The organism is Pseudomonas sp. SB113 (genome assembly GCF_040754745.1).
Classification (GTDB): Bacteria; Pseudomonadota; Gammaproteobacteria; order Pseudomonadales; family Pseudomonadaceae; genus Aquipseudomonas; species Aquipseudomonas grimontii.
Map to the genome: position 1 here is coordinate 229,896 of NZ_JBFMHW010000003.1, position 186,034 is coordinate 415,929.

Annotated in this window: 179 protein-coding genes, 4 tRNA genes and 1 riboswitch (1 of these 184 running past the window's edge); of the genes, 111 read left to right on the plus strand and 72 right to left on the minus strand. The window is 60.3% G+C overall.

The window, feature by feature from the left end; genetic code table 11:
* Positions 1-15, plus strand: partial view of an SMC-Scp complex subunit ScpB gene (gene scpB, locus AB1462_RS05705; protein WP_259191386.1) — the 3' portion only. Its footprint begins 912 nt before the window's first position; 15 of the gene's 927 nt are visible here — the last part of the coding sequence; its start codon lies beyond the left edge, outside the window; the stop codon is at positions 13-15.
* 246 nt (positions 16-261) lie between these two features.
* Complete coding sequence (gene rluB / locus AB1462_RS05710; protein ID WP_090400535.1) at positions 262-1,506, plus strand: 23S rRNA pseudouridine(2605) synthase RluB; 1,245 nt, start codon at positions 262-264, stop codon at positions 1,504-1,506.
* Positions 1,507-1,612: 106 nt separating this feature from the next.
* On the opposite strand, the gene AB1462_RS05715 is transcribed toward rluB, so the two are convergent.
* From AB1462_RS05715 to AB1462_RS05725, 3 genes are all read right to left on the minus strand, one after another.
* On the minus strand, positions 1,613-2,572 hold the full coding sequence (locus AB1462_RS05715; RefSeq protein WP_090400534.1) for a leucyl aminopeptidase: 960 nt from the start codon (positions 2,570-2,572) through the stop codon (positions 1,613-1,615).
* A 73-nt stretch (positions 2,573-2,645) separates the two neighbouring features.
* Positions 2,646-2,783 (minus strand): hypothetical protein, encoded by a 138-nt coding sequence (locus tag AB1462_RS05720; protein ID WP_003175756.1) that lies wholly within the window; start codon positions 2,781-2,783, stop codon positions 2,646-2,648.
* Positions 2,784-2,897: 114 nt separating this feature from the next.
* On the minus strand, positions 2,898-3,068 hold the full coding sequence (locus AB1462_RS05725) for a hypothetical protein (RefSeq protein WP_159440112.1): 171 nt from the start codon (positions 3,066-3,068) through the stop codon (positions 2,898-2,900).
* Positions 3,069-3,421: 353 nt separating this feature from the next.
* Here AB1462_RS05725 and AB1462_RS05730 point away from each other — a divergent pair, with 353 nt between their 5' ends.
* Positions 3,422-4,843, plus strand: a complete 1,422-nt coding sequence (locus AB1462_RS05730) for an amino acid permease (protein ID WP_090400533.1) — start codon at positions 3,422-3,424, stop codon at positions 4,841-4,843.
* A gap of 101 nt (positions 4,844-4,944) precedes the next feature.
* Here the strand turns inward: AB1462_RS05730 and AB1462_RS05735 are convergent, their stop codons facing one another.
* Complete coding sequence (locus AB1462_RS05735) at positions 4,945-5,367, minus strand: c-type cytochrome (RefSeq protein ID WP_090400532.1); 423 nt, start codon at positions 5,365-5,367, stop codon at positions 4,945-4,947.
* Between the two features lie 317 nt (positions 5,368-5,684).
* On the opposite strand from AB1462_RS05735, the gene AB1462_RS05740 reads away from it, so the two are divergent.
* Together AB1462_RS05740 and arfB are read left to right on the plus strand one after the other, a co-directional pair.
* Positions 5,685-7,163, plus strand: coding sequence for a hypothetical protein (locus tag AB1462_RS05740; protein WP_367246335.1), 1,479 nt, complete (start codon positions 5,685-5,687; stop codon positions 7,161-7,163).
* Between the two features lie 117 nt (positions 7,164-7,280).
* On the plus strand, positions 7,281-7,694 hold the full coding sequence (arfB, locus tag AB1462_RS05745) for an alternative ribosome rescue aminoacyl-tRNA hydrolase ArfB (protein ID WP_017139168.1): 414 nt from the start codon (positions 7,281-7,283) through the stop codon (positions 7,692-7,694).
* Here the strand turns inward: arfB and AB1462_RS05750 are convergent.
* From AB1462_RS05750 to AB1462_RS05760, 3 genes are all read right to left on the minus strand, one after another.
* Positions 7,691-8,887: an MFS transporter gene (locus AB1462_RS05750; RefSeq protein ID WP_315336418.1), complete on the minus strand. Its 1,197-nt coding sequence runs from the start codon at positions 8,885-8,887 to the stop codon at positions 7,691-7,693. The two genes, arfB and AB1462_RS05750, sit on opposite strands and share 4 nt — an antisense overlap.
* 103 nt (positions 8,888-8,990) lie before the next feature.
* A complete protein-coding gene (locus tag AB1462_RS05755; RefSeq protein WP_167361087.1) occupies positions 8,991-9,164 on the minus strand; it encodes a hypothetical protein in 174 nt (57 codons plus the stop codon).
* A 365-nt stretch (positions 9,165-9,529) separates the two neighbouring features.
* Positions 9,530-9,841, minus strand: a complete 312-nt coding sequence (locus AB1462_RS05760; RefSeq protein WP_027605580.1) for a DUF962 domain-containing protein — start codon at positions 9,839-9,841, stop codon at positions 9,530-9,532.
* Positions 9,842-10,003: 162 nt separating this feature from the next.
* On the opposite strand from AB1462_RS05760, the gene AB1462_RS05765 reads away from it, so the two are divergent.
* On the plus strand, positions 10,004-11,062 hold the full coding sequence (locus tag AB1462_RS05765; protein ID WP_090400529.1) for an AraC family transcriptional regulator: 1,059 nt from the start codon (positions 10,004-10,006) through the stop codon (positions 11,060-11,062).
* On the opposite strand, the gene AB1462_RS05770 is transcribed toward AB1462_RS05765, so the two are convergent.
* The 6 genes from AB1462_RS05770 to AB1462_RS05795 all read right to left on the minus strand — a co-directional run bounded on the left by AB1462_RS05770 (position 11,019) and on the right by AB1462_RS05795 (position 18,175).
* On the minus strand, positions 11,019-12,473 hold the full coding sequence (locus AB1462_RS05770) for a TrkH family potassium uptake protein (RefSeq protein ID WP_027605582.1): 1,455 nt from the start codon (positions 12,471-12,473) through the stop codon (positions 11,019-11,021). The genes AB1462_RS05765 and AB1462_RS05770 overlap by 44 nt on opposite strands.
* Positions 12,474-12,707: 234 nt before the next feature.
* Positions 12,708-14,054 (minus strand): imelysin family protein, encoded by a 1,347-nt coding sequence (locus tag AB1462_RS05775; protein ID WP_090400527.1) that lies wholly within the window; start codon positions 14,052-14,054, stop codon positions 12,708-12,710.
* 125 nt (positions 14,055-14,179) lie between these two features.
* The gene (locus AB1462_RS05780; RefSeq protein WP_090400526.1) at positions 14,180-16,231 is read right to left on the minus strand and encodes a bifunctional diguanylate cyclase/phosphodiesterase; all 2,052 of its coding nucleotides are present in this window, start codon (positions 16,229-16,231) and stop codon (positions 14,180-14,182) included.
* Between the two features lie 236 nt (positions 16,232-16,467).
* On the minus strand, positions 16,468-16,644 hold the full coding sequence (locus AB1462_RS05785; protein ID WP_367246336.1) for a hypothetical protein: 177 nt from the start codon (positions 16,642-16,644) through the stop codon (positions 16,468-16,470).
* Between the two features lie 156 nt (positions 16,645-16,800).
* Positions 16,801-17,397 (minus strand): Fe-Mn family superoxide dismutase, encoded by a 597-nt coding sequence (locus AB1462_RS05790; RefSeq protein WP_090400525.1) that lies wholly within the window; start codon positions 17,395-17,397, stop codon positions 16,801-16,803.
* Between the two features lie 178 nt (positions 17,398-17,575).
* Positions 17,576-18,175: a LysE/ArgO family amino acid transporter gene (locus AB1462_RS05795; protein ID WP_090400524.1), complete on the minus strand. Its 600-nt coding sequence runs from the start codon at positions 18,173-18,175 to the stop codon at positions 17,576-17,578.
* Positions 18,176-18,266: 91 nt separating this feature from the next.
* On the opposite strand from AB1462_RS05795, the gene AB1462_RS05800 reads away from it, so the two are divergent.
* From AB1462_RS05800 to AB1462_RS05845, 10 genes are all read left to right on the plus strand, one after another.
* Complete coding sequence (locus AB1462_RS05800; protein WP_090400523.1) at positions 18,267-19,163, plus strand: LysR family transcriptional regulator ArgP; 897 nt, start codon at positions 18,267-18,269, stop codon at positions 19,161-19,163.
* Between the two features lie 97 nt (positions 19,164-19,260).
* On the plus strand, positions 19,261-20,259 hold the full coding sequence (locus AB1462_RS05805; protein WP_090400522.1) for an NAD(P)-dependent oxidoreductase: 999 nt from the start codon (positions 19,261-19,263) through the stop codon (positions 20,257-20,259).
* Positions 20,260-20,386: 127 nt separating this feature from the next.
* Positions 20,387-21,232, plus strand: a complete 846-nt coding sequence (locus AB1462_RS05810; protein ID WP_259191376.1) for an ATPase — start codon at positions 20,387-20,389, stop codon at positions 21,230-21,232.
* Positions 21,233-21,385: 153 nt separating this feature from the next.
* Positions 21,386-22,645: an AGE family epimerase/isomerase gene (locus AB1462_RS05815; protein WP_367246339.1), complete on the plus strand. Its 1,260-nt coding sequence runs from the start codon at positions 21,386-21,388 to the stop codon at positions 22,643-22,645.
* Between the two features lie 104 nt (positions 22,646-22,749).
* Complete coding sequence (locus AB1462_RS05820) at positions 22,750-24,036, plus strand: ABC transporter substrate-binding protein (RefSeq protein WP_090400519.1); 1,287 nt, start codon at positions 22,750-22,752, stop codon at positions 24,034-24,036.
* 107 nt (positions 24,037-24,143) lie between these two features.
* Positions 24,144-25,052, plus strand: a complete 909-nt coding sequence (locus AB1462_RS05825) for a carbohydrate ABC transporter permease (protein WP_003175732.1) — start codon at positions 24,144-24,146, stop codon at positions 25,050-25,052.
* Positions 25,045-25,890 (plus strand): carbohydrate ABC transporter permease, encoded by an 846-nt coding sequence (locus AB1462_RS05830; RefSeq protein WP_065949393.1) that lies wholly within the window; start codon positions 25,045-25,047, stop codon positions 25,888-25,890. The genes AB1462_RS05825 and AB1462_RS05830 overlap by 8 nt, the downstream gene beginning before the upstream one ends.
* Positions 25,891-25,892: 2 nt before the next feature.
* Positions 25,893-27,053: an ABC transporter ATP-binding protein gene (locus AB1462_RS05835; RefSeq protein WP_259191370.1), complete on the plus strand. Its 1,161-nt coding sequence runs from the start codon at positions 25,893-25,895 to the stop codon at positions 27,051-27,053.
* Positions 27,054-27,138: 85 nt separating this feature from the next.
* On the plus strand, positions 27,139-28,488 hold the full coding sequence (locus AB1462_RS05840; protein WP_367246342.1) for a carbohydrate porin: 1,350 nt from the start codon (positions 27,139-27,141) through the stop codon (positions 28,486-28,488).
* A 103-nt stretch (positions 28,489-28,591) separates the two neighbouring features.
* Positions 28,592-29,437 (plus strand): D-hexose-6-phosphate mutarotase, encoded by an 846-nt coding sequence (locus AB1462_RS05845; RefSeq protein WP_090400516.1) that lies wholly within the window; start codon positions 28,592-28,594, stop codon positions 29,435-29,437.
* A 51-nt stretch (positions 29,438-29,488) separates the two neighbouring features.
* Here the strand turns inward: AB1462_RS05845 and AB1462_RS05850 are convergent, their stop codons facing one another.
* Entirely contained in the window at positions 29,489-30,349 is an 861-nt protein-coding gene (locus AB1462_RS05850) for a MurR/RpiR family transcriptional regulator (protein WP_186731546.1), read from the minus strand.
* 218 nt (positions 30,350-30,567) lie between these two features.
* Between AB1462_RS05850 and zwf the strand changes: the two genes are divergently transcribed.
* The 3 genes from zwf to AB1462_RS05865 are packed head-to-tail and all read left to right on the plus strand — an operon-like array spanning position 30,568 to position 33,417.
* Positions 30,568-32,034, plus strand: coding sequence for a glucose-6-phosphate dehydrogenase (gene zwf / locus AB1462_RS05855; RefSeq protein WP_259191363.1), 1,467 nt, complete (start codon positions 30,568-30,570; stop codon positions 32,032-32,034).
* Positions 32,021-32,734: a 6-phosphogluconolactonase gene (pgl, locus tag AB1462_RS05860; protein ID WP_090400513.1), complete on the plus strand. Its 714-nt coding sequence runs from the start codon at positions 32,021-32,023 to the stop codon at positions 32,732-32,734. Before zwf ends, pgl begins: the two co-directional genes overlap by 14 nt.
* Positions 32,735-32,751: 17 nt before the next feature.
* On the plus strand, positions 32,752-33,417 hold the full coding sequence (locus AB1462_RS05865; RefSeq protein ID WP_026067364.1) for a bifunctional 4-hydroxy-2-oxoglutarate aldolase/2-dehydro-3-deoxy-phosphogluconate aldolase: 666 nt from the start codon (positions 32,752-32,754) through the stop codon (positions 33,415-33,417).
* Positions 33,418-33,495: 78 nt separating this feature from the next.
* Here AB1462_RS05865 and AB1462_RS05870 read toward each other — a convergent pair whose 3' ends face one another.
* Positions 33,496-34,695 carry an aminotransferase class V-fold PLP-dependent enzyme gene (locus AB1462_RS05870; RefSeq protein ID WP_367246343.1) on the minus strand — a complete coding sequence of 400 codons (1,200 nt, stop codon included), beginning with the start codon at positions 34,693-34,695 and terminating at the stop codon, positions 33,496-33,498.
* A 10-nt stretch (positions 34,696-34,705) separates the two neighbouring features.
* Positions 34,706-34,942: a DUF3820 family protein gene (locus AB1462_RS05875; protein ID WP_259191360.1), complete on the minus strand. Its 237-nt coding sequence runs from the start codon at positions 34,940-34,942 to the stop codon at positions 34,706-34,708.
* 206 nt (positions 34,943-35,148) lie between these two features.
* Here AB1462_RS05875 and AB1462_RS05880 point away from each other — a divergent pair, with 206 nt between their 5' ends.
* Entirely contained in the window at positions 35,149-35,616 is a 468-nt protein-coding gene (locus tag AB1462_RS05880) for a PA2169 family four-helix-bundle protein (RefSeq protein ID WP_032891010.1), read from the plus strand.
* Between the two features lie 136 nt (positions 35,617-35,752).
* Here the strand turns inward: AB1462_RS05880 and AB1462_RS05885 are convergent, their stop codons facing one another.
* Both AB1462_RS05885 and AB1462_RS05890 read right to left on the minus strand, forming a co-directional pair.
* Positions 35,753-36,223, minus strand: a complete 471-nt coding sequence (locus tag AB1462_RS05885; RefSeq protein WP_003175719.1) for a MaoC family dehydratase — start codon at positions 36,221-36,223, stop codon at positions 35,753-35,755.
* A gap of 57 nt (positions 36,224-36,280) precedes the next feature.
* The gene (locus AB1462_RS05890; RefSeq protein ID WP_259191357.1) at positions 36,281-37,225 is read right to left on the minus strand and encodes an alpha/beta hydrolase; all 945 of its coding nucleotides are present in this window, start codon (positions 37,223-37,225) and stop codon (positions 36,281-36,283) included.
* 224 nt (positions 37,226-37,449) lie between these two features.
* On the opposite strand from AB1462_RS05890, the gene fadD2 reads away from it, so the two are divergent.
* Together fadD2 and fadD1 are read left to right on the plus strand one after the other, a co-directional pair.
* Entirely contained in the window at positions 37,450-39,138 is a 1,689-nt protein-coding gene (gene fadD2, locus AB1462_RS05895; RefSeq protein ID WP_367246345.1) for a long-chain-fatty-acid--CoA ligase FadD2, read from the plus strand.
* Positions 39,139-39,520: 382 nt separating this feature from the next.
* On the plus strand, positions 39,521-41,212 hold the full coding sequence (gene fadD1 / locus AB1462_RS05900; RefSeq protein WP_090400509.1) for a long-chain-fatty-acid--CoA ligase FadD1: 1,692 nt from the start codon (positions 39,521-39,523) through the stop codon (positions 41,210-41,212).
* A 52-nt stretch (positions 41,213-41,264) separates the two neighbouring features.
* On the opposite strand, the gene AB1462_RS05905 is transcribed toward fadD1, so the two are convergent.
* Positions 41,265-41,642 (minus strand): hypothetical protein, encoded by a 378-nt coding sequence (locus tag AB1462_RS05905; protein WP_053139955.1) that lies wholly within the window; start codon positions 41,640-41,642, stop codon positions 41,265-41,267.
* Positions 41,643-41,841: 199 nt separating this feature from the next.
* Here AB1462_RS05905 and AB1462_RS05910 point away from each other — a divergent pair, with 199 nt between their 5' ends.
* The 3 genes from AB1462_RS05910 (at position 41,842) to def (ending at position 43,703) form a co-directional block, all read left to right on the plus strand.
* Positions 41,842-42,027: a CsbD family protein gene (locus AB1462_RS05910; protein WP_034115689.1), complete on the plus strand. Its 186-nt coding sequence runs from the start codon at positions 41,842-41,844 to the stop codon at positions 42,025-42,027.
* A 182-nt stretch (positions 42,028-42,209) separates the two neighbouring features.
* The gene (locus AB1462_RS05915; RefSeq protein WP_090400508.1) at positions 42,210-43,160 is read left to right on the plus strand and encodes a YihY/virulence factor BrkB family protein; all 951 of its coding nucleotides are present in this window, start codon (positions 42,210-42,212) and stop codon (positions 43,158-43,160) included.
* Between the two features lie 3 nt (positions 43,161-43,163).
* Positions 43,164-43,703, plus strand: a complete 540-nt coding sequence (gene def / locus AB1462_RS05920; RefSeq protein WP_090400507.1) for a peptide deformylase — start codon at positions 43,164-43,166, stop codon at positions 43,701-43,703.
* A 78-nt stretch (positions 43,704-43,781) separates the two neighbouring features.
* Here def and AB1462_RS05925 read toward each other — a convergent pair whose 3' ends face one another.
* The 7 genes from AB1462_RS05925 to AB1462_RS05955 all read right to left on the minus strand — a co-directional run bounded on the left by AB1462_RS05925 (position 43,782) and on the right by AB1462_RS05955 (position 50,009).
* Positions 43,782-44,600 carry a class I SAM-dependent methyltransferase gene (locus tag AB1462_RS05925; RefSeq protein ID WP_367246347.1) on the minus strand — a complete coding sequence of 273 codons (819 nt, stop codon included), beginning with the start codon at positions 44,598-44,600 and terminating at the stop codon, positions 43,782-43,784.
* Positions 44,601-44,660: 60 nt separating this feature from the next.
* Entirely contained in the window at positions 44,661-45,098 is a 438-nt protein-coding gene (locus AB1462_RS05930) for a GNAT family N-acetyltransferase (RefSeq protein ID WP_090400506.1), read from the minus strand.
* Between the two features lie 288 nt (positions 45,099-45,386).
* Positions 45,387-45,884, minus strand: coding sequence for a hypothetical protein (locus AB1462_RS05935; RefSeq protein ID WP_090400503.1), 498 nt, complete (start codon positions 45,882-45,884; stop codon positions 45,387-45,389).
* Positions 45,885-46,017: 133 nt separating this feature from the next.
* Positions 46,018-47,427: an MFS transporter gene (locus tag AB1462_RS05940; protein ID WP_259191352.1), complete on the minus strand. Its 1,410-nt coding sequence runs from the start codon at positions 47,425-47,427 to the stop codon at positions 46,018-46,020.
* A gap of 12 nt (positions 47,428-47,439) precedes the next feature.
* A complete protein-coding gene (locus AB1462_RS05945) occupies positions 47,440-48,177 on the minus strand; it encodes an NAD-dependent epimerase/dehydratase family protein (protein WP_367246350.1) in 738 nt (245 codons plus the stop codon).
* 94 nt (positions 48,178-48,271) lie between these two features.
* Positions 48,272-48,904: a glutathione S-transferase family protein gene (locus AB1462_RS05950; RefSeq protein WP_090400500.1), complete on the minus strand. Its 633-nt coding sequence runs from the start codon at positions 48,902-48,904 to the stop codon at positions 48,272-48,274.
* A gap of 73 nt (positions 48,905-48,977) precedes the next feature.
* Positions 48,978-50,009 (minus strand): LacI family DNA-binding transcriptional regulator, encoded by a 1,032-nt coding sequence (locus tag AB1462_RS05955; RefSeq protein ID WP_167361141.1) that lies wholly within the window; start codon positions 50,007-50,009, stop codon positions 48,978-48,980.
* 212 nt (positions 50,010-50,221) lie between these two features.
* On the opposite strand from AB1462_RS05955, the gene AB1462_RS05960 reads away from it, so the two are divergent.
* Both AB1462_RS05960 and AB1462_RS05965 read left to right on the plus strand, forming a co-directional pair.
* The gene (locus AB1462_RS05960) at positions 50,222-50,755 is read left to right on the plus strand and encodes a gluconokinase (RefSeq protein WP_090400498.1); all 534 of its coding nucleotides are present in this window, start codon (positions 50,222-50,224) and stop codon (positions 50,753-50,755) included.
* An 84-nt stretch (positions 50,756-50,839) separates the two neighbouring features.
* Positions 50,840-52,192: a GntP family permease gene (locus AB1462_RS05965; RefSeq protein WP_090400497.1), complete on the plus strand. Its 1,353-nt coding sequence runs from the start codon at positions 50,840-50,842 to the stop codon at positions 52,190-52,192.
* Positions 52,193-52,287: 95 nt separating this feature from the next.
* Here AB1462_RS05965 and alaC read toward each other — a convergent pair whose 3' ends face one another.
* Entirely contained in the window at positions 52,288-53,499 is a 1,212-nt protein-coding gene (gene alaC / locus AB1462_RS05970; RefSeq protein ID WP_032891031.1) for an alanine transaminase, read from the minus strand.
* Positions 53,500-53,695: 196 nt separating this feature from the next.
* Between alaC and AB1462_RS05975 the strand changes: the two genes are divergently transcribed.
* Complete coding sequence (locus AB1462_RS05975; protein ID WP_090400495.1) at positions 53,696-54,175, plus strand: GyrI-like domain-containing protein; 480 nt, start codon at positions 53,696-53,698, stop codon at positions 54,173-54,175.
* Positions 54,176-54,321: 146 nt separating this feature from the next.
* On the opposite strand, the gene AB1462_RS05980 is transcribed toward AB1462_RS05975, so the two are convergent.
* A complete protein-coding gene (locus AB1462_RS05980) occupies positions 54,322-54,849 on the minus strand; it encodes a GNAT family N-acetyltransferase (protein ID WP_367246351.1) in 528 nt (175 codons plus the stop codon).
* 145 nt (positions 54,850-54,994) lie between these two features.
* Between AB1462_RS05980 and AB1462_RS05985 the strand changes: the two genes are divergently transcribed.
* The 4 genes from AB1462_RS05985 to AB1462_RS06000 are packed head-to-tail and all read left to right on the plus strand — an operon-like array spanning position 54,995 to position 57,531.
* Positions 54,995-55,414 carry a nuclear transport factor 2 family protein gene (locus AB1462_RS05985; protein WP_090400493.1) on the plus strand — a complete coding sequence of 140 codons (420 nt, stop codon included), beginning with the start codon at positions 54,995-54,997 and terminating at the stop codon, positions 55,412-55,414.
* A 42-nt stretch (positions 55,415-55,456) separates the two neighbouring features.
* Complete coding sequence (locus AB1462_RS05990) at positions 55,457-55,801, plus strand: YciI family protein (RefSeq protein WP_065939122.1); 345 nt, start codon at positions 55,457-55,459, stop codon at positions 55,799-55,801.
* Between the two features lie 33 nt (positions 55,802-55,834).
* A complete protein-coding gene (locus AB1462_RS05995; protein ID WP_090400492.1) occupies positions 55,835-56,311 on the plus strand; it encodes an SRPBCC family protein in 477 nt (158 codons plus the stop codon).
* On the plus strand, positions 56,308-57,531 hold the full coding sequence (locus AB1462_RS06000) for an RNA polymerase sigma factor (protein WP_367246352.1): 1,224 nt from the start codon (positions 56,308-56,310) through the stop codon (positions 57,529-57,531). The genes AB1462_RS05995 and AB1462_RS06000 overlap by 4 nt, the downstream gene beginning before the upstream one ends.
* 125 nt (positions 57,532-57,656) lie before the next feature.
* Here the strand turns inward: AB1462_RS06000 and AB1462_RS06005 are convergent, their stop codons facing one another.
* Positions 57,657-58,511 carry a LysR family transcriptional regulator gene (locus AB1462_RS06005; protein WP_090400490.1) on the minus strand — a complete coding sequence of 285 codons (855 nt, stop codon included), beginning with the start codon at positions 58,509-58,511 and terminating at the stop codon, positions 57,657-57,659.
* 88 nt (positions 58,512-58,599) lie between these two features.
* Here AB1462_RS06005 and AB1462_RS06010 point away from each other — a divergent pair, with 88 nt between their 5' ends.
* On the plus strand, positions 58,600-59,112 hold the full coding sequence (locus AB1462_RS06010; RefSeq protein ID WP_090400489.1) for a multidrug/biocide efflux PACE transporter: 513 nt from the start codon (positions 58,600-58,602) through the stop codon (positions 59,110-59,112).
* Here the strand turns inward: AB1462_RS06010 and AB1462_RS06015 are convergent.
* Positions 59,011-59,769, minus strand: a complete 759-nt coding sequence (locus AB1462_RS06015) for an SDR family oxidoreductase (protein WP_090400488.1) — start codon at positions 59,767-59,769, stop codon at positions 59,011-59,013. The two genes, AB1462_RS06010 and AB1462_RS06015, sit on opposite strands and share 102 nt — an antisense overlap.
* A gap of 106 nt (positions 59,770-59,875) precedes the next feature.
* Here AB1462_RS06015 and AB1462_RS06020 point away from each other — a divergent pair, with 106 nt between their 5' ends.
* Positions 59,876-60,772, plus strand: a complete 897-nt coding sequence (locus AB1462_RS06020) for a LysR family transcriptional regulator (protein WP_090400487.1) — start codon at positions 59,876-59,878, stop codon at positions 60,770-60,772.
* Here AB1462_RS06020 and AB1462_RS06025 read toward each other — a convergent pair.
* Positions 60,769-61,686 (minus strand): LysR family transcriptional regulator, encoded by a 918-nt coding sequence (locus AB1462_RS06025; RefSeq protein ID WP_090400486.1) that lies wholly within the window; start codon positions 61,684-61,686, stop codon positions 60,769-60,771. The two genes, AB1462_RS06020 and AB1462_RS06025, sit on opposite strands and share 4 nt — an antisense overlap.
* Before the next feature lie 104 nt (positions 61,687-61,790).
* Between AB1462_RS06025 and AB1462_RS06030 the strand changes: the two genes are divergently transcribed.
* From AB1462_RS06030 to AB1462_RS06040, 3 genes are read left to right on the plus strand one after another with little or no spacing between them, the layout of a single operon-like run.
* Positions 61,791-62,546 carry a 5-oxoprolinase subunit PxpA gene (locus AB1462_RS06030; RefSeq protein WP_367246354.1) on the plus strand — a complete coding sequence of 252 codons (756 nt, stop codon included), beginning with the start codon at positions 61,791-61,793 and terminating at the stop codon, positions 62,544-62,546.
* Positions 62,547-62,604: 58 nt separating this feature from the next.
* A complete protein-coding gene (locus AB1462_RS06035; protein ID WP_090400485.1) occupies positions 62,605-63,483 on the plus strand; it encodes an allophanate hydrolase subunit 1 in 879 nt (292 codons plus the stop codon).
* Complete coding sequence (locus tag AB1462_RS06040) at positions 63,480-64,454, plus strand: biotin-dependent carboxyltransferase family protein (RefSeq protein WP_367246355.1); 975 nt, start codon at positions 63,480-63,482, stop codon at positions 64,452-64,454. The genes AB1462_RS06035 and AB1462_RS06040 overlap by 4 nt, the downstream gene beginning before the upstream one ends.
* A gap of 124 nt (positions 64,455-64,578) precedes the next feature.
* Here AB1462_RS06040 and AB1462_RS06045 read toward each other — a convergent pair whose 3' ends face one another.
* The 5 genes from AB1462_RS06045 to AB1462_RS06065 all read right to left on the minus strand — a co-directional run bounded on the left by AB1462_RS06045 (position 64,579) and on the right by AB1462_RS06065 (position 70,616).
* Positions 64,579-66,195 (minus strand): inorganic phosphate transporter, encoded by a 1,617-nt coding sequence (locus AB1462_RS06045; RefSeq protein ID WP_090400483.1) that lies wholly within the window; start codon positions 66,193-66,195, stop codon positions 64,579-64,581.
* A 410-nt stretch (positions 66,196-66,605) separates the two neighbouring features.
* Positions 66,606-67,625 (minus strand): transporter, encoded by a 1,020-nt coding sequence (locus tag AB1462_RS06050; protein ID WP_090400482.1) that lies wholly within the window; start codon positions 67,623-67,625, stop codon positions 66,606-66,608.
* A gap of 100 nt (positions 67,626-67,725) precedes the next feature.
* Positions 67,726-68,898: an ATP-binding protein gene (locus tag AB1462_RS06055; protein ID WP_367246357.1), complete on the minus strand. Its 1,173-nt coding sequence runs from the start codon at positions 68,896-68,898 to the stop codon at positions 67,726-67,728.
* Between the two features lie 181 nt (positions 68,899-69,079).
* Positions 69,080-69,388 (minus strand): PepSY domain-containing protein, encoded by a 309-nt coding sequence (locus tag AB1462_RS06060; protein WP_053140009.1) that lies wholly within the window; start codon positions 69,386-69,388, stop codon positions 69,080-69,082.
* Between the two features lie 100 nt (positions 69,389-69,488).
* Complete coding sequence (locus AB1462_RS06065) at positions 69,489-70,616, minus strand: glycerophosphodiester phosphodiesterase family protein (RefSeq protein WP_090400480.1); 1,128 nt, start codon at positions 70,614-70,616, stop codon at positions 69,489-69,491.
* A 231-nt stretch (positions 70,617-70,847) separates the two neighbouring features.
* Here AB1462_RS06065 and AB1462_RS06070 point away from each other — a divergent pair, with 231 nt between their 5' ends.
* A complete protein-coding gene (locus AB1462_RS06070) occupies positions 70,848-71,171 on the plus strand; it encodes a DUF2025 family protein (protein ID WP_027605634.1) in 324 nt (107 codons plus the stop codon).
* Between the two features lie 217 nt (positions 71,172-71,388).
* Here AB1462_RS06070 and AB1462_RS06075 read toward each other — a convergent pair whose 3' ends face one another.
* Together AB1462_RS06075 and AB1462_RS06080 are read right to left on the minus strand one after the other, a co-directional pair.
* Positions 71,389-71,712: an antibiotic biosynthesis monooxygenase gene (locus tag AB1462_RS06075; RefSeq protein ID WP_090400479.1), complete on the minus strand. Its 324-nt coding sequence runs from the start codon at positions 71,710-71,712 to the stop codon at positions 71,389-71,391.
* Positions 71,709-72,416 (minus strand): CTP synthase, encoded by a 708-nt coding sequence (locus AB1462_RS06080; protein WP_090400478.1) that lies wholly within the window; start codon positions 72,414-72,416, stop codon positions 71,709-71,711. Before AB1462_RS06080 ends, AB1462_RS06075 begins: the two co-directional genes overlap by 4 nt.
* Positions 72,417-72,496: 80 nt before the next feature.
* Here AB1462_RS06080 and AB1462_RS06085 point away from each other — a divergent pair, with 80 nt between their 5' ends.
* Positions 72,497-73,378, plus strand: coding sequence for a LysR family transcriptional regulator (locus tag AB1462_RS06085; protein WP_090400477.1), 882 nt, complete (start codon positions 72,497-72,499; stop codon positions 73,376-73,378).
* Between the two features lie 30 nt (positions 73,379-73,408).
* Here AB1462_RS06085 and AB1462_RS06090 read toward each other — a convergent pair whose 3' ends face one another.
* From AB1462_RS06090 to AB1462_RS06105, 4 genes are all read right to left on the minus strand, one after another.
* Positions 73,409-73,930 (minus strand): DUF1003 domain-containing protein, encoded by a 522-nt coding sequence (locus AB1462_RS06090; protein ID WP_090400476.1) that lies wholly within the window; start codon positions 73,928-73,930, stop codon positions 73,409-73,411.
* Between the two features lie 84 nt (positions 73,931-74,014).
* Positions 74,015-75,334: a methyl-accepting chemotaxis protein gene (locus AB1462_RS06095; RefSeq protein ID WP_367246360.1), complete on the minus strand. Its 1,320-nt coding sequence runs from the start codon at positions 75,332-75,334 to the stop codon at positions 74,015-74,017.
* 264 nt (positions 75,335-75,598) lie between these two features.
* On the minus strand, positions 75,599-76,657 hold the full coding sequence (locus AB1462_RS06100) for a diguanylate cyclase (RefSeq protein ID WP_259191335.1): 1,059 nt from the start codon (positions 76,655-76,657) through the stop codon (positions 75,599-75,601).
* Between the two features lie 190 nt (positions 76,658-76,847).
* The gene (locus tag AB1462_RS06105; protein ID WP_090400473.1) at positions 76,848-77,474 is read right to left on the minus strand and encodes a TetR/AcrR family transcriptional regulator; all 627 of its coding nucleotides are present in this window, start codon (positions 77,472-77,474) and stop codon (positions 76,848-76,850) included.
* Between the two features lie 122 nt (positions 77,475-77,596).
* Here AB1462_RS06105 and AB1462_RS06110 point away from each other — a divergent pair, with 122 nt between their 5' ends.
* The 4 genes from AB1462_RS06110 (at position 77,597) to AB1462_RS06125 (ending at position 81,792) form a co-directional block, all read left to right on the plus strand.
* A complete protein-coding gene (locus AB1462_RS06110; RefSeq protein WP_259191334.1) occupies positions 77,597-78,655 on the plus strand; it encodes an MBL fold metallo-hydrolase in 1,059 nt (352 codons plus the stop codon).
* A 338-nt stretch (positions 78,656-78,993) separates the two neighbouring features.
* Positions 78,994-79,548 (plus strand): hypothetical protein, encoded by a 555-nt coding sequence (locus tag AB1462_RS06115; RefSeq protein ID WP_090400471.1) that lies wholly within the window; start codon positions 78,994-78,996, stop codon positions 79,546-79,548.
* 154 nt (positions 79,549-79,702) lie between these two features.
* On the plus strand, positions 79,703-81,148 hold the full coding sequence (locus AB1462_RS06120; protein ID WP_367246363.1) for an amidase family protein: 1,446 nt from the start codon (positions 79,703-79,705) through the stop codon (positions 81,146-81,148).
* A gap of 86 nt (positions 81,149-81,234) precedes the next feature.
* A complete protein-coding gene (locus AB1462_RS06125; RefSeq protein ID WP_367246365.1) occupies positions 81,235-81,792 on the plus strand; it encodes an AAA family ATPase in 558 nt (185 codons plus the stop codon).
* Here AB1462_RS06125 and AB1462_RS06130 read toward each other — a convergent pair.
* From AB1462_RS06130 to argH, 7 genes are all read right to left on the minus strand, one after another.
* A complete protein-coding gene (locus tag AB1462_RS06130; RefSeq protein ID WP_090400468.1) occupies positions 81,722-82,102 on the minus strand; it encodes a helix-turn-helix transcriptional regulator in 381 nt (126 codons plus the stop codon). The genes AB1462_RS06125 and AB1462_RS06130 overlap by 71 nt on opposite strands.
* Positions 82,103-82,196: 94 nt before the next feature.
* Positions 82,197-83,144: a hypothetical protein gene (locus AB1462_RS06135; protein WP_315336485.1), complete on the minus strand. Its 948-nt coding sequence runs from the start codon at positions 83,142-83,144 to the stop codon at positions 82,197-82,199.
* A 54-nt stretch (positions 83,145-83,198) separates the two neighbouring features.
* Entirely contained in the window at positions 83,199-84,368 is a 1,170-nt protein-coding gene (locus tag AB1462_RS06140) for an MFS transporter (protein ID WP_259191331.1), read from the minus strand.
* A 392-nt stretch (positions 84,369-84,760) separates the two neighbouring features.
* Positions 84,761-85,582 (minus strand): ABC transporter substrate-binding protein, encoded by an 822-nt coding sequence (locus AB1462_RS06145; protein ID WP_367246366.1) that lies wholly within the window; start codon positions 85,580-85,582, stop codon positions 84,761-84,763.
* Between the two features lie 25 nt (positions 85,583-85,607).
* Positions 85,608-86,372, minus strand: coding sequence for an amino acid ABC transporter ATP-binding protein (locus AB1462_RS06150; protein WP_034108897.1), 765 nt, complete (start codon positions 86,370-86,372; stop codon positions 85,608-85,610).
* A gap of 24 nt (positions 86,373-86,396) precedes the next feature.
* Positions 86,397-87,275: an amino acid ABC transporter permease gene (locus AB1462_RS06155; protein WP_025859372.1), complete on the minus strand. Its 879-nt coding sequence runs from the start codon at positions 87,273-87,275 to the stop codon at positions 86,397-86,399.
* A gap of 106 nt (positions 87,276-87,381) precedes the next feature.
* Positions 87,382-88,809, minus strand: a complete 1,428-nt coding sequence (argH, locus tag AB1462_RS06160; protein ID WP_367246368.1) for an argininosuccinate lyase — start codon at positions 88,807-88,809, stop codon at positions 87,382-87,384.
* A 193-nt stretch (positions 88,810-89,002) separates the two neighbouring features.
* Between argH and AB1462_RS06165 the strand changes: the two genes are divergently transcribed.
* Positions 89,003-89,962 carry a LysR family transcriptional regulator gene (locus tag AB1462_RS06165; RefSeq protein ID WP_259191328.1) on the plus strand — a complete coding sequence of 320 codons (960 nt, stop codon included), beginning with the start codon at positions 89,003-89,005 and terminating at the stop codon, positions 89,960-89,962.
* A 114-nt stretch (positions 89,963-90,076) separates the two neighbouring features.
* Here the strand turns inward: AB1462_RS06165 and AB1462_RS06170 are convergent, their stop codons facing one another.
* From AB1462_RS06170 to AB1462_RS06190, 5 genes are all read right to left on the minus strand, one after another.
* Complete coding sequence (locus AB1462_RS06170) at positions 90,077-90,724, minus strand: HAD-IB family hydrolase (protein WP_367246370.1); 648 nt, start codon at positions 90,722-90,724, stop codon at positions 90,077-90,079.
* Between the two features lie 73 nt (positions 90,725-90,797).
* Complete coding sequence (locus AB1462_RS06175; RefSeq protein WP_367246371.1) at positions 90,798-91,511, minus strand: HNH endonuclease; 714 nt, start codon at positions 91,509-91,511, stop codon at positions 90,798-90,800.
* A 99-nt stretch (positions 91,512-91,610) separates the two neighbouring features.
* On the minus strand, positions 91,611-92,189 hold the full coding sequence (locus AB1462_RS06180; RefSeq protein WP_367246372.1) for a Bro-N domain-containing protein: 579 nt from the start codon (positions 92,187-92,189) through the stop codon (positions 91,611-91,613).
* 318 nt (positions 92,190-92,507) lie between these two features.
* Positions 92,508-93,758 carry a ribonucleotide-diphosphate reductase subunit beta gene (locus AB1462_RS06185; RefSeq protein ID WP_024077017.1) on the minus strand — a complete coding sequence of 417 codons (1,251 nt, stop codon included), beginning with the start codon at positions 93,756-93,758 and terminating at the stop codon, positions 92,508-92,510.
* A gap of 580 nt (positions 93,759-94,338) precedes the next feature.
* The gene (locus AB1462_RS06190; RefSeq protein WP_027607759.1) at positions 94,339-94,608 is read right to left on the minus strand and encodes a DUF2790 domain-containing protein; all 270 of its coding nucleotides are present in this window, start codon (positions 94,606-94,608) and stop codon (positions 94,339-94,341) included.
* Between the two features lie 411 nt (positions 94,609-95,019).
* Here AB1462_RS06190 and acs point away from each other — a divergent pair, with 411 nt between their 5' ends.
* The 7 genes from acs to argR all read left to right on the plus strand — a co-directional run bounded on the left by acs (position 95,020) and on the right by argR (position 102,964).
* The gene (gene acs, locus AB1462_RS06195) at positions 95,020-96,975 is read left to right on the plus strand and encodes an acetate--CoA ligase (protein WP_090400461.1); all 1,956 of its coding nucleotides are present in this window, start codon (positions 95,020-95,022) and stop codon (positions 96,973-96,975) included.
* A 652-nt stretch (positions 96,976-97,627) separates the two neighbouring features.
* Complete coding sequence (locus tag AB1462_RS06200; RefSeq protein WP_090400460.1) at positions 97,628-98,413, plus strand: ABC transporter substrate-binding protein; 786 nt, start codon at positions 97,628-97,630, stop codon at positions 98,411-98,413.
* 91 nt (positions 98,414-98,504) lie between these two features.
* Positions 98,505-99,194 (plus strand): ABC transporter permease, encoded by a 690-nt coding sequence (locus AB1462_RS06205; protein ID WP_010208305.1) that lies wholly within the window; start codon positions 98,505-98,507, stop codon positions 99,192-99,194.
* Positions 99,191-99,889, plus strand: a complete 699-nt coding sequence (locus AB1462_RS06210) for an ABC transporter permease (RefSeq protein WP_090400459.1) — start codon at positions 99,191-99,193, stop codon at positions 99,887-99,889. The genes AB1462_RS06205 and AB1462_RS06210 overlap by 4 nt, the downstream gene beginning before the upstream one ends.
* A 1-nt stretch (position 99,890) precedes the next feature.
* Positions 99,891-101,003 (plus strand): succinylglutamate desuccinylase/aspartoacylase family protein, encoded by a 1,113-nt coding sequence (locus tag AB1462_RS06215; RefSeq protein WP_090400458.1) that lies wholly within the window; start codon positions 99,891-99,893, stop codon positions 101,001-101,003.
* 27 nt (positions 101,004-101,030) lie between these two features.
* Positions 101,031-101,795 (plus strand): ABC transporter ATP-binding protein, encoded by a 765-nt coding sequence (locus tag AB1462_RS06220; protein ID WP_003214336.1) that lies wholly within the window; start codon positions 101,031-101,033, stop codon positions 101,793-101,795.
* Between the two features lie 188 nt (positions 101,796-101,983).
* A complete protein-coding gene (gene argR, locus AB1462_RS06225) occupies positions 101,984-102,964 on the plus strand; it encodes a transcriptional regulator ArgR (RefSeq protein ID WP_090400456.1) in 981 nt (326 codons plus the stop codon).
* Between the two features lie 18 nt (positions 102,965-102,982).
* Here argR and AB1462_RS06230 read toward each other — a convergent pair whose 3' ends face one another.
* Positions 102,983-108,907: a DUF6543 domain-containing protein gene (locus tag AB1462_RS06230; RefSeq protein ID WP_367246374.1), complete on the minus strand. Its 5,925-nt coding sequence runs from the start codon at positions 108,905-108,907 to the stop codon at positions 102,983-102,985.
* A gap of 300 nt (positions 108,908-109,207) precedes the next feature.
* Between AB1462_RS06230 and AB1462_RS06235 the strand changes: the two genes are divergently transcribed.
* The 7 genes from AB1462_RS06235 to astE all read left to right on the plus strand — a co-directional run bounded on the left by AB1462_RS06235 (position 109,208) and on the right by astE (position 117,035).
* Positions 109,208-110,428, plus strand: coding sequence for an aspartate aminotransferase family protein (locus tag AB1462_RS06235; RefSeq protein WP_090400454.1), 1,221 nt, complete (start codon positions 109,208-109,210; stop codon positions 110,426-110,428).
* Positions 110,429-110,623: 195 nt separating this feature from the next.
* Entirely contained in the window at positions 110,624-111,643 is a 1,020-nt protein-coding gene (gene aruF, locus AB1462_RS06240; RefSeq protein WP_090400453.1) for an arginine/ornithine succinyltransferase subunit alpha, read from the plus strand.
* A 52-nt stretch (positions 111,644-111,695) separates the two neighbouring features.
* The gene (gene astA / locus AB1462_RS06245) at positions 111,696-112,721 is read left to right on the plus strand and encodes an arginine N-succinyltransferase (protein ID WP_367246376.1); all 1,026 of its coding nucleotides are present in this window, start codon (positions 111,696-111,698) and stop codon (positions 112,719-112,721) included.
* The gene (gene astD, locus AB1462_RS06250; RefSeq protein ID WP_315336520.1) at positions 112,718-114,187 is read left to right on the plus strand and encodes a succinylglutamate-semialdehyde dehydrogenase; all 1,470 of its coding nucleotides are present in this window, start codon (positions 112,718-112,720) and stop codon (positions 114,185-114,187) included. Before astA ends, astD begins: the two co-directional genes overlap by 4 nt.
* A 156-nt stretch (positions 114,188-114,343) precedes the next feature.
* Positions 114,344-115,690, plus strand: coding sequence for an N-succinylarginine dihydrolase (gene astB, locus AB1462_RS06255; RefSeq protein ID WP_090400451.1), 1,347 nt, complete (start codon positions 114,344-114,346; stop codon positions 115,688-115,690).
* A gap of 38 nt (positions 115,691-115,728) precedes the next feature.
* Positions 115,729-116,019 (plus strand): topoisomerase II, encoded by a 291-nt coding sequence (locus AB1462_RS06260; protein WP_090400450.1) that lies wholly within the window; start codon positions 115,729-115,731, stop codon positions 116,017-116,019.
* Between the two features lie 11 nt (positions 116,020-116,030).
* On the plus strand, positions 116,031-117,035 hold the full coding sequence (gene astE, locus AB1462_RS06265; protein WP_367246378.1) for a succinylglutamate desuccinylase: 1,005 nt from the start codon (positions 116,031-116,033) through the stop codon (positions 117,033-117,035).
* Here astE and AB1462_RS06270 read toward each other — a convergent pair.
* Both AB1462_RS06270 and AB1462_RS06275 read right to left on the minus strand, forming a co-directional pair.
* Entirely contained in the window at positions 117,032-118,525 is a 1,494-nt protein-coding gene (locus AB1462_RS06270) for a M91 family zinc metallopeptidase (RefSeq protein ID WP_315336509.1), read from the minus strand. The genes astE and AB1462_RS06270 overlap by 4 nt on opposite strands.
* Positions 118,526-118,667: 142 nt before the next feature.
* Complete coding sequence (locus AB1462_RS06275) at positions 118,668-119,174, minus strand: 6,7-dimethyl-8-ribityllumazine synthase (protein ID WP_090400447.1); 507 nt, start codon at positions 119,172-119,174, stop codon at positions 118,668-118,670.
* 113 nt (positions 119,175-119,287) lie between these two features.
* Positions 119,288-119,457: riboswitch (FMN riboswitch) on the minus strand.
* Positions 119,458-119,648: 191 nt separating this feature from the next.
* On the opposite strand from AB1462_RS06275, the gene ltaE reads away from it, so the two are divergent.
* The 8 genes from ltaE to mgtE all read left to right on the plus strand — a co-directional run bounded on the left by ltaE (position 119,649) and on the right by mgtE (position 127,387).
* Positions 119,649-120,653: a low-specificity L-threonine aldolase gene (gene ltaE, locus AB1462_RS06280; RefSeq protein ID WP_367246379.1), complete on the plus strand. Its 1,005-nt coding sequence runs from the start codon at positions 119,649-119,651 to the stop codon at positions 120,651-120,653.
* Positions 120,654-120,798: 145 nt separating this feature from the next.
* On the plus strand, positions 120,799-123,417 hold the full coding sequence (gene alaS / locus AB1462_RS06285) for an alanine--tRNA ligase (protein WP_259191318.1): 2,619 nt from the start codon (positions 120,799-120,801) through the stop codon (positions 123,415-123,417).
* A gap of 95 nt (positions 123,418-123,512) precedes the next feature.
* Positions 123,513-124,754, plus strand: a complete 1,242-nt coding sequence (locus AB1462_RS06290; protein WP_090400445.1) for an aspartate kinase — start codon at positions 123,513-123,515, stop codon at positions 124,752-124,754.
* A gap of 175 nt (positions 124,755-124,929) precedes the next feature.
* Positions 124,930-125,118: a carbon storage regulator CsrA gene (gene csrA, locus AB1462_RS06295; RefSeq protein WP_003175645.1), complete on the plus strand. Its 189-nt coding sequence runs from the start codon at positions 124,930-124,932 to the stop codon at positions 125,116-125,118.
* A 62-nt stretch (positions 125,119-125,180) separates the two neighbouring features.
* A tRNA-Ser gene (locus AB1462_RS06300) sits at positions 125,181-125,271 on the plus strand.
* A gap of 108 nt (positions 125,272-125,379) precedes the next feature.
* Positions 125,380-125,456, plus strand: a tRNA-Arg gene (locus tag AB1462_RS06305).
* 72 nt (positions 125,457-125,528) lie between these two features.
* A tRNA-Arg gene (locus tag AB1462_RS06310) sits at positions 125,529-125,605 on the plus strand.
* A gap of 339 nt (positions 125,606-125,944) precedes the next feature.
* Entirely contained in the window at positions 125,945-127,387 is a 1,443-nt protein-coding gene (gene mgtE, locus AB1462_RS06315) for a magnesium transporter (protein WP_053140068.1), read from the plus strand.
* Positions 127,388-127,578: 191 nt separating this feature from the next.
* On the opposite strand, the gene AB1462_RS06320 is transcribed toward mgtE, so the two are convergent.
* From AB1462_RS06320 to AB1462_RS06330, 3 genes are all read right to left on the minus strand, one after another.
* Positions 127,579-127,905: an Arc family DNA-binding protein gene (locus AB1462_RS06320; RefSeq protein ID WP_003193592.1), complete on the minus strand. Its 327-nt coding sequence runs from the start codon at positions 127,903-127,905 to the stop codon at positions 127,579-127,581.
* 400 nt (positions 127,906-128,305) lie between these two features.
* Complete coding sequence (locus tag AB1462_RS06325; protein WP_090400444.1) at positions 128,306-128,485, minus strand: PA3371 family protein; 180 nt, start codon at positions 128,483-128,485, stop codon at positions 128,306-128,308.
* Positions 128,486-128,496: 11 nt separating this feature from the next.
* The gene (locus AB1462_RS06330) at positions 128,497-128,727 is read right to left on the minus strand and encodes a hypothetical protein (RefSeq protein ID WP_090400443.1); all 231 of its coding nucleotides are present in this window, start codon (positions 128,725-128,727) and stop codon (positions 128,497-128,499) included.
* Between the two features lie 326 nt (positions 128,728-129,053).
* Between AB1462_RS06330 and AB1462_RS06335 the strand changes: the two genes are divergently transcribed.
* Positions 129,054-129,130, plus strand: a tRNA-Arg gene (locus AB1462_RS06335).
* Positions 129,131-129,417: 287 nt separating this feature from the next.
* Positions 129,418-130,800, plus strand: coding sequence for an MFS transporter (locus AB1462_RS06340; RefSeq protein ID WP_090400442.1), 1,383 nt, complete (start codon positions 129,418-129,420; stop codon positions 130,798-130,800).
* Between the two features lie 59 nt (positions 130,801-130,859).
* Here the strand turns inward: AB1462_RS06340 and AB1462_RS06345 are convergent, their stop codons facing one another.
* From AB1462_RS06345 to flgA, 4 genes are all read right to left on the minus strand, one after another.
* Entirely contained in the window at positions 130,860-131,609 is a 750-nt protein-coding gene (locus tag AB1462_RS06345; RefSeq protein ID WP_090400441.1) for a flagellar brake protein, read from the minus strand.
* A gap of 96 nt (positions 131,610-131,705) precedes the next feature.
* Positions 131,706-132,176, minus strand: a complete 471-nt coding sequence (locus tag AB1462_RS06350) for a flagella synthesis protein FlgN (protein ID WP_027607781.1) — start codon at positions 132,174-132,176, stop codon at positions 131,706-131,708.
* Between the two features lie 48 nt (positions 132,177-132,224).
* Positions 132,225-132,548: a flagellar biosynthesis anti-sigma factor FlgM gene (gene flgM, locus AB1462_RS06355; RefSeq protein ID WP_090400440.1), complete on the minus strand. Its 324-nt coding sequence runs from the start codon at positions 132,546-132,548 to the stop codon at positions 132,225-132,227.
* 141 nt (positions 132,549-132,689) lie between these two features.
* A complete protein-coding gene (flgA, locus tag AB1462_RS06360) occupies positions 132,690-133,454 on the minus strand; it encodes a flagellar basal body P-ring formation chaperone FlgA (protein ID WP_090400439.1) in 765 nt (254 codons plus the stop codon).
* Between the two features lie 92 nt (positions 133,455-133,546).
* Between flgA and AB1462_RS06365 the strand changes: the two genes are divergently transcribed.
* The 6 genes from AB1462_RS06365 to flgE all read left to right on the plus strand — a co-directional run bounded on the left by AB1462_RS06365 (position 133,547) and on the right by flgE (position 138,603).
* Positions 133,547-134,479, plus strand: coding sequence for a chemotaxis protein CheV (locus tag AB1462_RS06365; protein ID WP_259191311.1), 933 nt, complete (start codon positions 133,547-133,549; stop codon positions 134,477-134,479).
* Between the two features lie 42 nt (positions 134,480-134,521).
* Entirely contained in the window at positions 134,522-135,349 is an 828-nt protein-coding gene (gene cheR / locus AB1462_RS06370) for a protein-glutamate O-methyltransferase CheR (protein ID WP_090400438.1), read from the plus strand.
* A gap of 312 nt (positions 135,350-135,661) precedes the next feature.
* Entirely contained in the window at positions 135,662-136,069 is a 408-nt protein-coding gene (gene flgB, locus AB1462_RS06375) for a flagellar basal body rod protein FlgB (RefSeq protein WP_003175633.1), read from the plus strand.
* A 3-nt stretch (positions 136,070-136,072) separates the two neighbouring features.
* Complete coding sequence (gene flgC, locus AB1462_RS06380; RefSeq protein ID WP_024076985.1) at positions 136,073-136,516, plus strand: flagellar basal body rod protein FlgC; 444 nt, start codon at positions 136,073-136,075, stop codon at positions 136,514-136,516.
* Between the two features lie 16 nt (positions 136,517-136,532).
* Positions 136,533-137,258, plus strand: a complete 726-nt coding sequence (flgD, locus tag AB1462_RS06385) for a flagellar hook assembly protein FlgD (RefSeq protein WP_090400437.1) — start codon at positions 136,533-136,535, stop codon at positions 137,256-137,258.
* A gap of 31 nt (positions 137,259-137,289) precedes the next feature.
* The gene (flgE, locus tag AB1462_RS06390) at positions 137,290-138,603 is read left to right on the plus strand and encodes a flagellar hook protein FlgE (protein WP_090400436.1); all 1,314 of its coding nucleotides are present in this window, start codon (positions 137,290-137,292) and stop codon (positions 138,601-138,603) included.
* 321 nt (positions 138,604-138,924) lie between these two features.
* Here the strand turns inward: flgE and AB1462_RS06395 are convergent, their stop codons facing one another.
* Complete coding sequence (locus tag AB1462_RS06395; RefSeq protein WP_065947763.1) at positions 138,925-141,819, minus strand: ribonucleoside-diphosphate reductase subunit alpha; 2,895 nt, start codon at positions 141,817-141,819, stop codon at positions 138,925-138,927.
* A gap of 736 nt (positions 141,820-142,555) precedes the next feature.
* Here AB1462_RS06395 and AB1462_RS06400 point away from each other — a divergent pair.
* Positions 142,556-143,281, plus strand: a complete 726-nt coding sequence (locus tag AB1462_RS06400) for a response regulator (RefSeq protein WP_090400435.1) — start codon at positions 142,556-142,558, stop codon at positions 143,279-143,281.
* Entirely contained in the window at positions 143,278-144,888 is a 1,611-nt protein-coding gene (locus AB1462_RS06405; protein ID WP_259191308.1) for an ATP-binding protein, read from the plus strand. The genes AB1462_RS06400 and AB1462_RS06405 overlap by 4 nt, the downstream gene beginning before the upstream one ends.
* A gap of 75 nt (positions 144,889-144,963) precedes the next feature.
* Here the strand turns inward: AB1462_RS06405 and AB1462_RS06410 are convergent, their stop codons facing one another.
* Entirely contained in the window at positions 144,964-145,728 is a 765-nt protein-coding gene (locus AB1462_RS06410) for a 4'-phosphopantetheinyl transferase (protein WP_259191306.1), read from the minus strand.
* 136 nt (positions 145,729-145,864) lie between these two features.
* On the opposite strand from AB1462_RS06410, the gene AB1462_RS06415 reads away from it, so the two are divergent.
* The 3 genes from AB1462_RS06415 to AB1462_RS06425 are packed head-to-tail and all read left to right on the plus strand — an operon-like array spanning position 145,865 to position 148,212.
* Positions 145,865-146,173, plus strand: a complete 309-nt coding sequence (locus AB1462_RS06415; RefSeq protein WP_090400432.1) for a hypothetical protein — start codon at positions 145,865-145,867, stop codon at positions 146,171-146,173.
* 18 nt (positions 146,174-146,191) lie between these two features.
* Complete coding sequence (locus tag AB1462_RS06420) at positions 146,192-146,869, plus strand: response regulator (RefSeq protein ID WP_017138377.1); 678 nt, start codon at positions 146,192-146,194, stop codon at positions 146,867-146,869.
* Positions 146,866-148,212, plus strand: coding sequence for an ATP-binding protein (locus tag AB1462_RS06425; RefSeq protein WP_090400431.1), 1,347 nt, complete (start codon positions 146,866-146,868; stop codon positions 148,210-148,212). The genes AB1462_RS06420 and AB1462_RS06425 overlap by 4 nt, the downstream gene beginning before the upstream one ends.
* Before the next feature lie 138 nt (positions 148,213-148,350).
* On the opposite strand, the gene AB1462_RS06430 is transcribed toward AB1462_RS06425, so the two are convergent.
* Positions 148,351-149,349, minus strand: a complete 999-nt coding sequence (locus AB1462_RS06430) for an AraC family transcriptional regulator (RefSeq protein WP_259191303.1) — start codon at positions 149,347-149,349, stop codon at positions 148,351-148,353.
* A 339-nt stretch (positions 149,350-149,688) separates the two neighbouring features.
* Here AB1462_RS06430 and AB1462_RS06435 point away from each other — a divergent pair, with 339 nt between their 5' ends.
* The 3 genes from AB1462_RS06435 (at position 149,689) to AB1462_RS06445 (ending at position 152,771) form a co-directional block, all read left to right on the plus strand.
* Complete coding sequence (locus AB1462_RS06435) at positions 149,689-151,020, plus strand: dicarboxylate/amino acid:cation symporter (RefSeq protein ID WP_090400429.1); 1,332 nt, start codon at positions 149,689-149,691, stop codon at positions 151,018-151,020.
* 171 nt (positions 151,021-151,191) lie between these two features.
* Positions 151,192-152,178, plus strand: coding sequence for an XdhC family protein (locus AB1462_RS06440; RefSeq protein WP_367246384.1), 987 nt, complete (start codon positions 151,192-151,194; stop codon positions 152,176-152,178).
* Positions 152,178-152,771, plus strand: coding sequence for a nucleotidyltransferase family protein (locus AB1462_RS06445; RefSeq protein ID WP_367246385.1), 594 nt, complete (start codon positions 152,178-152,180; stop codon positions 152,769-152,771). Before AB1462_RS06440 ends, AB1462_RS06445 begins: the two co-directional genes overlap by 1 nt.
* Before the next feature lie 76 nt (positions 152,772-152,847).
* Here AB1462_RS06445 and rne read toward each other — a convergent pair whose 3' ends face one another.
* Positions 152,848-156,042 carry a ribonuclease E gene (gene rne, locus AB1462_RS06450; protein ID WP_367246387.1) on the minus strand — a complete coding sequence of 1,065 codons (3,195 nt, stop codon included), beginning with the start codon at positions 156,040-156,042 and terminating at the stop codon, positions 152,848-152,850.
* Between the two features lie 767 nt (positions 156,043-156,809).
* On the opposite strand from rne, the gene rluC reads away from it, so the two are divergent.
* Genes rluC through AB1462_RS06465 form a run of 3 tightly spaced genes read left to right on the plus strand, consistent with a single transcriptional unit; the run spans position 156,810 to position 159,423 of the window.
* A complete protein-coding gene (gene rluC / locus AB1462_RS06455; RefSeq protein WP_367246388.1) occupies positions 156,810-157,769 on the plus strand; it encodes a 23S rRNA pseudouridine(955/2504/2580) synthase RluC in 960 nt (319 codons plus the stop codon).
* Positions 157,756-158,418: an HAD-IA family hydrolase gene (locus tag AB1462_RS06460; protein ID WP_090400424.1), complete on the plus strand. Its 663-nt coding sequence runs from the start codon at positions 157,756-157,758 to the stop codon at positions 158,416-158,418. Before rluC ends, AB1462_RS06460 begins: the two co-directional genes overlap by 14 nt.
* A 21-nt stretch (positions 158,419-158,439) precedes the next feature.
* On the plus strand, positions 158,440-159,423 hold the full coding sequence (locus AB1462_RS06465; RefSeq protein WP_090400423.1) for a S49 family peptidase: 984 nt from the start codon (positions 158,440-158,442) through the stop codon (positions 159,421-159,423).
* Positions 159,424-159,495: 72 nt separating this feature from the next.
* Here AB1462_RS06465 and AB1462_RS06470 read toward each other — a convergent pair whose 3' ends face one another.
* A complete protein-coding gene (locus AB1462_RS06470) occupies positions 159,496-160,074 on the minus strand; it encodes a nucleoside triphosphate pyrophosphatase (protein WP_259191299.1) in 579 nt (192 codons plus the stop codon).
* Between the two features lie 105 nt (positions 160,075-160,179).
* Between AB1462_RS06470 and AB1462_RS06475 the strand changes: the two genes are divergently transcribed.
* The 20 genes from AB1462_RS06475 (at position 160,180) to AB1462_RS06570 (ending at position 177,810) form a co-directional block, all read left to right on the plus strand.
* Positions 160,180-160,710, plus strand: a complete 531-nt coding sequence (locus tag AB1462_RS06475; protein WP_027607804.1) for a YceD family protein — start codon at positions 160,180-160,182, stop codon at positions 160,708-160,710.
* A 13-nt stretch (positions 160,711-160,723) separates the two neighbouring features.
* On the plus strand, positions 160,724-160,906 hold the full coding sequence (gene rpmF / locus AB1462_RS06480) for a 50S ribosomal protein L32 (protein ID WP_008152339.1): 183 nt from the start codon (positions 160,724-160,726) through the stop codon (positions 160,904-160,906).
* A 4-nt stretch (positions 160,907-160,910) separates the two neighbouring features.
* Complete coding sequence (gene plsX, locus AB1462_RS06485; RefSeq protein WP_090400420.1) at positions 160,911-161,921, plus strand: phosphate acyltransferase PlsX; 1,011 nt, start codon at positions 160,911-160,913, stop codon at positions 161,919-161,921.
* A gap of 125 nt (positions 161,922-162,046) precedes the next feature.
* The gene (gene fabD, locus AB1462_RS06490) at positions 162,047-162,985 is read left to right on the plus strand and encodes an ACP S-malonyltransferase (protein WP_090400419.1); all 939 of its coding nucleotides are present in this window, start codon (positions 162,047-162,049) and stop codon (positions 162,983-162,985) included.
* A gap of 24 nt (positions 162,986-163,009) precedes the next feature.
* On the plus strand, positions 163,010-163,753 hold the full coding sequence (gene fabG / locus AB1462_RS06495; protein ID WP_015885432.1) for a 3-oxoacyl-ACP reductase FabG: 744 nt from the start codon (positions 163,010-163,012) through the stop codon (positions 163,751-163,753).
* Between the two features lie 191 nt (positions 163,754-163,944).
* Positions 163,945-164,181 carry an acyl carrier protein gene (gene acpP, locus AB1462_RS06500; protein WP_003442511.1) on the plus strand — a complete coding sequence of 79 codons (237 nt, stop codon included), beginning with the start codon at positions 163,945-163,947 and terminating at the stop codon, positions 164,179-164,181.
* 128 nt (positions 164,182-164,309) lie between these two features.
* On the plus strand, positions 164,310-165,554 hold the full coding sequence (gene fabF / locus AB1462_RS06505; protein ID WP_367246391.1) for a beta-ketoacyl-ACP synthase II: 1,245 nt from the start codon (positions 164,310-164,312) through the stop codon (positions 165,552-165,554).
* Positions 165,554-166,369, plus strand: coding sequence for an aminodeoxychorismate lyase (gene pabC, locus AB1462_RS06510; RefSeq protein WP_090400417.1), 816 nt, complete (start codon positions 165,554-165,556; stop codon positions 166,367-166,369). The genes fabF and pabC overlap by 1 nt, the downstream gene beginning before the upstream one ends.
* 1 nt (position 166,370) lies before the next feature.
* Entirely contained in the window at positions 166,371-167,492 is a 1,122-nt protein-coding gene (mltG, locus tag AB1462_RS06515) for an endolytic transglycosylase MltG (protein WP_367246393.1), read from the plus strand.
* Positions 167,493-167,511: 19 nt separating this feature from the next.
* Positions 167,512-168,144, plus strand: coding sequence for a dTMP kinase (gene tmk / locus AB1462_RS06520; protein WP_090400415.1), 633 nt, complete (start codon positions 167,512-167,514; stop codon positions 168,142-168,144).
* Positions 168,137-169,126 (plus strand): DNA polymerase III subunit delta', encoded by a 990-nt coding sequence (locus AB1462_RS06525; protein WP_090400414.1) that lies wholly within the window; start codon positions 168,137-168,139, stop codon positions 169,124-169,126. Before tmk ends, AB1462_RS06525 begins: the two co-directional genes overlap by 8 nt.
* A 63-nt stretch (positions 169,127-169,189) precedes the next feature.
* A complete protein-coding gene (locus AB1462_RS06530) occupies positions 169,190-169,975 on the plus strand; it encodes a TatD family hydrolase (protein WP_090400413.1) in 786 nt (261 codons plus the stop codon).
* A 446-nt stretch (positions 169,976-170,421) separates the two neighbouring features.
* Entirely contained in the window at positions 170,422-171,090 is a 669-nt protein-coding gene (locus tag AB1462_RS06535) for a TetR/AcrR family transcriptional regulator (protein WP_027607814.1), read from the plus strand.
* A gap of 114 nt (positions 171,091-171,204) precedes the next feature.
* The gene (locus AB1462_RS06540; protein ID WP_090400412.1) at positions 171,205-172,173 is read left to right on the plus strand and encodes a GTP 3',8-cyclase MoaA; all 969 of its coding nucleotides are present in this window, start codon (positions 171,205-171,207) and stop codon (positions 172,171-172,173) included.
* A gap of 205 nt (positions 172,174-172,378) precedes the next feature.
* Positions 172,379-172,984, plus strand: coding sequence for a DUF4823 domain-containing protein (locus AB1462_RS06545; protein WP_367246395.1), 606 nt, complete (start codon positions 172,379-172,381; stop codon positions 172,982-172,984).
* Positions 172,985-173,011: 27 nt separating this feature from the next.
* Entirely contained in the window at positions 173,012-173,572 is a 561-nt protein-coding gene (locus AB1462_RS06550) for a DUF1285 domain-containing protein (protein WP_090400410.1), read from the plus strand.
* A gap of 71 nt (positions 173,573-173,643) precedes the next feature.
* Entirely contained in the window at positions 173,644-174,357 is a 714-nt protein-coding gene (locus tag AB1462_RS06555; protein WP_090400409.1) for a GntR family transcriptional regulator, read from the plus strand.
* A complete protein-coding gene (locus AB1462_RS06560) occupies positions 174,354-175,355 on the plus strand; it encodes an ADP-ribosylglycohydrolase family protein (RefSeq protein WP_090400408.1) in 1,002 nt (333 codons plus the stop codon). Before AB1462_RS06555 ends, AB1462_RS06560 begins: the two co-directional genes overlap by 4 nt.
* Positions 175,356-175,433: 78 nt before the next feature.
* Positions 175,434-176,900 carry a cytosine permease gene (locus tag AB1462_RS06565; RefSeq protein ID WP_259191287.1) on the plus strand — a complete coding sequence of 489 codons (1,467 nt, stop codon included), beginning with the start codon at positions 175,434-175,436 and terminating at the stop codon, positions 176,898-176,900.
* Complete coding sequence (locus tag AB1462_RS06570) at positions 176,893-177,810, plus strand: PfkB family carbohydrate kinase (protein ID WP_315337950.1); 918 nt, start codon at positions 176,893-176,895, stop codon at positions 177,808-177,810. The genes AB1462_RS06565 and AB1462_RS06570 overlap by 8 nt, the downstream gene beginning before the upstream one ends.
* Positions 177,811-177,874: 64 nt before the next feature.
* On the opposite strand, the gene AB1462_RS06575 is transcribed toward AB1462_RS06570, so the two are convergent.
* The 3 genes from AB1462_RS06575 to AB1462_RS06585 form a co-directional block, all read right to left on the minus strand.
* The gene (locus tag AB1462_RS06575) at positions 177,875-178,141 is read right to left on the minus strand and encodes a hypothetical protein (protein ID WP_053140178.1); all 267 of its coding nucleotides are present in this window, start codon (positions 178,139-178,141) and stop codon (positions 177,875-177,877) included.
* Positions 178,142-178,192: 51 nt separating this feature from the next.
* Positions 178,193-178,525 (minus strand): hypothetical protein, encoded by a 333-nt coding sequence (locus AB1462_RS06580; RefSeq protein ID WP_090400405.1) that lies wholly within the window; start codon positions 178,523-178,525, stop codon positions 178,193-178,195.
* Between the two features lie 85 nt (positions 178,526-178,610).
* Complete coding sequence (locus tag AB1462_RS06585; protein WP_315337949.1) at positions 178,611-179,807, minus strand: MFS transporter; 1,197 nt, start codon at positions 179,805-179,807, stop codon at positions 178,611-178,613.
* 187 nt (positions 179,808-179,994) lie between these two features.
* Between AB1462_RS06585 and AB1462_RS06590 the strand changes: the two genes are divergently transcribed.
* From AB1462_RS06590 to AB1462_RS06615, 6 genes are all read left to right on the plus strand, one after another.
* Entirely contained in the window at positions 179,995-180,474 is a 480-nt protein-coding gene (locus AB1462_RS06590; RefSeq protein ID WP_090400403.1) for a GNAT family N-acetyltransferase, read from the plus strand.
* A 238-nt stretch (positions 180,475-180,712) separates the two neighbouring features.
* Positions 180,713-181,534, plus strand: a complete 822-nt coding sequence (locus AB1462_RS06595) for an SDR family oxidoreductase (protein WP_367246397.1) — start codon at positions 180,713-180,715, stop codon at positions 181,532-181,534.
* 37 nt (positions 181,535-181,571) lie between these two features.
* Positions 181,572-182,558, plus strand: a complete 987-nt coding sequence (locus AB1462_RS06600) for a substrate-binding domain-containing protein (protein WP_259191278.1) — start codon at positions 181,572-181,574, stop codon at positions 182,556-182,558.
* Complete coding sequence (araG, locus tag AB1462_RS06605; RefSeq protein WP_367246401.1) at positions 182,555-184,054, plus strand: L-arabinose ABC transporter ATP-binding protein AraG; 1,500 nt, start codon at positions 182,555-182,557, stop codon at positions 184,052-184,054. The genes AB1462_RS06600 and araG overlap by 4 nt, the downstream gene beginning before the upstream one ends.
* A gap of 19 nt (positions 184,055-184,073) precedes the next feature.
* Positions 184,074-185,039, plus strand: coding sequence for an L-arabinose ABC transporter permease AraH (gene araH / locus AB1462_RS06610; RefSeq protein WP_090400399.1), 966 nt, complete (start codon positions 184,074-184,076; stop codon positions 185,037-185,039).
* An 86-nt stretch (positions 185,040-185,125) separates the two neighbouring features.
* A complete protein-coding gene (locus tag AB1462_RS06615) occupies positions 185,126-185,944 on the plus strand; it encodes an IclR family transcriptional regulator (protein WP_090400398.1) in 819 nt (272 codons plus the stop codon).
* Positions 185,945-186,034 lie beyond the last annotated feature (90 nt).

Consider the following 186,034-nt stretch of genomic DNA (forward strand, 5'->3'; position numbering starts at 1 on the left):
CAGTTAGAAGACTGACGCAACCCAATGTGGGAGGGGGCAAGTCGAATCGTCGCACCGCCCCTCCCACAAGGGTTCAGTGGCGCCCTGGGCACCACCGGTCGGCGGAAAAACCACTGACCTGGCGCTTATCGACTAGTCTCTGATGCGCAACCGGCGCCATGCGCGTATGATTCGCGACCCTTTGCCGACCTATTCGGCCAAAGCCCAGCTTTCAACACTCTTCAGGCCACGCCTGAATCGACCCACCGGGAGGTGCTTAAGATGAACGACAAAGACCAGAACGACAGCCAGGAAATCGGCCCTGCAGGCGAAAAGCTGCAAAAGGTGCTGGCGCGTATCGGCGTGGGCTCGCGCCGCGACGTCGAAGCCTGGATCACCCAGAAGCGCATCAAGGTCAACGGCGTCGAGGCCACCCTGGGCCAGCGCGTCGACCTGCACGACGCAATCACCATTGATGGCAAGGTCATCAAGCGTGAAGAGGCCGCCGAATCGGTGCGCCGCGTGATCATGTACAACAAACCCGATGGCGAGATCTGCACCCGTGACGACCCGGAAGGCCGTCCGACCGTGTTCGACAAGATGCCCAAGCCTAAAGAAGGTCGTTGGATCAACATCGGTCGTCTCGACATCAACACCACCGGCTTGCTGATGTTCACCACCGACGGTGAACTGGCCAACCGCCTGATGCACCCGTCCTACGAGATGGACCGCGAATACGCCGTGCGTGTGCGTGGTGAAGTCGATGACGAGATGATCGAACGCCTCAAGGCCGGCGTGGTGCTGGAAGACGGCCCGGCCAAGTTCACCGACATCAAGCAGGCGCCGGGCGGTGAAGGTTTCAACCACTGGTACCACTGCGTGGTGATGGAAGGTCGTAACCGTGAAGTGCGTCGCCTGTGGGAGTCCCAGGGCCTGGTGGTCAGCCGCCTGAAGCGCGTGCGTTTTGGCCCGGTGTTCCTCAACTCCGACCTGCCGATGGGCCGCTGGCGCGAAATGAGCCAGTACGAAGTCGACATCCTCAGCGCCGAAGTCGGCCTGACGCCGGTCGCCATGCCGCAGATGAACGCCAAGAGCAAAGACAAGCTCGATCGTATGCAGCGTAAGTCGTCGCGCCCTGTGGCCCGTACCGAACGCGTTGCCCGCACCCTGCGCCCGGCGCTGGATGCACCGGCTACCGGCGGGCGTATCTCGCGTCAACCGCACATCGAAGGCGAGCGTCGCCCAACCGCGCCATCGCGTCAGGAAGGCGAGCGTGCTCCACGCACCCCACGCCCAGCCGGTCGTGGCGAAGCGCCAAGCGGTGGTCGCAGCAACCGTGGTGACGCCGGTCGCGGTGCTCCGGCATCCGATCGCCCGGCCGACAGCGCCAACACCAAGCGCCCAGCCAAGCCCGCGCCGAAAAAGCGCCCAGGCTTGAAGTTGGTTGCGGATGAGCCATCGGGCAAGCGCCGTGGCGCACCGGCCGGTTCGGGTCAGCGTCCAGGCTTTGGTCGCAAGAAGCCTTAAGAGCAGCGGTAAGTTTTTAGCTGCAAGCTGTAAGAAAAAGCGCGAGCCCTCACAGGCTGGCGCTTTTTTTTGCTTGAGGCTTGTAGTTTGCGGCTTATAGCTGGCCCTAGAACGCAAATCTCCCATCAAACACCGGTTTGTCATCCAACGCCAACACCCCGCTGGCAAAGATCAGGTCCAGGTGATGACTGCCTTTCTGCCCGCCACCCAAGCCCAGGTGCAAGCCGCAATGGCGCTCCTCGAACCCGGCGTTGCGCGCATACAGGTCCTTCACCCCTTCATTGGTGCCAATCCCCAGCTCCTCCACCCGGCGGTTGGACGGGTTGGCATTCAGGTATTTGTTGAAGTCATCAGCCAGCCCCGGCACGTCACTGGCCACGCTGCAGATGGTCGAGTTTTCGATCCACAGTTCCAGCGGTGATTGCAGCACGCCGTATTTGCGTGCGAAGGGGATAGTGCTGAGAAAGGTGCCGACAAACCGCACCTGGCCATTGATGGCCTCGCTGTGGGTGGCGATTTCGCCGGGGGCCAGGTCGTGGTTGCCGATGCCGTTGATATTGGTCCACTTCTTGATGCTGCTCATGGGCGCCTGCAGGCGTGAGCCGTGCTTGTCGGTAAAGCTCAGCACTGTGGCTTGGGACATGCGCCGGATCAGCGTGGCATTGAGGTCGGCGATGCGCTGCGGCTCGACGCTGAAGGTGTCGTAAAAATAGTCGCCGTAATCCTTGAATAGCAGCGATTTCTTCCAGTGTTCGGCCATCACACCTTGCAGGGCACGGATAAAGTCCGGGCCTTCGGCGCGCGGGTTGGGCAAGGTGGAGGAATCGTAGAGAAACAGGTACAGGTCGCAGGCTTCGATGGCCTGGGCCAGGCTGTCGCTGTCGGCCAGGTCCAGGCGCTGTACCTGGAAGTTGAAACGGGCGGCGCTGCTCTGGGTGATCGCCTGGGCGATGGCGTCGTAGCGCTCGGTGTGGCCCAGCAGCACGGTGGGGCAGCTCAGGCCGTGGAGGGCCGGGTGGTGCGCGAGGTAGTAGAGAAAGTGTTCAACGGCGCGGGCCTTGTCCATGACGTATGTCCTTGTGTGCCTTGGGTAAGGAGGCAGGTGCCGTGCACAGCACCTGCCGAATACGTGCCGGGTGTCAGAAAGGCCACATCGCCGTGCCGAAAGGCACAACGGCATCGGCTTGCATCATTTCAACGGCGGCCTCGTGGGTCGGCGCTTCAAACCAATCGTCGAGTTGCAGTTCGGTTTCCAGGTCGTTTTCCAGTGCTTGCATGGTGTATCTCCTAGAGGACGTTGTTTGAGAACGGCTTGCCAGCGGGCTTCGCTGGGCAAGTGAAAGAACCTAGGTGAGAGTGTTTCGGAATGCAAAAATTTTATTGACACGGTCTCATTTGGATTTTTTCTTCTGTTTTTTCGCCGGCCTTTTTTCTTCAGGAAATACAGCCCATTGGCATCGCTGATATTGATAATTTTTCCTACCGACAATTTTCCAGAAACTTACAGCTGTAACGCCGATTTTCCATGCTGTAACGATTAATTTACGTGTAGCTCGCGGCATGATTGGCCTCTTTACCGCTGTAAGGAATACCTGACAGATCGTCGCACGCGCTCTGCGGGTACGGCTGCAAGCTGTCGAGCGGTGTACAATGCGCCGCGTTTTACTGTGACCCCCTTGCGTAACCACGCAAAAGGCCAAGACCTCAGGGTTTACCCACCCTGATCACTCCGCCTGGCCACGAGCCCGGCGGGTTCGATTTCGTCACAGATAAAAACAAACAGGTGACGCATGACCGTTAGAAAGACGCTGTACTCCTGGTGCCTGCGCTGGGGTTTGAGCGGCGCTGCTTGAGTCGGTAATTCAAGGCAGCAACCTGCATTCAACATCATCAAACCTTGCGTGAGACCCTTTTCATGAGTGAACCCCATTCCTCTTCAGGCGAGCTGAAACGCGGCCTGAAAAATCGGCATATCCAGTTGATCGCTCTCGGTGGCGCTATCGGCACCGGCCTGTTCCTGGGCTCGGCCGGCGTGCTCAAATCCGCCGGCCCGTCGATGATCCTGGGTTATGCCATCTGCGGCTTCATTGCCTTCATGATCATGCGCCAGCTCGGCGAAATGATCGTCGAAGAGCCGGTCGCCGGTTCCTTCAGCCACTTTGCCCACAAGTACTGGGGCGGTTTCGCCGGCTTCCTGTCGGGCTGGAACTGCTGGATCCTGTACATCCTGGTGGGCATGTCCGAGCTGACAGCCGTCGGCAAATACGTGCACTACTGGTGGCCGGAGATCCCGACCTGGGTCTCGGCGGCGGCGTTCTTCGTGCTGATCAACCTGATCAACCTGGCCAACGTCAAAGTCTTTGGTGAAGCGGAGTTCTGGTTCGCCATCATCAAGGTGGTGGCCATCGTCGGCATGATCGCCCTCGGCAGCTACCTGCTGGTCAGTGGCAGCGGCGGCCCGCAAGCCTCGGTGAGCAACCTGTGGGAACACGGCGGCTTCTTCCCCCATGGCGTGGGCGGCTTGGTGATGGCCATGGCGATCATCATGTTCTCCTTTGGTGGCCTGGAAATGCTCGGCTTCACCGCCGCCGAAGCCGACCAGCCACGCACCGTGATCCCCAAGGCGATCAACCAGGTGATTTACCGCATCCTGATCTTCTACATCGGCGCCCTGGTCGTGCTGTTGTCGCTGACGCCATGGGACAGCCTGCTGGCCACCCTCAACGCCTCCGGCGATGCCTACAGCGGCAGCCCGTTCGTGCAGGTGTTCTCGATGCTGGGCAGCAACACCGCTGCACATATCCTCAACTTCGTGGTGTTGACGGCGGCGTTGTCGGTGTACAACAGCGGCACCTACTGCAACAGCCGCATGCTGCTGGGCATGGCCGAGCAGGGTGATGCGCCCAAGGCGCTGGCCAAGATCGACAAGCGCGGCGTGCCAGTGCGTTCGATCCTCGCCTCGGCGGCGGTCACGCTGGTGGCGGTGCTGATGAACTACTTCATTCCGCAACACGCCCTGGAACTGCTGATGTCCCTGGTCGTGGCCACGTTGGTGATCAACTGGGCGATGATCAGCTTCTCCCACTTCAAGTTCCGCCAGCACATGAACCGCACCGGCCAGGTGCCGCTGTTCAAGGCGCTGTGGTACCCGTACGGCAACTATGTGTGCCTGGCGTTCGTGGTGTTTATCCTGGTGATCATGCTGATGATTCCGGGGATCCGGGTGTCGGTTTATGCGATCCCGGTGTGGGTGGCGTTTATGGCGGTGTGTTACTGGGCCAAGAACAAGCGCAGTGCTGAAGCCGCGTTGAGTGCGGCGAATACCGCGTTGAAGTAAACAGCCTCGCATCAACACAAAGCCCTGCGCCTTGTTGATCCCCGGTCGGGACACAGGGTGAGGGCTTTCAGTCTGTGTTCAGTTCAATACCGCACACCGGATCACCGACTTTTTGAAATAACACCATTCATATAGTGATTTAAATCGCGCAGGTCATTGATGCTCCAAGCGTGCGGCGATAGCTTTACACCGTTCTCTTTCAGCGTCTTTGGAATCAGGTTTCCATTGGGGCGAAGTATTACCGAAGACACAATAACGCCTGGATAATCAGTGAGCCGTCTTTTAAAGGCGGAAGTTGTAAGGTCCGGCGTGGGAGGATTGCTTTTATTCGCCAAAGGCCCTGTTGCCTTGAGATCTGCGCCGTGACACATGGCACATCGTTGTGAATAGAGATTTTTCCCATTGGCATTATCCGCAAAAGCGGGTGCAGCTTGAATGAGCGCTGAAAGCCCTAACAAAGCGAAGAACAGTATTTTAGAGGAAACAGTCAGCGAAGGCGTATTTATAACAGCGGTATGAAGCATGCTAATCCCTTGAGCATTTATAATTTTACGGGTGCACTGCGTACGGTATTTACTTGTGGCCGGTACTTTCGTGGTTGCTTTAGATGATGTCAATGCCGCATCGACTTGAGCGGGGCTGACTTGTCGGGGGGCGGGTTGCGCCTCAATGATGCCAAATTGTTCAAAGGCGCGGTGATTTCCAAAGCCCAGGCGTTGGTGTTGTTGTCTGAGCTGGGCTTGTCTGTTGCTTGAGGTTTTATGATGTTCTTAGGGCAGCGTGCCCGCTTATCACTGCTTTGCATTTATCACCGCAATTCAGAAAACGACTACAGAAAAAAATGCTTTATCTGCATTCACTCAACATTGAGATTTCATCTGTTCTTAATGAGGAGTTCGTCATGATCGGAGTGCCACACCCAGCGCAACAGACTTTTAATACGCCGATGTTTCCCTCAAGCGTCCCTCAGCGCAATAAAGTCACCGAAAACAGGCAGATAGAGGCCAACGTGGGACGGCTCGCCAGTGAAAGCCCAGCAGCCCATAAAACAATTGATGGTTTGCTTGCCAGCTTGATCAAACTGTCTGCGTTGGTCGAGGGTAATGAGCTCAGGGCCACGGTCAACTTGTTGAGCAGTTACTCTTCGGATCAGCCCCGCTTTGGCGTGATCGGTCAGTTGGGCTCCGGCGGTTTCAACCGTATCCTTGATGAAGCGCGGCAGGGAGGCTCACGTGCTCACCGCTCGGGTGAGGAACCGCTGACATTGCGAGAAAAGGCCACTGCTTTTTTCAACCTAAGCAACTCGGCTTACTTTCGAGAAACCCTGGAGCGCGTTCACGGCTCAAGTGAACTGAAAAAGCGTGTCGCGGAGATTGTTGATGTGCCTTATTTGGAATCCAAGCAATTCGGACCTGCCCGCGGCAGTACTAAAGAGAGTCAATTGCCGGAGCAACTGGCGCTTTATACGTTCAATAATGAAAACACTCAGGATGCCTCGCAGAATCCGCATCTTTATGAATCCACCAAGGATGTAAACGGGCGGGCAGTGCTGAGCAATCCAGCAAAGGCCGGCGCCAGTCTGACCAGAGTACAGAACGACTTCCGTGAAGCTGCTCCGCAGGGCAGCAACGTCTGGGTGTCGGCCGCCGACCTGAAAGCCGACAACCGGTTGAGTTCACGGGAACTTGATTTTGCGCGCCTTAACCCACGCAACCGTGTGGATCGAGATGACGGACAATTTGGCGACCAAGGACCGATCAAAAGCCAGGCGTCCCTGCCGTTGGAGCATACCGTAATCCCCCGGGGTAACGGCTTCGCCGTCTGGCGAGTCAAGCAAGGCACTGGCTTTGCCAAGGACGCGGCGGTGCAGCAAAAACCTGTCGTAGCGGGCCCGTCAGGAACCACCGACCGCTTTATGACGGCTGCCCGGTTGTTGGGCATTGGGCTAGTCAATACGTTGGGGCTTAACCAGCCAAAGGCTGGCGAGTCGAGTGAGCAGGCCGATGTGAGGGCCCAGCGGGAAATGAAAGAGTTGGTACGTTGGATGGCCACTGGTTACCTGGTGGATGACAATCATCACTCCATGGTTGAGGTCAACCTGGGGGCCGCTAACCACGGCCTCCCTGCACAGTGGGGGGATTCGCTCTATCGAGAGCTGTTCTGCGCCCCGATCGCAGCCCACGATTTCACGATTTCCAATTCAGAGGTTATGAATGCTCTGAACAAGCAGCCGTCAGTGAGCACTCATTATGAAAAGTTCCGCCATGACTTGCAGGGTGGCGGTCGAGCCAAGGTCATGCCGGACGGGAGGATCATTTGATATCAGGCGCTATGGGCACCGTAGTTTGCTGAATGTGCTCATCGTAGATTCCGGTTTACGGCGAGGGCCTTGTTTTGTTCGAGTATGCTGACCGCTCTGAACAACGGACCTGTCCCAATGCTGGTAATTTCCAACAACGTGCACCTGCCCGACGCCGAAATCGAGCTGACCGCCATCCGCGCCCAGGGCGCCGGTGGGCAGAACGTCAACAAGGTGTCGAGTGCGGTGCACCTGCGGTTTGATATTCCGGCGTCGTCGCTGCCGGCGTTCTACAAGGAGCGACTGCTGGCGCTGCGTGACAGTCGTATCACCAGCGAAGGCGTGCTGGTGCTCAAGGCCCAGCAGTACCGGACCCAGGAACAGAACCGCGCGGATGCGCTGGAACGTCTGGTGGAGCTGATCCTCAGCGCCACCAAGGTCGAGAAGAAGCGCCGCCCGACCAAGCCGACCCTGGGCTCGAAAAAGCGCCGCCTGGAATCCAAGACCAAGCGTGGCAGCATCAAGGCCGGGCGCGGCAAGGTCGACTTCTAAGCGTCGCGCGCTTCGCGGGCCTTGGGCGCTTGCCGGTACAGGTAGACACTCAGCAGCAAACCACCGAGGGCGGCGAGGGCGGCAAACAGGAAGATTGACGCAAAGCCGAAACCTGCCGCGACTGCCCCGGCCAACGGCCCGGTAATCCCCAGCGACAGGTCGATAAACAGCGAGTAAGCCCCCACCGCCGAACCACGACTGGACGCGGGCACCAGGTTGACCGCCTCCACCCCCAGCGCCGGAAATACCAGGGAAAAGCCGAAACCGCTCAACGCCGCGCCGGCCAGGGCCAGGTTGGCATCCGGTGCCAACCACAACAGCAGCAGGCCGAGGATCTCCACCGACAGGCAGGCGATTGCCACGCGAAAGCCGCCGATGCGGTTGATCAAATTGCCGAACAACAGGCGCGCACCGATAAAGCTGGCGCCGAACAGGCTCAATGCCCATACCGCGTTATCCCAATGCTGGGTGGTGTAATAGAGGGTGATAAAGGTGGCGATGGTGCCAAAGCCGATGGAACCCAGGGCCAGCGCGCAGCCGTGGGGCAGGACCCGGCCCAGTACATTCATGAAGGGCAGGCGCACGCCGGCTACGATGGGGGCGGCCACTTTGTTCCAGGCCAGCAACACACCGACTACCGCCAGCAGGATAATGCTGACGCCCATGCTCCACAGTCCGAAATGCCTCACCAGCAGCACGCCCAATGGCGCGCCGACGGCCAGTGCGCCGTAACTGGCAATGCCGTTCCACGAGATGACCTTGGCGGTATTGGCCGCGCCCACCCGGCCGATGCCCCAGCCGATGGCGCCTGAACCCACCAGGCTTTCCGCGCTGCCCAGCACCAATCGGCCGATGAGCAGGCTGGCCAGGCTGACGGCCGGCACGCTTGACAACCACGCCGCAAGCAACATGAACACGCCACTCAAGCCGCAGCCCACCAGGCCGATCAGTACCGCGCGCTTGCTGCCCAAGTTATCGATGATTTTGCCTGCATACGGACGGCTCAACAGCGTGGCCAGGTATTGCACGCTGATCACCAGCCCGGCGATCACCGCGCCATAGCCCAGTTCGCTGTGGACATAGCCTGGCAATACGGCCAGGGGAATGCCGATATTCAGGTAGCCGATAAAAGTGAACAACACGATGGAAACAACTTGCAGCGTGACCGCCATGGGGCGCTGGGTATCTGGCATGGGGAAGGGTCCACTGTCGCAGCAGGTAAAGATAGGCTGCTAATGATACCGGGGCTTGAGCCTGCGCAGGGCGGTAAAACGCAAAAACGTCAGATCAAAGACGTCAGGCTTGAGTGGGGGCGAGTAACTGGGTGGTGACCAGGGCGGCCAAGGCGTTTTCCTGGGTGCCGAAGCGCTTGAGCAACAGGGCTTGTTTATCCGCGCTGAGGCGGTTCCACACTTCGACCATCTGCAGTGCGGTGTCGAGTACGGCGGTGTCCGGGAGGGTGTCTGTCATGGCGGGTACCTCGGGTGATTCAGGCAGTGTGGAAAGCGTTCAAAGGTACGCTTTCCACACGGTCTGGTACGGCGTCAGTCCTGGCGTTTGCTGTCGACTGGTTTTGCTTGTTTGGCCTCAGGCTGCTTATCGCGGGCCTGCTGCGGTGTTGGCTGCTCTGTAGGGTGCAGGCTTGGGAAGGGGAGATTAGGTATTTCGTGCATCGTCGTCGCTCCTCGCAAAGTCTGTTTTTTCAATCGCAGGTGATTCCGCGCTCTCAAAAAGCCTTGGCAGGATACAGCACTGTAAATGACAAAAAGACTTTTATATCGCCGGGTGTACGAACCTTTTATCGTTTTCACGCAAGTGACAAGAGGTCACACCGTTCAGAACGGAACCTTGCCCAGGATCATGTCGCGGTACATCACAAAATCCCCCAGCAGGCTGTAGAACGGGTGCTGGAAGGTCGCCGGGCGGTTCTTTTCGAAGAAGAAGTGCCCGATCCAGGCAAAGCTGTAACCGGCAATCGGCACGGCCAACAACAGGCCCAGCGAACCTCTGCCGATGGCATAGGCCAGGATGCCGATCACCAGGGTGGTGCCGATAAAGTGCAGGCGCCGGCAGGTGCTGTTGCCGTGCTCGGTCAGGTAATAAGGGTAAAACTCAGCAAAGCTGTTGAATCGCTTGAGGTTTTCCACTGCGGCCGGCCCTTTGATTGTTGTGCCGCCCAACAGATGTTCGGCGGGGAGCTTATTTGAGTCTAGAGTGATCAGTGGTAACAGCCAGTGACAATAGATGCCACTTTAGTATCCTTGGCTTTCCTGGCTGCCGTTTTGAGCCTGCTTTATTAAGAAGACGCCATGAGCGAACGAACAACTTCTGCAAGCTGGGCCATGGGGATAGTCAAGGCACTGGAAATGGACGGTCTGGATTGCCGCGCCTTGTTCAAGCAGCTGGGCCTGGACTACGCAGCTCTAAGTGACCCCGATGCGCGGTTCCCGCAAGACTCCATGACCCGTCTTTGGCAGCGCGCGGTCGAGTTGTCGGGCAACCCGGCGATTGGCCTGAACATGGGCAAAGTGGTGCGCCCGGCGTCGTTTCATGTGGCCGGTTACGCCTTGATGTCCAGCAATACCCTGGCCGAAGGCTTTATGCGCCTGGTGCGTTACCAACGGATCATCGCCGAAAGCGCCGACTTGAGCTTCCGACTATTACCTGAAGGCTATGCGCTGATTCTGACGGTGCATGGCGATCATCTTCCGCCGACCCGACAAAGCGCCGAAGCTTCCCTGGCCTGTGCATTGGCGCTGTGCGGCTGGCTCACCGGCCGTACCCTGCAACCACGCAAGGTGCTGTTGCAGGGCGATCAGCCGGAAGATCAGGCCCCTTATAAACACGCGTTCCATGCCCCGCTGGAGTTCAATGCGCCGTATGACGCACTGATCTTCGAGCGCGCCGACATGGACGCGCCATTGCCCACGGCCAACGAGGCCATGGCGCTGTTGCACGATCGATTTGCCGGTGAGTACCTGGCGCGGTTCTCCGAAAGCCGTGTGACCCACAAGGCGCGGCAGGTGCTGTGCCGACTGCTGCCCCAGGGCGAACCCAAGCGCGAAGTGGTGGCCCAGACCCTGCACCTGTCCCAGCGCACCTTGCAGCGGCGTTTGCAGGAAGAAGGCACCAGTTTCCAGACCCTGCTCGACGACACCCGCCGCGAACTGGCCGAGCAATACCTGGCGCAGCCGAGCATGACCCTGTTGGAGATTGCCTACCTGTTGGGCTTTGCCGACCCGAGCAACTTCTTTCGCGCGTTTCGCCGCTGGTTCGATGCCACGCCCGGCGAATACCGGGCGCGGTTGCAGGATGCGTCGACGGTCAGTGACGCCAGAACGCAGGAATGCACAGAACAAAGACTGTGATGATTTCCAGTCGGCCCAACAGCATGCCCAGCGACAGGATCCACTTGGCCGCATCCGGCAGGCTGGCGAAGTTGCCGGCCGGGCCAATGGTTTCCCCCAGGCCCGGGCCGACGCCGGACACGGTGCTGGCGGCGCCGGTAAGTGCGGTCATCCAGTCCAGGCCCAGCAGCGACAAGGCCAGGGCGATGGCGCAGATGGTAATGGCGAAGAAAAACGAAAAGGTCAGGATCGAACGCACGATTTCTTCGTCGAGGCGATGGCCGTTGTACTTCTGCTTGATCACCGCGCGCGGGTGAATCAGCTGGTTCAAGTTGGCCTTGAGCAGGATATAGGCGACCTGGAAACGGAAGATCTTGATCCCGCCCGCCGTGGAGCCCGAACAGCCACCGATGAAGCCCAGGTAGAAGAACAGCATCAGTGAGAAATTGCCCCACAGGCTGTAGTCCCCCAGTGCAAAACCGGTGGTGGTTACTACTGATGTGACGTTCAACGCTACGTGGCGCAGGGCATCCAGCCAATGCAGGTTGGTGGTCCACCAGTACCAGGTGCCGAGCACCAGCCAGGTCACCAGCAACAAACCGAGTAAGCCCTGTACTTGCTGATCCTTGATCAATGCCTTGCGATTGCCGCGCAAGGTGGCGACGTACAGGGTGAACGGCAGGCTGCCGAGGATCATCACCACCACCGCCACCCAGTGCACCGCCGGTTGTTTCCAGTGCGCCAGGGATTCGTCGGAGGTGGAGAACCCTCCGGTGGAAATCGCCGACATTGCGTGGTTGATCGCATCGAACAGGCCCATGCCGGCCCACCAGAATGCCAGGCTGCCGAGGATGGTGATGCCGACATAGGCCGCCACGATCAGCCGCGCCACCATGTGCGAGCGGGGCATGACTTTTTCCGAGCGGTCCGAGGATTCGGTCTGGAACAGGCGCATGCCACCGATGCGCAGCAGCGGCAGGATCGCCACTGCCATGCCGATAAAGCCGATGCCACCGAGCCAGTGCAGCAGCGAGCGCCACATCAAAATGCCGGGTGACAGGGTGTCCAGGCCGCTCAGCACCGTGGAACCGGTCGCGGTGATGCCGGACATGCTTTCGAAAAACGAGTCGGTGTAGCTGATGTGCTGGGTCAGCAGGAACGGCAGCGCGGCGAACACGCACACCACCACCCAACTGCTGACCGTGAGCAGGTACATGTCTCGCGGACGCAGGTGCACGTGTTCGGGGCGGCCGGGAATCACCAGGGCGAGCCCGGCGACAAAGGTGATCAGGCTGGCCCAGAGGAACGACGGCAGGTCGCTGGTGCGTTCGAAAATCACCAGGGTGGCCATGGGCACGACCATGGCGATCGCGAGTGTGATCAGGAAGATGCCGATGATGAAACCGATGATGCGTAGGGTCGGCAACGCCATGAAGTGAGCTCGAAATGGGCAGAGGCGCCATTCTACCTGGGGTGCAGGGTATGTAAACCGGGCTTTGAAAGCGACGCAAATCAAATGTGGGAGGGGGCTTGCTCCCGATGGCGGTGGGTCAGCAGATACTTTCTTCACTGACAGACCGCCATCGGGAGCAAGCCCCCTCTCACATGGGTTCCGGGGGGTAAAAAAAAGGCGACCCGAAGGTCGCCTCATTCAACTCGGCACTGATCAGAACTCGTGATCAGCGTTATCCGGGTTCAGGTCGCTGATGCCCAGCTTGCCTGCCGCGGCTTCGATCGAACCGGTCTGCTTGACCAGCGAAGCAATGGCGTCGCGCACGATCTGGTTGCCCGCGTCGTTACCGGCCGCGATCAGCTGGTCGTAGTGCTCACCCTTGTTGGCGTGATCAACCATGACCTGGATCTTCGCTTCGGTCGCCGCCAGGTCCGCTTTCAGCGCGGTATCGGCAGCAGGGTCGGCCTTGGCCACCAGGGACGACAGGCTGGCGCCGGTCATTTTGGTGCCGTCGACGCGGGTGTACTCGCCCAGGTAGACGTTACGGATGCCCTTGGCGTCGTAGAAGTGCGAGTAGTGGGTGTTGTCGCTGAAGCAGTCCTGTTCGTCTTCCGGCGAGTTGGCTTCCAGGGAAACCTTCATGCGCTCACCGGCCAGCTCGCCCAAGGACAGGCTGCCCATGCCGAACAGCATTTTGCGCAGGCCGTCGGTGGCAGGTTCTGCCTCGAGGGTGGCGCGGTAGTTGTCTTCGACGTTGGGTTTCCAGTTGCCGACCATTTCCTGCAGGTCGCTGACCAGCAGTTGGGTCACGGCCGTCAGGTAGGCGCGGCGGCGCTCGTTGTGGCCGCCGGTTGCGCCGTCGCCGGTCAGGTAGTCCGACGCCGGGCGGTTGCCGGCGCCAGGGCCGGTGCCGTTCAGATCCTGGCCCCAGAGCAGGAACTCGATAGCGTGGTAGCCGGTGGCGACGTTGGCCTCGGAACCGCCCAGCTCATTGAGGCTGGCGAGTTTTTCCGGGGTGATGTCCTTCACGTCGACCTTGTCTTCGCCGACCTGAACTTCGGTGTTGGCGATGATGTTGGCGTTAGCGCCTGGGTTACCCAGGGCGTGCTCGTAGGATTTGTCGACGTAGTCGATCAGGCCTTCGTCCAGCGGCCAGGCGTTAACCTGACCTTCCCAGTCATCGATGATGGTGTTGCCGAAGCGGAACACTTCGCTCTGCAGGTACGGAACGCGAGCGGCAACCCAGGCGGCGCGGGCGGCTTTCAGGGTTTCGTCGTTCGGCTTGGCGAGGAAGGCGTCGATTGCGGTTTGCAGGGTTTTTGCGGTGGATTCGGCATCGCTGTACACCGCGAAGACCATATCGGCGTAATGCGCGACCACGGCCTTGGCGGCCGCTTCGTCGACCTGGCCGGCGGGGGTAGCGGCAGCCGCTGGAGCGGTGGTGCTGGCAGCCGGGGTCGGCGCCTGGTTTGCTGCGGCCTTGTCTTTACCTTCGCCGCAACCGGCGAGAGAAATGGCAATGGCCAGCAGACTGGCGGTGGCCAGGGGCATACGAATCATGGCGAACATCCTGCTTCGGTTGTTGATGGGCGCGCGGGGTCGCGCAAAACTGCGACATAATGCGAAAGATTTGCATTTTGTGTAAAGGGTTATACGCGGGAAATATTCAGTATCGTTTCGCCAGGTCAGAGAATAGCCGCGCTATTGCGCTCGGCCTGTTTCAAAAAAGCCGCCAACTCCCGGGCCTGCAAGGGTTTGCTGTAGTAGTAGCCCTGACCTTCATGGCAGCCCTCGGAGATGATGTAAGCCTCCTGCTCTGCGGTTTCCACGCCTTCAGCGATGACCTGCATGCCCAGGCTTTTGCCCAGTTGGATAATGGCGCGAACGATGGTGGCATCGTCATCGTCGTCCAGCAGGTCCTGGACGAAGCTCTTGTCGATCTTGATCTTGTCCAGCGGCAGGCTTTTCAAATAGCTCAAGGAGGAGTAGCCGGTGCCGAAGTCATCGATGGCGATCAACGCCCCGGAGCGGCGCAGGCTCAACAGGTGTTGGGCGGCGGTGCTGATGTCTTCCATCAGGCCAGTCTCGGTGACTTCCAGTTCCAGGCTGCGCGGCGGCAGGCGGTAGATCTGCATCAGGTTGTTGACCACCCGTGGCAACTCGGTGTGGTGCAGCTGCACGGTGGACAGGTTGACCGCCATGCGCAGTTCGGTGAAGCCCAGGTCATGCCATTCGCGCAATTGTCGGCACGCCTGATCCAGCACCCATTCGCCAATCGGAATAATGGTGCCGTTCTGTTCTGCCAGCGGGATGAACAGGTCGGGCGGTACCAGGCCGTGTTCCGGGTGTTGCCAGCGGATCAGTGCTTCCACGCCCACCACACGCTGGTCGAGATAGCTGATCTGCGGCTGGTAGACCAGGTAGAACTGGTCGCGGCTGAGGGCGTCGCGCAGGTCTTTTTCCAGCTCGCGGCGGCGGCGCATTTCGCTGTCGACGCTGGCGATATAGAACTGATAGCGGTTGCGTGAGCGGCTTTTGGCCAGGGTCATGGTCTGTTCGGCTTTTTGCAGCAGCTTCTCGGTGCTGTCGCCGTCTTCCGGGAACAAGGTGATGCCGATGGTGGCGCGCAGGCGAATTTCCTCGTGGTCGAGGGCGAACTCCGCCTCCAGGTCGTCGAGGATACTTTGCGCCAGTTCGGCCGCTTCATAGGGTTGGTCGATATCGGCCTGTACCAGCGCGAACTGATCGCCCCCGAGGCGGGCGAGGGCGCCGAGGCGGCCGCTGTGGGCGCGCAAACGGTCGGCCAGGGCCAGCAACAATTTGTCGCCGGCCTGGTAGGTGAACTGCTCGTTGACGCTTTTGAAGTCGTCCAACCCCACGCATAACACCGCTACGCGGCGCTGGCGGCGGCCGGCGTCGATGAGGATCTTGTCCAGTTGCTCCTGCAGTTTCTGGCGGTTGGGCAGGCCGGTCAGGAAGTCGTATTGGGCCATGCGCAACAGGCTGCTTTCCGCCTCATGGCGCAGGTGCGTATTGCGCTCGATGGATTCGAGCAACTGGTTGGCGGTGTTGATCCATAACCCCAACTCATTGCGCTCGTGGCCCTTGAGTTGCGGGATTTTGTGCTGGCTGGGACGGTCCGGGTTGATCGAGGTGAGATGCTCGATAATCCGCGACAGCGGCTTGGTCAGCAGCCAGTGGTAAACCAGGTACAACACCAGGCCCATGGCCAAGGCGCGTAACACGCCGGAAATGAAGATGATCACCGAACTGACAATAAAGCCCTGGCCATAAGTGGCGGTGTCGAGGGTAATGCTCAGGTCGCCGTAATACTCGCTGTAGGGGCCTTTGCCGACCAATGCAGTGGTGAAGGTGCGTTCCTGGCCAAGAATCAAGTCGGTGAGCCAGCGGCTGGGTGAGTGCTGCAAGGCGCGGCTTTTTTCCGCCAGCATGGTTTCGTTGGGATGGCCGATGGAGGCCATGCGCACCGCCTCGTCCTGGAACAGCCCTTCGATCACCTGCATGCCCATTTCGCGGTCCAGGCTGTAGACGGCCTGGGTCGAGGGGTCGCGAAACATGTCGAGAATGCGCTGGGCATCACCGGCCACGGCCTGACGTGTCTTGTAGGCATCGAAAACGATCTGCGCCACGCTCAGCGCTACGCCCACGATCAACGCCGACAGGAGCACAACCCGTAGCAACTTCACCGACAAGCTGTTCTTGAGTTCCAGCTTCAAAGGGGCATTCCTTGTCTCATGCGGGTGGCCTTCAATATGCCATGAGTATTGGCAATCTGGTGATGGCAGTCAAAGGGACATTGGGGCAAAAGCTCAATTGGCGCTTTGGCTTGACCGGCATGGAGGGGCGCCAACCCAGGTCGGTGCCTGGCAGGCGTGAATAAAGAGTGAGCGTACTGCGCAAATATTGACTGGAACGAAGGCGGAGCAGGCCCGCCTTCTGTCAGGAGGCGATATTAAAAACTAAACGGGCCCAGCGGTTTTAGCGCTTCTCCTGCGACCTTTTTGAGGGCACCTGTAGTACCCATGACGTTGCTTGCCAGATCCGCTGCACCCTTTGCTGCATCCATACCGGTACCAAGAAGCTTCGCTACCATCGGAATTGCACCCGCTACCATCGAAATAGGATTCATCGTAATTCTCCACCGTTAGCTGAGAGGGTTATTCCTCCGGCCACTTGGGTGGTGAATTATTACCGTTGAGTTCCAGTCTTCAGATACTGACCTTTGGGGGAGAGCACCCACAAAAAAGCCCGGCAATCGCCGGGCTCTTTCTACTGCAAGGGTTGCTTAGGCAGTGAAGGTCTTGCCTTCGAACTGCTCAGCAACGAACTTCCAGTTGACCAGGTTCCAGAACGCTTCCACATACTTTGGACGCACGTTGCGGTAGTCGATGTAGTAGGCGTGTTCCCATACGTCGCAGGTCAGCAGCGGGGTGTCGCCGCCGGTCAGCGGGTTGCCGGCGCCGATGGTGCTGGCCAGGGCCAGGGAACCGTCAGCCTTTTTCACCAGCCAGCCCCAACCGGAACCGAAGGTGCCGACGGACGTCTTGGTGAACTCTTCCTTGAACTTGTCGAACGAACCGAACGCAGCGTTGATGGCTTCAGCCAGCGCGCCGGTTGGTTGGCCACCGGCGTTTGGCGCCAGGCAGTTCCAGTAGAAGGTGTGGTTCCAGACCTGAGCGGCGTTGTTGAAGATGCCGCCCGAAGAAGACTTGACGATCTCTTCCAGGGTCTTGCCTTCGAACTCGGTGCCAGGCACCAGGTTGTTCAGGTTCACGACATAGGTGTTGTGGTGCTTGTCGTGGTGGTACTCCAAGGTTTCCTTGGAGATATGCGGCTGCAGGGCATCGTGTGCGTAGGGCAGCGGCGGCAATTCGAAAGCCATGATGATTCTCCTAATCAGGTCAGTTGCGGTGAGCGCAAGGCCGATCACGGGCGGCCAAACAAGCGCCGGGGAGTTTGTACTCTTTGCGGCGCAGGGTCCGGATCATAGCACCGGGGGTGCGGCAAAACCACGCAACAACTGTGTGGGATAGAGGTTCCAGAGCGTTTTGGAATATTCATCAGGCACTGATCAACTGATAGGCCACGCTGAACATCATCACCGCTACCAACAGGTCCAGCAGGCGCCATGTCGCCGGTCGTGCCAGCCACGGCGCCAACCAGGCCGCGCCGAGCGCCAGGGTGGTGAACCACAGGAACGATGCACTTGCGGCCCCAGCCACGTAGGCACCGGGTTCGGTTTGCTGGGCGCCCAGTGAGCCGATCAGCAGCACTGTATCCAAGTAGACATGGGGGTTGAGCAGTGTCACCGCCAAGGCACTGAGCATTACTGCACGCAATGAGCGGGTTTTGAGGCTATCGCCCTGGTCCAGGCTCTGTTTCGAACAGGCCCTGCGCAGCGCGCACGCCCCGTACCACAGCAGGAAGACGGCACCGCCCCAACGCGCCACCGCCAGCAGTATGGGGCTCTGCGCCAGCACCGTTGCCAGACCGAATACACCAGCCGCGACCAGCAGCGCATCACAGATCACACACAGGGCTGCGACGGGCAGGTGATGCTCACGGCGCAGGCTCTGGGCCAGGACGAACGCATTTTGCGTACCGATTGCCATGATCAGCCCAAGCGCCACCAGCAATCCGTTTATATAGCTTTGCCACATAGATAAAGATCCTCTCAACGATGCTGGTCATTCTCGTGCTCAAGGCTGTATAAGAAAAACCAATATTGCTGATCGCTCATTAGAGAAACTGATGTTCGACTATAAATTGCTTTCCGCCCTCGCGGCGGTGGTGGAACAGGCCGGCTTCGAGCGCGGTGCCCAGGTATTGGGGCTGTCGCAATCGGCGATTTCCCAGCGCATCAAGTTATTGGAAGCACGCATCGGCCAGCCGGTGCTGGTGCGGGTCACGCCGCCTGCGCCCACCGATATTGGTCGGCGCTTGCTTAACCATGTGCAGCAGGTGCGGCTGTTGGAGCGCGACCTGCAAAGCCAGGTGCCGGCGCTGGACGAAGAAGGCATGCCCGAACGCCTGCGTATCGCCCTGAATGCCGACAGCCTCGCCACTTGGTGGGCTGAGGCTGTCAGTGACTTTTGTGCCGAGCAGCATCTGCTACTGGATCTGGTGGTAGAGGACCAGACGGTGGGCCTCAAGCGCATGCGCGCCGGCGAGGTGGCCGCCTGCATTTGCGCCAGCGAACGCCCGGTGGCCGGTGCCCGCAGCCTGTTGCTGGGCGCCATGCGGTATCGGGCGCTGGCCAGTCCGGCCTTTATTGCCCGGCATTTCCCCCAAGGTGTGCGCGCCGAGCAACTGGCGCGCACACCGGCGCTGGTGTTTGGTCCGGATGATTTCCTGCAGCATCGCTACCTGGCGTCCTTGGGCGTTGGCGGTGGTTTCGAACACCATTTATGCCCATCGTCCGAAGGCTTTATCCGCCTGGCGGAAGCCGGGCTCGGCTGGGGGCTGGTGCCTGAATTGCAGGTACGCGACCAATTGGAAAAGGGCGTGCTGGTCGAGTTATTGCCAGATAAGCCCATCGATGTGCCGTTGTACTGGCATCATTGGCGCAGTGGCGGGCAGCTGTTGGGCCTGTTGACCGACCATCTGGCCCACGCCTGTGGACAATGGTTGGTGTCGTACGAGCAGTGACGAGCGTCAAGCTGCAAGCTGCAAGAGAAGAGCTTGCAGACGTATTTAACTTGCAGCTTATAGCTTGAGGCTTACAGCTGCATCCGTAGGAGGCACCATGAAAGTTCTGGTCACCGGCGCAAGCGGCTTCATCGGCGGGCGCTTTGCGCGTTTCGCCCTGGAGCAGGGCCTGGACGTGCGGGTCAACGGGCGGCGCGCCGAGGGTGTGGAGCACCTGGTTCGGCGCGGTGCCGAGTTTATCCAGGGTGACCTGAATGACGCCGACCTGGTGCGCGGCCTGTGCCGTGATGTCGAAGCCGTGGTGCACTGCGCCGGTGCTGTTGGGCTGTGGGGGCGTTACCAGGACTTTCACCAAGGCAACGTGCTGGTCACCGAAAACGTTGTTGAAGCCTGCCTTAAACAGCGGGTCGGGCGCCTGGTGCACCTGTCGTCGCCGTCGATCTATTTCGATGGTCGTGATCACCTGGGGCTTACCGAAGAGCAAGTGCCCAAGCGCTTCAAGCACCCCTATGCCGCCACCAAATACCTGGCGGAGCAGAAGGTGTTCGGCGCCCAGGAGTTCGGCCTGGAAGTGCTGGCCCTGCGCCCGCGTTTCGTCACCGGCGCCGGCGACATGAGTATCTTCCCGCGCTTGCTGAAAATGCAGCGCAAGAACCGTCTGGCCATCGTCGGCGACGGCCTGAACAAGGTGGATTTCACCAGCATTCACAACCTTAACGAAGCATTGCTGAGCAGCTTGCTCGCCCCTGGGTCTGCGCTGGGCAAGGCCTATAACATCAGCAACGGCACGCCGGTGCCGGTGTGGGACGTGGTGAACTACGTGATGCGCCAAATGGAGCTGCCCCAGGTGACCCGTTATCGGTCCTACGCCTTGTCCTACAGCGTGGCTGCGTTGAACGAGGCAGTCTGTGCAATGTGGCCCGGACGGCCGGAGCCGTCGTTGTCGCGCCTTGGCATGCAGGTAATGAACAAAGATTTCACCCTCGACATCAGCCGGGCCAGGCATTATCTGGATTACGAGCCCAAGGTCAGCCTGTGGACCGCCCTCGACGAGTTCTGCAGTTGGTGGAAGGCCCAGGATCCCGGGTTCAAATAAGGTCACAACAGGCAACACATCGGGAACCGAATTCCAGCTTCCGGGTCGATCAACGCGATGGAGTTGGGGTTTATACTCCCGTCGCTCGGCTTTCCAGCCAGCTAACTCACCGATTCAGGGTTGATTCATGCGCAACGATGCTAAAGACGATTTCGACAACGTTCCCAGCCTGCGGGCCGACCACGGGGATGACGATGATTTCGAACCTTCCCCGGCCACCTCGGTGCGTTCGCGCAACACGCCCGTGGTCAAGGTCAAGGGGCCCAGCACCGGTCCGTTGTGGGCATTGATCGGTGCGCTGTTGATCGCCTTCGCCGGCCTGGCCTGGTGGAGCTTCCAGCAGATCTCCCTGATGGGCCAGCAGTTGGTTGCCACCCAGGAAAGCTTTGCGCGCATCAGCGAAGAAGCGGCGGGGCGCCTGCAGGACATTTCCGGCAAGGTCGTAGCCAGTGAGGCCAGCGTGAACAACGGCAGCGAAGCGCTGAAACTGCAGATCAAACAGCTGGAAAACCAGTTGCTGGAACAGGGCAAGCAGCAGCTCGGCGTTGCCGGCCAGGCCACCGAACTGGACAAGCGCCTGGCACAAATGACGGCTAGCACCACGGAGCTGTCGAGCGCCAATGCCAAGCTGCAAGGCCAGGTGCAAGCCTTGACCGATGCAGTGGCCACCCTGAAGGCGGCGCAGGGCGATGCCGGCAAGCGCGATACCGAGATAAAGGAATTGGTCGCTGATGTTGCCGCCTTGAAAAAACAAGGCAACCCGAGCGCAGCCATCGCCCGACTGGAGCAGGATCTCGTGGTACTTAAAAGCGCGCAGGACAGCCAGCCAGCCAACAGCGATGCGCCGACCAATAAAGAGTTCGACGTGTTCCGCATCCAGACCACCCGCAATATCACCACCTTGCAGAGCCAGGTGCAGAACCTGAATCAGCGCCTCAATGCGCCAGCGGCTGTTACGCCGCTCGGCCAGTAATATTCAGGCCTGTGGCAAGCCCGCTCGCCACAGGCCACCTAAGCGGCTTGAATGTCACCGTCTGGTGACATTTCCCATCTCCTTCGTTACTTGCCCCCACCTCGCCCTTGTTTAGACTCCGGGTCATCACACAAAAAATAATAAGGGCCACCCATGACCACGCAACCACTGCCTGCCAGCAGCTGGCTGAATGCACCTGCCCATCACGCCTGGCTCGCCGCCGAAGGCCAGCGCTTGCTGGCCTTCGCCAAGGCCTCCCGTCTGCCTGAGGGTTTTGGCAACCTCGACGACAAAGGCCAGTTGCCGGTCGATGCCCACGCCGAAACCATGAACACCGCGCGCATGACCCACAGCTTCGCCATGGCCCATGCCATGGGCTTGCCGGGTTATGCCGAGCGGGTGGCGCACGGCGTTGCGGCCCTGAGTGGACCTTTGCGTGATAGCGAACACGGTGGCTGGTTCGCCGCGCCCCAGGCCCTGGACGGCAACACCGGCAAAGCTGCCTACCTGCATGCCTTTGTCGCCCTGGCCGCCAGCTCGGCCGTGGTGGCGGATGCGCCCGGTGCACACACCCTGCTGAACGACGCTATCCATATCATCGACCAGTTCTTCTGGAGCGAAGAGGAAGGTGTGATGCTCGAGTCCTTCGCCCAGGACTGGAGCGGTGTAGAAGCCTATCGCGGCGCCAACAGCAACATGCACGCCACCGAAGCCTTCCTGGCCCTGGCCGATGTCACTTCTGACACGCGTTGGCTGGACCGCGCCCTGCGCATCGTCGAGCGAGTGATTCATACCCACGCCGCCGCCAATCAGTTCATGGTGATCGAGCATTTCGACGCTCAATGGAAACCCCTGCTCGATTACAACGAAGACAACCCCGCCGATGGCTTTCGCCCTTACGGCATCACCCCTGGACACGGGTTTGAGTGGGCGCGGCTGGTACTGCACCTGGAAGCCGCGCGCCTGCAGGCCGGGCTGGCCACGCCGGACTGGCTGCTGAGCGCCGCCAAGGGCCTGTTCGCCAGCGCCTGCGAATATGCCTGGGCCGTGGATGGTGCCCCCGGCATCGTCTACACCCTGGACTGGAACCACCGCCCGGTCGTGCGCGAGCGTCTGCACTGGACCCACGCTGAAGCCAGCGCCGCTGCCCAGGCCTTGCTCAAACGCACGGGTGAGTTGCATTACGAAACCTGGTACCGGCGCTTCTGGGAGTTTTGCGACACCCATTTCATCGACCGTATCCACGGCAGCTGGCACCACGAAATCAGCCCGCACAACCAGCCCAGCAGCAACATCTGGGGTGGCAAGCCGGACCTGTACCATGCCTGGCAAGCGGTGGTGCTGCCTGCACTGCCCCTGGCACCGAGCATGGCCAGCGCTTTAGCCGCTGGGCGCCATGTCACCAACTGGTGACATTTGTGCATCCCTTTGTTACCTGCGCTCGAAAAAACCATGTTTAAACTCCGTGCAGCGCAAGCTCTAGACTTGCATGCATAACAACAAGAAAAGGTATTCAGATGAACGCGATTAATCGCCTCGCCGTAGCTATTTCCGTTGCCTCGTTGTTTCCCCTCAGTGCATTTGCCGCCGACTCCAAAGGGACGGTTGAAGTTGTGCATTGGTGGACCTCAGGTGGCGAAAAGGCGGCTGTAGATGTCCTGAAGGCCCAAGTAGAGAAAGACGGCTTCACCTGGAAAGACGGTGCCGTCGCAGGTGGCGGTGGCGCCACTGCCATGACCGTGTTGAAAAGCCGCGCGGTCGCCGGCAACCCGCCAGGCGTTGCCCAGATCAAAGGCCCCGACATCCAGGAATGGGCGTCCACCGGCCTGCTTGACACCGACGTCCTGAAGTCCGTCGCCAAAGACGAAAAATGGGATTCCCTGCTCGACAAGAAAGTCTCCGACACCGTGAAGTACGACGGTGACTACGTCGCCGTACCGGTCAACATCCACCGCGTGAACTGGCTGTGGATCAACCCGGAAGTCTTCAAGAAAGCCGGTATCACCAAGAACCCAACCACCCTCGAAGAATTCTACGCAGCCGGCGACAAGCTCAAGGCCGCGGGCTTCATTCCGCTCGCCCACGGTGGCCAGCCTTGGCAGGACAGTACCGTCTTCGAAGCGGTCGTCCTGTCGGTAATGGGCGCCGATGGCTACAAGAAAGCCCTGGTCGACCTGGATAACGCTGCGCTGACCGGCCCGGAAATGGTCAAGTCCCTGACCGAGCTGAAGAAAGTCGCGACCTATATGGACGTCGACGGCAAAGGCCAGGACTGGAACCTCGAAGCAGGCAAGGTCATCAACGGCAAGGCCGGCATGCAGATCATGGGTGACTGGGCCAAGTCCGAATGGACCGCCGCCAAGAAAGTCGCCGGCAAAGACTACGAGTGCGTAGCTTTCCCGGGCACCGACAAAGCCTTCACCTACAACATCGACTCCCTGGCGGTGTTCAAGCAGAAAGACAAAGGCACTGCCGCTGGCCAGCAGGACATCGCCAAAGTCGTGCTGGGTGAAAACTTCCAGAAGGTGTTCAGCATCAACAAGGGTTCGATCCCGGTTCGTACCGACATGCTCAATGAAATGGACAAGCTCGGCTTCGACTCCTGCGCCCAGACCGCTGCCAAGGACTTCCTGGCTGACGCCAAGACCGGCGGCCTGCAGCCAAGCATGGCGCACAACATGGCCACCACCCTGGCTGTGCAAGGTGCGTTCTTCGATGTCGTGACCAACTACATCAACGACCCGAAAGCCGACCCGGCCGACACCGCCAAGAAACTCGGCGCTGCGATCAAGTCTGCTAAGTAGGAACTAGCTACAAGCTGCAAGTGACGAGCTGCAAGTAGGCGCGGTATGTCTTCACGCTTGTAGCTCGCCGCTTGTAGCTGCCTTCAGCCTTACTATTGGATTTCCCCATGAGTTCTGTTGCTGTGTTCAGCAAAGCCTCGCCGTTCGATGCACTGCAGCGCTGGCTACCCAAACTGGTGCTGGCGCCCAGCATGTTCATCGTGTTGGTGGGCTTCTACGGCTACATCCTGTGGACGTTTGTGCTCTCGTTCACCACGTCTACGTTCCTGCCGAGCTACAAATGGGCAGGCCTTGCGCAATACGAACGGTTGTTCGACAACGACCGCTGGTGGGTGGCGAGCAAGAACCTGGCGCTTTTCGGCGGGATGTTTATCGGCATCACCTTGGTGATCGGCGTGACGCTGGCGATTTTCCTCGACCAGAAAATCCGTCGCGAAGGCTTTATCCGCACCATTTACCTGTACCCGATGGCGCTCTCGATGATCGTCACCGGTACCGCCTGGAAATGGCTGCTCAACCCGGGCATGGGCCTGGACAAACTCCTGCGTGACTGGGGCTGGGAAGGCTTCCGTCTCGACTGGCTGATCGACCCGGACCGCGTGGTCTATTGCCTGGTGATCGCCGCCGTGTGGCAAGCCTCCGGCTTCATCATGGCGATGTTCCTCGCTGGCCTGCGTGGCGTTGATCAGTCGATCATCCGTGCCGCCCAGATCGACGGCGCGAGCCTGCCGCGCATCTACTGGAGCGTGGTGCTGCCCAGCCTGCGTCCGGTGTTCTTCAGTGCGGTGATGATCCTGGCGCACATTGCGATCAAGAGCTTCGACCTGGTGGCGGCGATGACCGCTGGCGGGCCGGGCTACTCGTCCGATCTGCCTGCGATGTTCATGTACTCGTTCACCTTCAGCCGTGGCCAGATGGGCATGGGCTCGGCCAGTGCAATCCTGATGCTCGGTGCGATCCTCGCGATCATCGTGCCTTACCTCTACTCCGAGCTGAGGACCAAGCGTAATGACTAGTCTCGCTGCCAAACCTGCCATCAGCCTGAGCCGCATCGCGATCTACGCGGTGCTGATCCTTGCGGTGTTGCTGTACCTGGTACCGCTGGTGGTGATGTTGCTCACCAGCTTCAAGACCCCGGAAGACATCAGCACCGGCAACCTGTTGAGCTGGCCGACCGTGGTCAGCGGCATCGGCTGGGTCAAGGCCTGGGACACCGTGGATGGTTACTTCTGGAACTCGATCAAGATCACCGTGCCGGCCGTGCTGATTTCCACCGCCATCGGCGCGTTGAACGGTTATGTGCTGTCGTTCTGGCGCTTCCGTGGTTCGCAGTTGTTCTTCGGTCTGCTGTTGTTCGGCTGCTTCCTGCCGTTCCAGACCGTGCTGCTGCCCGCGTCGTTCACCCTCGGCAAGATGGGCCTGGCCAGCACCACCACTGGCCTGGTGTTTGTGCACGTGGTGTACGGCCTGGCGTTCACCACGCTGTTCTTCCGTAACTACTACGTGAGCATTCCGGATGCGCTGATCAAGGCGGCACGCCTGGACGGTGCCGGTTTCTTCACCATCTTCCGTCAGATCATTCTGCCGATGTCCACGCCGATCATCATGGTCTGCCTGATCTGGCAGTTCACCCAGATCTGGAATGACTTCCTGTTCGGTGTGGTGTTCTCCAGTGGCGACTCCCAGCCCATCACGGTGGCGCTGAACAACCTGGTCAACACCAGCACCGGGGCCAAGGAATATAACGTGGATATGGCGGCGGCGATGATCGCCGGGCTGCCGACCCTGCTGGTCTATGTGATCGCAGGCAAGTATTTCGTGCGCGGCCTGACGGCCGGCGCGGTCAAGGGGTAATCATGGCTACGCTTGAACTTCGCAATGTAAACAAGACCTATGGCGCCGGCCTGCCCGACACCTTGAAGAACATCGAACTGTCGATCAAAGAGGGAGAGTTCCTGATCCTGGTCGGCCCTTCGGGTTGCGGTAAGTCAACGCTGATGAACTGCATCGCCGGCCTTGAGACCATCACCGGCGGCGCGATCATGATCGGTGACCAGGACGTCAGCGGCATGAGCCCCAAGGACCGGGACATCGCCATGGTGTTCCAGTCCTACGCGCTGTACCCGACCATGAGCGTGCGCGAGAACATCGAGTTCGGCCTCAAGATCCGCAAGATGCCCCAGGCCGACATCGACGCCGAAGTGGCGCGCGTGGCCAAGTTGCTGCAGATCGAACACCTGCTTAACCGCAAGCCAGGCCAGCTCTCCGGCGGCCAGCAACAGCGCGTGGCCATGGGCCGGGCCCTGGCGCGTCGGCCGAAGATCTACCTGTTCGACGAACCGCTGTCCAACCTCGACGCCAAGCTGCGCGTCGAGATGCGTACCGAAATGAAGCTGATGCACCAGCGCCTGAAAACCACCACGGTCTACGTGACACACGATCAGATCGAAGCGATGACCCTGGGCGATAAAGTGGCAGTGATGAAGGACGGCATCATCCAACAATTCGGCACTCCGAAAGAAATTTACAACGACCCTGCTAACCTATTTGTGGCAAGCTTTATCGGTTCACCACCGATGAACTTCGTTCCTATGCGCCTAAAACGCAAGGACGGGGTGTTGGTGGCGCTGCTCGACAGCGGCCAGGCGCGTTGCGAATTGCCGCTGGGTATGAACGACGCTGGTCTGGAGGACCGTGATGTGATTCTGGGCCTGCGCCCGGAGCAGATCGTGTTGGCGGTGGGTGAGGGTAATGGCTCATCGAGCATACGTGCCGAGGTCCAGGTCACCGAGCCGACCGGCCCGGACACGCTGGTGTTTGTGCAGCTCAATGACACCAAGGTCTGCTGCCGTTTGGCGCCTGATGTGGCGCCGCAGGTGGGCGAGACCCTGACCCTGCAATTCGATCCATCCAAGGTACTGCTGTTCGACGCCAACACTGGCGAGCGCCTCGGCACTGCTTCTTCATTGCCCGCACAGGGGCATGTGGACAATGTGGCCCAATTCAAAGGTCGCTGAAGTAGATAAGTTGTTGTTTTAGATGAAAAAAGTAACCCGCGTTAGATAAAAACAGTTTAATAACAATAAAGACGAGGATGTAGGGATGAAAAAGCAACACAACAACACCCGGCTGATCTGCCAACTGTCAGCAGTTGCAGCCCTGGTTTTGTCCGCCAATGCGATGGCGGACGAAGCATTCAGCGCCGATTCCAAATGGATGACCGGCGATTGGGGCGGCGAGCGTACCAAGCTGATCGAGCAAGGTATCGATATCAAGGCTGACTACGTAGGGGAAGTGGGCGCCAACCTGCATGGCGGCTACAACGACGACAAGACTGCCCGTTACGCCGACCAGTTTGGCTTGGGCGTAGCGCTGGACCTGCAAAAGCTGTGGGGCTGGGACAACACCCAGGCCAAGATCCAGTTGACCAACCGTAATGGCCAGAACATCTCCAATGACCGCATTGGCGACCCGCGTGCCGGCACGCTCAGCTCGTCACAAGAGGTGTATGGACGCGGCCACATGGTGCGTCTGACCCAACTGTGGATCCAGCACCAGTTCCTCGACGGCAAGCTGGACGTGAAAGCCGGTTACTTCGGTGAAGGCGAAGACTTCAACACCTTCCCCTGCGAGTTCCAGAACCTGACGTTCTGCGGTTCCCAGGTGGGTAACTGGGCAACCAACATCTGGTACAACTGGCCAGTCATGCAGGCCGCGTTGCGCGTGAAGTACCACATCACGCCTGAGCTGTATGCGCAAATCGGTGCCTACAACCAGAACCCATCTCAAACCGAGCATGGCAACGGCTTCAAGCTCAGCGGCAGCGGTACCAAGGGCACCTTATTACCAGTGGAATTGGTCTGGTCGCCGAAGGTCAATGGCCTGCCGGGCGAATACCGTGTGGGTTACTACAAGAGCACGGCCGATGCCAACGACGTTCGTGAGGACGTGAATGGCCAGAACGCCGGCGCTACCGGCGACGCCTTCCGCGTCCGTAGCAGCAAGAGCGGTTACTGGGGCGTCCTGCAACAGCAACTTACTACCCACAATGGCGACGCATCCCGCGGTCTGAACATTGCGGCTAACGTGACCTTTCACGACAAAGACACCAACTTTATCGACAACTACCAGTCGCTGATGTTTGTGTACAAAGGCCCATTTGATGCGCGTCCAAAAGATGACGTCGGCATTGGTTTCGGGCGCATCCATGTCAACGATGATGTGAAGAAAACCGCTGAGTTCGTCAACGCGGCAAATGGCATCAGCGACTATGACAACCCGCTGTACGCGCCACTGCGTACTACCGAGTACAACTACGAAATCAACTATGGCTTCCACGTCACCAACTGGCTGACCGTGCGCCCCAACCTGCAGTACATCACCCACCCAGGTGGTGTTGATCAAGTCGACAACGCCTTGGTTGCCGGTCTGAAAATTCAGTCGGTGTTCTAACGCTGTTGCGATAAGCTCCTTCTCTCTGTGCGCATTTTGCGGGTAGCCATGGCTATCCGCTTTTTTTTGGATGGCACTGTGACGATATTCAGGACCGTGGCACATGCATGAGCAACCGCTGCAACGCTTTTTCAAATCCCTGCGCGAGCGTCCGGTGTTTGCCTGGGAGCGCTTTCAGATGCGCGACGTGTTGGTGATCGACCATCCGCTGTGCCAGGCGGTGTTCAGTCGCCAGGGCGCGCAACTCTTGCATTTTCAACCCCGTGGCCAGAAACCCTGGCTGTGGTGCGCGGCCAAGTGGCCGCAAGTCGGCGCCATCCGTGGCGGCGTGCCGGTGTGCTGGCCGTGGTATGGCCGTCACCCGAGCGAAAACGCCTGGCCGTCCCATGGTTGGGCGCGGTTGATCGACTGGAAACTGCTCGACAGCAGCACCGACCACGACGGCGTGCGCCTGCACTGGCAATTGCAGCTGTGCGACTGGCAGGTCGACCTGCACGCGCACCTGGGCGACACCCTGGAACTGCGCCTTAGCACCGAGCATCAGGACGAGTTGCCGTGCCAGTTGAGCCATGCTTTGCACGCTTACTGGCGTATTGGTCACGTCGATGAGATAGCGCTGTCTGGACTCGACGGAGCACACGGTTACGACCAGCTCAATCGCCAGGCGTGTCAGCAGGAAGGCGAGTTGCGCGTGGACGGCGGGTGCCAGCGGGTGTTCCAGCACGACGGCGAACTGCACCTCAAGGACCACGCCTGGCAGCGTGAACTGTGCATCGACACCGGCGACAGCGCCGACACCGTCGTATGGCATCCCGGCAGCCGGCCGCTGCTGGGCGTGAGCTTCAACGAGGCGTCGGGGTTTGTGTGCGTGGAGTCAGCGATGGCCGGGGCGAGTCTGGCGCCGGGGGAGCGGGCGCATCTCAGTTTGCAGGCGCGGGCTGGGGTTTAGCGGTGTGGTTGATGCCCCGATGAGGCCAGTGAAGCCAACACACAGGCTGGCTTAGTTGAACTCATCCCCAACCGGATACCGGCTGTCATTCAAGCTCTCTTTGATCTTGCGCAAATGCGGCTGGAAATCCACCCCACGGCGCAAGGTCATGCCGGTGGCCAGCACATCCAGCACGGTCAACTGAATGATCCGTGAGGTCATCGGCATATAGATGTCGGTGTCTTCGGGCAGTGGAATGTTCAGGCTTACGGTACTGGCCTTGGCCAGCGGCGAGTTCTCGGCGGTTACGCCCAGCACGGAGGCGCCGTTTCCCCGCGCAATGCGCGCCACTTCCACCAGCTCGCGGGTGCGTCCGGTGTAGGAAATGATCACGAACAGCTCGCCCGTGTGCGCCACCGACGCAATCATGCGCTGCATCAGCACGTCGGCATGGGCGGTGACCGACAGATTGAAACGGAAGAACTTGTGCAAGGCATCCATGGCCACCGGCGCCGAAGCGCCCAGGCCGAAGAAGTGGATTTGCCGCGCCTGGATCAACAGGTCCACGGCCTTGCTGATCAGGGCAGGGTCCAGGGCCTGGCAGGCGGCGTCCAGCGAGGCGATGGCGCTGCCAAAGATCTTCTGGGTGTAGGCCTCGGGGTTATCATCGGCCTCCACGGCGCGGCTGACATACGCTGCGCCACTGGCCAGGCTTTGCGCCAACTGCAATTTAAGTTCAGGGTAACCGCTGACGCCGAACGAACGGCAGAAACGGTTGACCGTCGGTTCACTGACCGAAGCGGCTTGGGCGAGGGCTGCGATAGAGAAGCGGGTCGCCTGCTGCGGGTTGAGCAGGATGACCTCGGCAACTTTTTTCTCGGCCTTGTTCAATTCTTCGAGGCGGTTCCGGATCTGTTCCAGAAGATTTCGCACGCGGTCCATTCAGTCTTTCCTTCGGGCGACGATGCAAATAAGGGTGGCAACCAATCGACGAGTGGCTCTTTGCGGTGGCCTATCCTACTGAGGGTAGCTGAACACCACCACTCGGAATGCGTATTTCGGGAAAATGTTGTGGTTATTACTACATTTTTCCTTGAGTGATGCCTTGAAAAAAGGTATTTGTAGCTTAACTTGATAAAAGAACAAACATCATGCCTTCGATAACCGTAGAACCCTGCACCTTTGCCCTGTTTGGCGCCTTGGGTGATCTGGCGCTGCGCAAGTTATTTCCTGCCCTCTATCAACTCGATGGCGCCGGGCTCCTGCACGACGACACCCGCATCCTGGCCCTGGCCCGGGAAGCCGGCTCCGAGCAGCAACACCTGGCCCATATCGAAAAAGAATTGCGTAAATACGTCGGCAAGGAACTGGACGAGAGCATCGCCCAGCGTTTCCTGGCCCGCCTGACCTATGTACACGTCGACTTCATGAAAGCCGATGACTACGTAGCCCTGGCGGAAAAGGCCGGCAACGAACAACGCCTGATCGCCTACTTTGCCACGCCTGCGTCGGTGTACGGTGCGATCTGCGAGAACCTGTCCAAAGTTGGCCTGGCGGAAAACACCCGCGTCGTGCTGGAAAAACCCATCGGCTCGGACCTGGAATCCTCGCGCAAGGTCAACGATGCCGTGGCGCAGTTTTTCCCGGAAAACCGCACCTACCGCATTGACCACTACCTGGGTAAAGAGACCGTCCAGAACCTGATCGCCCTGCGTTTCGCCAACAGCCTGTTCGAAACCCAGTGGAACCAGAACTACATTTCCCACGTGGAAATCACCGTGGCCGAGCAGGTCGGTATCGAAGGCCGTTGGGGCTATTTCGACAAGGCCGGCCAGCTGCGCGACATGATCCAGAACCACTTGCTGCAGCTGCTTTGCCTGATCGCCATGGACCCGCCGGCCGACCTGTCCGCCGACAGCATCCGTGACGAGAAGGTCAAGGTGCTCAAGGCCCTGGCGCCGATCAGCCCGGATGGCCTTACCACTCAGGTGGTGCGTGGCCAGTACATCGCCGGTTACAGCGCCGGTAAGCCGGTGCCGGGTTACCTGGAAGAAGAGAATTCCAACACCCAGAGCGACACCGAAACCTTCGTCGCCCTGCGGGCCGATATTCGTAACTGGCGTTGGGCCGGGGTGCCGTTCTACCTGCGCACCGGCAAGCGCATGCCGCAGAAGCTGTCGCAGATCGTCATCCACTTCAAGGAACCGTCCCACTACATCTTCGCCCCCGAGCAGCGTTTGCAGATCAGCAACAAACTGATCATCCGCCTGCAGCCGGACGAAGGTATTTCCTTGCGCGTGATGACCAAGGAGCAGGGCCTGGACAAGGGCATGCAACTGCGCAGCGGGCCACTGCAACTGAATTTTTCCGACACCTACCGCAGCGCGCGCATCCCCGATGCCTACGAGCGTTTGCTGTTGGAAGTGATGCGCGGCAATCAGAACCTGTTTGTTCGCAAAGATGAAATCGAAGCCGCGTGGAAGTGGTGTGACCAGTTGATCGCCGGGTGGAAAAAATCCGGTGATGCACCCAAGCCGTATGCGGCGGGGTCCTGGGGGCCGATGAGCTCTATTGCACTGATCACGCGGGATGGGAGGTCTTGGTATGGCGATATCTGAATTGAAACTGCCTCAGGGTGTTACGGCCCATGAGTACCGCACGCCTGCCTTGTTGGCGGACGGCCTGGCCAACGACGTGGCTGAACAACTGCGGGGGGCTATCAGTGCCCGTGGCGAAGCGACCCTGGTCGTGTCCGGCGGCCGCAGCCCCGTGGCGTTTTTCCAGAACCTGGCCAAGCAAGGCCTGGACTGGTCCAAGGTCACCATCACCCTGGCCGATGAGCGCTGGGTGCCGGTGGAACATGCCGACAGCAATGCTGGCCTGTTGAAGCAGCACCTGTTGCAAGGCCCGGCGGCCAAGGCCAGGTTCCTCAGCCTGTACAGCGCCGCCGCCAACCTTGAAGACGCTGCCGAGCACGCCGATCGCCTGCTGGCCGAGTTGCCAGCCATTGATGTGCTGGTGCTGGGCATGGGCGATGACGGCCACACCGCATCGCTGTTTCCCAACAGTCCGAACCTCGCGCAGGCATTGCAGGCCGACGGTACCCGCCGTTGCTGGCCGATGCTGGCGCCGACCGTACCGCACCAGCGCCTGACCATGAGTCGCGCGTTGCTGGCCACGGCCCACTACACCGTGCTGTCGATTTCCGGCAGTTCGAAGTTGACCACCTTGAGCGCCGCGCTGGCCAGTAACGACGTTGCTGCCATGCCGATTCGCGCGTTTTTGCAACCTACTTTAGAGATTTACTGGTGCCCATGAGCCAAGGATCAGCCGCTATGAAAAGCCCTCAACCGACCGTGTCCATGGCGGATAAAGTTGCCCTGATCGACAGCCTCTGTGCCAAGGCGCGGATATTGCCGGTGATCACCATCGCCCGCGAACAGGACATCCTGCCGCTGGCCGATGCACTGGCCGCCGGTGGTTTGACCGCCTTGGAAGTGACCCTGCGTTCCGAGTTCGGCCTCAAGGCCATTCAGGTTCTGCGCGAGCAGCGCCCAGAACTGTGCACCGGCGCTGGCACCGTACTCGACCGTCACATGCTCGAAGCGGCGGAAGTCGCCGGTTCGCAATTTATCGTCACTCCCGGCATTACCCGCGACCTGCTGGAAGCCTCGGTACACAGCCCGATCCCGCTGCTGCCAGGCATCAGCAACGCCTCCGGCATCATGGAAGGCTATGGCCTGGGTTACCGCCGCTTCAAGCTGTTCCCGGCTGAAGTCAGCGGCGGCGTTGCTGCCATCAAGGCCTTGGGCGGTCCGTTCGGCGAAGTGAAATTCTGCCCGACCGGCGGCGTTGGCCCGGCCAATATCAAGAGCTACATGGCGTTGAAAAACGTGATGTGCGTGGGTGGTAGCTGGATGCTTGACCCGGAGTGGGTCAAGAACGGCGACTGGGCCCGCATCCAGGAAGTCACCGCGCAGGCGCTGGCGCTGCTGGATTGATCTGATTCACCGAATCGTTGTTGCTGTGCTTAACGGCATTTTTGCGGTGCACTTGGTCGGTGTACCGCTTTTTTTTGCCTAAAGAACTTCCCCATCCCCCGGGCCGTTGTGGGCCAGTTCGGTAATGGCTTTTGCCAGTAGCTGAATGTCCACCGCAGAGGTGACCAACCCCGGCGTCACCCGAATACAGGTGCCAAACGCCGCGCCAACTCGGGTAGTGGCAAACAAGTCGTAGTCCTTGAGCAACCGATCCACCATCGCTTGCTGGTCCTGCCCCGTAAACTTGAACGCCGTAATCCCGCAATACAGCCGTGGATCATCCGGCGTCAGCACCTCGATGCCCGGTAATGCCCGCACCTGTTTTACCCACACGTCGCGCAAATAGTTCACCCGCGCTCCCTTGGCAGCAGCGCCGCCCATGGCGCGATGTTCTTCAAATACCAGTGGCAAGGTCATCAGTGCCGGAAAGTTGGGGGTGCTGTACGACGTACGCGCACGCACGTCGGTGGCGGGGTAGTGGAACTCGCCCATGTCCGGATCAATGTCCGCCAGGCGCTCGGGGGCAATATAGAGAAACCCCAGGGTCAGCGGCGCGCCGATCCATTTGTGCAGGTTGAACCCGGCGAACTGAATGCCCAGTTCGGCGAGGTTGAACTCGATCTGGCCCAGTGCATGGGCGCCGTCGAGGATCACGTCGATATCGTGCTCACGCGCAGCCTTGGCGATGGCCTCGACAGGCATCACCAGGCCGGTGCGGTGGGTCACATGGGTGAGTGCCATCAGCTTGAGGCGCGGGTACTGGGTGAACGTATCGCGATAGGTCTGCAACAGGCTGTCGAAACTGGCCGGGTGAGTGTGGGACAGTTCGATCACTTCCACACCGCGAACCCCCGCCAACCAGCGCATCGCACCTTTGACCGTGTCGTACTCCAGGTCGCTGATCAGCACCTGATCGCCGGGTTGCAGGCAGTTGTAGTTGCGGATCAGCGACTGCAAGGCTTCGGTGGCGTTGCGGGTGAAGGCTACCGATTCGGGGTCGACGTCGATCAGTCCGGCCAGTTGGCGACGGATCGCGACGTTTTCACCTTGCTCGAAGCGCTGGCGCACATACAGCGAGTTGCTGCGGTTGATAAACGCCACGTGTTCCAGGTACTGCGCCTGCACTTCGCGGCTCATACGCCCGAAGTAGCCGTTCTCCAAATTGATCGGGCCGGGTTCCAGCGCATAGCGCTGGGCGATGGCCTGCCAGTGAGGTTCGTTATCAGCATTCCTTGGCATGGCGAGTCTCTTAGTGGCGGGGGGCGGGTTTACCGTGTTTAACGCGCAACGGTTCCAGCAGTTCAGACAAGCCGTTGTGGTCGATTTCCTGCATCAATGCCAGCAACCCGCCCAGCTCGCCGTGGGGAAAGCCTTCGCGGGCGAACCAGTTCAGGTAGGGACCCGGCAGGTCGGCGATGATCCGGCCTTTGTACTTGCCGAAGGGCATTTCGCGGGTGACCAGCAGTTCGAGTTTTTCGGGATTCATGAGCTTCGTGTGCGTGAGGCGAGGTCTTCGAAAATACAGGCATTCTGCATGAAGGCCAAATGACAGATCATGCAAATAACGTACATACAGATGGTTCAAATATTTTTAAGTTATTGAAAATAAACATAAAAGTACTTTCTCAAAACCTGGCACGAGCGCTGCAATCATTAAGACAACCCTTGTTCACCTGCCTAAGGAATTGAAAAATGACTGACATCAATAAAGAATCGATCTCCGTACTCAACGACCTGATCGAGACCAGCATCGACGGCCAGAAAGGTTTCAAGGAATGCGCTGAAGACATCAAGCATCCGGAACTCAAAGCGCTGTTTGCCAAGCGCTCCGCTGACTGCGCCACTGCCGCCGCCGAACTGAAGACCGCCGTGCGTGCCTTGGGCGGTGATCCGGAAGATTCCGGCAGCGTAGCCGGCGCCCTGCACCGTGGCTGGGTCGATGTGAAGTCGATGGTTACCGGTAAAGACGAAGAGGCTGTGCTGAACGAAGCCGAGCGCGGTGAAGACCACGCACTGAAGGCTTACAAGGAAGCCATCGAGAAGATCAACAAGCACAACCTGCTGGGTATTCGTGATCTGGTTGAGCGTCAGTACCACGGCGTACAACGCAATCACGACCAGGTAAAAGCCCTGCGTAACCAGGCTCGCGCTCAGTCGTAAGCCCTGCTGTGTAACAACTGTGGGAGGGGGCTTGCCCCCGATGGCGGAAAATCAGTCGACATTTCGACGACTGATACTCCGCTATCGGGAGCAAGCCCCCTCCTACATTTGTATGGTGTTGGTCTTGAAACCGGACTCAGCCGATGCTGATCGGCGGCAGCTCGGTCAAGGTCACGACCTGCTGTTTGCGTGGCGCGAGGATTTCCGCCTCGCCATCCACTACCAGCTCATCGCGCTGGTTGAACACGCGGGTGGCGATACGTACGCGAAACTTCGGCAGCTTCTCGAGGATTTCCAGACGCACGGTCAGGGTATCGCCGATTTTTACCGGCTTCTGGAAGCTCATCTGCTGGCCGATATAGATAGTCCCCGGCCCAGGCAGCTCGCAGGCGACGGCTGCGCTGATCAGCGCGCCGCTGAACATACCGTGGGCGATACGCTCCTTGAACATGGTCGCCTTGGCGTATTCGGCGTCCAGGTGCACTGGGTTGTGGTCACCGGACATGGCGGCGAACAGCTGGATATCACGCTCTTCGACGGTCTTGCTGTAGCTGGCGGTCTGGCCGACTTCGAGGGCTTCGTAAGGGGTGTTGGTTACCTGGGTCATCTAAGGGTGCATCCTGTGGCTAATCGGTAATTTAACTGTCTGATTTTAAAGGAAAAGCTATTCGCAGCGGGCCGGCCTGCGCAACGTCAGGGCCTGGTCGAGCCAGGTCAGCACATCGGCGGTGACTTCATCGCGATTGGTTTCGTTGAACACTTCGTGACGTGCCTGCGGGTAGATATTCAGTTGCAGGTGCTGGCTGCCGGCCTCACGCAGGGCATGGGCCAGGCTTTTGAGACGCTTGCCCTCACTGACCGGATCACATTCGCCGCCCAGCACCAGGATTGGCAGGCCAGGATCGATCTGGGCGAGATTGGACGCTTTGCTGATTTGCTGCAAGCCGCCGAGCAGGTCGATCCACAGCTGGTTGGTGCAGCGGAAGCCGCAGAGTGGATCGTTGATGTACTTGTCGACTTCATTCGGGTCACGGCTGAGCCAGTCGAACGCGGTGCGATTGGGTTTGAATGCCTTGTTGAACGAGCCGAACGACAGGAACTCGATCAATGCACTGCGCCCACGCATACCCTGGCGCAGACGTTCGGCGCGAGCGATCAGTCGTGCGGCGCGGTACAACGCCACCGGCTGGAAATTCGAACCGCTGAGAATCGCTCCGTGCAGGCTGGCGCTGTGGTGCAACAGGTAGGCCTGGGCGATATAGCTGCCCATGCTGTGGCCCAGCAAAATGATCGGCAGCCCCGGTTGCTGCTGGCCGATGTGCTGGTTGAGGCTGGCCAGGTCGCCGACCACTTTGTTCCAGCCATCTTTCTCCGCGTAGAGCCCCAGGGTACCTTCGTCGGCGGTGCGGCCGTGACCACGCTGGTCCGGCGCATACACGCCATAGCCGGCACTGCACAAGGCTTTGGCCAGCCGCTCATAGCGCCCGCTGTGTTCTGCCATGCCGTGGGACAGCATGACCACTGCCTTGGCCGGGCCGACGGGCATCCAATGATTGACGTACAGGCGGCTGTGGTCATTCGCGGTCAGCCAGAAGGTGCTGTGGTTCATGGCGGTTCCCTTTCTCAAGGTCTGCTCAAGGTCTGCTCAACGTTGTTGCAGTGTATAGCTCATCTGTCAGGAGGCGGGGTATCTGCCTACGCATCAGGGACAAGATTCATACAATCAATGACGCAATTTGCTGTATTTGCCTGTTTGGCCATAGCTGCTAACGTCCCCCAAGCTCCGCTTTCTATAAAAGCGGCCGGACACCTTCAGGTAAGGGGACAAGAATAATGCAACCTGATTTCTGGAATGACAAACGCGCGGCGGGTGTTCCTAACGACATCGACCTTTCGGCCTACAAGTCGGTAATCGAAGTCTTCGAGCGCTCGTGCAAGGCCTTTGCCGACCGTCCGGCATTCAGCAACATGGGCATCACCCTGACCTACGCCGAGCTTGAGCGCCAGAGTGCGGCGTTCGCCGGCTACCTGCAGCAGCACACCGACCTCAAGCCCGGCGAGCGCATCGCCGTACAGATGCCCAACGTGCTGCACTACCCGATTGCCGTATTCGGCGCATTGCGCGCCGGGCTGATCGTGGTCAACACCAACCCGCTGTACACCCCACGCGAGATGCGCCACCAGTTCAAGGACGCCGGCGTGCGAGCCTTGGTCTACCTCAACCTGTTCGGTTCGCGGGTGCAGGAAGTGTGCACCGACACCGAGATCGACTACCTGATCGAAGCCAGGATGGGCGACTTCATGCCCGCCGCCAGAGGCTGGCTGGTCAACACCGTGGTCGACAAGGTCAAGAAGATGGTCCCGGCCTACCACCTGCCGCGAGCGGTGTCGTTCAAGCGTGCCCTGCGCATGGGAGCGGGCCTGGGCGTGACCCATCATGCGGTGACCCTGGATGACATTGCCGTGCTGCAATACACCGGCGGCACCACCGGCCTGGCCAAGGGGGCGATGCTCACCCATGGCAACCTGGTCGCGAACATGCAGCAGGCGCGCGCGTGCATGTCCCAGGTGGGCGACGACGGCCACCCGTTGATCAAGGAAGGGCAGGAGGTGATGATCGCGCCGCTGCCGCTGTACCACATCTATGCCTTCACCGCGAACTGCATGTGCATGATGGTCTCGGGTAATCACAACGTGCTGATCACCAACCCGCGGGACATCGGCGGGTTTATCAAAGAGCTGAAAAAGTGGCGCTTTACCGGCCTGCTGGGGCTTAACACATTGTTTGTGGCGTTGATGGACCACCCGGAGTTCAAGAACCTGGATTTCTCCCACCTAAAACTCACCAACTCCGGTGGTACGGCACTGATCAAGGCCACGGCCGAACGCTGGCAGCAAATCACCGGCTGCACGATCGGCGAGGGTTATGGCCTGACGGAAACCTCACCGGTGGCCTGCACCAACCCCTACGGCAACAAATCGCGGCTGGGCACGGTGGGTATCCCCGTGCCGGCTACCGCGATGAAAGTGATTGACGATGAGGGCGCCGAACTGCCCTTGGGCGAACGCGGCGAGCTGTGCATCAAGGGCCCGCAGGTGATGAAGGGCTACTGGCAACAACCGGCCGCCACCGCCGAGACCCTGGACGCTGAAGGCTGGCTCAAGACCGGTGACATTGCGGTGATCGATGCCGATGGCTTCGTCAGCATCGTCGATCGCAAGAAGGATTTGATCATCGTCTCGGGTTTCAACGTGTACCCCAATGAGATCGAGGACGTGGTGATGGCCCACCCGGCCGTGGCCAACTGCGCGGTGATCGGCGTGCCGGACGAGCGCACGGGGGAGGCGGTGAAGCTGTTTGTGGTGGCGCGTGCTGAAGGGGTGAGCCTTGAGGAACTGAAGGCGTACTGCAAGACCAACTTCACGGGGTACAAGGTGCCCAAGCACATTGTGTTGCGTGACTCGCTGCCGATGACGCCGGTAGGGAAGATCCTGCGACGAGAGTTGCGCGACATCGCTTGATATGAAATGAGATCGAAGTGTGGGAGGGGGCTTGCCCCCGATGGCGGTATATCAGTCACCAGATGTGTTGGCTGAACCACTGCTATCGGGGGCAAGCCCCCTCCCACATTGTTATTTATTGCTTTAGAAGCCGCATTCCAGAGCCTGCCACAGGTCTATAGAATTTTTGCTCTAAAAGTGACTGCTGGATATTCTTGAGTCACGTTTATGACTGTAGGGCCCTCTTTTGGCTCTAGTCGGCCCTTGGCAAAGCTGCTACTCTCGGCGCGCTTTGTGACGTCTAGGCCTGCTTGAAAGCGCCAGATTCACCTAAAAAAACATACACCAATAATAATCGCATCAAATGCGATGATGAATTCGCGTCGCTGAGGAGTGGGCTTCCATGAACGAAGACTTTTGGAAGGATAAGTACCCCGCCGGGATTGCTGCAGAAATCAATCCAGACGAGTATCCGAATATTCAGGCGGTACTGAAACAGTCCTGCCAGCGCTTCGCTAACAAACCGGCTTTCAGCAACCTGGGCAAGACAATCACCTACGGTGAATTGTACGAATTGTCCGGCGCCTTTGCCGCGTACCTGCAACAGCATACCGACTTGAAGCCCGGCGATCGAATCGCCGTGCAGTTGCCCAACGTCCTGCAATACCCGGTCGCCGTGTTCGGCGCTATCCGTGCCGGCCTGATCGTGGTCAACACCAACCCGCTGTACACCGCGCGGGAAATGGAACACCAATTCAACGACTCCGGTGCCAAGGCACTGGTCTGCCTGGCCAACATGGCTCATCTGGCGGAAAAGGTCGTGCCCAAGACCGCCGTCAAGCATGTGATCGTCACCGAAGTTGCCGACCTGTTGCCGCCGCTCAAGCGCCTGCTGATCAACAGCGTCATCAAGTACGTGAAGAAAATGGTCCCGGCCTATCACTTGCCCAAGGCGATCAAGTTCAACGACGTACTCGCCAAGGGCCATGGCCAAGCGGTCAACGAAGTCAGCCCAGCCAGCAGCGACGTGGCCGTGTTGCAATACACCGGTGGCACGACTGGCGTGGCCAAGGGCGCGATGCTCACCCACCGCAACCTCGTCGCCAATATGCTGCAATGCAAGGCGCTGATGGGCTCCAACCTCAATGAAGGTTGCGAGATCCTGATCACGCCGCTGCCGCTGTACCACATCTATGCGTTCACCTTTCACTGCATGGCGATGATGCTGATCGGCAACCACAACATCCTGATCAGCAACCCGCGTGACCTGCCGGCGATGGTCAAGGAACTGTCGAAGTGGAAGTTCAGCGGCTTTGTCGGCCTGAACACCCTGTTCGTGGCGCTGTGCAACAACGAAGCGTTCCGCAAGCTGGACTTCTCCGCGCTGAAGGTCACCCTGTCGGGCGGCATGGCCCTGCAACTGGCGGCGGCCGAGCGTTGGAAAGCCGTGACCGGTTGCGGCATCTGCGAAGGCTACGGCATGACCGAAACCAGCCCGGTGGCCACGGTGAACCCCATCCAGCATATCCAGATCGGTACCATCGGCATTCCGGTGCCGTCGACCGTGTGCAAGGTCATCACCGACGACGGCGTCGAGCTGGCCTTGGGTGAAGTGGGTGAGCTGTGCGTCAAGGGCCCGCAGGTGATGAAGGGCTACTGGCAGCGCGAAGACGCGACCGCCGAGATGCTCGACAGCGAAGGCTGGCTGAAGACCGGCGACATTGCGATCATCCAGCCGGATGGTTACATGCGCATCGTCGACCGCAAGAAGGACATGATCCTGGTCTCCGGTTTCAACGTTTACCCCAACGAACTTGAAGACGTGCTGGCAGGCTTGCCCGGCGTGCTGCAATGCGCGGCCATCGGTGTGCCGGATGAAAAGTCCGGGGAACACATCAAGCTCTTTATCGTGGTCAAGCCGGGCGCCACCCTGACCAAGGAGCAGGTGATGGAGCATATGCGCGCCAATGTCACCGGCTACAAAGTGCCAAAGGCCGTGGAGTTCCGCGATGCGTTGCCGACCACCAACGTGGGCAAGATCCTGCGCCGCGAATTGCGCGATGAAGAGCTGAAGAAACTCGGCCTGAAAAAGTAACGCAATCCAAATGTGGGAGGAGGCTTGCCCCTCCCACCTTTAAATCCGGTGCTTACAGGGCGAACTGCGCGAAGCTGACACCCGCACCCGCCGGGCGCACATCCTTCAAGAACGAATCCTTATCCGCACTCAGCTCCAGGGTAATCTCCGGTTTGCGCTTGCCCGCATTGCGCACCACCAGCCCTTCGAGTTTTTCACGCAGGAACACCGTCGGCACCTTCAGGTGCAGCAGTTGGTCGGTCTCGGCGTTGTGCATCAACAGGTGAATCCACTCGTACTGGCCCACGGCAATACGACCCACTGGCAGGTCAAACCACCAGATGTTGCGTTTGCGGTCCAGGTCGGTGAAGTGGCAGTTGTTGACGCCGAGTACGGCACCGCCCAGTTCTTGGTTTCTGCGGGCGATGGCCTGTGCTTTATTGAGTTTCATAACCTTCCTACGGGATCTGTTATTCAGCGTTAGAGCCTGAATGTGCCGGGCATTCTCGGGGGTTGGCTGCAAAACATAAAGCCAAACCTGCGGCTGGCGATGAAATGCTCGCTGAAAAATAATTGAAACTCTGCCGAACCGCCTCGGGTCAATCTCTAGGTAATGACCGAAATCCTTGATTGTTCCCAGGAGACATACCATGAGTAGCACATCGGATAAGGCAAAAGGCTTGGCGAATGAAGCCGTCGGCAATATCAAGCAGGGCGTCGGCAAAGTGACTGGCAACGACAAGCTGCGTGCTGAAGGCGTTATTCAGGAAAAGAAAGGCGAAGTTCAAAAAGCGGTGGGCGATACCAAGGACGCGGTCAAGAAAGCGACCAAATAGTCCCGACCCGGCTGACGGCAATTGCGCAGCCTTGCGGCCATCCACGGATGGCCGTTTTTATGTCATGTGTTGCAACTAAAGTTGCGGAATTGTTTCAAAGTCGCCAAATGGGCTACTTTGATGTAGAAAACGGCCCCTGAGTCGCCCACGAACTCACCCTCTTTGCGGCGAAAGGAGACGCTATGATCTTTCCGGTTCTCGATGGTCTCAAGCTGCACAAGGTGCTGGTGCGCACCGTCAAGGAATTCGTCGATGACGAGATGTCCACCTACGCCTCGGCACTGGCCTACCAGATGCTGTTCTCGTTGTTTCCCTTCCTGCTGTTCCTTATCGCCCTGATCGGTTTCCTGCACCTGCCGGACTTTTTCACCTGGCTGCGCCTGCAGTCGGAGCTGGTGTTGCCGCCCCAGGCCCTGGAGCAGGTCAACCCGGTGATCGACCAGCTGCAGCAATCCAAGGGTGGTTTGCTCTCGGTGGGTATCGTGATTGCCCTGTGGACCGCCTCCGCTGGCGTGCGCCTGATGATGAGCGCCATGAACGCCGCGTACGACGTAGTGGAAGGCCGGCCGATCTGGAAGCGTTTTCCGTTGTCGATTTTCTACACCATCGGCATCGCCGGCATGCTGCTGGCCGCCGCCGCGCTGATGGTGCTCGGCCCACAAGTGATGGAATGGCTGGCCGGCCAGATCGGCATGCAGGAGTTCGTGGTCACCCTGTGGACCATCGTGCGATGGCCGCTGATCGTGATTCTGCTGATGTTTGCCGTGGCCCTCATGTATTACGTGATGCCCGACGTCGAGCAGAAATTCCGCTTCATCACGCCAGGTTCCGTGCTCGCGGTGGTGGTGTGGATCGTGGCTTCCCTGGGCTTCGGCTACTACGTCAAGACCTTCGCGGACTATAACGCCATGTATGGCAGCATCGGTGCGATCATCGTGCTGCTCCTGTACTTCTACATTTCCGCCGCCGTGCTGTTGCTCGGAGCGGAGATGAATGCCGTGATCGAGCACATGTCGGCCGAAGGCAAGGAACCAGGCGCAAAGGATTTTGATGAGCCTGCGCCCGCGCACGAAAAACAACACGTCTCCGGCCTCGGCCGCGACCATTCCAAACCCACTACCGACGAAGCCTGATCGATGATCCGTGAAATCCTGAAAATGGGCGATGAGCGCCTGCTGCGTGTCGCCCCGCCGGTGCCGCCGGAAATGTTCGACAGCCCCGAGCTGTGGCAATTGATCGACGACATGTTCCAGACCATGGAGCACGTGGGCGGCGTCGGCCTGGCTGCGCCGCAGATTGGCGTCGACCTGCAACTGGTGATCTTTGGTTTCGAAGCCAGCGAGCGCTACCCGGATGCGCCGCCGGTGGCGCAGACCATCCTGATCAACCCATTGATCACGCCGCTCAGCCCGGTGTTGGAAGAAGGCTATGAAGGCTGCCTGTCGGTGCCCGGCCTGCGTGGCGCGGTGGACCGTTACCAGCAGATTCGCTACGAGGGTTTTGATCCGAAGGGCGAGCCGATCGTACGTTTCGCCGATGGCTTCCACGCGCGGGTGGTGCAGCATGAATGCGATCACCTGATCGGCCGGCTGTACCCTTCGCGGATTACCGACTTCAGCAAGTTCGGGTTCATTGACGTGATGTTTCCCGACATGGACCCTGCTGCTGACGAGTAATCTTGCTGGCACACTACAAGTCGAAAATGTGGGAGGGCGCCTGCCCCCTCCCACATTTGATTTGTATTTGAGGCCGGGTTATTTGGCCGGTTTGACGAACCGCAACGTCATCCGGTCCGACTCGCCAATCGCCACATACTTCGCCTTATCCTGCTCCCCCAACTTCAGCGTCGGCGGCAACGTCCACACGCCAGCGGGATAATCCTTGGTGTCCTTCGGGTTGGCGTTGACCTCACTCTGGCCAGCCAGCTTGAACCCCGCATCGGTCGCCAGTTTCACCACCTGGGCGGTGGTCAGGTAACCGCTGTCCTTGATCGCTTCCAGATCGGCCCCGTCCTTGGCCCGGTGATCTTCCACACCCAGCACGCCACCCGGTTTCAACACCTTGTAGAACGCGCTGAACGTGGCCTTGGCCGTATCGGCCAGCACCCAGTTATGCACATTGCGGAAGGTCAGCACGGCATCCGCCGACGCAGGTTTGCCGAACACCGGTGCCTTGGGATCGAACTCGACCACGTCTGCCTTGGCATAGCGCGTCGGGTCGGCGGCGAATTTCTTTTTCAGGTTCTCTTCCGACGTGCGCGCATAGGCGCTGCTGCTCGGCGCTTGCACGGCGGCGATGTAATGCCCGTGATCCTTGAGCAACGGCGAGAGCAGTTCGCTGTACCAACCGCCACCAGGGGTGATCTCGATCACGGTCTGCCTGGGAGACAAGCCAAAAAATGCCAAGGTCTGCTGCGGGTGGCGATAGCCGTCTCGGGCGCTGTTGGCCGGGTCGCGCCAATTGCCAGCCAACACGCTGGCGTATTGCTGGGCGCTGATCGGCGTGTCAGCGGCCTGACTGACAGTGGGAACGAAGAGGGCGGTAAGGGACAGAGCTGCAAAGGTCGCTTTCATGATCATCCGAAAAATGGGCCACTGTGTCGCCGAGGCTAGCATGGGGCCCCCACCGGGCGATCACACATTATCCGAGGACGACCGCACTAAACGATCTAAGCCCATCGCGATCATCGGCTTGTTACGTTTGTAGCGCACCAGTCGTTCGCTGAGGGATTGAGGCAACACCGTGTCTTGCGTAAAGCCCATGCGCTGATACAACCCCTCCAGGTCTGGATGGCACAGCAGCCACAGCGTGCCTTGTACATCGGCCGCCGCCGCACCGATCAATCGCCCCGCCAACCCCTGGCCGCGATACGCCGGGTCGACAAACACGCCGGTCAACCACTGCCCGCCGACCACAGGCGTCACGCACAACCCGGCGACAATCTCGCTGTCGCGCGCTACCCACAAGCGCCCGCCCTTGAGCGCCTTCATCGGTGAACCGTGGCGGCGATAAAACTTGTTCAGCAACGGCCACAGCGGCTCTGCCAGCGGTTCGATGTGCAGTTCGGGCATGGTGTTTTGGGCAACATAATCAAGGGCCTGGGATTATAAGCGCCTTCTGTGCGGCAATAGGTGGTATACCCACTGTTACATCCCCTGTAAGTGGAGCATGCATCATGGCCAAAGGTATGGATTCAAAGAAAGCCGCGAAGAAGAAACCGGCAAAGACTGCCGATGAAAAACGCGCCGACAAGAAAGCCAAGAAAACCGAGACAGGCCTGTTCGGTCACTGAGTTAACGATCATTCCCACGCTCCCGCGTGGGAATGCCGCCAGGGACCCTCGGCGTCCCGTTTGTGGCTTAGATCGCAGCCAGGGTTTCTTTCACGGTCTGCGCCTGCGGGTCAGTGGTCTTCGCTGCTACCTGCTGCTCTTGCTGCTGCTTCAAGCGCTCAGCCACTTGCTTGGAAATGGCGTCCTGCTTTTCCAGGGACATGTTCTGCACATCGGCCTCGGTCAAACCCTGCTCCTTGAGCAATTGCTCGCGAATGCGCTCGGCCGGGGTCTTGCTCATGTAGTCGGTGAACTCCGAGCGCGCACCCGAGGTAGCACTGGTCGCCGACGCGTCGGTGCTCGATGTGCTGGCTTGCAACTGCACGCGGGTTTTGGCGAAGGCTTCATCAATACGGTCGCTCGCCTTGTCCAGATCCTTCTGCGCGGCCGGCAAGGTCACGCTTTGCTGCGCCGCTTGCAGGGCACCGCTGTACAGCGTGCTGGCGGCGGCGTTGGCAGGGTCCATGTCGGGACGCGTGATCTTTTGAAGGGTCGACACGGCTTGGGTGTTGTTGTTAACCAGCATGATCGGTCACCTGGGAAAATGTTCGGTGCCAGAGCTTGAGCAAATAACATGCCGGGTCCATTAACCCCGCTTTTACTGGCTTTGGCCTGGCCGCCGCGGCAAATATTGTCCCGCAGGCGGCCAACCGTTGCCGTCAATGGGCGATATTTTCCAGGGCCAGGTTGCGCGTACGCGGGCCGAACCAACTGATGGTGATCATCACGATCAGCATGCTGCTGGCAATAAACGCCAACACGCCCGGTGTGCCCAGGTGTTCGAGGATAAAACCGATCAACAGGCTGCTGAACACGGTAGACAAGCGGCTGAACGAATAGCAGAACCCCACCGCCCGCGCACGGATATTGGTCGGGAACAGCTCGCTCTGGTAGGAGTGGTAACTGAAGCTCAGCCAGGCGTTGCAGAAGGTGATCATCACCCCGCAGATCACCAGCCCCACCGCCGTGGACTGCAACGCGAACAGGCTGCCGAAGATCACCGCACCCATGGCGGAGCCGACGATCTGCCATTTGTTTTCAAAGCGGTTGGCGACTTTCACGAACAGCAGCGGCCCCAGCGGGTAGGCGAGGGTGATGATAAAGGCGTACAGCAAGCTGTGGGTCACGCTGACGCCCTGGCCCGAGAGCAACGCCGGCAGCCAGTTGCCGAAACCAAAAAAGCCGATGGCCTGGAACACATGGAACACAATCAGCATCAACGCGCGGCGGCGGTACGGAGGTTGCCAGATGTCGGCAAACCGGCCGCTGCCTTGCACGCTGACCGCTTCGGGCTCGGGTTCATCCAGCGGTTTGCCGTGGTCTTTCCGGCAGCGCGCCTCAAGGTTGTCCATGATCGTACCGGCTTCTTCGAAGCGACCCTTTTGCGCCAGCCAACGCGGTGATTCCGGCAGGCGCTTGCGCAGTTGCCAGATAAACAGCGCAAACACCGCACTGCTCAGCACCACCCAACGCCAGCCCGAGACCCCGAACGGCGCCTGAGGCACCAGCCACCACGACATCAACGCCACGGCCGGTACGGACAGAAACTGGATGAAAAACGCAAAGGCAAACGCCGAACTGCGCATGCGCTTGGGCACCAGTTCAGACAGATAGGCGTCGATGGTTACCAACTCGATGCCCAAGCCGATACCCACCAGGAAGCGCATGCCGATGATGCCCAGCGCCGACGTCTGAATGCCCATCAACACCGTGGCGACGGTGTACCAGATCAAGGCAAAGGTGAAGATCGCCCGGCGCCCGAAGCGGTCGGCGATGGGGCTGAGGAGGCTGGCGCCGAGGAACAGGCCGAGGAAGGTCGCCGAGGCGAATGCCGCCTGGTCCGAAAAGCCAAACACGCCCTCGCTGCCGGTGTGGAAAATCCCGTCACTGATCAGGCCGGGGCTGATGTAGGCGGTCTGGAACAAGTCATACAGCTCGAAAAAACCGCCGATCGACAGCAGCGCCACCAGGCGCCAGACCGTGGCGACGGCGGGCAGGCGGTCGATACGCGCGCTGATATGGGCGGCGCGGATCGGGTCGATGCCGTCTGTAGCGGGGAGTGCAGGCATGGCGGGAAAAACTCAGTCAGTGATGGGGATATCGAAGGTCTGAAATGCATCGTCCAGCGGATGGTAACCCAGCACCCGCGTGGTTTCGCTCAGGTCCAGGCGCTTGAAACGGTTATTGGAAATGCCGTGGGCGATCAGGTGCTTCACGCCGACGGCTTCCACCGAGCGTTGCAGCAACTGCACGGCATCGCGCGGGCTGAGCCAGGCGCTGAGGTCGCGGGCGTTGTTCAGGTCGTGGGTTTCAACGAATTCGAACGCGCCGATGCGCAGGGCTATCGTCGACAGCGGGGTTTTTGCCGCGTAGTAGCCGCACAGTGCTTCGCCGTAGCATTTGCTCACGCCATACAGGTTGGCCGGCATCACCGGCATGCCTGGGGTGATCTGCCGGTCTACCGGATAGCCTTCGATGGTTTGCGCGCTGCTGGCGAACACCAGGCGGTGCACACCCGCAGCCACGGCGGCCTCGAACAGGTAGGTGGTGGCGAGGATATTGTTGGGCAGCAGTTCGTCGAACGAGGCGCTGGCTTGGGGGATGCCCGACAGGTGCACGATCACGTCGATACCTTCGAGCAGGCTGGCGAGGTTGGCTTTGTCGCTGAGGTCTGCGTGTACGAAGCGGTGTTCGCCCAGGTCGAAATCCGGCGCGATGCGGTCGGTGAGGGTGAAACGGTAGCGGTCTTTCGAGGCGTCGAAAAACGTCTTGCCGATTCTGCCGCACGCGCCGGTGAGCAGTACGTTGAGTCCTTTCATATACCCTCCGGTTAGCTACAAGTCAGGAGCTTCGAGCCTCAAGTTAAGCTGCCTTTTCTTGCGGCTTGCGGCTCAAAGCTTGCTGCTGCTTTTATCAGTTATGCCCGTCGAGGGCGAAGAGCTGGAAGCCCTGGTGCTGGCCTAGGCGCTGGTAGTAGGCGGCAATGGCGGGGTAGGCCGGGCGTTCCATCGGCGTCATCTGCCAGCGGTGCACCGAGAGGCCGATGAGGATGTCGGCGAGGGTGAATTCATCGCCGGCAACAAAGGCGCCGGTCCTGGCCAGTTGTTGCTCGAGGATGCCCATCTTGTCATTCCAGAGCTGCACGGCGGCGGCAATCTGCGCCGCGTCCAGGCCGTCCGGGTTATTGCGTACGAGGGCGGTGAACGCATCGCCCCAGGCGCGGTTGAGTTCGACGGCTTGCCAGTCGATCCACTGCTCGACCCGGGCCCGGGGTGCGGGCTCGACCGGTAGCAGGTCATTGCGTTGATAGAGGTTCACGAGGTAGCGGCAGATGGTGTTGGATTCCCACAGGACGCCGTGGTCGTCGATCAGCACCGGTATCTGCGCGTTGGGGTTCAGGGCGAGGAACTCGGCGGACTGGGTGGGCTTGAAGCCGATGCCCCAGTCTTCGCGCACGTAGTCGATGCCCAGTTCCTGACAGGTCCAGAGCACTTTGCGCACGTTGATGGAGGACGTGCGGCCCAAGATTTTCAGTGAGTGTGCCATGGTGCTTTCCTTGCGGTGGAGAACAGCCAATCTAACAGGGGCCAAGCGGGCATGGTTAAAAATGTGGGAGGGACTACGTGCTTTCCCGCACCTGCAACTCAAACCCCATATCCACCACCGGCTTGGCGATCTTGTTGCCCGCCATGATCGTCAGCAAATGCTCCGCCGCCCGCCGCCCGATCGCTTCCCTGGGCGTGCTGATGCTGCTCAGGCGCGGCACCATGAAGGACGACGCCGGCAAGTCATTGAAGCCCAGTACCGCGACACGTTCCGGCACGTTGATACCGTGGCGCATGGCTTCCAGCAGCGCGCCCTGGGCCAGGTCGTCGTTGCCGAAGAAGATCGCATCCACATCCGGATGGGCGGCCAGCAGTTGCAGGAACAGCTCGCCGCCCAGGCCCACCGAGGAGGGGCGTGGTGTCAGCAGTTCCAGCGCCGGATCGTACAGGCCGGCCTGTTGCAGCGCCCGACGGAAACCTTCGCCACGCAGCAAGGTGCGTTGGTCCAGTTGCGCGCCGATATACGCCAGGCGCTTGCGCCCACGGGAGATCAAATGTGCGGCGGCCGTTTCACCCGCTGCCAACTGCGAGAAACCGACGCAGTTCACGCCGGCATTGGGGTCGAGGTCCATCATGTACACACACGGCACATTGCTGGCCTCGACCATCCGTCGGGCGCTTTCGGTGCGATCGAAGCCGGTCAGCAGCAACCCGCGTGGCTGGTAGGCCATGTAGTTGCGCAGCAGGTTTTCTTCTTCGTCGCGTGAATAGTGGGAGTTGCCGATCAGCACTTCAAAGCCCTTGGGCCGCAGCACCTGATGAATGGCTTCGAGGGTTTCGATAAACAGCAGGTTGGACAACGACGGCACCAATACCACCACCGAATGGCTCTGGGCCGAGGCCAGCGCGCGGGCGGCGGGGTTGACCACGTAGTTGAGTTCGGCAGCGGCGTGCTGGACTTTTTCCACCAGTTCGATGGCGACGGTGCTGATGCCGCGCAGCGCGCGGGAGGCGGTAATCGGGCTGACGCCGGCCAGGCGGGCGACTTCATTGAGGGTAGGGCGACCGGTGGTGCGGGTATTTTTATCGTTCTTAGAGGTCATCAGGCGGCTTGCCAAACAAAAATCGAGGCACTAAGGTAGCGCTGTCTCCAAAAGGCTGCAAATTATTGAACTTTGGGTTGCCTGATCCGGTTCAAATGATTGGAGCGGATGCACGCGTCACTCCATAAAAATGACAAGACGGCGCGGGAAAAGCCTGTTTTTGCACTCGCCTTACGGCGTGCAAAGGTAGCGCTATCTGCGTCTTGAGGTGTTCCATGAGTCAACCTGTTACCGCCCTGGTCATCATGGGTGTTGCCGGCTGTGGCAAGACCAGCGTCAGCGAGGCCCTGTGCCGCCTGAACGGTGCCACCGCCATTGAAGGCGACAGCTTCCACCCCGCCGCGAACATCGAAAAGATGAGCGCCGGCCACCCCCTCAACGACGACGACCGCGCCGGCTGGCTCGACATCCTGTGCGATGAACTGCGCCGCTCGCTCAAAGCCGGTGAACACCCGGTACTCACCTGTTCCGCGCTGAAAAAGAAATACCGCGACCACCTGCGCGAAGCCGCGCCGGGCCTGGGCTTTGTATTCCTGGAGCTGACCCGCGAAGTCGCCGCCGACCGCGTGTCCCATCGCCCCGGCCATTTCATGCCGGCCAGCCTCATTGACAGCCAGTTCGCCACCCTTGAATCGCCCAAGGGCGAGTCGCTGACCCTGGCCCTTAATGCCAGCGAAGACAGCGTCGAGGAACTGGCCGAGCAGACCAACGCCTGGTGGCTGAAACACGGTTTTGAACCATCCAACTAATTTTTTGCCGGAAAAGATAGCGCTATCCCCGGCAGGAAATTCAACACCCGCTTTAATAACAACAACAAACAGGAGAGACCCCCCATGTTTGGCATGTCCCACGAGTCGTACCTGCTGCTAGATGCAGTAGTCACTATCATCGGGTTGATCGTTCTGATCACCAAGTTCAAGGTTCACCCGTTCATCGCACTGATCATCGCGGCAGGCTTTCTCGGCCTGACCTCGGGCATGCCGGTGGACAAGATCATCAAGGCGTTCCAGGACGGTTTCGGCGGGGTGCTCGGCTTTGTCGGCATCATCCTCGCGCTGGGCACGATGCTCGGCAAGATGATGGCCGAATCCGGCGGTGCCGATCAGATCGCCCAGACCCTGATCCGCGCCTTCGGCAAGGACAAGGTCCAGTGGGCCATGATGTTCGCCGCGTTCCTGGTGGGCATTCCGCTGTTCTTCGAGATCGGCTTTGTGCTGCTGATCCCGCTGGTGTTTATCGTCGCGCGCCGTACCGGCGTGTCGCTGATCAAGATCGGCATCCCGTTGCTCGCCGGCCTGTCGGCAGTCCATGGCCTGGTGCCGCCGCACCCAGGCCCGCTGCTGGCCATCGGTGTGTTTGGCGCCGACATCGGCAAGACCATCCTCTACGGCCTGATCGTCGCGCTGCCGACGGCCATCATCGCTGGCCCGATCTTCGGTACGTTTATTGCCAAGTACATCCCGGGCAACCCGTCCCAGGAACTGGTCGACCAACTGGCCCGCGAGCCTGAGAACAAAAACCTGCCGAGCTTCAGTATCACCCTGGTCACCGTGCTGTTGCCGGTGTTCCTGATGCTGCTCAAAACCTTCGCCGACATCGCCTTTGCCGAAGGCAACGTGGTGCGCAACTGGATGGATATGATCGGTCACCCGATCACCGCCTTGCTGCTGGCGTTGCTGCTGTCGCTGTACACCTTTGGCAGTCGCCAGGGCATCCATTCCAAGCAGATCCTCAAACTGCTCGACGCCAGCCTTGCGCCGACCGCCGCGATCATCCTGATCATCGGTGCCGGTGGTGGCTTCAAGCAGATGCTGGTGACCAGCGGCGTGGGTGACGTGATCGGCCATATGGCGGTGAACGCACAGATCAACCCGATCCTGCTGGCGTGGCTGGTGGCGGCGGTGATTCGTGTAGCGACCGGTTCGGCCACCGTGGCGACCATTACCGGCGCGGGTATCGTGGTACCGGTGGTGGGAATGATTCCGGGGGTTAACCGTGAGCTGCTGGTGTTGGCGACGGGGGCGGGTTCGTTGATCCTGTCTCACGTCAACGATGCGGGGTTCTGGCTGGTGAAGCAGTACTTCAACATGACCGTGGCCGAGACCTTCAAGACCTGGACGGCGATGGAGACCATCCTGTCCATTGTGGCGTTGATCTTTATCATGTTGCTGTCGTTGGTGGTCTAACAGACACGCTACAAGACAAGGGTGAAAACCCAATCAACTGTGGGAGGGGGCAAGCCCCTCCCACAGTTTGACCACATTTGTTCAGGTGGATCGGGTCAGGCTTTAGCGACCAGCCCATCCGCCCGGAACATCCCGCGAATCCCGCGCACCGCCTGGCGAATCCGGTCCTGGTTCTCGATCAGCGCAAAGCGCACATGATCATCCCCATACTCGCCAAACCCAATCCCCGGCGACACACAGACCTTCGCTTCCAGCAGCAGCTTCTTGGCAAATTCCAGCGAACCCATGGCGGCATACGCTTCGGGGATCTTCGCCCAGACGTACATCGACGCCTTGGGGTTCTCCACCATCCAGCCCAGCTCATGCAGGCCCTTGACCAGCACATTGCGGCGCTGGCGGTACTGCTCGGCGATGTCCTTCACGCACTGCTGGTCGCCTTCGAGTGCAGCAATCGCGGCGACTTGCAGCGGAGTGAACGTGCCATAGTCGTGGTAGCTCTTGATCCGCGCCAGGGCGTTGACCAGTTCCGGGTTGCCCACCATGAAACCGATGCGCCAGCCGGCCATGTTGTAGCTCTTGGACAGGGTGAAAAACTCCACCGCAATGTCCTTGGCGCCCGGCACCTGCATGATCGACGGGGCTTTCCAGCCGTCGTAGACGATGTCGGCGTAGGCCAGGTCATGCACCACCAGCACGTCATACTGCTTGGCCAGGGCGATCACCCGTTCGAAGAAGTCCAGCTCCACGCACTGCGCGGTCGGGTTGGACGGGAAGCCGAGGATCATCATCTTCGGCTTGGGGATCGAGCCGCGAATCGCCCGTTCCAGCTCGGCGAAGAAGTCCACGCCAGGAATCAGCGGTACCGAACGCACCTGGGCGCCGGCAATCACGGCACCGTAGATATGAATCGGGTAGCTCGGGTTGGGTACCAGCACGGTGTCGCCCTGGTCCAGGGTAGCCAGCATCAAATGCGCCAGGCCTTCCTTGGAACCGATGGTCACGATGGCTTCGGTCTCGGGGTCGATGTCCACTTCGTAGCGGTCTTTGTACCAGCGCGAAATCGCGCGGCGCAGACGCGGAATGCCTTTGGAGGTGGAGTAGCCGTGGGTGTCTTCACGCTGGGCGACGGTGACCATTTTCTCCACGATATGGGGAGGCGTGGCGCCGTCGGGGTTACCCATGCTCAAGTCGATGATGTCTTCGCCGCGCCGACGCGCAGCCATCTTCAGCTCGGCAGTGATATTGAAAACATAAGGGGGGAGTCGATCTATGCGCGCAAAGCGGCGCGGCGAACCTTGGTCGGCCATTGTTGCCTCGAGAGTACGTAAGCGCCCGGAACCGTCCGAGCGACGTCGGCCACTGCGGTGGCCTGCGGGGCAGACAATACGGCCGGTGATGGCCAGTTGTCCAGATGCGTAGGAAAATTTTCTGCATGGAGTACGGCACAGTTATGCCCCTATACTCGATACGGGTTTGTTCCCTCATAAGAAGGAGACTGTTCAGATGGATCAGCAGACAAAACAACCGTTAGAGCCACGCATGGAAGACGGCAAGGCCCTGGTGATCGCCGGGGTGCAAGGGCGATATGCAAAGGCCACTGTGGGCGATATTCCCAAGCTGTGGGGCGTGTTTGACGACAGCGTAAGACACATCAAAAAGCGCGTCGGCGGTGTGAGCTACGGCGTTTGCCATAACCCCAGCCACGGTGAATTCGATTACATGGCGGGGGTGGAAGTGCCGTCCAAAGGCGATGTGCCGAGCAACTTCGAGTCCGTCGAACTGCCCGCGCACCACTACGCCGTGTTCCCGCACTACGGGCCGGTGCAGGCACTGGAGCAGACCTACGAGCGGATCATGTTCGAGTGGTTGCCGCACTCGGGCTACAAGGTGGCGGGGGCGGATTTCGAGCGCTACAGCGCGGATTTTGATGGGAAGAAGGGGCTGGGGACGGTGGAGATCTGGTTGCCTGTGGAACCCAAGTAACCACTGGCTGAACACGTCCCTCTGTGGCGAGCGGGCTTGTCCCGCGTTGGGCTGCGCAGCGGCCCCAAAACTACCGCTGCGGTTCACCCGGAAGAATGCGGCAGCGCTGAATAGGGCTGCTGCGCAGCCCCTCGGCAGAGCCATGGTTAAGACGCATCGCGCGAACTTGGCTGTCGGGTTGCTGAGCGATCCAACACCCACCTCAACCTCCGCTCATACCCAACCCGGCCCTTATACGCCTCCCCGCTGTCCACCCATCCCGCGCCCAGATACAACCCCATCGCGGCCACATTGTGCGTGTCCACCGACAACTCCAGCGCCTTGATCCGCGGCCACGCCCGCATCGCTGCAGCCGACAGTGCCTGCAAACACGCCTTGCCGAACCCACGCCCTTGCTGATGTCGATCCACCTGCAACGCATGCAGCGTCGCGCTGTGTTCGTCGGCCCAGTGGGGCAGGCACGGCGGGCGTTTGAGCAGGAGGAAAGCCACCGGAATGTCGTCGGCCAGCAGCGCAAAGCCTTTGACGCCGGGGCTGGGCTTGGCAAGGAGCGAATTGAGGGCGCAATACATGTCGCCGGAAAACGGCAACTGTTCAGGGTGAACTTCGATGGCGCCGACTTGCTGCTGTTGCACAGCATTCAGCGTCTCGTAGGCGACAAGGCGGGTTTGCATCGGCGTGTCCGAACAGTTGCATAGAAGGGCGCAGTCTAGCGGTTTTGTGCGGGGTGAAATTATTTTTCAACGGGCTGTCGATTTGCCCAACGGCCGTTCGACTAAGGGTGTCTTCCGTGATTTTCCAACCCGAAGGAGTATCGCCATGAGTACCGCAATCAACACCCTGATCGAACAATGGAAGCACGCCGTGCTTTCGCGGAATATCGATAAGATTGTCAGCTATTACGCCGACGATATCGTCTCGTTCGACGCCGTGACCGCCCTGCAATTCAAGGGCAAGGCGGCCTACCGTGCGCACTGGGAAGCCTGCATGGAGCACTGCCCCGGTCCGGGCATTTTCGAGTTCCACGAACTGCGTATCGTCGAGTCCCAGGACAGCGCATTTGCCCACTGGCTGGCCCACTGCGGCGGTGCCGGGCCGGACGGTGAAGTGAAGGCCTGCTGGATGCGTGTGACTGCCGGTTATCAACGTTTTAACGGCGACTGGAAGGTGGTGCATGAGCATTGGTCGGCACCGTTCGACATGGCAAGCGGCACGGCACTGTTCGACCTGAAACCTTGAGCGCCGCGAACTATAGTCAATAGTCCGAAAACGGAGACGCACATGAAATACCTCTGCCTGATCTACAGCAACGAGCAGGTGCTGCACACCTCGCCGGACAGCCCCGCAGACCCGGAGTGCCTTGCCTACGCGCAGTCCATCCAAAAAAGCGGGCGGATGCTCGCCGCTGAGCCGCTGGAGTCGGTGACCACCGCCACCACGGTGCGCATGCGCAACGGCAAGCTGTCGATCACCGACGGGCCGTTTGCCGAAACCAAGGAACAGCTCGCCGGGTTCTACCTGATCGAGGCGCGGGACTTGAACGAAGCGATCCAGGTGGCCGGCGGTATCCCGGCCGCCCGGGTCGGCAGTGTGGAAGTACGCCCCGTGCGTGAATTGAATCTCTGACGACAACAAACATAAAACTCAGGAGGTTTACCCATGAAGACGCAACCCGCCGAATTTGAACTGTCCATCAGCCGCTTGATCGATGCGCCCCGCAGACGTGTATTCCGCGCCTGGACCGAGCCGGCCTTGCTGCAACAATGGTGGGGCCCCCACGGCATGACCACCCCCGAGTGCGAAATGAACCTGTGGGTCGGTGGCCTGTTTCGCACCCTGATGCGCGCGCCGGATGGCAGCGAGTACCCGACCCAAGGGGTGTTCCTGGAGATCGATGCACCCAATCGCCTGGTGTTTACCGATGCCTTCATGCCGGGGTGGATCCCCTCCGGCAAGCCGTTCATGAGCGCCGAAGTCACCTTTGAGGAGCAAGACGGCAAAACCCTCTACACCGCTCGCGCCATGCACTGGAGCGCTGAAGACAAACAGGCCCACGAAGCCATGGGTTTTCACGACGGCTGGGGCCAGAGCCTGGACCGCCTGGTGACGCTGGTGACCCAGGGCATGCGCGATTGACGCCTCCCATCGAGGCGATCTACCGCAGTGAGTCCCGGCGCGTCCTCGCCACCCTGATCCGCCTGCTGGGGGATTTCGACCTCGCCGAAGAAGCCTTGCACGAGGCGTTCTTCGTCGCGGTCGAGCGTTGGCCGCAAGAGGGTGTGCCGGACAACCCACGGGCCTGGCTGGTGTCGACCGGGCGCTTCAAGGCCATCGACCGCTTACGCCGCCAGGCTCGTTTTACCCCGTTATTGCAGGCGCAGGCTGACGCACTGGAAGCCGCTGACTGGAGCGTTGAGGACGTGGAAGACGACCGCCTGCGCCTGATCTTCACCTGCTGCCACCCAGCGCTGGCGGCCGACGCCCAGGCGGCGCTGACCTTGCGTGAGATCTGTGACCTCACCACCGAAGAAATCGCCCGCGCCTTTCTGGCCTCCCCGGCGACCATCGCCCAGCGTATCGTGCGTGCCAAGGGCAAGATTCGCGAGGCCAAAATCCCTTATCAAGTGCCGTCACTGGCCGAGCTGCCCGAGCGCCTCGACAGCGTGCTGCGCGTGATTTACCTGGTCTTCAACGAAGGCTATTCGGCGTCCATGGGGGCGGACCTCACGCGCGAGGAACTGACCCACGAAGCCATTCGCCTCGGCCGACTGCTCCTGGAATTGCTGCCGGAGCCGGAAGTCATGGGCTTGCTGGCACTGATGCTGTTGCATGAATCCCGCCGCGCGGCGCGCACTTCGGCCAGCGGCGAACTGGTGTTGTTGGATGAACAGGATCGTTCGTTGTGGGATGCGTGCTTGATGGCTGAAGGTTGCGCGCTGGTGGAACAGGCACTGACCCAGCGGGGTTTTGGCCCGTATTGCCTGCAAGCGGCGATTGCAGCGGTGCATGCCGAGGCACCCAGCGCCGGGGAAACGGATTGGCCGCAGATTATCGGGCTCTACGATGTGCTGCTCAGGGCCGTGCCGTCGCCGGTGATCGAGTTGAACCGCGCCGTGGCGGTGGCCATGCGCGAAGGGCCGCTGGCGGGGTTGCAGTTGGTGGAAGGCATTCTGGCGCGCGGGGAATTGCTGGATTATCACTTGGCGCATTCGGCGCGGGGCGAGTTTTGCCGGCAGTTGGGGCGCATGGACGAGGCTCGGACAGCCTACGAAAAAGCCCTGTCGCTGACCCAGCAAATCCCGGAAAAACGCTTCCTCAAACACCGCCTGGCCGAACTCAATCCCCCCAAGCAATGAAGATCAAAAATGTGGGAGGGGGCTTGCCCCCGATAGCAGGGTGTCAGTCGCTGCATTGGGTGACTGGCCCACCGTCATCGGGGGGCAAGCCCCCTCCCACATTAATCTCAATTGTCTGAAAAAAATCACTCCAGCATCTTTCCCAACAACCAACTCCCCGCCGGCCCTGGCGGATGGTGCCGGGACCACAGTGCATCCACGGCCACCGAGCGCGGCCAACCGCGTGCCTTGAGTTCGACCAGTTGCCCGCCACCAAAGCGTTCCACCAGCCAGCGCGGAATCGGTGCCCAGCCGAAACCCAACTGCGCCATCTCCAACAGCATCAGGTAACTGGGGGCCGACCAGACGCGGCCGTTGGCGCGGGTTTCGTTCGGGTTGATGATACTTGCCAGGCGCAATTCGCGGTGCTGTTGCAGGGTGTGTGCAGTGAGGGTATCGAGGCCCGCCAGCGGATGTTTCGGTGACACGAACAGGGCGATTTCGGTGCGCTCGTCCACGGGCGCGCGGGTCAGGTCCGGCGGATACTCTTCCTGGTGTTCAATAAACGCAATCTGCGCTCGGCCGCTTTGGACCAGGGCGATCAGGTCTTCGCATTCGGCGATCAGGCATTCCAGCTCAAGGTCCGGGTAGCGCTGTTCAAACGCGCTGAGGGCGACCTCGAAACGGTCGGACTGGTAGGTATCCGACATGGCGATACTCAGCTTCGGCTCCAACCCCTGGGCCAACTGACTCGCCGCCAATTCCAGCCGACTGCTGGCCTCCAGCACCTGCTCGGCCCGTTGCAACAACACATGGCCCGCAGGTGTCAGCGTCGGCTTGCGGCTGCTGCGATCAAACAGCACCACATCCAAGTCAATCTCCAGGCTCGACACGGCAGCGCTGACGGTTGACTGGCTCTTGCCGAGCTTGCGCGCCGCCGCCGAAAACGAGCCTTGGGTGGCCGCCTGCACAAATGCCTGCAGCACTTCGTTAGAGGCCATGACTATCGCCTTGATCGATGGTTATTGGTTATGAAGTATCGAGTCAAAGGCTAATGATGGCAATCATCGTCACTCACGGAGCCGGGTTATGAACCCTACCAAGTCGATTACTGAACGTGTTTGCCAGGCCATTGGTTTCGAAGCCCTGGCGTTGTTGATCTGCACCCCGTTGCTGGCGTGGATCATGGACAAGCCTGCCCTGGAGATGGGCATGGTCACCTTGGCGATCAGCCTGTTGGCGCTGACCTGGAACGTGATTTTCAACGGCCTGTTCGACCGCCTCAAGGCGCGCCTGCAACTGGCCAACAACAGTTGGACCCGAGTGCTGCATGCCTTGCTGTTTGAAGGGGGGTTGATCCTGGTGTGTGTGCCGCTGATTGCCGCCTGGCTGAACATCAGCCTGGTGCAGGCGTTTATCCTCGACATAGGCGTACTGCTGTTTTTCCTGCCGTACACCTATGTGTATCACTGGAGTTATGACGTGCTGCGCGACAAGTTCCTACAGAAACATGCCGCCCGACGCCTCGATACGCTGGCCGGTGATCCACTGGCTACCGTCGGCGAGCAGGCTGGCAATGGCCCCGCCAATATCATCCGGTAACCCGGCGCGGCCCAAGGCGGTATTGCTGGCGACCATGGCGTTGAGGCTGGCGTTGTCGCGCACGGCACCGCCGCCGAAGTCGGTTTCAATCGCGCCGGGTGCCAGGATGTTAACGCTGATGCCACGGCTGCCCAGCTCTTTGGCCTGGTAGCGGGTCAGCACTTCCATCGCGCCTTTCATCGCGGCGTACGCGGCGTAGCCAGGCAGGCTGAAGCGCGCCAGGCCACTGGAAATATTGAGGATGCGCCCACCGTCGCGGATCAACGGCAACAGCTTTTGGGTCAGGAAAAACGGGCCCTTGAATTGGATCGCCACCAACTGATCGAACTGCGCTTCGGTGGTCTCGGCGAAGCTGGCGTGAATGCCGATACCGGCATTGTTGACCAGAAAATCGAAGTGCTCCTGTGCGAAAACATCCTTGAGCACGCCAGCAACGTCGTCGACGAAATCAGCGAACGTCGCACTCTGGCTTACGTCCAGTTTCAGCATCGCGGCACGGCCGCCGAGTTGTTCGATCTGTGCGACCAATGCCTGCGCTTCATCGGCCTTGCTGTGGTAAGTGCCAATGATGTCGACACCTTGTGCCGCCAGGTGCAGTGCAGTGTTTTTGCCCAGGCCACGGCTGGCGCCGGTGATCAATGCGATTTTACGGGTCATGGTGAGTTCCTCGGTGAGTGAGCGTGGGAAGCAGTGTATTTGTCCGGTCATAACGTGATAAACAGCGCTATACCGGAATCACTGGCCGAATAAGGCGAACAATCCCATGAATAAACTGGAGCTGTTGCGCACCTTTGTGCGCGTCACCGAGCTGTCGAGTTTCACCGGCGCCGGCGAGAGTCTGGGCCTGCCGCGCTCCACCGTGTCCGAGCATGTGCAGGCGCTGGAAGAACTGCTCGGTGCACGCCTGTTGCAGCGCACCACGCGCAAGGTGCAGGCGACCCAGGACGGCCGCGTGCTGTATGAGCGCAGCAAGGATTTGCTCGCACACATGGAGGAATTGGAGGGGCTGTTTCGCCAGGACGAAGCGCAACTCGCCGGGCGGATTCGGGTGGACATGCCCAACGTGATGGCGCGGGACTTGATCCTGCCGCGTCTGCCGCAGTTTATGGACGCGCACCCGCTGATCGAGCTGGAGATCAGCACCACCGACCGCCAGGTCGACCTGCTCGCCGAAGGCTTCGATTGCGTGCTGCGCGTCGGCGCGCAGCCGGACCAGAGCGTGGTGGCGCGGCTGCTGTGCAGCATGCCGATGATCAACTGCGCGAGCGCCACCTACCTGCAACGCTACGGCGTGCCGCAGACACTGGCCGACCTGGCCGACCACCACCTGGTGCATTACGTGCGGCCGTTGGGTTCACGCTCGGCGGGGTTTGAATACGTGCAGGGCAACAAGGTGCTGCGCATCCCCATGGCCGGGCGGGTCACGGTCAACAGCACCGATGGCTACAAGTCTGCCTGCCTGGGCGGTTTCGGGATTATTCAGGTGCCGGCCCTGGGCATGGGCGACGAGTTGGCGAGCGGTGAACTGGTGGCGGTCCTGCCGGACTATCCGGCACCGCCGCTGGATGTGTCCCTGCTCTACGCCGGGCAGCGGCATCTACCGCTGCGGGTGCGGGTGTTCATGGACTGGCTGGCGGCCATCCTGCATTCGCAGCTTTAACGCCGCGCCGACAGCTGTTGCGGCGCCAGGAAGGCGTCGTGGAAGTAATCGCGAAACGCCTGCATCGCCGGGGTAAAGGCGCGCTCGCGATGCCAGGCCAGGCCGACGCTCATGGGCGTGACGGGATCGGTGACGGTCAGGGTTTCGATGCGCTTGCCTTCCAGCGACCAGGGCCGGTGCACCAGGTCCGACAGGATCGCCACGCCGCTGCCATTGGCGACCATGCTGCGCACCGCCTCTACCGAACTGGTGCGCAGCCGCACCTTGGGCGTCTGCCCGGCCTGTTCCCAGTAACGCATGGCGCTGTGTTCGGCCTCATCGACGGTGAGCAGGATGTACGGCTCCTGCGCCACATCCGCCAGGCTCACCGCACCGCGCTCGCACAATGGGTGATGGCTGGGCAGCCATAAACGGCGCTCCGAGTTGAACAGGATTTCCGAGACGATCGCCGGGTGAGTGAGGTTGGCGGTGAGGACCACGGCCATGTCGAACTGGCCATCGAGCAGGCCCTGTTCGATGGCCTGGCGCTCCTGCTCGAACACCTCGAGGGTCACATCCGGGTGCCAGTGTTCCATGCGCTGCAGGTGGTGCGGCAGGAAGTAACCCAGCACCGTGTAGCTGGCCGCCAGGCGCAGTACGCCGCTGGCGCGGTAGTCGGGCAACGGGCTGTTCAGCGCGTCGTCGACACTGCGCGCAATCACATAGGCGCGGTTGAGAAAATGCCGCCCGGCATCGGTCAGGTTCATGCCCTGGGCCGAGCGCACGAACAGCTGCACGCCAAGCAGGGCTTCCAGCTCCTTGATTGCCGTGGTCACGGCAGACTGGGAGATGTTCAGGTGAATCGCCGCCTGGGAAATCTGGCCGATTTCGGCGGTGGCGACGAAGTAGCGGATTTGGCGCAAGGTCAGGGACATGGCTTTATCTGATTTTCAGAAGATAGGTCATCTGATAATAGATCTTCCCAAGGGGTCAAGCCGCAGCCTACTTTCGAGCATCACCTTTTGGCGGAGCGTCCCCGATGCAGGCAGTGGATTTCAATTCAGACATGGGCGAAGGCTTCGGCCCCTGGACCATCGGCGACGGCGTCGACGCAGAGCTGATGGCCTATATCAGCTCGGCCAATATCGCCACCGGCTTCCATGCCGGCGACCCCGGCACCATGCGCCGCACCGTCGCGCGCGCCAAGCAATTGGGGGTGGCCATCGGCGCACACCCGGGCTTTCGCGACCTGGTGGGCTTTGGTCGTCGGCATATCCATGCACCGGCCCAGGAGCTGGTCGACGACATGCTCTACCAGCTGGGCGCGCTGCGTGAAATCGCCCGCGCCCAGGGCATGACGCTGCAACATATCAAGCCTCACGGCGCGCTCTACATGCACCTGGCCCGCGACGAAGAAGCCGCGCGCCTGCTGGTACAAAACCTGCAAATCGTCGAGCCGACACTGTTGCTGTACTGCATGCCCAACTCGGTGATCTGGCGCGTGGCCAAGGAACTCGGGCAGCCGGTGGTGCGCGAATTTTATGCCGACCGTGAGTACGATCTGACCGGCTCCATTGTGTTTACCCGCAACGTACGCGCGCTGGACCCGGCCACGGTCGCGGCCCGCGTCCTACGTGCGTGTCAGACGGGGCTGGTGCGTACCGTAGAAGGCGAAGACCTGTTTATTGAGTTCGACTCCATCTGCCTGCACAGCGACACCCCCGGCGCCCTGGAACTGGTGGAAGCCACCCGTGAAGCCCTGGACCAGGCGGGCATCACAGTCAAAACACCCTAATAAGATCGAACGTTCACTTTTTGCCTGCCTTTCTATAACGATTCCAAGAGGAACAGACATGGCTGAAACGTCCCCCATCCGCTACAGCTTCGGTGGTGATGAGCACCTGTTTGCCGAAGTCAGCGAGAGCATGTCCCTGGAGGCTTTTTTCAAGGGCATGGCCGTGACCCGTGCCGTGGAGCGCCTGGCGCTGGAAGGCGTGCTGGATGTGTGCCTGGCCAATGCATCGTTCCAGATTCGCTTCGACCCCGACCGCATCGCGCCCCATGTGCTGCTCGACGCCGTGCAAAGCGCCGAAGCCCAGGCCGTGGCCGAGCGCACCCTGCACACACGCATCATCGAAATCCCGGTGCTCTATAACGATCCCTGGACCCATGAAACGCTGATGCGATTTCGCGATCGCCATCAAGACCCCAGCGCCACCGACCTGGAATACGCCGCGCGTATCAATGGCCTGGCCGATGTTGACGCGTTTATCGCCGCCCACAGTGGCGCGCCGTGGTTTGTCTCGATGGTCGGCTTTGTCGCGGGCTTGCCGTTCATGTTCCAGATGGTCGAGCGCGAGCGGCAGTTGCAGGTGCCCAAGTACCTGCGCCCGCGCACCGACACGCCGAAACTGACCCTCGGCCATGGCGGCTGCTTCGGCTGCATCTACTCGGTGCGCGGCGCCGGCGGCTACCAGATGTTCGGCGTGACCCCGGCGCCGATCTACGACCCGGCGCAGCAGTTGGCCTACCTCAAGGCGCATATGGTGTTCTTCCGGCCGGGTGACATCGTGCAATTCAAACCCATCAACCGGGACGCCTACGACCTGGCGGTTGCCGAGGTGGAGGCAGGACGTTTCGACCTGCGCATTCGTCCGGTGGAATTTTCCCTCGATGCGTTTCTCGCCGACCCCATCGGCTATCCGAAAGCCCTGCAGGAGGCGCTGGCATGATCAAGGTCCTCAAACCCGGCCTCGCCACCTCTGTGCAGGACCTGGGCCGCGAAGGTTATTACCACCTGGGCATTCCGCCATCGGGTGCGTTGGACCAATACGCCTTGAGTGCGGCCAACCATCTGGTGGGTAACCCGCTGGGCGCGGCCGGCCTGGAATGCACTTTGATCGGGCCGGAATTGGAGTTTCAACGCGATACCCTGGTCGCGCTCAGCGGTGCGTTGATGTCGCCGCGCCTGGACGGTGAAGTGGTGCATCAGGACACCGCGTTCCAGGTGCGTGCCGGGCAGGTGCTGCGTTTCGAATTTCCCAAGGCCGGCGCCCGCACTTACCTCGCCGTCGCCGGTGGCATTGACGTGCCGTTGGTGCTCGGCAGTCGCTCCACTTACACCCTCGGTGCACTCGGTGGTTTCCACGGGCGACGCTTGCAGGAGGGCGATGAATTGCCCATCGGCGACGCCAGCGGTCTAGGCCGTGCGGGCAACAGTTTGCCGATGGCGTTGCGCCGCTCGGTGGGCGGCGATGTCACATTGCGCGTGGTGCCAGGGCTGTATTACGAGCGATTGACAGCGGGCGCCAAGAGCAGCTTTTTTGCCGAACCGTGGACAGTCGGCTCCGAGGCGGACCGCATCGGCTATCGCTTCAAGGGCGGCAGTGCGCTGAGTTTTCAACCGCGTGAGCAACCGTTCGGCGCGGGGTCGGATCCGTCGAATATCGTCGACAGTTGCTACCCGATTGGCTCGATTCAGGTACCGGCCGGGCTGGAGCCGATTGTGCTGCATCGCGATGCGGTATCCGGCGGTGGCTACGCGATGATCGGCACGGTGATCAGTGCCGACCTGGACTTGATCGGGCAGATGCAGCCGAACCAGCGGGCGGGGTTTGTGGCGGTGACCCTGGAAGAGGCGCTGGAGGCGCGGCGGGTGTACAAGAAACGCCTGAAAGCTATGGCCGGGTTGTTCACTCGCTGACACACAGCCATTCAAATTGTGGGAGGGGGCTTGCCCCCGATGACGGTGTGTCAGCTACAGATTGGCTGACTGGACCACCGCCATCGGGAGCAAGCCCCCTCCCACAGTTTCAATCCAGGTTGTGTCAGAACAGTTTGGTGAACAGCCAGTACAGGCTGCCCGACAACACAATCGCCGCCGGCAAGGTGAGCACCCACGCCATCAGCAGATTGCGGATGGTCCGCATCTGCAACCCACCCCCATTGGCCACCATGGTCCCCGCCACACCCGACGACAACACATGGGTGGTCGACACCGGCAGCCCGAACATATCCGCTGCGCCAATGGTCAGCATTGCCACGGTCTCGGCCGAGGCGCCCTGGGCGTAAGTCAGGTGGGTCTTGCCGATCTTCTCGCCCACGGTGACCACGATGCGCTTCCAACCGACCATGGTGCCCAGCCCGAGGGCGATGGCCACGACGATCTTCACCCACAGCGGAATAAACCGCGTGGCATTGTCGATCTGTTGCTTGAACAGTTGCAGCTTGCCTTGGGTGTCGGCGTCGAAATTGCCGACCTTGCCCTTGTCCATCAAGCGAATGGTTTCGCTGGTCAGGTACATGTCGTTACGCACGTTGCCCACGGCTTCGGCGGGGACTTTGGCCAGGGAACCATAACCTTTGACTTCGTCACCGATCTGGCCGGCGAGGGCGGCGAGGGCAGGGATCAACTCAGGCGTCGCTTCCTTGGTGCTCACATAGGTCGAGAGGATCGGTCGCGGGTCGCCCGGCAATACCTGCGGCGCGCTTTTTGCCAGGGCCACCTGGGTTACTTCGGCCACGGCGGCGAACTGCAATGACTGCTCGGCCGGCATGGTGCGGTTCAGCGCATAGGCCATCGGCAGCGTACCGACCAGGATCAGCATGATCAGGCCCATGCCTTTTTGCCCATCGTTGGAGCCGTGGGCGAAAGACACGCCGGTGCAGGTGACGATCAGCATGCCGCGAATCCACCACGGTGGCGGGGTGTCGCCTTTGGGCGCCTTGTACAACGCGCGATTTTTCACGAAGGCGCGCAAGGCCAGCAACAGCAAGGCGGCAAAGGCGAAGCCGATCAACGGCGAGAGCAGCAGGGCATAACCGATCTTGATCGCCTGGCTCCAGTCTACGCCGCTGGTGCCGTCACGGCCGTGCATCAAGGCATTGGCCACGCCGACGCCGATGATCGAACCGATCAGGGTGTGGGACGAGGAGGCCGGCAACCCCAGCCACCAGGTGCCGAGGTTCCACAGGATCGCGGCGATCAGCAAGGCGAAGATCATCGCGAAGCCGGCCGATGAACCCACCTGCAAAATCAGCTCCACCGGCAGCAAGGCAATGATGCCGAACGCCACCGCGCCGCTGGACAGCAGCACACCGAGGAAGTTGAAAAAGCCCGACCACACCACCGCGAACTGCGGCGGCAGCGAGTTGGTGTAGATCACCGTGGCGACGGCGTTGGCGGTGTCGTGGAAGCCATTGACGAACTCGAAACCCAGGGCGATCAACAGTGCCACACCCAGCAGCAGGAACGGTGTCAACGTGGTGGGCTGGGCGCCTATTTCGTGCATGTCGTGCATGAGGCTGTAGGCGGTAAACAACAGGCCCATGGCAAGTACGGCGAAAAAAACGATCACTGTCACCAGGCCAGGTTTTTTGTCCAGGCGCGGTTTTGAATCGGCGGAGGATGAGTGCGTGGAGGCAGTCAGGGAAGGGGTAGCCATGCCGAGGCATCCGTATTGGGAGGATGCCGTTCATGTTCATTGCAGAATGTTACAGCGATGCTGCCGCAGGTCATTGTTTAGGTAATCGGGTGTGCCGCTGGTCTACAAAACACTGGAGAGACCAAGGGTCTACACCACTTTTCAGACCCAGGCACATCTCCTTGTGGCGAGCGGGCTTGTCCCGCGTTGGGCTGTGAGCAGCCCCAGTAAAGAAGAACGCGGTGTATCAGACACTCTGTAGAGGCTGGTTTTGGGGCTGCTTCGCAGCCCAACGCGGGACAAGCCCGCTCGCCACAACAGCCCTATCTGCCTGGCGTTCGGCGTTGAGCCAACGGTGTGTAGATAACTATGGCTATCGGGGGGCTATCGGGGGGCTATCGGGGGCAAGCCCTTCCCAAAATTATTGCATTTCAATTTGAAAACTTGCGAAACGCCCAACGCCCGGCAATCAGCGTGAAAGTCGCGACCAGCGCCACCAAAATCCAGAACCCCTCCGGGTCCTGGGAAAGCGGCACACCGCCTACGTTCATGCCGAAAAAACCGGCAATGATGTTGATCGGCAACGCCAACACGGTCACCACGGTGAGGGTGAACAACGTTCGGTTAGTTTGCTCGTTGAGGTTGGCGGCGATCTCTTCCTGCAGCAGCTTGATCCGTTCGCCCAGCGCCGTGAGGTCGTTGATGATCAGCGCAAACTCCTCGGTGGATTTGCGCAACTCCTTCACGTCTTCCTTTTGCAGCCATTGCGGCGGGCGGTTGAGCAGGCGCAGCAGCGAGCCCGGCTCCAGCGCGAGCAGGCGTTGCAGGCGCACCAGCACCCGGCGCGCCGCGCCCAGTTCCGCGCGGTTGGTGGACAAGCGCGAGGACAGCAACTGGTCTTCGATATGGTCGACGCTGATGCTGGTCTTGCGCACGATCTGCGTCAGCACTTCACCTTGGTCACGCAGCAGGTGCACCAGCAGCTCCAGCGGTGAGCGAAAGTGTTCGCCGGCCTTCACCGACGAGCGCAACTTGTCCACCGAGTGCAAGGGTTGCAGGCGTGCGCTGATCAACAGCCGGCTGCGGGCGCACACCCACAGCGTGGAAATGTCCGACGAGACCATGCTGCTGAAGTTGAACACCACGTCGTTGACCACCGCCAGCAAGGCTGAGTCGACGTGTTCGATACGCGTGGAGCGCGAACCTTCGTGCAGGGCCTCGAAGAATTCTTCGGGCAAATCCAGGTTTGCCTGCATCCACCGCTCGCAGGCAGCGTGGGCCAGGTTCAGGTGCAGCCACAGGAACTCTTCCGGATCGGCGGGTTGCTGCAAGGCCTGGAGCGCGGTGGCCGAATCAATCTGTTCACCCTTTTCACCGGGGCGAAAACGAAAACCGTAAAGCAAGCCAAACAGATCGGAGTCCTGGTGGCTGTGGTCGAGGCTGTGGTTCATGGAGGCTCGCAGAGAAAGCGCCTGTAGGATGTTTCACAGGTTCGCGTAGGCGAATCATTGCAAGGCGGTATGACGATTTTGTGACGGTTTGAAAACGCGCTCAGTGGACGTCCAGCGTAAAGGTGAAGTGCGTGCCCGCCAGCTCGTCGGACGACACGTTGAGTTGCCCGCCATGGGCATCGGCGATCTGCTTGACGATATACAGCCCCAGGCCAAGGCCGGCCTGCGGTTTGTCGGTGACAGGGCGTGAATAGGGCTGGAACAGCCGGAGCAGGGCTTGTGCGTCGATCTGCCCGGGGTTTTTCACCGATAGTTTGAACTGGCTGTGTTCGACCTGCGCGCGAACCTCCACCGGGCCGTCATGGCTACCGTGATGGATGGCATTGGCGACCAGGTTGGAGAGCAACTGCGCCAGGCGGTCACGGTCACCTTTCACCTGTTGGAGGTCGCCGATGGCCGCATGGATCTCGCGCTGCGGATGCACGCTCTGCACCTCCGACACCACATGTTGCAACGCTGCCTGCAAACCCTGGCAATCGCCGATGTTCAGTGGGATGCCGCTGCCCATGCGCCCCCTGGCGAAATCCAGCACGTCTTCCACCAACTGCGCAGCGCGCCGGCCGCTGGTGAGGATATGCCGCACGAGGGTGTCGGTGGCCGGGTCCGGGTGCTTGCGCAGCAGCCGTTCGGCCGCGACGTTAATCGCAAACAGCGGGTTGCGCAGGTCATGGCCGAGTACGGCGATAAACTGCTCTCGCAGTTCGGCGGTGCTGCGTTCTTCCTGCAATTGCGCCTGGGTATGCTGCGCGGCTTCTTCGGCTTCGATCTGTAGCGACAACACCCGTGCAAACGACTCCATGGTCGACTGGATTGCGCTGCTGCGCAGCATGGCGGGGTTGGGGTCCAAGGCGCAGATCGTGCCGAAAAAACGCCCGTCGGTGCGGAACACCGGCACCGAAATATAGCTTTCGAAGTGGTACAGGCGCGGCGTGTGGTGGTCGTGGTAGAGCGGGTCTTCACTGGCCTTGTCGATCACCACGGACACGTGGGAGCCGCGAATTTCGTGGCAGATCGTGGTGGTCAGGTCCAGCTCGCCACCGACGCCGAGGCCGAAGTCCAGTTGGTCGAGTACGGCGCAGGCGGTCCAGGTGTCGTCGGTCACCCGCGCCACGGCGGCAAAGCGCAGCCCGGTCATGTCGCTGATGACTTGGAGCATCGCGGGTACGGCACTGATTCGGCCAATGGTGGCGATGTCGGCGGCTTTTTGCCCCATGCAACAATCTCGCAAAGTGGTGAGCCAGAGGCTCAGGTTGATGCCTGGGATTTTAGCGGCCTTGTGCGGTGCCGGTGTAATTTCATTCACAAAATGACGTTTTTTCCTACGCGCGGTTAGCGAGCGCGCATAAAAAAACCGCGCCACCCGGAGGTGGCGCGGTTTCAGGTGATGGGGTCACTCAGGTGTCGAGTTTGTCTTCCAGCACGGCGCCGGTCTTGGCGTCGAGCTTGACTTCAAACTTCTTGCCGGCAGTGTCGGTCAGCTCAACTTCGTAGACCAGCACGCCACTGTTGTTGTGGTCCAGTTCGGTGTCGTTGATCGTGGCACCGGCGTGTTTGGCCACGGCGGCGGCGTTGAGCTTGTCGAACGGCATCACGGCACCGGACTTGAGCAGACCTTCAATATGGTCCGGACGAACATCGGCCTGGGCCAGGCCGGCGGTCAGGGTCAGGGCTGTGGCAGCGAACAGGGCAGTCAGGGTTTTCATGGTGTGTGTCCTTCTTCGGTGAGCTGTTTAAGTGGCGCCAGATTAACCGGCGCAACTTAACTCATCCTTAATGGCGCACTGACACCAATGCCCGACGCTCTCAGTACTTATAGTCGTTCAGCAGGTCTTGCACGCTGGACGACGGCCAGCGCTTGTAGAACTTCAACAGTTCGGCGGCGCGGTTGGTGAAGATACCGTCGACGCCGGCCTTCATCACTTTGTCGAAGTCGACCGGCTCATCCACGGTGTAGACGTGCACCAGCAGGCCCTTGTCGTGGGTCAGCTTGTTCATTTCAGGCTTGACCAGGTCGGTGTAGCTCTGGTCGCCATGGTCGGTCAGCTCAGCCGACGGGCCGGTGCCGATGGCGCCGAGGCTCTTGGCCTCGTCGACCCACTTTTCGAACTCGGCGGCGTCTTTCGGCTCTTGCTTGGCGTAGTAGGCGGCCTTGGTGGTTTCGCCGGATTCGGCGAAGGTCTGCGTGGATTTAGGCTCGATGCTGCCTGGGCCAACCCATAACAGCAGGATCTTCGGGGTGTTTGGCATTTCTTTTTGCAGCTCTTTCAAGCTGTCTTTTTCAAACGTCTGCAGCACCACGCGGCCCTTGCCCTGGCCGACACCGGTGTTGCTCTTGCCCAGCTTGGAGCCGGCGGAGCTGAGCCAGCCTTTATCCAGCAGCTTGTTTTTCAGGTCGGCTTCGATGCCCGGGAATTGCTTGGGCTCCTTGGTTTCGATGTACAGGCCGGGTTTGTGCTGCGGGTTGCCTTCGGCGATCTTGATGATGTCGTCCAGGCTCAGGATCTTCAGGCCAACGAAGCCTGGACGCGCACGGTCCGGGTAGGCGGCGTTGAACCAGCTGCCGGCGTCGAGGGTTTGCAGTTCTTTCCAGGTGAACTCGTTGGCCGGGGCGTCTTTGCGCTCGGGGAACTTGGTAGCCACGTCGGTGGTGCGCTGCAGGTTGTTGTCGTGCAGGGCGAACAGTACGCCGTCCTTGCTGCGCTGCAGGTCCATTTCCAGGTAATCGGCACCCAGGTCGCGCGCGACCTTGTAGGCGGCGGCGGTGGATTCCGGCGCGTCGTAGGAGGCGCCACGGTGAGCGATCACGGCGGGGTAGGGAATGCCTTCGTTTGTCGCCAATTCGGCCGGGCTGATCGGTTCGGCAGCCTGTGCCTGGCCAAGGCCAAGCGCCAGGGCGAGCAGCAGGGCGCTCTTGGAAAACGTGACAGGCATATGCGAAGTCCTTTCGTGGAGGTAGCTTTGAGAGGCCTCCTTTTTAACAATTGATTGCGAAAGGCGCTATCACCAAACCGACATTAACGTGCGCACGTGCCAATTTTCTCGGTTTTTTTGCGCTGCATTGCAGTACTCTTGCGCGCAGCCGCCCCGCTAGAGGACGGTACTTTCCGCCACGCGTGTAAACCATCTTTCCAGTCCCTGTGGGACTTTTCAGTGAGGTTTACCATGCGCATCACCTCCGAGCTTATCTGCCAGGCCGCCGACCAACTCCACGGTTTTGTTGGCCTCAACCGCAAGACTGGCCAGTACATCGTGCGTTTCAGCGAAGACTCCTTCGGCATGGACGTGGCCGACGACGGCATCATCCCCACCGCTGAATTTGTCTGGCTGCCGGCCCCCGAGCAGACCATGACCCTGTCCCGCGAGCGTATCCAGTTGCTGCTCGACCAGAATATCGACGACCGCATCAACATCAGCGAGCCGCTGCGCGTGTATATGAAGCGGGTGGAGATTCCACAGATCAGCGCGCTGCGCAGTCTGGTGAGCTAGACGGCATCGGCGGTAAGCGAGCCTTGCGTGGCAGGCTGGTTTTCTGTGGCGAGCGGGCTTGCCCCGCGTTGGGCTGCGAAGCAGCCCCAATTCAGTTAACGCGGTTCTCCAGACTAACCGCAGCGTCTGGTTCAGGGGCCGCTTCGCGCCCCAACGCGGGGCAAGCCCGCTCGCCACAACAGGCCCGCTCGCCACAGAGAGCCGGGCGATACGAAGGTTACTGGCCCTGGAATGCGTAGGCCCGTTCCACTTTGCACACCCGTGTCTGAAACGCCGAGTACCAGGTGGCGCGTCCTTGTTCACGCACCGCCCGATGCTCGGCCTGCTGCTTCCAGGCCAGGATCGCGGCCTCGCTGCTCCAGTACGACACGGTAATCCCCAGGCCATCCTCCCGCGCCGATTCCACCCCGAGAAACCCCGGTTGTTCGTGCGCCAGCTCCAGCATGCGGGCGGCGGCCTGGCCGTAGCCTTGATCGCCGTCGGTGCGCAATGAGCTGAAAATCACGGCGTAGTAGGGCGGGGCGGGTGTCTTGGCGATCATGCGCACTGCTCCTGGCAAGCCTTGAGCAGGGCAATCGCCAAAGGCGGCGTGATGCCCTTGAGGGCGGCGCGTTCAGGCTGGAACAGCGTGGCGACGAAGAACGGATGGTCGAGCAACTCGACCGCGCGCAGATCGCCGGCGGCATCATGCCCGCTGGGAATCATCTCGCGTTCGAGCAGGGCATCGGCGAATTCGGGGTTTATGCCGTAGCGGCAGCGATAGCCTTCCTCGATTTCAACACGGCCGTAGGCCTCGGCGATGCGCGTGTAGGGCGTCAAACGCAGGCTGTCGGTGGCGTCAACCAGGGCGCAGCTCAGGGGGGTGATCACCGCGCGTTCAGCGTCCGGCGCCAGTTCGCCATGTTCGGCATCGGCCCAGCCCAGCACGTTGCGGGCGTATTCCAGTACCGCGTGTTGAAAACCGCCGCAAGTGCCGAGGAAAGGTCGCCGTTGTTCGCGGGCAAAACGGATCGCCCGCAATGCACCGTCGCTGTCGCGGTAGGGGCTGGCGGGCACGCACCAGAAACCGTCGAAGCCGTGCAGTTCTGTAGTGGGCGTGAGGGTATCGGTGTCGAGCCATTGCAGATGAACCTGCACGCCGAGGGTTTCGGCGGCCCGTTGCAGCGCGACGGGAATGGCCTGGTGCGCGATGACATCGGGGTTGTAATCGCCGATCAGGGCGAGGTGCAAGGTGGTGGCTTTCATCGTGTGCGTCCTATGGCTTGTGGTGTCCTGATACGCACTATAGATTGGCGCGCACGCAATCAATATTGGCGTTTACCCACATGCTCAATGCAGCTACGCACTATCAAATCGATTACCCCGACCTGTCGCTGATCCTCGCCCTGGTGCGTGGCGGCACCCTGGCGCGGGCGGCGGCATTGTTGCGGGTGGATGTGTCCACGGTGTTCCGCGCGGTGCGGCGGCTGGAGGCCGCATTGGGCCAGACGTTGTTTGAAAAAAGCCGCGCCGGCTACCTGCCCACCAGCCTGGCCAGCAACCTCGCGCAGCAGGCCGAACGTGCCGAACAAGCGCTGGAAGCGGCGCGCATCGGCGTCGAGCAGGGCGGCGAGGTGATCAGCGGCACGGTGCGCCTCACCTGTACCGACTCGGTGCTGCAAGGGCTGTTGCTGCCGGCGCTGGCGCAGTTCATGCCGGAGTACCCGGCGCTGACCCTGGAACTGAGCACTTCCAATGATTTCGCCAACCTCAGCCGCCGCGATGCCGACATTGCCCTGCGCCTGACCAAGGCACCGCCGGAGCACCTTGTCGGCCGTTGCCTGGGGGCCGTGGCGTATCAGGTGTGCGCCAATCCCACCTATGCGCGCCTACACGCCGGGTGCTCACTGGCGGACCTGGCCTGGATCGCGCCGGACGACTTCCTGCCCGATCACCCGACGGTGGCCTGGCGCCGCGAACACCTGCCTGGGGTGCGCCCCAGTTATCGCTGCAACAGCATGTTGTCGGTCACCGAACTGGTGCGGGCTGGGTTGGGCGTGGCGGCGCTGCCGGATTTTCTGCTGGATGAAGGCCTGCAACCCCTGGGCCCCGCATTGGCAGGGCACGACACGGCGTTATGGTTGCTGACACGTCCCGATTGCCGGGCATTGCGCTCGGTGGTGACGCTGTTTGATGAGTTGGGGCGGCATGTGCAGATGAAACCCTGACACCGCCCCTCCCACAATGGATACACGCAGTTACTGGGGTTTTCTTACGTAGTGCTCATGCATTTCGCACGTCAGGGTTTCGATGTGTTCGGTCAGTTGCTTGGTCATTTCCGTCAGTCGGGTGTTCTGCTCCAGCAATTCCAGCAGCTGTTTGGTGGTTTGCGCGGCCTGGGCCTGGCGTTCGGAATTGGCGATGGCCAGTGCTTCACGGTGTTGTGCATCGGCGTCGGACTGGGCTTTGTCGCGGGCCGCCTGGCGCGTCTGGGCCAGCAGGATCAGTGGCGCGGCATAGGCTGATTGCAGGCTGAACGCCAGGTTGAGCAGGATGAAAGGGTACACGTCGAAGTGGGTGATGCCGGTTACGTTAAGCACCACCCACAAGATCACGATCGCGGTTTGCGCACCGAGGAAGGTCGGCGTACCAAAGAAGCGCGCAAAGGCCTCGGCCTTGAGGGCAAAGGTGTCATTGCCAAAGGTCGGCGCCAGGTGGGCGTGGCGTCGGTGAAAGCGCAGGTGATCGACGGGAGGAGATTCGGGCTTGTCGGGTGTCATGGTGGGCTCGGGTCATCAACGTTAAGACAGTGAATCACTATAGCCTCGGCGACCTGTCTTACACATGAATAACCCGGAGCCTACTTAGTGGACGCCACGCTCATTGGCAAACGCGCTCACCGCGTGCACCGCCTCGCTGGTGCCTTCGCGAATCTGCAGGATCACCGTACCGGCCTGGTTGGCCAACTCCACGCCCTGGGCGGCGCGGTCGCGGGTCGCGTCCATGCTGTCGATGGCTTGGCGGGTTTCAGCCTGGATCACCGCGATCATGCTGGAAATCTCCGTGGTGGAACCGCTGGTGCGCGCCGCCAACTGTCGTACTTCATCGGCCACCACGGCAAAACCACGGCCTTGTTCACCTGCGCGCGCCGCTTCGATAGCAGCATTGAGTGCCAGCAGGTTGGTCTGGTCGGCAATGCCGCGAATGGTGTTGACGATGGTGGTGATCTGTTGCGAACGCTCGCCCAGCTTGGCGATCAGTTGCGAGGAGCTGTCGATGTCCGAGGAGATTTCACGCATGCCGCTGGCTGTTTTCTGGATCACATCGGCGCCTTTTTCCGCCATGTCCTGGGTATGCAGGGACAGGTGATAGGCTTGGGCGGCGCTTTGCGCGTCAGCGGCATGTTGTTGCACGCGCGCGGTGATGTCCGAGGCGAACTTCACCACTTTGCACAGGCGCCCGCTGGCGTCGTACACCGGGTTGTAGCTGGCTTCGAGCCACACGGGCCGGCCGTTTTTATCCACGCGTTCGAACTGGCCGCTGAACAGTTCGCCCTGGTTCAGGCGCCGCCAGAAGTCACTGTAGGCTGAACTCGCGGCAGTCTCTGGGGGGCAGAACAGGCGGTGATGCTGGCCCTGAACCTGCGCCAGGCTGTAGCCCATGCGCTGCAGGAAGTTGGCGTTGGCGGTGATGATCGTGCCGTCGAGGTTGAACTCGATGACGGCCATTGCCCGGCCGATGGCTTCCAACTTGGCGTTGGCCTCGCTTTCGGCCTGCAGGCGCGGGGTGACGTCCAGGGCGTACTTCACCACTTTGATCACACGGCCCTCGTCGTCACGCACTGGGGTGTAGCTGGCTTCCAGCCACACCGACTGACCGTTGCTGGCCACCCGTTCAAAAGTACCTGATTGGAATTGACCTTTTTGCAGGTTGGACCACAGCTGCATGTACTCGGCGCTCCGGGCGAAAGCGGGCGTACAGAACATCCGGTGGGATTGGCCTTCGATCTGCTCGGCGCGGTAGCTCAGGGTGTTGAGGAAGTTGTCATTGGCGCGCAGCACGAGGCCTTGCGGATCAAATTCGATCACCGCCATGGAGCGCTCGATTGCGTCCAGCAGGCTGGCCTGGTGAGCCACGGTGTGTTTCAGGGTATTGATGGTTTTTTTATGGGCGTTGAATAGCATGTTCGGGTGCTCGGGCAAGCATGCGTCTGGGAGTGTCCATGTATGTGCGCCTGCCCCCGTAAGGCATTCGCCGTACGGTTGACGTGCTCATTGTCAGCCTCCTTGTGCTGACAGCGGGGGTGGAACAACTGGTTAAGAGTGATCAGCCTGACAAGAAGTTCGCCCCAGGAGCAGGACCATTTTTGGGTAGGCGACCAGTGGAGGCTTTATGCTATCGCCCAGGGCGTTGGACGGAAGATTCAGACGAGGTGTCGTAGGGCGATTTCAGGCGGAACAGGCGATCCGGTCGTCACTGACATTGACTCGATTACGCCCGGTGTCCTTGGCTGCATAGAGCGCTCGGTCAGCTGCGTTCAGCCACATGGCCGCGTCGGTGAAGCGGGGCTGGAAGTCCGCCAAACCGATGCTCAGGCTGACGCGCAGTTCCGGTATTTGCGGGGGGCGGTAATTGCCGAATGTTTCGCGCATCTGCTCCATGATCTTGGCCGCTTGCTCCAGAGGCATTTGCGGAAGAATCACACAGAACTCATCGCCACCGTAACGCCCGGCCAGGTCGTTTTCCCGCAGGTTGCGCCGCAGTTCCAGGCTCAGTTGCCGCAGCACCGTGTCGCCGACAATGTGGCCGTGGGTATCGTTGATCTGCTTGAAGTGATCAATATCGATCAACGCGATGGTGGCGTGGCTTTGCTGCTGCTGGCACTTGTGGAACTTGAGGTGCAGCAGGTCTTTCCACGAGCCGTGGTTGAGCAGGCCGGTGAGGCTGTCGGTGCGACTCAGGGCACTGAGGGCGCGTTTATGTTCCGACAGTTTGATCGCCAGTTGATAACAAACCATGCCGATGGCCATGGGGTATAGGGTCAGCATGGGCAGGCAGGTGTAGACCTGCAGCAGGCTGACCGCGGGGTTGAACTTGATACCGAACAGCGCCCACGCCACGCCGACCCCCAGCCCTTGTGCGAGCAAGCCGCGCAGGAACAGGCGCCTGCCGCCGGCGGCGACGTTGTTCATGGTCATCATCGATAGGATGGTCACGGCCGTCAGCGGCGTGAACTGTGCGGCGGCTGCCCAGAACCCGCCGAATACCGAGTCATACAGGAAGTTGCGCTGTTCCGCCTGGTAAGGGAACTGCGAGCGGGTCGACAACTGGTAGGCCAGATGCGCCCAGGCAAACCCATTAAGCAGCAACAACGCCCAGACCCAGCCCGGCATGGCGAGTGGGTACAAGGCGCCGGTGACGCTGATGCTGCCGACACCCAGGCCGATGATCCGTGGCTGATAAATACGCCTGGCAAATGAGAGCCCTTTGCCTCGTCTGTTTTCCATAAATTCCTGGTTGAGCTGTTTTTCACATATGCGACGGCGCGGATCGGCTGGATCAACCGTTGATCGGATAAGACCTGTGAATATTGTCAGTTATTCGCGTGGGAATAATCAGTGGCCTTCCAGGCCATTTGCGCAAAACAGAGGGCGAATACGTCAAAAGCGACCAGGAATGTCGCTCCTGCAATGCTTTCTACCGGGCGAGGGGGGCGCGGACTTCGTAGCCGGCAAGGAACAGGTCGATGGCTGACTCAATGACGTTGGCCTGTTGGGTGGCGTCGAGGGTGGGTTGGCCAAGGGTAATCTGCGGCCAGAACGCGAAGGCCTTGAGCAGGCTTTGGATCTGGTGGGCGGCAAACGCCGGGTCGGTGCAGGAGAGGCGGCCGTCTTCCTGGGCGGCGCGTACCCACTGGGTAAAGCCTTCTTCGCGCTGGCTCAGGCGGTTGACCATGTCTTGCGCGCGTTCCGGCGAATGGATGGTGGCGGCGATGGCCACCCGTGCCAGGTCGAGGAAGTTGGCGTCCGCCATCATCTTCATCTTCGCTTCCAGCAACCCGCGCAATTGTTCGCGCAGGGGGCGCTCGCGGGTGTAGCTGACGTCGAGTTGCGCAACGCTGCTGGCCCAGAGCTGGTGGAGGATTTCGGCGAACAATTCTTCCTTGCTGGGGAAATGGTTGTACACCGTGCGCTTTGAAACCCCGGCGGTGGCGGCGATCTTGTCCATGCTGGTGACCTCGAAACCGTTGGCCCGAAACTCGGCGATAGCCGCTGCTACGATGGCTTCGCGTTTGCGGTCGGTGAGGCGTTGAGGGGCAGTCATGGGTGCGTTCGGCTCTGGAAGGGAAATTACACTGGGTAGTTTACTTGCTGCGGATTTTGTTGCAATCTTGAAACTACACTGTGCAGTGTAACTTATGAGCGGACCGTAGGAGTCACTCGGTAATGGCCACGATCTCAACCCGCCTCAAGTCTTCGCCTGCGGCGCCCAAGCCTGCCGAGCAGGACCTGGGGAGCTTCAGCAACGACGCCCCCGTACAGCACGGTGGCTTTGGCAAGACCTTGCGTATCTTCTGGAACATGCTGTTCAACAAGCCACGCAGTACGCGGCCGGTGGGGCAGATCCCGGTGCAACCGCTGACCCGCGAGCAGTTGCTGGCGGCGCCTGATCACAGCGTGTTCCGCCTGGGGCATTCCACCGTGTTGCTGAAAATGCGCGGCAAGTTCTGGCTGACCGACCCGGTGTTCGCCGAGCGCGCTTCGCCGTTCAGTTGGGCTGGCCCCAAGCGTTTCCATCAGCCGCCTATCAGTCTTGAAGAGCTGCCGCCCCTGGAGGCGGTGATTCTTTCCCACAACCACTACGACCATCTTGACCGTAAGGCTGTCGTGCAACTGGCCGACAAGACCCGTTACTTTCTCGCGCCGCTGGGCGTGGGCGACATTCTGGTCAAGTGGGGTGTCGACGCCAGCAAGGTGCGGCAACTGGATTGGTGGCAGGGCACCGAGGTAGATGGCATTCGCTTTGTCGCCACGCCGGCGCAGCACTTTTCCGGGCGTGGCCTGTTTGATGCCAACCAGACCCTATGGTGTTCTTGGGTGATGATCGACGGCGCGCGGCGGATCTTTTTCAGCGGTGACACCGGCTATTTCGACGGCTTTAAACGCATCGGCGAACAGTACGGCCCGTTCGATCTGACGTTGATGGAAACCGGCGCTTACAACGTTGACTGGCCCCATGTGCATATGCAACCGGAGCAAACCCTGCAAGCACATATCGACCTTAAGGGCCGTTGGCTGCTCCCGATCCATAACGGCACGTTCGACCTGGCGTTCCACGCCTGGCACGAACCTTTTGACCGGATCATGGCGCTGGCGTGGGAGCGCAATGTGTCGATCACCACACCGCCGATGGGCCAGGCGTTCAGTTTGAACCAGCCGGAGCGTGGATATGCATGGTGGCTGGAGGTGGAAACCCAATGTGCGCAAGAGCACCTTGTGAGCTGATGGCGCAGAGGCGCCGGAAAAGGAGTTTTCAAGCTGTTTCAGGTCTACGACAGGCCTCGGCGAGGATGCGATGATCCCTGGACAATAATTTCGGGGGGCGCGTTCTGATGGACAACAAATGCAGAAAGTTTTCGCGGGTGAATGCGGTTTGCCTGGTGGGCCAGCCGCTGTCTCCGCTCTTGGATATGACCGGTCTGGCGCCTGCGTGTCCCCGTCCTTCCGCCGATCAAGCGCCTCCCCGCAGTATCGCGTTTGATGTCGATCCCCACCCTCAAATCCACCCCAAGGGTGGGGTCCTGATCCCCGGGTATAACGTACCGGCACTGCCCATTAAACCCATGCGTGATCCCTCGTTGACGCTGATTGCCTTGAGCGGCATCGACCCAGAGGGCCCGGTGATGGTGGAGGTGCCGCTGGTGCAGAGCAACAGCACCTTTACCGCCATGCAAGCGTTGGCCGGCACGCGCGTGGGGTATGCCGACCGATATGGACGTGGCGATGGTCACGAACCGATTGAACACCGTGCGCCTTTCATGCGAGCGCTGGACGTTCTGCGCCGTGCCGGGGCGCAGCTGTTACCCGTGCCGGCGCAACGTGTCGACGACACCCTCACGTTCAACCTGCGCACTCATAATGAAATCGATGAACTTGTGAATGAGCACCGGCTGGATGCCCTGGTATCCGATAGTCAAAGTGCTGCGTTCCATGGTGCGTGCTGGAGTGGTTACCCGAGATTTGCCGAGGCGCTCGATGGCGGCGCGACATTGTGGTTCTACGGTGCGCGATGGTCGAAGGAATCGTTGGCGGCGCTGGCACAGGGGTATCGCAATGCTTGTTGCCTGGAGAATGCACAGCATGGGCTACCTGGGGTGTTGAACAATCCTACGCGTTGAATTGCCGACGTCTTGCTGGCGGGGGGGAGGGAAGTTTTTAGACTGGCGCCCGGCTCAACGGTGGTCCTTCGTCATTTCTTACTCTTCCCCGAGGTGGTTCATGTTTGGTATTGGTTATGGTGTGAATAGGGCTGTTAGTCACGCGGCGTCTTGGATGGAGTTGACTGCCGACACCTCCAAACCGGTTCCGCCGGGAACGGAACGTGCCAGTGTTCGCGAGCTCAGTGAACAGATGGCCAGGCCTGGCGGGCTCACATCGGAAGATCTGGTCATCTTCCTGCAGGAGCGCATCCGTAAACGCGACCCGGCATTAAACGCCATTATCGAACTCAACCCTCAAGCGCTGGAGATTGCTCGCGAGCTGGATCGCGAACGCGCCAGCGGCACGGTCCGGGGGCCGCTGCACGGCATTCCCGTGCTCCTCAAGGACAACATCGAAACGGGCGACACCCAGCAAACCAGCGCAGGCGCCTTTGGATTGGTGGGGGCAGCTGCGATCAAGGACGCGTTTATCGTCGAACGCCTGCGCCAGCAGGGCGCAGTGATCCTGGGTAAAACCAACCTGACCGAACTGGCTGGCTTTCGTGGCGGCCCCGACGGTTTCAGCCACCGGGGCGGGCAGACGCTCAACCCTCATCAAGCGGATGCACAGGTGGGAGGATCAAGCTCGGGCTCGGCCGTAGCGGTCGCCGCTGGTTTGGCGCCCTTGGCCGTCGGCACCGAAACCAATGGTTCGATCATCGTCCCGGCGGCGTTTAACGGGGTGGTCGGTTTCAAACCCAGCGTGGGCTTGTTGAGCCGCAGCGGCATCATTCCTGCCAGCCATCGACAGGACACGCCAGGGCCGATGACGCGTTCGGTGTTTGATGCCGCGTTGTTGCTCAACGCCATGTCGGGCAGCGACCCTCAGGATTCAGCCAATGTGGATGCCCCCCAAGGCATCGACTACACCGCGTTGCTCAAGCCTGGCGCCTTGAGGGATAAACGTATTGGTTATCCCGCGACCTTTTTCGCGGATGGCGAAAACCTGCCGGTGGACAATAGCCCTCAATTTCAAAAAACGCTTGAGGTGCTTCGCGCACAAGGCGCAGTGCTGGTACCGGTGAACGTGCGGCTGGCGGATGCATCGCGCTATGGCGAGCTGTTGTTTGCTGATGTGAAGAGTGAGTTGAATGATTACCTGGGCAAGCGCGCTGGGTTGCCGGTCAAGTCAGTTTCCGAGTTGATCGCGTTCAATGAAAAGCGCGATGGCAGCGACACCGACCACCAGCCGCTGCTCAAGGAAATCGATGCATCCACCTTGACATCCGAGGAGCGCAAGCCGCTATGGAATGAGCTTATCCAGGATTTTCGCAGCACAGTGGATGAGCTGATTGACGGGGAAAAGCTTGATGCCGTGGTGTCGGACTTTGAAACGAACAGCTATTTCGCAGTTGCAGCGGCCGGTTATCCTGGGATCTCGGTACCTTCCGGCAAAGATGAAAGCGGCCTGCCGACCAGCGCCTATTTTTTTGGTGCCCGTTGGGCCGAACCTACACTGCTGGCCGTTGCCCATGGCTACGAGGAGGCCGCGAAGGCAGGTTCCAGAAGCGGGCGTTGAATTAACAGGCGGTTGTTGGCGTTGGCGTGTACAAACTCAAGGGCTGACGCCTTCAACAGATACACTCAATGTCATGGAGGGAGGCCATGGCCTATAGAATTCATATCCTCGGTGCTGCGGGGTCGGGCACCAGCACTCTGGGCAGGGCCTTGGCAGAAAGTCTGAACGTCGCTTACTTCGACACCGACTACTTCTACTGGCAGCAAACCGACGCCCCTTTCACCGTTGCCCGGCCCAAGGATGAACGCATCCGCCTGCTGCAGGAACAGACCGCCGGCCTGGAAGGCTGGGTGCTGTCCGGTTCACTGTGCGGCTGGGGCGACCCCATGATCGCGCAGTTCACCCACGTGGTGTTCCTGCGCCTCGACCCGCAAGTGCGCCTGCATCGCCTGCGCATGAGGGAAGTGCAACGCTACGGTGATGAAATCCTGGAAGGTGGCAGTCGCCACGAAAACAGCGTCGCCTTCCTGGCTTGGGCCGCTCGTTACGACAACGGCAACCACAGCCTACGCAGCCTGCGTCGGCATGAAACCTGGTTGGTGCCACTGACCTGTCCGCTGATTCGCTTGGACTCTACACACCATTCGGTTGGGGTGTTGGTGAATCAATTGATGCCGCTGTTGAGCCCATCAGCCGCGAAATAATCGTGTGCGCAGCAGGTTCGGCGGGGGCGGTGTCAAACCGCCGCACACTCATGCCCCACCCCGGCGCAAACCCCGGAAAAAACACCAGCCCTTGCGCCTCCAATCGAAACGCCAATGCCAGGCGGGTTTCATCACCCACGTCGCCCAGGCTTTCAAACTGTTGGATGGCATCCACCGTCACACCCGCCTGGCGGGCCAGCTCTTCGCGGCTCCAGCCCAGCATCGCGCGCGCCTGTACGCTGTGTTTGGCGGTGAATTGGTGCAGGACGATCTGCTGTTCTACGAAAGAGCTCATTGCCAGAGAGGACATGGGGTTTCTCCAGGGTTCGACGGGGGAGGGCAAACTATACTGTGTTTTTGTACAGTTGTTTTGACCGCTCATCAACTGGATTTTTATCGACCCACTATTCCAACCCTGGCGCCTCACGAATAATCAGGTGATCCAGGTTCTCGATATTTGCGCTGAACACCCCGAACGTCTGCTCGGGGTTTTTCTTGCTGGGCACCTGTTTCAACTCCGGCGTGACCCCGTAGAAGAAGCAATACAACGCCCGCTCACTGTCCACCGCCGCCTTGATTTGCTCCAGGAACGCCTTGCGCTTGCGGTAGTTCTCAATGAGCTTTTTGCTCAGATAGACATTGACCGAGTAGGGTTTCTTATCGAGCCACACCTTCTTTTCGAAGTCGATGCGAAAGCTGCTGGTGTAGTCCTTGATCGCTTTGATCTTGCCCCAGTAGATCAGCCCCTTGTTGTCTTGCAGGTATTCGATCTTCTTGAAAAACGTCCAATACGTCGCCGTTTGATCGCCGATCTTCAGCGGCATGCTTTTAAGCTTGTCCTTGTCGTCGATGTTCGACACATAACATTCCACCGGGTGGGCAAACACGCTGGTTTTGTCCGGGGTGGTGTCGCTCGAACTGACAGATTCGCCGCTGCGGGTTGAAGGGGGTTTCGCTGAATCTTGTGGGACCAGCCCCTCGGTGCCTGCTCCCGTTTTTTTACGCTCGTACGTACGGCGGGCCAGGACAAATTCCGATGGGAAATTGTCCTCACGCTCATCGTCTTTTTCACCCGCTGCGCCCTTGTGGAGACTGGCATAGCGGCAGCCGTCGATATGCCGGGTGCTCGGCGTGTTTTTGAAATGCGGGGTGCGTTGGTAGTTGACGTTCTTGGCGTTAAAGGTGCTCAGCACATTGCCTGCTTCGAAGGCAGCGCGACAGGCATCGTTGGGGCAGAGGAAACGGTCCTTGTCGGAGTCGAAGGGGTGGGTTTCGTCGAAATTCAGGTCTCGCACGTCATAGATCGACAGCTTGTCGTCGAGGCTCAGGCTGTAGGCCGTGTCGAATTTCATGGGGCTCGGGTCCGTGAGAGGTTTCGCTATTAATAGCGGGAACCCGCGCAAATATCAGCAAGAACCTGCAACCCGCCGTCCACTCAGGAAGCACAAGGTTCCGCCTATCGCCGTAAGTGTGCCCAAGGCATAGAACATGCTGGCCGGCGCGGCATTGATCAACAGATACCCGCATATCACCGGACTCATCGCCCCACCGAATGCGGCAAGGTTCTGCGCGCCGTAGTAACTGCCGCGCAGTGCATCTGGGGCGATGGTGTCGATAAACAGGAACTCCGAGGGGTAGATGATCATCTCGCCCAAGGTAAACACGAACATCGCCAGGCACCAGGTCACCAGGCTATCCGCCAGGCTGAAGCCGATCAGCCCGACAATAAACAGCAGCGTGCCCAGGACGATCCAGTAGCGCAGTTGCTCACGCTTGAGAAATCGCCCGATCTGGTACTGCATCAAAATCACGGTAATGGCATTGCACGCCAGCACGGCAGAGAGAATCTTCAGTGCGTCGGCCGGCTTGTAGGCCACCAGCAGAAATTGCGACAGATACAGCGTATAGCGGCCGTGGACAATCGTGCTGAGCAGGCTGCCGCTGGTGAACAGGATCAGTGTGCGGTCGTTGCGCAGCGTACGCAGGGTGCTGAGGAAACTCAGGGGTTTGTGGCTGTCGTCCCGTTGGGTCGGGGGGATGCCGATCATCAGGAACACACTGCCAAACGCAATCGCGCTGGCGATCAGGAATGGCGCCAACTGCATGTGCCCGGCGATCACCACGCCCACCATTGGGCCGGTGGCGTAGCCGACATTGGTAAGGGTGTAGCGCAGGGAAAATACCTTGGCCCGCTCACCCACCGGCAGGTTTTCGCTGATGATCGCCTTGGAGCCAATCAGGAACAGCGCCGACGCGGCTTCGGTGATCACCAGGGTCAAGGTGGTGAGGTAGAGGTTGCTGGCAAAGGTCAGCAACAGAAAACCGATAGAACTGGAGAGCATGGCCAGGATCAGCAGCTTGCGCTTTTCCAGGCGGTCGATGATGTAGCCGCCGTACAGGCCCAGCAGCGTGGCGATAAACACGGCGATCCCCATCAGCAGGCCGATGTCCTGCTGGTTGAGGCCCAGGCGGGTGCTCAGCAGCAGGGCCAGCAACGGGCTGGTCATGGCGCGGCTGACCACGATGGTCACCGAGCAGATCATCAGGCGGCGGATTACCAGGGAGTAGGTGGTCACGGTGAAGGCGAACGTCCTATTTAGTACTTGATGACAACACAGATCAAATGTGGGAGGGGGCTTGCCCCCGATAGCGGTGTATCAGACAGGCATCAGGTGACTGAACCACTGCTATCGGGGCATGGGTATCTACACAACTTGCAGATCCTGACAAATCTCCCTGTGGCGAGCGGGCTTGTCCCGCATTGGGCTGCGTAGCAGCCCCAAAACCAGCCGCTACAGAGTGTCTGATACACCGCGTTCTTCTTTAATGGGGCTGCTACGCAGCCCAATGCGGGACAAGCCCGCTCGCCACAACAGCCCTATCTGCCGGGGATTCAGCGTTGAGCCAAAGTTGTGTAGATACCTATGGCTATCGGGGGCTTGCCCCCTCCCACATTTTTTAGACCGAGTTATTGGCCGGCGTTGATGGTGATCTTCTCGACCGCCCCTTGTTCCAGATCCCACTTCTTCAAAATCTTGCCGTAGGTGCCGTCATCAATCATGCTCTGCAACGCCTCACTGATCGCGGTCACCAGCTCAGTGTTGTTTTTCTCAATCCCCAGCCCCGTGAACTGCTTGGAAATCGCCAGGCCTACCGGCTTGTACTTACCCTTATCCAACGACATCAAATACGGAATCGTCTCGCTGCCCTGCATCGCCGCGTCCAAACGGTTCTGCTGCAACTGCGCCCGCGCATCCGCCGAGCCTTCGGTGCCGATCACCACGATGGCCGGCTTACCCGCCGCTTCGCAGTTTTCCTTGCTCCACGCCGCAATTTCCGACGGCCAGGTGGTGCGGCGGCTGGTGCCGACTTTTTTACCGCACAGGTCAGTCAGCTCCTTGATCTCTTCACGCTTGGCCAAGGTGTAGAGCTGCGGGCCGCTGGTGAAGTAGTCGATAAAGGTTACGGATTTCTGGCGTTCGGCGGTGTCGCTCATGCCCGACAGCACGATGTCCACGCGCTTGGTGGTCAGGCCGCTGAGCATTTGCTCGAAGCCGGTTTCCTGCCACTTGATCTTCACGCCCAGGCGCTCGGCGAGGGCGTTGCCCAGGTCGAAGTCAAAACCGGTGAGCTTGTTGGTGGCCGGGTCCTTGAAATCCATCGGCGGGTAGTTCGGCACGATAGCCGCGCTGATCTCGCCCTTGTCCTTGATGGCTGCCGGCAATGCCGCGAAAACACACGAGGAGGCCATCAGGCCTGCGAGCAAGGTTGGGATAAACATTTTTTTCATGGGGGCGTTCTCGTTAGTTTTTTAGTTAAGTGCGAACGGCAGAAATAAAGCTTTGGGTACGCGGGTTTTGTGGGCTTATTAGAATTTCTTCAGGGCTGCCGGCTTCCACAATCTGGCCGGCATCCATAAACACCATGCGGTTGGACACTTCGCGGGCGAAGCCCAACTCATGGGTGACCACGATCATGGTCATGCCGGTGGTGGCCAAATCACGCATCACCGACAGCACTTCGCCGACCAGCTCCGGGTCGAGGGCTGACGTGGGTTCGTCAAACAGCATCAGCTTGGGGCGCATTGCCAGCGCACGGGCAATCGCCACACGCTGCTGTTGCCCGCCGGACAACTCCACCGGGTAGGCATTGCGCTTGTCGGCCAGGCCCACCCGGGCGAGCAATTCCAGCGCGTCCTCGATGGCTTCCTTGGGCGAACGCTTGAGCACCTGGCACGGGCCCTCGATGATGTTTTGCAACACGGTCATGTGCGGGAACAAATTGAAGCGCTGGAACACCATGCCGGTGGCCAGGCGCTGGCGGGCGATCTGCACTTCATTCATCTCATGCAGCTTATTGCCGACGACGCGGTAACCCACCAGTTCGCCGTCGACCCAGAGGCCGCCCTTGTCGATTTTTTCCAGTTGGTTGACGCAGCGCAGCAGCGTACTTTTACCCGAGCCGGACGGGCCGATGATGCACATCACTTCGCCTTGTTCGACCTCGATATTGATGTCGCGCAGCGCGTGATACTGGTCGTAATACTTGTTCAGGTTGACGGCCTTGACGATGCTTCTCATGGGGCAAATCTCCTCAACCCAGACTTACGAACGCTTGCCGGCGCCGCGGGCAAAACGACGCTCAAGGCGGCTTTGACCAAATGAAAGAACAGTCACCACCGCCAGGTACCAGATGCCGGCGACAATCAGCAGCTCCATGACCCGGGCGTTGGCGTAGTAGATGTTTTGCGCGTTGTGCAGCAGCTCCGAGTACTGGATCACGCTGGCCAGGCTGGTCATTTTCACCATGCTGATGAACTCATTGCCTACAGGCGGAATGATCACCCGCATGGCTTGCGGAAGAATGATCCTACGCAGCGCTTGCAGGCTCGGCATGCCGATGGACTTGGCGGCTTCGTACTGGCCGGTGTCCACCGACAACAGGCCGGCGCGCACCACCTCGGCGGTGTAGGCGCCTTGGTTGATGCTCAAGCCGAGCAGGGCGGCCACGAACGGCGTCATCAGGTCGACGGTATCGATACTGAACAGCCCGGGAATCGCGATCACCGGGAAGATCAACGCCAGGTTGAACCACAGCAGCAACTGCAAAATCAGCGGTGTACCCCGGAACAACCAGGTGTAGGTGATGGCCACATAGCGCAGGATCGGGTTAGCCGACATGCGCATGATCGCCGTGATCACTCCGATCACCACGCCCAGCGCCATCGCCAGGATCGACATGACGATGGTATTCACCAGGCCCCAGAGGATGGCTTCAGACGTGAGGAACTGGCCAATGTAGGACCATTCGATCTGGCCGTTGGCGAACGCGCGCAACAGCGCCGCCAGCACGATCACGATCAACGTGGCGAAAAACATCCGCCCGTAATAGCGACGCGGCACGTGTTCGTACTGGGTTATGTCGAACTGGTTCTCGGACAGCTTGCGCTCTATTTCCAGGCGCTCGGCCGGGGTCTGGTTCATGGTGCTTCTCCAAAACTGATGACGCTACTACTTGTGTACTCGGTCCAAATGTGGGAGCGGGCTTGCTCGCGACAGCGTCAGCCCCAGCACCACACCTCTGACAGGCTTAAATGCGAAAGCCCTGATAGCTCTCAGCCCACTGCTGCTGAGCCGCCAATGCAATCTTCAACCGCCCAATCTGCTCGCGCACCCGCTCCGGTGCTGTCCCACCCCATCCACTGCGTGCCGCAATCGCCGCTTCCAGGGTCAGGCAATCGCGCACCTCGGGCGTCAGCCGCGCATCCACCTCCGCCAACATCGCTGGCGAGGCTTCCCACAACTCAATCTCATGCTGCTCACAGGCCTGTACTAACGCGCCGGTAATCTCATGGGCCTCCTTGAACGGCACGCCACGGGTCGCCAGCCAGTCGGCCACTTCTGTCGCCAAGGTGAAGCCCATTGGCGCCTGGCGCCGCAGTTCTTCCACCTGCACCTTCATGGTCGAAACCATCCCGGCCATGGCCGGCAGCACCAGCAGCAAGGTATCCACGCTGTCCAATACGCTGTGTTTGTCTTCACTCAAATCGCGGTTGTACGACAGCGGCAAGGATTTGAGCGTCGACATCAACCCGGTCAGGTTGCCGATCAAACGCCCGGCCTTGCCCCGCGCCAGTTCGGCAATGTCCGGGTTCTTTTTCTGCGGCATGATCGAACTGCCGGTGGCGTAGGCATCGTCCAATACCACCCAACGAAACTGGCGCGACGACCACAGGCAAAACTCCTCCGACAGTCGCGAAATATTCACACCCAGCATGCCCGCCACAAACAGGAACTCCGCCACATGGTCGCGGCTGGCCACCGCGTCGATCGAGTTTTCGCACGGCCCGGTGTAGCCCATTTCCTTGGCCGAATGCTCAGGCTGGCGAGCAATCGCCGAACCGGCCATTGCTGCTGCGCCCAATGGCGACAACGCCGTGCGCGCATCCCAATCCACCAACCGCTGTACATCGCGCAACATCGACTGCGCGTGAGCCAGCAAGTGGTGGGCGAACACGATGGGTTGCGCCTGCTGCAAATGGGTAAAACCGGGGCAAATGCTCTCGATATGCTGCTCGGCCTGTTCCACCAACGCCTGCTGCAAACCCAACACCTCGGTGGTGATGGTGCGCGCATGGTCCCGTAGGAAAAGGCGCAAATCGTTGGCGGTTTGATCATTACGCGAACGCCCGGCGCGCAGCTTGCCACCCAATGCGCCCAGGCGTTCGGTCAAGACGCGTTCGATAAAGGTGTGTACGTCCTCGTCATCCAGGGTTGGATGCAGGCGGCCGGCGGCGAAGTCTTCACCGATACGGTCCAGGGCCTCAAGGGTACGCAAGGTCTCCGACTCATCCAGCAAACCGGCGCGTTGCAACTCACGGGCGTGGGCACGGGAGCCGGCCAGGTCGTAGGGCGTCAGGCGAAAATAGCGCTCAGGGCAACGGGACAATGCGGCCAACGCAGCAGACGGACCGGTCTTGAAACGAGCGCCCCAAAGGCGGTCGGTGGGCTGGGACATGGGTATTCCTCACGCTTGTTTTTAGAAGAGTCGGAGGCAGTAAAAAAAGGTTTTCAACTAAACTGAACCGGCGTCTGACGCGCCGTATTCAAGGTTGCCAAGGGCGGATGTTTATGTTCATTATCGCCGCCTGGCTATGTTCAAGGATTGGGTTGAAGCCTGTTGAATATGGCACTTGAGGTCAACGCGTATTATGGAAACTCCACTTTCCACTTCTGGAAACCTACCGCCAAAACCCGGCACAAGACCGCCCCTGCAACTCAGTGGTTTGGACTTCAAATTGCTGCGGGTATTTATGGCCGTGGTCGAAGCTGGCGGCTTCAGTGCTGCGCAAAATGAGCTGAACGTGGGCCTGGCGGCCATCAGCAAACAGATCTCCGACCTCGAGATTCGTATCGGCATGCGCCTGTGTACACGGGGCCGGGAAGGCTTCGGGCTGACCGAAGAAGGCAAGTTGGTGTATCAGGCGTCCATCGAGTTATTTACCTCTGTGGACAGTTTTCGAGACAAGCTTAGTTCCGCGCAAAACGAACTCATCGGCGACCTTAGTGTGGGAGTTATTGATAATACTGTCTCCGACGTTAATTCCCCGCTGATTACCGCGTTGGGGAACTTACATAGCCAATCGCCAAAAATAAGATTACGCCTGCATGCCTCGCAATTGGACGAAGTTGAACGCGGCGTGGTGGAAGGGCGCTTGATTGTCGGCATCGTCCCGGTCTATCAGCGCCGCGAAGAATTCGACTACTTCGCGCTGTACGAAGAAAAGGCCCACGCCTACTGCGCCGTAGGACATCCGCTCTTCACCGCGAACGACATTACGCCCGAGGTGCTGCGCCAATATGAAGTGGTCAACCATCGGTATGCGATCCATCGCGACAAGACTAACTTCGTCAACTACGACAGCCAATCCGCCTCGGCCTCCCAGGTCGAAGCGGTCGCCATCCTGGTGCTGACCGGCCGGTTTATCGGCTTCCTGCCCGAGCACTACGCCGCATCGCTGGTAAGGGAAGGACGCCTGCGCGCGCTGTGCCCTGAGCACGTCCACCTGAGCACCGCGTTCAATCTGATCCTGCGCCACAACGCGCCGAGAAGCCCGTTGGTAAAAGCCTTTGCCACTGCCCTGGGCGTAGACCTCAAAACCACCACATAAACCACTCGCCGAACACAGATCAACGGGCTGAAAAAGGTCAAATGTGGGAGGTGTCGAGCTTTAGCGAGGCTCCGATGGGATCGACTCGGTCCCCTCGCCAACCCCGCCCCCGCATCATCGCTGCAACCGAGCCCGCTTTTTCTTCTTCGCATGAAAATGCCGAAAATGCGCGTCCTGCGCCGCCGCCAACAACTCCCGATCCCCACGCGTATCGCCCCAGGCCCGCAGCCGATACTCCCCCAGGTCTCCATACACCGCCTCGAGCCGCAGCACCTTATTCTCACACCGACAATTATTCCCGGTGAGCTTGCCGGTCAACACCCCGTCGATCACCTCAAGCTCAGTGCCAATCAACTTGATCCCAAGCCGATCGGCAAACGGCTGCAGCACCAACGCCGGCGACGCCGAACACAGCGTCACCACCGCCCCCGAGCCCAACTCCTGCTCCACCGACAACACCCCGGCCGGGCGCATTAACCGCGCCCAATTGCGCTGGCAATACTCCTCGGCCTTCTGCTGCACCCACGCCTTCTCCACCCCGGTCATAAAGGTGCGGATCAACTGCGCCTTCAACTCATCCCGACTGATCTGCCGCACCAAAAAGCGCAGCCCAGGCACGGCCAGCTTGACCATCCGGCCATAAAACTCGCCGGTGCCAAAGGCAAACTTGAGGAAGGGCACGAAACTGTCGTGGTGGGTCAGGGTACCGTCGAAGTCAAAGACGGAAAGTACTTTGGCGTCTACGGGGCCGGCTTCGAGCATGTCTGGGTTCACGGGTTGGCCTCGGTCCTATCTAGTATTTTTTTGAGTGTGCATCAGGTGTGACCTCAGGAGTTTACTCCCGTGCCAATCTTCCGATCTTGGCGTAAAGCCCCTCGGTGAAAGCCTCCCGATCACTCGACCGGTGACAACGCTGATGGCAATTGGGGCACAAGGCTACAGCATTGGTGATGCGATCCGAACCCTTCTGGGCCAGGTGCTTGACGTGATGTACTTCAAGAAATGGCTGGCCGTCGACCTCAAACGGCGCGTTAGAGCCGCAGCCTTCGCAGATGCCCTCGGCCTCTTTCAGTACCCAGGCGCGTACCTTTGGGTCGCGAACAAAAGCGATGCTGACGGTCGAGACCTTCTGCGGCTGGGCAATGCCGTCCGGTAGCTGAGTGAAAGGTTGCTGCTGCAGTTTGGACGCGCGGCGGATAAGCGTTTGCTCGTCTGCTGTTTGGGCGGCGTCTTCGGATTCGAATACACCCTGCGGGGCCAGCGCTTGGCGGATGCGTTGCTCCACGCCTGTGCCTATGTTCTTTGCAGGCTTATAGCCTTCGATGCGGTCCCAGCCCATACGCACAAGCACAGTGGAGATATTTTGCATGCGGAATTCGATGGAGCCCTTTGAACGGCCTACCACCGGCCCCTCGCGCAAAAGGCGGTTTTCGAGCGCTTTGTTGAAAGGTTGGCCGTTCTTTTCCCAGGCCAACATCTTTAAGTACGCCTCGACCGCAGCTGCCAGCTCCGCGTCGCTCCAGTCCGTGTTGTCTTTCGTAATATCCATACAGCCGCCGAGGGTAGAAAACCCTCGGACGATACTGAGTAGCCATTATTGCGTCTACGAAATTTCCTACGCATTGGTAGGATTCGGCGGTCGTCCGCCTTAGTAGATTCGCGGCTTCATTCGGAAAGGTTGAGTGACCTTGCGCCACCACGGAGTCTTTGCCGACTCTTTCCGGTAGGTTCGATTGACCAACAGATAGGGCATGTCTCGAAGGCGAATCCAGCCTTCATCCTGCCAATGCAGCAGGTTCAACGACATCTCTGGCCAGTCCAACATGCTCAACAGCGGCCGCTCCACTGTTCGCGGCTGACGCTCGTCACGCAAAGTCGGGACGACTTCATGAGTAAGCCAATTCCGTAATAGCCTGTTTTCTGGAGCGTAGTGATAGACCAGCAGTGCATACGCACCGGACTCGCTGATCATCAGCATTTCTTCCGCTTGACCGTGGAACAGCAACTTCAGGTATTGCCGTTGATCGTCATCAAGCTTACGAGTCGTTCGATCATCCAAGCAGTAACCCATCAAGCGCCCGAGGTCGCGCGCGCAGAACCATGGTTGGTTTTCTAAAAGGAGGGCGTGTAGAGGAAGATGATGTCTGGTGAAAACGACGGCAATAGAAGGCTCAGGTATTACTGCATTCTTGGCCGCCGGTAAGTCGAGCTGATATTGGTTAGGCATTTCCTATGACCTCTACGTGATTTTCAGGAGGGCCAGGGCCCAACGTAGAGAGCGGATTCAAGAAACTCCAACAGGCGTTGCCCTCAATGCAGCATTACGCCCACATGACCTAAAGATCAGGCGGATTTCTGCTGTTCGATCAGGGCTGGCTTCTACGTTGGGCGTTTCTTAGGCACCGGCGGACGAAGCTATCAGTATCGAGCTTCGCATCAATCATTTTGTGGATGATCTTTTCGTAAGACAGTTCCTATTCAGATCATGGCGGCATAAAAAAGCCCTGAACAAGTCAGGGCTTCTTACTGTTGCCTAGCTTAGGAATCAATCCCAGCTCAACGCCCCACCCGTCTGATACTCGATCACACGAGTCTCAAAGAAATTCTTCTCTTTCTTCAAATCCATAATCTCGCTCATCCAAGGGAACGGGTTAGTCGTCCCCGGATACTCTTCCTTCAAGCCAATCTGCGACAGGCGACGGTTAGCGATGAACTTGAGGTAATCCTCCATCATCGCCGCATTCATCCCCAACACCCCGCGCGGCATGGTATCCCGCGCGTATTCAATCTCCAGCTGCGTCCCTTGCAGAATCATCTGGGTCGCTTCTTCCTTCATCTCGGCATCCCACAAATGTGGGTTTTCGATTTTGATCTGGTTGATCACGTCGATACCGAAGTTCAGGTGCATCGATTCATCGCGCAGGATGTACTGGAACTGCTCGGCCACACCGGTCATTTTGTTGCGGCGGCCCATGGACAGGATCTGGGTGAAGCCGCAGTAGAAGAAGATGCCTTCCAGCACGCAGTAGTAGGCGACCAGGTTGCGCAGCAGTTCCTTGTCGGTGTCGACGGTGCCGGTTTCGAACTTCGGATCGGAGATCGAACGGGTGTATTTCAGGCCCCAGGCTGCCTTTTTAGCTACCGATGGGATCTCGTGGTACATGTTGAAGATCTCGCCTTCGTCCATGGCCAACGATTCGATGCAGTACTGGTAGGCGTGGGTGTGGATCGCTTCTTCGAAGGCCTGGCGCAGGATGTACTGGCGGCACTCCGGGTTGGTGATCAGGCGGTAGACGGCCAGCACCAGGTTGTTGGCGACCAGGGAGTCGGCGGTGGAGAAGAAGCCGAGGTTGCGCATGACGATGCGGCGCTCGTCGTCGGTCAGGCCTTCGGGGTTTTTCCACAGGGCGATGTCGGCGGTCATGTTGACCTCCTGCGGCATCCAGTGGTTGGCGCAGCCGTCGAGGTACTTCTGCCAAGCCCAGTCGTACTTGAAAGGCACGAGTTGGTTGAGGTCGGCGCGGCAGTTGATCATACGCTTTTCGTCAACGGCGACGCGGGCGGAGGCGCCTTCGAGCTCGGCGAGGCCTTCGGCGACGTCGAGTTTGTCGAGGGCAGCCTTGGCGCGCACGATAGCGGCGGAGTCACTGGCGGTGACGGCGCGGGCTTCGATGGCGGCTGCGGCGCCGGCACCGTCGAGGCGGTCCATGTTGGCTTCGGTGGCGTGGCCGGCGTTGGCGCCTTTGGTGGCTACTTCGCCGTCTTCTTCTTTGTCGAATTCGTCCCAGCTCAGCATGACGTGTCGTCTCCTGCGTGAGGGCTCAAAGGTGCCCGTGTGAAACCGGATGGTTGGGTGTTCACACGGCCCTCGGGCCGCGGTGGATCTTAAGGAATCGTTTGTTGCAACAGCTAGCGCAGGCATTAAACGGAATAGGGTTACGGGTGCTCTGCGTGAGGCTTGAGGGGCGGAGCGACAGGTGCATGCTCCAGCGCAGGCTCAAGGTCTGGCTCTTCGTCCCTGTGTAAAGGGATATTGCAGGCCCGATTTACCCGCGCATTATAGGGAAAAATTCGGCTTTGTGTTGCGGCGGATGGTCTCGGATCAGAGACAAAAAGGCGGCTATTTGAGCCAGAGTGAGGGTTTGCGGGGGTTTGATGGGGTAGGAATTTTTTGACGGGCGGTGGGCTATTTATTGTGGTGGGGAGGGGAGGGCTTTTTGAGGGCCGGAAGGGAGGGCTGGGGCTGAGTGACGACCGCTATCGGAAGCAAGCCCCCTCCCGCATTTGTCGCGTGTCGTGCCAGGGACCGGTTCTTTGCCGCAAGAACGATTTCTTGCGGCGAATAAGATCCGGGTCTGTTCTAACTAACGAAGTTGTTATCCGTTAGAGCAACCATTACCCATGACATGGTAATTAAGGATATGACGCTGACCCTGGGAATCTTCATATTCCATCTTCACTGGTACAACTTCGCAGACTTCCGGGATAGTGCTCATGGACAATACTTTGGCCACGTCCAGCTTGGTGCTGTAGGTGTAATCCTCAACAATCGGGGCGTTCTGGCCGGCCAGCTCGGTCGGGGCCTCGTCGGCCAGGGCGGCGGTGGCGCACAAGCTGCTGAGGGCCATAACTACGAGAGCTTTCATTTCTTAACTTACCTTCTTCAGGGCGAAAGGGGTCACGGGGCCTTTGTGAGGCCACGTGTATAACTTAGGGTTGGTTAGTTCGGATTAACGTGCCTTCGTGGGGGCTGTTACGTTGTTAATCACTGCTGTGTTAATCACAGCGCCTTGGTTGGCGGAAGTAATTCTAGGCCTGCGGGTTATATTCATATACCCGTGCTTTTGATAAAGACTATTGGCGGTTTTTGTAACAATCCCGTGGTAAAGGTTTTTTCACACACCCGCAAAGCGCCGCAGGCTGCGGGCCAGAGCGGCAAATGGGGATAGCAGGGCATTTTGTAGGGTCTTGTTACTACCATCGTCGAATGGTTCTATAGGCCCACCCCGGCTACAACTGGGCCATACAACAACAACTATGTCACCGAGGTAAGAAAGATGAGTGCGGCTTCCCTGTACCCCGTTCGCCCCGAAGTAGCAGCCAACACGCTGACCGACGAGGCAACCTACAAGGCCATGTACCAGCAGTCGGTGGTCAACCCCGATGGTTTCTGGCGCGAGCAAGCCAAGCGCCTTGACTGGGTCAAGCCTTTCACCGCGGTGAAGCAGACCTCTTTCGACGATCACCATGTCGACATCAAGTGGTTCGCCGACGGCACCCTGAACGTTTCCTACAACTGCCTGGACCGTCACCTCGCCGAGCGTGGCGACCAGGCGGCGATCATCTGGGAGGGCGATGACCCGGCCGAGAGCCGCACCATCACCTACCGCGAGCTGCACGAAGAAGTCTGCAAGTTCGCCAACGCCCTGCGTGGCCAGGATGTGCACCGCGGCGACGTGGTGACTATCTATATGCCGATGATTCCCGAAGCCGTGGTCGCCATGCTGGCGTGTACCCGCATCGGTGCGATCCATTCCGTGGTGTTTGGCGGTTTCTCGCCGGAGGCCCTGGCCGGTCGCATCATCGACTGTAAGTCGAAGGTGGTGATCACTGCCGATGAAGGCATCCGCGCCGGTAAGAAGATTCCGCTGAAGGCCAACGTCGACGACGCGCTGACCAACCCGGAAACCAGCAGCATCCAGAAGGTCATCGTGTGCAAGCGCACTAATGGCCAGATCAAATGGAACCCGCATCGCGACATTTGGTACGAAGACCTGATGAAAGTGGCGGGCACCGTGTGTGCGCCAAAAGAGATGGGCGCTGAAGAAGCGCTGTTCATCCTCTACACCTCCGGTTCCACTGGCAAGCCTAAAGGCGTGCAGCACACCACCGGCGGCTACCTGTTGTACGCAGCCCTGACCCACGAGCGCGTATTCGACTACCGCCCGGGCGAAGTCTACTGGTGCACTGCCGACGTCGGCTGGGTCACCGGCCACACGTATATTGTCTACGGCCCGCTGGCCAATGGCGCGACCACCTTGCTGTTCGAAGGCGTGCCGAACTACCCGGACATCACCCGGGTGGGCAAGATCGTCGACAAGCACAAGGTCAATATCCTCTACACCGCCCCGACCGCGATCCGCGCGATGATGGCTTCCGGCACCGCCGCCTGCGAAGGCGTCGATGGCAGCAGCCTGCGCCTGTTGGGTTCGGTGGGTGAACCGATCAACCCGGAAGCGTGGGACTGGTACTACAAGAACGTCGGCCAATCCCGCTGCCCGATCGTCGACACCTGGTGGCAGACCGAAACCGGCGCCACCCTGATGAGCCCGCTGCCGGGCGCCCATGCACTCAAGCCGGGTTCTGCCGCACGGCCGTTCTTCGGCGTGGTGCCGGCGCTGGTGGACAACCTGGGCAACATCATCGAAGGCGCCGCCGAAGGCAACCTGGTGATTCTCGACTCGTGGCCAGGCCAGGCGCGTACCCTGTACGGCGACCATGACCGTTTTGTCGACACGTACTTCAAGACCTTCCGTGGCATGTACTTCACCGGTGACGGCGCCCGTCGCGATGAAGATGGCTACTGGTGGATCACCGGCCGTGTGGATGACGTGTTGAACGTATCCGGCCACCGCATGGGCACCGCCGAGATCGAAAGCGCCATGGTTGCCCACCCTAAAGTCGCCGAAGCGGCGGTGGTGGGTGTGCCGCACGACATCAAGGGCCAGGGCATCTATGTGTACGTGACCCTGAAGAATGGCGAAGAACCCACCGAAGCCCTGCGCCTGGAGCTGAAGAACTGGGTGCGCAAGGAAATCGGGCCGATTGCCTCGCCGGACGTGATCCAGTGGGCACCGGGCTTGCCGAAGACGCGCTCGGGGAAAATCATGCGTCGGATCCTGCGCAAGATTGCCACGGCCGAGTACGACGGCTTGGGCGATATTTCCACCCTGGCCGACCCAGGGGTAGTGGCGCATTTGATTGAGACCCACAAGACCATGAACGTCGCGTAAGGCGGGCTGGTCAGACAAAGCCCCATTCGGTGTAAGCCGGGTGGGGCTTTTTTGTGTTCGCTTGAAGCCGGTGGAGATCCAATGTGTGAGGGGGGCTTGCCCCCGATAGCAGTGGGTCAGTCAACTCATCTATGGCTGAAACACCGCTATCGGGAGCAAGCCCTCTCCCACATTTGAACCTCCACCAGTCAAATAAATATCGGTTTATCGCGTGGGAGGTTTCTGAATGTTACCGAGCGGCGCAAATGTGTAACCCATCGCCCGAACATGAGGCAAAGCGCTACGCTCACGCCCCGAAAAACCGCGCTTTAGACACCCCCGGTAATAAGATTAAACGCCACACTTGCCGTGCTAGAAGGGTTTGCGAATAATAGGCCCGCAATTTGCAGCATCAACAGGTTTAATATCTTTTGTCTCTGCATAAAATTCAGAGGCTGTCAATGTGTTGGAACCGCTTTCTCAGTGCTTCTGTAAATTGTTGTCGCATTGAGGAAATATCGGCTTCCGGCCTGTCGTTAGAATGCCGATCACTCGCTCGTCGTCGCAGGTGTATAGCCCGCGTAGGACGCAGCACCGCTATTCGGTTTCACTCAGTCGCATCGTGGGCCATGGCTCATACTGCTGTTTTGCCCTATACCGATGGAGTCCCAAGATGAAGAAACTCGTGCTGTTGGGCGCCCTGGCGCTGTCCGTGCTGTCCATGCAGGCTTTCGCTGAAGGCAAGCCTCTGAAAATTGGTATCGAAGCGGCTTACCCTCCGTTTGCCTCGAAGGCGCCGGATGGCAGCATCGTCGGGTTTGACTACGACATCGGCAACGCCCTGTGCGAAGAGATGAAGGTCAAGTGCACCTGGGTCGAGCAAGAGTTCGACGGCCTGATCCCGGCGCTCAAAGTGCGCAAGATCGACGCGATCCTGTCGTCCATGTCTATCACCGAAGACCGCAAGAAGTCCGTGGACTTCACCAACCGCTACTACCTGACCCCAGCGCGCCTGGTGTTGAAGGAAGGCACTGCGGTCAGCGACAGCCTGGATGAACTCAAAGGCAAGAAGATCGGCGTGCAGCGCGGCTCGATCCACGATCGTTTCGCCAAGGAAGTCCTGGCACCTAAAGGCGCCACCGTTGTGCCTTACAGCTCGCAGAACGAAATCTACCTGGACGTGGAAGCCGGTCGCCTCGACGGTACCGTGGCCGACGCCACCCTGTTGCAGGAAGGTTTCCTCGATACGCCAGCCGGTAAAGGCTATGCGTTCACCGGCCCGGCGTTCACCGACGCCAAGTACTTCGGCGACGGCATAGGCATCGCCGTGCGCAAAGGCGACAAGGAAAACCTGGAGCGTATCAACGCTGCCATCGCCGCGATCCGTGCCAATGGCAAGTACAAAGAAATCGAGAAAAAGTACTTCAACTTCGATATTTACGGCCCTGAAGCCAAGTAAATCGTCCTGGCTGACTGTCCGAAATGGCGCAAGCAACAGAATTCCTGCGGTTTGCGCCATTTTTTCATCCCCCTTTTCGAGGACCTGAATCATGTTGAAAGGCTACGGGGCCGTCATCCTCGATGGCGCATGGTTGACGCTTCAGCTCGCCTTGTCGTCCATGGCCTTGGCCATTGTTCTGGGTCTGATCGGGGTCGCGTTGCGCCTGTCGCCGGTGCGCTGGTTGGCCTGGCTGGGTGACTTGTACTCCACGGTGATCCGCGGGATCCCCGACCTGGTGCTGATCCTGCTGATTTTCTACGGTGGTCAGGACCTGCTTAACCGCGTCGCGCCGATGCTCGGCTATGACGACTATATCGACTTGAACCCCTTGGCCGCCGGTATCGGCACCCTGGGTTTCATCTTTGGCGCCTACCTGTCGGAAACCTTCCGCGGCGCCTTCATGGCCATCCCCAAGGGCCAGGCCGAAGCCGGCCTTGCGTATGGCATGAGCAGTTTCCAGGTGTTTTTCCGGGTGATGGTGCCGCAGATGATCCGGCTGGCGATCCCTGGGTTTACCAACAACTGGCTGGTACTCACCAAGGCCACCGCGCTGATCTCGGTGGTGGGCCTGCAAGACATGATGTTCAAGGCCAAGCAGGCGGCAGACGCCACCCGCGAGCCTTTTACCTTCTTCCTCGCAGTGGCGGCGATGTACCTGGTGATCACCAGTGTGTCGTTGCTGGCCCTGCGTCATCTTGAGAAGCGCTACTCGGTAGGCGTAAGGGCGGCTGATCTATGATCTTCGACTACAACGTCATCTGGGAGGCCATGCCGCTGTACCTTGGCGGCCTGCTGACCACCCTGAAACTGCTCGCCATCTCGCTGTTCTTCGGCCTGCTCGCCGCGTTGCCCCTGGGCTTGATGCGTGTGTCCAAGCAACCGGTCGTCAACGGCGCGGCCTGGCTCTACACCTACGTGATCCGCGGCACGCCGATGCTGGTGCAGCTGTTCCTGATCTACTACGGCCTGGCGCAATTCGAAGCGGTGCGCGAGAGCTTCCTGTGGCCGCTGTTGTCCAGCGCGACCTTCTGCGCGTGCCTGGCCTTTGCGATCAACACCAGCGCCTACACCGCCGAGATCATTGCCGGTAGCCTCAAGGCCACCCCCAATGGCGAGATCGAAGCGGCCAAGGCCATGGGCATGTCGCGCTACAAGCTGTACCGCCGCATCCTGCTGCCGTCGGCCCTGCGCCGTGCGCTGCCGCAGTACAGCAACGAAGTGATCATGATGCTGCAGACCACCAGCCTGGCTTCCATCGTCACCCTGATCGACATCACCGGTGCCGCGCGCACGGTGAACGCGCAGTTCTACCTGCCGTTCGAGGCCTACATCACCGCCGGCCTGTTCTACCTGTGCCTGACCTTTATCCTGGTGCGCCTGTTCAAGTTGGCCGAGCGCCGCTGGCTGAGCTACCTGGCTCCACGGAAGCATTGATATGGAACGTATCGATCACCTGTTGCCCTGGGGCCACCTCGGTTGCGAGCGCCAACTGAGCGTGTTCCGTTTCGGCAGCGGCGAGCGCAAGGCCTATATCCAGGCCAGCCTGCACGCCGATGAATTGCCCGGCATGCGCGCCGCGTGGGAGCTGAAAAAACGCCTCGCCGAACTTGAAGCGCAAGGTGCCCTCAACGGCGTGATCGAGCTGGTGCCAGTGGCCAACCCGATGGGCCTGGGGCAGTTGCTGCAAGGCAGTCACCAGGGCCGTTTCGAAGTGGGCAGCGGCAAGAATTTCAACCGCGATTTCGTTGAGTTGAGCGAGCCGGTGGCCGAGTTGCTCACAGGCAAGCTGGGGGATGACCCTCACGCCAACGTGCGCATGATTCGCCAGGCGATGACCGATGTGCTTAACGCATTGCCCGAGCCGAGCAGCCAGTTGCAAGGCATGCAGCGCATCCTGCTGAGCCATGCGTGCAGCGCCGACATCGTCCTCGACCTGCACTGCGACGCCGAAGCTGCGCTGCACATGTACGCACTGCCCCAGCACTGGCCGCAGTGGCGTTCGTTGTCGGCGCACTTGAATGTGAAAGTCGGTTTGCTCGCGGAAGACTCCGGCGGCAGCTCGTTTGATGAAGCTTGCTCGTTGCCGTGGCTGCGTCTGTCCCGCGCGTTCCCCGACGCGCAGATCCCACTGGCCTGCCTGGCGACGACGCTGGAGTTGGGCGGTCAAGCCGACACCGGCCGTGACGAAGCGATCTTCCACGCCGAAGGCATCCTCGCGTTTCTCGCCGAACAAGGCCTGATCAAGGGGCAATGGCCGGCGCCGCAATACGAACCGTGCGAAGGCGTGCCCTTCGAAGGCACCGAATTACTGTTCGCGCCCCACGCCGGGGTGATCAGTTACCTGCGTAAAGCCGGGGACTGGATCGAGAAGGGCGAGCCGATTTTTGAAGTGATTGACCCCCTGGAAGACCGCGTGAGCACGATGTGCGCGGGCACCTCGGGGGTGTTGTTTGCCGTTGAACGGCTACGTTATGCCCAAGCGGGTTTCTGGCTGGCCAAGGTGGCGGGGCGCGAAGCGCTGCGTCACGGGCGCTTGCTCAACGACTGACCACCTGTTTTTGTGAGAACCGACCGCATGTACAAACTTGAAGTCCAAGACCTGCATAAACGCTATGGCAGTCATGAAGTGCTCAAAGGCGTGTCCCTGGCCGCCGCGGCCGGTGATGTGATCAGCATCATTGGTTCCAGTGGTTCGGGCAAAAGTACCTTTTTGCGCTGCATCAACCTGCTGGAGCAACCCCACGCCGGCAAGATCCTGCTCAATAACGAAGAGCTGAAACTGGTGGCCAACAAGGACGGCGCCATGAAGGCCGCCGACCCTAAACAGCTGCAACGCATGCGCTCGCGCCTGTCGATGGTGTTCCAGCATTTCAACCTGTGGTCGCACATGACCGCGTTGGAAAACGTGATGGAAGCCCCGGTGCACGTGCTGGGCATGTCGAAAAAAGACGCCCGTGAAAAGGCCGAGCACTACTTGGCCAAAGTCGGCGTGGGCCACCGTAAGGATGCATTCCCCGGCCATATGTCCGGTGGCGAGCAGCAGCGTGTGGCGATTGCCCGTGCCTTGGCGATGGAACCGGAGGTGATGCTGTTCGACGAACCCACCTCGGCCCTCGACCCCGAGTTGGTGGGCGAAGTGCTCAAGGTGATGCAGGACCTGGCCCAGGAAGGCCGTACCATGGTGGTGGTGACCCACGAAATGGGCTTTGCCCGTGAAGTGTCGAACCAGTTGGTGTTTCTGCACAAAGGCATCGTGGAAGAGCGTGGCAACCCGCGTGAAGTGCTGGTCAACCCGCAGTCCGAGCGGTTGCAGCAGTTCCTGTCCGGCAGCTTGAAATAGTTTCCCTGTGGGAGGGGGCTTGCCCCCGATTGCGGTGTATCAGATCCACATGTACTGGCTGACACACAGTCATCGGGGGCAAGCCCCCTCCCACATTTGGATCTGCGTTGTTTTTGAGCTTTGTGTTGGTTTACGGGCTAGCATTGGCCTTTGTCTTCATTACTGTTACTCGCTTCGGATAGCACTCCATGACCGCCCATAAAATTGGTTTCCTGATTTGGCCCAGCACAAAAGCACTCACGCTTGCGCTGGCTGAGGAGGCCTTGCGCGTTGCTCAGCGGGTGCATCCGGAGGTGGTCTACGAGTTGTCGTTTCTGCTCGCCGAGCCGGCCACCGACGGCGCCTGGCAACTGCCGGGCGAGCCGTGGGCCGGTAAGCTGGAAGGCTTCCAGAAACTGTTCCTGCTGGCGGACGAGCCGCCTGCCGTGATCGCCTCGCAACTGAGCACGGCCCTCAAGCAACTGGTGCGGGCTGGTTGTGTGATCGGCGGATTGTCGGCCGGTGTGTACCCGTTGGCGCAGCTCGGCCTGCTCGACGGCTACCGCGCCGCTGTGCATTGGCGTTGGCAGGATGATTTTGCCGAGCGTTTCCCCAAGGTCATCGCCACCAGCCATCTGTTCGACTGGGACCGTGACCGCCTGACCGCCTGCGGTGGCATGTCGGTACTCGACCTGCTGCTGGCGGTGCTGGCCCGTGACCACGGTGCCGAACTGGCCGGTGCGGTGTCGGAAGAACTGGTGGTGGAGCGCATCCGCGAGGGCGGCGAGCGCCAGCGCATCCCGCTGCAAAACCGCCTGGGTTCCAGCCATCCGAAGCTGACCCAGGCGGTGTTGCTGATGGAAGCCAATATCGAAGAGCCGCTGACCACCGACGAAATTGCCCAGCACGTGTGCGTGTCGCGACGACAACTGGAGCGCATCTTCAAGCAGTACCTCAATCGCGTCCCCAGCCAGTATTACCTGGAACTGCGCCTGAACAAGGCCCGCCAGATGTTGATGCAAACCAGCAAGTCGATCATCCAGATCGGCCTGTCCTGCGGCTTCTCCTCGGGGCCGCACTTCTCCAGCGCCTACCGCAACTTCTTCGGCGCCACGCCGCGTGAAGACCGCAACCAGCGGCGCAGCAGCAGCCCGTTCGAATTGTCGTCGGTACCCTCCGAGCGCGGCTAGCCGTCGACAGCCCCTGGCTTATTCCTCCATCGGCGGTGGCGTGCCGGGAGGTGTCAGTGGGTTGCCTTGTGCATCCTCCATGGCTGCTTCCACCCCCAGTTCATTACCCGTTTGACGAAAGTAGCGACGCAGCAGCTCAAGGCTTTGCGCGGACAGTGGGTTACCGCTCAGGTCGGAATCGTCGTAGAGGGGCCGCGGCATTTCCAGCAGGTCGGTGTGCAGGTGCTCAATCGAGTTGTCACTCAAGTCCAGCACCTGCAGTTGCGTCATGCCAAACACGCCCGCGGGGACTTCGGTGAGCCCGCAGTTATGCAGGTAAAGGGTCTGCATGCGTGCCAGGTTGCGTACATCGGGTGTTATGCCCAGCGGGTTATCGCTCAGGTCCAGGTACACCAGGTTGCTCATCTGCGCCAGTTGCCCGGCGCTGCGAGGGGTCAGGCGGATACGGTTTTCCGGCAGCCCCAGCTCGCGCAGCGCGTTCATGCTGAAGATGGGCTCGGGAATATCCGCCAGGGTGTAGCGCTCGATGATCAGGTGCCGCAGGTTCGGGAAGCGCCTGAGCAGTCCATCGGCATTCAGGTTGCTGCCTTCGCCGATCAGTTCGATCAGGGTCACGTGATCGAAACGCGCCCTCAGTCGAGGCATATCCCCCAATAGTTGAGCGTGGAACACCAGTTTGTACGTGTGGTAGGGCGGCGTGCCGGATTCGTCGACCTCGATTTCCCGGCGCCAGCAGTGTTCAAGCAACGTCTTGAACTGCATGCGCCGCAACTGCTCTTCGGCGCGGGTGCCGGCATCCAGCACAACATCCAGCAGTGGGTCGCGCAGGGGGATGTTGAGCGCCCATTCCTGAAGGTCGGCACGCAGCTGTTCGTACTCGATACCCAATTGGATGATTTCGCTGGCAGCCGCATCAAGGTCCCCTGGCAATTGGAAGTAGACGTGCCCGATCTCGGCGTCCGCGAGGTTCGGATAAAGCGCCTTGAGCCTTTGCAGCTCGGCAGGTGGAGGGCTGGCCATCCAATGCTGCTGGACGCTGGGGTAATGGTTTTTTATCTGGCGCAATGCCTGGCGCGAAAGCGGGTTGGCGCGCAGGTCGACGCCCGCGATGCGGCGGGCCGGCAAGGCAAAGGCGGCGTCGGGAATCTCCTGGATCGCATTGTGGCTGAGGTCCACTTGCCGCTCGGGTGCCGTGGTGGACAGCAGGTCGGAGGGAATCTCGGTCAGTCCCGTGTTGCGCAATGACAAATGGGAAAGCTGGGCCAAGCGGCTGGTGTCGGGTGCGAACCCCAGCGGGTTTTCGCTCAGGTCCAGGTGTTCAAGGCGTGACATTCCGGCCAGCGTGTTGGCGCTGCTGGGGCTCAATCGCAACGCATTGTGGTTGAGGCGCAGCCTGTTCAATTGTTGCAGCTTCGCGATGTCGAGTGGGAACTCGGTGAGGGTGAAGCGCTCGATGGCCAAGCGCTTGAGGGCCGGAAACGCTTGCAGGAACGCCGCAGGTTGCAACGGGCCGCCGCCCCCTCGCAGGGTCAGGGAAGAGACATGCTTGAACGGCGTGGGCAGGGTGGGCAAGGCGCCGCTGATCGGCCTTGAGAGTGTCAACTCATAGCTCGCTGGGGTGCCATTTTCATGCTCGGCCAAAGGCAGCTCCTGGCGCCAACCTGCTTCCATATCCTTGCGCAAGAGGTCGCGAGCCACGCGTTCCGCCGCGCTCACGTTGACGTCATTGGCCCACGCGAGCAAAGTTGCGCGCATTCCCTGGTAGTCGGTTTCGAGGCGGTTGAGCGCGACCTTGCCGGCTTGCAGGTCGCCAGGCAGGGCGAAGATGAAGCGATTGACTTCGTCGGTGTTCAAGCTGGGGTAAAGCCGCCTGACCTGCTCCGCGTCTGCGGGGTCGGCATCGATGTCCCAATATTTGCCGGTGTTTTGAAAGTAGGTTTTTACCCGCGCCAGCGAGAGGGGGGAAATGGGGTTGCCGGAGAGGTCGAACGTATCACTGGCGCTTGCGGGTAAATTGAACAGCTCGTCGGGCAGTTCGCGGATCTGATTGTTGGGCAGCAGCACCAGGTCCAGGTGCGTACGGCTGAGTAATCCGCGGGGCAGCTCACGAATGCCGGTGTTGCTCAGGTCCAGGTATTGCAGGTTCTGCATGTGCTCGACATTGGGCGCTTGCTGCAGCGGGTTGTTGTAAAGATCCAGGGTAATCAAGCGGGTCATGCGGCTCAGTGTCATCTGGTCTTCTGTGGTCAGGGCCAGGTTGCAATCGCTCAGGATCAGCTCGTTGAAGTGAGGCATCGAAGCGACGGCGCCAGGGAACTCCTGAAGCGCGACTTTTCTGATGATCAGTTGGCGCAGCCTTGGGAACTGCTGGACAAAGGCGTTGACGTTCAGCGGCAAGTAATCGCCGGTCAGCTCCAGCAGCGAAATGTGCTCGAAGCGCGCGCTGAGCCTGGGCAGTTCGCCGCTGATGGGGGTGAGCAGCCTGAGCATTTGCCCGTTGGAGGTGGGGGGGGCGAAGTGATTGTCCACCTCGGTTTCCTGGCGCCACGCCCGGCGGATTTCCCGAGCCCAGTGGGCCCGGTTGCGCGCGGCATATTCATACGCCTGGCGACTCAATGGCGCTTCTGTTTCAGGGTGGAATCGAGGCGGGTTGGCTTCCCAGACAGCCAGGTCCATGTCCATTTTCATGTATTCGTTTTTCAACGAAACCAGCGTGGCTTGCGCGCCGCCCGGCCGGCGCTCGAGGGTTTGCACCAGGTCGCGGATTTGCTCGGCGGACAGCGACGGCAACAGGTCGTGGGCACGCTGTTGCAGGGAAGGCTCACCGCTGGGGCCCGGTTGTGGATCATCGGCGGCACGGTAGCCTTCCATGCCGCCGCGCAAGCGCATGACGCTGGGGTCGTAGGTCGGCTTGAATGACGGGTTGGCGTCGAGCAAACGGCGCAGCGCCCGACGGTCCATGGCGTGCTCGGCAATCGCCTGTTGGAGGCGCGGGCCTTGGCCGATATGGATGTTCAGCGAATCGCGCGAGGCATCGGGAATCGCCTGGAGAATAGCCGTGTAGAAATCGGTCCGGCCGAACAATGTACTGCTGTGGTCTTGCGGGACGTAATCGCCCTGTGCGGTGGCGATGATCGTTCTTTTGATCGCTGCGTCTTCAGCCCCGATGGCGTCCAGTAACGCGCCATCGATTCTGTATTGCCTGACCTCAAGGCGCACGTTGCCCAGCCAGCCCGGCAGGTTTTCCAGTGAGTTCAGGGCAAGCTGGTGGGTGTCCGGGCTTTCGACGGTGTCCAAGTACAGGCCTTCATAGGCGCGCGTGGTCCGTACTTCGTGTTGCGCCCATTCGGCCAGCTCGACGAGGCGTGCGGGCACCTTTGCCTGATCAATCGCCTGCAGCTCCTCGCCACTGGCGTCGGCCAGGATCTCCTCGGCGACACTGGTGGGCAGGCCGGGATTGGGGGCCGCATCAATCAGTTTTTGCACACGGGCGTCGCGGGCACGCTCCAGCCCCCGATAGTGCGCGTCGAAGAGTGAAAATCGTTTGTCCTCGGCTATCCGTGCCAGTTGTTTCCTCAACACGTTCGCGCGGGTTTGCGAAGACGCAGGCGGGGTACCGAAAGGTTCCTTCAGCAAGGTTTTACGCTCGGGTTCATCCAGGCTTTCGATGAGGGCGCTCAGCAGGTTGCCATTTTTCAATTGCGCTTCGTGGATCTGCACGACACCCGCATCGTCAGGCCGCTTGAGCTCCCAGGCGGTGTTGCCCTTTGCATCCAGGAACCGCAGGGTCTTGGTCTCTGGCCACAGCCCGTAATTGGTCAGCAGTTGCAGTTGCAGCTGCGGATCGGCCTGTTGATACAGCGCGGGATCGTCGCTGCCCATTTGCAGGATGAAGTCTTGCAGGTGCTGGTCGATCTTGATGCGCTTGAGGGTGTCGGCCAGCAACGGCGGGGGTGTCTGCTGGGTGACGTGCATTTTACGCAGGGCGTTATCGTGGGTGTCGCTGATGCGGCGAGCCTGCTGCAATCGCGCATCGCTGATGCCGTCGGTTGTGTAGCCGAGGCGGCGCATCAGGGTGGTGCTGTCCCAGCTGAGCGGACGCTCCAGTTCCGTCACCCAGGCACCCTGGCCGTTGGTCAGGACCTGGGGGCGATAGGCGTCGGTTCGGTTGGGGTGGCGAAGGGCGTGGCGACCGCTCGCGCTGTCGGTATGCAGCACATATGGGTCATCGCCCAGACGCAGAACAGACTGGCCACGGTGACGATGCAGGCCCAGTTTGTTGGGCTTGGCGTCCGCCGGCAGTGTCAGGTCATGGCGGTAGGCGGCGGTGTCCGGCTGCCAGAGGCGGGCTTTGCCGCTGGGGCGCGTCACCGGTTTGAGGCGGTCGATAAACTGCAATAACTCGGCCGGCAGCGCCGCCCGCAACAGCCCTTCGGCAATCGGTGCGCCAACGGCAAACATGCCTAGCTGGACCAGTTGCTCCAGAAAACTCATGGCATGCCCGAGCGCTTGGCGGGGCAGGCCCTCGGTCCAGTCGATAATGCCTTCGAACGCGTCGTCGAGCATTTGGTAAGCGGTGTAACCGAGCATCAGCGCGCCTAATGGCGGGATGAAGGGCATGGCAATGAGGGCGACAATTTGCAGCAGGGTACTGCCGATTTTCTGGATGACGGCCCAGCGCTCCCAACGAGCCTTCTGATCAACGCTGGCGGTGGACACGGCCCGGCTGCGTGCGTCGTTGATCAACTTGCTGAGTTTCATTTGGTGAAGGTGGTCAAACAGCTCGCCGCTGATTTTGAGTGGGCGAAACTGCAGGTTGGGTTTTTCGACGGCGGTTTCGCGCCATGAGGGCAAGGGGTCGCCCGGGGTGTGCGGGTGCCAGGTTACCCGGGTGAGGCGCTGGTTGAGACCTGCGAAAAACGCGCCCAGGTCTTGGTGGTCGACGAAGCGGCTGAAAAAACGCTGGTACTCGGGGTCGCGCAGTTTTTCCACCAGGGCGCTCACGAACGCCTGGCTGCTGGCGTACTGCTTGACCGGGTGCTGCGGATCGTCGGGGATGTACACGATCACCGGCAGCACCACGCGACTGGTCGCCAGGTTTTCGCAAAATACGACGATGCCGGTAAGGCGCGTCGACATGACCGCCAGCTCATGGCATTGCATGGGCTGGCAGCCGTTGGCAGACACGTCAGTGATCAGGTTGTACACGGCGTCATAGCCGGTCTGGGGCAGGTCGTTTTTTATCCGGGCCATGTACAGCGCAAGCTTGAGTGCGGTGAGTTGGCTGTCGATGACTTTGTAACGCAGGCTGGCCCTGGCCACTGGGTTGTCCCGGCCCAGGTATTCGTTGAGATAGCGTTGGTATTGCCCACCGATGTCCAGTTGGCGACACAGTGTGGCGAACTGCGGGATGCTGATTTTTGCCTGGATGGCCGGTAGCGGCGCGAAATGCCCGGCCGCCGTAGGCTGTGTGGTGAAGCCGGAGCTGGCCTCATAGGCACCGGCCTGGGCTTCGGAGGGCTCGAAGTTGTGCAGGGCCGCGTCCAGCAAGGACACGGACCAGGTCCGCGCCGCGCCGGGCTTGACCGTGAAACCGGCGACTGTCAGCGGGATATACAGCTGCAGGTAGGTGGTCCTCACATTCGCGTCGACCCCGTACCGCTCGGCAAGCGCCTGCTGCAGGCGTTCGGCACCAAATTCCTCGGGGCTTTTAAGTTCGGCCATGGCGCTGTCTACCTGGTTCTGGGCAGTCCAGGCCTGGCTGTTGAGGTACTTGAGTTGGTTGTGCTGCGCCTCGCTGGTGTTTTTGTACCAGTCGGCAAAGACCGGGGCGTGGTTGGCCAGGGCCGTGCGTTTGTCGGCGGCGGCGTTGCCGAGCCATTGTGGCAGGGCGTTTTTCAGGATTTGGTAGGGCAAAACGGTGGTTTCTGGCTGAGTGGCCATGGGGTCGGTCCTTGACGGATTAGGGACGCGCAGCAAAACAGTTTGGGCGCCGAGGCAGGCGGTACACAGTTAGGGGGGGGAATTTGCACGCGACCAACGATGAGCCTGCCCACGGCGCGTGCGCACGGTTTAAACTGCGCCATTGCGACGCTATTTGTCGCATTGGCGTAAACCCGCCAAAAACGCGGGTTGGCGCTATAAGAAGTTGTCGCTTGGCGGCAAGGCCGCTCTGAAAACTGTCCTTACAATCCCTGCATCGCCCGCCAGTTCCAGGCAGGCGTTCCTCTTCAGGAGACTCCGATGTCCGTTGAGCAAGCCCCGGTGCAACGTGCCGATTTCGACCAGGTCATGGTTCCCAACTACGCACCTGCCGCATTCATCCCCGTGCGTGGCGCAGGTTCGCGCGTCTGGGACCAGGCGGGTCGCGAGCTGATCGACTTTGCCGGCGGCATCGCGGTCAACGTGTTGGGCCACGCCCACCCGGCGTTGGTCGGTGCGCTGACCGAACAGGCCAACAAGCTGTGGCATGTCTCCAACGTGTTCACCAATGAGCCGGCCCTGCGCCTGGCCCATAAGCTGATCGACGCCACGTTTGCCGAGCGTGTGTTCTTCTGCAACTCCGGCGCCGAAGCCAACGAGGCCGCGTTCAAGCTGGCCCGTCGCGTGGCGTTCGACCGTTTCGGCAGCGAGAAGTACGAGATCATTGCCGCGCTGAACAGCTTCCACGGCCGTACCCTGTTCACCGTTAACGTCGGTGGCCAGTCGAAGTACTCCGATGGTTTCGGGCCTAAAATCACCGGCATCACCCACGTCCCCTACAACGACCTGCAAGCGCTGAAAGCCGCCGTGTCGGACAAGACCTGCGCCGTAGTGCTGGAACCGATCCAGGGCGAAGGCGGCGTATTGCCGGCCGAACTGGCTTACCTGCAAGGCGCCCGCGAACTGTGCGACGCCAACAATGCCCTGCTGGTGTTCGACGAAGTGCAGACCGGCATGGGCCGCAGCGGCCACCTGTTTGCCTACCAGCACTACGGCGTGGTGCCCGACATCCTCACCAGCGCCAAGAGCCTGGGCGGCGGTTTCCCGATCGCGGCGATGCTCACCCGTGAAGACCTGGCCAAGCACCTGGTGGTCGGTACCCACGGCACCACCTACGGCGGTAACCCGCTGGCGTGTGCGGTGGCCGAAGCGGTCATCGACGTGGTCAACACGCCAGAAGTGCTGGCCGGCGTCAACGCCAAGCACGAGCTGTTCAAGGCGCGCCTGGAGCAGATCGGCAAGCAGTACGGCATCTTCACCGAAGTGCGCGGTATGGGCCTGCTGATCGGTTGCGTATTGAGCGATGCGTTCAAAGGCAAGGCCAAGGACGTGTTCAACGCGGCCGAGAAAGAAAACCTGATGATCCTGCAAGCCGGCCCGGACGTGGTGCGTTTTGCGCCGAGCCTGGTGGTGGAAGACGCGGACATCAACGAAGGCCTGGATCGCTTCGAACGTGCGGTAAAAACGCTGACCCAAGCCTGATAACTACACCTTCTGCCGGCCGGACTGGGTCAAAAATGTGGGAGGGGGCTTGCCCCCGATAGCAGTCTGTCAGTTGATACATCCGGTGACTGATGCACCGCTATCGGGGGCAAGCCCTCTCCCACATTGGAATATGGTTGTTCCAGATATGTCCGGTAATTTTCCCTATGAGTTTTCGAGTTAAGGAGTGACACCATGCTGGTGATGCGCCCCGCGCAAATGGCTGATCTGGGCGAGGTACAGCGTCTGGCTGCGGACAGCCCGATTGGTGTCACCTCCTTGCCGGATGATGTTGAACGCCTGAGCGATAAGATCGCCGCCAGCGAGGCGTCCTTCGCGGCCGAGGTGAGTTTCAACGGTGAAGAAAGCTATTTCTTCGTGCTCGAAGACACCGAGACCGGCAAGCTTGTCGGTTGCTCGGCCATCGTCGCCTCGGCCGGTTACTCGGAGCCTTTCTACAGTTTTCGTAACGAGACCTTCGTGCACGCCTCCCGCGAGCTGAAGATCCATAACAAGATCCACGTGCTTTCCCAGTGCCACGACCTCACCGGCAACAGCCTGCTTACCAGTTTCTACGTGGTGCCTGAGCTGGTCGGTTCGCCGTGGTCGGAACTCAATTCCCGTGGCCGCCTGTTGTTCGTCGCCAGCCACCCCGAGCGTTTTGCCGATTCGGTGGTGACCGAGATTGTCGGCTACAGCGACGAGAACGGTGATTCGCCGTTCTGGGACGCCATCGGGCGCAATTTCTTCGACCTCAACTACGCCGCCGCCGAGCGCCTGTGCGGGCTGAAAAGCCGTACGTTCCTCGCCGAGCTGATGCCGCATTACCCGATCTACGTGCCGCTGCTGCCGGACGAAGCCCAGGAAGCCATGGGCCAAGTGCACCCGCGTGCGCAGATCACCTTCGACATCCTGATGCGCGAAGGTTTCGAGACTGACCACTACATCGACATCTTCGACGGCGGCCCAACGCTGCACGCACGGGTTTCGGGCATTCGCTCGATCGCCCAGAGCCGCGTGGTGCCGGTGAAGATCGGCGAGATGGTCAAGGGTGTCGGCCGCCAGTACCTGGTGAGCAACGCGCAGTTGCAGGATTACCGCGCGGTGATGCTGGAGCTGGACTACGCGCCCGGCAAGCCGGTGACCCTGGACCTGGCAACGGCCGAAGCGCTGGGCGTTGGCGAAGGTGCCAGCGTACGACTGGTTGCGGTTTAAACACAGAGTTTCGCGGGTGGCTGCCAAACAGCGGCCCGTCTGAGGAGATAGCATGATCGTTCGTCCCGTACGCAGCAGCGATTTACCGGCCCTGATTGATCTGGCGCGCAGTACCGGCACCGGCCTCACCACCTTGCCGGCCAACGAAGAGCGCCTGACGCATCGGGTTGGCTGGGCGGAAAAAACCTTTCGCGGCGACGCCGGGCGCGGGGATGCCGACTACCTGTTCGTGCTGGAAAACGACGAAGGTCGCGTCGTGGGGATTTCCGCCATCGCCGGTGCCGTCGGCCTGCGCGAGCCCTGGTACAACTTCCGGGTCGGCCTGACGGTCAGCGCCTCCCAGGAACTGAATATCTACCGTGAGATTCCGACGCTGTTTCTGGCCAACGACCTCACCGGCAATTCCGAGCTGTGCTCGTTGTTCCTGCATGCCGATTACCGCAACGGCCTCAACGGCCGCATGCTGGCCAAGGCGCGCCTGCTGTTTATCGCCGAGTTCCCACAGCTGTTTGGCAACAAGATCATCGCCGAGATGCGTGGCGTGTCCAACGACGCCGGGCGTTCGCCGTTCTGGGAAAGCCTGGGCCGGCACTTTTTCAAGATGGAATTCAGCCAGGCGGATTACCTCACTGGCGTGGGCAACAAGGCATTTATCGCTGAGTTGATGCCCAAGTTTCCGTTGTACAGCTGCTTCCTCTCCGAAGACGCGCGCAACGTGATCGGCAAGGTCCACCCGGACACCGAGCCGGCGCTGAGCATGCTCAAGAGCGAAGGTTTCAGCTACCAGGGCTACGTCGATATTTTCGACGCTGGCCCGGCGGTGGAGTGCGAGACCGTCAAGATCCGTGCGGTGCGCGACAGCCAGTCGCTGGTGTTGGCCATTGGCACGCCGGGGGACGACGCCACGCCGTTCCTGATCCATAACCGCAAACGCGAAGATTGCCGCATCACCGCCGCACCGGCGCGCCTGGCGGCAGGCACGCTGGTGGTCGATCCGCAAACCGCCAAGCGCCTGCAACTGGTGGTGGGTGATCAAGTGCGTGCCGTACCGTTGTCTGCTGCTCGGGAGTCGAAATAATGAATTCGCTGTATATCGCAGGTAGCTGGCTGGCTGGCCAGGGTGAACTGTTTGAATCGCGTAACCCGGTGACCCAGCAGGTGCTGTGGGCCGGCAATGGCGCCACGGTCGAGCAGGTCGAGTCGGCCGTGCAGGCCGCGCGCCAGGCGTTCCCGGCCTGGGCCCGGCGCCCGCTGGAAGAGCGCATCAGCGTGCTGGAAGCCTTCGCCGCGAGCCTGAAAAGCCGCGCCGATGACATTGCGCGCTGCATCGGCGAAGAGACCGGCAAGCCGCTGTGGGAGTCGGCCACCGAAGTCACCAGCATGGCCAACAAGATCGCGATCTCGGTGCAAAGCTACCGCGAGCGTACCGGCGAGAAGAGCGGCCCCCTGGGCGACGCCACCGCCGTATTGCGCCACAAGCCCCACGGCGTGGTGGCGGTGTTTGGTCCCTACAACTTCCCGGGGCACCTGCCCAACGGGCATATCGTCCCGGCGCTGCTGGCGGGTAACACCGTACTGTTCAAACCCAGCGAGCTGACCCCGAAAGTCGCCGAGCTGACCGTGCAGTGCTGGATCGACGCCGGTTTGCCGGCGGGCGTGTTGAACCTGCTGCAAGGCGCGCGGGAAACCGGCATTGCGTTGGCCGCCAACCCTGGTATCGACGGCTTGTTCTTCACCGGTTCCAGCCGCACCGGCAATCATCTGCACCAGCAGTTCTCCGGGCGCCCGGACAAGATCCTGGCCCTGGAGATGGGCGGCAACAACCCACTGGTGGTGGACGAAGTGGCCGACGTGGATGCGGCGGTCTACACCATCATCCAATCGGCGTTTATCTCTGCGGGCCAGCGTTGCACCTGTGCCCGTCGCTTGCTGGTGCCGGAAGGCGCCTGGGGCGATGCGTTGCTGGCGCGACTGGTGGCGGTGAGTACGACGATTGAAGTCGGCGCGTTCGACCAGCAACCGCCACCGTTCATGGGCTCGGTGATTTCCCTGGCAGCGGCGAAAGCCTTGATGGACGCCCAGGAGCTGATGTTGGCCAATGGCGCCGTGGCGTTGTTGGAGATGACCCAGCCACAGGACCAGGCCGCCTTGCTGACCCCTGGCATTATCGACGTGACCGGCGTGACCGAGCGCGAAGACGAAGAACTGTTCGGCCCGCTGTTGCAGGTGATCCGCTACGCTGATTTCGCGGCGGCGATTGCCGAAGCCAACAACACCCAGTACGGCCTGGCTGCGGGCTTGTTGTCCGATTCCGAAGCGCGTTACCAGCAATTCTGGCTGGAAAGCCGTGCCGGCATCGTCAACTGGAACAAACAGCTGACCGGCGCCGCGAGCACCGCGCCATTTGGTGGGGTAGGGGCTTCGGGCAACCATCGCGCCAGTGCGTATTACGCGGCGGATTATTGTGCGTACCCGGTGGCGTCGCTTGAAACGCCAAGCCTGGTGGTCCCGGCCACGCTAACCCCCGGCATTACGCTGATCTAAATGTGGGAGGGGGCTTGCTCCCGATGGCGGTGTGTCAGTTGATGAATCAGGTGACTGATCCACTGCTATCGAGGGCAAGCCCTCTCCCACAGGGGTTCAGTGGTGTATTCAAGTAATTTGAAGCCTATAAAAACAGATGTTCGTGGAGCCTCGCCGATGAAATCCTATGAAGTCAATTTTGACGGTCTAGTGGGGCCGACCCATAACTACGGCGGTTTGTCCTTCGGCAACGTCGCATCCCAGAGCAACAGCCAGCAGCATTCCAACCCCAAGGAAGCGGCGTTGCAGGGCCTGCAGAAAATGAAGGCCCTGATGGACATGGGCTTTGTGCAAGGCGTGCTCGCCCCCCAGGAGCGCCCGGACGTAGCGGCGTTGCGCAACCTCGGTTTCAGTGGCACCGACGCCCAGGTCATCCAGCAGGCGGCTAAACAAGCCATGCCGTTGTTGGTCGCCAGTTGCTCGGCATCGAGCATGTGGGTAGCCAACGCCGCCACCGTCAGCCCAAGCGCCGACACCGCCGATGGCCGCGTGCATTTCACCGCCGCCAACCTCAACTGCAAATACCACCGCAGCATCGAACACCCGACCACCAGCCGCGTGCTGGGGGCGATGTTTGCCGACCAGAAACATTTTGCCCACCACGCCGCGTTGCCGGCGGTGGCGCAGTTCGGCGACGAAGGCGCGGCCAACCACACGCGTTTCTGCCGTGAGTATGGCGAAGCGGGCGTGGAATTTTTCGTGTTCGGGCGCAGCGCGTTCGATCCTCGTTACCCGGCCCCCCAGAAGTACCCGGCGCGCCAGACCCTGGAAGCCTCCCAGGCCGTTGCACGCCTGCATGGCCTGAAGGATGAAGGCGTGGTCTACGCCCAGCAGAACCCGGTGGTGATCGATGCCGGCGTGTTCCACAACGACGTGATCGCGGTGGGCAACGGCGAGGTGCTGTTCTATCACGAGGATGCGTTCCTCAATACCGAACAGATGCTGGCCGAGTTGCAGGGCAAGTTGGGCACGCTGGGCGGCAACTTCCAGTCGGTGTGCGTGCCGCGTGCCCAGGTCAGCGTCGAGGACGCGGTGCGCTCCTACCTGTTTAACAGCCAGTTGCTGACCCGCGCCGACGGCTCGATGCTGCTGATCGTGCCGGAAGAATGCCGCGCCAACGAGCGCGTATGGCATTACCTGCAAGGCCTGACAGCGTCCGCTGGGCTGATCCGCGAAGTGAAAGTCTTCGACCTCAAGCAAAGCATGCAAAACGGCGGTGGCCCGGCGTGCCTGCGCCTGCGTGTGGCCCTGAACGAAACGGAGCTGGCAGCGGTGAACCCAGGGGTTATCATGACCGCGCCGTTGTACGACACACTGACCCAATGGGTCGACAAGCACTACCGCGACAGCCTGCGCGAAACCGACCTGGCTGACCCGCAATTGCTGCTTGAGTGCCGGACGGCACTGGATGAACTGACGCAAATCCTTAAACTGGGCTCGGTTTATCCTTTCCAGATCAATTAACGCCACCTCTTTTTACACCCTATGGCTGAGAATTATTTATGACCACCGACACCCTGCAACTGATCCTTGAAGACACCGACGGCACCCAGCTGGAAACCTCCTGCACCCGCGTCGCCGTGGTCTGGCAGGGCAAGGAAATCTGGATCCAGCACGACGGCCGTGGCCAACTGCTGATCGGCGTGGACGTGGAAGAAGGCGACTCCGAATACGCCAACCTGCTGATGCGCCCACTGGCCACCAACCTGATGAGCCTGCAGCTGGAAATGGAACCGGCCGACGTTGACGGTGATGACGACGATCACGTCCACGGCCCAGGCTGCAACCACTAAGGAAGCTGCGTATGCTCGCCCTTGGCAAACTGCTTGAACTGACCCTCGCCGGTCGCGAACCGGCGCAAAAAATTCAACTGACTGTCGACGGCGTGCAGATGCGCTGGCTCAGCGAGGGCGCACTCGAAGTGCGCCCGCCGCAAGCAACGGACAATGGCCGCGACCTGCTGCTGTCGTCCGGCATCCATGGCAACGAAACCGCGCCGATCGAATTGCTCGACCGCCTGTTGCATGGCATCGCCCGTGGGGAGGTCAAGCCCCGCACCCGTATTCTGTTCCTGTTCGGCAACCCCGAGGCCATGCGCCGCGGCGAGCGTTACCTTGAACTGGACATCAACCGGCTGTTCAACGGCCGTCACGAAAAAAACATCGGCCCCGAAGCCATGCGCGCCGCCGAGCTTGAACAGTTGGCCCGCAGCTTCTTCAGCCAGCCTGGCCGTTCGCGCCTGCATTACGACCTGCACACCGCCATTCGCGGCTCGAAGATCGAGCAGTTTGCGCTGTACCCCTGGAAGGAGGGGCGCCAGCACTCGCGCCACGAGCTGGCGCGCCTGAACGCTGCCGGCATGCAAGCGGTGCTGCTGCAGAACAAGGCCTCGATCACCTTCTCGGCATTTACCTACGAGCAACTGGACGCCGAGGCCTTCACCCTGGAGTTGGGCAAGGCGCGGCCGTTCGGGCAGAACCAGGGGGTGGACGTGTCCCGCCTGGAAACGCGCCTGAAGCAGATCATCGAAGGCACTGAGCCGGCCACCGAGAGCCTCGATGGCCTGCAACTGTTCGCCGTCTCCCGTGAAGTCATCAAGCACAGTGACGGGTTCCTGATGCACCTGCCGCCGGACGTGGAGAACTTTTCACCGTTGGCCAAGGGTTACCTGCTGGCCGAAGATGTCGCCAAGACCCGCTGGGTGATCGAGGAGGAGGGCGCGCGCATCATCTTCCCTAACCCCAAGGTGAGGAATGGTTTGCGGGCAGGCATCCTGATAGTGCCGACCACCGAGCAGGGTCTGGCCTAGAGCGCGTACTGCTTGCGCAGGGGCAGCCCTAGCTCCTGGCGTAGCCCGTTTTCACTGAACGCGTGCGGGTTGGTGTTGGTGCTTGGGGTGGTGGGGTCTGCGTCAAAGTCGAAGGGCGGGGCCGTCGTCGGCAGGCCGACCGCTTGCAGTTCCGAGTTGGGTATCGGGTTTCGCGGCTTGTTACCGTCAATGCCATCCGGGCTCATACCCTCCAGCTTGGTGCCGCTGATGGAATTGTAGGCATGGCAAAGTTCATGGAACAGGTTGATCACACTGGGCGTTCCCGGGACGATATCGGTGGTGTTGTACCAGATTTTGCCACCGTAGGACGGACTTCCCCGCTTACCGTTTTGGATGTAGGACAAATCGGCGGTGTTCTGGTCTGGCACGAACAACCCGTTGGGTTCGGGGTAAAACTCATGGATTGTGACCGGTTGCCCGCTGACCTGGGCGGCCTGCTCCAACTCAACCAGCAGCCGTTGACCGGTGGGGGAGCTGAGCAGAAAGCGCAAGTCGTCGTTGACCCGCTCCACGAATTGCGCGCCGCCTTGGATGGCAATTCCACTGTGAGCCACGGCCTTGGGTTCGAGATGGATTGCATGGGAAGCCAGTACGCCGGCAGGCAAGTCTTCGGGAATGCCCGGGTGCATGAACAGGGCGCAATCCACCGTGAGGTTGCTTTTCACGTTGAAGTAAGTGATGTCGTTGGCCTTGAGGCCGGTCACATCGTTGAGGCCATCGCCGGTGTAAATCACATTGCTGCCGGGCCCGGCCTTGATCCGGTCGTTGCCGCCCGCACCGATGAGAATGTTGTGCCCTGCGCCGCCCACAATATGATCATTCCCTGTGCCCCCATCGATATAGCTTGAACCGCGGCCACCGCTGATGTCGTCATTGCCGGGACCGCCGTACACCGTCATGTGGATATCCTGGTACCCGTGGACTTCATCGTCGCCTTCGCCTGCCTCGATGTGGCAGCGGCCGTTGATGGCCGAGATGAAGTCATTTCCCGGCCCGGTATCCAGGCTGGCGTTCTTGGCGGCGCTGAGCACGCGATCATCCCCGGCGCCGCTGAGGACAAACACCGGCACGATCACGTCATCGTCAAGGTGGATACGGTCATTGCCACCCTGGGTATTGAGCACCAAGGTCTGGGTGCGCCAGTTCAGGGTGATTTCGTAGCGCGGCTGGTTGATCTGCACGGTCAGCGTCGATAACGCACCCGCAGGCGGGGACGTGGCGAAGATGTTCACCGTGTCAGGCTGGTCGAAGGTGGTGATGCACAGCTGATCGACGCCTTCGACCTTGAACAGCTTGCGCTCGATCCGCACATTCTCGTCTTCAAGGATTCTATGTACTTCGATAAGGTCCGACCCGCCGGGGCGCTCGCCCATTTGATCGTAGCGGGGGTTGCCAGTCAGGGTGTTCGCGTCAATGACGTAGGTGCCGTCGGCGTTTCTGGGGGGATGAAGGGTGGGCGTTGAATTCATGTCGCGTGACCTCTGGTTTCAGGCAAGGATTGAGGTCCTTACTTAATAAGAGGTGGGCGTGGTCCAGGCGGTAGATATACACGTGCCATAAAAAAATGCCCCGGCAAGCGAGCTTGTCAGGGCATTTTTATGCGTGAGCGGGTCAGACGGCGAGTTTTTGCTCGCTGCGACGGATCGCCCGCACCTTGTGCAGGGTGTCGGCGCACGTACGCGCAGCTTCCTGGCCCTTGTGCACGAAGTGATCGTGGAAGAACGCGTGGTGCTCGCTGCCGGCATGGAAGTGATGCGGCGTCAGGGACACCGAGAACACCGGCACTTCGGTTTCCAGCTGCACCTGCATCAGGCCGCTGACCACCGATTGGGCGACGAATTCGTGACGATAAATCCCGCCGTCCACCACCAGCGCGGCGGCAACGATACCGGCGTAACGGCCGGTCTTGGCCAGCAACTTGGCGTGCAGGGGCATTTCAAAGGCGCCGCCGACTTCGAAGAAATCGATGTCCGATTCCTGGTAGCCCTGGGCGAGCATTTCGGCGAGGAAGCCTTTGCGCGATTGGTCGACAATATCCTTGTGCCAGCAGGCCTGGATAAACGCGACGCGCTCGCCGTGATGGTTTTTGCTTTTGCTGTCGATTGCGGTGGGTTGCATGTTCTGACTCCTGTTTAAGAAAAAAACAGGGCGTTATGAATCGAATGGGATTTAAGGGTACGAACCGCCGAGTCATGCAGGCATGCGCTCAGCGTGCGGCCCTTAGGTGCCAATCCCGTTCTCTCTTCATCCGGACTATGACCGTCGGCCCCGGGATCACACCGGGTCTGCTGACCTTGTCGCCGTCCTGCGTGAGCAGTTCGAGGCGCCAAGCGCTCGCGGGCTATGCACATTGCGTGCAATTACCGCCGGTGGGGAATTGCACCCCGCCCTGAGAACGTTGCCACCAGAACCCTGGTGGCGGAGAGTTTTTAACATGGTTTTTCATAAACTGCACGAGCGCCGTATCGATAAGCTATATCGGTTTGTTTGGTTGGTATTCGATTGAGAACGCGTGGGGCTTGATATTCCGTGGCTTTGCCCGCAGTAATCATCCTCATAAGAAGCTTAATGAACCCATTCGAGGCTTGTTTCATGTCTGTGATCGACCTGCGCAGCGACACCGTGACCCAACCCACCCCTGGCATGCTCGACGCCATGGCCACCGCCGTCAGCGGTGATGACGTCTACGGCGAAGACCCCAGCGTCAACCGCCTGGAGGCCGAGCTGGCCAAGCGCCTGGGCTTTGCGGCCGCGCTGTTCGTGCCCACCGGCACCATGAGCAACCTGCTGGCGCTGATGGCTCACTGTGAGCGTGGTGAGGAATACATCGTCGGCCAGCAGGCGCACACCTACAAATACGAAGGCGGTGGTGCGGCGGTGCTGGGTTCGATCCAGCCGCAACCGCTGGAAGTGCAGGCGGATGGCTCCCTCGATCTGAACCACGTGCTCGACGCCATCAAGCCGGACGACTTCCACTTCGCCCGCACCCGCCTGCTGGCCCTGGAAAACACCATGCAGGGCAAGGTGCTGCCGCTGGACTACCTGGCGAAGGCGCGGGCGTTTACCCGCGAACATGGCCTGGCCCTGCATCTGGATGGCGCGCGAATCTACAACGCGGCGGTCAAGCTCGGGGTCGATGCGCGGGCGATCGCCCAGCATTTCGACTCGGTGTCGGTGTGCCTGTCCAAGGGCCTCGGTGCGCCGATCGGCTCGGTGCTGTGCGGCTCCACGGCGTTGATCGCCAAGGCGCGTCGTTTGCGCAAGATGGTCGGTGGTGGCATGCGCCAGGCCGGTTCCCTGGCGGCGGCGGGGCTGTACGCCCTGGACCACCAGGTGCAGCGCCTGGCCGACGACCATGCCAATGCGCAATGGCTGGGCGATGAATTGCGCAACGCCGGGTACGCGGTGGAGCCGGTGCAGACCAACATGGTCTACGTGCAGATCGGCGACCGGGCAGAGGCCTTGAAGGCGTTTGCCGCCGAACGTGGGATCAAGTTGAGTGCCGCGCCGCGCCTGCGCATGGTGACGCATCTGGATGTGAGCCGGGCGCAGATCGAGCAAGTGCTCAAGGTATTCGTCGAATTTTCGCGCAAATGAGCGTGCTGACCGTCTAATTGAACCTCTCTATCGCATAAACACGCTGTACCACCGGCAAAGGGCCGATATAATGCGGCCTTTTGCCGTCGCTCCGTCTGATGATGTTGCGCACTGGCCTTTGGCCGCAGCCTCCGTGGAAGAACCTATGAAAAGCGCAGAAATCCGTGAAGCCTTCCTTCGCTTCTTCGAAGAGCAAGGTCACACCCGTGTCTCCTCCAGCTCCTTGATCCCAGGCAATGACCCCACCCTGCTGTTCACTAACGCGGGGATGAACCAGTTCAAGGACTGCTTCCTGGGCCAGGAAAAGCGCGCCTACACCCGCGCCACCAGCAGCCAGAAGTGCGTACGTGCCGGCGGCAAGAACAGTGACCTGGAAAACGTCGGTTACACCGCCCGCCACCACACGTTCTTCGAAATGCTGGGCAACTTCAGCTTTGGTGACTATTTCAAGAAAGACGCGATTACTTTCGCTTGGACCTTCCTGACCGGCGTGTTGAAGCTGCCCAAGGAAAAACTCTGGGTGACTGTCTACGCGACGGACGACGAAGCGTATGACATCTGGACCAAGGAAATCGGGGTGCCCGTCGAGCGCATGATTCGCATCGGCGACAACAAGGGTGCGCCTTACGCTTCCGATAACTTCTGGACCATGGGCGATACCGGCCCGTGCGGCCCATGCACCGAGATTTTCTACGATCACGGCGCCGACATCTGGGGCGGCCCACCGGGCTCGCCGGAAGAAGACGGCGACCGTTACATCGAGATCTGGAACAACGTGTTCATGCAGTTCAACCGCACCGCCGATGGCGTGTTGCATCCGCTGCCGGCACCGTCGGTAGACACCGGCATGGGCCTGGAGCGGATCAGTGCGGTGATGCAGCACGTTCACTCCAACTACGAGATCGACCTGTTCACCAACCTGTTGAGCGCGTCGGCCGCGGCCATTGGCTGCGCCAATGAAAGCCAGTCGTCCCTCAAGGTGGTGTCGGACCACATCCGTTCCTGCGGTTTCCTGATCGCCGACGGTGTACTGCCGTCCAACGAAGGCCGTGGCTACGTGCTGCGTCGCATCATCCGTCGCGCCTGCCGTCACGGTAACAAGTTGGGCGCCACCGGTAGCTTCTTCTACAAGATCGTCGCCGCGCTGGTTGCCGAGATGGGCGATGCCTTCCCGGAACTCAAGCAGCAGCAGGGCAACATCGAGCGCGTGCTCAAGGCCGAAGAAGAACAGTTCTCCAAGACCCTGGAACACGGCCTGAAGATTCTGGAGCAGGACCTGGCTGAGCTCAAAGGCACCGTGGTGCCGGGCGATGTGGTGTTCAAGCTGTACGACACCTATGGCTTCCCGATGGACCTGACCGCCGACATCGCCCGTGAGCGCGAGCTGACCATCGATGAAGCCGGGTTTGAGCGTGAGATGGAAGCCCAGCGCGTGCGCGCGCGTTCCGCCAGTTCGTTTGGCCTGGACTACAACACCCTGGTCAAGGTTGACGTGCCCACCGAGTTCACCGGTTACAAGGCGACCGTTGGCTCGGCCAAGATCGTGGCCCTCTATAAAGATGGCAAGTCGGTCGACGTTCTGAATGAAGGCGACGAGGCCGTTGTGGTCCTGGACCAGACGCCGTTCTACGCCGAGTCCGGCGGCCAGATCGGTGACTGTGGTTTCCTCAGCTCAACGTCGGGTCGTTTTGAAGTGCGCGACACCACCAAGACCGGCGGTGCGTTCCTGCATCACGGCGTGCTGGTGCTGGGCAACTTGACCGTGGGTGCGCCGGTAGATACCCAGGTCGATGCCGACGTACGCCACGCAACCGCGCTGAACCACTCGGCCACGCACTTGCTGCACGCTGCACTGCGCCAGGTGTTGGGCGAGCACGTCCAGCAGAAGGGGTCGTTGGTCGACAGCCAGCGCCTGCGTTTCGACTTCAGCCACTTCGAAGCGATCAAGCCTGAGCAGATCAAGTCCCTGGAAGACATCGTCAACGCGCAAGTGCGCAAGAACACCCCGGTAGAAACCGAAGAAACCGATATCGAGACTGCCAAGGCCAAGGGCGCCATGGCGCTGTTCGGCGAGAAGTACGGCGACAACGTGCGCGTACTGAGCATGGGTGGCGATTTCTCGGTAGAACTGTGTGGCGGTATCCACGCCAACCGTACCGGCGACATCGGCCTGCTGAAAATCATCAGCGAAGGTGGCGTGGCGTCGGGCGTACGTCGTATTGAAGCGGTGACCGGTGCTGCGGCCCTGGCCTACCTGAATGCGGCTGAAGAACAACTCAAGGAAGCGGCCAGCCTGGTCAAGGGCAGCCGCGACAACCTGATCGACAAGCTGTCCGCCGTGCTGGAGCGTAACCGTGCGCTGGAAAAACAGCTGGAGCAGTTGCAGGCCAAGGCAGCCAGCGCGGCGGGCGACGATCTGTCGGCTTCTGCGGTGGACGTCAAGGACGTGAAAGTCCTGGCGGCACGCCTGGATGGTCAGGACGGCAAGGCGCTGTTGGCCCTGGTCGATCAGTTGAAGAACAAGCTCGGCCGCGCAGTGATCCTGCTCGGCAGTGTCCATGAGGATAAGGTCGTGCTGGTTGCCGGTGTAACCAAGGACCTGACTGGCCAACTCAAGGCCGGTGATTTGATGAAGCAAGCCGCTGCGGCAGTGGGCGGGAAGGGCGGCGGTCGTCCGGACATGGCGCAAGGCGGTGGTGTGGACGCCAGCGCCCTGGACGCGGCCCTGGCCCTGACCGTGCCATTTGTCGAGGCAGGTATTTAAGGCACTGTTAACCCGCCCGTGGTCTAGTCACGGGCTGTTCTGTGCTGGTTGATTGGATATTTAGGCGCCCCTTTACGGGCTGAGGCGGCTTGGAAATGGCTTTGATCGTACAGAAATTTGGAGGCACCTCGGTCGGCTCTGTCGAAAGAATCGAGCAGGTGGCCGACAAGGTTAAGAAATTCCGCGATGCCGGTGACGACTTGGTCGTAGTGCTGTCGGCCATGAGCGGCGAGACCAATCGCCTGATCGAACTGGCCAAGGCCATCAGTGGCGACCAACAGCCGCTGCCGCGTGAGCTGGATGTGATCGTGTCCACCGGCGAGCAGGTGACCATCGCCTTGCTGGCCATGGCCCTGAACAAGCGTGGCGTGCCTGCCGTGTCCTACACTGGCAGCCAGGTGCGCATCCTCACCGACAGCGCGCACACCAAGGCGCGCATCCTGCAGATTGACGATCAGAAAATTCGCACTGATCTGAAAGCAGGCCGCGTGGTAGTTGTAGCGGGCTTCCAGGGCGTGGACGAGCACGGCAACATCACCACCCTCGGGCGTGGCGGTTCTGACACCACCGGTGTGGCCCTGGCGGCGGCCCTTAAGGCTGATGAATGCCAGATCTATACCGATGTGGACGGCGTCTACACCACCGACCCGCGTGTTGTGTCCGTGGCCCAGCGCCTGGACAAGATCACCTTTGAAGAGATGCTGGAAATGGCCAGCCTCGGTTCCAAGGTGTTGCAGATCCGCGCGGTGGAGTTCGCCGGCAAGTACAACGTTCCGCTGCGCGTATTGCACAGCTTCAAAGAGGGTCCGGGCACCCTCATTACTATTGATGAAGAGGAATCCATGGAACAGCCGATCATTTCCGGCATCGCTTTCAACCGCGATGAAGCCAAGCTGACGATCCGTGGCGTGCCAGACACCCCGGGCGTGGCCTTCAAGATTCTGGGCCCTATCAGCGATGCAAATGTTGAAGTCGATATGATCGTGCAGAACGTCTCGCACGATAACACCACCGATTTCACCTTCACCGTGCACCGCAACGAGTACGATGCGGCATTGAAAATCCTGGAGAACACCGCGAGCGAAATTGGCGCCCGTGAAGTGGTCGGCGATACCAAGATTGCCAAGGTGTCGATCGTAGGTGTGGGCATGCGTTCCCATGCCGGCGTTGCCAGCCGTATGTTCGGGGCCCTCGCCAAGGAAAGCATCAATATCCAGATGATCTCTACCTCCGAAATCAAAGTCTCGGTGGTGATCGAAGAGAAGTACCTGGAGCTGGCTGTACGTGCGCTGCATACCGCTTTTGAGCTGGACGCTCCGGCCCGACAGGGCGAGTGACGCAATGCCAGGAAGGCGCGGTAAACCGCGCCTTTCAATTTTTTGTAGGGCGCATGGTCTTTTGCGTGCGCTCGACAATACTTAGGCCGTTAGGGCTATGGCTATCGAGTCGTAGGTCGAACGCCTTTTTTTTGCAGACTGTTGTTCCTGAAATGAAATGCGTGAGGAGAAAGGTATGCTGATTCTGACTCGTCGGTGCGCAGAAAGCCTGATTATCGGTGATGGCGAAATCACCGTGACCGTGCTCGGCGTCAAAGGCAATCAAGTACGTATTGGGGTGAATGCTCCGAAAGAGGTAGCGGTCCACCGCGAGGAAATCTACCTGCGGATCAAGAAAGAGAAGGACGAAGAACCAAGCCTTTAATTTTTATCGTTTTTTATGTTTGCAAACGGGGATGAACGTGGTTAATATACGCCCCGTGTTGCGGAGAGCTGGCCGAGTGGCCGAAGGCGCTCCCCTGCTAAGGGAGTACACCTCAAAAGGGTGTCGGGGGTTCGAATCCCCCGTTCTCCGCCATTATTTGCTTAGTACGTTGCAATCTGGTTTTTTCGTTAAGTTGTTGAAAGCAAACGAAAAAATAGCTTTACATAGAGATTGAACGGCCTATAATGCGCGGCAACAAATGCACTCGTAGCTCAGCTGGATAGAGTACTCGGCTACGAACCGAGCGGTCACAGGTTCGAATCCTGTCGAGTGCACCATTTAAGAGTTAGTTGCAGTAATGCAGGTAGCTCAGCTTCAACCAGTTGTGATCTGGTCTAAAAACACAATCTGCACTCGTAGCTCAGCTGGATAGAGTACTCGGCTACGAACCGAGCGGTCACAGGTTCGAATCCTGTCGAGTGCACCATACAAACAAAAAGCCCGCCTAGTGCGGGCTTTTTGCCGTCTGGGGTTTGTGTGGGTTTTTATCTTTTTCTCTTCTCTGATGTGTTTTCCATTCGCGCGGCGGCGTCGCAGTTGATAGGTGCAGCCAATACTCAACTTTGGCTCGCAAGCGCTTGTTCTTTCCAGTTTTTTGACGTTAAAAACGGACGCAAGGTGTATCATTGCGCCCGTCAGCCCCGCCGGGGCTTGTGGAATACCTCCATGGACTTACCCAGTAGTTACTCAGTACCCCGTTTTACCAATCATGAATTGACTGATTGATCCTTCCGGCGTGCCCCGCTGCTGGGAGTGGAGTTCGCCTATGACCGAAGTAGAAGTAAAGAAAACACAAGAAAGCCTGCAGGATCGCCTGGCTCAAGTCATCGAGCTGCTGCAGCGCCAGCGCGTGGTCGAAGATTTCACGCACCGCCAGGACGGTCCGAATAATGACCTGGTAGAAAACCTGGTTCACCGGCAGAACCTCGTCGAGTTGCAGCGCAAACTCGATGACCTGCACTCCGCCGACGTTGCCTACATTCTCGAAGCCTTGCCGCTCGATGATCGACTGACCCTCTGGCAGTTGGTCAAGGCCGACCGCGACGGCGACATCCTGCTCGAAGTATCCGACTCGGTCCGTGAAACCCTGATCGCCGACATGGATGATCACGAGCTGCTGGCTGCCGCCAGGGAGATGGACGCTGACGAACTGGCCGACCTCGCGCCTGAGCTGCCCCGTGATGTTGTGCATGAGCTGATGGAGGCCCTCGATGGCCAGCAGCGTGAGCGCGTGCGCTCCGCGTTGTCCTATGACGAGGATCAGGTCGGCGCACTGATGGACTTCGAGATGGTCACCATCCGCGAAGACGTCAGCCTGGAAGTGGTATTGCGTTACCTGCGTCGGCTGAAAGAGCTGCCGGGTCATACCGACAAACTGTTCGTGGTCGACTATGAGGGCATTCTCAAGGGCGTGCTGCCGATCAAGCGCCTGCTGGTAAACGATCCGGAGAAAAAAGTTGCTGACCTGATGGCCAGCGATACCGTGAGCTTTCACCCGGATGAAGATGCCTACGACGCAGCGCAGGCCTTTGAGCGTTACGACTTGATCTCCGCCCCGGTGGTCGACAAGAACGGCAAGCTGATCGGCCGTCTGACCATCGACGAAATCGTCGACTTGATTCGTGAAGAGAGTGAAACCGAAGTCCTCAACATGGCAGGTTTGCGTGAAGAGGAAGATATTTTTGCGTCAGTCTGGCGCTCCCTGCATAACCGCTGGGCCTGGCTGGCCGTTAACCTGATTACCGCGTTTATCGCCTCCCGTGTGATCGGGCTGTTCGAGGGCTCCATCGAGAAGTTGGTGGCCCTGGCGGCGTTGATGCCGATCGTGGCAGGCATTGGTGGCAACTCCGGTAACCAGACCATCACCATGATCGTGCGCGCCATGGCGTTGGATCAGGTGAGTACCGCTAACTCTTCGCGCCTGCTGCGCAAGGAGCTGGCGGTGGGTCTGATCAATGGTTTGGTGTGGGGTGGCGTGATTGGTGTGGTGGCCTACTTGCTGTATGGCAGTTGGTCCTTGGGCGTGGTGATGACCGCTGCCATGACCCTCAACCTGCTATTGGCTGCACTGATGGGGGTGCTGATCCCCATGACCCTGGCACGGCTTGGGCGCGACCCGGCCATGGGTGCCAGCGTGATGATCACGGCCATGACCGACAGTGGCGGCTTCTTCATCTTCCTGGGGTTGGCGACGATCTTCTTGCTCTGATCTGCCTCGAGCGGGCTCTCTCTGCGTAGCTGTCGAGCCCTGGCGAGGCTGCGTCAGCGGTGTGTCAGGCAGGCTGCAAACGCAGCCACGCCAGGGCTCGCCAGCTGCTACGTGATAAAAATCTAGAGCCCTGTATAAATCCCAGGCAAAAAAAAGCCAGCACATGGCTGGCTTCGGCTTTCAGTGTCAGATCAATTGGCTTCTGCGGCCGCCTCGACGTCGTGCGCGATAAGCGAGACGAGGGCATTTTGCTGGCGGTGGGAGAGCTGACGAAAACGCTGCAGCAGTTCGCGTTCGTGCAGCGACAGCTCGGGGCTGTCCAGGCGCATGCTCAGCTCTTCACCCAACGCACCTTCCTGAATAAGGCTCTGTTCCAGGCGCGCGATGATTTCGGAGTTCATGCTGCGGTGATGATTGCGAGCCACCTCGGCAATGCGTTCCCGCATTCCGTCTGGCAGACGTACGACGAACTTGTCAGCCGTACGGCTGGAATAAATTGCCTGTTTCAATGGGCGCATATATTTAACCGGTTAGTTCAGGGGAGCGGTTATTGGAATTGGCCGCAAGATGAGTGTTAAGACAAGACTCACGACCAAAGTTCAACCCGAATTGCAAAGAGGCCGCATCATGCCTCAGATTTGCCAGTTCCTTGGCGTCAATTCTGTGACAAATATTGAACTGCCTAGAGGCTTTATGCCAGCACTCATTTGCATTTTTGCGGACTGGTTGGAAAACTTTTCCACGAGTGGTTCCGCAAGGGAACTTCCCGTAAGTCCAGGCCACCACAGGGTTTGAGGCCGCACATCCTATAGCAAAGTGGCCTTTTGCCCTTGATTTTAAGACTAGTGGCAATTTGCCGATTTACTAGGACGAGGCGACATAAGGTAGGGGGGAAGGGCAGAGCAGAGGCGAGGGAGGTCAGCGTAAAACCGGGTCGAATTTGATTCGGCGACCTACGACGAGCGTCAGCAGAAGCAGGCTCGCAAAAACGCCGGCGGCGACAAATGCGCTGGTTTGACCATCGTGAGAGCTGGTACTCAGGCCCAGAAGGCTGGTGGCGATGGTCAGGCACAGAAACAGCCAGGCAAGTTTGCTCATGATGAGTGTCCTTAGAAAACCCAGTGTTCAGACGCAGGTGCGGTCTGGGTGCCTTGAGTCAGGCGTACTGGCGCTTGTGCATTCGGGGTCATCACGGCCAGCTGCGGGCGTTGTTGCAAGTGGTGGGGAACTGCCTGTTGGCTGAGCTGGGCGGGGTCATTGCTGCCAGTCGATTGAAAGTGGAACATCACCAGTGCAGCCAGGGCTACGGTGTTGAGAGCTAACAGAATGGCACTGTTCATGGTCATGTTCTCCGTTTAACGCCTTGGCTGGGTGGGTTTTGTAGGAGAACTATTGCAGGTGTCGTGCCAATACATTAATTCAATAAAATCAATGGCTTGAGTTTGTTTTGCAGGGCCGAAAGGTTGCAATTTGCAATGCTGGCATTTTGAGTTAGTGCATTTTGCACGATAAGGCCAGGTGTCCGTATTTGCGGGGCGAAACCGCCATCGCTCCGGCAAGGCTCGGCCTACACTCAAAAAGCCCACGGACGACATGACAAAACCCAACTCGGCCGTTAACATGCACGCCGTCCGTCGCAGTGCCCTTGGCCTGATGGCGGTCATTTGTCCCAGTAGCTCAATTGGATAGAGCATCCCCCTCCTAAGGGGAAGGTTGGCCGTTCGAACCGGCCCTGGGACACCAGATTCCAAGCCCGTGAAGAAAGCCCCGAACAGAACCTCCTGGCGGGGCTTTTTTGTGGGCGCTCGATCTTTTTGCACATGGGTCGAACCTTGCCGCCGATCAAGGTTCACAGCAGGTGCTGTGATGTATTTGTCGCAACTATGTACCTTGCGCGCCATCCGACAGCGTCTGAGCTGTAAGCAAAATAATCCCCGGAAACAGCGCATGTTGCCTGTCCGGACCCGGTCACCCGGGACTATCATGCCGATAGCCCTGTCTCTCACCGCAAGGAGCCGCTCGGAACGCCGATGCGCCAGATCTGGAAATCTTTTCGAGCCCTTTATTTCGCCTCCTTGATGATGCTGATTGGCTCCGGCCTGCTCAGTACATACCTGGCCTTGCGCCTGGCGGCCGACCATGTCGACAGCCTGTGGGTGGGTGCGCTGATGGCAGCCAACTACTTTGGCCTGGTGCTGGGTGGCAAGATCGGGCATCGCCTGATTGCCCGGGTCGGGCATATCCGTGCTTACGCCACCTGTGCCGGGATTGTCGGCGCAGCTGTGCTGGGCCATGGCCTGATCGATTGGTTGCCGGCCTGGATTGTGCTGCGGATGATCGTGGGCCTGGGGATGATGTGCCAGTACATGGTCATCGAAAGCTGGCTCAATGAGCAGGCAGATGCCAAGCAGCGTGGCGTGGTGTTCAGTGGTTATATGATCGCCTCCTACCTGGGGCTGGTATTGGGCCAGTTGATACTGGTGATGCATCCCCAGCTTGGTCTTGAGCTGCTGATGCTGGTGGCGCTGTGCTTCGCCCTGTGCCTGGTGCCGGTGGCCATGACCCGACGCATTCACCCGGCAGCCCTGCATCCTGCGCCGATGGAGCCGCGCTTCTTTATCAAGCGCGTGCCGCAGTCGCTGAGTACGGTGTTGGGGGCTGGCTTGATCGTCGGTTCGTTCTACGGTCTGGCGCCGCTTTATGCCTCCCAGCAAGGGTTGAGCACCGAACAGGTGGGTCTGTTCATGGGTAGCTGCATTTTTGCCGGGTTGCTGGTGCAGTGGCCGTTAGGCTGGTTATCGGATCGTTATGATCGCGCGCTGCTGATCCGCTGTTTCGCCTTGTGCCTGGCGGTGGCTGCACTGCCGCTGGCAATCATGACCCAGGTGCCGCTGGAAGTGCTGTTTGTCGCGGGCTTCCTGTGTTCCCTCGTACAGTTTTGCCTGTACCCATTGGCCGTGGCGTTTTCCAACGACCATGTGGAAGGGGATCGTCGGGTATCGCTGACGGCCATGCTGTTGGTGACCTACGGTATCGGCGCCAGTGTCGGGCCGTTGCTGGCGGGTGTGGTGATGAAGCTGTTCGGCAGCCAGATGCTGTACGCATTTTTCAGCCTGTGCGCGCTGATCCTGGTGTGGCGAATCCGGCCTAAGGCGGTGACCAACCTGCACCAGGTGGAAGATGCCCCTCTGCATCATGTGGCAATGCCCGACAGTATGTCGAGTTCGCCGCTGGTGGCTGCGCTGGACCCGCGGGTCGATGAGCAGGTGGTGCAGGAGCAGATGCAAACTGCCCCCGATCCCGAGCCGCAGGTCGATCCCGCGCCACCGGTGGATGAGCCCGCCTTCGAAGGGCCACCCGAGCCCCTGGGGCCGGAGGAACATCCCCACGACTTGAGCAGGGCGCGGCCCTGAAAGCAAAAACGGGCAGATCCCAAAGGGTCTGCCCGTTTTTTTGCTGCGATCGTTAAGGATTAAAAATCGTCGTCTTTGTCGAACCGTCGGGCTTCACGCTGCAGTTGGTACACAAAGCGCTCGACCTGACGTTGCACCAAACCACTCATGTTGTGGAAGCGCACACCGGCAAAGGTCGTGTTGATCCTTTCTTCGAAGTGCAGGTATCGCAGTTCGACAGCGGTGGTCATGCTGCCAAACGACAGGGCTGCGACAAAGCGGTCGTAGACCTGGCCCAGTTGCAGGCGCTCGGAAATATCGCCTTCAAAACGCAATTTGCAACCGGTGGCGGAAATATCCAGCAGTTTGCCGTTGACCGGCGCCTGTAGTTTCTCGCCGCCCAGCTCGATATTCACCAGTTGCGCCAGCTTCAGTGCGGCGCGGAAGGCGTTGCGACGCTGATGGTAGACCACCTCGTCCGGCAGGCTGCCGGTGTAGATACGGTGGCCGCCTTTTTCGCTGATGCTCAGGGTGCCGTTGCTTTCCCAGGCGACGCGTACGCCATCATGGAAGCCTTCGATGCGAAAGGGTTCGCCGTTTTCGAGGTAACGCTCGCCGTCACGGGGGATCATTTCGTCCAGCGCCAGCATGTTGCTGTCGCGGTTGACGTCCACCAGATAGCTTTGGAAGCGCTGGCTGCGTTCGTGGAAGGTGATGATCAGCGGGTCATGGCTGTCTTGCAGCATCCGCAAGGTGCCGGCGATTTCCAGAGGCGTGGTGAGGACCTTGGGTGGCTGCGGAGCATCTTCCGCATTAAGGGCGTTGAACACGGTTCTTCCATCTCCAGACAAAATACGACTACACGCAAGAGCCGGCATTTTGCCAGCATGTGACGGGCCTTGGATAGGGCGCGCTGTAAACCGGTGTCAGGCTTGGCTGCGGGTGCTTGGCTTGACCAGGCGCGAGGTGGAGCCCTGGGCGTTATAGAGTGCCGGAGGCTCTCCGCCGTGGAGTATACGCAACTGGTTGGCGGTCGTAGCTTGCTGAAGCTGGATCGACTGACCATTAAGCAGGTTGGCTTCCTGGCACTGGGCGAGCAACTGGTTGAGCTCTTTGCTCTGGGCCAAGAGTTGATCGCCGACCGAGGAGTGACTGGCCAACTGCGCCAGGCCGTCGTGGTCTGCCGGCAGGCCGAGGCTGATGAGGATCTGGCTGCGTTTTTTGCCGTGCTGTTCCAGCAGGACGATCAACGACTGTTTGCGCGCCAGAATTTCTTCCAGCAGCGGCATGTCCCGGCCATAGAGGGCCAGGGATTCTTCTTTGAGCAGCTCGAGCAACTGTTGCGTCGGCGCTAGATCATCAATGATCAGTTGAAGCAAATGTTCGTCGTGATGCATGGCTGGCCTTGGGTTTTAAGCGTCCAAAAGCCCTGCGCAGGCCTTTGCCTAGCGCTCGGCTTCGAAGTTAAGCAGCTTGCTGGCTACACGGTTGCTGTCGACTTTATAGCTGCCATCGGCGATCGCCTGCTTCAATTCGGCCACGCGGGCTTTATTGACTACCGGTTGATCGCGCAGCGAGTCAGTGACCTTCTGCAACTGTTGAGCCTCATTGCTCAGGTGTACGGATTCCCCGCTTTGGCTGGCATTGGCCTGTTCTGCCTTGGCGGGCAGCGCCGGGGCCTTGGCTTCTACGCTGTCCTTGGTGCCGGTGGTGCGCGTAGTGCCTGACGTCGTCGGGGTGTTATTCAAACGGCTGAAATCGATGACCATGATAAAAAAACCTCTGGGTATTTGGACGCTTGCCATGTTTTCGGCCATACCCTGACAAACTTTAGGCGCGAATGACAATAAATCTCCGCACGGCGCTTCTCGTGCACAGTGTAGGAAAACCCAGCGTCCTGTACCAGTAATCTATAACGCGACCTCGACTTGCCCTGGGGCTGTCACCCGCGCCTTGATCACGCGGTTGGAGTTGAGGTTCTTGACCCGAATCTGTTCGCTCATGCCGCCGTTGGACAATGCTTCGCCCGGCATTTTCACGTTTAAACCGCCGCTGCTGGCGGAGATCACCACCTGATCGCCCTTGCGAATGACCTCGGCCTGTTCCAGATGCACTAGGGTAATGACCTGATCGGTGACCACTGGTCGGGTCAATTTCTGTCCGATCGCCTGGTCCAGGGATGTCAGGTAGCCCTGGTTGATCTGGCTGATATCGCGTTCACGCAGTACAACGTCCTCAAAACCGATGATGCCCGTGCGTTTCAGCGGGCGAGCAACCACCACCACTTCACGGAACAATTTGACCTGGGCCGGCACGAACACGGTCCAGGGCGAGGCGCCTTCGCAGCGTACCTTGACCGTCACGCGCCCGATCGGTTGGGCGGGGCTTTCCAGGGTGGCTGTCAATTCCTTGTCACACATCGGCATGCGCAGGCGTGGGTCCAACTGGTTGACCTGGATTTCATAACGCCCCGGCGTCTGTGTGGTCGCCAGATAATCTTCTACAGTGAACTCAAGAAAGCCCTGAGTGACGCCGATAAGTAGATCAGGCAAGGTGACGTTCTCGGCACGGGCCGTGGCGCCCAGGCTGAAGGCGAGCAGTGCCAGCGGTACGCAGAGCAATCTGCAAAACCGTGTCAGGTGAAGGCGTCGGGAAACTGTCGTTTTAATGTCCATAATTCAACAAATAGCAAAGCTCGTGCCGTTTAGTGTTGGGTGCGCGTCGCCCTTGTAGGTATAGCCAAAGGTTTTAGCGTAGGAGTCATGGCATGGCAGGAGTAATGGATTCAGTAAACCAGCGCACACAGCTGGTAGGGCAGAATCGCCTGGAGTTGCTGCTTTTTCGCCTGGATGGCAAGCAGCTGTATGGCATTAACGTGTTCAAAGTGCGGGAAGTGTTGCAATGCCCGAAGCTGACGATCATGCCCAAGTCCAGCCCGGTGGTGTGCGGCGTCGCCAATATCCGTGGCGCGACCATCCCGATTCTTGACCTGGCCCTGGCCACCGGTTCGGCTGGCCTGCAGGATCGCGAGAATCCGTTCGTGATTATTACCGAGTACAACACCAAGACCCAGGGTTTCCTGGTGCGCTCGGTGGAACGTATCGTCAACATGAACTGGGAAGAGATCCATCCGCCGCCCAAGGGCACCGGGCGCGATCACTACCTCACGGCGGTGACGCGGGTCGATAACCAGTTGGTGGAAATCATCGACGTGGAGAAGATCCTCGCCGAAGTCGCACCCACCTCGGAATCGATTTCCGTGGGTGTGGTAGACGCCGAAACGGCGCACAAGGCGGTCTCGCTGCGAGTGCTCACGGTGGATGACTCCTCGGTGGCGCGTAAACAGGTGACACGCTGCCTGCAAACCGTCGGCGTGGAGGTTGTGGCGCTCAATGATGGTCGCCAGGCCCTGGATTACCTGCGCAAGCTGGTGGAGGAAGGCAAGAAGCCGGAAGAAGAATTCTTGATGATGATCTCCGACATCGAGATGCCGGAAATGGACGGCTATACCCTCACTGCTGAGATACGCAGCGATCCACGCATGCAAAAATTGCATATCATCCTGCATACTTCGTTGTCGGGCGTATTCAATCAGGCGATGGTCAAGAAGGTCGGTGCCGATGACTTCCTTGCCAAATTCCGCCCTGATGACCTGGCATCCCGGGTAGTCGACCGGATCAAGGCAGCAGATCACAGCTAGGGTTTTTCCCCTGGCGGTCATACGATTTTAGAGGCGGTATCAGTGTCTACGGGTAATTTGGATTTTGAACAGTTCCGGGTCTTCCTGGAAAAAGCCTGTGGCATATTGCTCGGTGAAAACAAGCAATACCTGGTATCCAGCCGTCTTAACAAACTGATGGAGCAGCAGGGCATCAAGTCCCTGGGCGAGTTGGTTCAACGGATCCAGGGGCAGCCGCGCAGTGGCCTTAAGGAGATGGTGGTCGATGCCATGACCACCAACGAAACCCTGTGGTTTCGCGATACCTACCCCTTTGAAGTGCTCAAGAGCAAAGTGCTGCCGGAGGCCATCAAGGCCAGCCCGGGCCAGCGCCTGCGTATCTGGTCGGCCGCCTGCTCCTCGGGTCAGGAACCGTACTCGATTTCGATGTCCATCGATGAGTTCGAACGGACCAACATGGGCCAGCTTAAAGCCGGGGCGCAGATCGTCGCCACCGACCTGTCCGGCACCATGCTCACCAACTGCAAGACCGGCGAGTACGACAGCCTGGCCCTGGGCCGTGGTTTGTCCCAGGAACGCCTGCAACGTTACTTCGACCCGAAAGGGGCAGGGCGTTGGGCGGTCAAGGCGCCGATCAAGAGTCGCGTGGAGTTTCGCTCGTTCAACCTGCTCGACAGCTACGCCAGCCTGGGCAAGTTCGACATGGTGTTTTGCCGCAATGTGCTGATCTACTTCTCGGCCGAAGTGAAGAAGGACATCCTGTTGCGCATCCACGGCACCCTCAAGCGTGGCGGCTACCTGTTCCTCGGTGCATCCGAGGCGCTCAATGGCCTGCCGGATCATTTCCAGATGGTGCAGTGCAGTCCGGGGATCATCTACCAGGCCAAGTAATAAAGCGGACGCGGTCAAGAATGTGGGAGGGGGCTTGCCCCCGATAGCGGTGGTTCAGTTGATGTGTCTATCACTGATACTCCGCTATCGGGGGCAAGCCCCCTCCCACATTTGTTTCTGCGGCAAAGTTGATGAAAGCGGCAACTCCCCATTGCCGCTTTACTGGCGCCACGCGGAAACCCGTTGCCGCTTTTCTGGCATTGCCGCCGGCAAGCTCCTCGCAACCCCTTGATTTACGGGGTTATCAGATATTGGCATGCGCCTTGCTATAACCCTGTTAACGAACAGCAGGTCAGCCTAAAGGTTTCCGCCATGAGCATCAGCTTCGATAAAGCGCTCGGTATCCACGAACAAGCCCTGGGCTTCCGCGCTCAGCGTGCCGAAGTCCTGGCCAACAACATTGCCAACGCCGATACCCCGAACTACAAGGCTCGGGACCTGGACTTCTCCGCCGTGCTCGCCGCACAGCAGGACAAGACCAAGAACGGCACCTTCGCCTTGAACATGACCAACAGCCGTCATATCGAAGCGCAAGGCCTGAGCAGTGGTGACGAGTCGCTGCTGTATCGCACGCCGATGCAGCCGTCGATCGACCAGAACACTGTCGACGCCCAGCTGGAGCAATCGGCCTACGCCGAGAACTCGGTGAACTTTCAGGCCAGCTTTACCCTGCTCAACAGTAAATTCAAAGGGCTGATGTCAGCCCTGCGTGGAGAGTAAGCCATGTCCCTGTCCAGTGTTTTCAATATTGCCGGCAGTGGCATGAGCGCGCAGACCACGCGCTTGAACACCGTCGCCAGTAACATCGCCAACGCCGAGACTGTGTCTTCGAGCATCGACCAGACCTATCGCGCCCGTCACCCGGTGTTCGCCACCATGTTCCAGGGCGGCCAGAGCGGCGGCAGCGATTCGCTGTTCCAGAACCAGGACGCAGCCGGTCAGGGCGTGCAGGTGCTCGGCGTGGTCGAAGACCAGAGCAACCTCGAGGCCCGTTACGAGCCGAACCATCCTGCCGCGAACGAAAAGGGTTATGTCTATTACCCCAACGTCAACGTGGTCGAGGAAATGGCAGACATGATCTCCGCCAGCCGCTCGTTCCAGACCAACGCGGAAATGATGAACACCGCCAAAACCATGATGCAGAAGGTCCTGACCCTGGGTCAGTGATAAGGGGCGCCAAATAATGGCCATCGTTGATACCACGACCAATTCGGCGGTCCAGGACCTTTTCAATTCCAAGGTCAAGACCGCCACAGACAATACCACCGTCACCGACGCTACCAAGACCGCGACGGGCAGCCAGTCACTGGGCAAGGACGCGTTCCTGCAACTGCTGGTGACCCAACTGAAAAACCAGAACCCGCTGTCGCCTCAGGACAACGGTGCATTCGTGGCCCAGCTGGCGCAGTTCAGCAGCCTGGAAGGCATCAATACCCTGAACGATTCGGTCAATGCGATCTCCAGCAACTTCAGCTCCTCGCAGGCGCTGCAGGCTTCTTCGCTGGTAGGACGCTCGATCATCACCCAGACCAACAAGGCCTTGGTGGACACGAGCAAGAGCATGACCGGTTCGGTAGCGGTGACTGCGGCGACGGGCAACGTCTCGATCAAGATCTCCGATAAAGACGGCAACGTGGTGCGCACCATCGATATGGGTGCTCAAAGCGCGGGTTCGTCCGACTTTATCTGGGATGGCAAGAACGACAACGGTGAGGTTGCCCCAGCCGGCACCTACACCTTCGCGGCGACGACCAAGAACGACAAAGGCGAATCGGTAGCCATGGCGACTTCGTTGCCGGCAACGGTGACCAGCGTGACGTTGAGCAAGACCGGCGGCGAAATGCTGCTGAACCTTGCAGGTGGCATGGGCAGCGTCAAGCTGTCGCAAATTCAGACTATCGGTACATAGAGCCGGCTAAATACGGCAGAGGGAGAGAAACATGTCTTTTAACATCGGCCTTAGCGGCCTCTATGCGGCCAACAAACAACTGGACGTAACCGGCAACAACATCGCCAACGTTGCGACCACTGGCTTCAAGTCGTCCCGTGCGGAATTCGCCGACATCTACGCCGCGTCCAAACTGGGCACCGGCCAGAACAGCATCGGCAACGGTGTGAACCTGGCGGCTGTGTCCCAGCAGTTCACCCAGGGTGACGTCAACGGCAGTGGCGGCATCCTGGACATGGCGATCCAGGGCGGCGGCTTCTTCGTGCAGAAAGGTAGCGACGGCTCGCTGGAGTACACCCGCAGCGGTGCTTTCCGTGCCGATAAAGACGGCTACATCACCAACAATACCGGTACCTCGCGCCTGCAAGGCTACGCGGCGGACGATGATGGCAAAATCATCAAGGGCGGTCTGACCGACCTGCAATTGAACCTGTCGAACCTGCCGCCGAAGGCGTCTACCAAGGTGGACTCCACCAGTAACCTGAACTCCTCGGAACCGGTGATCAACCAGACGCTCAAGCCATTCGACCCGGCGGACACCAGTACCTTCACCACCCAGTACAGCACCACCTTGTACGATGCCCAAGGCAACGCACACCCGATGGTGCAATACCTGGTGAAAACAGATGGCAACAAGTGGAACGCCTACACCCTGATTGATGGCCGTAACCCAGACGGTTCGCCGCCGACGGGCGGCACCCCGGCCACCCCACCGGTACCGTCGACGCTGGCCTTTGACGGTTCGGGCACGCTCACCAGTGTCACGACGGGCGGTGTGGCCAATAACACCCTGACCATTACCGGCTGGGTCCCCGGTACAGTGACCGCTGGTGTTTGGAAGGCAAACGGTGCGACGGCGAACCCAACGGGGATCGCCATCAACATGGCCAACATCACCCAGTACAACTCGGCCAGCTACCGTAACCCTCCGATCACCGATGGCTACGCTACCGGCCAGATCACCGGCCTGAAAATCGACGGCAGCGGCGTACTGTTCGCCACGTTCAGCAACCAGCAGAGCAAGGCCATCGGCCAGATCTCCCTGGCCAGCTTCAACAACGAGCAAGGCTTGCAGCCGTCGGGCGGCACCGCATGGAGAGAGACCTTCGCCTCGGGCCAGCCGGGTTACGACACCCCGCAATCCGGTACCCTGGGTTCGATCGTGGCCAACTCCCTGGAGAACTCCAACGTCAACCTGACCAATGAGCTGGTGGACCTGATCAAGGCCCAGAGCAACTACCAGGCGAACGCCAAGACCATCTCCACCCAGAGCACCATCATGCAGACCATCATTCAGATGACCTGATGCGGTAGCGCTCCACAAGAAGCCCCTCGTAAGAGGGGCTTTTTTGTAGGTGTTGAAAACCTTCTGCGGTGCTTTGGTTCATGCATTGAAAGGCATGGGAGGAACGCTGCCTTTTGGCTTTGCCACTGATCAGCTCAGGGCCTGTTGGCTCGCCAATCATCAGGCGGTAGGGGATGTGGCGTTCAGAAGTGTCAGTGGTTACCTAGAGGCTGGAGTGGCAAACGCCTCGGCGCAGCAACGAAAAAGCCCGATAAACCCTATGCAGTCGGGGTCTATCGGGCTTTTTCAATCCCAGGCGTTCAAGCCCGGGAGTCGCTCAGCTTATTGGCAAGCTTCGCAATCCGGCTCGTCAATCGCGCAGGCCTTTGGCACGGGTGCCGGGCCGGCAGGCGCGGCGAGCACCGAATCATCACCGTGGTTGCCGCTGGAAACAGCATTCAGCTTACCGGTGTTGATGGTCGACTTCTCGGTGCTGGTCGCGGCCAGGGCACGGAGGTAGTAGGTGGTTTTCAGGCCACGGTACCAGGCCATGCGGTAGGTCACGTCGAGCTTCTTGCCCGATGCGCCGGCGATGTACAGGTTCAGCGACTGAGCCTGGTCGATCCACTTCTGGCGACGGCTGGCGGCGTCGACGATCCACTTGGTGTCCACTTCGAAGGCGGTCGCGTAGAGCTCTTTGAGTTCTTGCGGGATGCGCTCGATCTGCTGTACCGAACCGTCGTAGTACTTCAGGTCGTTGATCATGACCGAGTCCCACAGGCCGCGGGCTTTCAGGTCGCGTACCAGGTACGGGTTGATCACGGTGAATTCGCCCGACAGGTTCGATTTCACATACAGGTTCTGGTAGGTCGGTTCGATCGACTGCGATACGCCAGTGATGTTGGCGATGGTCGCGGTCGGTGCGATGGCCATGATGTTGGAGTTACGAATGCCTTTCTGCACACGGGCACGTACCGGCGCCCAGTCCAGGGATTCGTTCAGGTCAACGTCGATGTACTTCTGGCCACGCTGCTCGATGAGGATCTGTTGCGAATCCAGCGGCAGGATGCCCTTGGACCACAGCGAGCCCTGGAACGTCTCGTAGGCGCCGCGCTCGTCGGCCAGGTCGCAGGAAGCCTGGATCGCGTAGTAGCTGACCGCTTCCATGGACTTGTCGGCGAACTCGACCGCAGCGTCCGAACCGTAAGGAATGTGCTGCAGGTACAGCGCGTCCTGGAAGCCCATGATGCCGAGGCCGACCGGACGGTGCTTGAAGTTGGAGTTCTGCGCCTGTGGCACCGAGTAGTAGTTGATGTCGATAACGTTATCGAGCATGCGTACGGCGGTGTTGACGGTGCGTTCCAGCTTGGCGGTGTCCAGCTTGCCGTTGACGATGTGGTTCGGCAGGTTGATCGAGCCCAGGTTGCAAACGGCGATCTCGTCCTTGTTGGTGTTCAAGGTGATCTCGGTGCACAGGTTCGAGCTGTGGACCACGCCCACGTGCTGCTGCGGGCTGCGCAGGTTGCAGGGGTCCTTGAAGGTCAGCCAAGGGTGGCCGGTTTCGAACAGCATGGATAGCATCTTGCGCCACAGGTCTTTGGCCTGGATGGTCTTGAACAGCTTGACCTTGCCTGGGTACTCGGTGAGGGCTTCGTAGTACTCGTAGCGCTCTTCGAAGGCCTTGCCGGTCAGGTCGTGCAGGTCCGGCACTTCGGATGGCGAGAACAGGGTCCACTTGCCGTCATCGAAGACACGCTTCATGAACAGGTCAGGGATCCAGTTGGCGGTGTTCATGTCGTGGGTACGACGACGGTCATCACCGGTGTTCTTGCGCAGCTCGATGAACTCTTCAATGTCCATGTGCCAGGTTTCCAGGTAGGCACACACAGCGCCTTTGCGCTTGCCACCCTGGTTGACCGCTACGGCGGTGTCGTTCACGACTTTCAGGAACGGTACAACGCCCTGGGACTTGCCGTTGGTGCCCTTGATGTACGAACCCAGTGCACGCACTGGCGTCCAGTCATTGCCCAGGCCGCCGGCGAATTTGGACAGCATGGCGTTGTCGTGGATCGCGTGGTAGATGCCCGACAGGTCATCCGGCACGGTGGTCAGGTAGCAGCTCGACAGCTGTGGACGCAGGGTGCCGGCGTTGAACAGCGTCGGTGTGGACGACATGTAGTCGAACGACGACAGCAGGTTGTAGAACTCGATCGCACGGTCTTCTTTGTGCTTCTCTTCGATCGCCAGGCCCATGGCCACGCGCATGAAGAACACCTGCGGCAGTTCGAAGCGGATACCGTCCTTGTGGATGAAGTAACGGTCGTACAGGGTTTGCAGGCCCAGGTAAGTGAACTGCTGGTCGCGCTCGTGGTTGATCGCCTTGCCGAGTTTTTCCAGGTCGAAGGTGGCCAGGATCGGGTTCAGCAATTCGAATTCGATACCTTTGGCGATATAGGCAGGCAGCGCCTTGGCGTACAGGTCGGCCATTTCGTGGTGGGTGGCGCTGTCGGCCACGCCCAGGAAGCCCAGGCCTTCGGCACGCAGGGTGTCCATCAGCAGGCGCGCGGTCACGAACGAGTAGTTCGGCTCGCGTTCAACCAGGGTACGGGCGGTCATCACCAGGGCGGTGTTGACGTCGGTCAGGGCCACGCCGTCGTACAGGTTTTTCAGGGTTTCGCGCTGGATCAGGTCACCGTCGACTTCTTCCAGGCCTTCGCAGGCCTCGGTGATGATGGTGTTCAGGCGGCCCAGGTCCAGCGGCGCAAAGCTGCCGTCGGCCAGGGTGATGCGGATCGACGGGTGCGCTTGCACGGCGGCTTCTTCGGCCGGGGTGCGGACGGCACGTTCCTTGGCGCGCGAATCGCGGTAGATCACGTAGTCGCGGGCCACTTTCTGCTCGCCGGCACGCATCAGGGCCAATTCGACCTGGTCCTGGATTTCTTCGATGTGGATGGTGCCGCCCGACGGCATGCGACGCTTGAAGGTCGCGGTGACTTGTTCGGTCAGGCGGGCAACGGTGTCGTGGATGCGCGACGAGGCAGCAGCGGTGCCGCCTTCAACTGCAAGAAACGCTTTGGTGATGGCGACGGTGATTTTGTCATCGGTGTAAGGAACGACAGTGCCGTTACGCTTGATCACGCGCAATTGGCCAGGTGCAGTGGCGGACAGATCCATATTCGAATCAGCGGCCTGCGGCACGGAGCCTTGCGGGTTCTCGCGAGTTGTGTCGGTTTGCATGGGGGGTTGTCTCCACATTTCTATATTTATTTGGGCACCATCACGGTGCCCACCGTTCCGTCCTGAAGCACTTACAACAGGCCTGGGCCTGGCATAACAACTTCGGGACAGGAGGAAGGGAGCTCATAGCGCCGCTTCCATGCCGAAGTCTTCGGTTCGGGGCTCAAATGCCCTTGGCCGTATTCCTGGTGGGTGACAGTTGCCAGGTTCAAGCACTGCAACACCCGTACCGTTTTCCGCTGTTGGAGCTGGAAAACGGCTGCCATCCGCTTGAGCGGTTTGGGCTTTCAAAAAATGCTTGGGTTAGACCAAACAGGAGCAAGAAAGGGCTTGAGTTTCTTGTCTGATTTGTGTTGGGTCTTTTCGCCTAAAACCCTACATGTAGGGTTTTTTTAGCGCCGAGCTACAAGATAATGCGTTTTGGGGGGCTTAGCAACGCACTACCTGTGGATAACGCTGTGGGTAAAATGTGTATGAAACGTGGAACACCCGTGTAGGCCGCAGCACTGCTGGATTCGGCCGTTTGTCACCGAGTATTCCAAGTTGAAAACAGCCGGTTGGATTTTTGAGGGCGCGAACCCTATCACAGAAAAGCAGGATCACCGAATCGATTTCCCGGCTTGTGCGAGAGGGCTTGACCATGGCTACAATCGGCCTTTGTTATGCCCTCAAAACATTACAAATAAGGTGTGGCCTGCTCGGCCAACGAATCCCTTTATAACAACGAGGATCACCCGTGGAGCAAGAAGCCTGGCAAATCCTGATCGTCGAGGACGACGAGCGGCTCGCCGAGTTGACCCGCGATTACCTGGAAAGCAACGGCCTGCGGGTTTCTGTGGAAGGTGATGGCGCCCTGGCTGCGGCGCGGATCATCGCCGAGCAACCGGACCTGGTGATTCTCGACCTGATGCTGCCCGGCGAAGACGGCCTGAGCATTTGCCGCAAGGTGCGCGAACGCTACGACGGCGTGATCCTGATGCTCACCGCCCGCACCGACGATATGGATCAGGTGCTGGGCCTGGACATGGGCGCCGACGATTATGTGTGCAAACCCGTGCGCCCGCGCCTGTTGCTGGCGCGTATCCAGGCCCTGTTGCGACGCAGTGAGCCGGCGGAGCCCGCCAGCGTGGAAAGCCAGCGCCGCCTGCAATTCGGCCCGCTGCTGGTGGACAACGCCCTGCGCGAAGCCTGGCTGCACGACGACGGTATCGAACTGACCAGTGCCGAGTTCGACCTGCTGTGGCTGCTGGTGGCGAATGCCGGGCGGATCCTGTCCCGCGAAGAGATCTTTATCGCTCTGCGCGGCATCGGCTATGACGGCCAGGACCGTTCCATTGATGTACGCATCTCACGGATTCGCCCGAAAATCGGCGATGACCCGATCCACCCACGGCTGATCAAGACCATCCGCAGCAAAGGCTACTTGTTCGTCCCTGAAGCCGCCGTCGATATGTCGCAGTGAACTCGATCTTCCTGCGTATCTATGGCGGCATGTGCGCGGCGCTGATTCTGGTGGCGCTGCTCGGCGTGCTGGCCCTGCACCTGCTCAATGAGGTGCGCAGCGGCCAATACCGTGAGCGCCTGGCCCACGGCACCTTTGCCTTGATGGGCGACAACCTGCAGCCCATGAGCGCCATCGAGCGCCAGCGCGCCCTGGCCGTGTGGGAGCGTTTGCTCGGCATCCCCCTGGAACTGCGCAGCCTCACCGATGCCCAGTTGGACCTCAGCCAGCGCGCCCGCCTGCAACGTGGCCTGGTGCTGGTGGAACAGACCGGCCCCCACGCTGCCCGGGTGCTGCGCCTGGTCAGCGATAAGGAGCAGTGGGTGCTGACGGGCGAGGTGCAGCAGATCAGCGAGCAACTGGCCCGCGCGACTATTTACCTGCTGGCCGACGAACTGGTGCGCTTCCCCGTCGCCGAGCAGCCGCAACGGCTGGCGGATATAAAGGAGGCCAAGGGCTTTGGTTTCGAAATGCACCTGATGACCCTCGATCAGGCTGATATGGACGACGACCAACGCCGCCGCGTATCGGAGGGTGATACGGTCATGGCCCTTGGCAAGGGCGGCGATTCGATCCGTGTATTTTCCGGCATAGTCGGTACGCCCTGGGTGCTGGAACTCGGTCCGCTGTATCAGATGAGCCCGTACCCGGCGCAATGGCTGGTCCTGATCGCCTTGATCGGCCTGACCCTGATCGGCCTGATCGTCTATCTATTGGTGCGTCAGCTTGAACGCAGGCTCCGAGGCCTGGAGGCCGCCGCCACGCGCATCGCCAAAGGCAATCTCGAGGTGCGTGTGCCGGCCCGGGGGGCCGACTCGGTGGGGCGCCTGGCGGCGGCCTTTAATGGCATGGCCGAGCACCTGCAGCAACTGTTGGCGATCCAGCGCGAACTGGTGCGCGCGGTGTCCCATGAACTGCGCACACCGGTGGCGCGCCTGCGCTTCGGCCTGGAGATGATCGGCGACGCCGCCACGCCTGAAGCGCGGCGCAAGTACCTGGAAGGCATGGACAGTGATATTCAGGACCTCGATGGCCTGGTGGATGAAATGCTCACCTATGCAAGGCTGGAGCAGGGAGCGCCGGCGTTGATTTTCCAACGGGTCGACCTCGATGCGCTGCTCGATCAGGTGATCGGCGAATTATCGCCACTGCGCCCGCAGGTGACCGTGGCCAGGGGTATTTGCCTGTCGTCGGCCCATTGGGACGACGCTTGGGTCGATGCCGAGCCGCGCTACTTGCACCGCGCTCTGCAAAACCTGGTGAGCAACGCCATGCGTCACGCCCAGGGCCAGGTGTTGATCAGTTATCAGGTGGGCCAGGTGCGCTGTCGCATCGATGTGGAGGACGACGGGCCCGGTGTACCGGAAAGTGCCTGGGAGCGTATCTTCACGCCGTTCCTGCGCCTGGACGACAGCCGCACCCGTGCCTCGGGCGGACATGGCCTGGGGTTGTCGATTGTGCGGCGGATTATTTACTGGCACGGCGGGCGAGCGTTGATCAGCAAAAGCAACAACCTGGGCGGGGCGTGCTTCAGCCTGAGTTGGCCCAGGGATCAAGACAAACCCTGACGTTTCTCCCGTGATACCCCACACCGAGCAAATCCGTAGCAGCTGCCGAGCGCAAGCGAGGCTGCGTCGGCCGCGCTACCGATCTAACGTCGAGTCGCGTCCAACGCAGCCTCGCTTGCGCTCGACAGCTGCTACGGCTACCAGGCTCAACAGTTGGCCATCACTCACTGAGTATTGCGCCGATAACTCCTTGCCGTGGCACCACTCGCCGCAGAGGTCTGTGAGCAAGCGCAAGCGCACATGCCCAGCCTCTGACCACTCCACCACCTCGGCATGCTCAAAATAGAAGCGCTTCTGCACGATCGGGTAGAGCGCCTTGAACAAACTCTCCTTGACCGAAAACGTCAGCGTCACCAGCAAGGCGATCTGCTCTCGCGGCAGGTCGGCCATACGCTGCAGCTCTTGCGCGGTCAGAATCTCCCCAGCCAGGCGCTCCGCCCGTTCCAGGCTCAGTACATTCTCCAGGTCCATCCCCAACCCGCGCCATCGCGCCTTGTGCCCGACAATCGCGGCGGCATGTCCGGTGCTGTGGGTGATGGAACCGCTGATGTGGGCGGGCCACACCGGTGCGCGGTCTTCGCCGATCGGTGGGATGCAGTTGATGTGATCAAGTTGTTGCAGGGCCGCGCGCGCGCACAGGCGACCGGCGAGAAACTCGGCCTGACGCTTGGCCACTGAACGCTGGATGCTCGCCGGTGGTGGCACCTCACAGTGCTGGAAATCGCCGGGTGCCAGTAATGCGGGGTCAAAGCGGGTGCTGAGAAACACCGTGCCCGGCAAGGGTTCGGGCAGTGGCCAATGGGCGTCGAGTGGGGTGCAGCAAGCGGGTAGGGGCGTCATGGGCGGTATTTTGCCGAGTTGATGCGCAAGAGGATAGCCCGCCGTGGTTCAGGTGAGGTTCAGAGCCTGTTCAGGGGGAGTTCAGGGGCGCCTGCGTAGTCTGGCCTCACAGCCAAACGCGTAATGAGGTAACACCATGACTGCGATCAAGAAGCTGATGTTAGCGTTAACCATGCTCAGTGCTACCGCTGGGGTTCAGGCCTCCGATGGTGCCTTTGCTGCATTCGGCCGTGAGAAAACCAAGAAATCCAGCATCCTGATGCAGCGTGTCAGTATCGAAGATGTTGGCAGTCAGCCCACGCCTTGGGGCCAGTCTCTGGGCCAGGCCACCCCGCAGCCGAGCTATCGCGTTGGCTACGAATACCTGACCGGCCAGTTCAACGGCACTAAACTGCGACCGCAAGACCTGCGGGGCCGCTATGATGTGCCTCTGTCGGACAGTTGATTTGCTTTGGAGAGCTTTATGAAATTGCTGGTGGTGGAAGATGAGGCGCTGCTGCGTCATCACCTGTTTACCCGCCTGACCGACAGTGGCCACGTGGTCGAAGCCGTGGCCAACGCCGAAGAGGCCCTGTACCAGACCGGTCAATTCAACCATGACCTGGCGATCATCGACCTGGGCCTGCCCGGCATGGGCGGCCTGGACCTGATCCGCCAATTGCGCAGCCAGGCCAAGACGTTTCCGATCCTGATCCTCACCGCGCGCGGCAACTGGCAGGACAAGGTCGAAGGCCTGGCCGCCGGCGCCGACGACTACGTGGTCAAGCCCTTCCAGTTCGAAGAGCTGGAGGCGCGCATGAACGCCTTGCTGCGCCGCTCCAGCGGGTTTACCCAGTCGACTATCGTCGCCGGCCCCTTGCTGCTGGACCTCAACCGCAAGCAAGCGTCCCTCGACGAACAGCCCCTGGCATTGACCGCCTATGAATATCGCATCCTCGAATACCTGATGCGCCATCACCAGCAGGTCGTCGCCAAGGACCGCTTGATGGAACAACTTTACCCCGACGACGATGAGCGCGATCCGAATGTGATTGAAGTACTGGTCGGCCGCCTGCGCCGCAAGCTGGAAGGCCCGGCCGGGTTCAAGCCGATCGATACCGTGCGTGGCCTGGGCTACCTGTTCAATGAGCGCTGCCGTTGATTCGCTCGTTACGTGTGCGCTTGATGCTGGCGGCCGCCACCCTGGCCGTGCTGTTCATGCTGGGCCTGTTGCCCGCCATGCAAGGCGCGTTCAGCCTGGCATTGCAGGATTCCATCGAGCAGCGCCTGGCATCGGATGTCACCACGCTGATCTCCGCCGCGCGGGTGGAAAACAATCGCCTGCTGATGCCGGCGCAGTTGCCGGATGAACGTTTCAACCTCACCGATAGCCGGTTGCTCGGCTATATCTACGACCGCGAAGGCCACCTGGTGTGGCGTTCGCGGGCCACCCGGGACGAAAACATCAACTACAGGCCGCGCTATGACGGGCGCGGCAATGAGTTTGCGCGGATTCGCGAGGCTGACGGCCAGGAGTTCTTTGTCTACGACGTCGAGGTCAAGCTGCTCGGCGGCAAGAGCGCGGCGTTCAGTATCGTGGCCCTGCAACCGGTGCGCGAATACCAATTGACCCTTGAAGGCCTGCGCGAAAACCTCTACCTGGGCTTCGGCGCGGCACTGCTGGTGCTGTTGACCCTGCTGTGGCTGGGCCTGACCTGGGGCCTGCAAGCCCTGCGGCGATTGAGCCAGGAGCTTGACCAGATCGAAGGCGGCACCCGCGAAAGCCTCTCCGAACAACACCCTCGCGAATTGCTGCGTCTCACCGGCTCCCTTAACCGCCTGCTGCACAGCGAGCGCGAACAACGGGCGCGTTACCGCGACTCCCTCGATGACCTGGCCCACAGCCTGAAAACGCCGCTCGCTGTGTTGCAAAGCGTGAGCGAAGACATGGCGCAACGCCCGGAAGATCGTGATCAGGCCTGGGTGCTGCAATCCCAGATCGAGCGCATGAGCCAGCAGATCAGCTACCAATTGCAGCGTGCCAGCCTGCGCAAAAGCGGCCTGGTGCGCCATCAGGTGCGCCTCGAGCCGGTAGTGCAAAGCCTCTGCGATACGCTGGGCAAGGTCTACCGCGACAAGGGCGTCACGGTGGTCTTTGAATTGCCGGACGAATGCGATGTACCGATCGAGAAGGGCGCCCTGCTTGAATTGCTCGGTAACCTGCTGGAAAACGCCTATCGGCTGTGCCTGAGTGAAGTGCGCATCAGCCTGGTGGAAAATCCTGAAGGTATCGAGTTGTGCATCGAAGATGACGGCCCCGGAGTGCCGCCGGACCAGCGTGCACGGATTCTGCAACGGGGCGAGCGCTTGGACCGACAGCATCCGGGGCAGGGGATCGGGTTGGCGGTGGTCAAGGACATCATTCAAAGCTACGGCGCGCGACTGACCCTGGGGGATTCGCCGCTGGGGGGCGCGGCGTTCAAGATTCACTTTCCGGCTGTGTGATCTTTAGTGGCTGGGCTGGCCCTATCGGGGGCAAGCCCCCTCCCACATCTTGAATTTATTCGCACATCAAACTTTGTAAACACCGTCAAAGGTGGGAGGGGGCTTGCCCCCGATGAGGCCCTCACAAACGACGCAGCGCTAACTCTGCTGCGCCCGATAGGCCCCGGGTGTCAGCCCCGTCCACTTCTTGAACGCCCGATGAAACGCTGACGGTTCGGAGAACCCCAATTGCTCGGCGATCTCCAGCAAGGACAAATCCGCCCGCCCCAGGTGGTAGATGGCGATGTCCCGCCGCAACTCATCCTTGAGTGCCTGAAAGCTGGTGCCTTCTTCGCGCAAATGTCGGCGCAGGGTTTGCGGGCTGACGTGCAAGTGCTGGGCGACGGCTTCCAGGTCTGGCCAAGGTGTGCGGTCGCGGCTTAACAAGCGTCGCAACTGGCTGCTCAAACTGTCGCCTTCATCCGGGCGTGACAGCAGGTCGGCGGGGGAACGCTCAAGGAAATGCTTGAGGGTGCGCTCGTCCTGCAACAGCGGCAGGCTCAGGTAGCGGGCGGGAAACACCAGGCTGCTGTTCGGCGCACCGAACACCTGGGCACAGGGAAACAGCAGGTCATATTCAGCGGCGTGGGCCGGCATCGGGTAACTGAACGTGGCCTGGTGCAAACGAATGCGCTGGCCGATCAGCCAACTGCCCAGGCGGTGCCAGATCACCAGCAGGCATTCGCTGAGGAAGTGATCCGGGTCCCACAGTTGAGAATCATCCAGGCTCAAGCGGGCCATTTCGCCTTCCCGTGTCAGCTGCCAGCGCGGACCTTGTGGGAATAGGCTATAAAATAATAAGCCGCGTTCCAGAGCCTTCTCCAGGGTGCGGCAGTGGATCAGCGCATGGCACATCATGGCGAAGGTGCCGCGTTTGCTCGGGCCGTCGGCGAACCCCAGGTACTCATCGTCCAGAGCCAGCCAGAGCAGTTGCAGCAGCCGGGTAAATTGCTCGGGTGCAATGCGTGCGCGGGGTTCGGTCAACAGTTCCGGGGTGATGCCCAGCTGTTGCAATAAGCCCGAATAGTCGTATCCGGCTCGACGCGCACCGCCGAGGGCCGCCCGGGCGTAGTGACTGGCGATGGTACGTTCACGCATGCGGGGCCCTCGTCCATGGAATGGCGGATGGTAGTCATCACCTGGCAGGGCGACAAGGCGGATATCCGCCAAATTGTAGGACGGGATTGGGCAGTGCGGCGGAAATCCGCCAGTGGGCTCGGCACTTTGGAGGATGCTTTAAAATCCGCAGCCCTGATGTCTTAAGGCCTTCAGGGGTTTTCAGCAAAGTGGCACGGCGTTTGCGATAAGGATTACAGCGCAGGCCTGGTCCTACAGGCTTCGCAAACAACAAATCCCTCCAGTGCAGGAGGGTTCGCAATTCAAGTGCCGTGGGCAATGGCGGATATTTGCCACACGGGACGATTGAGGAATTTTGCAATGACGACTCGTCAGCCAATCTACAAATCCCTGTATTTCCAGGTGATCGTTGCAATCGTTATCGGTATTTTGCTCGGTCACTTCTACCCGCAGACCGGTGTGGCGCTCAAGCCACTGGGTGACGGCTTCATCAAGCTGATCAAAATGGTCATCGCCCCGATCATCTTCTGCACCGTTGTCAGCGGCATCGCCGGCATGCAAAGCATGAAATCGGTCGGCAAAACCGGCGGCTACGCGCTGCTGTACTTCGAAATTGTGTCCACCATCGCCCTGCTGATCGGCCTGGTCGTGGTCAACGTTGTGCAACCGGGTGCCGGCATGCACATCGACGTAGCGACCCTGGACGCCTCCAAAGTGGCAGCCTACGTCACTGCCGGTAAAGACCAGAGCATTGTCGGCTTTATCCTCAACGTCATTCCGAACACCATCGTCGGCGCCTTCGCCAACGGCGACATCCTGCAAGTGCTGATGTTCTCGGTGATCTTCGGTTTCGCCCTGCATCGCCTGGGTGCCTACGGCAAGCCGGTGCTGGACTTCATCGATCGCTTCGCCCACGTGATGTTCAACATCATCAACATGATCATGAAGCTCGCGCCAATCGGCGCCCTGGGTGCCATGGCGTTCACCATCGGTGCCTACGGTGTGGGCTCGCTGGTGCAACTGGGCCAGCTGATGATCTGTTTCTACATCACCTGCGTCCTGTTCGTGGTCGTGGTGCTCGGCGCCATCTGCCGCGCTCACGGTTTCAGCGTGCTGAAACTGATCCGCTACATCCGTGAAGAGCTGCTGATCGTTCTGGGTACGTCCTCCTCCGAATCCGCACTGCCACGCATGCTGATCAAGATGGAGCGTCTGGGCGCGAAGAAATCCGTAGTAGGCCTGGTGATCCCGACCGGTTACTCCTTCAACCTCGACGGTACCTCGATCTACCTGACCATGGCTGCCGTGTTCATCGCCCAGGCGACTGACACCCACATGGACATCACCCACCAGATCACCCTGCTGCTGGTGCTGCTGCTGTCCTCCAAAGGCGCTGCCGGCGTGACCGGCAGTGGCTTCATCGTACTGGCTGCGACCCTGTCGGCCGTAGGCCACCTGCCGGTTGCCGGCCTGGCGCTGATCCTGGGTATCGACCGTTTCATGTCCGAAGCCCGTGCGCTGACCAACCTGGTGGGTAACGCCGTTGCCACCCTCGTTGTGGCCAAGTGGGTCAAGGAACTGGACACTGACCAGTTGGCCAGCGAGCTGGCATCCGGTGGTCGCGGTATCTCCGACACCCGTGAAGAAGATGATCTGGGCGTGGCCGAAGGCCCGGCACCCGTGATCAAGTAAGCCGCTGATGGCGTGACCCCACGCTGACAGCTATCCGCAAACGCCCCGACTGGTTCGGGGCGTTTGCGTTTCTGTGGGATTACTTTTTTCGAATATTTTGACTTACAGTCAGTGACTCGATGAAATTCGCGTCACGCAGTACGTTCCAAGCGCAGACGTGCAGGAGGATTTATGGACAGTGTTGATTTGAATGTCCTGCGCAGCGTGCTCGAATGGCGCCGTGCGGGGCAGCAGGTGGTGTTGTATAGCGTTGTCCAGACGTGGGGCAGTGCGCCGCGTCCACCGGGTGCCATGTTGGCGTTGCGGGGGGATGGCGTGGTGATTGGTTCTGTGTCCGGCGGCTGCATCGAGGACGACTTGATCGCCCGCTTGCAGGATGGCCGCCTGATGCATGATGGGCCGCCGGTGCAGTTGGTGACCTACGGCGTGACTCGCGATGAGGCGGCGCGTTTCGGCTTGCCGTGCGGCGGCACGCTGCGCTTGACCGAGGAGCGTGTAGACGACTGGGCCTGGGTGGCGCAGTTGCTGGAGCGTTGCGAGGCGCATGAAATTGTCGCGCGGGAGCTGGACCTGGTCTCCGGCGAAGTCACGTTGAGCAGTGCGAACAAGGCCGATGTAGTCACTTTCGATGGCGAACGCCTGCGGGCTATCTACGGCCCGCGCTGGCGCCTGCTGTTGATCGGTGCCGGGCAATTGTCGCGCTACGTGGCGGAAATGGCGCGCTTGCTGGATTTCGAAGTGTTGATATGCGATCCGCGCAGCGAGTTTGTCTACGGCTGGGAAGAACAGCACGGCCGCTTCGTGCCGGGTATGCCTGATGAGGCGGTGCTGAATATCCAGACCGACGAGCGCACGGCCATTGTCTGCCTGACCCATGATCCGCGCCTTGACGACATGGCGTTGCTGACGGCGCTGAACTCCAGCGCCTTCTACATCGGCGCGCTGGGGTCGCGGGTCAATAGCCAGAAGCGTCGCGAGAATCTGGCGGCGCTGGGTTTGTCGACGGACGCGATTGCGCGTTTACATGGGCCGATTGGCCTGCATATCGGGAGTCATACGCCGTCGGAGATTGCCTTGTCGTTGATGGCGGAGATTGTCGCGATCAAGAACGGCGTGGCGCCGATGCAGAAAAAGCCCCTGCCAGTGGTCGCCGAGTAATGCCGGCGGCGATTGTCTTGGCAGCAGGGCGGGGTAGCCGGTTCAGAGCCGAGGCGGGGGCTGACCAGGATAAGTTGCTCGCCGATTGCGTGGGCCGTGATGGCGTGATGCGTCCGGTGATCGAGCAGGTGTTGGTGAATTTGCCGGATAGCCTGGTGGAACGCTGGCTGGTGACCTCGCCGGATCGCACGGAGGTCATTCGGTTGGCCGATGCACACGGCTGCCAGGTCTTGCTGCTGCAGTCGGCCGGCATGGGGGAAAGTATCGCCGCAGCCGTCGCGGCCAGTGCGTCGGCGGATGGCTGGCTGGTGGTCTTGGGGGATATGCCGTTTATCCAAACATCCAGCATTGAGCGGGTGGTTGAAGCGCTGGAGGACGGGGGCATCAGCGTGCCGGTGCAGGCGGGTGAATATGGGCATCCGGTGGCCTTTGGTCGTGCTTTTGGTCCACGCTTGATGGCGCTGACCGGTGACCGTGGAGGCAAGTCATTGTTCACATGCGCCACGGTGCGGGAAGTGCAGGTAGAAGATGCGGGTGTTCTGTGGGATGTAGATCTGCCGAAACAGTTAAGTTTTAGCGCGGACTCAATTTGATCTTCGCTGTTTTCGAGATCGGTATAAAAAAGCCCCGCCTGATCACTCAGGCGGGGCTTTTTAGTGGCTGATGGAATCAGGCGAGGGGTTTAGGCTCGTGTTCTGCTTCCAGGGCCTTGTGCTCTACCACGTCTTCAGCAGCAGTGTGCTCAACCACGGTTTCAGCAGCCGGGGCTGGTGCCTCGACAGCTTCGACTACGGCTGGAGCGGCAGCAGCAGCGGCGGCGGCTGCCTCAGCTTCCTTGCGACGACGACGCACTTCACGTGGGTCGTTCGGCGCACGGCCGTTTTCGGTCAGGGCGCTGGCCGGTGCGGCTTCTACCACTGGTGCTTCGGCTTCGGCAACAACCGGTGCTTCAACAGCCACGGGTGCAGCTTCGACGGCTGGCGCAGGCTCGGCAACCACGACTTCGGCAACCGGCGCAGGTGCTTCTTCTACCACCGGTGCAGGCGCAGGAGCTTCAACCGGGGCGGCAGGTTCGGCAGCCCACTGGAAGGCGGTCTGTTCTTCGCGAACTTCACGCACTACCGGGGCAGCTTCTTCGACCACCGGGGCTTCAACGGCCGCTTCAACCACGGGTTGAGGCTCAACAACCGGAGCGGGTTCAACCGCAACCACTTCGGTTTCTGGCTGGGCGTCACGAACCGGTGCCACTTCCACTTCCACTTCCGGAACCGCTGGGGCTTCGATAGGGGTAGTTGCTTCAACGACCGGCGCTTCAACCACTGGGGTTTCGGCAACTGGCGTTTCTACAGCAGCGGTTTCTTCGACAGCGGCAGTCGCGCGTTCAGCCTGTTCGTGAGCCTGGGCTTCAGCAGGTGCGCTGATCACAGAGCTGGCAACCGCTGCGGTAACGGCCAGGCCGGCAGCCAGTTCGGCACCGGTCGGTTCGTTGGTGGCGCTTTCTGCGTTCTCGCCGGTCTCTTCCGAGCCCTCGATCACATTGCCGTTGGCATCACGCTGACGCTCACGACGGTTGCTGCGGCGACGCTGGCCACGGGAGCGGCGGCGTGGACGATCGCCTTCGGCGTTGTCCTGGCCGTCTTCCTGCAGTTGCTCTTCGCCGGTCAGCACTTCTTCTTCGCTGGTGGCAGCGGCTTGCTCGGCACGTGGCTGACGCTCTTCACGCGGTGGGCGCGGCTGGCGCTCTTCACGTGGTGGGCGAGCTGGGCGCTCTTCAGCGGTAGTGGCTGCAACCGCTGCAGCACCTGCAACAGCAGGGGCGGCGTCCAGTGGCTCGCGCAGTTCACGCACACGTTCTTCACGCTCGCCACGCGGCTTGCGATCTTCACGCGGAGCGCGTGGGGTACGTGGTGCGCGCTCTTCACGCGGTGCACGTTCTTCACGGGCTACGGCCGGAGTTTCTTCACGCGCTTCGCGAGGTGCACGCTCTTCACGTGGTGCGCGCTCTTCGCGAGGCGCACGTTCCTCACGCGGCTTGCGCTCTTCGTCACGGCGACCGTTGCGGTTACGGCTCTGCTGGCGACCGTTACGACGCTCTTCGTTGCGCGCCGGGCGTTCGGTCGCAGGTTTTTCAACCACAACCGGTGCCGCAGGCTCTTCCTTGGTGGCGAACAGGCTGACCAGCGACTTCACCAGGCCCTTGAACAGGCTCGGCTCAGGCAGGGCGGCCGGGGCGGCAACCGGAGCGGCAGCTTCAACCGGCACCGGTGCGTTGGCACGCGCTGGTGCGGTCTTCACGGCAGCTTCCTGGCGAACCAGGGTGCGGGTCGCGGCGGCTGGCTGGACTTCTTCCACTTCGGCGGCGGCAGCAGCGATTTCGTAGCTGGACTGGCCGCTGTGGGCTTCCGGGCTGTCATCACGCAGGCGCTGCACTTCGAAGTGCGGCGTCTCGAGGTGATCGTTCGGCAGGATCACGATACGGGCACGGGTGCGCAGTTCGATCTTGGTGATCGAGTTGCGTTTTTCGTTGAGCAGGAAGGCTGCGACCGGGATCGGCACTTGCGCGCGGACTTCGGCGGTGCGGTCTTTCAGGGCCTCTTCTTCGATCAGGCGCAGGATCGCCAGGGACAGCGATTCAACGTCACGGATGATGCCGGTGCCGTTGCAGCGCGGGCAGACGATGCCGCTGCTCTCGCCCAGGGATGGACGCAGGCGCTGACGGGACATTTCCAGCAGGCCGAAGCGCGAGATGCGGCCGACCTGTACGCGGGCACGGTCAGCTTCCAGGCATTCGCGGACTTTCTCTTCCACGGCGCGCTGGTTCTTGGCTGGGGTCATGTCGATGAAGTCGATCACGATCAGGCCGCCGATGTCACGCAGGCGCAGCTGGCGGGCGATTTCTTCAGCCGCTTCCAGGTTGGTCTGCAGGGCGGTTTCTTCGATGTCGCTACCCTTCGTGGCGCGCGCCGAGTTGATGTCGATGGACACCAGGGCTTCGGTCGGGTCGATCACGATGGAGCCGCCGGAAGGCAGTTCGACTACACGCTGGAAAGCGGTCTCGATCTGGCTTTCGATCTGGAAACGGTTGAACAGCGGAACGCTGTCTTCGTACAGCTTGATCTTGCTGGCGTACTGCGGCATCACCTGGCGAATGAAAGTCAGGGCTTCGTCCTGGGCTTCAACGCTGTCGATCAGCACTTCGCCGATGTCCTGGCGCAGGTAGTCGCGGATGGCGCGGATGATCACGTTGCTTTCCTGGTAGATCAGGAACGGCGCGGAACGATCCAGGGACGCTTCTTTGATGGCGGTCCACAGTTGCAGCAGGTAGTCGAGGTCCCACTGCATTTCTTCGCTGCTGCGGCCCAGGCCGGCAGTACGAACGATCAGGCCCATGTCGGCGGGGGCGATCAGGCCGTTCAGCGCTTCACGCAGTTCGTTGCGCTCTTCGCCTTCAATGCGACGGGAAATGCCGCCGGCACGTGGGTTGTTCGGCATCAGCACGAGGTAACGGCCGGCCAGGCTGATGAAGGTGGTCAGGGCTGCGCCCTTGTTGCCACGTTCTTCTTTTTCGACCTGAACGATGACTTCCTGGCCTTCGCTCAGGACGTCCTTGATGTTCACGCGGCCTTCGGGGGCTTTCTTGAAGTATTCGCGGGAGATTTCTTTGAGGGGCAGGAAGCCGTGGCGCTCGGAGCCGAAATCGACAAAGGCAGCCTCAAGGCTTGGTTCGATGCGAGTAATACGGCCTTTATAGATGTTGGCCTTCTTTTGCTCGCGTGCACCGGATTCGATGTCCAGGTCGTAGAGGCGTTGGCCATCTACCAGTGCAACACGCAACTCTTCGGGTTGAGTTGCGTTAATCAGCATTCTTTTCATGTTGTACCGTCGGTTTCCGGGCTGCCGGAAACGGCGTTCGGCACACACGACTTCTCACGGTCGGTGTCAGGTGCGTCAAGAGTGGTTGGCCACTCCAGTGTCCAGCAAAATCGGCCAATTGGGCCGGTATCGCGACGGACGCGTCCTGCTTGTTAGCGGTGGTGACAAAGGCACCACTTCAACAAAAGCTAAGGTCAGGAGGAGGAATCAACCGGCGACTGTGGACGAGATGAAGCGTCTAAATATAAGCCTAGTGCTACACGGTCCGACGGTTGTGCATCTCCACCCTACACGTATCCCTGATAATTCGGGTGCTGCCGCGCGCAGAATCCGCAGCGGGTTGGCATTTACCGTGTTCTCCAATGGGGAGTCCACGCTCATGGCTAAACAAGACTGAATGTGGGCGACTGCGCTCACACTCAGCTCTTAACAGGCGTTGTTTCCGAAGCATTCGCCGTGGTCCGGCTCAAGACTGACTGCACTTTGTGAACTGGCCGTAAATATCGGCGCAGAACGCGAGTATTCACTCTGCTTTCTGCACTCGCTTCAGGCCTCATGTCACCTGCGCTTGTTACAATCTCGAGCCTTCCAGGGTGGCGAAAGCCCCGTAGGACGGCCTCGCGTCCTGATGAATTGCGATGGTCAGGGCCGGCAGTTTGCCGCTAGTCCTCTGTCCCGGCCGCTTTTGGCGGCGTTCGCGACTATAGCAGCAATGATTAAGTGCTTCAATTCCATAAAAAATTGTTATCATCGCCGCCATGACGACTACCGCCCCCCAGACCCCCAGCGTCCAGCTGCTCGAGGTCTCGCCGGAATATGCCGGCCAACGCATCGATAATTTTCTCCTGGCCAGGCTCAAGGGTGTGCCCAAGACCTTGATCTACCGCATCTTGCGCAAAGGCGAAGTGCGCGTGAACAAGGGGCGCATCAAGCCTGAGTACAAGTTGCAGGCGGGCGATATTGTCCGTGTGCCTCCAGTGCGCGTACCTGAGCGTGATGAGCCCGTGCCATTGGCCCAGGGCCTGTTGCAACGCCTTGAGGCGTCGATTGTCTTCGAGGACAACAAGCTGATCGTGATCAACAAGCCGTGCGGTATTGCGGTTCACGGTGGCAGCGGCCTGAATTTCGGCGTGATCGAAGCCTTCCGTCAGTTGCGTCCGGATTGCAAGGAGCTGGAGCTGGTCCACCGCCTGGACCGCGACACCTCCGGCCTGTTGATGATCGCCAAGAAGCGCAGCATGTTGCGCCACCTGCACACCGCCCTGCGCGGCGATGGCGTGGACAAGCGCTACATGGCGCTGGTGCGTGGCAACTGGGCCAGTTCGATCAAGAGCGTCCGCGCGCCCTTGCAGAAGAGCAACCTGCGCTCCGGCGAGCGCATGGTCGAAGTGGACGAGGAGGGCAAGGAAGCCCTGACCCTGTTCAAGGTGCTGCGCCGCTTCGGCGATTTCGCCACCATGGTCGAGGCCAAGCCGGTGACTGGTCGTACCCACCAGATTCGTGTGCACACCCTGCATGCCGGCCACTGCATCGCCGGCGATACCAAGTACGGCGACGAGGGTTTCTCCAAGGAAATCCGCGATCTGGGCGGTAAGCGCCTGTTCCTGCACGCCTACATGCTTACTGTGCCGCTGCCTGACGGCGGTGAGCTGAAGCTGCAGGCGCCGGTCGATGAGATGTGGGCCAAGACCGTGGAGCGTTTGAGTGTCGCATCTTGACTACAAGCTGCTGATTTTCGATTGGGACGGCACCCTGTGTAATTCCATTGGTCGGATTGTCGAGTCGATGCACAGGGCTTCGACCCGCTCGGGCTTTGAGTTGTGCACTGACCTGGCGGTCAAAGGCATTATCGGCCTGGGCTTGCCCGAGGCGATCCGTACCTTGTATCCCCAGATCAGTGACGCTGAACTGGTGACGTTCCGCGACCATTACGCTGATCACTACATTGCGCTGGAGGCCACACCTTCGCCGTTGTTCGAGGGTGTGGCGCAGTCGCTGGAGGCGTTTCGCGCCGACGGCTATCACCTGGCCGTCGCCACCGGCAAGGCCCGCCGCGGGCTGGACCGGGTGCTCAGCGCCCATGGCTGGGAAGATTATTTCGACATCACCCGTGCCGCGGATGAAACCGCCAGCAAACCTCACCCTCTGATGCTGGAGCAGATCCTCGCCCATTGCGGCGTGTCGCCGCGCGAGGCGTTGATGGTGGGTGATGCCTCCTTCGACCTGATGATGGCGCGCAACGCCGGCATGGACAGCGTGGCCGTCAGCTATGGCGCCCAGTCCGCCGAGGCGTTGCAGCAATACGAGCCGAGGGTCACGATTGATCATTTTTCTGAATTGCAGGCCTGGCTCGGCCGGGCCCAATAAGTCTTTGCTGGGGTTGATGGCATGAGTGACGAGTGGAAAGCGCCTGAAAAGGCTGAAAGCGGTGACGACAAGAGCTGGAAACTGCTGGAGAAGACGCTTCTGGCTGGCGTCCAGGAGCAGCGCCGTGCGCGGCGTTGGGGGATTTTCTTCAAGTTGCTGACCTTCACTTACCTGTTGCTTATGCTGGCGTTGTTCAGCCCGCTGATGGACATGGAAAAAAGCGCCACCCGTGGTGCCAGCTACACCGCCCTGATCGAAGTGCGCGGTGTGATTGCCGACAAGGAGCCCGCCAGCGCCGACAATATCGTCAGCAGCCTGCGAGCTGCGTTTGAAGACCCCAAGGTCAAGGGCGTGATCCTGCGCATCAACAGCCCAGGTGGCAGCCCGGTGCAATCGGGCTATGTATATGACGAGATTCGCCGTCTGCGTGGCCTGCATCCGGATATCAAGCTGTACGCGGTTATTTCCGACCTGGGTGCCTCGGGCGCCTATTACATCGCCAGTGCCGCTGACCAGATCTACGCCGACAAGGCCAGTCTGGTGGGCTCCATCGGTGTGACGGCGGCCGGTTATGGGTTTGTTGGCACTATGGAGAAGCTGGGTGTTGAGCGTCGCACCTACACCTCGGGCGAGCACAAGTCGTTCCTTGATCCGTTCCAGCCGCAAAAGGCCGATGAAACCCAGTTTTGGCAGGGGGTGCTCGATACGACCCATCGCCAGTTCATTGCCAGCGTGAAGCAGGGGCGTGGGGATCGACTGAAGGATAAAGAGCATCCGGAGCTGTTCTCCGGATTGGTGTGGTCGGGCGAGCAAGCGTTGCCGCTGGGGCTGATCGATGGTTTGGGCAGTGCCAGCCTGGTGGCACGGGACGTGATCGGCGAGAAAGAACTGGTGGACTTCACCGTTGAGGAATCGCCGTTTGATCGTTTCTCCAAGAAACTCGGTGCCAGCGTGGCGGAGAAGCTGGCGCTGTACATGGGGTTCCAGGGCCCGACGCTGCGCTGAGATTTCAAGTCTGTCGTAGATCACAATGTGGGAGGGAGCTTGCCCCCTCCCACATTTGGTTTTGCAGTGTTCTTAAGGGATTTGCACGCCTTCGCTGAGCAGCATGTCCACCAGCCGAATCAGTGGTAAGCCGACAAGACTGGTCGCGTCCGGCCCTTCGGTGCTTTGGAACAGGCTCACGCCCAGCCCTTCAGCCTTGAAGCTTCCCGCGCAGTCATACGGTTGCTCGATACGCAGGTAGCGCTCGATGCGTGCTGCATCCAGCTCGCGCATGTGCACGGTAAAGGGTATGCAGTCGACCTGGCAGTGCCCCGTCTGGCTGTTAAGCAGGGCCAGGCCGGTGAGGAAGCTGACACGCTTGCCGCTGGCAGCCAATAACTGCGCGCGCGCATTTTCGAAAGTGTGGGGCTTGCCGATGATGCGGCCTTCCAATGCGGCAACCTGGTCTGAGCCGATGATCAGGTGTCCAGGGTGGCTGGCGGCGAGGGCGCGGGCTTTCTGTTCGGCCAGGCGTTTGACCAGATCCACGGCGGACTCATTTGCAGCGTGGCTTTCGTCGATATCCGGCGAGCTGCAGATGAACGGCAGGTGCAGGCGGCTGAGCAATTCCCGGCGATAAACCGAGCTGGAAGCGAGTAATAAAGGCAGCATCTACGTCTCCTCAAGGCAGCCGCCGATTCTAGCGGGGCGACCGGCCGACGCACAGGGCTGAATTTCCTTTGACATGGCTGGGTGCATCCCTATAATGCTGCGCCTATGTTGAATGACCCGATTCCACCTCACGTTGACCCGCGCAAATTGGCTGATCGTGGCACTTCCCTTCAAGGTGAGTTGCTGCTGGCCGATTTGGAGAGACTCTGCGACCCGCTTTCCGACACTGTCGGTACGGTGCAGGCCAAATTCGTTTTTGAACGAGATGAACGTAAATCTGTGGTAATTCACAGCTTTATCGACACCGAGGTCAAAATGGTTTGCCAGCGTTGTCTTGAGCTGGTCACCCTGCCGATTCACAGCGAGTGCAGTTATGCTGTGGTAAAGGAGGGTGCGAATACCCAGTCGTTGCCGAAAGGTTATGACGTGCTGGAACTGGGCGAAGATCCTTTGGATCTGCATGCACTGATCGAGGAGGAGCTTCTGCTCGCCTTGCCCATTGTGCCTGCTCATCATCCGGAAGAATGCCAGCAGCCGGCGGGTCTCGATGACGAGTCCGAACCGAGCGAGGACGAGGTAACGCGGTCCAACCCGTTCAGTGTATTGGCGCAGTTAAAGCGTGACCCAAACGTTTAGGAGTTAATCAATTATGGCTGTTCAGCAGAACAAAAAATCCCGCTCTGCCCGTGACATGCGTCGTTCGCACGATGCCCTGACGGCAAGCACTCTGTCTGTAGAAAAAACCACCGGTGAAATTCACCTGCGTCACCACGTATCGCCAGAAGGCGTATACCGTGGCCGTAAAGTGATCGACAAGGGCGCTGACGAGTAATCACTTGTCTGCTCAAGTCATCGCGATTGACGCAATGGGCGGGGACTTCGGTCCCCGCAGCATTGTTCAGGCCTGCATTGCCAGCCTGTCTGCTACGCCCTCGCTGCACCTGACCCTCGTCGGTCAACCCTCCCTCCTTGAAGAACTGATTGCCAGCCATCCGGTGGTGGATCGCGCGCGCCTGACTGTTACGCCCGCCAGCGAAACCATCGCGATGGATGAAAAGCCGGCCACTGCCCTGCGCGGCAAGCCTGACTCTTCGATGCGAGTGGCCCTGGAGCTGCTGCGTGATGGCAAGGTGCAAGCCTGTGTCAGTGCCGGCAACACGGGTGCGCTGATGGCGTTGTCGCGGCATGTGCTCAAGACACTGCCGGGAATTGACCGTCCGGCGATGGTGGCGGCGATTCCGACGCAGAAAGGTTATTGCCAGTTGCTGGACCTGGGCGCGAACGTCGATTGCAGTGCCGAACACTTATTCCAGTTTGCCGTGATGGGCTCGGTGGCCGCCGAAGCGCTGGGGGTGGCCCGGCCGCGGGTGGCCTTGCTGAATATAGGCACCGAGGACATCAAGGGTAACCAGCAGGTCAAGCTTGCCGCTGCCTTGCTGCAGGGCGCGCGGGGCTTGAACTACATCGGCTTTGTCGAAGGCGATGGTTTATACCGTGGCGAAGCGGATGTGGTGGTGTGTGATGGGTTTGTCGGCAATATCCTGCTTAAATCCAGCGAAGGCCTGGCGACCATGATCGCCACGCGTATCGAGGCCTTGTTCAGGCAAAACCTGGCGTCGCGCCTGGTGGGTGCGTTGGCGCTGCCATTGATGCGCCGGTTGCAGGCTGACCTGGCGCCGGCGCGGCACAACGGTGCGAGTTTTCTCGGTTTGCAGGGCATAGTGGTGAAGAGCCATGGTTCGGCAGGCGTGGAGGGCTTTCAAAGTGCGATCGCGCGGGCCGTGATCGAGATTCAGGAGAACCTGCCGCAACGCTTGCACGGCCGTCTTGAGGACCTGTTGCCTTAGGCGAATTGGCCTGGGAATGCTTAAATGTGACCGGCCAGTTCAATTGACCATCCAATCTGTCAGTTTCGTGCGCTCCCACCGAGGAGCGACCATTTCCGACGACCAGATCATTAGGGGCTTGTTACATGTCTACATCCCTCGCATTCGTCTTTCCAGGGCAGGGCTCGCAGTCCCTCGGCATGTTGGCCGAGCTGGGCGCGCAATACCCGCTGATCCTGGACACGTTCAAGGAAGCTTCCGAGGCCCTGGGTTACGACCTGTGGGCGCTGACCCAGCAAGGGCCGGAAGAGCAGCTCAATCAAACCGATAAAACCCAGCCAGCCATCCTGACCGCTTCGATCGCCCTGTGGCGCTTGTGGCTGGCCGAAGGCGGTGCGCGTCCGGCATTCGTGGCCGGCCATAGCCTGGGCGAATACAGCGCCCTGGTCGCGGCGGGTAGCCTGACCCTTGCTGAGGCGGTCAAGCTGGTCGAGCGTCGCGGACAGCTGATGCAGGAAGCCGTTCCGGCCGGGCAGGGCGGCATGGCCGCTATCCTGGGGCTGGACGATGCCGTCGTAATCGAAGCCTGCGCCGAAGCGGCCCAGGGCGAAGTGGTCAGCGCGGTAAACTTCAACTCCCCAGGCCAGGTGGTGATCGCCGGCGCCAAGGCGGCGGTCGAGCGTGCCATCGAAGGTTGCAAGGCGCGTGGTGCCAAGCGTGCATTGCCGTTGCCGGTGAGCGTGCCGTCGCACTGCGAGCTGATGCGCCCGGCGGCCGAGCGTTTTGCCGAGTCCATCGCTGCCATCAACTGGCAGGCGCCACAGATCCCGCTGGTGCAGAACGTCAGCGCGGCCGTGGCCGCCGACCTCGACACCCTCAAGCGCGACCTGTTGGAGCAACTCTACAAGCCTGTGCGCTGGGTCGAGTCGGTCCAGACCCTGGCTGCCAATGGCGCCACCGAACTGGTCGAGTGCGGCCCGGGCAAAGTCCTGGCTGGCCTGAACAAGCGCTGCGCCGACGGCGTGTCGACTGCCAACCTCAATACCCCGGATGCCTTCGCTGCCGCTCGTGCGGCGCTGGCCTGATCCCCGAACTTAGGAGAAGCCTGCATGAGTCTGCAAGGTAAAGTTGCACTGGTTACCGGCGCGAGCCGTGGCATTGGTCAGGCGATCGCCCTGGAACTGGGGCGTCAGGGCGCCGTTGTGATCGGCACCGCCACTTCCGCTTCGGGCGCCGAGCGTATTGCCGCGACCCTGAAGGAAAACGGCGTTCAGGGCACCGGCCTTGAGCTGAACGTGACCAGTGATGAGTCCGTGGCTGCCGTACTGGCCGAGATCACTGCGCAGTTCGGTGCGCCGGCAATCCTGGTGAATAACGCGGGTATCACCCGCGATAACCTGATGATGCGCATGAAAGACGACGAGTGGTACGACGTGGTCGATACCAACTTGAACAGTCTGTTTCGCCTGTCCAAGGGCGTTTTGCGCGGCATGACCAAGGCGCGTTGGGGCCGAATTATCAATATTGGCTCCGTAGTGGGTGCCATGGGCAACGCAGGCCAAGTAAACTATGCAGCCGCCAAGGCCGGCCTGGAAGGTTTCAGCCGTGCACTGGCGCGTGAAGTCGGCTCGCGGTCGATTACGGTCAACTCGGTGGCCCCAGGGTTCATCGACACCGATATGACCCGCGAACTGCCGGAAGCACAGCGTGAAGCCTTGCTGACGCAGATTCCGCTGGGCCGTCTGGGTCAGGCTCAAGAGATCGCGAATGTGGTCACTTTCCTGGCATCCGACGGTGCGGCATACGTGACTGGGGCTACAATCCCGGTTAACGGCGGGATGTACATGAGTTAAATTGTGACGGATCGCTTCAAAAAAATGTCATACGAGCTGTCTAAAATCCGTTATAAAGCTGCAACTTAATTTATAGGCAGGTGGCCGACCGGGTACTGGGTGAAGCTTTCAGTTGAAAAGCTGAAATGGCTTTCTATACACTTACCCACTGGCCAGCTGCCTGAATTTGTCCATTAGGAGTTAAACAAGGTATGAGCACCATCGAAGAGCGCGTCAAGAAAATCGTTGCCGAGCAACTGGGCGTCAAAGAAGAAGAAGTGGTCAACACTGCTTCCTTCGTAGAAGACCTGGGTGCCGATTCCCTTGACACCGTTGAGCTGGTGATGGCTCTGGAAGAGGAATTCGAGACCGAAATCCCGGACGAAGAAGCTGAAAAAATCACTACTGTTCAAGCTGCTATCGACTACGTTACGAACCACCAGGCGTAATAGTTTGTAGTCGTCGCTTGCTGTTAGGGAAAAACCGCACTGCTGTAACGGCGTGCGGTTTTTTCTTTAGCTCAGATGAAAAATGAGCGCTGAAGCGAAGTGTCGTCATCAAGAAAAAGGAGAGTGCTGTGTCGCGTAGACGCGTCGTAGTCACCGGTATGGGTATGTTGTCGCCACTGGGTACGGATGTGCCGAGCAGTTGGCAGGGCATTCTGGCTGGCCGCAGTGGTATTGGTCTGATCGAACACACGGACCTTTCTGCCTATTCCACCCGTTTTGGCGGCTCGGTAAAGGGTTTCAATGTCGAGGAATATCTCTCGATCAAAGAATCCCGCAAGCTCGACCTGTTCATTCAATACGGCCTGGCAGCCGGTTTTCAGGCGGTGCGTAACGCCGGCCTGGAAGTTACCGACGCCAACCGTGAGTGCATCGGCGTGGCCATGGGGTCGGGTATTGGTGGTTTGACCAATATCGAAGAGACCAGCCGCACGCTGCACGATTCCGGTCCCCGTCGAATTTCACCGTTCTTCGTGCCGGGCTCGATCATCAATATGATTTCCGGGTTCCTGTCGATCCACTTGGGCGCACAGGGGCCTAACTACGCCATTGCTACGGCGTGCACCACCGGCACGCACTGCATCGGCATGGCGGCGCGTAACATCGCCTATGACGAAGCTGACGTGATGATCGCCGGTGGTGCTGAAATGGCGGCCTGCGGCCTGGGGATGGGCGGCTTCGGCGCGTCCCGTGCACTGTCGACCCGCAATGACGAACCGACCCGTGCCAGCCGTCCGTGGGACAGGGGCCGTGACGGCTTTGTACTGGCCGATGGCGCTGGTGCCCTGGTGCTTGAAGAGTTGGAGCACGCCAAGGCGCGCGGCGCCACCATCTATGCCGAGCTGATCGGGTTTGGCATGAGCGGCGACGCCTATCACATGACCTCGCCACCGTCCGACGGTGCCGGCGCTGCGCGCTGCATCACCAACGCCTTGCGCGATGCCAAGGTCAATGCGGACCAGGTGCAGTACATCAACGCCCATGGCACCTCGACTCCGACGGGCGACCTGGCGGAAGCCGAAGCCATCAAGTCGGTGTTCGGCGAGCACGCCTACAAGCTGGCGGTCAGTTCCACCAAGTCCATGACCGGCCACCTGTTGGGTGCGGCGGGCGCGGTAGAGGCGATCTTCAGCGTGATGGCCATCAAGGACCAGGTCGCTCCGCCGACCATCAACCTCGATGAGCCGGACGAAGGCTGCGACCTGAACTTCGTGCCGCATGAGCCGCAACAGATGCCGATCGACGTTGCGATCTCCAACTCGTTCGGTTTTGGCGGCACCAACGGTTCCCTGGTGTTCCGCCGGTTCGCCGAGTAATGCACAGCTGGGTCGACGGTCAGCCAGCGGACAGCGTGCCCCTGAAAGATCGCGGCCTGGCGTACGGTGATGGCCTGTTCGAGACCATCGCCGTCAAGGCCGGGCAGCCCGTGCTGCTTGACCGTCACCTGCAGCGCCTTGATGAGGGCTGCAGGCGCCTCGCTTTCGTTGCGGACCCGCACTTGGTCCGTAGCGAAGTGCAGGCCTATGCCGCCGCTCTCGGCGACGGTGTCCTCAAGTTGATCCTCACCCGCGGTGACAGCCTGCGCGGTTATGGCATCAACCCCGAGGCCCCTGTGCGCCGTATCTTGCAGGGCAATCCACCTGCTACCTATCCCCAGGCCCATGGAACCGACGGTATTCGTCTGTTTGCGTGTGCCACCCGCTTGGCTGAGCAGCCTTTGCTGGCCGGTCTCAAGCACCTCAATCGCCTCGAGCAGGTGATCGCCCGCGCTGAATGGCAAGATGCCGAACATGCCGAAGGTTTGATGCTGGATATGTCCGGGCGCGTCATCGAAGGTGTCTTCAGCAATCTGTTCCTGGTGCGTAATGGCTTGTTACTAACCGCTGATCTGACTCGTTGCGGCGTTGCGGGCGTCATGCGCGCTGAGATTCTGGCGCAGGCGCAAGCCCTGGGCGTCCCGGTGGCCGTGGCCGACATCAGTCTCGAGCAACTGCAAGAGGCTGACGAAGTCTTTGTGTGCAACAGCGTTTATGGCATTTGGCCGGTGCGTGGCTGCGCTGCGATGAGCTGGTCGGTTGGCCCGCTCACCCGTAAACTGCAGGGCATTGTTCGCGCACTATTGGATATTTGAGTTGATACGAAAACTGGTTGTACTGCTGCTGGTCGGTCTGTTCTCGGCGGCCTTGCTGTTGGGCCTTGGAGCCTGGAAATACGATGCTGCCTTGAAGCAGCCGTTGAATCTGACCCAGGAGCAATTGCTCGATGTGCCGGCAGGGGCGACCCCCACCGGCACTTTCAATCGCCTGGAAGCCGATGGTGTGCTCGACGGCGCGTTCTGGTTGCGCCTGTATTGGCGTTTCAACCTCGACGGCCAGCCACTGCACAGTGGTGAATACCGCATGACCCCTGGCATGACCGCCGAAGGCCTGATCGGCCTGTGGCAGCGGGGCGAAGTGGTGCAGTACAGCCTGACGCTGGTGGAAGGCTGGAATTTCCGTCAGGTGCGTTCGGCCCTGGCCAAGCATGAAAAGATCGTGCAGACCCTGTCGGGGCTGAGTGACAGTGAAGTGATGGACAAGCTCGGTCATCCCGGCGTGTTCCCCGAAGGCCGGTTCTTCCCGGATACCTACCGCTTCGTGCGCGGCATGAGCGATGTCGAGTTCCTGAAAAAAGCCTACAACCGCCTGGATGATGTACTCGCCCAGGAGTGGAGCAAGCGCGCTGCCGATGCGCCTTATACCGACCCCTATCAAGCCTTGATCATGGCCTCCCTGGTGGAGAAAGAAACCGGTGTGCCGGAAGAACGTGGGCAGATTGCCGGTGTGTTCGTACGCCGCCTGAAAATCGGCATGCTGCTGCAGACCGACCCCACCGTGATCTACGGCCTGGGCGAGCGCTACAACGGCAAGTTGACCCGTGCGCACCTCAAGGAAGCCAACCCCTACAACACCTACATGATTGCCGGCCTGCCGCCGACGCCAATCGCCATGGTCGGTCGCGAGGCGATCCATGCCGCGTTGAACCCGGTGCCCGGCAGCAGCCTGTATTTCGTCGCCCGTGGCGACGGCAGCCATATTTTCTCCGATGACCTGGGTGCGCATAATGCTGCCGTGCGTGAGTTCCAGCTCAAGCGCCGGGCCGACTACCGCTCAAGCCCTGCACCGGTGGCAAAGCCGCCGGAAGACGTAACGCCGCCCGCTGATGTACCCGCCGAGCCCGCGCCGGATACCGCCGCGCCGCAAAGCCCGCAATGACTCTGACTAAGGACTGCCTGTGACTGGCTTGTTTATTACCCTGGAAGGCCCCGAAGGCGCCGGCAAAAGCACCAACCGCGATTACCTGGCCGAGCGCTTGCGCGCTGAAGGTGTCGAGGTGGTGTTGACCCGTGAGCCCGGCGGTACGCCCCTGGCCGAGCGCATCCGTGAAGTGTTGCTGGCCCCAGGCGAAGAACAGATGAACCCGGACACCGAGCTGCTGCTGGTGTTCGCTGCCCGTGCCCAGCACCTGGCGGAAGTGATTCGTCCGGCCCTGGCCCGCGGTGCGGTGGTGATTTGCGACCGTTTTACCGATTCCACTTATGCCTACCAGGGCGGTGGCCGGGGTTTGTCCCTGGCGCGTATCGCCACCTTGGAAACCTTTGTGCAGGGTGATTTACGTCCCGACCTGACCCTGCTGTTCGACCTGCCGGTGGAAGTAGGCATGGCCCGCGCCAGCGCCCGTGGGCGTCTCGACCGTTTCGAGCTGGAAGGCCAGGTTTTTTTCGATGCTGTGCGCACCGCGTTTCTTGAGCGTGCCCAGGCCGAACCGGCGCGCTACCACCTGCTCGACGCGGCACAGCCGTTGACGCAGGTTCAGCAGGCCATCGACACCCTGTTACCTCAGCTGTTGGAGCGCGCCCGTGGCTGAAGCCTACCCATGGCAGGACAGTCTCTGGCAACAGTTGGCCGGCCGTGCCCAGCACGCCCACGCCTATCTGCTGCACGGGCCGATCGGTATTGGTAAGCGCGACCTGGCTGAGCGACTCATGGCCAGCTTGCTGTGCCAGCGCCCGGTCAACCTTGAAGCCTGCGGCGAGTGCAAATCCTGCCTGTTGCTCAAGGCCGGCAGCCACCCGGACAACTACCTGCTCGAACCCGAGGAAGCCGACAAGGCGATCAAGGTCGACCAGGTGCGTGACCTCGTCAGTTTCGTGGTGCAGACCGCGCAGATGGGCGGGCGCAAGGTGGTGCTGATCGAGCCGGTGGAGGCGATGAACATCAACGCCGCCAATGCCTTGCTCAAGAGCCTCGAAGAACCCTCCGGCGACACGGTGCTGTTGCTGGTGAGTCACCAGTCCAGCCGCTTGTTGCCGACCATTCGCAGCCGTTGCGTGCAGCAGGCCTGCCCGTTGCCGAGCGAGGCCATGAGCCTGAAATGGCTGGCGAAGGCGCTGCCGGATTGCTCCGAAGAGGAACGGGTCGAATTGTTGACCCTGGCGGCCGGTTCCCCGCTGGCGGCCGTCAAGCTGCAAGCCCAAGGCGTGCGTGAGCAACGCGCCCTTGTTGTGGATGGGGTGAAAAAACTGCTCAAGCAAGAGCTGTCCGCCACCCAGTTGGCTGAAAGCGCCTGGAAAGATATTCCCCTGCTGCTGCTGTTCGACTGGTTTTGTGATTGGTCGAGCCTGATCCTGCGCTACCAGTTGACCCAGGACGAAAACGGCCTGGGCCTGCCGGATATGCGCAAGGTGGTGCAGTACCTCGCGCAGAAAAGTGCGCAGGACAAGGTACTGAATATTCAGGACTGGATCCTTGCCCAGCGCCAGAAGGTGCTCGGCAAGGCTAACCTCAACCGCGTGCTATTGCTCGAAGCGCTGCTGGTGCAGTGGGTTGGCTTGCTCGGCCGGCGTTAATTTCCGTGGCCGACGGGTGTATTGTTGGCCAGACACTTTCCGTGACTCAAGTTGTAACTTCCTATGCTCGTAGATTCCCATTGCCACCTTGATCGCCTTGACCTCGCCCAGCACGGCGGCTCCCTTGATGCTGCCCTCGACGCTGCACGTCAGCGTGGGGTAGGGCATTTCCTGTGCATTGGCGTCAGCGCCGAAAATGCTGCCGACGTCAAAGCCCTGGCCGAGCGTTATGCCGATGTGGATTGCTCGGTAGGTATCCACCCGCTGGACCTCAAGCCCGGCGAAGCCCCGGCCCTCGACTGGCTGCTGGGCGAACTCAATCACCCGCGCGTGGTGGCCATTGGTGAAACCGGCCTGGACTACCATTACGAGCCGGAAGCCGCCGAGTTGCAGCAGGCCTCGTTTCGCCTGCATTTGCAGGCCGCCCGGCAAACCGGCAAACCGGTGATTGTCCACACTCGCGGCGCGCGTGCCGACACCCTGGCCTTGCTGCGCGAAGCCGCATTGCCCCAGGCCGGCGTGTTGCATTGCTTTACCGAAGATTGGGACATGGCCAAGGCCGCCCTGGACCTGGGCTTCTATATTTCACTGTCGGGCATTGTCACTTTCCGCAATGCCGATGCCCTGCGCGACGTAGCGCGTCAGGTGCCGGCCGACCGCCTGCTGGTGGAAACCGACTCGCCGTACCTGGCGCCCATTCCCCATCGTGGCAAACCGAACCTGCCTGAATATGTGCGGGATGTGGCGGACTACCTGGCGATGCTGCGCGGTGAGTCCTATGAGCGCTTTGCCGAGCAGACCACCGAGAACTTCAAGCGCCTGTTCCCGCTGGCCCATGTAGTTGCATGACACGACTAAATCGCAGGCAAAAAAAACCCGGGTTCTGGGGGGGGGAATCCGGGTTAAGACCATTAGGAGTAAAACAAGGGCACACAGTCCGTCGGTACCCAGGTCGGCGCTTCACTTGGGGGAGATGTCACGCCGACAGTTCAAGTATTGATCAGTATCTGATTCAGTCCAGTCGCGACTGATCGTTTTTTAAACAGATTTGGAATACATGCGCTTCGCTTGAGTTCTCATTAGGCAGGTGCACGGGCGCAGTTGTTGCGTGTTATTTCTGACTGATAGGCATGAAATCGTTGGCGCTCTGAAAGTAAAGTGCGTGGCGGGTTCACATAGACGTTGCCCAACGACCGTTCAGTCGGGATAATCCCTCGCACTGGGTAAATCGTATCGCCATGTATTCGTGGCCCTGCGCAACCCTCCCTATTCCGACCTTTGCAGACCTCTTCCTCATGCACAAAGAACCCCGTAAGGTCCGTGAGTTTCGCCGCCGTGAGCAGGAAATTCTCGACACCGCACTCAAGTTGTTCCTCGAACAAGGCGAAGACAGCGTCACCGTCGAGATGATCGCGGATGCCGTGGGTATCGGCAAAGGCACGATCTACAAGCACTTCAAGTCCAAGGCCGAGATCTACCTGCGCCTGATGCTCGACTACGAGCGCGACTTGAACGAGCTGCTGCATTCGGCCGATGTCGACAAGGACAAGGAGGCCCTGTCGCGGGCCTACTTCGAGTTCCGCATGCGCGACCCGCAGCGCTACCGCCTGTTCGACCGCCTCGAAGAGAAGGTGGTCAAGGGTCATCAAGTACCGGAGATGGTCGAGGAACTGCACAAGATCCGCGCCTCGAACTTCGAGCGCCTGACCCTGTTGATCAAGGGCCGCATCAGCGAAGGCAAGCTAGAAGACGTACCGCCGTATTTCCACTACTGCGCTGCCTGGGCCCTGGTGCACGGCGCCGTGGCGCTGTACCACTCGCCGTTTTGGAGCAATGTGCTGGAAGACCAGGAAGGCTTCTTCCAGTTCCTCATGGACATCGGTGTGCGCATGGGCAACAAGCGCAAGCACAGCTCCGAGCCAGCACTGGTTGAAGCGGCCCCCGTCGAAACCCCTGCCACGTAATGATTTGCTGCCAGGCGCAGTAACCCAGGAATATACTCAGGCAAGGATCTTGCTAAAAGCTGATTTATCAGTCAGTTTTTAGCGCGCCCGAATCATCCTCTGCCGGAGTGATCCATGATCGTTGATCGTCAAGGCAGGCGTTTTCGCAATTTGCGGATCAGCCTGACCTCAGCCTGCAATTATGCGTGTACCTATTGCGTGCCGAACGGCAAGCGGCTGGTGGCAGCGCAGGACGAACTCTCGGCCGAGGCCATGGCCCGTGGCGTGGCCTACCTGATCGAGGCCGCGGGTATTGAACGCTTGCGCATCACTGGCGGCGAACCGTTGGTCAGCCCCAAGCTTGAAGCCTTCATGGGCGCAGTGGGTGGCATGGGCCTCAGCGACATCAGCCTGACCACCAACGGCCAGCTGCTGGCGCGCAAACTGCCGCTGCTGGTGGACGCCGGGATTCGTCGTATCAACGTCTCCCTCGACACCCTGGACGCCGATGCCTTCCGCAGCATCGCCCGTGGTGGCGACCTGGCTACCGTGCTCGATGGCATGGACCAGGCGCGCGCCGCCGGGATCAAGATCAAGGTCAACATGGTGCCGTTGCGCGGCCAGAACCTCGACCAGGTGATGCCGCTTCTCGACTACTGCCTGGAGCGTGGCTACGAGCTGCGTTTTATCGAGTTGATGCGCATGGGCCACCTTGCAAAGGACTCCAACGCGTTCCTGCAGCAGTTCGTCAGCCTGCAACAATTGCTCGGCCTGATCGGCGAGCACCACGAATACCTGCAAGCCAACGCTCCGGTGGACGCCACGGCGGTGCGCTACGAAGTGCCGGGCAAAGGCTTCTTTGGCGTGATCGCCAACGAAAGCGTGCCGTTCTGCCGCACCTGTTCACGGCTGCGGTTGTCGTCCACCGGCTGGCTGCATGGCTGCCTGTCGTCGAGCAACCGTCACTACGTCGGCGACCTGCTGGACAAGCCGCGCCACCAGGCGCTGCCGGCCCTGCAAGGCCTGCTGATGAAGGCCCTGGGCGACAAACAGGAAGTGGCGTTCTCCGGCGGCGCGACGATCATGAAGATCATCGGCGGCTAACTCTTTTCCAAGATTAAACATCATCCAATGTGGGAGGGGGCTTGCTCCCGATAGCGGAGTGTCTGTCACAGATGAGCTGACTGACACTCCGCTATCGGGAGCAAGCCCCCTCCCACATTTAGTTCTGCGTTGTTTCCAAATGGCGCGGATTCTGCATCTTATGCTCATTCGCCGGTTTTCCGTCACCGGCTTCTGGAGGATTAGGATGCGTAGTCTGGTTTTGTTGCTGGCGTCGTTGACGCTGAGTGGTTGCATGACCGTCAGCGATATGGCCGAAGGCACCCGCTATCAGATGAGCGACGCTGGGTTGCTGGACCACAGCGATACTCGTCGTAGCGCCTCGGTGCGCGTACAGCCGGACTCCTTTGTCTTTATCGCCCAGGGCGCCTTCGTACCGCCCGGCAGCGCCTACCCGCGACCGAATGTGGTGGCCGAGGAAGCCTTCAACGGTTTCGTCGAATACTTTCCCATGGTGCGCCGCGCTCGTCAGCCGGAAGGCCTGGAACAGGCGATGGCCGAAGCCCGTGCGGCGGGTGCCCACTACCTGCTGTACTGCCGTTTCGCCAAGGCAGATGACCGCATCGGCAACGCCGACGAATGGGCTGATCAAGAGGCGCTGGACCGGCTTGGCCTGGACAATGGGGTGATACAGATCATGTTGATCGAGACCAGCACCCAGTATTTGATTGATACTGCACGTATTCGCAGTCGTGGCGGTTTACTGACGTTTCACGACAACAAGCCTGAAGATCTGATTGCCCGCCCGCTGGCGCAGTACGCCCGGGGCCTGCTGGGCATGAGTGATCAGTAAGCCCAGCACGTAAAAAGGGAGAGCCCCATGACCGATTCCGCCAAGGCCAACGATCTGCTGGCCCAACTGCCCAAAGGCAAGGGACCGGCGCCGGTGCACCTGTGGAACCCGGATTTCTGCGGCAACATCGACATGCGCATCGCCCGCGACGGCACCTGGTTCTACCAGGGCACGCCGATCGGGCGTAAGCCGATGGTCAAGTTGTTCTCTAATATCATTCGCCGCGATGGTGATGATTACTTTCTGATTACCCCCGTGGAAAAAGTCGGCATCACCGTCGATGATGCACCCTTTGTCGCGATTACCCTCGAAGTCGAAGGGCAGGGCGAAAGCCAGGTGCTGCGTTTCACCACCAACGTCGACGAGCAGATCGAAGCCGATATTGAGCATCCACTGCGGGTGGTGATCGACCCCGTCACCCAGGAGCCCTCGCCTTATTTGCGGGTGCGCACCAACCTGGAAGCCCTTGTGCATCGCAACGTTTTCTACCAATTGGTGGAGTTGGCGGTGAGCCGTCCGATCAACGGTCAGAACTGGCTTGGCGTCTGGAGCGGCGGCGAGTTTTTCCGCATCGGCCTGGAGCCTTGAGGGCGGTTTTTTTCGTCTCCCTGAAATAATTCGCTTGCTGCAAATGGCCGCTTTCGGTTATCAATTTGTACATGATTAGACATGTTCGATTTGATAAGAAAAAACGCGTCGTCGACGAGCTCATCCGCCGTATCGAGGGCGGGGTGATGGCCGACGGTTTCCTGTTGCCGGGCGAGCATCAACTGGCTGAAGAGTTTGCGGTCAGTCGCGGCACGCTACGTGAAGCCCTCGCCGAACTCAAAAGGCGCAATTACATCGCGACCCAGAGCGGCGTCGGCTCCATCGTCACGTTTGATGGCATGGCGCTCGATCAAACCAGCGGTTGGGCCCAGGCTTTGGCGGACACCGGGGCATTGGTGACCACCGACATCCTGCGCCTCGAAGCGGTGACGCGCCCCGATCTGTTCAGTCGGTTCGGCACCGACCAATTTATCGCCCTCGACCGCCGCCGACGGACGACCGATGGCACGGCCGTTTCCCTCGAGCGCTCGCTGATGCCCGCGTCCGGTGGCCTGGAAAGCCTGCCGCGCGTTGGCCTGATCGACAACTCCCTGACCATCACCCTGGCAGCCTACGGTTACGTCGGTGCTGAAGGTGACCAATGGATCGGGGCCGAGCCCCTCAGCGATGAAGACGCCGAGCTGCTTGGCCGACCTGCAGGTGCCGTGTTTCTCAAGGCCTCGCGCACCACCTACGATCGCCGCGAGCGCTTCATGGAGTACGTCGAAAGCCTGCTCGACCCTCTGCACTTTCGCCTGCACCTGCAGTTTGGATCTTCGAAATGACCCCGAATACCCGCGCCCTTGGCGCTTTCTACGGCCTGGCGTTGGGCGATGCCCTGGGCATGCCCACCCAGTCCCTGAGCCGTGAGCAAGTGCAACAGCGCTTCGGTGCCATTACCGGCCTGGAAGATGCTGACGCCGACCAACCCATCGCGCCCAATATGCCGGCAGGCTCCATTACCGATGACACTGAGCAAGCGATCCTGGTCGGTGAGTTGCTGGTCGAGGGCAAAGGCAGGATCGAACCCACCGTGCTCGCCCAGCGCCTGATCGATTGGGAAGCGGTGATGCGCGCCAAGGGCTCCCAGGATCTGCTCGGTCCATCGACCAAGCGTGCAATCGACATGATCCTCAGCGGCCATACCCCGGAAGAATCCGGGCGCTACGGCACCACCAATGGCGCCGCCATGCGCATCACTCCAGTGGGGATCGCCGCCGATGTCGGCGACCCGGCGCGATTTATCCAGGCGGTGATCCAGGCCTGCCAGGTCACCCACAACACCACCCTGGGCATCTCCAGCGCAGCGGCAGTGGCGGCGGTGGTGTCTGCGGGCATCAACGGTGTGGACTTGGGTGAAGCCTTGAATATCGGCACTCAGGTGGCTCAACAGGCGGAAGGCCATGGTCATTGGATTGCCGGCGGGCGCATGTCCACCCGTATCAGCTGGGCGCGCACCTTGAGCGTCGACAGTGGCGACAAGGCCCTGTTCGCCGATCTGCTGTACGAATTGATCGGCACCTCCGTCGCCTCCCAGGAGTCGGTGGTGGTGTCGTTTGCCCTCGCCCAGCAGGTGGCGGTGGGTGCCATGAACGCGTTCGAAGCCCTGTGCCTGGCCGCGAGCCTGGGCGGCGATACCGACACGATTGCCGCGATTCTCGGCGCGATGCTGGGTGCCTGTCTCGGCCTGCAGTGCTGGCCCGAATCAATGATTGAACAGGTCAAGCAGGTCAATGGCCTGGATCTACAGCCGCTGGTCCAAGGGTTGCTCCAATTGCGCTGAGTCAGGAAGACCGCGATACCGATTCAACTTGCATATCTGCCACAACCACAACAATACAGGCATCAGGAGTACCCCCTCATGAGCACCCCCTCTGCCGGCCAAAGCGCCGGACAATTGGAAACACGTGGTATCGAACCGGTCCCTGAAGGCGAGTGCAACGGCCATCCGCTGCAACTGTTCTGGGTGTGGTTCGCCGCTAACATCAGCATCCTCGGCTTGCCCCTCGGCGCTACGCTCGTGGCGTTTCGCGGCCTGGCCATCTGGCAGGCGATCATCGTCGCGATCCTCGGTGCTGCCGGCTCGTTCGCCGTGGTGGGCATCATCTCCATCGCCGGTCGCCGCGGCCGTGCGCCGAGCCTGACCTTGTCTCGCGCCATCTTCGGCGTGCGCGGCAATATCGGCCCGACGCTGGTGTCATTGATGTCGCGCCTGGGCTGGGAAACCGTCAACACCACCACGGCTGCGTTCGTGTTGTTGTCGTTGTGCTCGATCCTGTTTGGCTCTGCGGTCGAGGCGAAAAGCGCACCGCTCCTCACCCTGATCTTCATCGGTATTTTCGTGCTGCTGACCTTGGCGGTCTCGGGGCTGGGCCACGCCACGTTGCTGGTGATCCAGAAGTGGGCCACCTACGTGTTCGGTGCGTTGAACATCCTGGTAGGTGGTTTCCTTTGCGCCACCATCGATTGGAGCGCGGTGTTCAACGCCACCCCGGCACCGCTGAGCGCGATGATCATCGGCGTCGGCACCATGGCCGCCGGTACCGGGATTGGCTGGGCCAACGCCGGTGCCGACATGTCGCGCTACCAGCACCGCAGCGTCACTGCGGTGCGCCTGGTGGCGTCGGCCGCATTTGGCGCGGGGATTCCGCTGGTGTTGCTGATCACCCTCGGCGGCCTGTTGTCGGTGGGCAACAATGACCTGGCCTCGGCCACTGACCCGATCATTGCGATCCGCGACATGCTGCCGACCTGGATGGCAGTGCCGTACCTGATTACCGCGTTTGGCGGGCTGTTGCTGTCGAACAACCTGTCGGTGTATTCGGCCGGCCTGACCACCTTGACCCTTGGCCTGAAGGTCAAACGCGTGCATGCGGTGATCGTCGATATCGTGGCGATCTTCGCCGGTTCCATCTACTTCATGCTGATCGCCGACAGTTTCTACGGCCCATTCATCACCTTCATCTCGTTGCTGGCGGTGCCGATCACCGCGTGGGTCGGGATCTTCGTGGTCGACCTGATCCATCGTCACTACTACAGCCCCAAGGACCTGCTGGACGTGAGCCCAAGCAGCGCCTACTGGTATCGCGGCGGTGTGGAATGGCGTGCATTCGGCGCCTGGGCCGTGGCCATCGTGCTGGGTTTCAGCTTCACCACCATCGGCACCACCGCCGAGAACATCTGGTTCGCCGGGCCGTTGTCCGACTCCTGGCTCGGCCATAACGGCCTGGGCTGGATCGTCACCTTCCTGGTCGCCGGTGGGATATATGCGCTACTGGGCGGCGCGGCTGACCGTCGTCCGGCGTTAGTCGAGAATCCCAATGTCTAGATTGCTGCACACCGGCCAGGTCATCGTCGACCTGGTCATGGCCCTCGACACCTTGCCCGCGACTGGCGGCGACGTGCTGGCCAAGTCCGCCAGCTTCGAAGCCGGCGGGGGCTTCAATGTGATGGCGGCGGCGCGGCGCAATGGGTTGCCGGTGGTCTATCTGGGCCGTCACGGCAATGGCCGCTTCGGCGACCTGGCCCGCGCGGCGATGCAGGCCGAGGGCATTGAAATGGCCCTGGCCGCCAGCGACGGCAAGGACACCGGCCTATGTGTGTCCCTGACCGAGGCCACCACCGAGCGCACGTTTATTTCCCATATCGGCGCCGAGGGTGAACTGAGTGCCGAGGACCTCGCCAACGTTGTGCCGCATCCGGATGACTACGTGTATGTCAGTGGCTACAGCCTGCTCCTGGAGGGCAAGGCCCAGCCGCTGATCGACTGGCTGCTGGCACTGCCACGGCAAATCGTGGTGGTGTTCGACCCCGGTCCGTTGGTCAAGGCGCCGGAATCGGCCTTGATGCGTGCGCTGTTACCACGTATCGACATCTGGACCAGCAATGGCCCTGAAGCGTTGGCGTTCACCGGCGCGGCGAACATCGCCGCCGCATTGCCCGCGCTCAATCAGTACCTGCCCGCCGAGACGTTGCTGGTGGTGCGCGACGGGCCGAATGGCTGCTGGGTGGGGCGTGCGGGGCAGATCGAGCATGTACCCGGCTTCAAGGTGCAGGCGGTGGACAGTAATGGCGCGGGGGATGCGCATGCGGGAGTGTTTATCGCGGGGTTGGCGGCTGGTTTGAAACCAGCTGCGGCAGCACAGCGGGCGAACGCCGCGGCAGCCCTGGCGGTGACACGTTGGGGGCCGGCAACTTCCCCAGGCACCGCCGAGGTCGACGCATTACTTACTGAATAAACGCGGACAAAAATGCAGGAGGGGCGGTCACACCGCCCCTCCCACATGTGGTTTTGCATGAGGGCTACTGGCGCGTCTCACCTTCGAGCTTGCGCGCCTCGTCCACACCCGACGCCGTCAACTTGATCGGCAAATTCAGCGAGTATTCACCGGCGTCGTCGGTGGTCACATGCCCATCCTTGATGAGCCCGCGATCCTGTAGAAACGCCAACACACTGGCGACCTCCTTTTCACCACGGTAGTTGTCCAGCACTTCCTTGCCCAAGCCTTGCGGGTGGGCGTGCAACAGGCGGGTGAGGACTTCTTTCTCAAGGTTTCTATCGACGTTCATGCGTACCTCTTCACTGGGAAATGGTCGGGTGTCGGTCTTGCTATCTACGGCTCAAGGGGCAGGCTGTTTCGGCGCGCCAGGGACGTTCGAGTCGTCGCCCTTGTTGATGTTGGGTTGATTGATCGCCGGGCCCATTTTGCCGTTGCCGACGGCAGCCGGAGCCTGGCGTTGGGTGTCATTGCCCTGGGTGCGAGGGTCGGCACCGGGTTGGATAATCGCGCCGCCATTGGTGTCGAGGCCGGTGCCCATGGATTTCTGGGACTCGGTGGTGGCGTCAGGTGTTGGATCGGTCGGTCCGGTGGACGAGCTGGCAGCAAAGACGCTCAGCGACGCGGCAGACAACAGACCGGTGAGGGCGAGGGCAGCAAACTTGGAATGCTTCATGAGGGTGTCTCCCTGGGATTAATGTCCTTACCCTCTATTGGTCAGCCGCCGTTTGCCGATCGTGCCTTGATGACGACGAACGGTATCAGCGCACCTGTAAGATTTTGTGTGACGCCGCTCGACGCCAAGCCAGGCGCGCCAGGCTGATCAACCAATTGCCCAAGGCCACGGCCAGTACGCTCAGCATCAGCGCCGGCAGGCCGAACTCGACGATGATCCAGCCCGCCAGCCAGGGAAAGCCGAATACCCCGACAAAATACGCCAGGCTGAACAACAGCAGCGCCTGGGACGTAGTGCCGGCGGGCGCCTCGTTGGCCACCAGCCCGTTGATCACCGAATACGTCAGGCCATAACCGATGCCCAAGGTCACGGCCGCCAACAGGTAGCTGGCGCTGCCGCTGACCCCAAAGGCAAACAGCAGGATCGACCCCAGCATCACCCCGGACAGCACACAGGCGGCCACATAGGCATCACGCTTGACCACGTAGCCAGCGATCAGCAGGCGACTGGTAATGGCCGCACTCACGAACCCGGCGAAGAACAGCGAATAATCCAGGCCGTGGGCCGCGGCGTAGCTGGTCTGGAACGAAGACAAACCACCAAACACGCACCCGCCGAGGCCCACCATGACAATCGCAAACACCGCTCGTGAGGACAGCACGCGGCGACAGGCTCCCCAGGATATTTTCGACACCGGCGCCGTCGCGTGGCGCTTGAGCGCCGTACCCAAGTGCCAGAACACCAGCACCCCGACCAGGCTGGCCAGCGCGGCAATGTAGAAGGCGCTGGTCAGGGGCAGGCCCAGCGTATTGGCGGCCCGTCCCAGTAACGGCCCTGCACCGATGCCGCTCATCATGCTGCCCGACAGCAACGCAAAATATTTGGCCCGTTGTCGGGGCTCCACCAGCATGGCCACGATAATCGGGCCCAAGGTATAGAACACGCCCCAGCCAAGTCCCAGGGACAATCCGAACAGCATCAGGCCCTCGCCAAATCCCGGCATCAATGCAAAGCCCAGGCATGCCACCACCAGCAATACACCCATCCCCGCAACGGCCCGCGCCGCCCCCAACGCATCGGCCAAATGACCGGAAAGCAACACCGCGACAAAAGTGCTGAGCATTGCGGTGGAGATCACACTGCCGGCGTCGTGTTCGTTGCCACCCCGTGCATGAATCAGCAATGACAACAAAAAGGTCGAGCCGTAAGACAGCGACAGCAGGAAGCTGGCAAGACAGAACAAGGCAAACAACGGATTGCTCACCGGGGATTTGGAGTGCATGGGGCCGCCTGGAGGTGGTTGGATTTATGGCCCTTTGTTTACCATGCACGCTGATTGAGTTTGTTCTATGGTTGCTGGTGCTTGCATTACTGCTGGCCGGAGTAAGGTGGCAGCCCACGAAATTGCACTGCAATCAGTCATCAAAGCGCCTTAGTATGTGTGTTTTGAAATTGCCCAAGGCTCGCCCATGACCATCGAGATTCGCCCCGCCGTGCCCAGCGATGCTGCGCAGATCCTGACTTTCATCACCGAACTCGCCGAATACGAGAAAGCCCGGCATGAAGTGATCGCCAGCGTGGCGGACATTCAGCGCAGCCTGTTCAGCGAGGGCGCCACCGCCCATGGCCTGATCTGCTTGCGGGATGGTTTGCCGATTGGTTTTGCGGTGTTCTTTTTCAGCTATTCCACTTGGCTGGGCAGCAACTGCCTGTACTTGGAAGACCTGTATATCAACCCTGAACAACGTGGCGGCGGAGCGGGCAAGAAGTTGTTGCGCCACTTGGCGAAGATTGCCTTTGATAACGGTTGCGCCCGCTTCGAATGGAGCGTGCTGGACTGGAACGAGCCGGCGATTGCCTTTTACAAATCCATCGGTGCCCAGCCTCAGGAAGAGTGGGTGCGCTATCGCATGGAAGGTGATTCGCTGCGGGACTTCGCCCTCGGCTGAAGCCCTCTTTTTGACAGCACTGTAGATCAAATGTGGGAGGGGGCTTGCTCCCGATAGCGGTGAATCAGTCAGCCTATTTGTAGCTGACGTGCCGCTATCGGGAGCAAGCCCCCTCCCACATTATTTTTTGATTTTGCTCACTATATGGGATGCAAATTTATATATTGAGATATTTCAAATGATGGGTTTATAGTCGTCTGCATCAGCACTCACTACCAAAAATAAAACAGGTGAAGCGATGCAGGCCCAACCGTTGTCATTACCCGCCGTGCCCGAGCCAACCTACGGCGAGCGGCTGAAGAACAAGGTGGTGATCATCACCGGCGCCGCACAAGGCATTGGTGAGGCGATCGTCGCGTGTTTCCAGGCCCAGCAGGCGCGCCTGGTGATCGCCGATATACAGGGTGAAAAGGTCGAGAAAGTCGCCGCCCACTGGCGCGAACGCGGCGCCGAGATCTACGCCCAACCCGTCGACATCACCTCCAAGGAGCAATGGCTGGCGTTGGTCAATGTGGCTGTTGAGCGCTTCGGCCGGGTGGATGTGCTGGTCAACTGCGCTGGGGTCAATGTGTTCCGCGACCCGCTGGCGATGAGCGACGAAGACTGGCGCCGTTGCTTCGCCATCGACCTCGACGGCGCCTGGTACGGCTGCCGCACGGTGTTGCCGCACATGATCGAGCAGGGCATCGGCAACATCATCAACATCGCCTCCACCCATTCCAGCCACATCGTTCCCGGCTGCTTCCCTTACCCCGTGGCCAAGCACGGCCTGCTCGGCCTTACCCGCGCCCTTGGCATCGAATACGCGCCCAAGGGCATCCGCGTGAATGCCATCGCCCCGGGCTATATCGAAACCCAGCTCAACGTCGACTACTGGAACGGTTTCCCCGATCCCCACGCCGAGCGTCAGCGCGCGTTCGACCTGCACCCGCCCAAGCGCATCGGCCAGCCGGTCGAGGTGGCAATGACGGCGCTGTTCCTGGCGACCGACGAAGCGCCCTTTATCAATGCCACCTGCCTGATGATCGATGGCGGGCGGTCGGTGATGTACCACGACTAGAACTTGCCACTCCCAATAACAACAAGAGGTGCCGTTCATGAAAAAAGGAATACGCGTTCTCGCCGCTGCCATCGCATTAAGCGGCCTCAGCACACTGGCCAGCGCCGAAGAAGTGAAGATCGGTTTCCTGGTCAAGCAGGCCGAAGAGCCCTGGTTCCAGACCGAGTGGGCCTTCGCGGAAAAAGCCGGCAAGGAGCATGGCTTTACCGTGATCAAGATCGCCGTGCCCGATGGCGAGAAAACCCTCTCGGCCATCGACAGCCTGGCCGCCAACGGCGCCAAGGGCTTTGTGATCTGCCCGCCGGACGTGTCCCTGGGCCCGGCCATCGTCGCCAAGGCCAAGGCCAACGGCTTGAAAGTGATTGCCGTGGATGACCGCTTTGTCGACGCCAAAGGCAACTTCATGGAGGACGTGCCGTACCTGGGCATGGCCGCGTTTGAAGTGGGCCAGAAACAGGGCGCGGCCATGGCTGCCGAAGCAAAAAAACGCGGTTGGGACTGGAAGGACACCTACGCGGTGATCAACACCTTCAATGAACTCGACACCGGTAAGAAACGCACCGACGGCTCGATCAAATCCCTGGAAGAAGCCGGCATTCCCAAGGACCACATTCTGACGGCGGCGCTGAAAACCCTCGACGTTCCCGGCAGCATGGACGCCACCAACTCGGCCCTGGTCAAGCTGCCCAGCGGCGCGAAAAACCTGATCATCGGCGGCATGAATGACAACACCGTGCTCGGCGGCGTGCGCGCCACCGAAAGCGCCGGTTTCGCCGCCGCCAATGTGATCGGCATCGGCATCAATGGCACCGACGCCATCGGCGAATTGAAAAAAGCCAACAGCGGCTTCTTCGGCTCGATGCTGCCGAGCCCGCACATCGAGGGCTACAACACTGCACTGATGATGTACGAGTGGGTCACCAAGGGCACTGAGCCGCCTAAATACACGGCCATGGACGAAGTGACCCTGATCACCCGCGCCAACTTCCAGGAAGAACTGACCAAGATCGGGCTGTGGAAATGACCGGCGCGGCCCTGCGTTTCAATGGCATCGGCAAGGAGTTTCCCGGGGTCAAGGCCCTGGCGCAGATCAGCTTTGAAGCGCGGCCGCATTCGGTACACGCGCTGATGGGCGAGAACGGCGCCGGTAAGTCGACGCTGCTGAAAATTCTCGGCGGCGCCTACATCCCCAGCAGCGGCACGGTGCACATCGGCGAGCAGACCATGGCATTCAAATCCGCCGCCGACAGCATCGCCAGCGGTGTCGCGGTGATTCACCAGGAGCTGCATCTGGTGCCGGAAATGACCGTGGCAGAAAACCTGTTCCTCGGGCATCTGCCGACGCGCTTTGGCGTGGTCAACCGTGGCCTGCTGCGCAAGCAGGCGCTGGCATGCCTCAAGGGCCTGGCCGATGAAATAGATCCGGACGAGAAGCTCGGGCGCCTGTCCCTGGGCCAGCGCCAACTGGTGGAAATCGCCAAGGCGCTGTCCCGTGGCGCCCATGTGATTGCCTTCGACGAACCGACCAGCAGCCTCTCGGCGCGGGAGATCGACCGCTTGATGGCGATCATCACGCGCCTGCGCGACGAGGGCAAAGTGGTGCTCTACGTCTCGCACCGCATGGAAGAGGTGTTCCGCATCTGCAACGCGGTCACGGTGTTCAAGGACGGCCGCTATGTGCGCACCTTCGACGACATGAGTGCGTTGACCCACGACCAGTTGGTGACCTGCATGGTCGGTCGCGACATCCAGGACATCTACGACTACCGCCCGCGCGAGCACGGCGAGGTGGCGCTCAAGGTCGATGGTTTGTTGGGGCCGGGTTTGCGTGAGCCGGTCAGTTTTGACGTGCGCAAAGGCGAAATCCTCGGCCTGTTCGGCTTGGTGGGGGCAGGGCGCACGGAGTTGTTCCGTTTGCTCAGCGGTTTGGAGCGCGCCAGTGCCGGCAGCCTTGAGTTATGCGGGGAGGCCCTGCAACTGCGCTCACCTCGCGACGCCATCGCCGCCGGTGTACTGCTGTGCCCGGAAGACCGCAAGAAGGAAGGCATCATTCCGCTCTCAAGCGTCGCCGAGAACATCAATATCAGCGCGCGTGGAGCCCACTCTTCGTTCGGCTGGTTGCTGCGCGATGGCTGGGAGAAGGGCAATGCCGACCAGCAGATCAAGGCAATGAAAGTCAAAACGCCCAACGCTGAACAGAAAATCATGTACCTGTCCGGCGGCAATCAGCAGAAAGCCATTCTTGGCCGCTGGCTGTCGATGCCGATGAAGGTGTTGCTGCTCGACGAACCGACTCGCGGCATCGACATCGGCGCCAAGTCGGAGATCTACCAGATCATTCATAACCTGGCCGCCAGCGGCATTGCGGTGATCGTGGTGTCCAGCGACCTGATGGAAGTGATGGGCATCTCCGATCGTATCCTGGTGATGAGCGAAGGCGCCCTGACCGGCGAACTGAGCCGCGATCAAGCGGATGAAGCACGCCTGCTGCAACTGGCACTCCCGCGTTCGCGGGCTTGAAGAATAAGAGGGTGTAGGCATGTCTCAGGTAAAAACTGCAAAGGGCTTCTGGCCGGGTTTCAACCAGCGCAAGTTTCTCGATGACTGGGTGATGCTGTTGGCGGCATTGGGCATCTTTGTGCTCAGCGCGCTGTTTATCGACAACTTCCTCTCGCCGTTGAACATGCGTGGCCTGGGCCTGGCGATTTCCACCGTGGGCATCGCCGCGTGCACCATGTTGTTCTGCCTGGCGTCGGGGCACTTCGACTTGTCGGTGGGCTCGGTGATCGCCTGCGCCGGTGTGGTGGCGGGGATCGTGATTCGCGACACCGACAGCGTGGTGTTGGGTGTATCGGCCGCATTGGCCATGGGCTTGGTGGTAGGGCTGATCAACGGCATTGTCATTGCCAAGCTGCGAATCAATGCGTTGATCGCGACGTTGGCGACCATGCAGATCGTGCGCGGCCTGGCCTACATCTTCTCCAACGGCAAAGCGGTGGGGGTGATGAACGAGGATTTCTTTGTGTTCGGTAACGGCCAACTGCTGGGCGTGCCGGTGCCGATCATCATCACTGTGTTGTGCTTTGTGTTTTTTGGCTGGCTGCTGAACTACACCACCTATGGGCGCAACACCATGGCGATCGGGGGGAACCAGGAAGCGGCGTTGCTGGCGGGGGTGAACGTTGATCGCACCAAGATCATCATCTTTGCCGTGCACGGCTTGATCGGCGCGTTGGCCGGGGTGATCCTCGCTTCGCGCATGACCTCGGGCCAGCCGATGATCGGCCAGGGGTTCGAGCTGACAGTGATTTCCGCCTGCGTGCTGGGTGGCGTATCGCTGAGCGGCGGCATCGGCATGATCCGCCATGTGATTGCCGGGGTGTTGATCCTGGCGATCATCGAGAACGCGATGAACCTGAAGAATATCGATACCTTCTACCAGTACGTGATCCGCGGCTCGATCCTGTTGCTGGCGGTCATCATCGACCGCATGAAGCAACGCTAGACCGAACACCTCCCACATTTGGATCTCCACTGTATTGAGGGGCGGTATTTGCCATAATGCCCCGCTTTCATACCTATAGGCCCGATATGCAGGAAAACGCCCACACCCCCGTCAAAGACGCAGCCCCGACCGGCACCCAGACCCTGCTGCGTGGCCTGGGCGTCGTGCAGGCGGTGGCGGCCGGTGCGCGGGATCTGAAAGAGATCGCCAGGCGCATCGGCACCACCCGCAGCACTACTCACCGTCTTGCCAGCTGCCTGGTGGAAGAGCGTTACCTGCGCGTGGTGCCGCAAGTCGGTTACCTGTTGGGGCCGAAGTTGATCGAGCTGGGGTTTCAGGCCCGCGAAGAGCTGCCATTGGTGACCTTGGCGGTGCCGTACCTGGATGAGTTGTCGGCATTGACCGGCGACACTATCCACCTGGCCATTCGCGAATACGACGACGTGCTTTACCTGCACAAGAACCCTGGCCGCAACGGTCCGGAAATGCGCTCGCGGGTCGGCCATCGCATGCCGTTGGCGCGCACGGGCGTGGGCAAGGCGATGCTGCTGGATGACTCGGTGCAAGAGTGGCAGCGTTTGTACGAGACCAGCCTGCCGGCGGGTGGGAAAAACCTGCAATGGCCGCAGCATCCAGAACAATCCTGGGCGCAGTTCGAGCAGCGCATGCGTGAGTATGTGGTGGGCGGTTATGCGTTCGACCTGGAAGACAACGAACCGTCGATCCGTTGCGTGGCGGCACCGGTGCGCGATGCCAGCCGGCGAATCGTCGCCGGCATCAGCATCGCCAGTACCGTGCCCTATATGCCGCTGGAGAAAATGGCCGAGCTGATCCCTGTGATCAAGCAGGTCGCAGCACGGCTGTCGGCGGAGTTGGGCGCGAAGGCCCTCCCACCCATGGCATGAAGCCCCCCGTAGCAGCTGCCGAGCGCAAGCGAGGCTGCGTCAGCGGTGTATCTGACACACCGCAACGCAGCCTCGCTTGCGCTCGGCAGC

What these genes read in the sequence shown, in the direction of transcription:
- rluB (WP_090400535.1), top strand. Translation starts at nt 262, where the DNA reads ATGAACGACAAAGACCAGAACGACAGCCAGGAAATCGGCCCTGCAGGC.
- AB1462_RS05715 (WP_090400534.1), bottom strand. Translation starts at nt 2,572, where the DNA reads ATGGACAAGGCCCGCGCCGTTGAACACTTTCTCTACTACCTCGCGCAC.
- AB1462_RS05720 (WP_003175756.1), bottom strand. Translation starts at nt 2,783, where the DNA reads ATGCAAGCACTGGAAAACGACCTGGAAACCGAACTGCAACTCGACGAT.
- AB1462_RS05725 (WP_159440112.1), bottom strand. Translation starts at nt 3,068, where the DNA reads ATGCCGCGAGCTACACGTAAATTAATCGTTACAGCATGGAAAATCGGC.
- AB1462_RS05730 (WP_090400533.1), top strand. Translation starts at nt 3,422, where the DNA reads ATGAGTGAACCCCATTCCTCTTCAGGCGAGCTGAAACGCGGCCTGAAA.
- AB1462_RS05735 (WP_090400532.1), bottom strand. Translation starts at nt 5,367, where the DNA reads ATGCTTCATACCGCTGTTATAAATACGCCTTCGCTGACTGTTTCCTCT.
- AB1462_RS05740 (WP_367246335.1), top strand. Translation starts at nt 5,685, where the DNA reads ATGCTTTATCTGCATTCACTCAACATTGAGATTTCATCTGTTCTTAAT.
- arfB (WP_017139168.1), top strand. Translation starts at nt 7,281, where the DNA reads ATGCTGGTAATTTCCAACAACGTGCACCTGCCCGACGCCGAAATCGAG.
- AB1462_RS05750 (WP_315336418.1), bottom strand. Translation starts at nt 8,887, where the DNA reads ATGCCAGATACCCAGCGCCCCATGGCGGTCACGCTGCAAGTTGTTTCC.
- AB1462_RS05755 (WP_167361087.1), bottom strand. Translation starts at nt 9,164, where the DNA reads ATGACAGACACCCTCCCGGACACCGCCGTACTCGACACCGCACTGCAG.
- AB1462_RS05765 (WP_090400529.1), top strand. Translation starts at nt 10,004, where the DNA reads ATGAGCGAACGAACAACTTCTGCAAGCTGGGCCATGGGGATAGTCAAG.
- AB1462_RS05770 (WP_027605582.1), bottom strand. Translation starts at nt 12,473, where the DNA reads ATGGCGTTGCCGACCCTACGCATCATCGGTTTCATCATCGGCATCTTC.
- AB1462_RS05775 (WP_090400527.1), bottom strand. Translation starts at nt 14,054, where the DNA reads ATGATTCGTATGCCCCTGGCCACCGCCAGTCTGCTGGCCATTGCCATT.
- AB1462_RS05785 (WP_367246336.1), bottom strand. Translation starts at nt 16,644, where the DNA reads ATGAATCCTATTTCGATGGTAGCGGGTGCAATTCCGATGGTAGCGAAG.
- AB1462_RS05790 (WP_090400525.1), bottom strand. Translation starts at nt 17,397, where the DNA reads ATGGCTTTCGAATTGCCGCCGCTGCCCTACGCACACGATGCCCTGCAG.
- AB1462_RS05795 (WP_090400524.1), bottom strand. Translation starts at nt 18,175, where the DNA reads ATGTGGCAAAGCTATATAAACGGATTGCTGGTGGCGCTTGGGCTGATC.
- AB1462_RS05800 (WP_090400523.1), top strand. Translation starts at nt 18,267, where the DNA reads ATGTTCGACTATAAATTGCTTTCCGCCCTCGCGGCGGTGGTGGAACAG.
- AB1462_RS05805 (WP_090400522.1), top strand. Translation starts at nt 19,261, where the DNA reads ATGAAAGTTCTGGTCACCGGCGCAAGCGGCTTCATCGGCGGGCGCTTT.
- AB1462_RS05810 (WP_259191376.1), top strand. Translation starts at nt 20,387, where the DNA reads ATGCGCAACGATGCTAAAGACGATTTCGACAACGTTCCCAGCCTGCGG.
- AB1462_RS05815 (WP_367246339.1), top strand. Translation starts at nt 21,386, where the DNA reads ATGACCACGCAACCACTGCCTGCCAGCAGCTGGCTGAATGCACCTGCC.
- AB1462_RS05820 (WP_090400519.1), top strand. Translation starts at nt 22,750, where the DNA reads ATGAACGCGATTAATCGCCTCGCCGTAGCTATTTCCGTTGCCTCGTTG.
- AB1462_RS05825 (WP_003175732.1), top strand. Translation starts at nt 24,144, where the DNA reads ATGAGTTCTGTTGCTGTGTTCAGCAAAGCCTCGCCGTTCGATGCACTG.
- AB1462_RS05830 (WP_065949393.1), top strand. Translation starts at nt 25,045, where the DNA reads ATGACTAGTCTCGCTGCCAAACCTGCCATCAGCCTGAGCCGCATCGCG.
- AB1462_RS05835 (WP_259191370.1), top strand. Translation starts at nt 25,893, where the DNA reads ATGGCTACGCTTGAACTTCGCAATGTAAACAAGACCTATGGCGCCGGC.
- AB1462_RS05840 (WP_367246342.1), top strand. Translation starts at nt 27,139, where the DNA reads ATGAAAAAGCAACACAACAACACCCGGCTGATCTGCCAACTGTCAGCA.
- AB1462_RS05845 (WP_090400516.1), top strand. Translation starts at nt 28,592, where the DNA reads ATGCATGAGCAACCGCTGCAACGCTTTTTCAAATCCCTGCGCGAGCGT.
- zwf (WP_259191363.1), top strand. Translation starts at nt 30,568, where the DNA reads ATGCCTTCGATAACCGTAGAACCCTGCACCTTTGCCCTGTTTGGCGCC.
- pgl (WP_090400513.1), top strand. Translation starts at nt 32,021, where the DNA reads ATGGCGATATCTGAATTGAAACTGCCTCAGGGTGTTACGGCCCATGAG.
- AB1462_RS05865 (WP_026067364.1), top strand. Translation starts at nt 32,752, where the DNA reads ATGAAAAGCCCTCAACCGACCGTGTCCATGGCGGATAAAGTTGCCCTG.
- AB1462_RS05870 (WP_367246343.1), bottom strand. Translation starts at nt 34,695, where the DNA reads ATGCCAAGGAATGCTGATAACGAACCTCACTGGCAGGCCATCGCCCAG.
- AB1462_RS05875 (WP_259191360.1), bottom strand. Translation starts at nt 34,942, where the DNA reads ATGAATCCCGAAAAACTCGAACTGCTGGTCACCCGCGAAATGCCCTTC.
- AB1462_RS05880 (WP_032891010.1), top strand. Translation starts at nt 35,149, where the DNA reads ATGACTGACATCAATAAAGAATCGATCTCCGTACTCAACGACCTGATC.
- AB1462_RS05885 (WP_003175719.1), bottom strand. Translation starts at nt 36,223, where the DNA reads ATGACCCAGGTAACCAACACCCCTTACGAAGCCCTCGAAGTCGGCCAG.
- AB1462_RS05890 (WP_259191357.1), bottom strand. Translation starts at nt 37,225, where the DNA reads ATGAACCACAGCACCTTCTGGCTGACCGCGAATGACCACAGCCGCCTG.
- fadD2 (WP_367246345.1), top strand. Translation starts at nt 37,450, where the DNA reads ATGCAACCTGATTTCTGGAATGACAAACGCGCGGCGGGTGTTCCTAAC.
- fadD1 (WP_090400509.1), top strand. Translation starts at nt 39,521, where the DNA reads ATGAACGAAGACTTTTGGAAGGATAAGTACCCCGCCGGGATTGCTGCA.
- AB1462_RS05905 (WP_053139955.1), bottom strand. Translation starts at nt 41,642, where the DNA reads ATGAAACTCAATAAAGCACAGGCCATCGCCCGCAGAAACCAAGAACTG.
- AB1462_RS05910 (WP_034115689.1), top strand. Translation starts at nt 41,842, where the DNA reads ATGAGTAGCACATCGGATAAGGCAAAAGGCTTGGCGAATGAAGCCGTC.
- AB1462_RS05915 (WP_090400508.1), top strand. Translation starts at nt 42,210, where the DNA reads ATGATCTTTCCGGTTCTCGATGGTCTCAAGCTGCACAAGGTGCTGGTG.
- def (WP_090400507.1), top strand. Translation starts at nt 43,164, where the DNA reads ATGATCCGTGAAATCCTGAAAATGGGCGATGAGCGCCTGCTGCGTGTC.
- AB1462_RS05925 (WP_367246347.1), bottom strand. Translation starts at nt 44,600, where the DNA reads ATGAAAGCGACCTTTGCAGCTCTGTCCCTTACCGCCCTCTTCGTTCCC.
- AB1462_RS05930 (WP_090400506.1), bottom strand. Translation starts at nt 45,098, where the DNA reads ATGCCCGAACTGCACATCGAACCGCTGGCAGAGCCGCTGTGGCCGTTG.
- AB1462_RS05935 (WP_090400503.1), bottom strand. Translation starts at nt 45,884, where the DNA reads ATGCTGGTTAACAACAACACCCAAGCCGTGTCGACCCTTCAAAAGATC.
- AB1462_RS05940 (WP_259191352.1), bottom strand. Translation starts at nt 47,427, where the DNA reads ATGCCTGCACTCCCCGCTACAGACGGCATCGACCCGATCCGCGCCGCC.
- AB1462_RS05945 (WP_367246350.1), bottom strand. Translation starts at nt 48,177, where the DNA reads ATGAAAGGACTCAACGTACTGCTCACCGGCGCGTGCGGCAGAATCGGC.
- AB1462_RS05950 (WP_090400500.1), bottom strand. Translation starts at nt 48,904, where the DNA reads ATGGCACACTCACTGAAAATCTTGGGCCGCACGTCCTCCATCAACGTG.
- AB1462_RS05960 (WP_090400498.1), top strand. Translation starts at nt 50,222, where the DNA reads ATGAGTCAACCTGTTACCGCCCTGGTCATCATGGGTGTTGCCGGCTGT.
- AB1462_RS05965 (WP_090400497.1), top strand. Translation starts at nt 50,840, where the DNA reads ATGTTTGGCATGTCCCACGAGTCGTACCTGCTGCTAGATGCAGTAGTC.
- alaC (WP_032891031.1), bottom strand. Translation starts at nt 53,499, where the DNA reads ATGGCCGACCAAGGTTCGCCGCGCCGCTTTGCGCGCATAGATCGACTC.
- AB1462_RS05975 (WP_090400495.1), top strand. Translation starts at nt 53,696, where the DNA reads ATGGATCAGCAGACAAAACAACCGTTAGAGCCACGCATGGAAGACGGC.
- AB1462_RS05980 (WP_367246351.1), bottom strand. Translation starts at nt 54,849, where the DNA reads ATGCAAACCCGCCTTGTCGCCTACGAGACGCTGAATGCTGTGCAACAG.
- AB1462_RS05985 (WP_090400493.1), top strand. Translation starts at nt 54,995, where the DNA reads ATGAGTACCGCAATCAACACCCTGATCGAACAATGGAAGCACGCCGTG.
- AB1462_RS05990 (WP_065939122.1), top strand. Translation starts at nt 55,457, where the DNA reads ATGAAATACCTCTGCCTGATCTACAGCAACGAGCAGGTGCTGCACACC.
- AB1462_RS05995 (WP_090400492.1), top strand. Translation starts at nt 55,835, where the DNA reads ATGAAGACGCAACCCGCCGAATTTGAACTGTCCATCAGCCGCTTGATC.
- AB1462_RS06005 (WP_090400490.1), bottom strand. Translation starts at nt 58,511, where the DNA reads ATGGCCTCTAACGAAGTGCTGCAGGCATTTGTGCAGGCGGCCACCCAA.
- AB1462_RS06010 (WP_090400489.1), top strand. Translation starts at nt 58,600, where the DNA reads ATGAACCCTACCAAGTCGATTACTGAACGTGTTTGCCAGGCCATTGGT.
- AB1462_RS06015 (WP_090400488.1), bottom strand. Translation starts at nt 59,769, where the DNA reads ATGACCCGTAAAATCGCATTGATCACCGGCGCCAGCCGTGGCCTGGGC.
- AB1462_RS06020 (WP_090400487.1), top strand. Translation starts at nt 59,876, where the DNA reads ATGAATAAACTGGAGCTGTTGCGCACCTTTGTGCGCGTCACCGAGCTG.
- AB1462_RS06025 (WP_090400486.1), bottom strand. Translation starts at nt 61,686, where the DNA reads ATGTCCCTGACCTTGCGCCAAATCCGCTACTTCGTCGCCACCGCCGAA.
- AB1462_RS06030 (WP_367246354.1), top strand. Translation starts at nt 61,791, where the DNA reads ATGCAGGCAGTGGATTTCAATTCAGACATGGGCGAAGGCTTCGGCCCC.
- AB1462_RS06035 (WP_090400485.1), top strand. Translation starts at nt 62,605, where the DNA reads ATGGCTGAAACGTCCCCCATCCGCTACAGCTTCGGTGGTGATGAGCAC.
- AB1462_RS06040 (WP_367246355.1), top strand. Translation starts at nt 63,480, where the DNA reads ATGATCAAGGTCCTCAAACCCGGCCTCGCCACCTCTGTGCAGGACCTG.
- AB1462_RS06045 (WP_090400483.1), bottom strand. Translation starts at nt 66,195, where the DNA reads ATGGCTACCCCTTCCCTGACTGCCTCCACGCACTCATCCTCCGCCGAT.
- AB1462_RS06050 (WP_090400482.1), bottom strand. Translation starts at nt 67,625, where the DNA reads ATGAACCACAGCCTCGACCACAGCCACCAGGACTCCGATCTGTTTGGC.
- AB1462_RS06055 (WP_367246357.1), bottom strand. Translation starts at nt 68,898, where the DNA reads ATGGGGCAAAAAGCCGCCGACATCGCCACCATTGGCCGAATCAGTGCC.
- AB1462_RS06060 (WP_053140009.1), bottom strand. Translation starts at nt 69,388, where the DNA reads ATGAAAACCCTGACTGCCCTGTTCGCTGCCACAGCCCTGACCCTGACC.
- AB1462_RS06065 (WP_090400480.1), bottom strand. Translation starts at nt 70,616, where the DNA reads ATGCCTGTCACGTTTTCCAAGAGCGCCCTGCTGCTCGCCCTGGCGCTT.
- AB1462_RS06070 (WP_027605634.1), top strand. Translation starts at nt 70,848, where the DNA reads ATGCGCATCACCTCCGAGCTTATCTGCCAGGCCGCCGACCAACTCCAC.
- AB1462_RS06075 (WP_090400479.1), bottom strand. Translation starts at nt 71,712, where the DNA reads ATGATCGCCAAGACACCCGCCCCGCCCTACTACGCCGTGATTTTCAGC.
- AB1462_RS06080 (WP_090400478.1), bottom strand. Translation starts at nt 72,416, where the DNA reads ATGAAAGCCACCACCTTGCACCTCGCCCTGATCGGCGATTACAACCCC.
- AB1462_RS06085 (WP_090400477.1), top strand. Translation starts at nt 72,497, where the DNA reads ATGCTCAATGCAGCTACGCACTATCAAATCGATTACCCCGACCTGTCG.
- AB1462_RS06090 (WP_090400476.1), bottom strand. Translation starts at nt 73,930, where the DNA reads ATGACACCCGACAAGCCCGAATCTCCTCCCGTCGATCACCTGCGCTTT.
- AB1462_RS06095 (WP_367246360.1), bottom strand. Translation starts at nt 75,334, where the DNA reads ATGCTATTCAACGCCCATAAAAAAACCATCAATACCCTGAAACACACC.
- AB1462_RS06100 (WP_259191335.1), bottom strand. Translation starts at nt 76,657, where the DNA reads ATGGAAAACAGACGAGGCAAAGGGCTCTCATTTGCCAGGCGTATTTAT.
- AB1462_RS06105 (WP_090400473.1), bottom strand. Translation starts at nt 77,474, where the DNA reads ATGACTGCCCCTCAACGCCTCACCGACCGCAAACGCGAAGCCATCGTA.
- AB1462_RS06110 (WP_259191334.1), top strand. Translation starts at nt 77,597, where the DNA reads ATGGCCACGATCTCAACCCGCCTCAAGTCTTCGCCTGCGGCGCCCAAG.
- AB1462_RS06115 (WP_090400471.1), top strand. Translation starts at nt 78,994, where the DNA reads ATGCGTGATCCCTCGTTGACGCTGATTGCCTTGAGCGGCATCGACCCA.
- AB1462_RS06120 (WP_367246363.1), top strand. Translation starts at nt 79,703, where the DNA reads ATGGAGTTGACTGCCGACACCTCCAAACCGGTTCCGCCGGGAACGGAA.
- AB1462_RS06125 (WP_367246365.1), top strand. Translation starts at nt 81,235, where the DNA reads ATGGCCTATAGAATTCATATCCTCGGTGCTGCGGGGTCGGGCACCAGC.
- AB1462_RS06130 (WP_090400468.1), bottom strand. Translation starts at nt 82,102, where the DNA reads ATGTCCTCTCTGGCAATGAGCTCTTTCGTAGAACAGCAGATCGTCCTG.
- AB1462_RS06135 (WP_315336485.1), bottom strand. Translation starts at nt 83,144, where the DNA reads ATGAAATTCGACACGGCCTACAGCCTGAGCCTCGACGACAAGCTGTCG.
- AB1462_RS06145 (WP_367246366.1), bottom strand. Translation starts at nt 85,582, where the DNA reads ATGAAAAAAATGTTTATCCCAACCTTGCTCGCAGGCCTGATGGCCTCC.
- AB1462_RS06150 (WP_034108897.1), bottom strand. Translation starts at nt 86,372, where the DNA reads ATGAGAAGCATCGTCAAGGCCGTCAACCTGAACAAGTATTACGACCAG.
- AB1462_RS06155 (WP_025859372.1), bottom strand. Translation starts at nt 87,275, where the DNA reads ATGAACCAGACCCCGGCCGAGCGCCTGGAAATAGAGCGCAAGCTGTCC.
- argH (WP_367246368.1), bottom strand. Translation starts at nt 88,809, where the DNA reads ATGTCCCAGCCCACCGACCGCCTTTGGGGCGCTCGTTTCAAGACCGGT.
- AB1462_RS06165 (WP_259191328.1), top strand. Translation starts at nt 89,003, where the DNA reads ATGGAAACTCCACTTTCCACTTCTGGAAACCTACCGCCAAAACCCGGC.
- AB1462_RS06170 (WP_367246370.1), bottom strand. Translation starts at nt 90,724, where the DNA reads ATGCTCGAAGCCGGCCCCGTAGACGCCAAAGTACTTTCCGTCTTTGAC.
- AB1462_RS06175 (WP_367246371.1), bottom strand. Translation starts at nt 91,511, where the DNA reads ATGGATATTACGAAAGACAACACGGACTGGAGCGACGCGGAGCTGGCA.
- AB1462_RS06180 (WP_367246372.1), bottom strand. Translation starts at nt 92,189, where the DNA reads ATGCCTAACCAATATCAGCTCGACTTACCGGCGGCCAAGAATGCAGTA.
- AB1462_RS06185 (WP_024077017.1), bottom strand. Translation starts at nt 93,758, where the DNA reads ATGCTGAGCTGGGACGAATTCGACAAAGAAGAAGACGGCGAAGTAGCC.
- AB1462_RS06190 (WP_027607759.1), bottom strand. Translation starts at nt 94,608, where the DNA reads ATGAAAGCTCTCGTAGTTATGGCCCTCAGCAGCTTGTGCGCCACCGCC.
- acs (WP_090400461.1), top strand. Translation starts at nt 95,020, where the DNA reads ATGAGTGCGGCTTCCCTGTACCCCGTTCGCCCCGAAGTAGCAGCCAAC.
- AB1462_RS06200 (WP_090400460.1), top strand. Translation starts at nt 97,628, where the DNA reads ATGAAGAAACTCGTGCTGTTGGGCGCCCTGGCGCTGTCCGTGCTGTCC.
- AB1462_RS06205 (WP_010208305.1), top strand. Translation starts at nt 98,505, where the DNA reads ATGTTGAAAGGCTACGGGGCCGTCATCCTCGATGGCGCATGGTTGACG.
- AB1462_RS06210 (WP_090400459.1), top strand. Translation starts at nt 99,191, where the DNA reads ATGATCTTCGACTACAACGTCATCTGGGAGGCCATGCCGCTGTACCTT.
- AB1462_RS06215 (WP_090400458.1), top strand. Translation starts at nt 99,891, where the DNA reads ATGGAACGTATCGATCACCTGTTGCCCTGGGGCCACCTCGGTTGCGAG.
- AB1462_RS06220 (WP_003214336.1), top strand. Translation starts at nt 101,031, where the DNA reads ATGTACAAACTTGAAGTCCAAGACCTGCATAAACGCTATGGCAGTCAT.
- argR (WP_090400456.1), top strand. Translation starts at nt 101,984, where the DNA reads ATGACCGCCCATAAAATTGGTTTCCTGATTTGGCCCAGCACAAAAGCA.
- AB1462_RS06230 (WP_367246374.1), bottom strand. Translation starts at nt 108,907, where the DNA reads ATGGCCACTCAGCCAGAAACCACCGTTTTGCCCTACCAAATCCTGAAA.
- AB1462_RS06235 (WP_090400454.1), top strand. Translation starts at nt 109,208, where the DNA reads ATGTCCGTTGAGCAAGCCCCGGTGCAACGTGCCGATTTCGACCAGGTC.
- aruF (WP_090400453.1), top strand. Translation starts at nt 110,624, where the DNA reads ATGCTGGTGATGCGCCCCGCGCAAATGGCTGATCTGGGCGAGGTACAG.
- astA (WP_367246376.1), top strand. Translation starts at nt 111,696, where the DNA reads ATGATCGTTCGTCCCGTACGCAGCAGCGATTTACCGGCCCTGATTGAT.
- astB (WP_090400451.1), top strand. Translation starts at nt 114,344, where the DNA reads ATGAAATCCTATGAAGTCAATTTTGACGGTCTAGTGGGGCCGACCCAT.
- AB1462_RS06260 (WP_090400450.1), top strand. Translation starts at nt 115,729, where the DNA reads ATGACCACCGACACCCTGCAACTGATCCTTGAAGACACCGACGGCACC.
- astE (WP_367246378.1), top strand. Translation starts at nt 116,031, where the DNA reads ATGCTCGCCCTTGGCAAACTGCTTGAACTGACCCTCGCCGGTCGCGAA.
- AB1462_RS06270 (WP_315336509.1), bottom strand. Translation starts at nt 118,525, where the DNA reads ATGAATTCAACGCCCACCCTTCATCCCCCCAGAAACGCCGACGGCACC.
- AB1462_RS06275 (WP_090400447.1), bottom strand. Translation starts at nt 119,174, where the DNA reads ATGCAACCCACCGCAATCGACAGCAAAAGCAAAAACCATCACGGCGAG.
- ltaE (WP_367246379.1), top strand. Translation starts at nt 119,649, where the DNA reads ATGTCTGTGATCGACCTGCGCAGCGACACCGTGACCCAACCCACCCCT.
- alaS (WP_259191318.1), top strand. Translation starts at nt 120,799, where the DNA reads ATGAAAAGCGCAGAAATCCGTGAAGCCTTCCTTCGCTTCTTCGAAGAG.
- AB1462_RS06290 (WP_090400445.1), top strand. Translation starts at nt 123,513, where the DNA reads ATGGCTTTGATCGTACAGAAATTTGGAGGCACCTCGGTCGGCTCTGTC.
- csrA (WP_003175645.1), top strand. Translation starts at nt 124,930, where the DNA reads ATGCTGATTCTGACTCGTCGGTGCGCAGAAAGCCTGATTATCGGTGAT.
- mgtE (WP_053140068.1), top strand. Translation starts at nt 125,945, where the DNA reads ATGACCGAAGTAGAAGTAAAGAAAACACAAGAAAGCCTGCAGGATCGC.
- AB1462_RS06320 (WP_003193592.1), bottom strand. Translation starts at nt 127,905, where the DNA reads ATGCGCCCATTGAAACAGGCAATTTATTCCAGCCGTACGGCTGACAAG.
- AB1462_RS06325 (WP_090400444.1), bottom strand. Translation starts at nt 128,485, where the DNA reads ATGAGCAAACTTGCCTGGCTGTTTCTGTGCCTGACCATCGCCACCAGC.
- AB1462_RS06330 (WP_090400443.1), bottom strand. Translation starts at nt 128,727, where the DNA reads ATGAACAGTGCCATTCTGTTAGCTCTCAACACCGTAGCCCTGGCTGCA.
- AB1462_RS06340 (WP_090400442.1), top strand. Translation starts at nt 129,418, where the DNA reads ATGCGCCAGATCTGGAAATCTTTTCGAGCCCTTTATTTCGCCTCCTTG.
- AB1462_RS06350 (WP_027607781.1), bottom strand. Translation starts at nt 132,176, where the DNA reads ATGCATCACGACGAACATTTGCTTCAACTGATCATTGATGATCTAGCG.
- flgM (WP_090400440.1), bottom strand. Translation starts at nt 132,548, where the DNA reads ATGGTCATCGATTTCAGCCGTTTGAATAACACCCCGACGACGTCAGGC.
- flgA (WP_090400439.1), bottom strand. Translation starts at nt 133,454, where the DNA reads ATGGACATTAAAACGACAGTTTCCCGACGCCTTCACCTGACACGGTTT.
- AB1462_RS06365 (WP_259191311.1), top strand. Translation starts at nt 133,547, where the DNA reads ATGGCAGGAGTAATGGATTCAGTAAACCAGCGCACACAGCTGGTAGGG.
- flgB (WP_003175633.1), top strand. Translation starts at nt 135,662, where the DNA reads ATGAGCATCAGCTTCGATAAAGCGCTCGGTATCCACGAACAAGCCCTG.
- flgC (WP_024076985.1), top strand. Translation starts at nt 136,073, where the DNA reads ATGTCCCTGTCCAGTGTTTTCAATATTGCCGGCAGTGGCATGAGCGCG.
- flgD (WP_090400437.1), top strand. Translation starts at nt 136,533, where the DNA reads ATGGCCATCGTTGATACCACGACCAATTCGGCGGTCCAGGACCTTTTC.
- flgE (WP_090400436.1), top strand. Translation starts at nt 137,290, where the DNA reads ATGTCTTTTAACATCGGCCTTAGCGGCCTCTATGCGGCCAACAAACAA.
- AB1462_RS06395 (WP_065947763.1), bottom strand. Translation starts at nt 141,819, where the DNA reads ATGCAAACCGACACAACTCGCGAGAACCCGCAAGGCTCCGTGCCGCAG.
- AB1462_RS06410 (WP_259191306.1), bottom strand. Translation starts at nt 145,728, where the DNA reads ATGACGCCCCTACCCGCTTGCTGCACCCCACTCGACGCCCATTGGCCA.
- AB1462_RS06415 (WP_090400432.1), top strand. Translation starts at nt 145,865, where the DNA reads ATGACTGCGATCAAGAAGCTGATGTTAGCGTTAACCATGCTCAGTGCT.
- AB1462_RS06420 (WP_017138377.1), top strand. Translation starts at nt 146,192, where the DNA reads ATGAAATTGCTGGTGGTGGAAGATGAGGCGCTGCTGCGTCATCACCTG.
- AB1462_RS06430 (WP_259191303.1), bottom strand. Translation starts at nt 149,349, where the DNA reads ATGCGTGAACGTACCATCGCCAGTCACTACGCCCGGGCGGCCCTCGGC.
- AB1462_RS06435 (WP_090400429.1), top strand. Translation starts at nt 149,689, where the DNA reads ATGACGACTCGTCAGCCAATCTACAAATCCCTGTATTTCCAGGTGATC.
- AB1462_RS06440 (WP_367246384.1), top strand. Translation starts at nt 151,192, where the DNA reads ATGGACAGTGTTGATTTGAATGTCCTGCGCAGCGTGCTCGAATGGCGC.
- AB1462_RS06445 (WP_367246385.1), top strand. Translation starts at nt 152,178, where the DNA reads ATGCCGGCGGCGATTGTCTTGGCAGCAGGGCGGGGTAGCCGGTTCAGA.
- rne (WP_367246387.1), bottom strand. Translation starts at nt 156,042, where the DNA reads ATGCTGATTAACGCAACTCAACCCGAAGAGTTGCGTGTTGCACTGGTA.
- rluC (WP_367246388.1), top strand. Translation starts at nt 156,810, where the DNA reads ATGACGACTACCGCCCCCCAGACCCCCAGCGTCCAGCTGCTCGAGGTC.
- AB1462_RS06465 (WP_090400423.1), top strand. Translation starts at nt 158,440, where the DNA reads ATGAGTGACGAGTGGAAAGCGCCTGAAAAGGCTGAAAGCGGTGACGAC.
- AB1462_RS06470 (WP_259191299.1), bottom strand. Translation starts at nt 160,074, where the DNA reads ATGCTGCCTTTATTACTCGCTTCCAGCTCGGTTTATCGCCGGGAATTG.
- AB1462_RS06475 (WP_027607804.1), top strand. Translation starts at nt 160,180, where the DNA reads ATGTTGAATGACCCGATTCCACCTCACGTTGACCCGCGCAAATTGGCT.
- rpmF (WP_008152339.1), top strand. Translation starts at nt 160,724, where the DNA reads ATGGCTGTTCAGCAGAACAAAAAATCCCGCTCTGCCCGTGACATGCGT.
- fabD (WP_090400419.1), top strand. Translation starts at nt 162,047, where the DNA reads ATGTCTACATCCCTCGCATTCGTCTTTCCAGGGCAGGGCTCGCAGTCC.
- fabG (WP_015885432.1), top strand. Translation starts at nt 163,010, where the DNA reads ATGAGTCTGCAAGGTAAAGTTGCACTGGTTACCGGCGCGAGCCGTGGC.
- acpP (WP_003442511.1), top strand. Translation starts at nt 163,945, where the DNA reads ATGAGCACCATCGAAGAGCGCGTCAAGAAAATCGTTGCCGAGCAACTG.
- pabC (WP_090400417.1), top strand. Translation starts at nt 165,554, where the DNA reads ATGCACAGCTGGGTCGACGGTCAGCCAGCGGACAGCGTGCCCCTGAAA.
- AB1462_RS06530 (WP_090400413.1), top strand. Translation starts at nt 169,190, where the DNA reads ATGCTCGTAGATTCCCATTGCCACCTTGATCGCCTTGACCTCGCCCAG.
- AB1462_RS06535 (WP_027607814.1), top strand. Translation starts at nt 170,422, where the DNA reads ATGCACAAAGAACCCCGTAAGGTCCGTGAGTTTCGCCGCCGTGAGCAG.
- AB1462_RS06540 (WP_090400412.1), top strand. Translation starts at nt 171,205, where the DNA reads ATGATCGTTGATCGTCAAGGCAGGCGTTTTCGCAATTTGCGGATCAGC.
- AB1462_RS06545 (WP_367246395.1), top strand. Translation starts at nt 172,379, where the DNA reads ATGCGTAGTCTGGTTTTGTTGCTGGCGTCGTTGACGCTGAGTGGTTGC.
- AB1462_RS06550 (WP_090400410.1), top strand. Translation starts at nt 173,012, where the DNA reads ATGACCGATTCCGCCAAGGCCAACGATCTGCTGGCCCAACTGCCCAAA.
- AB1462_RS06555 (WP_090400409.1), top strand. Translation starts at nt 173,644, where the DNA reads ATGATTAGACATGTTCGATTTGATAAGAAAAAACGCGTCGTCGACGAG.
- AB1462_RS06560 (WP_090400408.1), top strand. Translation starts at nt 174,354, where the DNA reads ATGACCCCGAATACCCGCGCCCTTGGCGCTTTCTACGGCCTGGCGTTG.
- AB1462_RS06565 (WP_259191287.1), top strand. Translation starts at nt 175,434, where the DNA reads ATGAGCACCCCCTCTGCCGGCCAAAGCGCCGGACAATTGGAAACACGT.
- AB1462_RS06570 (WP_315337950.1), top strand. Translation starts at nt 176,893, where the DNA reads ATGTCTAGATTGCTGCACACCGGCCAGGTCATCGTCGACCTGGTCATG.
- AB1462_RS06575 (WP_053140178.1), bottom strand. Translation starts at nt 178,141, where the DNA reads ATGAACGTCGATAGAAACCTTGAGAAAGAAGTCCTCACCCGCCTGTTG.
- AB1462_RS06580 (WP_090400405.1), bottom strand. Translation starts at nt 178,525, where the DNA reads ATGAAGCATTCCAAGTTTGCTGCCCTCGCCCTCACCGGTCTGTTGTCT.
- AB1462_RS06585 (WP_315337949.1), bottom strand. Translation starts at nt 179,807, where the DNA reads ATGCACTCCAAATCCCCGGTGAGCAATCCGTTGTTTGCCTTGTTCTGT.
- AB1462_RS06590 (WP_090400403.1), top strand. Translation starts at nt 179,995, where the DNA reads ATGACCATCGAGATTCGCCCCGCCGTGCCCAGCGATGCTGCGCAGATC.
- AB1462_RS06595 (WP_367246397.1), top strand. Translation starts at nt 180,713, where the DNA reads ATGCAGGCCCAACCGTTGTCATTACCCGCCGTGCCCGAGCCAACCTAC.
- AB1462_RS06600 (WP_259191278.1), top strand. Translation starts at nt 181,572, where the DNA reads ATGAAAAAAGGAATACGCGTTCTCGCCGCTGCCATCGCATTAAGCGGC.
- araG (WP_367246401.1), top strand. Translation starts at nt 182,555, where the DNA reads ATGACCGGCGCGGCCCTGCGTTTCAATGGCATCGGCAAGGAGTTTCCC.
- araH (WP_090400399.1), top strand. Translation starts at nt 184,074, where the DNA reads ATGTCTCAGGTAAAAACTGCAAAGGGCTTCTGGCCGGGTTTCAACCAG.
- AB1462_RS06615 (WP_090400398.1), top strand. Translation starts at nt 185,126, where the DNA reads ATGCAGGAAAACGCCCACACCCCCGTCAAAGACGCAGCCCCGACCGGC.